The sequence below is a fragment of the Acinetobacter sp. I-MWF genome, assembly GCF_025433935.1.
Lineage (GTDB): Bacteria > Pseudomonadota > Gammaproteobacteria > Pseudomonadales > Moraxellaceae > Acinetobacter > Acinetobacter guillouiae.
The window spans coordinates 3,763,751-3,994,436 of the sequence record NZ_JAMBAR010000001.1; the positions used below are offsets into that span (position 1 = coordinate 3,763,751).

The 230,686-nt window shown below is 38.8% G+C and carries 221 protein-coding genes, 5 tRNA genes and 1 riboswitch; of the genes, 83 read left to right on the plus strand and 143 right to left on the minus strand.

Going from position 1 to position 230,686, the window contains the following annotated elements; all coding sequences use genetic code 11:
* The first annotated feature begins 669 nt into the window (after positions 1 to 669).
* From M2R48_RS17250 to M2R48_RS17260, 3 genes are read left to right on the plus strand one after another with little or no spacing between them, the layout of a single operon-like run.
* Positions 670 to 1,077, plus strand: a complete 408-nt coding sequence (locus tag M2R48_RS17250) for a YfiR family protein (protein WP_227504303.1) — start codon at positions 670 to 672, stop codon at positions 1,075 to 1,077.
* A 4-nt stretch (positions 1,078 to 1,081) separates the two neighbouring features.
* On the plus strand, positions 1,082 to 2,299 hold the full coding sequence (locus M2R48_RS17255; RefSeq protein WP_004723846.1) for a sensor domain-containing diguanylate cyclase: 1,218 nt from the start codon (positions 1,082 to 1,084) through the stop codon (positions 2,297 to 2,299).
* A gap of 15 nt (positions 2,300 to 2,314) precedes the next feature.
* Positions 2,315 to 2,794 carry an OmpA family protein gene (locus M2R48_RS17260; RefSeq protein WP_004723848.1) on the plus strand — a complete coding sequence of 160 codons (480 nt, stop codon included), beginning with the start codon at positions 2,315 to 2,317 and terminating at the stop codon, positions 2,792 to 2,794.
* A 143-nt stretch (positions 2,795 to 2,937) separates the two neighbouring features.
* Here the strand turns inward: M2R48_RS17260 and M2R48_RS17265 are convergent.
* The 8 genes from M2R48_RS17265 to secA form a co-directional block, all read right to left on the minus strand.
* Positions 2,938 to 3,014: transfer RNA gene (locus M2R48_RS17265), tRNA-Pro, on the minus strand.
* A 23-nt stretch (positions 3,015 to 3,037) separates the two neighbouring features.
* Positions 3,038 to 3,113 (minus strand) — tRNA-His (locus M2R48_RS17270).
* Positions 3,114 to 3,154: 41 nt separating this feature from the next.
* Positions 3,155 to 3,231: transfer RNA gene (locus tag M2R48_RS17275), tRNA-Arg, on the minus strand.
* A 45-nt stretch (positions 3,232 to 3,276) separates the two neighbouring features.
* Positions 3,277 to 3,353, minus strand: a tRNA-Pro gene (locus M2R48_RS17280).
* A 152-nt stretch (positions 3,354 to 3,505) separates the two neighbouring features.
* Entirely contained in the window at positions 3,506 to 4,573 is a 1,068-nt protein-coding gene (gene nadA / locus M2R48_RS17285) for a quinolinate synthase NadA (protein WP_105714422.1), read from the minus strand.
* A gap of 149 nt (positions 4,574 to 4,722) precedes the next feature.
* Positions 4,723 to 5,943 (minus strand): bifunctional glutamate N-acetyltransferase/amino-acid acetyltransferase ArgJ, encoded by a 1,221-nt coding sequence (argJ, locus tag M2R48_RS17290; RefSeq protein WP_262086877.1) that lies wholly within the window; start codon positions 5,941 to 5,943, stop codon positions 4,723 to 4,725.
* 170 nt (positions 5,944 to 6,113) lie between these two features.
* Entirely contained in the window at positions 6,114 to 6,476 is a 363-nt protein-coding gene (locus tag M2R48_RS17295; protein ID WP_004817737.1) for a hypothetical protein, read from the minus strand.
* Positions 6,477 to 6,625: 149 nt separating this feature from the next.
* On the minus strand, positions 6,626 to 9,343 hold the full coding sequence (gene secA, locus M2R48_RS17300; RefSeq protein WP_004817738.1) for a preprotein translocase subunit SecA: 2,718 nt from the start codon (positions 9,341 to 9,343) through the stop codon (positions 6,626 to 6,628).
* A 336-nt stretch (positions 9,344 to 9,679) separates the two neighbouring features.
* On the opposite strand from secA, the gene M2R48_RS17305 reads away from it, so the two are divergent.
* Positions 9,680 to 10,318, plus strand: a complete 639-nt coding sequence (locus M2R48_RS17305) for a peroxiredoxin (protein ID WP_096735080.1) — start codon at positions 9,680 to 9,682, stop codon at positions 10,316 to 10,318.
* 215 nt (positions 10,319 to 10,533) lie between these two features.
* On the opposite strand, the gene lysM is transcribed toward M2R48_RS17305, so the two are convergent.
* From lysM to M2R48_RS17335, 6 genes are all read right to left on the minus strand, one after another.
* Positions 10,534 to 11,007 (minus strand): peptidoglycan-binding protein LysM, encoded by a 474-nt coding sequence (lysM, locus tag M2R48_RS17310; RefSeq protein ID WP_262086878.1) that lies wholly within the window; start codon positions 11,005 to 11,007, stop codon positions 10,534 to 10,536.
* Positions 11,008 to 11,307: 300 nt separating this feature from the next.
* The gene (gene acpP, locus M2R48_RS17315; protein WP_004723957.1) at positions 11,308 to 11,544 is read right to left on the minus strand and encodes an acyl carrier protein; all 237 of its coding nucleotides are present in this window, start codon (positions 11,542 to 11,544) and stop codon (positions 11,308 to 11,310) included.
* Between the two features lie 86 nt (positions 11,545 to 11,630).
* A complete protein-coding gene (gene fabG / locus M2R48_RS17320; RefSeq protein ID WP_262086885.1) occupies positions 11,631 to 12,365 on the minus strand; it encodes a 3-oxoacyl-ACP reductase FabG in 735 nt (244 codons plus the stop codon).
* The gene (gene fabD, locus M2R48_RS17325; RefSeq protein WP_004723962.1) at positions 12,362 to 13,348 is read right to left on the minus strand and encodes an ACP S-malonyltransferase; all 987 of its coding nucleotides are present in this window, start codon (positions 13,346 to 13,348) and stop codon (positions 12,362 to 12,364) included. Before fabD ends, fabG begins: the two co-directional genes overlap by 4 nt.
* Positions 13,349 to 13,514: 166 nt before the next feature.
* A complete protein-coding gene (gene rpmF / locus M2R48_RS17330; RefSeq protein ID WP_004723964.1) occupies positions 13,515 to 13,700 on the minus strand; it encodes a 50S ribosomal protein L32 in 186 nt (61 codons plus the stop codon).
* A 74-nt stretch (positions 13,701 to 13,774) separates the two neighbouring features.
* Positions 13,775 to 14,338 (minus strand): YceD family protein, encoded by a 564-nt coding sequence (locus M2R48_RS17335; protein WP_004723966.1) that lies wholly within the window; start codon positions 14,336 to 14,338, stop codon positions 13,775 to 13,777.
* Positions 14,339 to 14,435: 97 nt separating this feature from the next.
* Between M2R48_RS17335 and M2R48_RS17340 the strand changes: the two genes are divergently transcribed.
* From M2R48_RS17340 to M2R48_RS17355, 4 genes are all read left to right on the plus strand, one after another.
* Positions 14,436 to 15,098 carry an elongation factor P hydroxylase gene (locus M2R48_RS17340; RefSeq protein ID WP_262086887.1) on the plus strand — a complete coding sequence of 221 codons (663 nt, stop codon included), beginning with the start codon at positions 14,436 to 14,438 and terminating at the stop codon, positions 15,096 to 15,098.
* 84 nt (positions 15,099 to 15,182) lie between these two features.
* On the plus strand, positions 15,183 to 15,800 hold the full coding sequence (locus M2R48_RS17345; RefSeq protein WP_004817743.1) for an L-threonylcarbamoyladenylate synthase: 618 nt from the start codon (positions 15,183 to 15,185) through the stop codon (positions 15,798 to 15,800).
* Positions 15,801 to 16,043: 243 nt separating this feature from the next.
* Entirely contained in the window at positions 16,044 to 16,862 is an 819-nt protein-coding gene (locus tag M2R48_RS17350; RefSeq protein ID WP_262086889.1) for an MBL fold metallo-hydrolase, read from the plus strand.
* Positions 16,855 to 17,460 (plus strand): dual specificity protein phosphatase family protein, encoded by a 606-nt coding sequence (locus tag M2R48_RS17355; protein WP_262086891.1) that lies wholly within the window; start codon positions 16,855 to 16,857, stop codon positions 17,458 to 17,460. Before M2R48_RS17350 ends, M2R48_RS17355 begins: the two co-directional genes overlap by 8 nt.
* A 10-nt stretch (positions 17,461 to 17,470) precedes the next feature.
* Here M2R48_RS17355 and M2R48_RS17360 read toward each other — a convergent pair whose 3' ends face one another.
* From M2R48_RS17360 to trpA, 4 genes are read right to left on the minus strand one after another with little or no spacing between them, the layout of a single operon-like run.
* On the minus strand, positions 17,471 to 18,481 hold the full coding sequence (locus M2R48_RS17360; RefSeq protein WP_096735086.1) for an SPOR domain-containing protein: 1,011 nt from the start codon (positions 18,479 to 18,481) through the stop codon (positions 17,471 to 17,473).
* The gene (folC, locus tag M2R48_RS17365; protein ID WP_262086893.1) at positions 18,472 to 19,761 is read right to left on the minus strand and encodes a bifunctional tetrahydrofolate synthase/dihydrofolate synthase; all 1,290 of its coding nucleotides are present in this window, start codon (positions 19,759 to 19,761) and stop codon (positions 18,472 to 18,474) included. Before folC ends, M2R48_RS17360 begins: the two co-directional genes overlap by 10 nt.
* Positions 19,758 to 20,654: an acetyl-CoA carboxylase, carboxyltransferase subunit beta gene (accD, locus tag M2R48_RS17370; protein ID WP_004723984.1), complete on the minus strand. Its 897-nt coding sequence runs from the start codon at positions 20,652 to 20,654 to the stop codon at positions 19,758 to 19,760. Before accD ends, folC begins: the two co-directional genes overlap by 4 nt.
* On the minus strand, positions 20,651 to 21,454 hold the full coding sequence (gene trpA, locus M2R48_RS17375; protein ID WP_262086894.1) for a tryptophan synthase subunit alpha: 804 nt from the start codon (positions 21,452 to 21,454) through the stop codon (positions 20,651 to 20,653). Before trpA ends, accD begins: the two co-directional genes overlap by 4 nt.
* Positions 21,455 to 21,875: 421 nt before the next feature.
* On the opposite strand from trpA, the gene M2R48_RS17380 reads away from it, so the two are divergent.
* On the plus strand, positions 21,876 to 23,207 hold the full coding sequence (locus tag M2R48_RS17380) for a Na+/H+ antiporter NhaC family protein (RefSeq protein WP_262086895.1): 1,332 nt from the start codon (positions 21,876 to 21,878) through the stop codon (positions 23,205 to 23,207).
* 159 nt (positions 23,208 to 23,366) lie between these two features.
* Here M2R48_RS17380 and M2R48_RS17385 read toward each other — a convergent pair whose 3' ends face one another.
* On the minus strand, positions 23,367 to 24,401 hold the full coding sequence (locus M2R48_RS17385; RefSeq protein WP_262086898.1) for an AraC family transcriptional regulator: 1,035 nt from the start codon (positions 24,399 to 24,401) through the stop codon (positions 23,367 to 23,369).
* A gap of 154 nt (positions 24,402 to 24,555) precedes the next feature.
* Here M2R48_RS17385 and M2R48_RS17390 point away from each other — a divergent pair, with 154 nt between their 5' ends.
* Both M2R48_RS17390 and M2R48_RS17395 read left to right on the plus strand, forming a co-directional pair.
* A complete protein-coding gene (locus tag M2R48_RS17390) occupies positions 24,556 to 25,431 on the plus strand; it encodes a metal-dependent hydrolase (RefSeq protein ID WP_262086900.1) in 876 nt (291 codons plus the stop codon).
* Between the two features lie 71 nt (positions 25,432 to 25,502).
* Complete coding sequence (locus M2R48_RS17395; protein WP_262086902.1) at positions 25,503 to 26,378, plus strand: metal-dependent hydrolase; 876 nt, start codon at positions 25,503 to 25,505, stop codon at positions 26,376 to 26,378.
* Positions 26,379 to 26,407: 29 nt separating this feature from the next.
* Here the strand turns inward: M2R48_RS17395 and M2R48_RS17400 are convergent, their stop codons facing one another.
* The 6 genes from M2R48_RS17400 to M2R48_RS17425 all read right to left on the minus strand — a co-directional run bounded on the left by M2R48_RS17400 (position 26,408) and on the right by M2R48_RS17425 (position 33,476).
* The gene (locus tag M2R48_RS17400) at positions 26,408 to 27,403 is read right to left on the minus strand and encodes a DUF2804 domain-containing protein (RefSeq protein WP_262086904.1); all 996 of its coding nucleotides are present in this window, start codon (positions 27,401 to 27,403) and stop codon (positions 26,408 to 26,410) included.
* 214 nt (positions 27,404 to 27,617) lie between these two features.
* A complete protein-coding gene (locus M2R48_RS17405) occupies positions 27,618 to 27,995 on the minus strand; it encodes a DUF805 domain-containing protein (RefSeq protein ID WP_004817765.1) in 378 nt (125 codons plus the stop codon).
* 219 nt (positions 27,996 to 28,214) lie between these two features.
* Positions 28,215 to 30,347, minus strand: a complete 2,133-nt coding sequence (locus tag M2R48_RS17410) for a 3-hydroxyacyl-CoA dehydrogenase NAD-binding domain-containing protein (protein ID WP_262086906.1) — start codon at positions 30,345 to 30,347, stop codon at positions 28,215 to 28,217.
* A gap of 11 nt (positions 30,348 to 30,358) precedes the next feature.
* Entirely contained in the window at positions 30,359 to 31,564 is a 1,206-nt protein-coding gene (locus M2R48_RS17415) for an acetyl-CoA C-acetyltransferase (protein WP_004817769.1), read from the minus strand.
* Between the two features lie 153 nt (positions 31,565 to 31,717).
* On the minus strand, positions 31,718 to 32,236 hold the full coding sequence (locus M2R48_RS17420) for a GNAT family N-acetyltransferase (protein ID WP_262086907.1): 519 nt from the start codon (positions 32,234 to 32,236) through the stop codon (positions 31,718 to 31,720).
* Between the two features lie 229 nt (positions 32,237 to 32,465).
* On the minus strand, positions 32,466 to 33,476 hold the full coding sequence (locus M2R48_RS17425; RefSeq protein WP_004724010.1) for an AraC family transcriptional regulator: 1,011 nt from the start codon (positions 33,474 to 33,476) through the stop codon (positions 32,466 to 32,468).
* A gap of 211 nt (positions 33,477 to 33,687) precedes the next feature.
* Between M2R48_RS17425 and M2R48_RS17430 the strand changes: the two genes are divergently transcribed.
* From M2R48_RS17430 to M2R48_RS17440, 3 genes are all read left to right on the plus strand, one after another.
* Positions 33,688 to 34,806, plus strand: coding sequence for a CaiB/BaiF CoA transferase family protein (locus tag M2R48_RS17430; RefSeq protein ID WP_262086909.1), 1,119 nt, complete (start codon positions 33,688 to 33,690; stop codon positions 34,804 to 34,806).
* A 378-nt stretch (positions 34,807 to 35,184) separates the two neighbouring features.
* Complete coding sequence (locus M2R48_RS17435) at positions 35,185 to 36,438, plus strand: carbohydrate porin (protein WP_262086911.1); 1,254 nt, start codon at positions 35,185 to 35,187, stop codon at positions 36,436 to 36,438.
* A 153-nt stretch (positions 36,439 to 36,591) separates the two neighbouring features.
* Positions 36,592 to 38,979: a glucose/quinate/shikimate family membrane-bound PQQ-dependent dehydrogenase gene (locus tag M2R48_RS17440; RefSeq protein ID WP_004724013.1), complete on the plus strand. Its 2,388-nt coding sequence runs from the start codon at positions 36,592 to 36,594 to the stop codon at positions 38,977 to 38,979.
* Positions 38,980 to 39,141: 162 nt separating this feature from the next.
* Here M2R48_RS17440 and M2R48_RS17445 read toward each other — a convergent pair whose 3' ends face one another.
* The 11 genes from M2R48_RS17445 to M2R48_RS17495 form a co-directional block, all read right to left on the minus strand.
* Positions 39,142 to 39,546, minus strand: coding sequence for an NUDIX hydrolase (locus M2R48_RS17445; protein ID WP_262086913.1), 405 nt, complete (start codon positions 39,544 to 39,546; stop codon positions 39,142 to 39,144).
* 22 nt (positions 39,547 to 39,568) lie between these two features.
* Positions 39,569 to 40,738: a low temperature requirement protein A gene (locus tag M2R48_RS17450; protein ID WP_262086915.1), complete on the minus strand. Its 1,170-nt coding sequence runs from the start codon at positions 40,736 to 40,738 to the stop codon at positions 39,569 to 39,571.
* 177 nt (positions 40,739 to 40,915) lie between these two features.
* Complete coding sequence (locus M2R48_RS17455; protein WP_315972860.1) at positions 40,916 to 41,380, minus strand: YybH family protein; 465 nt, start codon at positions 41,378 to 41,380, stop codon at positions 40,916 to 40,918.
* Between the two features lie 806 nt (positions 41,381 to 42,186).
* A complete protein-coding gene (locus M2R48_RS17460; RefSeq protein ID WP_262086919.1) occupies positions 42,187 to 42,528 on the minus strand; it encodes a YegP family protein in 342 nt (113 codons plus the stop codon).
* Between the two features lie 242 nt (positions 42,529 to 42,770).
* A complete protein-coding gene (locus M2R48_RS17465; protein WP_262086921.1) occupies positions 42,771 to 43,229 on the minus strand; it encodes a hypothetical protein in 459 nt (152 codons plus the stop codon).
* A 121-nt stretch (positions 43,230 to 43,350) separates the two neighbouring features.
* Positions 43,351 to 43,995, minus strand: coding sequence for a dethiobiotin synthase (gene bioD / locus M2R48_RS17470; protein WP_262086923.1), 645 nt, complete (start codon positions 43,993 to 43,995; stop codon positions 43,351 to 43,353).
* Complete coding sequence (gene bioC / locus M2R48_RS17475; RefSeq protein ID WP_262086924.1) at positions 43,992 to 44,768, minus strand: malonyl-ACP O-methyltransferase BioC; 777 nt, start codon at positions 44,766 to 44,768, stop codon at positions 43,992 to 43,994. The genes bioD and bioC overlap by 4 nt, the downstream gene beginning before the upstream one ends.
* A 7-nt stretch (positions 44,769 to 44,775) precedes the next feature.
* Entirely contained in the window at positions 44,776 to 45,945 is a 1,170-nt protein-coding gene (locus M2R48_RS17480; RefSeq protein WP_262086925.1) for an 8-amino-7-oxononanoate synthase, read from the minus strand.
* Positions 45,942 to 47,276 (minus strand): adenosylmethionine--8-amino-7-oxononanoate transaminase, encoded by a 1,335-nt coding sequence (gene bioA, locus M2R48_RS17485; RefSeq protein ID WP_262086926.1) that lies wholly within the window; start codon positions 47,274 to 47,276, stop codon positions 45,942 to 45,944. The genes M2R48_RS17480 and bioA overlap by 4 nt, the downstream gene beginning before the upstream one ends.
* A 104-nt stretch (positions 47,277 to 47,380) precedes the next feature.
* Positions 47,381 to 48,100 carry a YqiA/YcfP family alpha/beta fold hydrolase gene (locus M2R48_RS17490; protein ID WP_262086928.1) on the minus strand — a complete coding sequence of 240 codons (720 nt, stop codon included), beginning with the start codon at positions 48,098 to 48,100 and terminating at the stop codon, positions 47,381 to 47,383.
* 73 nt (positions 48,101 to 48,173) lie between these two features.
* Positions 48,174 to 48,497 carry a DUF6176 family protein gene (locus tag M2R48_RS17495; RefSeq protein WP_262086929.1) on the minus strand — a complete coding sequence of 108 codons (324 nt, stop codon included), beginning with the start codon at positions 48,495 to 48,497 and terminating at the stop codon, positions 48,174 to 48,176.
* A 134-nt stretch (positions 48,498 to 48,631) separates the two neighbouring features.
* On the opposite strand from M2R48_RS17495, the gene M2R48_RS17500 reads away from it, so the two are divergent.
* A complete protein-coding gene (locus M2R48_RS17500) occupies positions 48,632 to 49,204 on the plus strand; it encodes a peroxiredoxin (RefSeq protein WP_096735106.1) in 573 nt (190 codons plus the stop codon).
* 90 nt (positions 49,205 to 49,294) lie between these two features.
* Here the strand turns inward: M2R48_RS17500 and bfr are convergent, their stop codons facing one another.
* On the minus strand, positions 49,295 to 49,759 hold the full coding sequence (bfr, locus tag M2R48_RS17505) for a bacterioferritin (RefSeq protein ID WP_004724037.1): 465 nt from the start codon (positions 49,757 to 49,759) through the stop codon (positions 49,295 to 49,297).
* Between the two features lie 386 nt (positions 49,760 to 50,145).
* On the opposite strand from bfr, the gene M2R48_RS17510 reads away from it, so the two are divergent.
* Complete coding sequence (locus M2R48_RS17510; protein ID WP_262086931.1) at positions 50,146 to 51,210, plus strand: SDR family oxidoreductase; 1,065 nt, start codon at positions 50,146 to 50,148, stop codon at positions 51,208 to 51,210.
* 89 nt (positions 51,211 to 51,299) lie between these two features.
* Here the strand turns inward: M2R48_RS17510 and M2R48_RS17515 are convergent, their stop codons facing one another.
* The 6 genes from M2R48_RS17515 to M2R48_RS17540 all read right to left on the minus strand — a co-directional run bounded on the left by M2R48_RS17515 (position 51,300) and on the right by M2R48_RS17540 (position 62,021).
* A complete protein-coding gene (locus tag M2R48_RS17515) occupies positions 51,300 to 53,447 on the minus strand; it encodes a TonB-dependent receptor (protein ID WP_262086933.1) in 2,148 nt (715 codons plus the stop codon).
* A gap of 321 nt (positions 53,448 to 53,768) precedes the next feature.
* Entirely contained in the window at positions 53,769 to 55,799 is a 2,031-nt protein-coding gene (gene ligA / locus M2R48_RS17520; RefSeq protein ID WP_262086935.1) for an NAD-dependent DNA ligase LigA, read from the minus strand.
* Between the two features lie 78 nt (positions 55,800 to 55,877).
* On the minus strand, positions 55,878 to 56,894 hold the full coding sequence (locus M2R48_RS17525; RefSeq protein ID WP_262086937.1) for a cell division protein ZipA C-terminal FtsZ-binding domain-containing protein: 1,017 nt from the start codon (positions 56,892 to 56,894) through the stop codon (positions 55,878 to 55,880).
* A gap of 1 nt (position 56,895) precedes the next feature.
* Positions 56,896 to 60,348 (minus strand): chromosome segregation protein SMC, encoded by a 3,453-nt coding sequence (gene smc / locus M2R48_RS17530; RefSeq protein ID WP_262086939.1) that lies wholly within the window; start codon positions 60,346 to 60,348, stop codon positions 56,896 to 56,898.
* A 13-nt stretch (positions 60,349 to 60,361) separates the two neighbouring features.
* Positions 60,362 to 61,057: a GntR family transcriptional regulator gene (locus M2R48_RS17535; protein WP_004724049.1), complete on the minus strand. Its 696-nt coding sequence runs from the start codon at positions 61,055 to 61,057 to the stop codon at positions 60,362 to 60,364.
* Positions 61,058 to 61,217: 160 nt separating this feature from the next.
* A complete protein-coding gene (locus M2R48_RS17540) occupies positions 61,218 to 62,021 on the minus strand; it encodes a sulfite exporter TauE/SafE family protein (protein WP_004724050.1) in 804 nt (267 codons plus the stop codon).
* A gap of 30 nt (positions 62,022 to 62,051) precedes the next feature.
* On the opposite strand from M2R48_RS17540, the gene M2R48_RS17545 reads away from it, so the two are divergent.
* From M2R48_RS17545 to M2R48_RS17555, 3 genes are all read left to right on the plus strand, one after another.
* Entirely contained in the window at positions 62,052 to 62,807 is a 756-nt protein-coding gene (locus M2R48_RS17545) for a biotin--[acetyl-CoA-carboxylase] ligase (RefSeq protein ID WP_262086941.1), read from the plus strand.
* Positions 62,808 to 63,109: 302 nt separating this feature from the next.
* On the plus strand, positions 63,110 to 63,841 hold the full coding sequence (locus tag M2R48_RS17550; RefSeq protein WP_004724053.1) for a type III pantothenate kinase: 732 nt from the start codon (positions 63,110 to 63,112) through the stop codon (positions 63,839 to 63,841).
* A gap of 86 nt (positions 63,842 to 63,927) precedes the next feature.
* Entirely contained in the window at positions 63,928 to 64,599 is a 672-nt protein-coding gene (locus M2R48_RS17555) for a toxin-antitoxin system YwqK family antitoxin (RefSeq protein ID WP_004817814.1), read from the plus strand.
* A 7-nt stretch (positions 64,600 to 64,606) separates the two neighbouring features.
* On the opposite strand, the gene M2R48_RS17560 is transcribed toward M2R48_RS17555, so the two are convergent.
* Both M2R48_RS17560 and ffh read right to left on the minus strand, forming a co-directional pair.
* Positions 64,607 to 65,212, minus strand: a complete 606-nt coding sequence (locus M2R48_RS17560; protein WP_262086943.1) for an RBBP9/YdeN family alpha/beta hydrolase — start codon at positions 65,210 to 65,212, stop codon at positions 64,607 to 64,609.
* A gap of 136 nt (positions 65,213 to 65,348) precedes the next feature.
* A complete protein-coding gene (ffh, locus tag M2R48_RS17565; protein WP_004817818.1) occupies positions 65,349 to 66,755 on the minus strand; it encodes a signal recognition particle protein in 1,407 nt (468 codons plus the stop codon).
* A gap of 144 nt (positions 66,756 to 66,899) precedes the next feature.
* Between ffh and M2R48_RS17570 the strand changes: the two genes are divergently transcribed.
* The 3 genes from M2R48_RS17570 to M2R48_RS17580 all read left to right on the plus strand — a co-directional run bounded on the left by M2R48_RS17570 (position 66,900) and on the right by M2R48_RS17580 (position 69,262).
* A complete protein-coding gene (locus tag M2R48_RS17570) occupies positions 66,900 to 67,709 on the plus strand; it encodes an inner membrane protein YpjD (protein ID WP_004724062.1) in 810 nt (269 codons plus the stop codon).
* A 21-nt stretch (positions 67,710 to 67,730) separates the two neighbouring features.
* Positions 67,731 to 68,252 carry a hypothetical protein gene (locus tag M2R48_RS17575; RefSeq protein WP_262086945.1) on the plus strand — a complete coding sequence of 174 codons (522 nt, stop codon included), beginning with the start codon at positions 67,731 to 67,733 and terminating at the stop codon, positions 68,250 to 68,252.
* 74 nt (positions 68,253 to 68,326) lie between these two features.
* Positions 68,327 to 69,262 carry a tRNA dihydrouridine synthase gene (locus M2R48_RS17580; protein WP_262086948.1) on the plus strand — a complete coding sequence of 312 codons (936 nt, stop codon included), beginning with the start codon at positions 68,327 to 68,329 and terminating at the stop codon, positions 69,260 to 69,262.
* Here M2R48_RS17580 and M2R48_RS17585 read toward each other — a convergent pair.
* The 8 genes from M2R48_RS17585 to M2R48_RS17620 form a co-directional block, all read right to left on the minus strand.
* Positions 69,259 to 69,618: an SseB family protein gene (locus tag M2R48_RS17585; protein ID WP_262086950.1), complete on the minus strand. Its 360-nt coding sequence runs from the start codon at positions 69,616 to 69,618 to the stop codon at positions 69,259 to 69,261. The genes M2R48_RS17580 and M2R48_RS17585 overlap by 4 nt on opposite strands.
* 283 nt (positions 69,619 to 69,901) lie before the next feature.
* Positions 69,902 to 70,609, minus strand: coding sequence for a hypothetical protein (locus M2R48_RS17590; RefSeq protein WP_262086952.1), 708 nt, complete (start codon positions 70,607 to 70,609; stop codon positions 69,902 to 69,904).
* Positions 70,587 to 71,294 carry a hypothetical protein gene (locus M2R48_RS17595; protein WP_262086954.1) on the minus strand — a complete coding sequence of 236 codons (708 nt, stop codon included), beginning with the start codon at positions 71,292 to 71,294 and terminating at the stop codon, positions 70,587 to 70,589. Before M2R48_RS17595 ends, M2R48_RS17590 begins: the two co-directional genes overlap by 23 nt.
* A 66-nt stretch (positions 71,295 to 71,360) precedes the next feature.
* Complete coding sequence (locus M2R48_RS17600) at positions 71,361 to 72,044, minus strand: hypothetical protein (RefSeq protein WP_315972861.1); 684 nt, start codon at positions 72,042 to 72,044, stop codon at positions 71,361 to 71,363.
* 7 nt (positions 72,045 to 72,051) lie between these two features.
* Positions 72,052 to 73,518, minus strand: a complete 1,467-nt coding sequence (locus tag M2R48_RS17605; RefSeq protein ID WP_262086957.1) for a zinc-dependent metalloprotease — start codon at positions 73,516 to 73,518, stop codon at positions 72,052 to 72,054.
* Between the two features lies 1 nt (position 73,519).
* Positions 73,520 to 74,125 (minus strand): hypothetical protein, encoded by a 606-nt coding sequence (locus M2R48_RS17610; protein WP_262086958.1) that lies wholly within the window; start codon positions 74,123 to 74,125, stop codon positions 73,520 to 73,522.
* Entirely contained in the window at positions 74,125 to 74,673 is a 549-nt protein-coding gene (locus M2R48_RS17615; RefSeq protein ID WP_262086959.1) for a DUF4123 domain-containing protein, read from the minus strand. The genes M2R48_RS17610 and M2R48_RS17615 overlap by 1 nt, the downstream gene beginning before the upstream one ends.
* 1 nt (position 74,674) lies before the next feature.
* Positions 74,675 to 77,311: a type VI secretion system Vgr family protein gene (locus M2R48_RS17620; protein ID WP_262086960.1), complete on the minus strand. Its 2,637-nt coding sequence runs from the start codon at positions 77,309 to 77,311 to the stop codon at positions 74,675 to 74,677.
* 571 nt (positions 77,312 to 77,882) lie between these two features.
* Between M2R48_RS17620 and M2R48_RS17625 the strand changes: the two genes are divergently transcribed.
* Together M2R48_RS17625 and M2R48_RS17630 are read left to right on the plus strand one after the other, a co-directional pair.
* On the plus strand, positions 77,883 to 78,149 hold the full coding sequence (locus tag M2R48_RS17625) for a hypothetical protein (RefSeq protein ID WP_004724087.1): 267 nt from the start codon (positions 77,883 to 77,885) through the stop codon (positions 78,147 to 78,149).
* A gap of 7 nt (positions 78,150 to 78,156) precedes the next feature.
* A complete protein-coding gene (locus M2R48_RS17630) occupies positions 78,157 to 79,020 on the plus strand; it encodes a patatin family protein (protein WP_262087526.1) in 864 nt (287 codons plus the stop codon).
* A gap of 19 nt (positions 79,021 to 79,039) precedes the next feature.
* Here M2R48_RS17630 and M2R48_RS17635 read toward each other — a convergent pair whose 3' ends face one another.
* The 5 genes from M2R48_RS17635 to M2R48_RS17655 form a co-directional block, all read right to left on the minus strand.
* A complete protein-coding gene (locus M2R48_RS17635) occupies positions 79,040 to 79,417 on the minus strand; it encodes a hypothetical protein (protein ID WP_262086961.1) in 378 nt (125 codons plus the stop codon).
* Positions 79,418 to 80,101 carry a hypothetical protein gene (locus M2R48_RS17640; RefSeq protein WP_034617082.1) on the minus strand — a complete coding sequence of 228 codons (684 nt, stop codon included), beginning with the start codon at positions 80,099 to 80,101 and terminating at the stop codon, positions 79,418 to 79,420. It lies immediately after the preceding gene.
* Complete coding sequence (locus M2R48_RS17645; protein ID WP_262086963.1) at positions 80,098 to 80,757, minus strand: HAD family hydrolase; 660 nt, start codon at positions 80,755 to 80,757, stop codon at positions 80,098 to 80,100. The genes M2R48_RS17640 and M2R48_RS17645 overlap by 4 nt, the downstream gene beginning before the upstream one ends.
* Before the next feature lie 76 nt (positions 80,758 to 80,833).
* Entirely contained in the window at positions 80,834 to 81,742 is a 909-nt protein-coding gene (locus M2R48_RS17650; RefSeq protein ID WP_262086964.1) for a pyridoxal-phosphate dependent enzyme, read from the minus strand.
* A gap of 63 nt (positions 81,743 to 81,805) precedes the next feature.
* Positions 81,806 to 82,237 carry a GNAT family N-acetyltransferase gene (locus tag M2R48_RS17655; protein WP_004724100.1) on the minus strand — a complete coding sequence of 144 codons (432 nt, stop codon included), beginning with the start codon at positions 82,235 to 82,237 and terminating at the stop codon, positions 81,806 to 81,808.
* Between the two features lie 114 nt (positions 82,238 to 82,351).
* On the opposite strand from M2R48_RS17655, the gene M2R48_RS17660 reads away from it, so the two are divergent.
* Positions 82,352 to 83,038 carry a hypothetical protein gene (locus M2R48_RS17660; protein WP_262086965.1) on the plus strand — a complete coding sequence of 229 codons (687 nt, stop codon included), beginning with the start codon at positions 82,352 to 82,354 and terminating at the stop codon, positions 83,036 to 83,038.
* A gap of 64 nt (positions 83,039 to 83,102) precedes the next feature.
* On the opposite strand, the gene M2R48_RS17665 is transcribed toward M2R48_RS17660, so the two are convergent.
* Positions 83,103 to 84,353 carry a class I SAM-dependent methyltransferase gene (locus tag M2R48_RS17665; RefSeq protein WP_262086967.1) on the minus strand — a complete coding sequence of 417 codons (1,251 nt, stop codon included), beginning with the start codon at positions 84,351 to 84,353 and terminating at the stop codon, positions 83,103 to 83,105.
* Positions 84,354 to 84,454: 101 nt separating this feature from the next.
* Between M2R48_RS17665 and trhA the strand changes: the two genes are divergently transcribed.
* A complete protein-coding gene (trhA, locus tag M2R48_RS17670) occupies positions 84,455 to 85,099 on the plus strand; it encodes a PAQR family membrane homeostasis protein TrhA (RefSeq protein ID WP_262086969.1) in 645 nt (214 codons plus the stop codon).
* A gap of 137 nt (positions 85,100 to 85,236) precedes the next feature.
* On the plus strand, positions 85,237 to 86,547 hold the full coding sequence (locus M2R48_RS17675) for an MFS transporter (RefSeq protein WP_004724104.1): 1,311 nt from the start codon (positions 85,237 to 85,239) through the stop codon (positions 86,545 to 86,547).
* Between the two features lie 58 nt (positions 86,548 to 86,605).
* Here the strand turns inward: M2R48_RS17675 and M2R48_RS17680 are convergent, their stop codons facing one another.
* The 7 genes from M2R48_RS17680 to M2R48_RS17710 all read right to left on the minus strand — a co-directional run bounded on the left by M2R48_RS17680 (position 86,606) and on the right by M2R48_RS17710 (position 95,983).
* The gene (locus tag M2R48_RS17680) at positions 86,606 to 87,271 is read right to left on the minus strand and encodes an RluA family pseudouridine synthase (protein ID WP_004724105.1); all 666 of its coding nucleotides are present in this window, start codon (positions 87,269 to 87,271) and stop codon (positions 86,606 to 86,608) included.
* A gap of 157 nt (positions 87,272 to 87,428) precedes the next feature.
* Positions 87,429 to 89,369 carry an acetyl/propionyl/methylcrotonyl-CoA carboxylase subunit alpha gene (locus M2R48_RS17685; RefSeq protein WP_262086970.1) on the minus strand — a complete coding sequence of 647 codons (1,941 nt, stop codon included), beginning with the start codon at positions 89,367 to 89,369 and terminating at the stop codon, positions 87,429 to 87,431.
* 94 nt (positions 89,370 to 89,463) lie between these two features.
* Positions 89,464 to 90,297, minus strand: a complete 834-nt coding sequence (locus M2R48_RS17690; protein WP_262086972.1) for an enoyl-CoA hydratase/isomerase family protein — start codon at positions 90,295 to 90,297, stop codon at positions 89,464 to 89,466.
* Positions 90,298 to 90,311: 14 nt separating this feature from the next.
* Complete coding sequence (locus M2R48_RS17695) at positions 90,312 to 91,469, minus strand: acyl-CoA dehydrogenase family protein (protein WP_262086973.1); 1,158 nt, start codon at positions 91,467 to 91,469, stop codon at positions 90,312 to 90,314.
* A 105-nt stretch (positions 91,470 to 91,574) separates the two neighbouring features.
* Positions 91,575 to 93,188 carry an acyl-CoA carboxylase subunit beta gene (locus M2R48_RS17700; RefSeq protein WP_096735136.1) on the minus strand — a complete coding sequence of 538 codons (1,614 nt, stop codon included), beginning with the start codon at positions 93,186 to 93,188 and terminating at the stop codon, positions 91,575 to 91,577.
* Positions 93,185 to 94,096, minus strand: a complete 912-nt coding sequence (locus M2R48_RS17705) for an SDR family oxidoreductase (protein WP_004817877.1) — start codon at positions 94,094 to 94,096, stop codon at positions 93,185 to 93,187. The genes M2R48_RS17700 and M2R48_RS17705 overlap by 4 nt, the downstream gene beginning before the upstream one ends.
* Before the next feature lie 96 nt (positions 94,097 to 94,192).
* Positions 94,193 to 95,983: an acyclic terpene utilization AtuA family protein gene (locus M2R48_RS17710; protein ID WP_262086975.1), complete on the minus strand. Its 1,791-nt coding sequence runs from the start codon at positions 95,981 to 95,983 to the stop codon at positions 94,193 to 94,195.
* A gap of 166 nt (positions 95,984 to 96,149) precedes the next feature.
* Here M2R48_RS17710 and M2R48_RS17715 point away from each other — a divergent pair, with 166 nt between their 5' ends.
* Positions 96,150 to 96,752, plus strand: coding sequence for a TetR/AcrR family transcriptional regulator (locus tag M2R48_RS17715; RefSeq protein ID WP_262086976.1), 603 nt, complete (start codon positions 96,150 to 96,152; stop codon positions 96,750 to 96,752).
* An 81-nt stretch (positions 96,753 to 96,833) separates the two neighbouring features.
* Here the strand turns inward: M2R48_RS17715 and M2R48_RS17720 are convergent, their stop codons facing one another.
* The 4 genes from M2R48_RS17720 to M2R48_RS17735 all read right to left on the minus strand — a co-directional run bounded on the left by M2R48_RS17720 (position 96,834) and on the right by M2R48_RS17735 (position 99,965).
* The gene (locus M2R48_RS17720; RefSeq protein ID WP_262086978.1) at positions 96,834 to 97,229 is read right to left on the minus strand and encodes a type II toxin-antitoxin system tRNA(fMet)-specific endonuclease VapC; all 396 of its coding nucleotides are present in this window, start codon (positions 97,227 to 97,229) and stop codon (positions 96,834 to 96,836) included.
* The gene (locus M2R48_RS17725) at positions 97,226 to 97,456 is read right to left on the minus strand and encodes an antitoxin (protein WP_262086980.1); all 231 of its coding nucleotides are present in this window, start codon (positions 97,454 to 97,456) and stop codon (positions 97,226 to 97,228) included. Before M2R48_RS17725 ends, M2R48_RS17720 begins: the two co-directional genes overlap by 4 nt.
* A 103-nt stretch (positions 97,457 to 97,559) precedes the next feature.
* Positions 97,560 to 98,729: an acyl-CoA dehydrogenase family protein gene (locus tag M2R48_RS17730; protein WP_262086982.1), complete on the minus strand. Its 1,170-nt coding sequence runs from the start codon at positions 98,727 to 98,729 to the stop codon at positions 97,560 to 97,562.
* Positions 98,730 to 98,801: 72 nt separating this feature from the next.
* Positions 98,802 to 99,965, minus strand: a complete 1,164-nt coding sequence (locus M2R48_RS17735) for an acyl-CoA dehydrogenase family protein (RefSeq protein WP_262086984.1) — start codon at positions 99,963 to 99,965, stop codon at positions 98,802 to 98,804.
* A 194-nt stretch (positions 99,966 to 100,159) separates the two neighbouring features.
* On the opposite strand from M2R48_RS17735, the gene M2R48_RS17740 reads away from it, so the two are divergent.
* Positions 100,160 to 103,516 (plus strand): DEAD/DEAH box helicase, encoded by a 3,357-nt coding sequence (locus M2R48_RS17740; RefSeq protein WP_262086986.1) that lies wholly within the window; start codon positions 100,160 to 100,162, stop codon positions 103,514 to 103,516.
* 155 nt (positions 103,517 to 103,671) lie between these two features.
* Here M2R48_RS17740 and M2R48_RS17745 read toward each other — a convergent pair whose 3' ends face one another.
* On the minus strand, positions 103,672 to 104,175 hold the full coding sequence (locus tag M2R48_RS17745; RefSeq protein ID WP_262086988.1) for a DUF2004 domain-containing protein: 504 nt from the start codon (positions 104,173 to 104,175) through the stop codon (positions 103,672 to 103,674).
* 525 nt (positions 104,176 to 104,700) lie between these two features.
* Here M2R48_RS17745 and M2R48_RS17750 point away from each other — a divergent pair.
* The 7 genes from M2R48_RS17750 to M2R48_RS17780 all read left to right on the plus strand — a co-directional run bounded on the left by M2R48_RS17750 (position 104,701) and on the right by M2R48_RS17780 (position 109,701).
* Positions 104,701 to 105,654 carry a VacJ family lipoprotein gene (locus M2R48_RS17750; RefSeq protein WP_004817058.1) on the plus strand — a complete coding sequence of 318 codons (954 nt, stop codon included), beginning with the start codon at positions 104,701 to 104,703 and terminating at the stop codon, positions 105,652 to 105,654.
* Between the two features lie 123 nt (positions 105,655 to 105,777).
* Positions 105,778 to 106,746 carry an RsbU family protein phosphatase GigA gene (gene gigA / locus M2R48_RS17755; protein WP_004725998.1) on the plus strand — a complete coding sequence of 323 codons (969 nt, stop codon included), beginning with the start codon at positions 105,778 to 105,780 and terminating at the stop codon, positions 106,744 to 106,746.
* Positions 106,747 to 106,859: 113 nt separating this feature from the next.
* The gene (gene gigB / locus M2R48_RS17760) at positions 106,860 to 107,384 is read left to right on the plus strand and encodes an anti-anti-sigma factor GigB (protein WP_016539397.1); all 525 of its coding nucleotides are present in this window, start codon (positions 106,860 to 106,862) and stop codon (positions 107,382 to 107,384) included.
* 32 nt (positions 107,385 to 107,416) lie between these two features.
* Positions 107,417 to 108,241 (plus strand): carbon-nitrogen hydrolase family protein, encoded by an 825-nt coding sequence (locus M2R48_RS17765; protein ID WP_262086990.1) that lies wholly within the window; start codon positions 107,417 to 107,419, stop codon positions 108,239 to 108,241.
* 87 nt (positions 108,242 to 108,328) lie between these two features.
* The gene (locus M2R48_RS17770; RefSeq protein WP_105714376.1) at positions 108,329 to 108,766 is read left to right on the plus strand and encodes a MarR family winged helix-turn-helix transcriptional regulator; all 438 of its coding nucleotides are present in this window, start codon (positions 108,329 to 108,331) and stop codon (positions 108,764 to 108,766) included.
* 89 nt (positions 108,767 to 108,855) lie between these two features.
* The gene (locus tag M2R48_RS17775; RefSeq protein ID WP_004817050.1) at positions 108,856 to 109,281 is read left to right on the plus strand and encodes an organic hydroperoxide resistance protein; all 426 of its coding nucleotides are present in this window, start codon (positions 108,856 to 108,858) and stop codon (positions 109,279 to 109,281) included.
* Positions 109,282 to 109,563: 282 nt separating this feature from the next.
* A complete protein-coding gene (locus tag M2R48_RS17780) occupies positions 109,564 to 109,701 on the plus strand; it encodes a hypothetical protein (protein WP_262086991.1) in 138 nt (45 codons plus the stop codon).
* Positions 109,702 to 109,887: 186 nt separating this feature from the next.
* Here the strand turns inward: M2R48_RS17780 and gspE are convergent, their stop codons facing one another.
* Positions 109,888 to 111,375 carry a type II secretion system ATPase GspE gene (gspE, locus tag M2R48_RS17785; RefSeq protein ID WP_004725986.1) on the minus strand — a complete coding sequence of 496 codons (1,488 nt, stop codon included), beginning with the start codon at positions 111,373 to 111,375 and terminating at the stop codon, positions 109,888 to 109,890.
* Positions 111,376 to 111,486: 111 nt separating this feature from the next.
* Between gspE and M2R48_RS17790 the strand changes: the two genes are divergently transcribed.
* From M2R48_RS17790 to M2R48_RS17805, 4 genes are all read left to right on the plus strand, one after another.
* On the plus strand, positions 111,487 to 112,308 hold the full coding sequence (locus tag M2R48_RS17790) for a hypothetical protein (protein WP_004725984.1): 822 nt from the start codon (positions 111,487 to 111,489) through the stop codon (positions 112,306 to 112,308).
* Positions 112,309 to 112,322: 14 nt separating this feature from the next.
* Complete coding sequence (locus M2R48_RS17795; RefSeq protein WP_004725982.1) at positions 112,323 to 113,258, plus strand: mechanosensitive ion channel family protein; 936 nt, start codon at positions 112,323 to 112,325, stop codon at positions 113,256 to 113,258.
* Between the two features lie 143 nt (positions 113,259 to 113,401).
* Complete coding sequence (locus M2R48_RS17800) at positions 113,402 to 113,842, plus strand: VOC family protein (RefSeq protein ID WP_151802158.1); 441 nt, start codon at positions 113,402 to 113,404, stop codon at positions 113,840 to 113,842.
* An 83-nt stretch (positions 113,843 to 113,925) separates the two neighbouring features.
* Positions 113,926 to 114,546, plus strand: coding sequence for a rhomboid family intramembrane serine protease (locus tag M2R48_RS17805; RefSeq protein ID WP_151802157.1), 621 nt, complete (start codon positions 113,926 to 113,928; stop codon positions 114,544 to 114,546).
* Here the strand turns inward: M2R48_RS17805 and M2R48_RS17810 are convergent.
* The 9 genes from M2R48_RS17810 to M2R48_RS17850 all read right to left on the minus strand — a co-directional run bounded on the left by M2R48_RS17810 (position 114,538) and on the right by M2R48_RS17850 (position 123,498).
* Positions 114,538 to 115,746 (minus strand): hypothetical protein, encoded by a 1,209-nt coding sequence (locus M2R48_RS17810; protein WP_262086993.1) that lies wholly within the window; start codon positions 115,744 to 115,746, stop codon positions 114,538 to 114,540. The genes M2R48_RS17805 and M2R48_RS17810 overlap by 9 nt on opposite strands.
* A gap of 435 nt (positions 115,747 to 116,181) precedes the next feature.
* Positions 116,182 to 117,048 carry a 4,5-DOPA dioxygenase extradiol gene (ygiD, locus tag M2R48_RS17815; protein WP_410004168.1) on the minus strand — a complete coding sequence of 289 codons (867 nt, stop codon included), beginning with the start codon at positions 117,046 to 117,048 and terminating at the stop codon, positions 116,182 to 116,184.
* A 305-nt stretch (positions 117,049 to 117,353) separates the two neighbouring features.
* Entirely contained in the window at positions 117,354 to 117,839 is a 486-nt protein-coding gene (locus tag M2R48_RS17820) for a DUF934 domain-containing protein (RefSeq protein ID WP_004817045.1), read from the minus strand.
* Entirely contained in the window at positions 117,832 to 119,475 is a 1,644-nt protein-coding gene (locus tag M2R48_RS17825; protein ID WP_034612410.1) for a nitrite/sulfite reductase, read from the minus strand. The genes M2R48_RS17820 and M2R48_RS17825 overlap by 8 nt, the downstream gene beginning before the upstream one ends.
* Before the next feature lie 342 nt (positions 119,476 to 119,817).
* A complete protein-coding gene (locus M2R48_RS17830; protein WP_262086996.1) occupies positions 119,818 to 120,006 on the minus strand; it encodes a hypothetical protein in 189 nt (62 codons plus the stop codon).
* 200 nt (positions 120,007 to 120,206) lie between these two features.
* Entirely contained in the window at positions 120,207 to 120,740 is a 534-nt protein-coding gene (locus M2R48_RS17835; RefSeq protein ID WP_262086997.1) for a DUF1543 domain-containing protein, read from the minus strand.
* Positions 120,741 to 120,749: 9 nt separating this feature from the next.
* Positions 120,750 to 121,469: a CPBP family intramembrane glutamic endopeptidase gene (locus tag M2R48_RS17840; protein WP_262086998.1), complete on the minus strand. Its 720-nt coding sequence runs from the start codon at positions 121,467 to 121,469 to the stop codon at positions 120,750 to 120,752.
* Positions 121,470 to 121,622: 153 nt separating this feature from the next.
* Positions 121,623 to 122,864, minus strand: a complete 1,242-nt coding sequence (trpB, locus tag M2R48_RS17845; protein ID WP_004725964.1) for a tryptophan synthase subunit beta — start codon at positions 122,862 to 122,864, stop codon at positions 121,623 to 121,625.
* Positions 122,848 to 123,498 (minus strand): phosphoribosylanthranilate isomerase, encoded by a 651-nt coding sequence (locus M2R48_RS17850; RefSeq protein WP_262086999.1) that lies wholly within the window; start codon positions 123,496 to 123,498, stop codon positions 122,848 to 122,850. Before M2R48_RS17850 ends, trpB begins: the two co-directional genes overlap by 17 nt.
* A 142-nt stretch (positions 123,499 to 123,640) precedes the next feature.
* Positions 123,641 to 123,849: riboswitch (cobalamin riboswitch) on the plus strand.
* Positions 123,850 to 123,884: 35 nt separating this feature from the next.
* Between M2R48_RS17850 and M2R48_RS17855 the strand changes: the two genes are divergently transcribed.
* The 8 genes from M2R48_RS17855 to M2R48_RS17890 all read left to right on the plus strand — a co-directional run bounded on the left by M2R48_RS17855 (position 123,885) and on the right by M2R48_RS17890 (position 131,935).
* Positions 123,885 to 125,744: a TonB-dependent receptor plug domain-containing protein gene (locus tag M2R48_RS17855; RefSeq protein ID WP_262087001.1), complete on the plus strand. Its 1,860-nt coding sequence runs from the start codon at positions 123,885 to 123,887 to the stop codon at positions 125,742 to 125,744.
* A 108-nt stretch (positions 125,745 to 125,852) separates the two neighbouring features.
* Positions 125,853 to 126,431 (plus strand): cob(I)yrinic acid a,c-diamide adenosyltransferase, encoded by a 579-nt coding sequence (locus M2R48_RS17860; RefSeq protein ID WP_262087002.1) that lies wholly within the window; start codon positions 125,853 to 125,855, stop codon positions 126,429 to 126,431.
* Positions 126,432 to 126,544: 113 nt separating this feature from the next.
* Positions 126,545 to 127,267: a glycerophosphodiester phosphodiesterase gene (locus tag M2R48_RS17865; RefSeq protein ID WP_262087003.1), complete on the plus strand. Its 723-nt coding sequence runs from the start codon at positions 126,545 to 126,547 to the stop codon at positions 127,265 to 127,267.
* Positions 127,268 to 127,626: 359 nt separating this feature from the next.
* Positions 127,627 to 128,790, plus strand: a complete 1,164-nt coding sequence (locus M2R48_RS17870) for an acyl-CoA desaturase (protein ID WP_004725954.1) — start codon at positions 127,627 to 127,629, stop codon at positions 128,788 to 128,790.
* 96 nt (positions 128,791 to 128,886) lie between these two features.
* Positions 128,887 to 129,216, plus strand: coding sequence for a DHCW motif cupin fold protein (locus tag M2R48_RS17875; RefSeq protein ID WP_004725953.1), 330 nt, complete (start codon positions 128,887 to 128,889; stop codon positions 129,214 to 129,216).
* A 77-nt stretch (positions 129,217 to 129,293) separates the two neighbouring features.
* A complete protein-coding gene (locus M2R48_RS17880) occupies positions 129,294 to 130,751 on the plus strand; it encodes a protein adenylyltransferase SelO (RefSeq protein ID WP_262087004.1) in 1,458 nt (485 codons plus the stop codon).
* Positions 130,752 to 130,930: 179 nt separating this feature from the next.
* Positions 130,931 to 131,530, plus strand: coding sequence for a murein L,D-transpeptidase family protein (locus M2R48_RS17885; protein ID WP_262087006.1), 600 nt, complete (start codon positions 130,931 to 130,933; stop codon positions 131,528 to 131,530).
* 24 nt (positions 131,531 to 131,554) lie between these two features.
* Positions 131,555 to 131,935, plus strand: coding sequence for an MmcQ/YjbR family DNA-binding protein (locus M2R48_RS17890; RefSeq protein ID WP_004725945.1), 381 nt, complete (start codon positions 131,555 to 131,557; stop codon positions 131,933 to 131,935).
* A gap of 203 nt (positions 131,936 to 132,138) precedes the next feature.
* On the opposite strand, the gene M2R48_RS17895 is transcribed toward M2R48_RS17890, so the two are convergent.
* Positions 132,139 to 132,825, minus strand: a complete 687-nt coding sequence (locus M2R48_RS17895) for a response regulator (RefSeq protein WP_004725942.1) — start codon at positions 132,823 to 132,825, stop codon at positions 132,139 to 132,141.
* A gap of 15 nt (positions 132,826 to 132,840) precedes the next feature.
* Positions 132,841 to 134,583 carry a sensor histidine kinase efflux regulator BaeS gene (gene baeS / locus M2R48_RS17900; protein WP_262087008.1) on the minus strand — a complete coding sequence of 581 codons (1,743 nt, stop codon included), beginning with the start codon at positions 134,581 to 134,583 and terminating at the stop codon, positions 132,841 to 132,843.
* 138 nt (positions 134,584 to 134,721) lie between these two features.
* Here baeS and M2R48_RS17905 point away from each other — a divergent pair, with 138 nt between their 5' ends.
* Entirely contained in the window at positions 134,722 to 135,342 is a 621-nt protein-coding gene (locus tag M2R48_RS17905; RefSeq protein ID WP_262087009.1) for a hypothetical protein, read from the plus strand.
* Between the two features lie 71 nt (positions 135,343 to 135,413).
* Here M2R48_RS17905 and yjgA read toward each other — a convergent pair whose 3' ends face one another.
* From yjgA to mazG, 9 genes are all read right to left on the minus strand, one after another.
* Complete coding sequence (yjgA, locus tag M2R48_RS17910) at positions 135,414 to 135,953, minus strand: ribosome biogenesis factor YjgA (RefSeq protein WP_004725935.1); 540 nt, start codon at positions 135,951 to 135,953, stop codon at positions 135,414 to 135,416.
* Between the two features lie 2 nt (positions 135,954 to 135,955).
* Positions 135,956 to 136,225, minus strand: coding sequence for an HPr family phosphocarrier protein (locus tag M2R48_RS17915; RefSeq protein WP_004725933.1), 270 nt, complete (start codon positions 136,223 to 136,225; stop codon positions 135,956 to 135,958).
* Positions 136,222 to 137,073 (minus strand): RNase adapter RapZ, encoded by an 852-nt coding sequence (gene rapZ / locus M2R48_RS17920; protein WP_004725931.1) that lies wholly within the window; start codon positions 137,071 to 137,073, stop codon positions 136,222 to 136,224. The genes M2R48_RS17915 and rapZ overlap by 4 nt, the downstream gene beginning before the upstream one ends.
* A gap of 25 nt (positions 137,074 to 137,098) precedes the next feature.
* Entirely contained in the window at positions 137,099 to 137,944 is an 846-nt protein-coding gene (gene panC / locus M2R48_RS17925; protein ID WP_262087011.1) for a pantoate--beta-alanine ligase, read from the minus strand.
* A 2-nt stretch (positions 137,945 to 137,946) separates the two neighbouring features.
* Positions 137,947 to 138,756, minus strand: coding sequence for a 3-methyl-2-oxobutanoate hydroxymethyltransferase (panB, locus tag M2R48_RS17930; protein WP_004725927.1), 810 nt, complete (start codon positions 138,754 to 138,756; stop codon positions 137,947 to 137,949).
* A 46-nt stretch (positions 138,757 to 138,802) separates the two neighbouring features.
* On the minus strand, positions 138,803 to 139,288 hold the full coding sequence (gene folK, locus M2R48_RS17935) for a 2-amino-4-hydroxy-6-hydroxymethyldihydropteridine diphosphokinase (protein WP_262087528.1): 486 nt from the start codon (positions 139,286 to 139,288) through the stop codon (positions 138,803 to 138,805).
* On the minus strand, positions 139,282 to 140,763 hold the full coding sequence (gene pcnB / locus M2R48_RS17940) for a polynucleotide adenylyltransferase PcnB (protein ID WP_262087013.1): 1,482 nt from the start codon (positions 140,761 to 140,763) through the stop codon (positions 139,282 to 139,284). Before pcnB ends, folK begins: the two co-directional genes overlap by 7 nt.
* Positions 140,764 to 140,910: 147 nt before the next feature.
* On the minus strand, positions 140,911 to 141,372 hold the full coding sequence (locus M2R48_RS17945; protein ID WP_262087014.1) for a ComEA family DNA-binding protein: 462 nt from the start codon (positions 141,370 to 141,372) through the stop codon (positions 140,911 to 140,913).
* Complete coding sequence (gene mazG, locus M2R48_RS17950; RefSeq protein ID WP_262087017.1) at positions 141,365 to 142,144, minus strand: nucleoside triphosphate pyrophosphohydrolase; 780 nt, start codon at positions 142,142 to 142,144, stop codon at positions 141,365 to 141,367. Before mazG ends, M2R48_RS17945 begins: the two co-directional genes overlap by 8 nt.
* Positions 142,145 to 142,250: 106 nt before the next feature.
* Here mazG and M2R48_RS17955 point away from each other — a divergent pair, with 106 nt between their 5' ends.
* On the plus strand, positions 142,251 to 143,033 hold the full coding sequence (locus tag M2R48_RS17955; RefSeq protein WP_262087018.1) for an SDR family oxidoreductase: 783 nt from the start codon (positions 142,251 to 142,253) through the stop codon (positions 143,031 to 143,033).
* 140 nt (positions 143,034 to 143,173) lie between these two features.
* Here M2R48_RS17955 and M2R48_RS17960 read toward each other — a convergent pair whose 3' ends face one another.
* Genes M2R48_RS17960 through cysM form a run of 4 tightly spaced genes read right to left on the minus strand, consistent with a single transcriptional unit; the run spans position 143,174 to position 148,712 of the window.
* Positions 143,174 to 145,480 carry a RelA/SpoT family protein gene (locus tag M2R48_RS17960; protein WP_004725915.1) on the minus strand — a complete coding sequence of 769 codons (2,307 nt, stop codon included), beginning with the start codon at positions 145,478 to 145,480 and terminating at the stop codon, positions 143,174 to 143,176.
* A gap of 27 nt (positions 145,481 to 145,507) precedes the next feature.
* Positions 145,508 to 146,902, minus strand: coding sequence for a 23S rRNA (uracil(1939)-C(5))-methyltransferase RlmD (gene rlmD, locus M2R48_RS17965; protein WP_262087019.1), 1,395 nt, complete (start codon positions 146,900 to 146,902; stop codon positions 145,508 to 145,510).
* Between the two features lie 8 nt (positions 146,903 to 146,910).
* Positions 146,911 to 147,732 carry a 3'-5' exonuclease gene (locus tag M2R48_RS17970; RefSeq protein WP_262087021.1) on the minus strand — a complete coding sequence of 274 codons (822 nt, stop codon included), beginning with the start codon at positions 147,730 to 147,732 and terminating at the stop codon, positions 146,911 to 146,913.
* Between the two features lie 59 nt (positions 147,733 to 147,791).
* The gene (gene cysM / locus M2R48_RS17975) at positions 147,792 to 148,712 is read right to left on the minus strand and encodes a cysteine synthase CysM (RefSeq protein ID WP_209828015.1); all 921 of its coding nucleotides are present in this window, start codon (positions 148,710 to 148,712) and stop codon (positions 147,792 to 147,794) included.
* 314 nt (positions 148,713 to 149,026) lie between these two features.
* Here cysM and M2R48_RS17980 point away from each other — a divergent pair, with 314 nt between their 5' ends.
* The 5 genes from M2R48_RS17980 (at position 149,027) to rsfS (ending at position 155,258) form a co-directional block, all read left to right on the plus strand.
* Positions 149,027 to 151,834, plus strand: a complete 2,808-nt coding sequence (locus M2R48_RS17980) for an ATP-binding protein (protein ID WP_262087023.1) — start codon at positions 149,027 to 149,029, stop codon at positions 151,832 to 151,834.
* Between the two features lie 333 nt (positions 151,835 to 152,167).
* Positions 152,168 to 152,956: a crotonase/enoyl-CoA hydratase family protein gene (locus M2R48_RS17985; protein ID WP_034612363.1), complete on the plus strand. Its 789-nt coding sequence runs from the start codon at positions 152,168 to 152,170 to the stop codon at positions 152,954 to 152,956.
* 36 nt (positions 152,957 to 152,992) lie between these two features.
* The gene (locus tag M2R48_RS17990; RefSeq protein WP_262087025.1) at positions 152,993 to 153,868 is read left to right on the plus strand and encodes an NAD(P)-dependent oxidoreductase; all 876 of its coding nucleotides are present in this window, start codon (positions 152,993 to 152,995) and stop codon (positions 153,866 to 153,868) included.
* Positions 153,869 to 153,959: 91 nt separating this feature from the next.
* The gene (locus M2R48_RS17995; RefSeq protein WP_034612357.1) at positions 153,960 to 154,754 is read left to right on the plus strand and encodes a hydroxypyruvate isomerase family protein; all 795 of its coding nucleotides are present in this window, start codon (positions 153,960 to 153,962) and stop codon (positions 154,752 to 154,754) included.
* A 102-nt stretch (positions 154,755 to 154,856) separates the two neighbouring features.
* Complete coding sequence (gene rsfS, locus M2R48_RS18000; RefSeq protein ID WP_016539395.1) at positions 154,857 to 155,258, plus strand: ribosome silencing factor; 402 nt, start codon at positions 154,857 to 154,859, stop codon at positions 155,256 to 155,258.
* An 84-nt stretch (positions 155,259 to 155,342) separates the two neighbouring features.
* Here the strand turns inward: rsfS and M2R48_RS18005 are convergent, their stop codons facing one another.
* The 19 genes from M2R48_RS18005 to M2R48_RS18095 form a co-directional block, all read right to left on the minus strand.
* A complete protein-coding gene (locus M2R48_RS18005; protein ID WP_239044855.1) occupies positions 155,343 to 156,575 on the minus strand; it encodes an ammonium transporter in 1,233 nt (410 codons plus the stop codon).
* Positions 156,576 to 156,955: 380 nt separating this feature from the next.
* Positions 156,956 to 157,627 carry a 4'-phosphopantetheinyl transferase family protein gene (locus M2R48_RS18010; protein WP_262087027.1) on the minus strand — a complete coding sequence of 224 codons (672 nt, stop codon included), beginning with the start codon at positions 157,625 to 157,627 and terminating at the stop codon, positions 156,956 to 156,958.
* Positions 157,628 to 157,686: 59 nt separating this feature from the next.
* Positions 157,687 to 159,096 carry a ribosome biogenesis GTPase Der gene (der, locus tag M2R48_RS18015; RefSeq protein ID WP_004725892.1) on the minus strand — a complete coding sequence of 470 codons (1,410 nt, stop codon included), beginning with the start codon at positions 159,094 to 159,096 and terminating at the stop codon, positions 157,687 to 157,689.
* 200 nt (positions 159,097 to 159,296) lie between these two features.
* Positions 159,297 to 160,445, minus strand: a complete 1,149-nt coding sequence (gene bamB / locus M2R48_RS18020; protein ID WP_004725891.1) for an outer membrane protein assembly factor BamB — start codon at positions 160,443 to 160,445, stop codon at positions 159,297 to 159,299.
* Entirely contained in the window at positions 160,445 to 161,146 is a 702-nt protein-coding gene (locus M2R48_RS18025) for a YfgM family protein (RefSeq protein WP_262087028.1), read from the minus strand. The genes bamB and M2R48_RS18025 overlap by 1 nt, the downstream gene beginning before the upstream one ends.
* A gap of 30 nt (positions 161,147 to 161,176) precedes the next feature.
* Positions 161,177 to 162,472 (minus strand): histidine--tRNA ligase, encoded by a 1,296-nt coding sequence (gene hisS, locus M2R48_RS18030; protein ID WP_262087029.1) that lies wholly within the window; start codon positions 162,470 to 162,472, stop codon positions 161,177 to 161,179.
* The gene (gene ispG / locus M2R48_RS18035; protein ID WP_004725885.1) at positions 162,469 to 163,584 is read right to left on the minus strand and encodes a flavodoxin-dependent (E)-4-hydroxy-3-methylbut-2-enyl-diphosphate synthase; all 1,116 of its coding nucleotides are present in this window, start codon (positions 163,582 to 163,584) and stop codon (positions 162,469 to 162,471) included. Before ispG ends, hisS begins: the two co-directional genes overlap by 4 nt.
* Positions 163,585 to 163,605: 21 nt before the next feature.
* A complete protein-coding gene (locus tag M2R48_RS18040) occupies positions 163,606 to 164,394 on the minus strand; it encodes a helix-turn-helix domain-containing protein (protein ID WP_004816988.1) in 789 nt (262 codons plus the stop codon).
* Positions 164,385 to 165,188: a type IV pilus biogenesis/stability protein PilW gene (pilW, locus tag M2R48_RS18045; RefSeq protein WP_004725881.1), complete on the minus strand. Its 804-nt coding sequence runs from the start codon at positions 165,186 to 165,188 to the stop codon at positions 164,385 to 164,387. The genes M2R48_RS18040 and pilW overlap by 10 nt, the downstream gene beginning before the upstream one ends.
* A 65-nt stretch (positions 165,189 to 165,253) precedes the next feature.
* Positions 165,254 to 166,498 carry a 23S rRNA (adenine(2503)-C(2))-methyltransferase RlmN gene (rlmN, locus tag M2R48_RS18050; RefSeq protein WP_004725880.1) on the minus strand — a complete coding sequence of 415 codons (1,245 nt, stop codon included), beginning with the start codon at positions 166,496 to 166,498 and terminating at the stop codon, positions 165,254 to 165,256.
* Positions 166,499 to 166,676: 178 nt separating this feature from the next.
* Positions 166,677 to 167,108, minus strand: a complete 432-nt coding sequence (gene ndk, locus M2R48_RS18055) for a nucleoside-diphosphate kinase (RefSeq protein ID WP_004725878.1) — start codon at positions 167,106 to 167,108, stop codon at positions 166,677 to 166,679.
* A 143-nt stretch (positions 167,109 to 167,251) separates the two neighbouring features.
* Positions 167,252 to 167,452, minus strand: coding sequence for a Fe-S cluster assembly protein IscX (gene iscX, locus M2R48_RS18060; protein WP_004725877.1), 201 nt, complete (start codon positions 167,450 to 167,452; stop codon positions 167,252 to 167,254).
* 218 nt (positions 167,453 to 167,670) lie between these two features.
* Positions 167,671 to 168,222, minus strand: coding sequence for a phosphatase PAP2 family protein (locus M2R48_RS18065; protein ID WP_004725875.1), 552 nt, complete (start codon positions 168,220 to 168,222; stop codon positions 167,671 to 167,673).
* A 31-nt stretch (positions 168,223 to 168,253) separates the two neighbouring features.
* Positions 168,254 to 169,540, minus strand: coding sequence for a glycosyltransferase family 4 protein (locus M2R48_RS18070; protein ID WP_262087030.1), 1,287 nt, complete (start codon positions 169,538 to 169,540; stop codon positions 168,254 to 168,256).
* A gap of 87 nt (positions 169,541 to 169,627) precedes the next feature.
* Positions 169,628 to 170,458 carry an XAC2610-related protein gene (locus M2R48_RS18075; RefSeq protein ID WP_262087031.1) on the minus strand — a complete coding sequence of 277 codons (831 nt, stop codon included), beginning with the start codon at positions 170,456 to 170,458 and terminating at the stop codon, positions 169,628 to 169,630.
* 106 nt (positions 170,459 to 170,564) lie between these two features.
* Positions 170,565 to 171,362, minus strand: coding sequence for a hypothetical protein (locus M2R48_RS18080; RefSeq protein WP_262087032.1), 798 nt, complete (start codon positions 171,360 to 171,362; stop codon positions 170,565 to 170,567).
* 87 nt (positions 171,363 to 171,449) lie between these two features.
* Positions 171,450 to 172,466, minus strand: a complete 1,017-nt coding sequence (ilvC, locus tag M2R48_RS18085; protein WP_004725869.1) for a ketol-acid reductoisomerase — start codon at positions 172,464 to 172,466, stop codon at positions 171,450 to 171,452.
* Between the two features lie 149 nt (positions 172,467 to 172,615).
* Positions 172,616 to 173,107, minus strand: coding sequence for an acetolactate synthase small subunit (ilvN, locus tag M2R48_RS18090; RefSeq protein WP_004725868.1), 492 nt, complete (start codon positions 173,105 to 173,107; stop codon positions 172,616 to 172,618).
* Complete coding sequence (locus tag M2R48_RS18095; protein WP_034612315.1) at positions 173,104 to 174,831, minus strand: acetolactate synthase 3 large subunit; 1,728 nt, start codon at positions 174,829 to 174,831, stop codon at positions 173,104 to 173,106. The genes ilvN and M2R48_RS18095 overlap by 4 nt, the downstream gene beginning before the upstream one ends.
* A gap of 575 nt (positions 174,832 to 175,406) precedes the next feature.
* Here M2R48_RS18095 and M2R48_RS18100 point away from each other — a divergent pair.
* The 7 genes from M2R48_RS18100 to M2R48_RS18130 all read left to right on the plus strand — a co-directional run bounded on the left by M2R48_RS18100 (position 175,407) and on the right by M2R48_RS18130 (position 185,192).
* Positions 175,407 to 175,799, plus strand: coding sequence for a DUF4124 domain-containing protein (locus M2R48_RS18100; RefSeq protein ID WP_262087034.1), 393 nt, complete (start codon positions 175,407 to 175,409; stop codon positions 175,797 to 175,799).
* Between the two features lie 119 nt (positions 175,800 to 175,918).
* Entirely contained in the window at positions 175,919 to 178,555 is a 2,637-nt protein-coding gene (gene leuS / locus M2R48_RS18105) for a leucine--tRNA ligase (RefSeq protein WP_262087036.1), read from the plus strand.
* A 210-nt stretch (positions 178,556 to 178,765) separates the two neighbouring features.
* Positions 178,766 to 179,299 (plus strand): hypothetical protein, encoded by a 534-nt coding sequence (locus M2R48_RS18110; RefSeq protein WP_234624052.1) that lies wholly within the window; start codon positions 178,766 to 178,768, stop codon positions 179,297 to 179,299.
* A gap of 4 nt (positions 179,300 to 179,303) precedes the next feature.
* Positions 179,304 to 180,296, plus strand: a complete 993-nt coding sequence (gene holA / locus M2R48_RS18115) for a DNA polymerase III subunit delta (protein ID WP_262087037.1) — start codon at positions 179,304 to 179,306, stop codon at positions 180,294 to 180,296.
* Between the two features lie 111 nt (positions 180,297 to 180,407).
* Positions 180,408 to 181,772, plus strand: a complete 1,365-nt coding sequence (locus tag M2R48_RS18120) for a MacA family efflux pump subunit (protein WP_004725852.1) — start codon at positions 180,408 to 180,410, stop codon at positions 181,770 to 181,772.
* Positions 181,773 to 181,774: 2 nt separating this feature from the next.
* The gene (locus M2R48_RS18125) at positions 181,775 to 183,766 is read left to right on the plus strand and encodes a MacB family efflux pump subunit (protein WP_151956583.1); all 1,992 of its coding nucleotides are present in this window, start codon (positions 181,775 to 181,777) and stop codon (positions 183,764 to 183,766) included.
* Between the two features lie 22 nt (positions 183,767 to 183,788).
* Positions 183,789 to 185,192, plus strand: a complete 1,404-nt coding sequence (locus tag M2R48_RS18130) for an efflux transporter outer membrane subunit (protein ID WP_262087039.1) — start codon at positions 183,789 to 183,791, stop codon at positions 185,190 to 185,192.
* Between the two features lie 36 nt (positions 185,193 to 185,228).
* Here the strand turns inward: M2R48_RS18130 and M2R48_RS18135 are convergent, their stop codons facing one another.
* The 10 genes from M2R48_RS18135 to orn all read right to left on the minus strand — a co-directional run bounded on the left by M2R48_RS18135 (position 185,229) and on the right by orn (position 198,446).
* Complete coding sequence (locus M2R48_RS18135; RefSeq protein ID WP_262087040.1) at positions 185,229 to 186,236, minus strand: DUF6708 domain-containing protein; 1,008 nt, start codon at positions 186,234 to 186,236, stop codon at positions 185,229 to 185,231.
* Between the two features lie 47 nt (positions 186,237 to 186,283).
* Positions 186,284 to 187,258: a hypothetical protein gene (locus tag M2R48_RS18140; RefSeq protein WP_262087041.1), complete on the minus strand. Its 975-nt coding sequence runs from the start codon at positions 187,256 to 187,258 to the stop codon at positions 186,284 to 186,286.
* The gene (locus M2R48_RS18145; protein ID WP_262087043.1) at positions 187,255 to 188,253 is read right to left on the minus strand and encodes a DUF6708 domain-containing protein; all 999 of its coding nucleotides are present in this window, start codon (positions 188,251 to 188,253) and stop codon (positions 187,255 to 187,257) included. The genes M2R48_RS18140 and M2R48_RS18145 overlap by 4 nt, the downstream gene beginning before the upstream one ends.
* A 95-nt stretch (positions 188,254 to 188,348) precedes the next feature.
* Complete coding sequence (locus M2R48_RS18150; RefSeq protein WP_410004183.1) at positions 188,349 to 189,344, minus strand: DUF6708 domain-containing protein; 996 nt, start codon at positions 189,342 to 189,344, stop codon at positions 188,349 to 188,351.
* Positions 189,344 to 192,328, minus strand: a complete 2,985-nt coding sequence (locus M2R48_RS18155) for a T6SS effector BTH_I2691 family protein (protein WP_262087049.1) — start codon at positions 192,326 to 192,328, stop codon at positions 189,344 to 189,346. The genes M2R48_RS18150 and M2R48_RS18155 overlap by 1 nt, the downstream gene beginning before the upstream one ends.
* Entirely contained in the window at positions 192,318 to 193,175 is an 858-nt protein-coding gene (locus M2R48_RS18160) for a hypothetical protein (RefSeq protein WP_262087050.1), read from the minus strand. Before M2R48_RS18160 ends, M2R48_RS18155 begins: the two co-directional genes overlap by 11 nt.
* Positions 193,175 to 195,805, minus strand: coding sequence for a type VI secretion system Vgr family protein (locus M2R48_RS18165; protein WP_262087051.1), 2,631 nt, complete (start codon positions 195,803 to 195,805; stop codon positions 193,175 to 193,177). Before M2R48_RS18165 ends, M2R48_RS18160 begins: the two co-directional genes overlap by 1 nt.
* 173 nt (positions 195,806 to 195,978) lie before the next feature.
* On the minus strand, positions 195,979 to 196,782 hold the full coding sequence (locus M2R48_RS18170; RefSeq protein WP_004725837.1) for an enoyl-ACP reductase: 804 nt from the start codon (positions 196,780 to 196,782) through the stop codon (positions 195,979 to 195,981).
* Positions 196,783 to 196,942: 160 nt separating this feature from the next.
* Positions 196,943 to 197,677, minus strand: a complete 735-nt coding sequence (locus M2R48_RS18175) for a Bax inhibitor-1/YccA family protein (RefSeq protein WP_004816949.1) — start codon at positions 197,675 to 197,677, stop codon at positions 196,943 to 196,945.
* 211 nt (positions 197,678 to 197,888) lie between these two features.
* Entirely contained in the window at positions 197,889 to 198,446 is a 558-nt protein-coding gene (gene orn, locus M2R48_RS18180; protein WP_004725833.1) for an oligoribonuclease, read from the minus strand.
* A 122-nt stretch (positions 198,447 to 198,568) separates the two neighbouring features.
* Between orn and rsgA the strand changes: the two genes are divergently transcribed.
* The 9 genes from rsgA (at position 198,569) to M2R48_RS18225 (ending at position 204,172) form a co-directional block, all read left to right on the plus strand.
* Positions 198,569 to 199,627, plus strand: coding sequence for a small ribosomal subunit biogenesis GTPase RsgA (gene rsgA, locus M2R48_RS18185; protein WP_004725830.1), 1,059 nt, complete (start codon positions 198,569 to 198,571; stop codon positions 199,625 to 199,627).
* 91 nt (positions 199,628 to 199,718) lie between these two features.
* Complete coding sequence (locus M2R48_RS18190; protein ID WP_004725828.1) at positions 199,719 to 200,129, plus strand: rhodanese-like domain-containing protein; 411 nt, start codon at positions 199,719 to 199,721, stop codon at positions 200,127 to 200,129.
* Positions 200,130 to 200,145: 16 nt separating this feature from the next.
* Entirely contained in the window at positions 200,146 to 200,403 is a 258-nt protein-coding gene (grxC, locus tag M2R48_RS18195) for a glutaredoxin 3 (RefSeq protein ID WP_004725827.1), read from the plus strand.
* A 48-nt stretch (positions 200,404 to 200,451) separates the two neighbouring features.
* Positions 200,452 to 200,910, plus strand: coding sequence for a protein-export chaperone SecB (secB, locus tag M2R48_RS18200; protein ID WP_004725824.1), 459 nt, complete (start codon positions 200,452 to 200,454; stop codon positions 200,908 to 200,910).
* Between the two features lie 139 nt (positions 200,911 to 201,049).
* Positions 201,050 to 201,496 carry a DUF4184 family protein gene (locus tag M2R48_RS18205; RefSeq protein ID WP_262087052.1) on the plus strand — a complete coding sequence of 149 codons (447 nt, stop codon included), beginning with the start codon at positions 201,050 to 201,052 and terminating at the stop codon, positions 201,494 to 201,496.
* A 288-nt stretch (positions 201,497 to 201,784) separates the two neighbouring features.
* Positions 201,785 to 202,087 (plus strand): DUF3861 domain-containing protein, encoded by a 303-nt coding sequence (locus tag M2R48_RS18210; RefSeq protein WP_004818410.1) that lies wholly within the window; start codon positions 201,785 to 201,787, stop codon positions 202,085 to 202,087.
* Positions 202,080 to 202,403: a DUF2798 domain-containing protein gene (locus tag M2R48_RS18215; RefSeq protein WP_406565189.1), complete on the plus strand. Its 324-nt coding sequence runs from the start codon at positions 202,080 to 202,082 to the stop codon at positions 202,401 to 202,403. The genes M2R48_RS18210 and M2R48_RS18215 overlap by 8 nt, the downstream gene beginning before the upstream one ends.
* Positions 202,404 to 202,668: 265 nt before the next feature.
* Complete coding sequence (locus tag M2R48_RS18220; protein WP_034611289.1) at positions 202,669 to 203,616, plus strand: pirin family protein; 948 nt, start codon at positions 202,669 to 202,671, stop codon at positions 203,614 to 203,616.
* A gap of 157 nt (positions 203,617 to 203,773) precedes the next feature.
* Positions 203,774 to 204,172 carry an OsmC family protein gene (locus M2R48_RS18225; protein ID WP_004718587.1) on the plus strand — a complete coding sequence of 133 codons (399 nt, stop codon included), beginning with the start codon at positions 203,774 to 203,776 and terminating at the stop codon, positions 204,170 to 204,172.
* A gap of 105 nt (positions 204,173 to 204,277) precedes the next feature.
* Here the strand turns inward: M2R48_RS18225 and M2R48_RS18230 are convergent, their stop codons facing one another.
* A complete protein-coding gene (locus M2R48_RS18230; RefSeq protein WP_262087053.1) occupies positions 204,278 to 204,724 on the minus strand; it encodes a surface-adhesin E family protein in 447 nt (148 codons plus the stop codon).
* Between the two features lie 135 nt (positions 204,725 to 204,859).
* Here M2R48_RS18230 and M2R48_RS18235 point away from each other — a divergent pair, with 135 nt between their 5' ends.
* Together M2R48_RS18235 and M2R48_RS18240 are read left to right on the plus strand one after the other, a co-directional pair.
* Complete coding sequence (locus tag M2R48_RS18235) at positions 204,860 to 205,501, plus strand: glutathione S-transferase family protein (protein WP_262087054.1); 642 nt, start codon at positions 204,860 to 204,862, stop codon at positions 205,499 to 205,501.
* 26 nt (positions 205,502 to 205,527) lie between these two features.
* The gene (locus M2R48_RS18240) at positions 205,528 to 206,127 is read left to right on the plus strand and encodes an alpha/beta fold hydrolase (protein WP_262087055.1); all 600 of its coding nucleotides are present in this window, start codon (positions 205,528 to 205,530) and stop codon (positions 206,125 to 206,127) included.
* A gap of 41 nt (positions 206,128 to 206,168) precedes the next feature.
* On the opposite strand, the gene dinB is transcribed toward M2R48_RS18240, so the two are convergent.
* From dinB to mdtD, 4 genes are all read right to left on the minus strand, one after another.
* The gene (dinB, locus tag M2R48_RS18245) at positions 206,169 to 207,224 is read right to left on the minus strand and encodes a DNA polymerase IV (RefSeq protein ID WP_262087056.1); all 1,056 of its coding nucleotides are present in this window, start codon (positions 207,222 to 207,224) and stop codon (positions 206,169 to 206,171) included.
* A 122-nt stretch (positions 207,225 to 207,346) separates the two neighbouring features.
* Positions 207,347 to 208,033, minus strand: coding sequence for a glycoside hydrolase family 25 protein (locus M2R48_RS18250; protein WP_262087530.1), 687 nt, complete (start codon positions 208,031 to 208,033; stop codon positions 207,347 to 207,349).
* A 70-nt stretch (positions 208,034 to 208,103) separates the two neighbouring features.
* Entirely contained in the window at positions 208,104 to 209,072 is a 969-nt protein-coding gene (locus tag M2R48_RS18255) for a hypothetical protein (protein WP_262087057.1), read from the minus strand.
* 42 nt (positions 209,073 to 209,114) lie between these two features.
* Entirely contained in the window at positions 209,115 to 210,506 is a 1,392-nt protein-coding gene (mdtD, locus tag M2R48_RS18260; RefSeq protein ID WP_262087058.1) for a multidrug transporter subunit MdtD, read from the minus strand.
* Positions 210,507 to 210,707: 201 nt separating this feature from the next.
* Here mdtD and M2R48_RS18265 point away from each other — a divergent pair, with 201 nt between their 5' ends.
* A complete protein-coding gene (locus tag M2R48_RS18265) occupies positions 210,708 to 212,537 on the plus strand; it encodes a choice-of-anchor I family protein (RefSeq protein WP_262087059.1) in 1,830 nt (609 codons plus the stop codon).
* Positions 212,538 to 212,880: 343 nt separating this feature from the next.
* On the opposite strand, the gene M2R48_RS18270 is transcribed toward M2R48_RS18265, so the two are convergent.
* The 3 genes from M2R48_RS18270 to tenA form a co-directional block, all read right to left on the minus strand.
* Positions 212,881 to 213,603 carry a hypothetical protein gene (locus M2R48_RS18270; RefSeq protein ID WP_262087060.1) on the minus strand — a complete coding sequence of 241 codons (723 nt, stop codon included), beginning with the start codon at positions 213,601 to 213,603 and terminating at the stop codon, positions 212,881 to 212,883.
* A complete protein-coding gene (locus M2R48_RS18275) occupies positions 213,596 to 214,135 on the minus strand; it encodes a PAAR domain-containing protein (RefSeq protein WP_262087061.1) in 540 nt (179 codons plus the stop codon). The genes M2R48_RS18270 and M2R48_RS18275 overlap by 8 nt, the downstream gene beginning before the upstream one ends.
* A 339-nt stretch (positions 214,136 to 214,474) precedes the next feature.
* On the minus strand, positions 214,475 to 215,146 hold the full coding sequence (gene tenA, locus M2R48_RS18280) for a thiaminase II (RefSeq protein ID WP_262087063.1): 672 nt from the start codon (positions 215,144 to 215,146) through the stop codon (positions 214,475 to 214,477).
* Positions 215,147 to 215,380: 234 nt separating this feature from the next.
* Between tenA and M2R48_RS18285 the strand changes: the two genes are divergently transcribed.
* The 3 genes from M2R48_RS18285 to ssb all read left to right on the plus strand — a co-directional run bounded on the left by M2R48_RS18285 (position 215,381) and on the right by ssb (position 218,627).
* Positions 215,381 to 216,463 (plus strand): DUF475 domain-containing protein, encoded by a 1,083-nt coding sequence (locus tag M2R48_RS18285; protein ID WP_171066888.1) that lies wholly within the window; start codon positions 215,381 to 215,383, stop codon positions 216,461 to 216,463.
* Between the two features lie 139 nt (positions 216,464 to 216,602).
* Positions 216,603 to 217,967, plus strand: a complete 1,365-nt coding sequence (locus M2R48_RS18290; RefSeq protein ID WP_034611303.1) for an MFS transporter — start codon at positions 216,603 to 216,605, stop codon at positions 217,965 to 217,967.
* A gap of 51 nt (positions 217,968 to 218,018) precedes the next feature.
* Positions 218,019 to 218,627, plus strand: a complete 609-nt coding sequence (gene ssb, locus M2R48_RS18295) for a single-stranded DNA-binding protein (RefSeq protein ID WP_004718569.1) — start codon at positions 218,019 to 218,021, stop codon at positions 218,625 to 218,627.
* A gap of 84 nt (positions 218,628 to 218,711) precedes the next feature.
* Here ssb and M2R48_RS18300 read toward each other — a convergent pair whose 3' ends face one another.
* A complete protein-coding gene (locus tag M2R48_RS18300; protein ID WP_262087064.1) occupies positions 218,712 to 219,176 on the minus strand; it encodes a hotdog fold domain-containing protein in 465 nt (154 codons plus the stop codon).
* 131 nt (positions 219,177 to 219,307) lie between these two features.
* Here M2R48_RS18300 and M2R48_RS18305 point away from each other — a divergent pair, with 131 nt between their 5' ends.
* On the plus strand, positions 219,308 to 219,943 hold the full coding sequence (locus M2R48_RS18305; RefSeq protein ID WP_262087065.1) for a TetR/AcrR family transcriptional regulator: 636 nt from the start codon (positions 219,308 to 219,310) through the stop codon (positions 219,941 to 219,943).
* A 33-nt stretch (positions 219,944 to 219,976) separates the two neighbouring features.
* On the opposite strand, the gene M2R48_RS18310 is transcribed toward M2R48_RS18305, so the two are convergent.
* Positions 219,977 to 220,312, minus strand: a complete 336-nt coding sequence (locus tag M2R48_RS18310) for a hypothetical protein (RefSeq protein WP_262087067.1) — start codon at positions 220,310 to 220,312, stop codon at positions 219,977 to 219,979.
* 220 nt (positions 220,313 to 220,532) lie between these two features.
* Here M2R48_RS18310 and ahpC point away from each other — a divergent pair, with 220 nt between their 5' ends.
* Positions 220,533 to 221,096 carry an alkyl hydroperoxide reductase subunit C gene (gene ahpC / locus M2R48_RS18315; protein ID WP_262087069.1) on the plus strand — a complete coding sequence of 188 codons (564 nt, stop codon included), beginning with the start codon at positions 220,533 to 220,535 and terminating at the stop codon, positions 221,094 to 221,096.
* A 67-nt stretch (positions 221,097 to 221,163) separates the two neighbouring features.
* Here the strand turns inward: ahpC and M2R48_RS18320 are convergent, their stop codons facing one another.
* The gene (locus tag M2R48_RS18320; protein WP_262087071.1) at positions 221,164 to 222,087 is read right to left on the minus strand and encodes a LysR substrate-binding domain-containing protein; all 924 of its coding nucleotides are present in this window, start codon (positions 222,085 to 222,087) and stop codon (positions 221,164 to 221,166) included.
* Positions 222,088 to 222,218: 131 nt separating this feature from the next.
* The gene (gene ycaC, locus M2R48_RS18325; RefSeq protein WP_004818434.1) at positions 222,219 to 222,845 is read right to left on the minus strand and encodes an isochorismate family cysteine hydrolase YcaC; all 627 of its coding nucleotides are present in this window, start codon (positions 222,843 to 222,845) and stop codon (positions 222,219 to 222,221) included.
* A gap of 277 nt (positions 222,846 to 223,122) precedes the next feature.
* Between ycaC and M2R48_RS18330 the strand changes: the two genes are divergently transcribed.
* From M2R48_RS18330 to M2R48_RS18340, 3 genes are all read left to right on the plus strand, one after another.
* Positions 223,123 to 223,998, plus strand: coding sequence for a pirin family protein (locus tag M2R48_RS18330; protein WP_004718553.1), 876 nt, complete (start codon positions 223,123 to 223,125; stop codon positions 223,996 to 223,998).
* A gap of 814 nt (positions 223,999 to 224,812) precedes the next feature.
* Complete coding sequence (locus tag M2R48_RS18335; RefSeq protein ID WP_034611315.1) at positions 224,813 to 226,111, plus strand: FAD-dependent oxidoreductase; 1,299 nt, start codon at positions 224,813 to 224,815, stop codon at positions 226,109 to 226,111.
* A gap of 60 nt (positions 226,112 to 226,171) precedes the next feature.
* The gene (locus M2R48_RS18340) at positions 226,172 to 226,990 is read left to right on the plus strand and encodes an SAM-dependent methyltransferase (RefSeq protein ID WP_262087073.1); all 819 of its coding nucleotides are present in this window, start codon (positions 226,172 to 226,174) and stop codon (positions 226,988 to 226,990) included.
* A gap of 102 nt (positions 226,991 to 227,092) precedes the next feature.
* Here M2R48_RS18340 and M2R48_RS18345 read toward each other — a convergent pair.
* A tRNA-Thr gene (locus M2R48_RS18345) sits at positions 227,093 to 227,168 on the minus strand.
* 606 nt (positions 227,169 to 227,774) lie between these two features.
* The gene (locus M2R48_RS18350; RefSeq protein WP_004718547.1) at positions 227,775 to 228,002 is read right to left on the minus strand and encodes a hypothetical protein; all 228 of its coding nucleotides are present in this window, start codon (positions 228,000 to 228,002) and stop codon (positions 227,775 to 227,777) included.
* Positions 228,003 to 228,284: 282 nt separating this feature from the next.
* Here M2R48_RS18350 and M2R48_RS18355 point away from each other — a divergent pair, with 282 nt between their 5' ends.
* On the plus strand, positions 228,285 to 228,605 hold the full coding sequence (locus M2R48_RS18355) for a hypothetical protein (RefSeq protein WP_262087075.1): 321 nt from the start codon (positions 228,285 to 228,287) through the stop codon (positions 228,603 to 228,605).
* Positions 228,606 to 229,019: 414 nt separating this feature from the next.
* Here M2R48_RS18355 and M2R48_RS18360 read toward each other — a convergent pair whose 3' ends face one another.
* From M2R48_RS18360 to M2R48_RS18375, 4 genes are read right to left on the minus strand one after another with little or no spacing between them, the layout of a single operon-like run.
* Positions 229,020 to 229,607: a hypothetical protein gene (locus M2R48_RS18360; RefSeq protein WP_262087077.1), complete on the minus strand. Its 588-nt coding sequence runs from the start codon at positions 229,605 to 229,607 to the stop codon at positions 229,020 to 229,022.
* Positions 229,608 to 229,651: 44 nt separating this feature from the next.
* Positions 229,652 to 229,879, minus strand: a complete 228-nt coding sequence (locus M2R48_RS18365; protein ID WP_262087078.1) for a hypothetical protein — start codon at positions 229,877 to 229,879, stop codon at positions 229,652 to 229,654.
* Positions 229,880 to 230,008, minus strand: a complete 129-nt coding sequence (locus M2R48_RS18370; protein WP_262087079.1) for a hypothetical protein — start codon at positions 230,006 to 230,008, stop codon at positions 229,880 to 229,882.
* A gap of 3 nt (positions 230,009 to 230,011) precedes the next feature.
* Positions 230,012 to 230,266 carry a hypothetical protein gene (locus M2R48_RS18375; protein ID WP_262087080.1) on the minus strand — a complete coding sequence of 85 codons (255 nt, stop codon included), beginning with the start codon at positions 230,264 to 230,266 and terminating at the stop codon, positions 230,012 to 230,014.
* Positions 230,267 to 230,686 lie beyond the last annotated feature (420 nt).

The window sequence follows — 230,686 nt, forward strand, 5'->3', positions numbered from 1 at the left end:
TCACAATTCTGGCTCATCAATGTACTGACAAATTCTCTCAAATAAACTTCGAGTAATTTAAACCAATCAATCAATGATAATATTTCGATCAATCAATCAGTAAAAATCCACACAAGTTGTTCTTCATATTCTCTTAATGATCTTCTCAATGCTTCGTCAGCATCAAGCTAGGTCGGCTATACTACTCTCTATCTCTAAAAAGTCAATCAATAATGTTAATTATTTTTTCTAACAAACCCAACTCCAATCTCATCTTAAAATCTCAATTCGAAATCTTAACAACTTAATCAAGTGCCTGATTTATCAGAAGTTTTATTTAACATCACCGCCGATGGATGTGCATTCTACAGCATTCCCAATCCAACACAACCCCTTTTTTTAAACTTTTTTATCAACTGAACATTTTTTCGACCAAAATAGCAAAAAAAGTCCATTTTTAGCTATTTTTTGCACCATTTTTTCTCATACTAATAAAGCAGAACATGTTTTTATTTAAATATTAAGCTATTTATATTTGTTTTTTTTCTTTAAACTATTTGAAATAATTTTATCATTTAATAAATTAAGTCGAATATGGCCCGTTTTATAAATAGAAGAAGCTTCTGTTTAGGAATTTTGCTCTTTTGCTGCAACTATTCCTCAGCCAATTCGTCACATAATATTTTCATGATGACATTGTCGATATTAAGTTATGCAAAATGGAACACTCCGAATCCAGAATTGTGCGTCGTTGATAATGCATCTTATGCAAACCAATTTTCTGCTTATATCAAATCAAATAAGTCTCCTTTTAATATAAGTGCGATACATTCAGCTGATCTAAAAAATCGTCATTGTGATGCGGTATTTTTTTCCAATACTTCAGCACAAACCGAACAGGCCCTTATTGGGAAATCATTAAATTCATCTATTTTATCGTTTAGCTCAAGTAATTCTGAATGTGAAATTGGCAGCGTTTTTTGCTTATCCACCAACAAAACAGGAAATACTATTTTTAAAGTGAATCTTGATAGTTTAGCTCAGTCTAAAATACATGTTGACCCACGTGTTTTATTGCTGGCAAAGAATTCGGATTAAAATAATGATGAATAAATTTTTTAAATCGAGTTCCTTACAAACATTGTTTCGTAAATCTCAATTTACGACCTTTGCAATCACTTTATTTATTAGTACGTCTACTTTTGTCACGATTTCAGTATTTACCGTTGAATCTTATGCGAAACAAAACCTATTATTAATCAGCCGCACCGTGTCTGAACGTGTTCAACCTGCGCTGGTGTTCTCTGATAGAATCGCGATTTCACAGATTATCAATGAATACACCTTTCAACATTCAGTACGCCTGATTGAGGTTTATGATAATCAAGGTCATAAAGTTGCAGAAAGCTTAAAAAATGTTGAACACTATTCTTATATTCAAAACTTTTTTGATCATATCTTTTTAAAAGATTCCATCAAGTTAAACGTCCAACATCAAGGAAAACTGGTCGGTCAAGTTGTGCTGTATGGAAGTTCCAATGAAATTTTAATGTTTATTTTTAAAATTTTTACTGGCTTAGCGTTTGGCATGCTCTTTATGGTTTTTGCTGTATGGTGGTCAGTAAACTTGACCTATCGCCATATTATGGGTTCTTTTTTACCGATTATACAAATTGCACAACTCTTAAGAAACCAAAAGGCGTATAACTTAAGGTTTCCAAAAAGTGATGTAAAAGAATTTCAAGACTTAAACAGTGTCTTCAACCAACTTTTAGATGAAATTCAATCTTGGCATACCCATCTTCAAAACGAGAATAGTGAACTCTCTTATCAAGTTCAACATGATCATTTAACTGAATTACCTAATCGTAATTATTTTTATCAGGTGTTATGTAATCTATATGAAGACACCAATCAACGTGAAAATTTAGCTTTATTATTTATTGATAATAATAATTTTAAAGCTATTAATGATCAATATGGACATTTGGTCGGTGATGAAGTTTTAAAAGAAATGGCTTCGCGATTAAGACGCCATATTCGCCAAGATGATTTTGTCGCGCGTCTTGCAGGAGATGAGTTTGCAATTATTTTACGTTCCATTTCTAAAATTGAACACCTCATCTCTATTGCTGAAAATCTGATTAAATGTTGTGACGATCCTTTAATCTATAAAGGACAATCGATTTCTTTTAGCTTTAGTATCGGTATTGCTATCTCTAGCCAGGCCTCAAGCCCAGAAGACTTAATTTCTCAAGCAGATCAAGCCATGTACAAAGCAAAATCTTTACAGCATCATTGGTTTATTTACCATTCATAATATTAGGGGGTTTTTATGACTTTAAAAAACGTACAACTTTCTATTCTTGCAATACTCTGCCTAGCACTTACAGGTTGTATGAATCTAGGTGGGTTGAGCTATAAACAAGCTCGTGTACTTAAGAAAGAAGGTTTTGTATTAACGGATGAAGGCTGGAGTCTAGGTCTACCAGAACGTTTATTGTTTGGTTTTAATGAATCGAATATTAATACCGAGCGCCAAACTGAATTGGTTCGTTTAGCCACGCAATTAAATAAATATCATCTCGATAAGCTTAAAATTGTAGGTCATACCGATAATATCGGAAATCCTGAATACAATTTAAAATTATCCAAAGAACGTGCTCAAAATGTTTCAAATATATTCATTGAGCAAAAATTTAATCCACAAAATATCCAAGTGATTGGAAAAGGGGCTGACCAGCCACTTAAATCAAATGATTCAGAAGAGAATAAAGCTGAAAACCGTCGTGTTGCGGTGATTATTATTCCTTGATAATATTCTCTTTATTAAAAAAGATCTCTACGCAGATCTTTTTTTTAGATCTATAGAACTTGACGCTTCGTTGACAAACACAAATTTCAGGCATAAAAAAACCGCCTTTAAGCGGATGATTTATATTTAAGCTGATGCTTAAATGGTCGGAGCAGTAGGATTCGAACCTACGACCCCCTGGTCCCAAACCAGGTGCACTACCAGGCTGTGCTATGCTCCGAATTTACAACAAACTTAAGGAATTGGGGTGAATGATGGGGCTCGAACCCACGACAACCGGAATCACAATCCGGGGCTCTACCAACTGAGCTACATCCACCGTCACATTAAGTTTTAGGATCTATAGTATCAAGCAACATATGGTGCGCCTGACAGGATTCGAACCTGTGACCATCCGCTTAGAAGGCGGATGCTCTATCCAACTGAGCTACAGGCGCATGACCAATGATACTAATATCACAGATTAACTTGCCTTGAAGAATTGGTCGGAGCAGTAGGATTCGAACCTACGACCCCCTGGTCCCAAACCAGGTGCACTACCAGGCTGTGCTATGCTCCGTTCATCTCAGCTTTTATGTATCGCACATCGTGCGGTACGGTGTGCATTCTAGGCGTGACGCCACAAGACGTCAACACCTATCTTGAAAAAAAGTTAAAAAAACACGTCAAATGTATATTAATCAAACATTTCAGATGTTTTTTATACAATTTCTATCGTTTTAATTGAGCACTAAAGTTCAACATACGATCTAAAGGTAATTTAGCACGTTCAGCCAAAGCAGCATCTACGAATATTTCTTGATCGGCCTTTTGCAAAACTGACAAAATACCATCTAATTCATTCATTGCCATCCACGGGCAATGCGCACAAGAACGACAAGTTGCACCTTCGCCTGCTGTAGGTGCTTCAATCAAGGTCTTATGTGGTACAGCTTGTTGCATTTTATAGAAAATGCCACGATCTGTAGCCACAATTAAAGTGTCTTGTGGCAATGTTTGAGCTGCTTTGATCAGTTGTGAGGTACTTCCTACCGCATCCGCAATATCAATCACGGATTCTGGTGACTCAGGATGCACCAATACAGCTGCATTCGGATACAGCGCTTTCATCTTTTCGATACCACGGGCGCGAAACTCTTCATGCACGATACAAGCACCATCCCAAAGCAACATATCAGCACCGGTTTTCTTTTGAATATAACGGCCTAAATGTTGATCTGGCGCCCAAATAATTTTCTCGCCCAAGCTGTCTAAGTGTTCAATGATCTCTACTGCACAACTTGAAGTCACTACCCAATCTGCACGTGCTTTAACTGCTGCTGAGGTATTGGCATAGACCACAACAGTATGCTCAGGATGTGCATCACAAAATGCGGTAAATTCATCTACAGGACAACCGAGATCAAGCGAACAGGTTGCTTCCAAAGTTGGCATAAGGACTGTTTTTTCAGGAGAAAGAATTTTTGAGGTTTCTCCCATAAATTTAACCCCAGCGACCACCAGAGTAGATGCCTCATGATCACGTCCAAAACGTGCCATTTCTAAAGAATCAGAAACACAACCACCTGTCGCTTCCGCAAGTTCTTGCACATCTGGATCACAATAATAATGTGCCACCAAAACAGCATTGTTCTTTTGCAATTCAGCTTTAATTTGCGCAAACTTCTGCTGTTTTACCGCTGGACTCAGACTATTGTCCTTAGGTTCACCTAAACGATCTAAATGCGCTTGCACAACCGATTTTGCTTCGTTGGCAATTAAATTATTCGCATCATTCATAAGAGGTCTTCTCTTTCCTTGTCGCTGGCATCATGCTAGCGTTTATACACTTGTGAATTGATTGTACGGTTTAGCGCACATAAATTCACCACGAAAAATATTTTGTTATAAAAAAGCCTCACGAATGAGGCTCCTTAAAAAATCAGTAGTTAAGAACGATAGTCCGCATTAATTTTCACATAATCATAGGATAGGTCACAGGTATAGACCGTATCTTTGGCCTGCCCTCGACCAAGATTTACATGAATGGTCATTTCTGTCTGTGACATTACCCGTGCACCAGCTTCTTCGGTATAGTCTTCAGCAGCACCACCATCTTTACAAATTTGCACGTCGTCTAACCAGACTTGAATTTTTTCAACATCCAAATCTTTCACGCCAGCATAACCAATCGCAGCAAGGATACGCCCCCAGTTTGGATCAGACGCAAAAATTGCCGTTTTAACCAATGGTGAATGGGCAATGCTATAAGCAATATCGCAGCATTCTTGTGTGTCGTTTCCACCGTCAACCGTGATAGTAATGAATTTGGTCGCCCCTTCCCCATCACGAATAATCAGTTGCGCCAAACGCTTCATCACACGCGATAAAACATCCAAGACCACAGTATAACGTACATCATCTTCACTGCTAATTTCTACACCACCAGCCATTCCGGTTGCAGCAAAAATGCATGAATCATTGGTAGAAGTATCACCATCCACAGTAATCCGGTTAAATGATTGGTCTGCGCTAATTTTTAACATTTTTTGCACAAGATTTCGTGCAATTGGCGCATCGGTTGCAACAAAACTCAGCATGGTCGCCATATTTGGGCGAATCATACCTGCACCTTTAGAAATCCCAGTCATTGTATACGTTATACCATCAAGCTCGAACTGTTCTGAGGCGCCTTTTGGTGTGGTATCCGTGGTCATGATCCCAGTCGCAGCGTCCGTCCATGAAGCGTCATTCAAACTATTTAGTGCAGGCTGTAAACCTTGAGTTAAACGCTCAATGGGTAGTTGTTCGCCAATAACCCCTGTAGAGAATGGCAATACCTCAAATTCTTCCACCTGCGCTAACTCAGCAAGCTTTAAACAGGTCAATTGTGCATTTTGCATGCCCAATTTGCCTGTGCCTGCATTAGCATTCCCAGTATTGATGACTAAATAGCGTGGATTGGCTTGTGCTAAATGTGCTTTGGACACATGAACGGGCGCTGCACAAAATGCATTCTGGGTAAACACACCCGCAACATTGGTACCTTGTGCAAGTTCAAAAATAACTAAATCTCGTCGATTTGGATAACGGACATACGCCTCAGCAGAGCCAATTTTTACACCTTGTACCACATGCATATGCGGCATAGACACGTCACCAACAGCCATTTTCAAATGTCCATATGAATTAGAATGAAAACACAGCTTATTAGAATTCTCTATAAAAATCGAGCTTATTAAAATGCTTATTTATTTTTACTATAAGAAAAGCTTATTCATTTGAATATAAAATAAAAAAAGCCAGTAAATATACTGGCTTTCATCACATCATCAATACCTTACTGTTGAACAGCAGTCGTGGTATCCGCAGCCAATAATGCTTGCTTTACTTTTTCTTGACTAGATACTGACAACGCTGGATTTGAAGCAACAACGCGATTAACCGTAGCAGGTGTTACCGCTGCAATCGCCGCAGTTTTTAAAATAATTGGGCGTCCGCCTGTATTACCTAAAGTATAACGAATACCTGTACGTGGACTAATCACAGTCGTGGTTTCATTTTTTACTTCTGCTTGGGCTGTTACTGCGCCTGTAGCAGCTTGTACTTTTTCCACTGTCGTCGTTTGTGGTGCCGTATCTGCAAATGCCAATGCTGGAACTGCTAAGGTTGCAACAAATAAAGGTTTTAATAATTTTTTCATTATCTTCCCAAAGATCTTTTCCAATTGAGCAACTTAATACCACTTAATCACATTTCCTGCAATAAAAATTAACGTATGGTAATAACTTGTAAAAAAAGCAGAACAATTGTTCTGCTTTTTTGTAACACTTTCAGGGTCTATTCACTCAATTAGATTTTGCCGTGACATTGCTTGTATTTCAAACCTGAACCACAAGGACAAGGTGCATTACGGCTTTCTGGTGCTGCAATCTCATCACTATCCGTGAATTGTGCATCAACAATCTCATTACTTACCGTACCACTTAAACCATCCACTTCATCATGTGCGAAGTTAAGACGCATAGATTCAGCTTGAGCCTGTTGTTGAGCTTCCATTTCAGCAAGCTCTTCAGGTGTTGGAATATGCACACGAGAAATATCAGTAACCACGTCAGACTTAATCACACCCAACATATTGACGAATAAATTGAAGGCTTCCTTCTTATATTCTTGTTCAGGGTTCTTTTGTGCATAACCACGTAAGTGAATCCCTTGACGCAAATAGTCCATCGCAGCCAAATGGTCTTTCCAATGACGGTCTAAAGAACCCAGCATGAAGTGACGTTCAAGTGTCGCAGCAGTATCATCACCCATCTGTTCACGACGATTACGGTAACGTGTAACGATCTCATCAGAAATACGCTCAACCAAGGCTTCTTCATCTAGACGACGATCTTCTTCCAACCATTGATTTACAGGAAGATTAATACCTAAATCTTCATTCAATGCATTTTCAAGCCCTTGAATATCCCATTGGTCATGGATTGATTCAGGTGGAATATAAGTTTCGATTAAGCCTTTTACGACTTCACGATGCATTTCTTCAATATAATCTTGAAGTGAGCTTTCTTCTAAAATTTCATCACGTTGAGAGTAAATAATTTTACGTTGTTCGTTATTTACATCATCGTATTTCAATAAGTTTTTACGAATATCGAAGTTACGTGCTTCAACTTTACGCTGTGCATTTTCAATAGAACGCGACACCATTTTATGTTCAATGGCTTCATTCTCTTGTAGTCCCATCGCACGCATCATTGCAACAACGCGATCACCCGCGAATATACGCATCAAATCATCTTCTAATGACAAGAAGAAACGTGAAACACCTGGGTCACCTTGACGACCAGAACGACCACGCAACTGGTTATCAATACGACGTGATTCATGACGTTCAGAACCGATGATGTGTAAACCACCTGAACTTAACACCATTTCATTGTTTTGTTCCCATTCCGCTTTAAGACGAGCTTCATCTTCCGCAGTATGGTTTTCAATTTTGGCAAGTTTTGCTTTCCAGTTACCACCAAGCAAAATATCGGTACCACGACCTGCCATATTGGTTGCAATGGTCACTGCACGCGGTGAACCCGCTTGGGCAATAATGTCTGCTTCACGCTCATGTTGTTTAGCGTTCAAGACTTCATGGGTAATACCCGCATCTCGTAACTTATCAGATAAAATTTCTGAAGCCTCAATGGTTGCAGTACCAATCAAGATAGGTGCAACACCTGCTTCATGAATTTTCTGAATTTCTTCAATAATTGCATTGTATTTACCATTACGGTTTAAATAAATTAAATCGTTTTGGTCATTACGAATCATCGGACGATGGGTTGGAATAAGCACCACATCCAAACCATAAATTTCTTTCATTTCCGCAGCTTCAGTATCAGCAGTACCTGTCATACCTGAAAGCTTTTTGTATAAACGGAAATAGTTCTGGAATGTTGTTGTTGCTAAAGTTTGGTTTTCAGGTTGAACGTCTAGCGCTTCTTTGGCTTCAACAGCTTGGTGTAAACCTTCAGACCAACGACGACCTGGCATGGTACGACCAGTATTTTCATCGACAATGATTACTTCACCATCATGTACGATGTAGTGAACATTACGTTGATAAAGGAAATGTGCACGAATTGCAGCAGACACGTGATGAACCAAGTTTAGATTTGATGGTGAATATAGGCTTTCGCCTTCAGCCAACAAGCCCATTTTAATCAGTTCATCTTCAACAGTTTCATAACCGACTTCAGTCATTTCAACTTGGCGTTGCTTTTCATCAATCCAGAAATGACCGCCATCTGCGACTTTTTCTTCTTTTTGAGCATGCAACTTCGGTGGAATACTATTGATTGCAACATAAAGCTGTGATGAATCATCACTTTGACCCGAAATAATCAAGGGTGTACGTGCTTCATCGATCAAGATCGAATCGACCTCATCGATAATCGCATAAATCAAACCACGTTGCTTTTTCTCTGCCATAGAAAAAACCATGTTATCGCGCAGATAATCGAAACCAAATTCATTATTGGTACCGTAAGTAATATCTGAACGATATGCCTCAGCTTTCTCTATCGGTGATTGCATCGAATAGATTACACCAACACTTAAACCCAAGAACTCATAAAGCGGACGGTTTAATTCAGCATCACGTTGTGCCAAGTAATCGTTGACCGTGATGACATGAACACCTTGTTCACTAATTGCATTTAAATACACAGCCAAAGTACCCATCAGGGTTTTACCTTCACCTGTACGCATTTCTGCAATTTTTCCTTCATGCAAAGTAATACCACCAATGAGCTGCACATCATAATGACGCATACCCATGACACGTTTTGCTGCTTCACGACACACCGCAAACGCTTCTGGCATTAATTTATCTAGGCTTTCACCTTTCTTATATCTTTGTTTGAATTCTTCAGTTTTTGCAGATAAGTCTGCATCGCTGAGTGCAGATGTCGTCGGCTCGAGCGCATTGATCTTATCGACAATTTTACGCATACGTTTTAGTTCGCGCTCGTTTTTAGTACCGAAGATTCCTCCGATCAGACTTGCCAACATATAAACTCTCTAAATCTTTGTGAAATAAATTTTTCTCAGACGATATTATGGTGGTAGAAATTTGAAGTACAAGGGTTTTGCACAAATCCAATCAAAAAAATCTGACGATTAGTTCTAGCACGTATCAGCTAAGGCGCATTAATGTAGCAAATTTAACCGATATTTGCAGTGAGGTAGAGATCAATTCTATGTTTTTTTTCATATGCTTCTTTTATTAATATCTATTTTCTTCATAAAGAAATACAAAAACACTATTTTTAATTATAAAAAAACTGGGTAATAGTAGTTTGGACGAGCCAAATAACAAACAACATTTTTAAATATTGAGGTTTCAAAATGACTTTACGATTAGGTGACATTGCGCCAGATTTCACTCAGGAATCTAGTGAAGGTCCAATTAAGTTTTATGATTACTTGGGCGACAGTTGGGGTGTTTTATTCTCACACCCTGCCGACTATACGCCAGTATGTACCACTGAGTTAGGCTATACCGCAAAATTAAAAGATGAGTTTGAACAGCGTGGGGTAAAAGCCATTGCCCTTTCAGTCGATGATGTTGAATCACATAAAGGTTGGATCAACGACATCAATGAAACACAAAATACCACTGTAAACTTTCCAATCATTGCAGACAAAGATCGTAAGGTATCGACGCTGTATGATTTCATTCATCCAAATGCCAGTGAAACGCTCACCGTGCGTTCTTTAGTTATTATTGATCCCAATAAGAAAGTTCGCTTAATCATTACCTACCCTGCATCAACTGGACGTAATTTTAAAGAAATTCTCCGTGTGATTGATTCATTACAACTGACTGACAATTATAAAGTTGCCACACCTGCAAACTGGCAAGATGGTGAAGATGTTGTTATCGTCCCGTCGATCAAAGATGAAGCGGAGCTTAAAGAACGCTTCCCAAAAGGTTATACGGCGGTTAAGCCTTATCTTCGTCTTACCCCACAACCTAATAAATAATATGCAATATTGATTTTTTTAGATTAGAGCTAACTAACTCCAAAAGATCACATCCAAGCTTGATGTGGTCTTTTTTTAATATCCACTGATTGCAACGAAATTCTTTTACCCTTCAAAATACACCAAACAACAAATACTAAAATAAAAACAAAATCATTTTAAAAATAGAAAAGGCACCGAAGTGCCTTTTATGATCAAAGATCAGCGAACAAATGTTATGCAGGAATACGTAAAACTTGTCCTGGGAAAATATCATCCGCATTTTTTAACAATGGGCGGTTCGCTTCAAAAATTTTATTATATTGGTTGGCATCACCATAAAATTCTTTTGAAATTTTAGACAAATTATCGCCTGATTTAACTGTATAGAACTTACTTTCAGGCTCAGGTGCTGCCACTGTCATTTGATCATCAACTTGCGCCACATGGTCAATATTCCCCACAGCAAGAATGATTTTCTCTTTATCTGCCTGAGTTTGTACCTGACCGTGAATCGTGGCCAAATCAGAAGTACCATTATAGCTTACCGAAAGCCCTGTTACTGGCAAGCCTAACGCTTTAATGTGCCCCAACAACTTATTGGCAATTTCTTGTGCAGACGGTTCTGCTGGCGTTGCTGGTGCCGCTTGTGGCTCAGCTGGTGCAGTATTTTTCTTGCCAATTCCTTTAATAAAATCAAAAAGACCCATATGTCGTACTCCATATCATTATTGAAAATTGTTTTACTGAGAATGTATTACTGTGAACTGTTATACAAATTTAAGAACTCTATTTTTATAGCGAAAAAGCGTCAGGGTGTGCGTTGTCATTGGTGATAAAAAGGTAACGGTATGTAACCAATGCTTTTGATTTTAAACTTATTTAATTGCTTTTTTAGGTTAAGGATCGCCAAGCATGCATGCACTCAACACAGCTAAATTCAGGCATAAAAAAACCACCTAAAGGTGGTCTTTTTACGTATAACAACAACGTGCTATACAATCAACACATTAACCAAGTTTTTTAGTTACATAGTCGATAGCTGATTGAACAGTTGTGATTTCGTTAGAATCTTCATCTGGAATAGTGATGTCGAAGTCATTTTCGAAAGACATAACAAGTTCTACTAGGTCTAGAGAATCAGCACCCAAATCATCCATGAAAGATGCTTCGTTTTTGATTTCTTCAGCTTTGATACCTAATTGTTCTGCAACAGCTTGTTTAATGCGTTGTTCGATATCGCTCACAGGAATTCTCCTCATTGCTTGTGGCGGCTTTTAATTGCCTGATAGTTTAATTGAATATTTACTTTTTTCAAAGTTTATACATCGCATTACGCCATGTATAAACCACCATTTACGTGTAATACTGTGCCTGTAATGTAACTGGCTTTGTCAGAAGCTAAAAAACTTACTGCATTTGCAATATCTTCTGGTTGACCAAATCGGTTTAACGCAACTTGATCACTCATTTTTTTGCGAATATCTTCACTTAACTGCTCAGTCATTTCTGTTGCGATAAAACCAGGCGCAATACAGTTGACTGTAATCTGACGGCTTCCCATTTCTTTTGCAAGACTGCGACTGAAAGCTTCAATCCCTGCTTTTGCAGCAGAATAGTTGGCTTGTCCTGGGTTAGCAAAATGCGCAACAACAGAACTGATATTGATAATGCGTCCAAAGCGAGCTTTGGTCATACCTTTCAATACACGTTTAGATAAGCGGAATACAGCTTTAAGATGAATATTGAGAATATCGTCCCAATCATCTTCAGACATACGTAACAATAAATTGTCTTTGGTAATCCCTGCATTGTTCACAAGTATCATCACTGAACCATATTTTTGTTCAATGTCAGATACCAATGCATCAATTGCAGCACCATCACGTACATCAAGTAATGCACCTGCACCATTTTCAGCAAAAACTGTTGAAAGTTTTTCTGCGCCCACTGCTGATGTTGCCGTACCTACAACAAAATAACCGTCTTGAATCAATTGCTGAGCGATGGCAGCACCAATCCCTCGGCTCGCGCCTGTCACTAATGCGACTTTGCGTTCTTGTGTCATGCAATTTTCCCTTCAGCCACTAAGATAGCATTCAGTGCATCTTCCATACGACTTTGTGTATCGAGTGGAAATGCTTTTTCGATATTTGGTAAACGTTTTGCTAAATTCGCCAATACATTACCTGGACCACATTCAGCAACATACTGAATACCTTGGTCTTGGATGAATTGCATGGTTTTAGTCCACTGTACTGACTGATACAGTTGCGCCGTTAATGCTAAGCGTAATTGGCTTGTATCTGTCGCGATTCCAGCATTGACATTTTGTATTACAGGAATACTTGGTAGCTCAATGGCAGTTTGTTCCAAAGCTTCTGCAAACTGTTCGGCAGCAGGTTTCATTAGAGAACAATGTGATGGTACAGATACAGGTAATGCAATCGCTTTACCGCCGTTTTCTTTGGCAACGGTCATGACAGCTTCGACTAGAGTTTTGTCTCCTGCGATAACAACTTGGCCTTGTGCATTATAGTTTGCAGCTTCAACAGAACCACGGCCTTGCACATTGGCTTGCTCGCACAGTTCAAGTACTTTCGCGTCATCTAGACCGAGAATAGCCGCCATCGCGCCTTGCCCCTGAGGCACAGCACTTTGCATCAATTTGCCGCGTAAATTTACCAACTTGACTGCATCTGCCAAAGTCATCGACTCTGCAGCAACTAAAGCACTGTATTCGCCTAAGGAATGACCTGCAAGGTATTTTGGCACAACACCACCAAGATCTAACCATACACGCCATAAAGCAATACTTGCTGTCAATAAAACAGGTTGAGTATTTTCAGTTTGATCTAAACCTTCACCGCTTTGTGCAATGTGCCATAAATCAAAACCGATGGCATCTGATGCTTCAGTAAAGGTTTCTTGTACACCACTAAACTGTTCTGCAAGTTCAGCAAGCATACCCACTTTTTGTGAACCTTGACCTGGAAACAAAAATGCAGTTTTTGTTGCTTGAGCTGCTTGTTCGAGTCGTTTGGCAGACATATAAAAAGTCCCTTATTTAATCTTGATCGTTTCCGATGGCGCAATTTTACATTAAAAAAAAATTTATTTAATTGCGAAATACAACAAAAAACCCAGTCATTGAAAACAAAAAAAGGGAGCTTTCGCTCCCATTTTTTTACTAAGCTTGCGCTTAATAGTTCACCAATTATTCAGCATCAGCTGCTTTAGCGAATAATTGACGACCACGGTAGAAACCATCTTTAGTCACGTGGTGACGACGGTGAGTTTCACCAGTAGTTTGGTCTACAGTTAATGCATTCTCGGTTAAAGCGTCATGTGAACGGCGCATGTCACGGCGAGAGCGACTTTTACGGTTTTGCTGAACGGCCATGATGGCTCCTTACAAATCGAAAAAATGGATCAGAACAAATTCGGTTGTCTTAACTTAACAGTATAACACAAAATTTAGTTAAGTTTACCCTTCAAACCTGCCAAAACTTCAAACGGATTATCCCGTTTTTCTTCAACAGTGTCCTGAACGGCTGGTTGATGCTTATGTTCACAAGCGTCATGCTTAGGAGACAGAGGCATCAACAATAACAATTCATCTTCTAAAAGTGCAAGTAAATCAACAGTCGAAGGAGTATTGGTTAAATAATCCCCTTTAATTGTTGCTTCACTTTCACCTAGCACGATGAAATCAGCATCCTCATCCAAGCGCTCTATCAGTGACTCATCATCTATTAAAGCCAAATGGAAGTCAGAAACTAGCGTAATTTCAACAGAATCCAGACAACGCTGACACTCCATTGGAACTTTAGTATCTACATGGCCATCTAGCCAAACAATACGATGATACGCATCCATTGATAGCTTACAGTCTATATTGATCAATTGATCATCAATTGATCCAACAGCTTCACGGGAAATACGAACAAAGCGAGACAATGGCAGGGTACCTGACCATGTAAAGCCTTGTTCAGCCCATTTAAACGGCTCTATCTGTGCCGGAAAGGTATTTGCTGACATAATTAAGGCGGCAATTCTACAAATTCATAGGTACTCTGTCAAAGATTAAGATACAATTTTGTACTTATTTAGACAGATCTCTTGAGTAATACAAGCCATGCATCAGTTGCAGCCGCAACCTGAAGTCACTACTTCATTACAATTCAATACGCATTCAACTTCTGAAAACACATTGCAAGCCGCCGATGTGCAACGCTTATCATGGGCTAACTTACAAACAGAAGTGCAACACGTTGATTGGCTTATCTTACACTTTAATCACTGGTTTTCCCACCTAAATGTGACGCTTGTTCGTGGTGATTTTGAACCAGAGTATTTCCCTGCTAGCGAACACAGCCCTGCCCGTATTCAGTTTGCACATGGTTTTTTCAACAGCGCTCTTCATGAAATCAGTCATTGGAGCATTGCCGGAGAACAACGCCGTTTATTGCCTGATCTCGGTTATTGGTATGCACCCGACGGTCGTACAGCTGAACAACAAGCCTTATTTGAGCAGGTTGAAATCAAGCCCCAAGCCATTGAATGGTTATTTTCCAAAGCATTTGGACGAAAATTTCGAGTTTCGCTGGATAATCTGACTGGTGAAGGTGGTGACGGCTCGACATTTAAAGACAGTGTTTATGCACAAGTTCAGGATTTTTTTTCAGGTAAAGCCAAACTTCCACGCGATGCAAAACACTTCATTCAGTGTATTTGTCTATGTACTCGAGGTGGCAAAACATTACAAAGCACTGAATTTAATCGTAACGATCTTGATTAAACCCGTAATTTTTTTAAAACATTGATTGCAACGATTTACTTTCCCAAGTAATAATTGAATTAACAATAAATCAGGAGAATAAATATGCTGCATTTAAGAGTACATCCTGACAATCCTCAACCACGTTTAATCAGCCAAGCAGTCGAAAGAATTCGAGCAGGTGATGTTGTGGTTTACCCAACTGATGCGGCTTATGCAATCGGCTGTCAGATTGGAAATAAAAGTGCAATGGAGCGTATTGCTCAGATCCGCGGTCTAGGGGCAAAGCATCAATACGCGATTATCTGTGCAGATTTATCTGATATTGCAACCTATGCCAAAGTTGACAATGCAATGTATCGTCTACTTAAAGCCAATACCCCGGCCGTAACCACATATATTTTACCCGCAACCAGTGAAGTTCCACGACGCTTGATGCATCCCAAGAAAAAAACCATCGGCTTACGTGTTCCAAGTAATCCCGTCTGTCAGATGCTATTAAAAGAGTTGGGAGAACCCTTACTGACCAGTACTTTGATTTTACCTGGTCAAGATGCGCCAATGGATGATCCCTACGATATTGAACAATTATTGGAAAAACGTATTGATGTCTTTATTGACAGTGGTTTAGGTACCTTAACCACCACCAGTATCGTTGATTTATCAGGAGCAAACCCTGAAATTATCCGTCGTGGTGTAGGCGATGTAAGCGCTTTTGAATAAGCGCTTATCCACTTTTCCTTAGATTAGATCCAAAAGTATCAGCTCAAATTACACCGAGTTAATCAATACTTTGTTTTAACGTGATAAAGTTAAAGTTTCTAAATATTCTATTTTAAAACTTTGACTGCTCCCCCTAATTTCAACAAGAATAATTGAATTACCATAACTCTATCATTTTTAGATTGGTATTTTTCTCAATTCAGTTTATAAACAAAGCACAATCCTAAAAACAAATGCTTAATTATGATTTATAAGATACATCATTTACATTGTGGAACCATGTGTCCGATGTGTGCACCACTATACGGACAAAAAGGTTTGTATGGCAAAATGGTGTGTCATTGCTTATTGATTGAAACAGACAAAGGTCTTGTATTGGTCGATACCGGTTTTGGGATGCAAGACTACCTACATCCGCAAACACGTTTAGGTAAAGCTTTTACTAAAATCAGTGGCATACAAGCTGATTTCAATCTCACAGCCATTTCTCAAATTCAACAATTGGGTTTTAAACCATCCGAAGTTCAACATATTTTGGTCAGTCATTTAGACTTAGATCATGCAGGTGGTATTTCAGACTTTCCCAATGCCACAGTTCACATCTTATCCAGTGAGTTTAATGCAGCACAAAAACTTTCAGTCATGAATAAATTGCGTTATCGACCACAACAATTTAAAAATCATCGTTACTGGAATTTTCTTGAACCTAAAAACGGCGAAGCATGGTTTAACTTCCAAAAAGTTCAAGGTTTTAATATTTTCAATGATGAAATTCTATTGATTCCTTTAGTCGGTCATACTGTAGGACATTGCGGTATAGCGATCAAACAACAAGATAGATGGTTATTGTTCTGTGGCGATGCTTATTTTAATCATCTAGAACTCAACCCTAAGAATAAATTACGCGCGCTCGACAAAATTGAATATCTCCTAGCGGAAGATAATACATTGCGCTTAAAAACATTATCACAACTGCAACAGCTTGCACAGAATGAAGCAAAAATTGAAATTATCTGTGCCCACGATCCTGTTGAACTAGACCGATATTTAAAACATGCTTAAATCTCAATTATTACATTATACCACTATTTTCGCACTCAGCGTACAGCTTTCAGCATGTATGACAACTGCTGCACTTCCAGATCATGAGCGCCCAAGACAATGGGGAACTATCGTTGCTCCACAGTATAATTTTTATCGGATCAGTGACACCGTTTTTCGTAGTGAACAACCCAGTGCTGAACTTATTCCTGAGTTAAAAACCAATCAAATTGATATGGTAATTAATTTAAGAAGTCGCAATAAAGATAAAACCGTCTTTTCAAAACAGAACTTTCAATTGGTTCATATCCCGATCAATACTTGGGCAATTGATCGTCATGATCTACTCAATGTCATGAAAACAATTCAAATCGCAAAAGTCCACAACCAGAAGGTTTTAATCCATTGCTATCATGGTTCTGATCGTACTGGGGCAAGTGTTGCAATGTACCGAATTATTTTTGAGAACTGGTCTGTGAATGATGCTTTAAATGAAATGAAGCATGGCGGTTATGGCTTTCATCCAATCTGGGGCAATATTGAAAAACTTTTTACCCCTGAAAATATAAAATGGATCCGTGAGCAGCTCGCGAATCCATCTTTAACTACAAATACCTAACTCATAGCGTTTAACGTCGGTCTAGAGGTACCCACTCGATTACCCAAGCCGACTTCATGCCTAGACTCGCATCAGAATTGATCTTCTTACGTGCTGAATCCGCAGTCTCTCGATCTTTCGATGGTCCAACCATAATACGAATACCTTTTGAGGTTGGACTCTTAGTCACTTTGTAGCCCTTGGCACGTAGTTTAGCAGCGACAGCATCTGCATTGGCTTCATTGGCGGCAAGCGCAACTTGTACCATCCATTGCTTATCACCATTTTCAAGCAAATCACGTGCTTTTTCAGCTTCCGCTTTTTTCTTTGCTTCTTCTTGTGCTTTGTGCTTTTTATCCGCTTCTGCTTTCTTGTCTTCCGCTTGCTTTTTCTCAGCAGCGGCTTTCTTTTCAGCATCTAGCTTACGTTTTTCATCTGCTTTTTGTTGTTCTTCTAATTTGCGTTTCTTTTCTTCAGCGGCTTTTTTATCTGCTTCTGCGGTAGCTTGACGCTTCTGCTCAGCTAACTTTTTTTCAGCATCGGCTTTTTGCTTTAATTGAGCATTTTGCTGTTCAAGTTTTTTCTGCTCTGCTGCTTTCTGTTGTGCTTTGGCTTTTTCATCCTGTACCAGCTCAGGAGGAATATCAGCCCCTTCCTGTGCTGCCGCAGCAGCTGCACCACGTCTTGCATTTGCAGCAGCATACTCTTCAGCTGCTTTACGTGCAGCATCTGCTTCAGCCTGTTGTTGCGTCCGTAAAAAATCTGCTGCTTTTGCTTCTTGTTCAGCAACCGCTTTTTCACGGGCACGCTTCTGCTCTTCTAACAGACGTTTTTCAGTCGCAACATCGACAGTCAATGGCTGCAATTGTACAGGCTCACCTGCAGGTGTCGCTTTATTCTGCTGAGCTTGGCTTGTCGGCTGTGTCTCTACTTGGCTTTGGTGGATTTCTTCTTTACCTTTTAGAAGCAATGCCGCCAATAGAACACCACCACTTAATAAAACAACACCACCCATCCAGCGTTGTTTGTTATTCATTGACATTCGTCTAAATACTCCCAGACCGCTTCTAAGGTATGGAATGAACCACACACCAAAATCAGCTGATTATTATTGGTTTCTGCAAGCGCTGATTGAAATGCTGCTTGTACACAATCAAACTGTTCAACTGTCTCATGCTGTAAAGCAGTTTGTAATTGTTCCAATGATGCCGCACGAGGCACAGTTAATGGTGCAATTTTCCACTTTAATACAGTATTTTTCAACAACTTGACCACAGAATCTACATCTTTGTCGGACAACATTGAAAAAACAGAGACAACTTCTGTGTACTGTTTATTGTATTCTAGGAATTTTCGCAATTGCTTTAACAAAAATTCTACACCATGCGGATTGTGTCCCGCATCAAAAATTACTGTTTTATCGTGTATTTTTCTAATTTCAAAGCGCCCTGACAATTGTGCGTTCTGAATACCTTGCGAAATCGCCTGTTGTGAAACCGTTAAACCGCTTACCAAAATTGCAGCGACAGCCGTAGAAATATTTTCCAGTGCCAAGTGTCCCAAAGGAAGTTTTAAAGTCGTTCCTGAGCTTGCAAAATTCCAAGATTGGCCATCTTCTGAGTTATCATAAAAATAATCATGATTTAACGCATATAGCGTAGCATTGGTTTCTTGTACTTTATGTTGTATCGCTTGTGGTATATCTTGTGCGCCGGCAAAAATAACAGGAATATTTGCTCGGATAATACCGGCTTTTTCATAAGCAATTTTTTCAATCGTATCGCCCAGCCAATCGGTATGATCTAAACCAATATTGGTAATCACAGCCACATCTGGATCAATCACATTGACCACATCCAAACGACCACCAAGACCGACTTCAAGTACCCAAACATCACATTGTTTTTGTTTAAAAATAACAAATGCAGCCAAAGTCGTGGCTTCAAAAAAAGATAAAGATAAATCACAAATACGGCGGGCTTGATCAACCGCAACAAAAGCATCAATCAAAGTTTGATCATCAACTTCTTGTCCAGCCAGTTTAACCCGTTCATTAAAACGATAAATATGTGGAGACTGGTATAAACCAACATTCAACCCTTGCGCATTCAAAATCGCAGCGAGAGTTGTTGTGGTTGAACCTTTGCCATTTGTTCCAGCAACGGTAATCACTTTGGCTTTAGGGTTAATCACCCCGAGTTGTTCTGCCACAGGAATCACGCGCTCTAAGCCTAAATCAATCCCTGTAACGTGAACATGGCTCCAATAATCGAGCCATGTTTGTAAATCATCAGTATTTAAAGGTGCTGTTTGGTTGTTCAAGGCAAATTCATCAGTTTCGCTACAATACGATATACAGTATCACGTAATGCGTGACGATGAACAATTTGATCGATTACGCCATGATCAAGCAAAAATTCCGCACGTTGGAACGGTTCTTCCAGCTTCTCACGTACTGTTTGTTCAATCACACGTTTACCCGCGAAACCGATCATCGCTTTAGGTTCAGCAATATGTACATCACCTAACATTGCCAATGATGCTGTTACACCACCATACACTGGATGGGTTAATACCACGATATACGGAAGATGTGCATCTTTGATTTTTTGAATCGCCGCAGAGGTACGCGCCATTTGCATCAAAGACAACATGCCTTCCTGCATACGAGCACCGCCTGAAGCAGCAAAACAAATCAGTGGTTGCTTATCTTTAATCGCTTTTTCAGCAGCTTGTACAAAACGGTCACCGACCACAGTACCCATCGATCCAGCCATAAAGTCAAATTCAAATGCGCATGCAACCATTGCAATATTTTTAACTTGACCTTGCATCACCACAAGGGCTTCAGTTTCACCTGTTTTTTCCTGCGCTTCTTTAATACGCTCTGGATAAGGCTTGCTGTCTACAAAATGTAAAGGATCTTTTGCTGCAAATTCTTGACCAAGTTCAGTGGTCACATTATCAAAAAACCAATTTAAACGATCACGTGCTTTCATTTTCAAATGTTCATCGCATGATGGACAAACATAGGCATTGAAAGACATTGCAGTACGAGTCACGAGTGCATGACATTCAGGGCACTCAATGGTTGGTTCTGTAAACGTCGCTTTGAGTGTTTGTTGTTGGTCAGGCATATGGATGCCTGGAACTGTACGATCTGTCCACGGCGTTGTTGCGCTGAGGATTTTCCCTGATTTCACTTCTTGATTCATACTAACTCATCGAGCGCGGCTCGAAGCTCCTTGACTTTATTCACTGCTGCTTCAACAGCTTGTTCTGGTGCAAGATTTGCAAATGGTTTGACAAAAGCACTTCCGACAATCACTGCATCAGCAACTTGACCTACGGCTTTTGCAGAAGCGGCATCACTAATACCAAAACCTACCCCAACTGGAATATCGGTAAAGGTTTTGATTTTTTCAATACGTGCTGCAACTTCCGTTGTATCCAATGTTGCTGCACCCGTTACGCCTTTTAGAGACACATAGTAAATAAAGCCACTTGCTTGTTTTACTACATGCTGAATACGTTCATCGGTAGAGGTTGGTGCAAGCAAGAAGATTTGATCCATATTGTACTTTTGCAATACTTCATCTAAATCTTGTGCTTCTTCAGGCGGTAAATCCACAAGAAGTACACCATCAACACCACAGTCATTCGCATAAGCCACAAACTTTTCATAACCAATCACTTCAACAGGGTTTAAATACCCCATTAAAACAACTGGCGTTGTTGTGTCTTTTTGGCGAAATTCTTTAACCATATTCAAGGCATCAAAGGTATTGGTACCCGCAGCTAAAGCGCGCTCTGCTGCAAGTGCAATCACTGGACCATCTGCCATAGGATCGGAAAATGGCAATCCAAGTTCAACTATGTCTACGCCTGCTGCAACCATTTGATGTAACAATGGTACGGTTACATGTGGTTGAGGATCACCCGCCATAACATAAGAAACCAAAGCCTTACGCTGTTGAGATTTAAGCTGTGCAAAACGAGTGGCTAAACGTGACATAGGATTGTACATTCCTTGAATTGTTCAAACTTGAGGAGTTTTTAGATCATTAAACACCAGTAAATAAATTCAAAATGGATTTATTTACGGTTTAATCATCCAAATGTATAAATACAAGACACTGCATTGTAACGCTATTTTTTACTCAAAGGATAGAGTCACATAGTCGCTCTCGCGTATCTTGTTTTATATCACAAATAATAAAACAACCCATGGATACATTTAGCGCTATTTTCAAGTTGAGGACAATGATCAAAGCTACCTATTTTCAAGCTTGTAAAAAAATATCATTATGAGTAAAAAATAAAGTTAAATCATCACCCTACAGCCAAACACCCTATTACCTACATCACTTAATTATTTTTCAGAAATTGCAAAAGCTGTTTATACTAGTCAGGATTCTGATTTTTTATCTCCTCTTATGACCACACATTCTCAGGCTAAAGTGCAAGCCAGCGTGCTTGCGCTCTTGCCGCTTATTGTTTTTTTAGCCATTTTTTTAGGCAGTGGTATTTATCACACGATCATTGGTACTGAGTTTGCTTTTTATCAAGTGAAAGCCCCTATTGCTGCTCTTCCTGCAATTATTTTAGCCATCCTGCTGTATAGAGGGAAAATCAATGCCGCTATCGAAACATTTTTGCATGGTGCAAGCCATCCCAATTTAATTTTGATGTTTATGGTCTTTATGCTTGCAGGTGCCTTTGCCAGCGTAACCAGTGCAATCGGTAGTGTGGACTCCACTGTTCAATTTGGTTTATCGATTATTCCATCTGAATTTGTCCTACCGATGCTTTTCATCATTTCCGCCTTTATTGCCACAGCAATGGGAACATCGATGGGAACCATTGCTGCATGTGCGCCGATTGCTTTTGGTTTTTCTCAAGCAACGGATATTCAGCCCATTTATGCAATTGGTGCTGTGGTCAGTGGGGCAATGTTTGGTGATAACTTATCCATGATTTCAGACACCACCATTGCAGCAACTCGAAGTCTAAATGTAGAACTACGTGACAAATTTCGAGTGAATATCTGGATTGCACTGCCTGCTGCGATTATCACCATATTGATTTACATTTTGACCAGTCATCATGCGCAAACGATTGAATATAAAAGTTATAACTTATGGCTTATTTTGCCTTATGTAATCGTGTTCTTTTTAGCTTTTACACGTTTACATGTACTTGCAGTACTGACCATCGGAATAGTACTTTCGGGTTGTCTTGGCATCATTGAAAATCCTGAATTTACCCTACTTAAATACAATGCCGCTATTTATGATGGCTTTGTGGGTATGTTTGAAGTTGCCTTACTTTCTATGTTCTTAGGTGGTTTATCTGCCATTATGCAAAAAGAAGGGGGTTTAGAATGGTTAATTCAACGTATTTATGCCTTAACTCGCCGATTTAAAATCGGTCAACAACGTGCGGGAGAAATTGGAATTAGCTTCCTTGTGGTTTTCTCAAATGTGTTTGTCGCAAATAATACGGTTGCCATCATCTTATCTGGAGACATGGCACGAGAAGTTGCCAAAGAATATGCTGTTGATCCCAAACGTGCAGCCGCATTTATGGATATTTTCTCTTGTGTGGTTCAGGGCTTGATTCCATACGGTGCACAACTATTACTTGCATGCTCAATTGCCAAACTGTCCCCTGTTGAGCTGATTGGTTCGATTTACTATTGTTGGGTATTGGCGATATTTGCAATCTTGGCAATCGTATTTAGATTTCCTAAATTAAAGATAACTTGAAATCATGCTGAATCATGGTTTTAAAAAACCAATTCAACAATCAGATCAACCTGTGTTTTGTGCATAAATTAAAAAATCACAATCATACCAAGCACTTAGATAGCAGCAATGTTATCTAAGTGCTTGGTTTTTAAAGTATACTTTGTTTGCACTGTTTTTTCACAATGACTTCAATTGTTGTTTTTTCTCGAGCAGGGTCTGCCCACTAAAGGCCTTATATGCTCTGGTTAAAGCTGACTGATCTGAATAACCTAACTGCATCGCAATTTCACTGAACGGCATTTGGCTTTCCAATAAAAACTCACAACGCTTCATCCGTTCAATCTCTACAATTTTCTTAAACGATGTCTGTAAGTCACTTAACTGTCGTTGTAAAGTCCGTGTGGATATATGAAGTTCTTGAGTAAGTTCTTCGATTTTTGGGGCGTGTTGTTTTAACTTTAAATATTCTGCCACAATCAAATGTAAACGTTGAGCAATGGTTTCATAGCGAGGTTTAGACGCAATAGCCTCCTCTGCTTGTTTGACCAAAAGCTGCATTAAGGATGGATCTGCCTGTTGGATTTTTAAATTTAAACCTGCTGAGGCTAAGACAAAACTATATTGCGGTTGATGGAAAGAGACTTCACAGCCGTAGAACTTTTGATAATGATAGATTGCCATCTGTGGTGCATGAGCAAAATGCACCGCATGCAATGGAAATTGATTTGGCGGTACAATTTTACGCGCGAGATGCATCATTAACGCATTGGTAAATTCATTAATAAGAATATATTTTTCATGATGAAAGGGCCAAATTAAATGTACATATTCTCCCTTGAGCTGCATTTGCATTGGAATAACTTCGTCACCATCAATCACCAAACGACTAAAGCGCATAATATTTTGTAAAGCTTCTGCCACGGTTGTACTTCGTGATGCCATATAGCCCAAAACCCCAAAATGCTCAGGTCGCACATATTCTGCCATTTCAAAAACGATCTGAGGGCAATCTAGCGCTTGTTTGGTTTTTTCAATCAGTTGATGAAAGAAGAAATAGGAAGATTGTGTATCAATCGGCTGTGACAAAATTCCAATTAAATGTTTTTTTTCATCCGCTTGTAAGAAATCAAGCGTCGCAAGATCAATCCCTCGTTCAGACAGATACATCTGCCAGAGATGAAAATAACCATTTGGGATCTGTAATTCCTGCATCGTCTTGCACTCTTTTTAATCCTTTAACTTAGAAAATTGACATTGCAAATTTTCATTTTGTCGTAAAATGTATAAAAAATGGCAATATCTGTCAAAACAAACTTGCAAAATCCCGACATACTGAAATCATCAACAGTGATGCAAGTAAAATAAAATGAATGCATTAGTTACATATCAGGTCGATCCAGTGGTTCGAACCAAGCTCAACTTTAAACTTGAGGAAGTACCGCGCTTCTGGTTTGGTGGAGATCCATTCCGTACACGACTATTTGACGCACTCAGTCTGACCTTCCCTGATGGTGAACGCTATTTCATAGAAAGTGTCCGACTCTTCCGTGACAAAATCACTGATCCAGATTTACAACAACGTGTTGCTGATTTTATTCGTCAAGAAGCCCAACATGGTATTGCACATGACAAAATGAATCAGGTCATGAAAGATCAAGGCATGCCTGTCGATCAATTTATCCAACTTTTAAGTAAGATTTTTAAATTTGAATTGAGCCAACGCTCGCCTCAATACAATATTGCGATGACAGCTGCTGCTGAACATCTCACCGCTTTGATGGCAGAAACATTTTACCGCCATAAAGCAACCTTATCAGAAGCACATCCTTATGTACGTGCATTACTGGCATGGCATTCTATTGAAGAAATGGAACATCGAGATGTGGCCTTTGATGTGATGCAACAAGTCGGTGAGGTCCCCGACAACTTACGTCGATTTGCTTTAGCCTTTACCACCATAATGATGTTCAACTTCACCCTCTACCGTGCCAATATCATGCTTAAACATGATGGATTCAGCCGTATAGAACGTTTAAAAATGGCAGCGCAAGGATTGCCTTGGTTCTTCGGTAAAAAAGGGATTTTATCTGCAATGAAAAATGAATATTTAGACTGGTTTAAAAAAGATTTTCATCCGAGCCAATACCCTGTAATCCGACAATATCAAGTTTGGGTCGATACGATGGCTGAAACCAATGATCCTATTCAAGCAGGTGAAGCATTCTGGCAGGCTGGACTATAGCTGTCTTGATATAAACCGATCAGTTCTATCCTGAAGAGGGATTTGAACTAAATAATGCGAGAAATAAAACAATGAATGCATATGTAAAACACCAAGTTGACCCTGTAGTTCGTAGCAATTTAGATTTTAGATTGAATGAAGTTCCACGCTTTTGGTTTGATAATGACCCTTTTCGTACCCGTATGTTTGATGCGCTGAGTTTGACCTTTCCTGTAGGGGAAAGATATTTCATTCAAAGTGTTCGGGCACTGCGTGACAAAATCACCGATCCAGATTTAAAGCAACGTGTCACGGATTTTATTCGACAGGAAGCACAGCACGGTATTGCACATGACAAAATGAATGAAGAAATGCTGCACCAAGGCATGCCTGTTGATCAGTTCGTAAAATTTATGGGTGCGCATTTCGAGCATATACTGAAACATCGTTCCAAACAGTACAACATTGCCATGACTGCCGCAGCAGAACATCTTACTGCATTAATGGCTGAAACTTTTTATAGTAAACAAGAGACTTTAGCAGAGGTTCACCCTTTTGTTCGTGCTCTATTTGCTTGGCATTCAATCGAAGAAATGGAACATCGAGATGTCGCTTTTGATGTCATGAAAGAGGTGGGAGAAGTTCCTGAAAACTTACGTAAATTTGCGCTTGCCTTTGTCACTTTACAAATGTTTGGATTTACCTTTTACCGTGCCAATGTCATGCTTAAATACGATGGATTCAGTCGTATGCAACGTGCTCAATTTGCACTCAAAGGTATTCCATGGTTTTTTGGCAAACACGGTAAATTATCAGCAATGCGCGAACAATACTTAGATTGGTTTAAGCCTGATTTTCATCCGAGCCAACACCCTGTGATTCGACAATATCAGGTTTGGGTCGATGTGTTGGCCGAAACCAATGATCCGATTCAAGCAGGTGAAGCATTTTGGAAGGCCGCGTTATAAGACTAAAAAAGCTTTAAATAAGAACAGCCTTACCATTTCGCGTAGTGCTGTTCCAACAAGCCATAGGCTTGATCTAACTGAATACACTCACCCACTTCAGATTCGACCGTACCACTAATGCGTGATTGCCATTGGCTAAACTGACTCCCCACCAAACGTAAATTTAAGTTTTCAAATCTCCGCCAGCCGGTTTCTACCGTCAGATTTAATTTCTGGTCTAAAGAACGAATTGACCACACGTTTGCATCTAACTTTTCAAATAGTACATCGGCAACTGCATATAGAACACCATTGACCCAAAGACAATTTTCATTGCCAAAACTCTCATTTACACCCGAAGCGAGGTTTAAGCCTATACGGTTTCCTTGCGTATCCCAAAAGTTACATGATAACCAAAACCATGCTGTTTCTGGTCTTAGAAATCCACAGGTGTCATCGAGAGATGCCAATGTTTTTTCATTAAAATCTATACACGCTTTATCTTTATTGATAAAGAAGCCTTCTACAGCCAAGGTGGTTTTCTTTTGCGTATAGGTCCAACCATTAATACCATTGGGACTACACAAGCTTAAAGGCTCTGTCCCTGCACAAAAAATGCGAGCTTTTAACTGCTCTTCACCATTTCGAGTTGCCCGTATATAACGCACACCATTGGCATGTTGCATTTCAAATTCAAAAGGCGATTTACTAAAGTGACTTTGGCTATACAAAGGCTGCTCATCTAAGCTTGTCCCTCGCCCTAAGATCGTATTGGCATTCCATTCTAAAACTTCATTCGTTGAATGGTCATAGACATAAATAAAGCCATGTCCTGCCCAACCAATATCGGCAATTGCGATACCGATAGAATAGTGTTCATGCTGGATACCACAAAATTTAAACTTTTTATATTTTAAATGTTTACGCCAACCTGTTAATACTTTGCCATACGGGGTTTTGTAGATATATTGATTAACATTAATCTTACTCGGCACATCCTTAAAACGCCCATAACGGGGTTGACCATTGCTTTGTATTAAATCCATGTGAATTCCCAATCCTTTTATAAGGGAAGTATTAGACTTTAGTCGGTCCTTCGATTATTGCTATTTTTTCAAATTTAGCAACACCATCACACACCAAATCAATCCACTTTTATCACGATCTAACCTTTAGCGCATTCGTTCGATAGATAAAATATAACCTTGATTTAATTCATAAAAAATAGGGCGAATGCCCTATTTTTTTAATCTGCAAAAATCACTTTGCAGGACCACCCCACTGATTTGTTTCAGGTTTGGTATCTGAAGCTAACCAGTAAATTAAAACAAAAGCGCCAAAAGGAACAAAAGCAATCAAGTACCACCAACCTGTTCTTCCCGTATCATGTAAACGTCGAGCAGCAGCTGAAATTGAAGGCACGATCAGCGCTAATGCACTAATAAAATACAATACAGATGGTTTCTTAAAAATGATTGAGTCGATAATTGCTGCAATGATCAGCACAGCAAACTGTACCAATACAAAGAACCAATATTCTTTACGGCGAGCACGCCCAGAAAAATTGGCATAATTACTTAAACATTTTTTAAACCAATCAATCGCATTATATTGATCTTCGGTTTTATTTTGTGACATTGCTTTTCTCTCTTTATTTTATAAGTGTTACTGACATTTTTTGTACTAAAGCTGTAGCCAGATATTAACTGGTTTTGCATATTTTTCATACACTTTTATTCTATAAAAAGCAAAATCTATTCGAAAAAAGAAAGAGGTCCTTGACCTCTTTCTGTGCAAATCATTGTCTAATCTATGCTTGAGACATTCATCTGCAATTTTTAAAGCAATATATAAAAATCAGATAATCTTTCCATGTGGAATTTGATCAATTAACTTTTGCGGTGCTTTAAAACGTTCACCATATTTTGCTTCAAGCGAGTTCGCTCGAAGCAAAGCTTTTTCTAAACCATACTGATTTAAGAATTGAATCGCACCACCCGTCCACGGTGCAAAGCCAATACCAAAAATTGAACCGATATTGGCATCAATCACAGATTCCAAGACATGTTCTTCATAACAACGTAAGGTATCTAAAGCCTGAACAAATAGGAAACGGTCAATCATTTCTTGTTCAGAAATATCAACATCTTTCTTCCAGTGGCTCAAGCCATCCCAAAGATGCTTTTTGCCACCTTCAGGATACTCATAGAAACCAGCACCCGCAGCCTTGCCTTTACGTTCAAAGGTGTGAATCATGGTTTCAATAACATCATCAGCACCTGAAAGTGGTAAGTCTTTACCTTCAGCCTGAAGTGCTTTACGGGTTTCTTTAGCCACATGCTCAGAAAGCGTTAATGCCACTTCATCTTGAATCGCCAATGGGCCCACTGGCATACCTGCTTTCAGTGCTGCCATCTCAATACGTGCAGGATGTACACCCTCGTGCAATAAACGTAGACCTTCTTGCACAAATGTACCAAACACACGGCTGGTGAAGAAACCACGGCTATCATTGACCACAATTGGTGTTTTGCCAATTTGTTGCACATAGTCATAGGCTTTTGCTAAGGTTTCAGCAGAGGTATTTTTACCTTTGATGATTTCAACCAATTGCATTTTATCGACAGGACTAAAGAAATGTAGACCAATAAAGTGCGTATCATCTTTAGAGGCTTTGGCTAAACCCGTGATCGGTAATGTTGATGTATTTGAGGCCATGACACCATTATTGGCAAGAAATTGTTCCGCTTCTTGAGTCACTTTGGCTTTTAATTCTTGATTTTCAAATACAGCTTCGATAATCAAATCACAGCCTTTTAAGTCTTCTGCAGATGCTGTTGCGGTAATCAAACTTAAAATTTGATCACGCTTTTCCGCGCTCATACGACCTTGCGAAACACGTTTATCCAATAGTTTTTGGCTATAAGCTTTACCTTTTTCAGCATTTTCCACAGAGACATCTTTTAGCACAACTTGAATGCCTTTGATTGCTGTCGAATATGCAATACCCGCGCCCATCATGCCTGCACCAAGTACACCCACTTTGGTCGCTTGCCACTTGGCAATGTTTTTAGGACGACTTGCACCTGCTTTAATTGCATTCAAACCATGCCAGAACGTTCCAATCATATTCTTGGCAACTTGCCCTGTTGCAAGATAAGTGAAGTAACGCCCCTCTATACGGAAAGCGGTATCTACATCAACTTGGGCACCTTCAACCGCAGCGGCCATAATCGCTTCAGGCGCTGGATAACAGCCCTTGGTTTTATCACGCAGCATTGCAGGTGCAATTGCCAGAATCTGAGCAACCGCAGGCGTTTTAGGATCGCCACCTGGAATTTTATAGCCTTTCACATCATAAGGCTGTTGAGATTTCGGATTGGCTTTAATCCAAGCAATCGCTTTGTCCAGCATGTCTTGCTCGCTATCCGCAAGCTCATTGACTAAACCTAAAGACTTGGCTTTATCTACCCCGAATTGCTTACCTTCCATGAGGAACGGGAATGCATTTTGCAAACCTAGCAGACGCACCATACGCACCACACCGCCACCACCAGGAAGTAAGCCCAGTGTTACTTCTGGCAAACCTAATTTGGTTTTAGGATCATTTAAAGCAATACGATAATGACAACTTAAAGCAATTTCCCAACCACCACCTAACGCTGTACCATTAATCGCCGCAACCACAGGAACACCTAAGGTATCAATCGTACGAAGATCACCTTTTAGCTTGGCAGTCATATTAAAGAACTCAGTGGCATGTTCTGGCGTTGCCTCAATCAGCTCATCCAAATCACCGCCGGCAAAAAAAGTTTTTTTCGCAGAACGATAAATCACACCTTTTAAATCTGTTTCAGATTTAAGTTTAGACACAACATTTTCTAAAGCCACACGAAAATCAGCGTTCATGGTATTTGCAGACTGGTTTGGAGAATCCATCGTTAAAATAACAATGCCATCCGCATTTTTTTCATATTGAATTGCACTCATTATTATTCTCCTTATACCAACTCAATAATGGTCGCAATACCCATGCCACCACCTACACACAATGTTGCTAGACCACGTTTTTTACCCTGACGTTCTAATTCATCAAGCAGCGTACCAAGAATCATTGCCCCTGTTGCGCCCAATGGATGCCCCATTGCAATCGCGCCCCCATTTACATTGACTTTTTCAGCAGGAACTTTAAGTTCAGTCATAAAACGCATCACCACAGATGCAAAGGCTTCATTCACTTCAAAGAGATCAATATCATCTATGCTGAGACCTGCTTTTGCCAACGCTTTACGCGCAGCAGGTGCAGGGCCTGTGAGCATAATGGTTGGATCTGTTCCAACCAATGCTGTTGCCAACACTTTTGCACGTGGTTTTAAACCTTGCTCTTTGACTGCTTTTTCAGAAGCAATCAGCACTACGGCAGCACCATCTACGATGCCCGATGAATTTCCAGCATGATGTACATGGTTAATTTTTTGTGCTTCTGGATATTGTTGTAATGCAATCGCATCAAAACCCATTCCACCCATCATTTCAAAACTTGGATTAAGTTTTGCCAAGCCTTCAGCAGTTGTACTTGGTTTAATGAATTCATCTTTTTCAAGAATCGTAACACCAGCTTTATCTTTCACTGCAACCACGGACTGATCAAAGCGTCCCGCTGCCTGTGCAGCAGCAGCTTTACGTTGTGAGTTGGCAGCAAACTCATCCACATCTGTACGGCTATAACCGTCGAGCGTAGCAATTAAGTCCGCGCCAATCCCTTGAGGAACAAAATGTGATTTTAAATTTGTTTCAGGATCCAGCGCCCAAGGTCCACCATCGGAACCCATTGGAATACGTGACATAGACTCCACGCCGCCAGCAACAACAATATCTTCCCAGCCTGAACGTACTTTTTGTGCAGCCATATTGACAGCTTCAAGACCTGAAGCACAGAAACGGTTGATTTGCACACCGGCAACATCATTGTCCCAACCTGCCGCAATTGCAGCAGTTTTAGCAATATCACCGCCTTGATCGGCAATTGGTGTTACACAACCCAGTACGATATCGTCTACTTTTGAAGTATCAAGCTGATGACGATCTTTCAATTCATTGAGCAATGTGGTTAATAATGTAATTGGTTTCACTTCATACAGTGAACCATCTTTTTTTCCTTTTCCGCGTGGTGTGCGAATGGCATCAATGATGTAAGCCTCGCTCATAGCTGTTCCTTTTTATGACTTCTAGGTTGTTATCTGCTTCGAGTGTACGTTATAAAGTTGAGAGTTCAATGACGAGAACGAAATAGTCAGTTGATATTTTTTGTCAATTGGCTGGTTCGTTCTGAATGGGAAAACGAAAACAAATCCCGTATTTCAATTAAGTGCCAATCTCATTGCACATCTGCTGTTACGAGAAAAACCACATGCAACTTCATACTCAAGTTTGTGCTCAAGATAGAGAGGCATCTCAAGCGCATTGATCTTTTCAAAGCCTAATTTTTCATAAAATGGCCGATTCCAAATCACATCATGAAAGGTAGTTAATGTCACAGCATCACAGCCCTCTCCCTGAGCAGTAGCAATCACATATTCAATCAATTTCCGACCAATCCCTTGTTTTTGAAATGCGGCACTCACATCTAGTTCAATGATATATAAATCAAGTGCTTGTCTTTCTGCGTATAAAAAACCTGTAGCTTGATTCTTTTGATTAATCGCGACAAATGCATAAGCAGAAGAAATCAATTGTAAGTGATCTTGTGCTGACAATACGGGACTTTCGACAAGCCAAGATAACTTGGGAATACTTGAAAATGCTTGTGTAGCAGATTTTTCTATTTCGATCAGTTGCGCTATATCTGAAGGGTCAATTTTTCTAATCAAACATGTCATCTATGTATCCAGTCAAAAATATTTTAAATAGCATCTGTCTATTTATTTAAATCAAACTCACTGTTTAAATCAGATCAGAATTAAGTAGGTACACTATCAAATAACTCGCTTGCGCTTTATCGCTTATATCTTACAAGAAATTTTAGCTGGAATGATCAGGCATAAAAAAGCCCAAGTATCACTTGGGCTTAGGATCAGCAAAAATACTTTTGAATTCATCTATGTTTGATTAATGATAACCATGCAATTGACGATAAAGCCCTGGGGTAACCCCTGTCCATTTTTTAAATGCGCGATGGAAGGTACTGGTTTCACTAAAGCCCACTTGTTGTGCTACATCCTCCAAGGTTAAATCCGGATTTAACAACAAATGAATCGCTGCATCACGACGCAAGGCATCTTTAACGCCTTGGTAACTCTTACCTTCTGCAGCTAAGCGGCGGCGCAAGGTTTGTGGTGATAAATACAACATTGAAGCCACATCATTTAAGGTTGGCATTTCTTCACCAATTTGACTCTTTAAGACTTCACGAATACGCGAAGTTAAAGAATTGGTATTTTTGAATTTCACCAAAAGCTGAGCAGGCGCAGCTTTTAAAAACTCTTCTAAACTTGCTTCATCCTGACGAATCGGTAAATCCAAATAGTCAGCGGCAAAAGTAATTTCAGTACGTGGCATATCAAATTGCATCACAGGTGCAAAGAACAGCGCATCATACTCATCTGCATGATTTGGACGCGGGTAACCAAAATGTACCCGTTCTAAAGGAATACGACGTTCAATTAACCATGAAGCTAAACCATGCCAAATCATCAACATACTTTCAGTAATAAAATGATCAGGGTCCATGGTTTTTGGAATCAATGGCACTAAACGCGCTTCATGTTTGTCACGTTCGACCGCGACCGACCATTCATCCCCAAACAATTTATAAAATTGTGATGATAACTCTAAAGCATCACCCAAAGTTTTAGCGTGGATAATCAATTGGCACATGATGGCAAAAGATCCCAAACGACGAGGTTGGATATCAAAGCCAACATGTTCATCTTGGGTCACCATCCACAGCATTTTCACAAAACGTGTATATTGCTCTGGTGAAATACGTGCTTTAGGTTGGCGAAGTAATTCTGCTTCTATGCCAACATGTGAAAGTAAGGTATCAACGTCCATTCCTAGACGCTTCACACCTGTTAAGGCGGCATTCACAAAATGGATACTGATCGTATCACGACTCATGGTAAATCCTTCACTCTCTTTGATGTTCACTAACAATTGACCTAAATGACGCTAAAAAATGTTTTATTGGCGATTTACAACAGTGCAGATCACCTTTTTACATCATAAATTGCCGAAATGATCAAGGTAAATGGCTGAACATGACATTGTTTTGTTAATTTTATATTTCTATTATGGGTGTAAAATCAAGACAGTATTGGTAAAAACAATTATGACAACAGCTTTAAAGGGATTGAAAGTACTCGATTTTTCCACTTTATTACCCGGTCCATTTGCAACTTTATACCTTGCAGACCTAGGTGCAGAAGTGATCCATATTGAATCGCCAACGCGTCCAGATCTGGTGCGCTTGTTCCCGCCTTATGCCAATGGACAAGCGACTTCACACAGTTATCTCAACCGAAATAAACAATCTGTCACTTTAGATTTAAAAGATCCTGCCAGCATTGAGCAAGTTAAGCAGAAGATTTCTGAGTTTGATATTGTCGTTGAACAATTTCGTCCGGGGGTGATGCAACGTTTGGGTTTGGATTATCAAACTTTGACTGAAATTAACCCACGATTAATTTACTGTTCAATTACGGGTTATGGCCAAACTGGCTCATATAAAGATAAAGCTGGACATGATATTAACTATATTGCCCTGTCTGGTATCGCGGGACACTGTGGCCGCCAAGACAGTGGGCCACCGCCGATGGGGATTCAAATCGCAGATGTCGCAGGTGGTTCCTTACATGCTGTCATCGGTATTCTTGCTGCTGTAGTTGAACGCCAAAATAGTGGTCTGGGACAATATATTGATATTTCCATGACCGATTGTGTGGTTGGACTCAATAATATGGCAGCCGCAGCCAGTTTGGCTGGTGATCAACAGCAGCAACGTGAATCTGAACAACTTAATGGCGGGACCTTTTATGATTATTATGAAACGGCCGATGCTCGTTACTTATCTATTGGTAGCTTAGAGCCACAATTTATGACTGGACTGGCAAGCGCATTAGAATTGCCAATCCTTCTACAAAAAGGTGCTTCTTTCGATACTGAAGATCGTCAAATGGTCAAGCAAGTGATTCGAGATAAAATTAAAAGTAAAAATCTGGCTGAATGGAATCAACTGTTTGAACAACTGGACGTTTGCGTAGAACCCGTACTGAGTTTAGACGAAGCACTACAGTCCCAAATTTCTCAACAACGCAATTGGGTGGTCAATGTGCCATTGAAGCCTAATTCTGATCAAACTGAACCACAGTTAGCCTGTCCAATTAAGTTTTCAAGATCACAAATGCAATATCACTATATTGGTCAGCAACTGGGTGAAGGGACATGGTAATTGCCTATTTAATACAACACAATTCAAGTTAAATGAAATTACAATTCTGTCATCTTCTTTACAATTTGTATAATTTGTAACCTCAGCATCCTGTGTAGTCTTAATTCTAAATAGGTTACACAGGTAAGCTGATCTTTTCAGATCAATTTTAATCCATGGTTTTTCAATTAGTTTTTAAATAAAATTTAGTAGTTTAAAAACAATAGATTAAATTGACCAAAAACAGCCAAAAACTCAATATTCATTTATTAAAAAATTATCACCATGAGATAAAATACTCACATTAATTACAATTAAAAGTCAAAAATAATAGATTTTTATACAAATATGAGAGTATTATAAATAATTAGTTACAAAGTGTTATCAAGGTCACCAAATATGAATAAATCTAAAGGTCACTTTTATTGGGCTATCAGCTTATTATCTTTATGTAGTTCTTTTCAAAGTGCTCATGCAGCTGAGGCATTTAATGCAGAAAGCCCATGGATGTTTGGTGATTGGAACGGAAAAAGAACCGAGCTCCAACAAAAAGGTTATGACTTCAGCTTCGGCTATACCGGCGAATTAGCCACCTTATTAGATTCAAAAAACCATTCAAGCCATGGTACTGAGTATGCAGATCAGTTTGCGATTGGTAGTCATGTAGACTTGGAAAAAGTGCTTGGATGGAAAGACACTGAAGCCCAAATCACCATCACTGAACGTAATGGTCGTTCATTGTCGCAAACCTCTGATGCCCTTGCAGGACAACTCAGTTCAACCCAAGAAGTTTGGGGGCGTGGTCAAACTTGGCGCTTAACTGATTTTTGGATTAAGAAAAAATTCTTTGATCAAAAACTAGATATTAAAGTGGGCCGTTTTGGCGAAGGCGAGGATTTTAACAGCTTTGACTGTGATTTTCAAAACCTTGCACTTTGTGGCTCTCAAGTGGGTAACTGGGTAGGCGACCAATGGTATAACTGGCCTGTTAGCCAATGGGCTGCGCGGGTTAAATATAACATCCAACCTGATTTATATGCTCAAGTCGGTGCTTATGAATACAATCCTGAAAACTTAGAACGTGGCAAGGGGTTTAACTTAAGCACAGACGGTTCACATGGTGCAATTATTCCTGCGGAAGTGGTTTGGCAACCAAAACTCAGTGCTGCAAAATTACCAGGCGAATATCGTTTGGGCTATTACTACAGTACTGTCGATGTACAACGCATTAAAAATCCGAATGAAACAGATCATAAACAAGGTGGATGGCTGGTTGCCAAGCAACAACTTACAGCACATCATGGCGATGCACGTCGTGGCTTAACGGGTTTCATTAATTTAACCCTTCATGACTCAGACACAAATACTGTCGACAATATGCAAAATATTGGATTGGTCTATAAAGGTCCTTTCGATGCGCGTCCTCAAGATGATGTCGCCATTGGTTTTTCTCGTATCAGCATCAACAAGGATGTGAACAACACTCAAATTCGTCAACAAGATGAAGAGTACAACACTGAAATTTACTACGGTGTACATGCAACAAATTGGCTGACGATCCGTCCAAATGTGCAATATATTCGTCATGTTGGTGCATATAAAGATGGTGAAAATGCATGGGTTGGCGGTATCAAATTCCAAACTGCATTCTAGTGTTATAGATCATAAATATTTCGATGCCATTTTAACCCTTTCTCTCCCCTCGCATCGAAATATTTAAAATCTAAAAATTTAAACAATGTGCTTCATCAATCCTCAATGGAAAGGTAAAGCGTAAAAAATTAATCAAATAGATAGGTGGTCAATATGCAAACTCCATCTTCAGGACTCAGAACCCTAACAGTTGTGATTGCAATTGTTTTCGGTGTAGTTCTATTAGGCGGCGGAGTATGGCTGGCAGCACTGGGTGGGTCTTGGTACTACATCATTGCCGGGATACTTTTCATTGCAACAGCAATCTTATTACGCAAATTAAATAGTTCTGCTTTATACGTTTATGCAGCATTAGTACTCGGCACAGTTGTCTGGGGACTATGGGAAGTCGGTTCAGACTTCTTCGCGCTTGCACCGCGTTTAGATATTTTAGGTGTGTTTGGCTTATGGCTACTCATTCCAGCAGTGACACGCGGTTTCGATGCCAAAGGTGCTAAAATTGCACTTTCAGGTACATTGGCGATCACCATTGCGGTTATGGCTTATTCTATCTTTAATGATCCACAAGAAATTCGTGGGACTTTAACCAGTAAACAGCCAACGCCAGCAGCGATTGACGGTATTGCGGATGCAGACTGGCCGGCTTATGGTCGGACTCAATCCGGTTTACGTTATTCTCCGTTGAACCAAATCAACTCAGAGAACGTTAAAGATCTTAAAGTTGCTTGGACCTATCGTACAGGTGAATTCAAGACTGAAAATGATTCAGGCGAAACAACCAATCAGGTCACACCGATTAAAATCGGGAATAACATGTACCTGTGTACCACCCATCAAAAATTGGTTTCTCTTGATCCTTCTACAGGTAAAGAGAAATGGGTATTTGATCCAAAACTCAAAGCTGATAATACCTTCCAACATTTAACTTGCCGTGGTGTTTCTTATTACGATGCAGATAATACCGTTGGTTTCGCAGCAAGTTTACAAGCAAAAAAATCTTCGTCTACCGAATGCCCGCGTAAAGTTATTTTACCAGTCAATGATGGTCGTATCGTTGCGGTAAATGCTGAAACAGGTAAAGCTTGTTCTGACTTCGGGCATAACGGTGAAGTTGATTTACAAAAGGACATGCCATTCCCTTATCCGGGTGGTTATATTCCAACATCACCACCTGTTGTCACAGGCACCACAATTATCATTGGTGGTTCAACGACAGATAACTATTCTACTCAAGAGCCTTCTGGTGTTATCCGTGGTTATGATGTAAATACTGGAGCATTGCTTTGGGTATTTGATACAGGTGCTGAAAATCCAAATCAGATTCCGGGTCCCGGTCAAAAATATGTCCAAAACTCACCGAATGCATGGGCTCCGCTTGCATATGATGCAAAACTCGATATCGTTTATGTACCAACAGGTGTAGGTACGCCCGATATTTGGGGTGGTAACCGTACAAAACTGCATGAACGCTATGCAAACTCAATGTTAGCAATCAATGCAACAACGGGTAAATTGATCTGGAACTTCCAAACAACTCACCATGATTTATGGGATATGGATGTACCATCACAACCAACCTTAGCAGATATCAAAGATAAAACTGGGCAAACTGTTCCAGCAATCTATGTATTGACTAAAACAGGTAATGCCTTTGTTTTAGACCGCCGTAACGGTAAAGCAATTGTACCAATTAACGAACGTCCAGTACCACAAAGTGTAAAACGTGGTCCGCAAACTAAAGGTGAATTCTATTCTCCAACACAACCGTTCTCAGACTTTAACTTAGCACCTCAAGAAAAATTAACGGATAAACAAATGTGGGGCGCAACCATGTTTGACCAGTTAATTTGTCGTGTGTCATTCCACAAGTTAAATTATGACGGTATTTATACCCCACCTTCAGAAAACGGAACATTAGTTTTCCCTGGTAACTTGGGTGTATTTGAATGGGGTGGTTTATCACTTAACCCTGATCGTCAAATCGCAGTTATGAATCCAATTGGCCTACCTTTTGTCAGTCGATTGATTCCTGCTGATCCGAACCGTAAACAAACAGCCAAAGGTGCAGGTACAGAAGCGGGTGTTCAACCTATGTATGGCGTTCCTTACGGTGTTGAAATCAGTGCATTCCTTTCACCATTTGGCTTACCATGTAAACAACCTGCATGGGGTTATGTTGCTGGTGTAGATTTGAAAACGCATGATGTTGCTTGGAAACGTCGTATTGGTACAATTCGTGACAGTATGCCGGGTATTCCATTGCCACCATTTAAAATGGGTGTGCCAATGTTAGGTGGTTCAATCTCAACTGCGGGTAATGTGATGTTCATTGGCGCGACTCAAGATGATTACATCCGAGCGATCAATGTCAGTAATGGTGATGAGCTGTGGAAAGGTCGTCTACCTGCGGGTGGGCAAGCAACACCGATGACCTATGAAAGCAATGGTAAACAATACGTTGTGATCATGGCGGGTGGTCACGGTTCATTTGGTACCAAAATGGGTGACTCAATCGTTGCTTATGCATTACCAGATAAATAATCTTAAATTGAGGTAAATAAAAAACAGGTCTTGATGACCTGTTTTTTATTGCTTTATCTAAAACCATACCCTTGTATAAAAGTGAATCTGCTTTTTGGATGAGACGGATATTCTATCCCTTGTTTGATCGCGATATCCATATCACCATGCGATAGCCAATCCTTAAAATGCCCTGCTCTTTACCTGACCATCAAAATGAAAACAATCTTCTATACGAATTTTTTGCACAGGTGAAAGTTGCTCAAAGTCAAACCATCGATACTCAGAATGCTCATCACTTAAATTGATTATCTGATCGTTCTGCAATGTACACTTAAACATAAATGCGTGGGAATTTACTGCAGAATGATAATAAACCCCTGATAAATATTCGATCAAAACTTCGCAACCTAATTCTTCTTGGCACTCACGAATCAGCGCATCATGTACTGTTTCACCTTGATCCAATCCACCACCTGGTAAACCCCATGCACAATCAGCATAAGTCGCTTTCAATAATAAGACTTGTCGATTTTCATTGAAAATCACAGCGTGCGAACTCAAACGATAAAAATCATGAAATCCCATTGCTCAAAACCCACTTAATTTATTACCTTGCCAAATAACACTTTGAAAAAATTAAACGTAGCGCATAAACAATTGCCATAGCAAAAACAGCATACCCCACTTGGGTAAAGATCATCGGAATACAGAGTACGATGGCGGCTGTAATTGGATAAAACCATTTCTTAATCCCTGAAAGATGGTGAATTTCCTGTAACAACCAAAGGCTCGCAGTATAGACAATCAAAGAGATTGCAACAAAATAGCTGACGATATCAGCCGAAATCTCAGCTTTATGCGTCACCACATCCACAGCAGCAGCTAAACCCGCACCAAGAGCTGCAATACTCACGAAAATAAAAAAGTGGCCATAGCCCCATGAAAATGCACGTTTCCGACTATTGAGCCGTTCAGCAACATCATGATCGAAATATGCCCACCACATGGTAAACATAATCAATAAGCCACCAATGGTCAAAAAGATTAATTCTTGGCTTAACAACTGATTGTTTAATGCATCAGAAATTGCAGCAAAACTTCCAATGATTGATTCACCAAGGACAATGATGGTGAGTAAGGCATAACGCTCAGAGATATGATGTGGATGCCATGGCGTCATATTATGTGCTTCCGCAAAGATGGGCACACTCAATTCAGCGATAACCAAGAGCAGGAACAAATAAATGGTGAAGTTTATCGGGGTAAAGTGAAAAAGTAACCAGCCAATCTGTACGATGATAATACCAGCCGCATATCTCAACGCTGTTTGTTTACGTTCAGGATCATTTTTGGCAACACGGAACCATTGTGTAACGAGTCCCAAACGCATGATGACATAACCAATAATGATCACGTCAAAATCTTGTTGTTGAAACGCTATCGGGATCCCTGCCGCAATCACAAGTGAACCAATAATTTGTACAAAGGTCATGATTCGATAAAATACATCATCATTGTCATAGGCAGATGCAAACCAGCTAAAGTTCATCCATGCCCACCACAATGCAAAGAACACCATAAAATAAAGTGTTAAGCCATGTGATAAATGATTTTCGATAATACTATGGTGTAATTGTTGTCCTGCAGTCGCAATGGCGACCACAAAAATTAAATCAAATAACAATTCTAATGAGGTTGCGGCGCGATGTGGTTCGTGTGGATTTCTTGGCGCAAGTGGCTTTAACCACCCATATTTTACAAATAATGAATTTGGCATTATTTTCACATTATTGAGATTATTATCATAATTTTTTCAAAACTCTATCTTTCATTCAAGTAAAAAACTGAGTTATTTTGACAATTTTGTTAATGATCTAGCATCTATCTGGAAAATTTAAAAATTCATAAATAAAAAGCCCAATCAAAGGGCTTAATAACAAACAAATCTAGCTCACTAAACCACTAATTTCAATTTAGCAATGTCCTTGATTACGATCGCTTTACCAGTGCTCATATCAATCGGCATCGAAATATGCTGATGAACAACCAACCATTGACCACCCTTCTTTTTCAGGCACAATGTTGTTCGACACCATGGCATCTGCAACTTTTCTTTAAGCACAGAATTTTCCACTTTTGAATGGCAATGCAATACAGCTAAATCATTCGACGCATAGATTTTCATATTACGACGTACAATTTGCACATTTTCACTAAAATATGGACTGAACTTCTCCCATTCTTTTTTGTACGCATCAATACCGTCTAATTGTATACTCACATCAAACATACTGACGTCATCCGCACATTGATCTAATAGATGATCAATTTTATTACCAAGAACAGCAGCATCCCATAATTCAATTTGAGATATTATCTCGTCGGCAACTTTCACATTACCATCGATTGCTATTTTCATCATAAAACCTCATTATTCTTATTTGTGATGAATTTAACACTTAATAAGTATTATGTGAAGTGTTTTGTTTGTTTTTTCATATCTAATCAATTTAAATCAAATAAATCACTGTTAATTAATCTGATTGAATCAGTTTATACAACCAAAACTATTATGTTTAGATATTAACCAAAACCTTTCACAAAAATAAATCACTCAATAATACAAATAGATATAAAAAATTTGCACTTCAACAGAAACAGTCTATATTTCAATTTAATTAACAATTCTTAAATAATTTATTAATTAAATTTAACAATATTTTAATTAATGCTGAAGCTGTAATTAAATAATCATTCTCCTTTTATTTAATATTGAAGTTAGCCTAACATATTTAAACTTTAAAAAATCTTTAAAAAAGTCATAAATGATTATGAAAAAAAATCATACTAACCAGCGAATATAACGATAACCCCAGAGGAAAACATATAAATAAGCCCACTTAACCATCCTGCAACTTTAGTTTATATATTAGGGTTTCTATGATTATTCTATACAACTTAATAATATATATATTGGTATGTTTTAAGGCTTATGTTTTTAAATAAGTAGACCTTATTTAAGTATTAAAATTCATGCTTACTTACGCTTTTGGATCGCTTTAGTCTTGGCTTGTTGTTAGCAAAATTTTCGACCATAGTAAGAAAATACTAAAAATTCAATCTCATAAATAAACACTTATTTTTATCATTGTTTTTTAGATTCAAAAAAAACATGTCATCGTAATGACATGCTTTTCCAACATATATAGTTGATTTATACCAGATTTAGCTGTGTTCTGTTAAATCTTTTATTTTCTCTGAAGGGCCATTTTTCTTCACAGATTCAATCCCATTATCTCGAGCAGCATCACCCGAATAGAATTGACTTGTTCCGATAATTTGATGATTTGCTGCTTTTAAGTTGAAATAAGGTTTACCATTTTTCGCTTCTAAACGATCATAACGTGCATCATCTGGGCTATTTTTTTGTACAGATGCAATACCGTTTTGGGCAGAAGCTTTTGCTTTATAGAGTTCACTGGTGAGAATAATTTCCCCATTTCCTGCTTTTAATACAAAACGATATTGACCATCTTTAGCTTGACTAATTTCATACCATCCTGACATGGTTCACCTCTTCATTATTTTCGGTTTATTTTATTTCACAGCGCTTATTGGACATAAATTACGCTACTGATATGAAATATAAATGACTTTTCATGTTTAAAAAAGACTAATTTGTTATAACTTTATTGTTTATGTAACGCCACGTAGTTGCGAAACTAAAATTAGGAAATTTCTTTTTATGATTAAGTCTCAAGAAAAGTTTAAAGCCATCTAAAAAATGACTTTAAATTTGGGTTGTGCAATTAACGATCAAAATAACCAGTACTGGTATACCCAGGATAGACTGTTTTCATTAAACGCTCTATTTCAGAGTCGTTGCCACGTAAAAAATTTTCCAAGCAATCTCGAAATACCGCAAAAGGAAGGTCCTCGTTATCAAAACTTGGCATCGCTTCAGATTTAAACAAACCAAAAAAATGCGATTTTTGTTGTTTTTGATAGAGCTCAGCATGTGCATTAAAGTTATATTCATTACGGCTATAAACCACAAAGAGTCCACCGAACTTACGTCCAGTCTGAATATGCTCAATTTGAAAAAATGGAAAATCACCATGGTGCTCTTCCATGTATCCCCAGACGACTTGTTGCATCCAATCAATCTGATCAAAACGACTTAAAATTTGCGTTGCTGCATTACTTTCAAAATCAAGAGAAGTTATTTCAAGCTCTTTAAATAACTCAATTCGAATTTTAAAACTCATCAGGATTACCTTTTATACATGTCGCTTATTTAAAGCATTCAGATTTATTAAAAGCGACAAGAAAACAGCAGGCTCAGAACACTATGAATCTGCTGTTTCAGCACTCAATTCGATGAACAAACTAACAGATTACTGGAATATCAATCCATGCACTGTTCGGAAAATGTTTCACCAAATAATGCTTTAAAAATTCTGCGGTATCTTTTGAAATCAGTTCATCCTGAGATTCATCATTTAAATTATAAGCAAGTGCATAAAGCTCAAGCCCACGACTTTTTAAAGCCTCTAAACTTAAAATCGTATGATTAATACTGCCCAAACGCCCTGAGCTGACTAAAATCACAGGAAGCTTTTTCTGAGCCACATAATCAATTGAAAGTAAACTTGTGGTTAGGGGTACCATCAATCCACCTGCACCCTCTAACAAAACAACATCATACGTTTCAGCCAGTTGCCGAGTGGCATCTGCAATTTTTTCAAAATCAATCTCACGCCCATCAATTTTGCTGGCTAAATGAGGCGATGCAGGATAGCTAAAGATTTCAGGCATGGTGAGCTTGGTTTCATCCTCTGGAAACCAGCCCATTCCCATAATTTCACGATGTTGTTCGATATCTTCTGAAATATCGGTATTACCCGTTTGGATTAATTTCTGCGTAATGGTTTTCTGACCTTGCTCATTCCATAATTTGGCTAAATACCCAGTGGTATAGGTTTTGCCAATTCCAGTATCTATTCCACTGATAAAGTAAACTGATCCAGTCATGACATTCTCCGCAAAATACAATAAATAGGATGATAAGTCAGTGAGTAGCGTATATTTCCTGACTGATCAGCCTGTGAAAACTGTTGATAGTGATGATAAAAATCGGCGAGACTCTGCTTGGTCCATCTAAAGCCAGATGCTGTCGCAGTCACTCCTGTGGCTTTTAAATGCTGCAAAATATATTTGGGATGTGGAAAATTGAGATGCTCAATTTGCTCCGAAATATGTAGAATTTCAAAACCATTTCGCTTTAATTGTTGTTGCAGATCGTCAAGGGATAGGTAATTCAGACCTTGCCCTGTTAAGCTTTTAATTTCCTGTAAATTATGCTGTCCAAAAGTTGAAAAACAAAAATACGCCTTAGGATTTAAATGATGAAAAGCTTGTTGAAAAATACCATTTAAATCACTCATCCATTGTAAAACGGAACTTGAGCTAATTAAGTCTAAATGTTTTGGAAATTCAAGCTGTTCTATATCACCAATCCGATATTCAATTGGTTTATCCGAAGGGAAATGCTGCTGAACTTCGGGGTATAGATCATTTAAAATCAAATGTTTAATCTGCAAATTTTGCAGTAAAAGCTCAGTTAAGTTTCCTGAACCACAACCGATTTCAAACACATTTTCATAGTGTGCTGGGCAATATTCGCTTATTAAATTAAACAGTTGTTGTGCAATATTTTTTTGTACGACCGCATGTTCAGTATAACTCTGCCCTGCCTGAGCAAAACGCAAGGCAACCTGTGATTTATCAATTTCTGGATGTTTCACATTCAACTCACAACAACGGAATTAGCTGATCTAGATCAGCTTGGGTGATTTGAGCAGTTAAACAGATACGTAACCGTGAGCTGTGTTGCGGCACAGTCGGGGGACGTACAGGCATAATATAAAAACCCGCATCTTGTAATGCTTTGGCCTTTTCAACCGTTTTAATCGAGTCACCTACAATGACTGGAACAATATGTGATGTTGATGGGCACTCAAAACCTTTGCTTTGAACAGCCTGTTGTAGATACTGACTTGTAGATTGCAAATATTGGCGGCGCTGATCTAAGCCTAAAACTTTCTGAAAAATAAAGTTTGTCCATGCCATACATATTGGCGGTTGTGCAGTACTGAAAATCAAAGGGCGCATCGCATTAATCAAATAATCGCGAATCACCGCATGACAAATTAAATAACCACCAACTGAAGCGATTGCCTTACCAAAAGTTCCCACAAGTAGATCAATATCATCAATCACCGCATATTGTTCAGCACAACCTAAGCCCTGCTGACCACGTACTCCAATTGCATGTGCTTCATCTACATAGAGCATGACTTTACAAAACTGTTGCTTAATACTCACCAATGCAGCCAAGTCCGTTTCATCACCATCCATACTAAAAATCGATTCAGTCACGACAATAATGCGCTCGAAAGCCTCATCTGCATGATATTTTTGTAAAAGCTGAGTCAAATGATTTAAATCATTGTGACGATAACGTACATATTTGGCTGAGGATAAACGGATCCCATCAATCATACTGGCATGAATCAATTTATCTGCCAGAATCAGCGTTTTACTGTCTGTAAGTGCAGGTAAAATACCAATATTCATATGATAGCCGCTGTTAAATAACAATGCCGCCCGACCATGAAAAGCCTGAGTTAAACTATTTTCAAGCAGTTCATATTCTGGAAAATGTCCAGTCAACAAACGTGAAGACGAAGAACTCATTCGTCGTTGATCATTGGGTGTTTCATCAAAAAACTGTTCACGTAATGTGAGATCAGATGCCAATCCTAGATAATCATTTGAAGCCAAATTGAGCATTTGATGCTGATCAAGGCAGATATAACGACCTTGCTGAACATTCGAGCGAAATTGGCGTAAATTGCCTTGCTGTTTTAGCACATCAAGCTGCCGTGAAAAATGTTCAAGGTGGGTATTGATCAAGCTCATACACTTTGCTCCATAGCCTTAACCACCTCAACCAATTGCTCCAGTAAGGTTTTTAATTCTTGTGCTGTGATGATATATGGAGGCATCACATAGACCAATTTGCCAAATGGTCTTATCCAGATACCACGACGTACAAACTCCTGCTGTAAGGTTTTCATATCGACATTTACAGTCATTTCAACCACCCCTATCGCACCAAGAACTCGCACATCATGAACATGATTAAGGGACTGTAAGGGCTGTAAAGCATGTCTAAGCTGAGCTTCAATTCGTTGAATATTGCTCTGCCAATCTTGAGAAATTAATAATTGTGTACTTTTGACAGCAACGGCGCATGCCAAGGGATTTGCCATAAAGGTTGGGCCATGCATAAACACACCCGCTTCACCCTGACTTATCGTTTCAGCAATATGTTTGGTGGTTAATGTCGCAGAAAGCGTCATATAGCCACCCGTTAAACCTTTACCAATACACATAATGTCAGGTTCAACTTGTGCATGCTCCCATGCAAATAGTTTCCCTGTACGCCCAAAACCCGTAGCGATTTCGTCAAAAATCAGCAAAACATTGTATTTTTCGCAAAGTCGTTTGGCTTGACGCAAATATTCAGAATGGTAAAAACGCATCCCTCCCGCACCTTGTACAATCGGCTCAAGAATCAAACCTGCAATCGTTGCATGCTGTTCAGCCAAGCTTTTCTCAAGTTCAGCAATGTCACTTTGATCCCATTGCTCATAAAATCCGACTTGAGGTGCTGGAACAAATAAGCGATTGGGCAAACTTGAACCAAAAATTTGATGCATACCTGTTACAGGGTCACAAACAGACATCGCATTCCAAGTATCGCCATGATAGCCAGATCGTGGGGTAACAAAATTAGTTTTCTCTGTATAGCCCTGTGAAGACCAAAACTGTACTGCCATCTTCAATGCCACTTCTACAGCGACGGAACCAGAATCGGCAAAGAACACTTTATCTAAATGAGGCGGGGTCAGTTGAACCAGTAATTTTCCAAGCTGGATCGCTGGATCATGGGTAAATCCACCAAACATGATATGCGACATATTCTGTAGCTGATCTGTCACTGCTTGATTCAACTCTGGATGATTATAACCGTGAATCGCACACCACCACGAAGACATCCCATCTATCAATTGACGACCATCTTCAAGTTCGATGGTCGCAGCATAGGCTTTTTTAACCTTAAAAGTCGGTAAGGGATTGGTCATAGAGGTATATGGATGCCAAATATGTTGCCGATCAAAGTCCAGATCATCTAACTCTGATTGTTCAAGATCAACATCATCAAACCCATTGTTTAAATCGGTCATCCGTTCACTCCATGTGCATTACAATTACAGCAAAAAACAGTTTAGCGATGTTAAACCTGCACGCAATAAAAATAAATTGCGAGATTCACCACTGATCCATAGATTTATTCTATTTTTTGTAAATATTGGCAGATTTTGTCACTTAGACTTAAAAAATCAAAAACTGGAACGCCATGTGAACCATTTACCAGCTCGACATCTAAAAACTTTGCAGTGAAATTTTTAAATTTCTCATAGACTTTGTGACTAACTAAGAAATCCTGTTGAGCAAATATATGATACTGTTTGCCGGCATAGTTATTTAAGATCGCGACATTATTTAATTGCTCAAGACACGCTAACCCTTGTTTTAATAATTCTAAATTTTGCGGCTGAATCAAACTTTGCAAATGTACAAAATCTTCTCGCGTGGTTGCGGTGCCCTGACAAACCATAAAACCAAATTTCTTTAATGTCGCAATCGCATCATGTTCAAAGGACTGTTTAAAGTTGTGAAAGGTTGTTTGGCTCATTGCCGTTTGCCACTCAGCATTTGCCACAAAACAAGGATTTGAAGCCAGTGTAATCAAGACTTTTTGTTGTTGGTATTGCTGTTTAATTTGCTCGACCAGCAAGCTTGCCAATTGCCCCCCTAAAGACCAACCACAAATCACATCAAAATCTTTGGCTTGCTCCACCTGATGTTGTAAAACACTTTCGTCCAGCGCATTAAAGATATTGATCAATACAACTTCATGGCCTTGTTGTTGTAAAGCCTGTTGTAAATCCTTGAGTAGTTTGGTTCCACCGCCCCAACCTGTGATCAGCAAAATACGTCGATTCAATTTAAGCCACTATAAAACAATAACGATGTTTTATTAGATCATGCTTAAAATTGAACGACAATCGGACTTCTAACTATTTCTGATGGTGTAAATCGACCAATAAGCTGGCTGGAATCACTTTTTGCCAAGTGCTTTTAAATTGCTGATGTACTTGATCAATTGCAAACTGACTTTTTCTCGAAATTTCATGTGCTTTTGCAATATCATCTGCCCGTGTATAAGCAATCAAATAATCTAGTCCATCCAGTTCCACATGGAACCATGATTCAACATGCACACCTTCAGCCTGAAGTGTTTCAATTGCCTCATGCTTACGCCTATTCAATTGATTTTGCCATGCGACAACATCGTCCATCATGGCTACTTTTAGTTGAATCAATACTGCACCAACGTCCATAATTTTACGTTCTATTTATTTTAAACGGTCTTTCATCATAAATGGCATGTGAACAATTGCAAACATTTTACATACCGCCAAAACCTTAAAATTTGCTAAGATCAAATCAGGATCAATTTAGGAAAGTGTTTGTCATGAAACTATCACGACTGTTCAGTATTAGCTTACTTTCCGTTTCAGCTTTATGCATATTGAACACGGCCAGCCATGCGGAAAGCTCTATTCTTTCCAAACTGGATTCCAACCAAAAGCAATGGGTAGGTAAGCCTGCACCAAGTTTTAAACTACAAGATCAAAACTCAAAATGGCACGAACTGAGTCAATATAAAGGTAAATGGGTTGTTCTCTACTTTTACCCAAAAGATGATTCACCTGGCTGTACACAAGAAGCCAATCAATTTAAATCACTCTACCCACAATTTATAAAAAATAATGCAGTGGTGCTTGGTGTCAGTTTGGATGATGTGCAATCACATCAAAAGTTCTCTGAAAAGCTGGGGCTAAATTTCCCAATTCTTGCTGATAGCAATCATCAACTCGCAGACCAATTTGGAATCATCCGAAACTTAGGCATTGCCAAAATAGCAAAACGAGAAACTTTTTTGATTGATCCACAAGGAACGATTGTGTATCACTATAGCAGTGTAAATACCCAAACACATGCCGATCAAGTCTTAGCGGATATTCAGAAGTTTTCAAAGAAATAACGACTGAAGCATTAAAAAAGCCTTTAGATGAATGTCTAAAGGCTTTTTTAATCTAAAACATCTCACCTTAAGCAAGACGCTTAGTGTGTCTTACATTTGAGATTGAATATAATTCTGTAAACCAATTAACTCGATCAAACCTAATTGTTTTTCAAGCCAGTAAGTATGATCTTCTTCAGTATCGTTCATTTGTTGACGCAGCATATCACGAGTCACGTAATCGCCTTTTTCTTCACATAGCTTTACGCCTTGCGCCAATTTTTCACGTACATGATATTCCAATGCCAAATCGGCTTTTAAACAGGTCACAACATCTTCACCTGTAACAATATCGTCACGCTTCATGTTCGGGGTACCTTCAAGGAAAAGTACACGGCGAATTAAAGCGTCTGCATGTGAAGCTTCTTCTTGCATTTCATGATCAATACGTTCATAAATTTTGCTTAAGCCCCAATCTTCATACATACGCGAATGAATAAGATACTGATCACGAGCAGCCAGTTCGCCACCGATCAACATATTTAGATAGTCTATGACTTCTGGATTGCCACGCATTTCAATTACTCCACATTCTTTTGCAATAGTATGGACAAATTTTACCAGTTTTGCAAAAGACAAAATGTGTAAGTTTATGATTTTTATAAAATTAAAATGATAAACATACGCATTTGCAATTTGAATAAGTATTTTTTCATATAAAAAATAACCGCTTACAAAATTTCATTGATGATTTATTGGTGATTTTTCATCAAAATTCAAAATGATTTATTTTGTAACCATTAAAAATGCTTCTTATTCCCCTTCATTATTCCATTTCCTGTTCATTTTCAATGACAGAACCCTCACTTTATCTTCTTGGTTTTTTTTAATGCTAATATTTCAAGACAATTTTGACTTTAATATTTATGATATTGAATATTAACAATTAGCAGGAAAAAATAATGTCTCAGGGAAACACATCAGCGCCTATTCTAGTTACAGGTGCAACAGGCTATATCGCCAGTTGGGTGATTCAAAAATTACTTGAGCAAGGCTATACCGTTCATGCCACTGTACGTGATCTTAATAAGAAACAAAGCTTTGCACATTTAGAGAAAATCGCACAAGCCAGCTCTGGCACACTAAAACTATTTAAAGCCAACCTTTTAGAAAATGGTTCTTTTGATGAAGCCATGCAAGGCTGTGAAGTTGTGTTACATATGGCTTCGCCATTTGTTGTGACCAATTATAAAGATGCTGTTAAAGATATTATTGAACCTGCAATTTTAGGCACGGAAAATGTCTTAAATAGTGTCAATAAAACAGAGTCTGTCAAACGAGTCATTGTGACTTCAAGTATCGCGTCTACTTATGGCGATGCAATTGATATTTTAAAAACGCAGCATAATCAGTTTGATGAATCTCACTGGAATACCACCAGCTCAACCACGCACCAACCGTACCCGTATTCAAAAGTTATGGCAGAGCGTAAAGCATGGGAAATGGCGGAAGCACAAAATCGTTGGACGCTGATCTGTGTTAACCCTGCATTGGTACTTGGCCCCTCACTGACCGCAAATACACAGTCAGGGAGCGTAGAAGTCTTAGAGCAATTTGCCAACGGCATGACATTACTCGGTGTCCCACCGATGTGGAATGGTATTGTGGATGTTCGTGATGTTGCTGATGCGCATATTTTGGCAGCATTCAAGGAAAATGCGGCTGGACGTTACATTATCAGTGGTGGCTCACTCAGCCTTTTGGAAATGGGGAAAATTTTACGTCAAAATTTTGGACAAAAATTTCCTTTTCCGCGTAACCAAGTCCCGAAAAAAGCATTTAAATTCATTGGACCTGTATTTGGCTATTCGCGTGATTTTATTGAAAAGAATATGGGCTACCCTATCTTTTTTAATGCTGATAAAAGCAAACAGGAATTGGGGATGAGTTATCGTAATATTGAAACCAGTTTAGTCGAGCATTTCCAGCAGCTTCTTGATGACGGTGTGGTGAAGAAATATATTTAATAACAGCTCAATTGATTCTTAAAGCCAAATAGCCTTTTTCAATCATGAAAAAGGCTATTTGGCCTGTAGCGTTCAATATCAGCTAAGGCTTAGAAATCAAAAGTCACACCGACTTTATAAGTTCTCGCACCACCGACTAAAGCATAGTTTGAATTAAATACACCTTCCCAATATTTTTTATTGGCAACATTATCAACATTGGCAAGGAATGTGGTATTTACCCCACCAAGTTTGGTTTTATAGCGAGCGCCTAAGTCAACAATCGTATAGTCTGGTAGTTCTAGCGTATTCTCTTCATTCAAATATTGCTCACTCACATAACTTACACGAGTATTGACATGCAGCCCCTCAACCTTAGGAATGGCATAATCAAGCCCTAACGAAGCAGTAAAATCGGGTACACCATATACTTTATTACCTTCGAAAGCGACCTTCGCTGATTTCACATATTCAGCATCGATATAGGCCAAATTCCCCATCACAGATAAAGTATCTGTAACATTGCCAGAGAATGACCATTCCACCCCACGAGAACGCGTTTCAGCATCATCGTTGACTTTATTACTTATGCTGTCCAGATAAGCCTCAGGCTTTTTAATCTGATAAAGCGCCAAAGTATTTAACCACGAACCCAACTGATATTTTGCACCTAACTCATATTGCTTGGTTTGATAAGGTGCAAGTGTCTCACCTCTATTTGTCGCAGTTGGATAGGTCGTTTCTGAGACAGTAATCCCTTCAGCTAAGCCCTCGACATAGCTTGCATAAAAAGATAAATCCTCACCAAATGGTTTGACAACAATCCCCAAACTTGGTGATAGCTTATCTGCACTATAAGCTGATTTTTTGACAAGATTTTTAGTATCAATATCTTGATAACGCCCACCTAAAATCAGTTGTAATTTATCATCCAACATTGAAAGCTGATCCGTTAAGGTATAACTCACATACTCATTATCACCATAAGGAACAATTTCTGGGTAGGTTGTTGGCATTGTTCCTGTATTTGATGGATCATATAAATTGGTCGTAAACCCCGAACTGGTTGCGGATTTATGTTGTGAATATTTGCGGGTTAAATAATCAGTACGCAATCCTAAAGTATGCTTGATCGCACCTGTATCAAATTTTGCTTCAAAGCCTGCATTAGCAGCAGTGTTATGTTCTTTTGATCCCACTCGATAATATTGTGAGGTTGCATTTCCATTTAAATTATTGACAATCATACGTGTACCAAAAAGGTGACCATCATATGATTTTTCTACATATCCAACGCCTGCAAATGCTTTTAAATCAGGGGTAAATTTATATTCACCGGATAAGCCTACAAATTGGCTGTTGGTATTGCCTTCTAGGTTTGAAAAGTAGTTTAAATCCCCTTTAGGTGCTGCAAGTACATGATTAACACTACCCTTGCCACCCATAGCGACCATTGCAGGTGAACCGCCTTTACGATTTCCTTTGACCGCATAAGCATCCAAATTAATCTTTAGTTTATCCGTGGTGTAATCCGCAGCAATTGCCCCTAGAGCTTGACGATCATTCATTCCATCAATGATATGTTCGCCATCAGCATAAGCACCATTCACACGTACACCAAACTCCTTGTTCTCACCAAAACGACGAGATACATCAAAGCCTGATTGATAATATCCTTCATCTTGAAACGATGCAGAAACTCGGGTGAGTTCTTGATCTGCCCGTTTAGAATGCCCCATCACAATCCCACCCACACTGCCTGTAGGTGCAACACCTGCAACCAATGCATTTGGACCTTTAAGTACAGTCACTGACTCTAAAAATTCCGTAGGCATCCGACCATAAGGTGCAACACCATAAAAGCCGTTATAATTTAGATCCTCATGATTGACATCGAAACCACGGATTTTAAAGTTTTCATTTAAATGTCCTTGATTGGTTGTGGTTCGAATACTGGCATCATTTTTTAACACCTCCCCCGCCGTGTTTGCTTGTTGATTTTCAATCAATTGTGCTGAATAAGAGGTGATACTAAAAGGCGTATCTATAATTTTCTTATTTCCCAATGGCCCTAAATCTGTATTTTTTTGCAAAGCACCGTTGGCAAATGTTGGTTTTTCTTGTTCTTTTTCAGCAGCGACTTTAATCGTAGGCAAAGCATTAATTTCATCATTTGCCCAAATTGTTTGTGTAAGTCCCCCACCAAAAAGCACGATAGAAATAGAATTGACTAGAAATGTTTGAGAAAAATTTTTCATATAAATAATAAGACACTTTTCAAATGATAATGATTATTATATAGACTTTCACTATTGTTAAGAATTGTAATTTCTCATCTAAAGTTAAGTTTAATGGAAAATTCTAATAAATAAGAATTATTATCATATAGCGCACTAATGATAGAGCAAGCACCCTTGCGAAATGTAATCGCTAAAATACAGTGCGAAAAATCCTATTGAAAAATGATGACTTGTTGATTTGCAATCGCATCAATCTTGAATTGATAATTTTAATTTTGAAAACTGCAAAGATACAACAACTATATCTTTACAGTAATTTTAGAGTTAATTTAAATGAAATTATGCCTGCCCATACTCAGCCATTAATGCTAAAAACTCCTGCTCATTCAGTACAGTGACACCCAGTTTCTCTGCTTTTTCAAGCTTAGAACCGGCTTTTTCACCCGCAACCACACATTTGGTTTTGCTCGATACACTGCCACTGACACGCGCACCAAGTGCTTGTAGCATTTGAGTCGCATCATCACGCCCCATGGTTGCCAATGTGCCTGTGATCACCCAACTCTCACCATTTAAAGGTTGACGGGTGGGTGCAACTGGTGCATCCCAATGGATCCCTGCTGCAAGCAAACGATCAATCACTTCAAGGTTATGTGGAGCTTGGAAAAAATCAACAATCCACTCAGCCGTAATATCACCAACATCTGGAGTTTTCTTCAATGCTTCAAGATCAGCATGACGAATCGCATCCAGCGTCTGGAAAGTGTTGGCAAGCATACGTGCCGTCGTCTCACCTACACCACGAATACCCAAGGCATAAATAAATGCAGCAAGTGTAGTTTTCTTACTGTTCTCAATCGCATCCAATAAATTTTGGACAGATTTTTCACCCATTTTTTCAATGGTCAGTAACTGTTCACGATGCTCATGTAAATGGTAAATATCCGCGACATCTTTTAACAGATCAAGATGTAATAATGACTCTACCCAACGATCACCGAGACCTTCGATATCCATCGCTTTACGTGAAACAAAGTGACGAATGGCTTCAATACGTTGTGCAGAACAATATAGCCCCCCCGAACAACGTGCCAAAGCCTCACCTTCTGGCATTACGACAGGAGAAGAACATACTGGACAATTTTCAGGTAAATGTACTTCTGTCACGTCATTTGGACGGAATTCTAACCATACTTTTTCAACTTTGGGAATCACATCACCGCTACGATAGACACTGACCGTATCGCCAATACGAACGTCCAGACGGTGAATTTCACCAATATTGTGCAAAGTCACATTAGAAACCGTTACACCGCCCACAGCCACAGGATTCAAGCGTGCTACAGGGGTTAAAGTCCCAGTACGTCCGACTTGCCAATCAATATTTTCAACCGTTGTTAATGCTGCAACTGCGGGAAACTTATACGCTGTTGCCCAACGCGGTTCACGACTTAAAAAGCCCAGCTTTTGTTGCTGTTGAAGATCATCAACTTTGATGACCATGCCATCAATTTCAACCGCTAAATTCGGGCGCTCTTGATTGATTTGCTGATATTTTTCTTGTACTTCTTGAATACTTTCACAAATGAAATGACGTTCACCCACAGCAAAGCCAAAGTTAGTCAACCATTCAAGACTCGCTGACATCGACTCAATGCCATGATGCGGCTCACATTGTGCAATACCATAAGCATAGAATGCCAAAGGGCGAGATGCTGCAATACTTGGATCAAGCTGACGTAAACTACCTGCCGCAGCATTTCGAGGATTGGCAAAGGTCTTTTCACCTTTCGCTTCATTTTCAGCATTGAGTCGTTCAAAGCCAGCTTTTGGCATCAATACTTCACCACGAACTTCCAACAAGCGTGGCACTGCAACTTTATCCGAAGACAATACTTTCGGTAAATTACGAATAGTTTTTACATTTTGCGTAATCACTTCGCCTGTTTCACCATCACCACGGGTTACACCACGTGTCAATACACCATTTTCATACCAGAGCGAAATCGCCAATCCGTCAAATTTTAGCTCGACATCATATTGAATCTTTTGATTGGGCAATCGCTCTTCGATACGGCGGGCAAAAGCAAATAACTCGTCCTGATTAAATACATTGCCCAAGGACAGCATCGGTACAGTATGGGTAATGGTTTCAAATTTAGACAGTGGTTTTCCACCCACTTTATTGATTGGGCTATCTGCCTGAACCAATTCTGGGTATTGTTGCTCTAAAGCTTTGAGTTGGTGAAATAACTGATCATATTCACTGTCTTCAATACTCGGCTGATCCATCACATAGTAAGCGTGATTATGTTTTGCAATGAGTTGAATCAATTGACGCATTTGCGTCACGACAGGATTATTTTCCATAAATTTTTTCACCATAAAAAGGCGGAATACTCCGCCTAAAATTCTGAATACCAATTATAAAGTAAATATGACGTTATGCTAAGCATCATGCCCTGAGCGATAATCGATCGCTTTATGGCGCCAATGCTCTTTCAGTTGTGGGGTAAATTCAAGATTGTTTTCATCATAGACCGTACCATCTATTTCACGAGCAATTAAGCCAGCAATACTGACCATGGTATCAAAGCCTTTTTGCACATCTGAATGAGGGAGTGCCAAGAAGAAAGCCAAACCTTGAACTTGTTCAGTCGATAAGGTTTCTAAATCAAAACCATCTGGACCATTGTCGGTGACACGTAATACCGAAAACAGTAAATGGCTTTCTTCCTCTGGATTCTCATAACGATGGAAGCAAGAGAGTTCACCAAAACGTAAACCATATTTGAGCAACATTTTTAAGGTTTTATCCCCAGACAATGCTTTACGTGGATTCGGATAAACATTCAGCGCAATAATGGTTTCAGCCGTAGACAATACGCTTTCATCATCATATTTTTGTTGCTCATTTAAATGAACATCTAAAATACTACTTTCCTCATCAAACTCTTTGATTTCAGCTGTTTCAACATTGGCATTAAACTGAAACGCTTCCTCTTTGTCCTGACTGACTACGGCTTTGGCAGAATCATGAGTTAGAGTCGTCGGTTCTGTTTGCACATCAAGTGCTTTTACAGACTCTGTTGTGGATTCAGTGCTTGCCACTGTTTCCGTCTTTTCAGTTTGTTGTGTAATTGCGGCATGCTCAAGCTTAGTTGACTGAACAACATTCGACTCCGCTGCTACATCCTCAATCTTTTGCTGTTTTTCATCTGCAACTTCGACCGAGTCTAAAGCAGTTAAATTCGGTTCAACACGCACTTGCTCTTGAGACTCACGGTCTGTTCGCAATTGATCTCGTACATGACGAGGAATTACCGGTTGTTTACAGTCTTCATTGATATGCAATTCAGACTCTAAAGAAGGTGCGGCATCATTGGGCTTTCGTAGCACCATCCGTAAACCCACCAGAATGATGATTACTGCAACAACAATTCCAATAATTGTGGTGACTTCCATACTACGACTCCGCGGCTAAACCGTATTCTCTTGCCTCTTCCAAATTCACAGTGACGAGCTTTGATGTGCCTGGTTCAGGCATCGTCACACCCAGCAAATCGGTTGCCATCGTCATTGCAACTTTATTATGTGTAATGTAAATGAATTGGACTTGATCAGAAAGCTCTTTTACTAAATTACAAAAACGACCAACGTTAGCATCGTCTAAAGGTGCATCAACTTCATCCAAAACACAGAAAGGTGCAGGATTCAAACGGAAAATAGCAAATACCAAAGCCAATGCCGTTAATGCTTTTTCACCACCAGATAACAAAGCCAATGAACTATTTTTCTTGCCGGGTGGGCGTGCCATCAACTTCACGCCAGACTGCCAGTCATCTTCAAGACTTAAACTGGCTTCACCACCATTAAAGACTTTTGGAAATAATACTTTTAATTCAGCATTAACCTGATCAAAAGTCCCCATAAATAATTTTTTGGTTTCTTGGTCAATGGTCTTCATGGCATCTTTCAACTGCCCAACCGTATTTTCCAAGTCTTGCATTTGATGGGTTAGATCTTCAAAGCGCTTAGAAACTTCTTCATATTCTGCTGAAGCGGCTAAATTGACCGCGCCTAATTTTTCAAACTGACGCTGTGCTTTCTCAAACTTTTCTTGATGTACAGGTAAATCAATCAATACGCCTTGCTTAACTTCAGCATTCATCTCTTTAAGTTGATCGGAATAATGCTGTAAATCTGATTTTGCAGATTGCCAAGCCAAACGTCGCTCTTCCAGTTTTGTACGCAATTGCTCATCATTTTGCTGATGCAAATGGCGCATTTCTGTAAGTTGTTGCTGTTTGGATTGAATATTATTCAATTCAACTTGCCACTCACTCCAAGTTTTTTGCAGTTTTTCAGTTTGTTGTGCCTGCTCAGCATATTGCGATTCTAGACTCGGCAACTCCAATTGAATTGGATCTACAAACTTCTTGGCTTGCTCCATTTGCGCAATAATTTGTTGATATTGCGTTTTAGAGAAGGAGAGGTCTTTGTCTAATAATTCAATTTGCTGTTTATTTTGTTCAGCTAGACGACGTGTAGTTTCAGAATCTTGCTGCTTAAGCTGTAATTGCTGTTGCTGTTCTTCAACCTGCTCATTGAGCTCATCCAACTTGAATTGCAAAGTTTTAAACTCAGGAAGATTTTGTTCAAGCTTGAGAATGACCGAATGCATATCGATTTCAAGATCATCTTTCTGCATTGCATCTTCTTCAAGTTGCTCATCTAACTGTTGCAATTGACTATTCAGCTGAACTTTCTGCAACTCAAATGCTTGTGAAGCACTTTGCTGCTTAGCAATCTGCACATCAAACTGTTGTAGCTGTTTTTGCTGATGTTTTAGCGTGTCTTGCTCTGTTTGGATCTGTTTTTGCAGGTCCAACAATTGCTGATTTAAACTCGGCAATACAGTTTCAGCTTCAATCAACTGTGGTTGTAGCTGCGCAAGTTGTGTTTCAATTTCTTCAAGGCGAATACGATGACTGAGTGCACCCTGTGCGGCTTGGCTCGACTCATCAAAGAACAGACCAACCACCCAATCTTGACCGACATGATAACCATCCAGCGTCAATATGCTTTGTCCTGCTTTTAACTGTGCTTGTACAGCTAAAGCTTGAGCAAGGTTTTCAATTACAGCGACTTGATTCCACAATGAGTACTGTGGAGATTCAATCCAATCTGCTAAACATGCCAATCCATTCAATTGAATTTTATCTTGTGAGCTTGATGCTTTAAGCTGGCGTGCCACACTTTCTGCAAAATCAGCATCTTGTTCAACAATATGGGCTGACAACCATTTGGCTAAAAACTTTTCAACCAGCTGCGCATGTGCTTTGCCTTGTGCATTCAGCGTTAATACCTTCATCAATTGCACAGTATCAGCCTTGCTATTTACAGCACTTTTCGCCATTAATTGGGTGAGGTTTTTCTGTTCAGATTGCAACACTTGTACATCAGATTTTAAAGCTGAAATCTGAGTTTTTTGCTGACTAATGCTTTCCTGTAGTTGTTCAAACTGTTGCTTTGCTTGATTAATTTTTTGTTCTAATTCAACAATCGCAGCTTGGATTGCTATTTTATCTTGCTCAAGTTGTTGAACATCTTCAGTTTGAAATTGGCTTTGAACCTGAACGGCTTGGGTTTTTAAGGTATCTTTTTGCTGTTCAATACGCGCTACATTTTTTGCAAGCTGTTCAATTTGCGCCTGCATTTGTGCTTTTTGCTGCTGTTGCTTTTCAACTTGAACTTTAACCTGTTCATACTGTTGTTGTGCTTGCAATTGCTGCGCTTTTAAATCGGTAAAGGCTTGGCTACGTTGTTGTGTTTCAGACTCAGCATGTTGTAAATGTTCAGTCTGCTGCTCCAATTGACCGTGCAAGGTTTCCAATTGCAATTCCATCAACTGAATCTTTTCTTTGGTTTGAGCTTTTTGCTGTTCAAAATTTCCCAAAGCTTCTGAGTTCTGTTGAAATAAACTTTGTTTCTGTTCCAAAGTCATTTTCAACTCAGAGAGTTTTTTCTCAGCTTGTTGCCACTCATTTTGCAAAGGCGTGGACTGTTGAATCAAACGTTGGAACAACTCATTGGTTGAAGTCAGATCATGTTCCAAAGTACTCATGTCAGAGCGCACCAGTTTAAAGTGCTCTCCCAATTCGTTCATTTCAACCGTATATTGTTCTTGTAAACGAGAACTACGATCACACTGGAAAGATAGAATTTCAATCTTTAACGTACGAATTTCAGTTTCTAAAGTCTTATATTGAACCGCAGTTTCAGACTGGCGTTTTAAGGTTTTAAGCTGTGATTTGAGTTCTGAAGCAATATCTTCGAGGCGGTCTAAGTTCTGCGTGGTATGTTCTAAGTGTTGTAGTGTTTCACGACGACGAGCCTGATAACGAGAAACCCCAGCAGCCTCTTCAAGAAAGATACGCATTTCTTCAGGTTTGGCATCAACCAAGCGGTTAATCATTCCCTGTTCGATGATTGCGTAGGAACGAGGACCTAAACCTGTACCCAAGAAAATGTCGGTAATATCACGACGTCGGCACTTCGTCCCATTGAGAAAGTATTCAGATTTTCCATCACGATTCACCTGACGGCGAACAGCAAGTTCAGTATACGCGTTATAAGCCCCACCTAATTTGCCATAGGTGTTTTCAAAGCGCAGTTCTACACTTGCCATACCTACAGGTTTACGTTTTGCCGTTCCTGTAAAAATAACATCCTGCATACTGCCACCACGGAGCTGGCGCGCACTGGATTCCCCCATCACCCAACGGATCGCGTCAATCACATTGGATTTACCACAACCATTAGGACCTACCACCGCTGTACGGTTATCTTTGAATTGTAGTGTTGTACTATCGGCAAAAGATTTGAAGCCTGAAAGTTTTAAGCTGCTTAAACGCATAATGTCCTAGTAATTACCGACGCGATCTCCGCGCCCAAGCGAGTTCGATTTGTTTCATCCGTGTCAGAGATTCCAACACCAGATTACGTAAGTGTCGACAAAAATCTTCCATAAATAAAGTAGCTTGTTGTGATTTTCGGATTAAAATTGCGTCAATCACCAACTTAAGCAATTCTAAAGCTTCTTGAAGCTCGCGTCTTGAAGTATTTAAGGTTAAAAAATAACTTCTTCGCAGGGATGGTAACAACTCTTTATAAAATTTCATCAGGTAGGGATTCCCAACCATGTCCTGTTGCCCTGATAAAAATTGAAATATGCCATCATAAAACTTTTCAGTATTGCCTTGCTTCACCTGCTCAACCAAATGATTCATCATCTGCTGAATCGCTTCAGCTTCATGATTGCGCCATGTTTCACTCATACGTTGCACGATTTGACCTAATAACAATGCGCTGGTATCGAACAATGCACGGACTTGTTGTGCTGACATTTCTGAGACAATTGCACCACGACGAGGATAAATTTCAATCAGATGGGTTCTTTCTAAAAGCAAAAGGGCTTCACGTACCGAGCCACGACTGACATCCAGTTCTTTGGCAATACGTAGTTCTTGTATTCTTTCCCCTTCAACCAACTCGCCACTAATAATTTGTTCACTAATATGTTTGGCAATCTGTTCTGAAAGGCTATCCACTTCTTCCGAATGCATATAATTCCTATCTTGGTTTATTATTCTTTACTTGGACAATGTCAATTGTCATTATTTTAGTTGTACCTGATTTAATTCAATTGAAACCATGACATTGTCCGACAATTTTAATGTATTTTAAGTCAACTCAGTGTTTAGAAAAAGTACCATTGATCGGAATCTACTTAGTAATACCTTGATAAATAAAATAAAGACCGACCACTGTAAGTAAGCATGCAAAGCATTTTTTCAACATCGCTGGAGAAAGTGCATGCGCCACCTTTGCGCCAAATTTGGCAGTGATAAAACTCATTACACTGATCCCAATAAAGGCATAAATATGCACATAACCAATTGAATTTTTAATTTCGGTTGGTTCTTGTGCACCAAAGAACATAAAACCGAGCGCACCCGCAATCGCGATTGGTAAACCACAAGCTGCTGATGTTGCAACGGCTTTTTGCATCACCACACCATTTTTGTTGAGATAGGGAACCGTCAGACTTCCGCCACCAATACCAAAAATTGCCGATGCAACTCCAATTCCCCCACCAGCCAGCATTTGCATAGGTGCGGTCGGTAATTGTTTAGATTCATCGACTTTGACATTGGCCCCCTTAAACATTTTAAATGCCACCCAAATTGCAAATGCACCAATAATCAGCTGTAAATGCTGACCTGATAAAATATCTGCAATGCCAGCTCCAATAAATGAGCCAATCACCAAACCTGGGGCTAAGTTTTTAAAAACATTCCAAAGTACTGCACCTTTTTTATGATGCGCTGTTACGGAACTAATTGAGGTTACAATAATTGTTGCAAGTGAAGTTCCCAATGCCATGTGCATAATGACCGAAGGATCATAGCCCATTTTGGTAAAGACCACATAGAGAATTGGTACAATAATTAAGCCACCACCAACACCAAATAGCCCAGCAGCAAATCCTGCGATTGCACCAATACCTAAATATATGATTAACTCCATAAATGTTCCTTCACTCTTCTCAGATTCAACATGGATTTAGAGACTCGTCATCTTAGACAACTTCTTACACAAGCAAATGAACTCCCTGAAGTGCTGCTTTTAAAGCAGACGACAGCATCGACCAATGATGATGTGCGTGAAATTGCGCTCAGCGGCGTCAAGACAGTTTTGGTCTGTAGTGAAACTCAGACTCAAGGACGAGGTCAGCACCAACGGGAATGGGTTTCGCCAATTGGTAACATTTATTTAAGCACATTGCTTGAAACTCGAACACCCTTAGATGGGCGTTTAGCATTGGAAATTGCTTTAAATATCTTACAAATGCCAACACTTAAGAATTTACCAGCATTACAAATTAAATGGCCCAATGACCTATATAGCCCTCAAGGAAAGTGGGGCGGAATTTTAGTTGAGCCCATTTCACCACATCAAGCTATTGTTGGAATCGGGATCAACTTATTTCCGATCCCCAAAGAAAATGTGACTCAACAAGCCACCTCGATAATGCAATTAGGCCTACAATTTCCAAATCGAATCCAAATCATTGCAGAAATGTATTTGGCAATTCAACAAGCTGGACAATGGTTTGATCATGGTTGCTATAACCTTGCAGCACGATTTAATCACTATGCTGCTTTTATGGATCAACAGGTTTATTTTGAACAAATTCAAAATTCAATTGAGGGTGTTTTCAAAGGAATTTCTGATGATGGCGCACTGAATTTATTGACAGCTCAAGGCTTAGTCAATGTCTATCAAGGGCGTTTACGCTTAGCTGAAGCATAAATAACGAGGTGATCCGTTGTCTAAAATGAGATGGATTGATCAGATGTATCGTGAAAAAGTGATCGGCAATTATTTAAAACAGGGCTTTTTTCGCTATACATTTCGCTATATATTGCGCAGTAATCGTATTGATCCAAAGATCATAGCAAACAGTTACTAACAGTACGGAACAACGTTCAGCAAAATGAACCGCAGGTTATTTGCCCTATTTGATTGATCAGATTGAGATGCTCTCTAAGTCGTTCAATATTTTCAAATAAAATAATTATGCAGATTGTGTTCAGTTTCAATTAGGCAAAATAATGAAAGCACTTTGGTTAGATATTGGAAATACCCGTCTAAAATATTGGATTACTGAAAATAATCAAATTATCCAACAGGCAGCAGAATTACATCTCCAATCCCCTGCGGATCTGCTATTGGGTTTAATTCAACATTTCCGTGGTTTAGGCTTAGACAAAATTGGAATTTCCTCAGTCCAAGATAAAAAGAACAACGAACGCATTGTCCAGATTTTAAAATTACTCGATATTCCTGTAACTTTTGCCAAAGTGCATGCTGAATATGCAGGATTACGTTGTGGCTATGACCATATAGAACAACTCGGGATCGATCGTTGGTTACAAGTTTTGGCTGTGGCGAAAGCTGATGATGACTTGTGTGTGATTAGCTGCGGCACCGCTTTAACAATTGATTTAACCCAAGGTTTACAACATTTAGGCGGTTATATTCTGCCTAACCTCTATTTACAACGTGATTCTTTAATTCAAAAAACCAAAGGCATTAAAATTCCAGATGCGGCTTTTTCAGAGCTAAGTCCTGGTCGGAATACCATAGATGCAGTACATCATGGCATTTTCTTGGGGCTGTTAAGCACCATTGAAAAAGTGCTTGAGCAACAACCACGAAAGCTTATTTTAACAGGTGGTGATGCCAATCTATTTGCACAATTTCTAGAGAAATATCAACCAAGAATTGAATCAGATTTATTACTCAAAGGCTTACAGTTCTATATAGATCGACAAACCGCTTAAACCTAAATACAATTTAATGGAGGATCAGCAATCTTCCATTTTTAATAAATAAACACAACCATAAACACGATAAAAGAGCAATCATTATGAAAACGATACCCTTACTGCTTAGTGCCTGTTTAATGAGCTTCACAATGGTGGGTTGTACCAGTTTACAAACCACGCACTCACCTTCAACAACCATGGCAACAACTGAACCCGTTATTGCTTACTTTGCTCCAGATGCAGGTGAAGAAGCCTGTGAGTGCGGCTTAGTCATGGATCAGGGTTATTCACTCACACCTGTAGAAAATGGATATTTCAGAAAACTATTAGGTCGTGATAAAGATGGCCGTTTCTTAGTTCAGGACTTCTATCAAAATAGTCGTAAAAAACAATCTGACCCCTTTTGGATTAAAGCCCCTCAAGGCTTAAATAGCTTTGATAGTAAATATGTCGACGGTGAAGTTGTGGGCTATTTTGAAAATGGAAAAGTCAGCTTTAAATCGACCAGCCAAGACCAGAGATCAGTTGGAAAAACTGAAACATACTATTCAAATGGTCAACTTGGGCTACAGGAAGAATATTCAGATGATCAGCCCATCGTTCAAAAGGTATGGTATGAAGATGGCAAACCTGCAGCAGAACTAAAATTAAGCCCAAGTGAAGATTATTCGATTCTAGACAGTAAAGTTTGGGATCAACAAGGCAATTTGATTCAAGATGAGCAACACGCTCAGGAGATTCTTGACGAGCTTTATCAAAAACTCAATCAATAACACAGTATCACGATAAAATCGAATATGCAGCCTGAGTACCAGCTTGGGATTCAGGTTGTAATAAAACGGCTAACTTTTCCCAAAGTACAGTTAAGCTGGTATAACCCTCTGCTGCCATAAAATGCCCTGCACCTTTCACCTCAATCATTTGTGAATTCAGCGAATAACCCAATTGAATACTGACAGGCGCTGGCACAAAAGGATCATTGTTGGAGAAAAAGATAAAGCGATTCAGAATATTCATTCTGAGCAGCGCATCATCGACCCGAGCGTGTTGTAAAAATAAATTAAGTTCAGGTAAAACGGCTAAATTTTTACTGAATCCCGCAACCAAAAATAAAGCACCTAATTTTCGCCCCAATAATTCACTCGAAAGAAAATCCAGACTGGCAATCCCCCCTAAACCATGTGCCACAATGATGGTATCGTCATTGAGTGACTTAATTTGCTGCGTAATATTATGCTTCCACAGCTCATATTGGGGCTGCTCTGGATGTTCTAGATCAATCACTTCACATGCATGCCCTGTCGCCAATACTTGTTGCTTTAGCCACGGATACCAATGATGTTCAGGGGAGTCTTTATAACCGTGTACGATAAATACTTTTTTCATAAATCAACTTCTTATCAATTATTGTTTAAATCATATTCAAATAATGGGCTCAGAATATCTAAACAGCCAACAAAAGTATGTTATTTTTATTTAACAAAAAAGCGCCCTAAGGCGCTTTTTATAAAAAAAATGAGACTTATTTTTTATCGTTATTACCAAACAATGGCCCCATACCGCCGCCACCGCCAAACTGTTTTTGCATTCCGCCCAATGAGCGCATCATTTTTGCCATACCCGATGGATTGGCAAACTTCTTCATCATTTTCGCCATTTGTGCATGTTGTTTGATCAGTTTATTGACTTCAACTACATCCATACCACAGCCTGCTGCAATACGCTTTTTACGGCTCGGATTCATTAAGTCTGGGTTACGACGTTCTTTAATGGTCATCGATTGAATAATCGCTTCCATCTTTTTCACTTGCTTTTCAGGATTTGCTTGTGCAATCGCATCTTGAATGCCTGAATTGCTCATGCCAGGCAACTTATCCAAGAAGCCCATCATACCGCCCATTTTGTTCATCTGTTCAAATTGCATCAGCATGTCTTCAAAGTTGAAGCTCCCGCCTTTCTGCAATTTTTTCGCCATTTTTTCGGCTTTTTCTTTGTCGATTTTACGTTCAACTTCTTCGACTAAAGAAAGTACGTCACCCATACCCAAGATACGTTGTGCAACACGCTCAGGATGGAATGGCTCTAAGGCATCGAGTTTTTCACCCATACCTAAGAATTTAATTGGCTTACCGGTAATCGCACGTACCGAAAGCGCCGCACCACCACGTGCATCACCATCAGTTTTGGTGAGGATAACACCCGTTAATGGTAATGCATCATTGAAAGCTTTGGCAGTATTTGCCGCATCCTGACCTGTCATTGCATCAACGACAAATAGGGTTTCTGTTGGGCCAATTGCAGCGTGTAATGCTTTAATTTCGTCCATCATGTCATCATCGACATGCAAACGACCTGCCGTATCGACAATCAAGACATCGTTAAAGTTAATTTTGGCTTGACCAATTGCACGTTGTGCAATTTTAATCGGATCTTCAGAAGCGTCCGATTCAATAAAATCAACACCCACTTCAGCAGCAACTGTTTGCAGTTGCTTGATCGCAGCTGGACGGTAAACATCGGCAGAAACCATCGCCACTTTTTTCTTTTGACGTTCTTTTAAGAAACGTCCAAGTTTTGCAGCTGTCGTGGTTTTACCAGCACCTTGCAAACCTGCGAGAAGAATCACAACAGGTGGTTTTGCAGCTAAGTCTAGGCTTTCGTTTGCCTCACCCATCATTTTGGTGAGTTCGTCATACACAATTTTAACGAAAGCTTGACCTGGTGAAAGCTGAGTCATGACTTCTTGACCCAATGCTTCTTCCTTAACTTTCGCAATAAACTCACGAGTTACAGGCAAAGCAACATCGGCTTCAAGAAGTGCCATACGCACTTCACGTAAGGTATCTTTAATATTATCTTCGGTTAGCTGCCCAGAGCCAGTAACATTTCTGAGACTCTGCGTGAGTCGTTCTGTTAAGGTATCAAACATTGCAAAATCCGCTTAAAATAGCTAGTAGCAAAAAAATCTTTCTTAAAATAGAAAATTTATGCTCAAGATGCTATAGGATACTGTAGTTCACATGGAATTTATATCTTATAACATGAATATTCATCATCCTGAAAAAGGTTTGACATGATTAGCCTACCCTTGGTTTATACGATTTTAGCATTAATTGCCTATACCTCTTCATTTTGGTATTTGTTCATGCACTTAATGGCTAAACGTTCCGCAAACCCTTGGTTTATTGGCATCATGTCAGGTTTAGGGCTGATATTACATGCAAGTGTACTGCATAACGACATACTTACACCACTAGGGATTAATTACGACGTCTTTAACTTGATGTCTTTTACCTCTGCGTTAATGTTGGTTTTAAGTATGCTTTATAGTACCTATCGTCCTGTTCTTTCACTAAATTTGATTGGAATTCCTGTTGCCGCCTTTGGTTTGATTCTCGGTTTTTGTTTTAGTAAACCAGATCAATTTATTGAACAGCATTCTATCGGTTTAGACATCCATATCATTCTGTCTTTATCTGCTTATGCCGTTTTACTCATGGCAACCATACAAGCCGTTTTGATTTGGTTTCAAAACCGCGAACTCAAAAAGAAACAAAAAAAACGTATTTGGGTCAATTTCTTACCGTCATATCAAGCCATGGAATCTTTACTTTTTGATATGCTCATTACTGGTTTTGTTTTATTAACTGTCGCCCTATGTTTTGGTTTCTTTACCATTGATGACTTCTTTGCACAGCACCTAGCACATAAGACCGTGTTTAGTATTGTGTCTTGGTTTGTTTACGGTGCGTTGTTAATTGGTCACTATAAGTTTGGCTGGCGTGGTCAAAAAGCCATTCGCTTTACCATGATTGGATTCTTTTTATTGGCGGTTGGCTTTATTGGTTCTAAATTTGTTTTGGAAATGATTTTGCATCGTTGATAAACGCAGCGCTGAGCAAAAATGGCAGTATTTTGTATTCTTACTATAAATAAATATATTGATACAGAAGCAGAAGAAATTGTTTTATATGAATTAGATCTGGAATATTACTGTCTCAGATCAATTTTGGTGACAGCTTCACTCAGCATCAATACAAATTTAAACATAGAACAAGCGCATTTTTTCTTACCTGAAGGAAGTTTTTCTGACGTTTTAGATGAAATTATTCCTATTGAAAAAGATGAGTTTTTAAATTTTTGGAATCAATCAATCTCTAAATATTTAAGTGATTGGAATGAATTAAAGAACAAATTTAAAATTGGGCAAAGCATTGAAACCGAGATTGTGTGTTTCTATCCTCAAGGGGTGATTGTTCAATATGGCGAAAGATTTTATGGTTTAGCCAATTACAAAGATTGTGAATCGCATTTAGGTTCAAACAACATGTATCCACAACAAAAAATTCGACTTTACGTAGAAAGTTTTGATAATGAAAATTTATGGATCAACTTTTCAATAACACCCCATTCAGCGCTGACCTAGAATATATTTTGCATCGGTAGACATCTCCTACAAAAATGCGTATAACGCTGTTTTCATCTCATCAGGTAACAACTGTGAAACTTATACTCGCCCCAATGGAAGGCTTAACCGACCCTATCATGCGTGACGTTCTCACACATGTCGGTAGCTTTGACTGGTGCGTGACTGAGTTTATCCGTGTAACGGATTCGGTCTTACCTGACCATGTTTATCATAGCTATTGTCCAGAATTAAACAATCAAGGCAAGACAGCTGCTGGCACACCAGTACACGTTCAGTTTTTAGGAAATAATCCTGAAATGCTCGCAGCCAATGCGGTACGCGCTGCTGAATTAGGTGCTCCTGCAATCGATATGAATTTTGGTTGTCCTGCTAAAACAGTAAACCGTCATAGAGGTGGTTCAGTACTTCTCGATGAGCCTGAAGTTGTACATGAGTTGGTCAAGGCTGTACGTGATGCTGTACCCAAATACATCCCTGTATCTGCAAAAATGCGTTTAGGTTATATGGATCGAAATTTTACCCTTGAAAATGCGCATGCCATTGAAGATGCTGGCGCAGCTTGGGTCACTGTCCATGCTCGGACCAAAGCTGATGGGTACACCCCTCCAGCATTTTGGGATCAGCTACAGCCGATTCGTGAAGCACTCAAAATCAATGTGATTGCCAATGGTGAAATCTGGACCAATGCTGATGCGAAACAATGCCAACTTGAATCAGGTTGCCAAGATTTGATGATTGGTCGTGGTGCTGTGACTACACCAGATCTCACACAATGTATTCGTAAAAATACAGATGAACCACTTATCACATGGTCTGAACTATTAAATTTACAAATTCGTTTTTTAAATGGACCATATAAAAAGGAGCTGAACATGGTCGGTCGCTATAAACAATGGATTGGGATGATGTCTAAGCATTATCCCGAAGCCAAAGCCTTATGGGATGAAATCAAACGGTTGAAAAAAATTGACGAAGTGCTGGAGAAATTGAATCCTGCACATTCTTAAATTTCTTCATCAATCTCTAAAATTGCTTTAATTTCTTCAGGTTGAAATTCTTTTGTTAATTCAGAAGTTGGATTCAATACCAATGTTGCCCCCTGAGTCATTTCAAAAAACTGCCGTGTATTTAACATGATATATTCGGCATCGACTCCAATATCATTTTGAATGGTTTCTAGCTCTATGAAGAATGGTATTGCTTGATCACCTTCTGGTGTTTCTAGAATACGGAATTGAATTTTTTTATGCTGATCTTGTGTTCCTAAACAATAAATATCCGATGCTAAAAGCAGATCGATAAAATCAGGGATCAATTCATAGTTTTCTTGGGTGTTGATAAAGAGTTGTTGTAAATTTTGCATGTTGTTGATTGTCTATTTTTGGTGCCATTAATATAGCTTATTCACGGTAGATATGGAATTGACCTGAGTAATCAATTGAATATCCTAAAGCTTCGAATTTTAAATTATCAAGATTTAAGTTATTGAATTTAAATTATTATAAAAGATTTAATCTCGTTTAGGAAACTATATTCATAAAGCATCTACTGCTGCAGGGATACGAAATCACCATCACTATTAGTTTTTCTATAATCACCACAGAATGCCGGAAAAGGGTCTAAGCAAAAAATCCAAACAAAGAATTTCACAAATTGCATTTTTGAGGAATTCCTTTGCTTTGGTAAATATTGAAATAAGTATTATTCTTTGTGAGTTCAGTATTTAATTCTAACCAATAATCCTTAACATTTACTCTCGTCGTCACTAAAAATTCACAATACTCATTCACATTATTTTTTTTATTTAAAATATGTTGCTTCATAAGTGAAACATACACCTCTTTTGATTTCCTCTCATCAATCACATTCAAAGCAGAAATAAAACTTGTGGGAACAATTGGATCTGTATTCATTTTTTTAAATTTTTTCCCATTGTATTCAACACTTAACCCTAGACGAATACTTTTGAGTTGATTAAATTTAGAGTTCGCTGCATAAATCTCAGAAAAGAGATCAGGTGTTTGACTGCTATTATTAAAAAAATAAATTTTCTTGGTCGTCAAACCATAGGATAGCACTTCATAGCGTTTACTATGCGAGACTGTATCCCTATTGATATAACCTATTTTTTCAAGGTTCTTTATTATTTCACCTAAATCTACAGACATTGCTTTTAAATTAAGCTGGTTTACTGGTGCAAATCTTGAGTAATTTATTTCAGAAGATAACGCTGATATTTCTTTATCTTCAAAATTAAAAATTCGATTTTCTACATTCGCTCCAAAACTATAGGATGTCAAAGAAAAACATATCAGGAATACAGTTTTAAATTTAATAATATAATGATTTTTCATAATTTTTATCTGTCATTTTTGTATAGTATACAGTATAAGCAAAACTATTGACTTGACCTTTGCTTACAAACCATTCAGGTTCAGATTCCAAGATAATATGTACACCATTAAAATTCTTTTCAGAAATAACCTTTCCGTACTGATCCCCACCTTGACATCGCCCTTTAGTTAAAAAATTTTCTATGAAGTTATCAAGACTGCTTTTATCTAAAGCTACTGAATTTATTAAAAAAATTTGATCAGAAATTGATTGATCGATATTTTTATGGATATTTTCATCAAATGGAACGAAATTATCACTAGCATAATAATTTGTATTTGGACCTTGTCCTGTAGTTCGTACTTCTAATGTAGACATATGATGATAATTATCTTCAAAATTTTCATTGTGAACTATTCCATTATCAAAACCTTGAGTAGCAGATAATCGATCTATAACTTTTAACTTCAAATAATTCGAATTCATTTCCTTATATTTGCTATATATTTTTTTAAAATTATAGTCCAAATACAAATCATGATTAACAACAAATAAATTAATATCTCTCGATATTTCCTTTACGTCACTTCGAGTATCGCTTTTCTTAGTTTTGTTATTTATCTGGCATAGATGATCTAATGGCTCATTAGGAGCACATGCAAATAGAAAAAAAGAATATATAAAAATAGTTAAAATTTTCCTCATAACTTATTAAGCCTTATCAAAGGTATAAAATTTTTATATGATTTTCAATATCATAGATATAAAACACTAATATATTGATGTCTCATATTTTTTATCCGTTTTCTTTGTAAAATAAATAAAAAAATTCAAACTATTATATTTCCTATTTTTAATTTGTTTTCCATCAGCTTCCAAAACAATGTGCATATCATTTACATTCCATTCTTCTACTTCAGGCTCATTTGAATTACTACATTTTAGTTTTGTTATAAAAGTACTAACTTTACTATTCAAATCTACCCCACCCACTTTATCACCACTTACCACATAAATCTGATCTTTAACCATAGATACAATTTCTTCTTCTAATTGCTCACTATAAGGAACATAGTTATCACTACTAAAAAACATATGATTACCCTTTAAATTACTATTAGCTGAAAGACGGGAAATGTAATCAAAATTCTTCTTCACATTATTATTAACAGTACCATCACTAAAACCTACTTCAGGAGAAAGACTATCTAGAACTTTCAATACTAAATATTGACTATTTAACTCAAAATATCTTTTAATAATTTCATTTTGATCATAATTTAAATAAATTTTATTATTTTCAACAAATGATGATATATCTCTAGCTACTCGAACATCATAGCCATTTTCATCTTTTATATTTTCACTATTTTTTAAACTACAATTATCCTTATTTGAGTCAAATGAGCAAGCAGACAGACTTAAAACTACTACTAATAAAATCAAAAATTTCATAATATCTTTATCCATTGTAATCTAAGCTTCTATCGTTACGCATAAGTAACCATTGATGCCTAAATAAAGCTATTTGATTACCTTTATAAAGCGATTTTTTAGGTGGATCTTCATCAGTATCCTCATAATCCATAAAATTATCGGTAAAACCTTTATGAAAACAATATGGTATATCTTTCTCATTTTGAAATACATGGGATAACCCAAAGCTATGAACTATTTCATGGACGACAGTCTCCAATTCAGTTGCTCCATGATGATAAATAACAACTGAGTTCCCCCATACTTTTTTCCTATTAGATCCTGCTTCAGGTGCAAAAATAGCACTACCTTTTCTATTAAAAATTTGACCATTTTTGGTATATGAACATTGTGTATTTGTAAAAAAAACATATGTAACATCATTAGAATCAGAATTTATTAAACCATTAACTTTTGCATATTTCTGAAATAAAAAGATTAAATCGTGCTTAAATTCATCATCTAAAGTATTGCTAATTATACTATTACCTAAACTGTTTTTCGTTTGATTTACATAATATTTATTATAAAATCCTTCCAAGTCCCATGTTTTATTTTTATCTAACATATCCTTTATATTAAAAATTGTATCTCTTACTATTTTAGGTCGTATAAGTGCTTGATTAAAAGATTCATATTTTAAACTATATTCCAATCCTGTACCTGTAGGCCGTTGAACTTTATTTTGATTAAAACTAACATCAACAAAGCATATTTTAGCTATTGGAACTTTATCATTTGCAAAAACGCTCATTTGCCCAACTTCAAAAATATTATTCCCTTTTATTGCTTTTACACTAATTAGAGCACCTTTAGTTGTTGCTCCTTCACAAGATATTCTAATTGCATTTTTAGTACTGTAACTCCACCTAGACTGATCTACCAAATCTGTTTTTTTCCTATTTTTTATGAAAAAAGAAATTGGTAACTCCAGACGATTACTTTTTTCATTACCAGTTGATGTAGAAATTTTTATACATTTTTCATTAGTTTCAAATATTATTTTTGTACCATCATCTTGTAGAGGTACTTCATCATCCCCGACAACTTGGTGAAGTTCAATAGATAATAGTGCACCATCTACATTAATTTTAGAACTTGCATTTTTATCTTTTACCTTAGTTGCAAAAATTGCTAAATGAGATGGGATGTACTCTATACCCCAAGGGGTTATTTTCCGTGTACCATCTATATATACTTTCTTTAAACCACTAATGTAATTTTTATTAATTAACGCAGGCTGCATTTTTCTATTTATTTCAAAAACAGGAAATATGTACTCATCTCTTAACCAATCAAACCCAAACTCTCCATTATACTTCAAAATATAAGATGTTCCGTTTAATCGTGGCTTTTCCCCGTATTTATATGGTCTCCGAAAATGAACCGTAAACTTTCTTAAACACGTTGCACATGAAGTGCCCGCTGTAGGACTTGCACCACCTACACCCATCTTAAACCTCCAAATTAATCAAATTTTTTATAAAAACGTTATGATGAAATTCTTTTCCCAATACATACTCTTTATATGATTGGATATCATTGGAATAATTTTCTTGAAGTGAACTCAATGAATCATTTTGTTTTAAAAACTCTATTTTTTCTGGATAAATAATTGAAAGGTTTTCTTGAAGATTGGAATGACTAAAACTCTGATTTAACTGGTCTATTGCTTTAAAAACAAATTTAAAATCATACCCTAAAACCACATTTTTATAGCTTTCCAAAAGTGTATAAAAAGCATCTACATAAGATACTTGCTCCGCAATATTGTAATGCTGCATTTCATTTTGGAGCCAAAGATATTGCGGATCATTTGCATAATCTATTCCCAAATAAACATGGCTCTTCACCATATATTTGAGTGTATAAATTTGATTGATGCCTTTTTCAATATATAGATTGATCAGGCTTTGGACAGGTTCTAATAGCTGATCAAATTGCCCATTCAGTTTAAGGGCTGGGTTTTCTTTTATAATTTCATAGACAAGGTCATATAAAAATTCTTTATTTTGCTCAACATCTAATTCATATAATTTTTCTTGGCTGAGTATGAACATTATGCATTCTCCAATACCATTAATTGATTAGAATCTACATCCTGATAATTTCGAATTGAAATGATCCATTTTGTAATATCCTCAAAAAACTCATCTTCTTGTTGATCTGTCAGTATTTTATGAATTTTTTTAACAATTCTTGGATCAAACCATCTAAATAATTTTTGTGTACCATCAGGAAATTCTACTGTGAGATAGCGTTTCATTTTTTTAACAAACTGAGCCAAATCCAATGAACTGAATACCAGATTTAACGCCTGTTCATCTTTCCATGTTTGATGAATAAAGCTCAACCCATCTTCTTCGAGCGCCTCTAAATCATTGATTAAAACAAGTACAGGGGCAACTTCAAAAGGTGCATTGCCCTCCGTTGTGCCTGAGAATAATGAATAAAACTCTAGCCTTGCATCATTTCGCCATGCGTTAATAAAGTGCAAAGTTTGATCTGAAACTTGCGCTGCATCCAAGATTAAATACATGTTCAAATCATGTCGATCATCTTCGATACAGCTTTTTATATTTTTAAATGGAACAATTTTTCTTTTCATTTTATTTATCAACAAATGCCATTCCAAACTTTGCTGCATCCAACAAACAAGGCTTACAAATATTTTCATAGAATGATGGAAGTGAATAATCGACTTTTGCTCCACCAATAAAACTATGTTGCCCTGCTTTCACTTCGAACTTAGCAGCCGTGGTCACAAATACACCTGAACCATTAATTTTTAATTGAGAGCCACCAGATGTGATAATAATTTCTTTGAGACTTTTTAGCTCAATCATCTCTTCAGTCGAAATGATTTGAATACCTTTACGCGCAATCAAATCAGCACCATCGCCTTGTGCTTGGATCTCAACTTTGCCTTTTCCAGCAAATAACCTTGCCCCTTCCTGTGCCGCAAAAAGACTAATCTTTGATTGTGCATGTGCAACTAAATTCTTTTGCGTACTCAGGTTGATACTGTCACCTGCTGTATAACTGATTTGTTTATCCGCAGAAAGATGTAAGTCTTCATTGCTTGCCAATGCGATTGAATTCGGTGCAGCTAAAATCATCAAAGCTTGTTTAAATGCATCCGCTTTGTCTTTTTCACCTTTTTCGATTTGATCAAGAAATTGCTTGAGATTTTCCAATACATCCAGCGGATCAGTCTGCTGGTTCTTGGCAACTTCACTTAAGGCTTTAGAGTTATTTAGACTGCTTTCTAACTGACTTTTCGCGGCTGTTGCATCAAGATGGTTACCTGAAGCTGAGTCTTGAGCATAGGTACTGAGTAGTAGGCCTTGCCCAGCTCGTAACGCTCCCCATTGATCTGTTCTTAGTTCAAAGCCTTCGCCTCGCCCTTCACTGGTATCAGTTTCTTTAGGATGACTCAGATTACCAAGGTTAAGTTGACTCGCACCGTGACTGCTTTGTAGCTGACTGCTGATTTGGTCTGTGGTATCGTCAAATCTAAGCTGGCCATAGCCACTGCCTTTAACTTCTCGACTTTTGATCCCTGCCAGTTTTTTAGTATCAGGCAATTGGCCTTTGTCATCAAATTTAGTTGGACTTCGTTGCGCTTCATGGATACGCCCCACCACAAATGGTCGGTCAATATTTCCATCAAAGAAATCTATCACGACAATCTCACCAATCCTCGGTAAGAACCGCGCACCATAGCCTTCACCTGCCCATGGAGTCAGTACATCCACCCAAGCGGAATCGGTGTCGTTGTCATTGCTCCCTGCACCACCATCATGACTATGATCTTCATTGCGGGTAAACAGGAAGCGAACTTTAATCCGTCCCCATTCATCGACATGGATTTCCTCTCCACTTGGCCCAACCACTTTGGCACGTTGTGGGTGGGTACTTGGACGGTGTTGTAGTGGGCGGTATTCAGGAACAGTGGTGATATTACGGCGTTGTAGTACCAATTGATTGGCTTGGCGTTCTGGGTTGTTTGAGTCTACATTTGAATTGACCCAATTGCTCTGTTGGAGCAAGCGATTGATTTGTTCACTCAGATCTTTGGGTAAGTTGTTCTGGTTATAGAATGTCTTTGACGTGATCAGAAACTCTTTGTCTGAGCCATTGTGTTGGTCTATTTCTGGGTGTTCGTTTAATTCAAACCAGTATCCCACTTGTGCATCACGTACAGTGGAGTTGGCTATAAATTGTTTAGATTGAGCATCATAGTAATGACTGAGGTTTTGGTTAATCTTTTCAATCTGATTGTTATTTGACGCGGTTGCTTGGTCTTCACCATTCAGGTCTTGAATCCATGCTGGACTGATATGCCAAGCCTGTTCTAAACCGAGACTGGCATTGTTTTGATTTTGACTGTGTTGGTGTTTGCTTTGAACACTGCCTGCACCCTCTTCTTGTTCTAACACATCTGCTTGCCAGCGTTGTACATGGACAGCAGTGGGTTGTAAGCTACGTTGCCCGATAAAGCTGGTGATGCTGTCTTGTTGTTCTGTGGCACTGCTGCGATGGAAGCGGATCTTTCTTCGTTCTAGCGCTTTGTATTCGCTGTTATCATCCACCAAGCGCAGTTTTTGTGGCTGAATTTGAGTTGCAGTGCTTGGTACAATCAATTGCGCTTCATCAATCAGCCAGTTGATCCCTTCACTGCGCATCAAGCGGGTTAAAAATGCATAGTCGCTTTCGTTACTCTGCATAATGAATGGTCGGATATCGTAATCTTTTTTCAGTCCACTTTTATCGAGGCTTAGACTCGATGCAAAGAGTGGGCTTTTGTCTTGCCATTCTTTAAACAGCGTTTCTATGACTTGCACAACCGACTTATTCATAAACACTCGGCTGTTACGGCGTTTATGCCACAGTGAAGTGGCATCTTCGAGTTTGAGTTTATATAGCGTTAGTGCACCATCACTCTGCCCTTGTGCTACTTCAGTAATCACCCCTGTGCTACGAAACAGTTGTCCTTGATCTGTGACTTGATCAATGGCCACTTGGCTACCAATAAATTGTTTAAGCGGAATCACAGCCAAAGTGGCAAGGCAAATCAGTTCAACAGACACACCTTGGTTTAGACCATGTTGTCCATCGATACGTTGTAAGAAGACTTGGTTGTTTAAGTCTGTATTTGTAAATTGGATATGCAAAGCTCGTTTTTGTGCGTTTAGTCCAAGCTGATCCAATATTTTATAAATGCTATTTACTAAGCTATTCATTTTAATAATTTATTCGTTTTAGTTGCCTCTATTATAAATTAATTCTAAAATTTTTCTATTTAAAAAAACAATTTCATTACTAAAAATACTTAAATTCAAATAGATTTTTTGATTAATTGTTGAAAAATTAAATAAATAATCTCGCTAAAAATGTAGTTTAAATAGACTTCTTTCATAAGTGCTTTTTAAAACCATAAATCAACATAAAAGCACCCTCATCCTAACCTTCTCCCAGAGGGAGAAGGAACTTTCAATACCAATATAATTCACTTCACATGATCATTTTTTGATTTATGAAAGATCTTTAATATTCATATATTTCTAATAAATCAACATTATTTATTTCCACAAATATCTAAAATAAAGCTCAAAATAATCTTGTTTATATGCTTGATTTCAATTTTAATCTCAGCCTGCTTGTTATGTCTGATATGTATTCAATACTGATCAATTCATGTTGTGTTTATATACATAAGCCTCATTTAATTTATGTCTTTTATAGCAATGCCAACTTTACTACTGCTTTATGTTATAAAATAGCTACACATTTCATTCTTTTAGGAGTTTTCCTATGAACGATGTTAACTCTCCCAAAAAACCGTTGTGGAAATCTAAAGCCGTGATTTTCGCAACAATCTTTAGCTGTTTATTCCTTGTATTCTTCTATATGGCTGTAACCAATGAACCAGATTATATGCCGAGTCAGCAAAATAAGCAGATAGCGACGCCTCAGACTGAGAATACTGATACAGCACCTCCACATGACACACAGCAAATGTCGAATGATGAAATGAAAAACATGCCACACAACTCAGCTCAGCCAGAACATGCAAACTAAACAATCTATGATCAATGATTCACGTAATGCGCTTGTCGTAGAAGGTGGTGGTATGCGTGGGGCTTTTACCTGCGGTGTACTTGACGCTTTCCTACAACAAAATTTTAACCCTTTTGATCTTTTTGTTGGAGTGTCTTCTGGTTCAACAAACCTCGCCAATTACCTTGCTCGACAACAAGGTCGCAATATCGAACTCTATTTAGACCACTCACTTCGACCTGAATTTATTCGTTATGCTCGCTTTTTTAAAGGTGGGGATTTACTGGATATGCAGTGGATGTGGAATATTGTCGAGAAAGAGAATCCTCTAGATCAACAGGCATTATTTAGTCAAAATCCTGACTTTTATATGGTCTTGACTCATGCTCGTACAGGTTATCCTGAATATTTACGTGCTGGGAAAGACAATATTATCGATGGATTACGTGCTTCTAGTTCTATTCCCTATCTGACACGACAGGCTGTAGAAATTTTTGGAGAGCCTTATTTTGATGGCGGTGTCGCAGATGCCCTCCCTGTTCAATGGGCAGCGCAACAAGCAAATATTCAAAATCTCTTGGTGATTCGTACCCGTACACAAAATTACTTTAAAGCCAGCAGTAAAGCCGATCAATTCTTGGCAAAATATTTGCTTAATCAATATACTGGCTTTGCAGATAGTCTGAAAAACCGCTGTACTCGTTATAACCAAACTGTCGATTTTATCCGCCAAAATACGCAACAAAGCATTTTGGAAGTCTGCCCACCTGACAATAAAAAGTTAGCAGGCCGTTTATGTAAAGATAAACGCAAATTGCAATATACCTATGAAGTTGGCTTAGAAAGCGGACAAAAAGCCATAGAAGACTGGAGCAACACACGCAAAGGCTAAAAGCGAAGTTCCCAACAGACTAATTTTTTAGCTTGTATTGCGTGACATATCCTTCTTGTGGAAAAGCATCTTGAGTGATGCTTTCTACTTGTACAACTTGCCCTTTGACTAAACTGATCAAAGGTGGCTGTTCAATCGTAATTCGCATGCGTTGATTGACCAGTGATTGACATCCACTGTCAGCTCTTCCATTCTTTTCAGCTTTTAATATTTTGATATACATCGTCAATTTACTTTTTTCAAACTCACCTTGTGGCCCATTGATTGCCATCGTCATGGTTGAAGTTTCTTCTAAGACTTTAACCGTTAAGAGACATTTATTGACATAAGATGCCCAAGTCAAATTGGGTACAATAAGCCCCATCATCAAAAAAATACCAAGTATTGCACGTTTCATTTACTGATCCTTTTTCCAAAACTTCCATGACTTTTCAGGGCAAGTATAAAGCTTGTCAGAAACAGGGATTTGATCATTGGTTTTGAGATCAAATACTTGAAATTGGCATTGGTTATTTTGATATTTACCTAAAATTTCATAATCGTGTCCAGCCTGTGGTCTGAACGAAGCAACAGCATCCACACATTGATCAATCACTTGTGCTTTTGTCCGAGATGAATCAGTCGCTCCAAATACAAAACCATATAAATTCACAGGTTGGTCGGCATTTAAAATAAACTCTTTATAAGAGATCAGTTGGTAGGTTCGCATAGCATTGCTTTCAGCTTCTTTCTGAATCGCACTACGAGGCATCCCTTCTTCGATATTAAAGGTGATTCTGGCATACGCTTTTAGCGCAGATAATGCACCATTTCCACTTAAGTAATCCCGTATCCCAGCTTTTCTTCCTGCACAATCAAATGAATGTTGAATTAAAGTTTTTGTCGCACCCTTTCGATAGACCCGAATCCGTGACTGTGTCGCAGGATCATAAGTTTTTGGCTTTGTTTCCACCTGCAGCTCATAGGCTAACGGTTGTTGTTTATCTGTTTCAGCTTGTGCAAATACACTGAATTGAGATACTACTCCAAATAAAAATAAAACCTGAAACTGTACCCTACCGTGCTTATATAATCTTTTCATTTTATTTTTAAAATACTAAGTATGTCTTGAAAAGACTTTACACGATGATCGGCCTGTGTCGATGTTTCTTTTTGTTGAGGCTCAAATAAGATCGTTTTCATGCCCAAAGCTTTTGCACCGCGAATGTCTGCTATCTCATGATCGCCAACAAAAACGCAGTGCTGAGGAATAACACCGAGCTGCTGACATGCCAATTGGAAAATTTCTGGATGAGGCTTTCGCAGTCCAACAGCTTCTGACACAATCACACTCGAAAAATACTCACTTAAACCTAGGGCTTTGAAATTATCTTCCTGAAAAGGTGTCTTTCCATTAGAGATTAATCCAAGAGAAAAATTTGCCTTAAATAAGCTATAAATAACCAGATCAACATCGCTAAAGCTCCGACAAAATTTATTAAAGTCTTGAATATAATTCTCTAATAGCGCTTGTGTTGAATAACTGGATATTTGAAACTCTTGAATAAGTTGAGCATACACCTGATCTTTCCATACAGAACCATTATTATCCAACTCAATAAAACGCTGAATAAATTGTGGTTTCTGTTGTATCGCAACCAGCTCGAAGAAATTTACCTGCCAATTTAAAAAAGCCTTTAGGGAGGAGGTGCGATCAAGTAAGGTTTGATCTAAATCAAAAAGTACAACTTGAATCATCTCACCATCCTCTAAATCGAAAAGACTTACTAAAGGATCAATAGATTATGATCATTGATTATCTATTCAATCCGATCTACCCATTGAATGCTTGTAGTGTTTCTAGGGTAATCCCTGCGCCACCACATACAATCACCAAGACCTGATCAGTGGGTTTAAATTGAATCGCCTGATCATAAAGCACTGATAATGTTGCACCACATGCCGGCTCAACCAAAATACGATGATCATCTACAAATTTTAAACAGGCATCTACAGTGTCTCGATCTGAAACCACCAAACTACGAACCTCAAGTGCTTGGCTCACTTCAAATGCATTTTGACAGACTTTTTTTGCTGCAAGCGTTGTTGCTATACCACTCACTTGATCCAATTCAACATGTTGTTTAGCAACAATCGAAGCATGTAAGGATGCTGTACCTTGGGTTTCAACCGTATAAATTGGAATATGGGCTAAACCATGTTTTTTTAATCCTGCTGCAACACCTGAAAGTAAACTTCCGCCCCCCACAGATAAGACCACCGCATCTGGAGTAACGCCATCTGCAATGACTTCATCAATCATCGGGATAATCCCTTCCCATAACAATGGATGATCAAAAGGATGAATAAATACATCATGCTGTGTTAATAAGGACTGCGCTAAAGCATTGGCTTCGGTCCATGAAGCGCCATGTACAATAACTTCTGCACCTTGCTGGACAATTAATTCTCTCGCACGTTGTGCTGTGGTTTCAGGAACCACGACGGTCACCGGAACACCCAGTTGTCGACCTGTATAAGCAACAGCTAAGCCTGCATTGCCACCCGATGAACTGATAAAACGCTGGGCACCCTGCTCAAAATATTTTTGACAGGCATGGCTAATGCCTCGTTGTTTAAATGATGCCGATGGTTGTAAGGCTTCCATTTTTAACCACACCTGACATTGATTCAGTTGGCTTAAAACTAAAGATTGAATTAACGGGGTTTTTATACTGAGCATGGGCAAATCGATTCTCTTGGTTTATTTCAATCTTGGTTTATTTCAATGTGGGTTTATTTCAATTCAGTCATTTTTTAAACTTAACCCCATATCGATATGTGGAATCTCACAATCTAAATATTCTTCACCTTGTACCTGAAAACCTAAGTTTTCATAGAAGCGCGTTGCATAAACTTGAGCGGATAATTGAAGAAATGCTCTATTTTGCTGTTTTGCAACTTGAATAATCTGTTGCATGAGCAGTTTACCGATCCCCTCACCTCGATATTGTTGCAACACAGCAACTCGACCAATACTGTTATTTTCCAATAACCGCGCTGTAGCAATGGGTTGATCTTGAGCATATACAACAAAATGCAATGAAATGGCATCCTGCTCATCCCATTCATCTGCTTCACTGATGTTTTGTTCTTCGATAAAAACCATGCTTCGAATCAGTTTTGCATCATGTTGAAGCTGACTCCACGGCCCAGATTGAATGACAAATTGGCTCATTATTTAAATCCTAATGGTTGAGAAATTGATCCTTCATTCTTGCAATTATGCTAATGTAATGCACAGTGACAATGCGTTCACTTTCACCAACTTAACTAAACTTGTAGAATAATTATGTTTCTAAATCATAAATTTAAAGTATTTATTTATAGCGCAATTTTACTGACGACTCAAAGTATTTATGCAAAAACATCCGAGCTAGATCGTGTGAACATTATCTCAAAAAGCATGATTGGATTATTTTCTCAAGACCCAAATCAAGATCAGCTTAATTTAAAAATGAGTGCCGCAATTGCAGGTATCTCAGAAGCTGAAGCTAAAAAAAACCGCGATGAAAGTGGCGAAAAACAAGCCACTGCATCTGAAAAGATGAAGGAAATACTTAAAGAACAATTTAATGCCAACGATTTTAAAATTGTTGCGCCAGCATTTGAACGCCAAATGAAAGCTCAAAGTGCTGCATATCAGAGCTGTAAACAGGATGGTAAAATTATTGAAAATAGTCAAAGTTTTCAAGTACCGTTAACCTGTAAAGTCCCTGTGCTTAATTTAGACAATGTTCAAATGCCTGAACGTGGTAGCAAAGAAAGTGATGCGCAATTTGCAGCTAAAGCAACAGACTTTCTGACAGAACTACTGATTAAAGCCCCAACAGAAACATTAAAAACCAGTATCTTGATTCATAAAATGGGTGAGCAATTGATTCCAGAAATGGATGATCCGCAATATTTTCCAGATACCATTTCTCAAAAAACCACGGGCACGAGCGAAGCTGAGCTTGATGAAATGAATCAGCAATAAAATAATTTATCTAAATAGTACCAAGGAGAAAGCAGTTAAACCTGCTTTCTCTCCTCACAACGCGCTAGCACTTAGCGCCAATGTCTTGCTGGTCCCACTGATCATTCAATAATAATTCTAAGGATTGTTTTTGAATCCCATACATCTCTTTTAAAGCACGAATTTGATCTAAGACTGTTTGATCAGGTGCAGTGAAATCTTTACGCTTGGTTGCCAAAATCATTTTGTTTTTACTGGTATGTTCTAATGCTACAAATTCAAAGACTTTGGTTTCATAACCATACGCTTTCAGCAACAGAGCTCGAATGGTATCTGTCAGCATTTCAGCTTGTTGTCCTGCATGAATACCGAATTGCAACATCGGTTGTAACGCTTGTGGACTATTCAATTGTGGGCGTAATTCTTTATGGCAACAAGGTGCACACATAATCATTTGAGCGTTTAAACGAATACCTGTATGTATCGCAAAATCTGTTGCAACATCACACGCATGTAAGGCGATCATAATATCCAAATGGGATGGATGATACGTTCTCACATCACCTTGGAAAAAATCCAATTGATTAAAATCAGACTTTTGCGCAACCTCTTGGCAAAATTTCACCATTTTGTCATTCAGCTCAACACCCGTTACAAATGGAGTTTGATGTTGTTTTGCCAAATAATCATATAAAGCAAACGTTAAATAGCCTTTTCCTGAACCAAAATCGACAATTTTTAAAGCCTGATCTTTGGTTTGTCTATCATGCGCTAAAGTCTCTGGCTGTTGAATATGCACTAAAGCACCTGAAAAGATTTCAACAAATTTGTTAATCTGCTTCCACTTACGTGCCATGCTTGGAATAATCTGTGCATTGGCATCGGTAATGCCGAGCGGTTGGAGAAAATAACTTTCTTGGTCGACAAAACGATGTTTTGTACGATCATGCCCTAGTTGTTGATTTTTAGCGGTTTTATCCAGCTTATTTTTACTGACGGTCAGCAAGGCTTTCTTTTTATTTTTCTTCAGCTGCGTCTCGGCCTCATGGGTAAATAAATTGGCTTGTTTACAATCCTCAGCCAGCCCCTGAATCATGGTTAACGCATCGGTAAGGGGATAGTTTTTAGTAATATCATTGGTTTTATAACGATATAGACAGCTTAGAACCGTTTCATTCTGTAGCTGAATGACGCGAAAGGTCATTTTCTCTAAATCAACCAATTCTCCTTTATACTGACTTAAAATCAAACGATCTAAGCTTTGATTATCAATAGCTTGCTGTACGCTATCAAAAAATTGTTGTTCCTGAACAGATAAGCTTGCCACATTGGACATAATCAAAACTCGTATTAATTAAGTTACCTATTTTAAGACGTCTTACTTTAAAGGTAAAACTCCATTACTATACAGTTGTATTTTTAGGATAATAAGATCCAATGTCGACAGATAAATTGATTCACATCTATGCACCACAAGAAGAACGTATTAATGCGTTGAGTCATGCATTCGGTGCAATTTTGGCTGCTCTAGCGACTGCTTTGATGCTGATTAAAGGCAACTATCTGCATGGATGGCAATTTTTTGGATTGCTTGTCTATGGTCTAAGCATGATTTTACTGTTTTCCAGTTCAGCAATTTATCATTTTTCTGTCGATGAAAAAAAACGCCAATGGTATAAAAAGCTGGATCATACCGCGATTTATTATTTAATTGCGGGAACCTATACGCCCTTTTTGGCAATTGCCATCCCAACAGCAAAAGCACATTATTTATTGATTGCACTTTGGGTCATCGCAGCCATTGGGACACTATTCAAGTTAATATTCATTCATCGTTTTGAAAAAATCTCACTAATTGCTTATTTGGTCATGGGTTGGCTTGCCGTGCTTGTAATGGATGATATGCAACAGTATTTAAAACCAGAAGCATTAAAATTATTGGTCATTGGTGGTTTAGCATATACAATAGGCGCATTGTTTTATGCCTTAAAAAGAGTAAGATACACTCATGCTATTTGGCATATATTTGTTTTGGTCGGTGCAGGATCACATTTCCTTGCAATCTATCTTTACGTCATTTAATTCATAGACACTCAAAATTCAGTGACCCTGATGGAGTGAATTTGGGTTGATCTCGTTGTTTTTTTAAGAAATTACGCCTTTTTTAAAAAGATTACGCTTTAAAGACTCGTTTTACTTTTAAAAGTGTAAGGTTCACCATGGCGTCATTATCTACTGCTACTCCAGAAATTCAAACAAATTCAAAGGCTCGCGTTCTTTTCGCAAGTCTTGTGGGTACAACAATCGAATTCTTCGATTTTTATATCTATGCAACTGCTGCAGTCCTTATTTTTCCGCATCTGTTCTTTCCAGCAAGTACAGATCCGATGACGGCAACAATTCAATCACTCGCAACATTTGCAATCGCATTTATTGCCCGCCCTATTGGCGCAGCAATCTTTGGTCACTTAGGTGATCGTATTGGTCGTAAAGCAACCCTCGTCGCGGCTTTATTGACCATGGGTGTTTCAACAGTGTGTATTGGTCTACTTCCAACATATGCACAGATTGGTATCGTTGCACCGCTATTACTTGCACTTTGTCGTTTAGGTCAAGGCTTAGGTCTTGGTGGTGAATGGTCTGGTGCCGTCCTACTTGCAACTGAAAATGCTCCTGAAGGCAAACGTGCTTGGTATGGAATGTTCCCGCAACTGGGCGCACCGATCGGTTTTATCTTGGCAACGGGTTCATTCCTTGGTCTTGGCGCATTGATGTCTGAAGCAGACTTTATGCAATGGGGCTGGCGTATTCCATTCCTTGCAAGTGCTGCATTGGTGATTGTGGGTTTATATATTCGCTTAAAATTGCATGAAACCCCAGCGTTCCAAAAAGTATTAGACAAACAAAAAGAAGTTAATGTTCCATTTAAAGAAGTTGTGACCAAACATTATAAAATGCTCTTCCTCGGTACAATTGCTGCGGTGTGTACATTCGTGGTGTTCTATCTCACAACAGTATTTGCACTCAACTGGGGAACCAAACAACTGGGTTACTCACGTGCAGAATTCTTAGAAATGCAACTGGTCGCAACACTATGTTTTGCTGCTTTTATTCCGCTTTCTGCTGTATTTGCTGAGAAGTTTGGGCGTAAGGCAACCTCTATTGGGGTATGTATCGCCTCTGCACTTTTTGGTTTAGTATTTGCCAGTATGCTTGAGTCAGGTAGCACAGTGATTGTGTTCTTGTTCTTATGTGTAGGTTTAGCATTGATGGGAATGACATACGGTCCAATTGGTACGGTCTTGTCTGAAATTTTCCCGATTTCTGTGCGTTATACAGGCTCTGCATTAACCTTTAACTTGGCAGGTATTTTGGGCGCATCTTTTGCACCTCTGATTGCAACTGAACTTGCAACCAAATATGGCTTACAAGCGGTGGGTTACTACTTGACAGCAGCATCCATTCTTTCACTGTTGGCATTCTTGGCCATTCGTGAAACAAAACATGATGATGTTAACAACCAAGTTTAATCCCCCTCTCAATGATCAAAGCCTGCAATTTTGCAGGCTTTTTTGATTTAGCCAAATGCTAAAACTCAGGCTCAGATACAATCTCAACCAGTAGATTATTAAAAGGCTGCATAAAAGACAAATAGCTTGCATGCAATGCCATACGCGCTAAATCGGTGTTAAACGGCGTAGGATGATAAAGCTTATCGCGCATAATCGGATGCCCAATATATTGCATATGCACCCGTAATTGATGAGAACGTCCTGTAATCGGTGTAAGTAGCACCCGACTTACATCCTTTTCAGCATCATAGCTTACAGATTCAAATAAAGTTTGTGCGGGTTTGCCTAACTCAAAATGCACAATCTGGCGTGGACGATTTTCCCAATCGGTAATCAAAGGCACATCCACACGACCATTGCTATTGATTTGCCCTTGCACCAAAGCAATATAATTTTTTTTAACAGTTCTCGCTTGAAACATTTTACTTGCTGCAACTTCTGCATCGCGATGTTTGGCGAACAACAGAATGCCCGAGGTTGCCATATCCAAACGATGGGTAATCTTGGCATTTGGATATATTGCTAATACTCGAAAATAAGCGCTGTCGTGATGTTCAGGCAAACGCCCCGGAACTGAAAGTAACCCTGCGGGTTTATTGATGGCAACAAAGTCATTATCTTCAAAAATAATGTCAAGTGGATCTAAAGGAGGCTGATAAACAAAGCCATCATCAATCGGCATGTGGATCGCATATTGAGAAGAATTGCCGAAAAATAACAATAGACTAAAAAGCTGTCAAGCATGTACATGCTTTATTACTTTCAGCAATCAAAAAAACTCCAATACACGAGAATATTGAAGTTTTTAAGTCACTATACAATGCGCTTGATCTGATCAATCAAGCCTGAATATTCAATACCAACTGACGTTTCTTTACCTGTTGTCCAACTTGCCCAATAATCTCATTCACGACCCCATCAACATCAGACTTAATCTGTTGCTGAATCTTCATCGCTTCTAAAATCAACAAAGTTTGACCTTTAGTCACGGTATCACCCGCATTTACCAGGATATTGATAATCGCACCATCCATTGGTGCACGAATGTGACCATCGCCTGCGACATCGGAAGTTTCAGGTGCTGCATAGGTGATATTTTCAATGCTGATATTGCCATTTACCGCATCTAAATACAGCTGATTTCCATCTAAGACATAGTCAATCGAACGGCGTACACCATCCACCGCATAAATGAATTTTTCTGCTTGCTGTTCAATAATGCTGATCCCAAGTGTCTGCCCACAAATTTCAACGCTCACTTGGTTTTGATCACGTTTCACCAAAAGCTGTAATAACTGATCATCATGCTTGAGTTTTAAAGGTAAAGATAACGCAATTCCGGTATTCCAACTGCTTTGACTAGAAGCATTGGTCAACAGTGCCGCAGCAACAGCTAGGTGTTCTAAGCCCAAAGCCTGTTTATGTAAGCTGGCATCTGTTTGGAAGTGCTCTTGAATAAAGGCAGTATTGGTGTCGCCTTTGACAATAATAGGGTGTCTAAGTAAATTCACTAAAAATTGCTTATTACTATTTACCCCCAACAATACACAATCATCTACAGCACGCGCCAAGAGCCGAATGGCATCCTGACGGGTTTGACCATATGCAATGACTTTTGCCACCATTGGGTCGTAAAATGGACTAATTTCATCCTGTTGCAACAAACCATGATCAATTCGAACATTGGGTAAATCAGCAGCTTGCCAGCGCTGTATTTGACCTGTCTGTGGCAAGAAGTCTTGGCGTGGGTCTTCTGCATATAAGCGAACTTCTATCGCATGCCCTGACAAGGTCAGTTCAGACTGTTGTAAGGGCAAGGTTTCACCATTGGCTACACGCAGTTGCCATTCCACCAGATCTAAACCCGTGATCAGCTCTGTTACTGGATGCTCAACTTGCAAACGTGTATTCATTTCGAGGAAATAAAACTCACCTGATTGATCCAATAGAAACTCAACCGTTCCTGCACCGACATAATCACATGATTTCGCTGCTGCAACAGCAGCCTCACCCATTTGTTGGCGTAAGCTTTCAGTCATCACTGGGCATGGAGCTTCCTCAACCACTTTTTGATGACGACGCTGTATCGAACAATCACGCTCAAATAAATACACATAATTGCCGTGGGTATCGCCAAATACCTGTATCTCAACATGGCGTGGAGCAATCACAGCTTTTTCAAGAATCAGCTCACCTGAACCAAAGGCATTTTCTGCTTCAGAGCGCGCTGTTTTTAAGGCTTCAACAATATCAGCAGATTGCTGTACCAGACGCATACCGCGCCCACCACCGCCTGCTGAAGCTTTGACCATCAGTGGATAACCAATCTTATTGGCTTGTTGTTCTAAATACTCTATATCTTGCTGATCACCTTCATAGCCTGGTACACATGGTACACCCGCCTGAATCATGGCAATTTTTGACAGGCGTTTACTGCCCATCAATTCAATTGCAGGTGCAGGTGGGCCAATAAAGGTAATTCCATTTTTCTCACAAGCTGCTGCAAAATCGGTATTTTCAGAAAGGAAACCATAACCGGGATGAACAGCATCAGCCCCCGTTTTTTTACATGCTTCGATAATATTTTGAATAGATAAATAGGACGCTGAAACTTTTGAAGCACCAATATATACAGCCTCATCTGCAAGCTGTACATGACGTGCATAACGATCTGCATCTGAATAGACAGCCACAGTCTGATAGCCCATTGCTTTTGCTGTTTTCATCACGCGAACAGCAATTTCACCACGATTCGCCACCAATATTTTTGAAAATGCCATTCTCGTTTTCCCTATTTTTGGTTTTATATTCACTTGATTATCTTGGTTGAATCACACCGATCTCAATCAAGATCAGTGATCCGCATTGTCAGACTTATGCATCAAACCAATTTGGATGACGCTTTTGGATAAAGGCCATTGTGCCTTCTATACCTTCTTCCCCCCCCACAGCATTGGCAAATTGCTGCGCAGCATCATCCAATAAAGGCGTCAAAGCTTCATTTAAAGTACGGTGCAATAAAGCTTTAGTCACACGAGACGCTTGTGGGGCAGTACGTTTAATCTGCTGAATGGTTTCGATCAATAAAACTTCCAGTGCTTTTTCATTCTCAACCACTTCATGTACAACACCAACCTTCAATGCGGTATGCCCCTCAAAACGTGCACCTAGTAAAGCCAAACGACGCGCTTGAGTTAAGCCAATTCGCTTTACCACAAATGGAGCAATCTGGGCGGGAATAACCCCTAATCCTGTTTCAGGTAAACCAAATTTGGCATCGGCAAAACTGATTGCAATATCTGAAACACAGGCCAAACCAAAACCGCCACCCAATACTGCACCTTCTAAAACTGCAACAACGGTTTGTGGCGCTTGATCCACTTGCTCCAGCATATGTCCAAATTGACGATTGAAATCAACATAAGGCTGATTAGAACCAACACTGGTGGCCTCACCACGCAGTTGGGCCATATCTTTAATGTCACCGCCTGCACAAAAATGTCCATCTTTGCCACGTAAAATGACTGCACGAATGGAGATATCATCTTGAATCGTTTTAAACACCTGTTGAATCGCTTTGACCATATTCAAACTCATGGCATTGCGACTCTCAGGTCGATTAAGCCATAGGGTTAAAATGCTACCTTCTTGCTCAAGCTCAATACTGCGATCAAACTGTTGTGTTGTTAGAGATTGCGAAAGTGCCATATTTATTCTCCTTGTTATTTACGTTTAGATGGAAGGATGTCCATCAACTTACAAATAATTCCAAGCATAATTTCATCTGCACCGCCACCAATCGAACCTAAACGGCCATCACGATACAGCTGAGAAGCGGGGTTATCCCACATAAAACCATTTCCACCCCAGAACTGTAAGCAACTGTCTGCGACTTCTCGCGTTAAACGACCTGCTTTAAGTTTTGCCATAGAGGCAATTTCTGTTGCGTTCCCGCCGTCAATGTGGATTTCACAAGCACGATAGGTTAAGGCACGTAAAGCTTCCACTTCGGTCATCAACTCCGCAAAACGAAAATGTACATATTGGTTGTTAATCAACGGTTGTCCAAAGGTGCTTCGTTCTTTGGTATATTGAATTGTTTGTTGAATCACATTTTCCAAACCACCAATTGCATTGGCAGCCGCCCACATTCGTTCTTCTTGGAACTGCATCATTTGCATCATAAAGCCCATACCTTCTGCACCCACCAAGTAGCGTTGTGGTACACGAACATTGTCAAAATAGACTTCTGCTGTCGTGGTTGAACGCATTCCCAATTTATTAAGCTGTTCAGAGAAAGAGATACCTGCGGATTTTGCAGGAACAATAATCATGGACTTATTGACATGCGGTTTATCATCAGAGGTATTGGCCAATAAGCAAAAAAAGTCAGCTTGAAGTGAATTGGTAATCCACATTTTGCTGCCATTAATCACATAATCATCACCCTGTTTTTTTGCGGTGGTTTTGATGGCTGCGACATCTGAACCTGCATGTACTTCAGATACAGCAATCGAAGCGACATATTCACCCGCAATTGCAGGTGTTAAAAACTCATCCCGTAATTCTTGACTACCAAAGCGAGCCAAGGCAGGCGTTGCCATATCCGTTTGCACACCAATCGCCAAAGGTACGCCACCACAGGCGGCTCGCCCTAATTCTTCTGCAACCACAAGGTTATAAGAATAATCTAAACCTAATCCGCCATTTTCTTCAGGCTTACAAATCCCCAGCAAACCTAAATCCGACAGTTTTTTAAACACATCATGAATAGGAAATCGCCCTTCAGCTTCCCATGTCGGAATATAAGGATTGAGTTCAGTCTCAACAAACTGACGTGTAGTACGGCGTAGTGCTTCATGCTCTGTTGTAAATTTCATTGTTTTTTTCCTTAAATTTAATCTTCTTTAACTCGCTTTAATAAAGCGGAGAACACCCCACTTTTAAAAGATGAGGAATGATGAGCTTCGCAAGGGCGAGGATTTTTAAAGCCTCGATACACCAAATCGTATTGGATTTAGTTTGCGATGTTCTGCTTCATAAATTGTTTCTAATAAGAAGATCAGGACTTTGCGTGTATCACGCGGATCGATAATTCCATCATCATGCAACATGGCCGTATTAAATAAGGCGGTTGACTGCTGTTCTAATTTTGCTGCTGTACTTTGCTCTAAGAAATCTAGCATCTGCTCGTTAGGCTCCATCCCTGAAGCTTTTTGCTTTCCTTCCGCTACGATACGTAATACCTTGCCAGCCTGAGCTGAACCCATCACCGCCACATGCGAGTTTGGCCATGCAAAAATAAATTGCGGTGATAATGGACGTCCACACATCGCGTAATTGCCCGCGCCATAGGAACCTGCCACAACGATAGAAATTTTCGGTACAGTGGTATTGGCAACGGCCTGAATCAATTTCGAACCATGCTTAATAATGCCGTTCTGTTCAGCATCAGTTCCGACCATAAAGCCTGTGGTGTTATGTAAAAACAGTAATGGGCGTTTGGTCTGTTCACAGAGGTGAATGAACTGTGCAGCTTTGGTGGCGCCTTGTGGGGTAATCGGTCCGTTATTGGTGATAATTCCGATATGTAACCCACCAATTTTTGCCCAGCCACACACAGTCAATGCATCATATTCTTGTTTTACTTCAAAGAATTCAGAGTCATCAACAATTCGTGCAATCACATCTTTCATGTCAAAAGGCTGCTTCGGACTTGCAGGAATGATCCCTAACAGCTCCTCGGCAGGATAACGTGGCTCTTTATAGCTTAAGTTTAACTTTTGAGTTTGCTCTTTCCAGTTAAGATGCTCAAAAACCTCACGAGCAATACGAATTCCATCGGCATCATTCTCGGCTAAAAATTCTGCTGTTCCAGCAACCTGTGCATGCATTTCTGCACCACCGAGTTCCTCTGCAGTTGCCACTTCTCCGGTTGCCGCCAAAAGTAAAGGTGGCCCTGCGAGTAACATCTCAGTTTGCTTACGAACTGCAATCACATAATCAGATAGACCCGGTTGATACGCTCCACCCGCAGTTGCATTGCCATGTACCACTGAGACTTGGGGTAAGCCTGCAGCAGACAGTCGTGCCTGATTGGCAAAGGTCATTCCACCATAAGTAAATACTTCAGCAGCGTAATTTAAGTTGGCCCCCCCACTTTCAGTGAGAGTCAACATCGGTAATTTCTGTTCAAAAGCGATTGCTTGAAGACGTAAGGTTTTTTGTACCCCCATCGGTGACATTGTTCCGCCTTTGATTGCACTGTTACTTGCTGAAATCAGACAACGAACACCGCTGACAAAACCGATCCCTGAAATAATCCCACCACCTGCATCTGAACCATCTTTATCATCATGCATGCCATAACCCACCAAGCCACACAGTTCAACAAATGGTGAATCAGCATCAAGAGCTAAACGGACACGTTCATGCGGTAAAATTTTGCCTTTCTTGTCAAATTTGGGTTTGGCTGCATATGATTTTTCAATATTCTTATTTTGTACTGCGCGTACTTCGGCAATTTGAGCAAGTAATGCCTGCTTGTTCTGTTCAAATTGCTCACTGCCAACTGCAATTTCGGATTGGAGAACAGTCATGAATTTTCTCCTGTCTGCTGGTTATTGGTTTGATCACTCAATTGTTGTTTTAATACATCTGGAATAAAGGCACGATGGAAGCCATTAAACGACTCGCTATTCGAAGCATCTGCCAATGGATACATTCGAGTGCCTAAGGACGCAGCGCCATCAATACGAATCGTCATGCCAGAAATAAAACCTGCTGCTTCTGAAAGCAAATAGCAGATCGCTGAAGAAATTTCAGACTCTGTCCCCATCCGTTTCAATGGTACATTCCCCGCCAAACTTGGAATGATAAATTTGGCAAAATCACCGGTGTAATTGTCCATTCCTGAAGAAACAACCCAACCAGGTGCAACACAGTTAACACGTACCCCAGAACGCCCCCATTCCACTGCTGCTGTTTTGGTTAAATTATCTACCCCAGCACGGGCTGCACCAGAGTGTCCCATCCCCGGCATGCCACCCCACATATCGGCTGCCATATTGACAATACTGCCACCATGTTTTGCCATCCATTGGTTATACGCTTCTTTCATTAAGTAGAAAGTTGAATGTAGGTTGTTGCGTACCACAGCATCAAAACCGTTGGCAGAAATACCTTCTAAATTTGAGGGGAACTGACCGCCAGCATTATTGACAAGGCCATCGAGTCTGCCAAATTTTTCAATCACTTCAGCAATCATCTCTTTCACGTTGTGTTCTTCGCGATTATCACAAACGATAAAATGAACTTTGCCACCATCTTCGATGATTTCTTTGCTGACATTTTCCAGCTTTTCAATTTTCCGCCCTGTAATCACCACTTGAGCCCCTAAAGCAGCCAGTTCATGAGCAGTACAGCGTCCTATACCCGAACCACCACCGGTCACAATGATGACTTGGTCCTGAAAAGCATCCGATCTAAATATTGAGTGATAATGCATTTTTATATCCAAATTGTTGTCTTTTAACTTGCTTAAATCTCGCTCTAAGCTCCCTTTTTAAAAGCGAGGAAGTCCCCCCACGTTCGTAAACAAGGATTAGAAAGACTTTAAACTCGCTGGGATTTTGACTGGCATATCTAAAAGCTGCTGAGCAAAAGCTTTGCCTTGTGGATCAATACGTAAACTGGCAATTCCTCCACCACCTAAGGCATTTTCCAGCATAAAATTTAAGGCATTAAATCCCGTGATTTCATAACGAATCACTTTAGACTTTTCAGGGTCTAAAACATGCTGCATATATTCTTTGACCTTTTCCTCAGTCAAATTGGCGCGAATCCAGGGTAGATATTCAGGCTGACGTGCGATCACTCCAATATTGCTGTGATTTCCTTTATCGCCACTCCGAGCATGGGCAATTTCAACTAAAGGAACTTCAATCTCCTGACCCGTAAATTGAGCAACTTCACCCACTGCAACAACATCAAAAGATTGATCTGAGCAACCTGATGGAATCTGTATATTTTGACGCTGACCATTGATGTCGATCGCAACACTTAGTTTTGATTTATCCACTAAAAACGAGAACAACTTAATCACAGGGGAAGCTTTGGGACGCCCCCCAACAATTCCAGCCAATGCAGGTGCCATTCCAGTAGATGCTTGGGCAATTTCAGAAGCAAAAAACATACATGCTTCTTTAAACATGTGCTTTACAGCGATTTTGACAACCACTTCTCGACTATTGATTGGCTGTGCATTTGCACCATAGGTACTTTCAATACCCAATATTTCAACTGATTTTTCTAAGAATGGCGGAACTGAACGTAATGCTAAAACACGCTCACACTTAGTTAATATTGCATCTGCAATTACTTGGGCTTTTTCAGGGGCTTCGCGTCCTACAATCAGGAAACTCACCAAGACACGATAACCATCAGGATAGGTTGCACTGACTTTATATTGTTGTGTCGGTGCTCTACCTTTTGCGCCAATCACTAAAACTCGATCTTCACCCACCTGTTCTAATTTCACTTGGCTAAAATCTGCTGTGACATCGGGCAGTAAATATGCTTGCGGATTGCCAATTTCATAGACAACTTGTTCAGCAACAGTTGCAACTGAAACCAGTCCACCGGTTCCTTTTGGTTTAGTCACGATAAATGATGCATCTGCTTTCACTTCAACAATTGGAAACCCCATATTGTCAAAGCCTTGTACTAAGCGCCAATCAGTGAAATTGCCACCTGTACATTGTGCACCACACTCAATGATATGCCCTGCTAAAGCGCCTTGGGACAGCTTGTCATAATCCTCTAAGGACCATTTATATTCATGCAACAAAGGTGCAAGCACCACTGCTGAATCCACCACTCGCCCAGTGATGACAATATCTGCACCTTGATCAAGTGCGTCTCGAATTGGAACAGCTCCTAGATATGCGTTACAACTGGCTAATTGGCTAGGCAAATCTTCGCCACTAAACATCTCTTTAATATTTTGTGTTTTTAATTCGGCTTGTTGTGGCAATAGGTCATCCCCCAATACCACTGCAATTTTTAAATCCAACCCTTGTGCTTCAAGTACTTTCTGCAAGGCATCACGACATGCCAATGGATTGACACCACCAGCATTGCTAATCACTTTTATTTTTTTATCACTGATTTTTTTAAGCAGCGGTGTCATCACCCGACTGACAAAATCCAAAGCATAACCATGTTCTGGATTGGTCATCATCGCTTTTGCCATGATAGACATGGTGATTTCTGAAAGATAATCAAAAACCAAATAATTGATGTCAGACAAATGTACCAACTGAAATGCTGCGGTATTGGTGTCCCCCCAGAAACCTGAAGCACATCCAATTTTCACAATACGCTGATCTTCCATTTTCACACCTATCTTGTTTTCATTGTTCTGAATAAAATTTATACATCAATCTACCAAGCAAGCGCTTGGTTTGTAAAGGGCAAAATGTTATCCTGAATTGGCAAATGTGCTAAAACACGTTTTAAACAATGAATTATTTGCTTAACTTTATGGAAAAAATGATCCGATGATTGCTCACTCAATCGATGATATCCAACCAATCGCATGTTTTGATGACAGCCCTAAAGGTCGTTTATTACTTGGTGCTGCTTATTTATTTCATAAGCAAGGTTATGCCAAAACTACAGTTCGTGAGTTAGCAAATTTTATTGGAATTCAATCGGGTAGCTTGTTTCATCATTTTAAAAGCAAGGATGATATTCTTGCCAATGTCATGCATGAAACCATTATTTACAATCATGCCCGTATGCTTGATGCAATCCAAAAATCGGATGATGCTGAACAACAGTTAAAACACTTGATCAAAGCTGAGTTAATTTCGATTACTGGAGATACCGGTTCAGCCATGGCTGTTTTAGTTTATGAATGGTTTGCGTTGTCAAAACAACGGCAAGATGAACTTCTTAAACTGCGAAATGATTATGAGGATATCTGGTTCGCTGTGATTGAGAAATTGCGCGACCTCGGCAAAATTCAGCATGATGCTTTTATTTGGCGCCGTTTACTGGGCGGTGCGATTGCTTGGACCGTCACTTGGTATAATCCCAATGGTAAAATGAGCTTAGATGAACTGACTGAAATCGTTTTGGAAATGGCGATTCATAAGTAATACAAACGTAATATAAGAATTTGAGGTGAACAGATGATTCAACTTACTTAATAAGTAGATAATTCTTTCAAAAATTAACGTTCAAACCCAATTTTCTAATTTTAATCCATCAATTCGTTCAAATTCTTTCATATTATTTGTCACCAAAACAGTATCTAATGCTAGCGCATGTGCTGCGATTAACATATCTAAGCTACCAATCATTTGTCCTTTAGACTGTAATGATTGTCTTAATTTTGCATAATGCCAAATTGCACTTTCATCATAGGGAAGAACATCTAAAGGAGCTAAAAATTTATCCAAAGCATTTTTATTTCGCAGAGACCCTGACTTTTCTACCCCAAAAGCCAACTCCGAAGCACTAATACTTGAAATTGACAGCTGACCTAATTGATATTGTTTAAATTTTTCAAATACATGTGGTGGTTTGTTGTTAATAATATAAATACAGATATTGGTATCAAGTAAGTAAATCACAATAATTCTTCTCGACTTTGAATGCCTTGATCTTCCCGCTCAAACAAAAAATTATCTTCAAACTCAAACACAGCTTCTTGCATAATTTCCCAAGGATTATTTAAAGGTAATAGCAAAACACCATTACCAAAGTGTTTAACCACAACTTCTTTACCCTCAAAACGAAATGCTTTAGGTAAACGAATAGCTTGGCTACGTCCTGATTGAAAAATTTTTGCTACTTCCATAAGGACTCCTCAAATTGATAACAACCATTGGTATATATCATACCATGGTTATTTTTTCAGCAAAAACCAACATTGTAAGTTTTTATCACTTAAAAATTTGTCATCAAAACCCCAACTGCTTACTAATCAAATCTTTCATGATCTCTTCAGCACCGCCACCGATCATATTTACTTTGACCTCACGATAAATACGCTCAGATTTAGTCCCTCGCATAAAGCCCATGCCACCCAAGGTTTGCACTGCTGCATCTGCACAGAACTGCATGGTTTGGGTTGCGATATTTTTTGACATACAAATTTGTGCAATTAAATCACTGCCCTGTAGTTCAGCTTGCCCCATACGATACGCAGTATCTTCCAATAATGCCCGTGTTGTGGTTAAACGCGTGGCCATATCAACCAACTTATGACGTACCACTTGATGATCAACTAAGCGTTTTCCAAAAGTCTTCCGCGCTTTAGACCATTCTAAAGCCTCTTGATAACAGACCAAGGCATAACCATAGGCCATAGAGGCTAACCAAAAGCGCTCCATATTGAAGTTCTTCATAATGACCTTAAAGCCAGCATTTTCTTCACCAAGAAGATTTTCTACAGGAACTTTGACTTGGTCAAAATGCAAATGAGCAGTATCCGATGCCCACCAGCCCATTTTCTTTAACGGTGATTTAGTGATGCCATCACTATGTGCATCAACCAATAGCATCGAAATACCACTCGCACCTTTATTTTCAGGATCGGTTCTCACCGCTACCGTATAATAATCTGCGCGCATACCTGAAGTAATAAAGGTTTTTTCACCACTCACCAGATAAAAATCACCTTCGCGGATTGCTTTGGTTTGTAATGCAGCAACATCAGAACCGCCGCTTGGTTCAGTAATCGCAAGTGCAGAAATTTTTTCGCCTGAAATAATTTGTGGCATCACCTTGTCACGAATATGTGACTGAGCAAAGTGATGAATTGGTGGTGTACCAATGGTATGAATCATCAAAGAAATATGTACACCACCAGAGCCTGCTTTGGCTGTTTCAACTGCGGCTAAGAACACATGAAATGCATCTGCATCTGAGATTCCTCCATGCTCATCATCAAAGCCTAAACCCAATAGACCAATTGCAGCAGCCTTTTGATAAAGTTCACGAGGAAAAGTTTCAGCCTCATCCCATTCATTGACAAAAGGAGAAATCTCTTTTTCAACAAATTTCTTCACACTGTCTGCAAATGCACGATGTTCAGCGGTGTAGTAAATCGGGTTATTTAAATGATCCATATCTTGTTGTTCCCTGCTTATTTTTATTGCGATTTATTGTGTACAGTTCTAGTTTAATCCATTCTCGATATTCTAATAGCCCAATTGACGACTCGCGAGGTCTTTCATAATTTCTTCCGCCCCACCACCAATCATATTGACTTTAACATCACGGTAAATCCGTTCAGACTTAGTGCCTCGCATAAAGCCCATGCCCCCTAACGTTTGTACCGCTGCATCGGCACAAAATTGCATAGTTTGAGTGGCTACATTTTTAAGCATACAGATTTGCGCAATCAACTCATTGCCCTGCATTTCAGGCTTCCCTAAGCGATAAGCAGTATCCTCTAACAAAGCAAGTGTTGTGGTTAAGCGAGTCGCCATATCGACTAATTTATGCCGAACCACTTGATGATCAACTAAACGTTTACCAAAGGTTTTTCGTTCTCGTGCCCATTCCAATGCTTCTTCATAACAGGTTAATGCAAAACCATAACTACTGGCAGCAAGAAAAAACCGCTCCATATTGAAGTTATTCATAATCACAAGGAAACCCATATTTTCTGCTCCCAACAAATTGCTTGCAGGAACACGAACCTGATCAAAATGGAGATGAGCCGTATCCGAAGCCCACCATCCCATTTTGTCGAGTTTTGATTTGCTTATGCCGTCACTATGAGCATCCATCAATAACATCGAGATACCATTCGGGCCTTTGGCATCAGGATCTGTACGTACCGCAACAGTATAATAATCAGCACGAATGCCCGATGTAATAAAGGTTTTTTCGCCACTGACAATATAGTCTTGACCATCCCGTACAGCTTTGGTCTTAAGTGCTGCTACATCAGACCCACCCGTGGGTTCAGTAATCGCCAACGCTGAAATTTTTTCCCCTGCCAAGATTTGAGTCAATACAGTTTGTTTAATCTCATCTGAAGCAAAATGATTGATTGGAGGTGCGCCAATCGAATGTGACAATAAGGAAGCACATAAACCACCTGAACCTGTTTTGGCTAACTCAATCGAAGACAACAACACATGAAAAGCATCGGTTTCTGGAATTCCCCCATAGTTTTCGTCAAAACCTATCCCCAATAAGCCGATATCTGCGGCTTTTTTATAAAGTTCTTTTGGAAAGGTTTCTGCCTCTTCCCATTGATTGATATGTGGCATTAATTCTTTTTGAACAAACTTTCGAATGGAATCTGCAAATGCAAAATGCTGATCTGTATAGTAAATTGGATTATGCTTCATCTTGATTTGCTTCCCAGCATTATTTTGAAAAACTTATACTGACAGATTTTATTTAATTTAAAGTTGCAGAAACGATCAATTTGTATTTAAAAACATGTCATTTTTGATCAAAACTCATATATTAATTTCAGATTCATGATCAAAAATCCGTTACACTGTTAGTAATTTCCTTTTAATTTTTAGCTCTATAAATAATGGCGACATTGAATCAATTTTTATCACGTTTTAACCCTGCAACCATTCAAAGAAGCTTGAGTTATGTCAAAAAAATTGATCTAAAATCCTTAGAGGTCTACCCTGATCGGGATAATTTAGTCATCGAAGCACAAATTCAGGGAACGGATTATTATGAAACGGCTGTTATCTATAATCCTTTAACAAATAAAATTGTGGATACCGACTGTAGTTGCCCTGTTGGTTACGATTGTAAGCATTCGGCTGCACTTGCACGTTATTTTTATGATCAACAGCTTTCCAACCCAACCGCACGTCAAAAACTAAACCCATTAGACCAAGCTCAAACCACAACAAATAGTTCTACCCACACCACGGCAAAAGCTTGGCTCGCTCAATTTAAACAACAATTGGCACAAGTTCAACGCACTGAAACGCCAGTACAGCACCAACTTATTTATATTTTCCAACCAAAAAATAACACCGCCAAATTACAACTTAGTGTTTTTAAAGTTCGTCGTAACAAAGATGGAAAAATTAGAGATACCGCGCTCTATACCAGCTATGACAATGTATTAAATGAACGTCTTAAAGTGAGCAAAGAAGAAAAGAAAATCTTTAGTCATTTGTATTTTTTCGCTAAGCTAAATTTTAGCGATGTTCATTTCTATCCTGCGTCATGGGATATTTCAGGAATCTATCAAGAACATCTAAGAACGGCTATTCAAAGTAGCGCTTGTTACGCACTAGATGTACAAAGATTACCTTTAACATGGTCTGATCAAGCTTATAAAATTGAATTCAACTGGCAAACGCGCACAGAACAACAAACAGAGAAACTTAAAGCACAATTTTTTGATGAAAATCATCTAGAAATTTCACCTGACCATGCTGAACAAATTTATATTATTCATTCTCATCCATTAAGTTATCTCGATACCCTTAAAAACCAAGTCGGTGTACTTGAGTCTTTATATTCTAGTGAAATGATCGAAGAATTGCTGAATATGCCACAAATGCCTGTGGAGTTAATGGCTGAATTTGAGCAAGTGATTCAACCCTATGCATTTTTTGAAGATTTACCTCAAGCGCCATTTACACAAAGTATAGAAATATTAAAAGGCAAACCCTCACCTATTTTACGTTTTGGAACACATCCGCAATATGATCGTCTTGGTCATATGCATCATTATGCAATTGCTGAAATTGAATTTGAATACTCAGCTGGACGAATTAAAGCGGGTTTCCCTGATGACAGTTTCATTATCAATATTGATGAAAAAGCGGTTCGCCAACAACGCGATTTAGTTGCTGAAAAGAAACATATTGATGAATTAATTCATTCAGTTAAATCCATGCAACGGATTAGCAAGCTACCAAAAAGCAAACGCCCTGCTTTTGATGACATCACTGAAAATTCAATTGTTTATGCAGATCCCATGGCTTGGGTTGAGCAGCTAGTTCCTGAAAATAAAATCGAAGGTCTCGGCTGGAAAGTTGAACATACCCTAGATAGTCAGTTCAATTTAAGTGCAACACAAAACCTGCAACTCTCATTAAATGAATCTGAAAAAAAACAAGACTGGTTTAATGTCGGTGCGACGATTCAGGATATGAATGGCAACACCTATAACCTGATTGATCTTCTTGGCTATGCGATACAGCACAATCCACATCTTTTAGAAGATGATTATATTGAAAAAATGGACAGTGACAGCTTCTTAATTGTTCATTTAAGAGAAGCTCAAACACAACTGGCGCTTAGAAATCAAGAAATTAAGCCCATTCTGATCTATTTAAAAGAAATTTTACGACATCCTGAATCTGCAACATTAGATCAATACGATGCCGCTCAATTCTTAGATTTACAGCATCATTTGGGCATGCCTTGGCGCACCAACGAACGCCTGAAAATATTTGCTGAAAAGCTTCAAAATAGTTATCAAGATCAAATCTGTACACCACAAGGTTTCCAAGGCGAACTACGACCATATCAACAACAAGGTTTAGCATGGCTACAGTTTTTACGCGAAACTGAACATGGCGGTATCCTTGCCGATGATATGGGACTCGGTAAAACAGCACAAACACTTGCACATATTCTATTAGAAAAGCAGGCAGGCCGATTAAATCAACGCCCAGCCTTGATTATTGCACCAACCTCTTTAATGCATAACTGGCGTAAAGAAGCTGAGAAATTCACCCCTGAATTAAAAGTTTTGGTCTTACAAGGACATGATCGAGTCGAGCATTTTCAAGAGATTAAAAACGTAGATATTGTGCTCAGTACCTACCCGCTTTTGGGCCGTGATGAAGAATTTTTACTGCCCTATCAATATCATTTATTGATTTTGGATGAAGCGCAAAACATTAAAAACCCACGCGCCAAAGCCTCTCAAGTGGTGCGACAAATCAAAGCAAAACATCGTCTATGCTTAACTGGTACACCGATGGAAAACCATTTGGGCGAATTATGGTCATTGTTCCATTTCTTGATGCCTGGTTTTTTATATAGTCAGGAATTGTTTAATAAAAAATATCGCAATCCTATCGAGAAACATGCAGATCTTCAGGTTAAAACCAAACTCATTTCTCGTATTAAACCGTTTATGTTGCGTCGTTTAAAAACTGAGGTGGCGAAAGAGCTTCCTGAAAAAACCACGATTGAAGTCAATATTGATATGAATGAACAGCAATCCAAGCTCTACGAAGCTGTTCGTGCAACAATGCAAAAGAATATTCGTGAGTTGATTGCAGCTAAAGGCTTCCATCGTAGTCAGATTCAAATTTTAAGCGCATTGCTTAAACTTCGACAAGTTTGCTGCCATCCAAGCCTTTTACAACTTGATCAAGTCAAAAATCAAAATGTTGAATCAGCAAAATTAGATCATTTATTGGAAATGGTTCAAGATATGGTTGAGGAAGGACGTAAGATTTTAATCTTCTCTCAATTCACTACGATGCTACAACTCATTGAAGAGCATTTAAAAGCCTTAAATATTCGAAATGTAAAACTTACTGGACAAACCAAGAAGCGTGATGAAGTGATCACAGCATTCCAAACAGGCGATATTCCTGTTTTCCTCATCAGTTTAAAGGCAGGTGGTGTTGGGCTTAATCTCACTGCTGCTGATACAGTGATTCATTATGATCCTTGGTGGAACCCAGCGGCTGAAGATCAAGCGTCTGATCGTGCATGGCGTATTGGTCAAGATAAACCTGTATTCGTTTATAAGTTGATTACCAACCAAAGTATTGAAGAAAAGATTTTAGCCTTACAGAAAAATAAAGCTGATCTTGCCAAATCTATTCTAAGTATTGATCATGAAAATGAAGTGAAATTGTCTGAAGATGATGTCATGAGTTTGTTGGATTGAAACTTTAAAGATAAGGTGTAAAATTTAACAAAAGTTAGATCTAACGCATCAATACGAAGAAAACCCCGTCATCATGATGGGGTTTTGTTTTTTATTCCTACATTGTTTTAGAATCTATAGACTTCTGAATACGGCCGTTTCACTTTACTGCATCGTTAGCTTTCCCAACTTAAATGATCCAAATTACCATGATCATCTGTTTTAACGACGATTAACTGATCAGTTAAGTCTCTATTTGTAGTGTAATCAAAGACAGCAAAATATGATGTATCATATTTTCCATCTGGATAAAGCCCAACTCTTGTTAAATATAATTTGGTTAAAAACTGCTGTGCTTTGTCTATTGGATTAGAAATTCCAATTTTTTCTAAGAAATCATCGCCTAATTCTTCAATATGAAAATCCACATATTCTTTAACAGTCCCTTCCCTTTCATTTTCAAAATCTTGTTGAATATAATCTTGGTTTTTTTGATCAAATTTTTCTATATTTTCAATAAAAGACTTAACTCGTTGAAAAGTTTCTACATCCAAAGTATTCGCTTCAAAATTTAAATCAACTTGAACAGCTTTGCCATTAAGCTCAAGATCAACTTGATAATATCCTTCTAGTGATTCTAATTGCAGTGTTCCAAAATGCGGCAAGGTGTATTCTGACATTTTTTATATTCCTATATTTTTTTCATGTTAGGTAAAGCAATTAATTTATCATTTAATGATAAAAAATTCTGATCTAGATTTTATACTTCGTTCTTCCAGATATTCCAATAGCGCACATAAAAAAACACCCCGCTCTCGCTAGAGATCGGGGTGTTTTAGATTTAAAAGCTGGCGATGACTTACTCTCACATGGGTAACCCCACACTACCATCAGCGCTCTCATCTTAAAATCTCAATTCGAAATCTTAACAACTTAATCAAGTGCCTGATTTATCAGAAGTTTTATTTAACATCACCGCCGATGGATGTGCATTCTACAGCATTCCCAATCCAACACAACCCCTTTTTTTAATTATTTTAATTGTTCGAACAAATAATGTTCGTTTATCATATTTATTCACACTTTTTAATCAAATTTGCTTTAATACATATGCAATAACTACTGTTAGAATACGATTATGAAGTCTTTAATATAGCTATATCGTTATCGACTACTTTTACTTTAAGAATATTTCAAGGAATTCTATGCGTCCTTATCATGTACTTTGGGCTTGTTTACTTAGCATTGGTCTGACTAGCCATGTATTTGCTCAAGACGAATTATCTGCTCAAGAGAATTCGGACAATGCTGTTTCTACAAACTCTGATTCAGATGATAAGTCGTCTCAAGAGAATTCTTCAGCACTAGAAAATGAAGCAGCTTCTAAACACCCAAGAATTGAAGCCCTTAGAGAGCTTAAAAACATCACAAAAAATGACTTAAAAGTGAATGCCAATGCAGCGCAACCAGATGCTGTAAAAGATCCACTACAACCATTGAACCGTGAAATTTATGCGTTTAATGACATGATCGACCGTAATGTTGCTCGACCTATTGCTGTTCAGTACAAAGCAAAAGTGCCTGGTGATGTACGTTCTTCATATAGTTTATTTCGTAAAAACCTGAGTGAACCATGGAATGCGGTCAACCAACTTGCTCAAGGGCGCTTTAGTCGTGCAGCCAAGTCTCTAGGTCGTTTTACCATTAACACTGTCAGCTCTTTAGGTTTAGCTGATCCTGCAACTCGCTTAGGTTTAGCAACTGAAGAAGAAAGCTTGGGTACCACATTAGGTTACTACGGTATTCCAAGTGGCCCTTATGTCATGCTGCCTATCTTAGGACCAAGCACACTTCGTCACTCAGTTGATTATGTTGCTGAAGGTTATGCCAATCCGCTTACCTATCCAATGGATAACAACCATCAAACAGGTTTAATCTGGGGTAATCGTGCTTTAGGTGGGATTAATACCCGTTCTAAACTTCTAGATGTTGAAAGTGTATTGCAAGGTGATCGTTACTCAGCAATTCGCGATATCTATTTACAACGTTTAGCATTCCAAATTGCTGAGAAAAAAGGCCGTGGACAGGAAGCTGTCGCATTTGTAGATGATGATGAGGACGACAGCAATCATCCTACTGATACAAACGCAGACAAATAACCACAATATTTTGTTAAACTTATTTGCTAGTAATTCATATGGTTTTACTAGCATTGTGGTGTCATCTATAGTAAATCTACTGGATAATGCTTTTATACCGATTAAGGATCATTCATTTCTTCTATGTATTTCATTCAACCCAGTCGCCAAATTTCAAGCTTAGAACAAGTATTAGATACGCTTCCTAGCTTGCAGATGATTACCATTGAAGACATTCATCGTTATGATCCAACAATTATTGCAATTGCAGACGTCCACGATTTTTTACAATACCAATGGGCTTTACCTACCATTGTCATTGCACAAGAAAATGAAGGAAGCGAACTTTCTCAAGCATGGGAACTTGGTGCCCTTGCTGGTTGGATCTGGACCAAGCTTCCAGCCAATCTTGAAGATTCTTTATTAAAAATTGATGCGCAATATAAACGTAATCAAGATAGCCGTGATTTACCATCTGCCGCAGAGCTACAAAAGAAACTTCTTCCAAATCCAATTGAACTGCAAAACTATAAAGTTGAAACGCTTTTCCAGCCTTCTGCGTATTTGTCTGGTGACTGGTATGACTACTGGAAAATCAGTGATAAAGAAATCATGTTCTATTTGGCCGATGTGTCGGGTCATGGGGTAACTAGCTCTTTACTGACATCTTGGATGGCTGCCTTTCATGGTCGCTCGAAAACACCAAGAGAATTGATTAAAAAACTCAATGGTATGCTGGTTCAAGAAAACATTGAAAAACACATCACAATGTTAGCTGGCATTCTAAATCTAGAAACGCATGCTTTAAAATGGTCAAGTGCGGGACATTACCCTCCCCCCATCATTTTTGAACCCAACCAAGCCCCTCGTGTCTTGAATACCAGCAGTTTTCCTTTAGGACTCACAGAAGACTTAGAGGTTGAAGAATTTCAATGTACCTTAACCAAGCATGCCCGGTTCATTATTTGTTCTGATGGTGCCCTTGAACCATTCTCAGGTGGCTTGAATGAACAGTTCTCACAATTGGTCTATCATTTGCAAAATCAATCATTCCGCGCACCAGAACATGTAGCAGATGACATTGCAATCCTCAGTCTCCGCAGAATGAATTAACAATACAATCAAATACATATAATAAATTAGACTAATAACCTATACGCAAACGCTTGAGTATAGACTTGCGCTATGTGATAATTTTCCTATCCTTCTCTGCAAATGGCATTTATATGTCAACAGGTCATGTTGAATATGCAAGCTTGAATGGAACGCATATTTTCAAACTTATTGGTGAAGTGCGAGCCCAATCTTGTATTAGTTTAGACAAACTTTTGGCAAGGATTGAACAACAGAAAAACGTCATTGGCGCAATTGTTGATTTAACCCAAACCACATTTATTGATAGTACAGTTCTTGGAATACTTGCCAAGCTTGGCTTAAAGTTGAAACAAGTACACCACATCCAAGCGGTGATGCTGTCCACAAATCCAGATATTACCACTCTAGCCAATAGCATGGGCTTAGGGCAGGTTTTTGTCATTTTAAATTACTGTGGTGACCCTCAAGTGTGCACCAATGCTTTGATTGACGATAATGTTAATCACAGCACAATGCTGTGTACCGTTCTCGATGCACACAAAACATTAATGAAGCTCAATGAAAACAACCAAAATATGTTCGAGCCATTAGTTAAACAACTTGAAAAGCAGCAAGATACAATGGAATGTGTATCTTCAAACCAGCAAAACGCTTAATAATTTCAAAATTGCTTTATCAGGGATAGCCCATGACTTTACTTTCCGTTGTTCAAATGAACTCTCAAAATGACATTGAAGCAAACTTCAGTGTGATTGAGTCGTTGATACAACAAAGTAAAGCTGATGGAGCTTCTTTGATTGTGTTTCCTGAAAACTTTGTCTGCTTTGCCGCAGGTAAACAACGGGAAACTGCTGCACGTTTTGAAGAAATTCAAAAGCGTTTAGAAAACTTAGCACATCATTATCAAATATGGATTGTTGCAGGGACATTGCCTTGCCCTTTCCGTCCAGATGGTTCAATTATTGCAGACGGTCGAGTTCGTACTGTCAGCCTATGTATCAGTCCAGAAGGCACTGAAGCACGTTATGACAAAATTCACTTGTTTGATGTGCAAGTGGGTGATGCTGTTGGTGGGTATCAAGAATCTCAGTTTTTTGAACCAGGCAGTGATATTGTTGTCGCGAAAACACCTTTTGGACAAATCGGTTTGATGGTCTGCTACGACTTACGCTTTCCAGAACTTGCACTCACCTTGAGAGCGCAAGGTGCAAATATTTTGACTGCACCAGCTGCATTTACCTATACCACAGGTCAAATGCATTGGCAGTTATTACTTCAAGCACGTGCGATGGACAGTCAATGTCATGTTTTAGGTGCAGCACAACAAGGTTGGCATGGTGAAAAACGTCAAACTTGGGGACATGCTGGCGCAACCAATAGTCGTGGGCAGATTTTAGCGATTACAGATGCAGAAGGCGCGCAATTGATGACGGTACCTTTTGACTTGAATGAGCAGCGCTCAATTCGTGAAACAATGCCTTTAATGCAACATCGCAAATTGATGTCATTCTAAGTCTGTATTGCCATTAATGACTTTTATTTCCTGAACAAGACAAAACAACGTTATACTTGTGAGGCGTAATATCTTCACGAGACAAGCATGCAACAAGACTATTCAAACTTAAATCTTGATCATCAACTCTGCTTTCTTGTTTACTCTACAAACTTAGCATTAAATCAACTTTATCGTAAATTACTCACACCACTAGGACTGACCTATCCACAGTATTTGGTCATGTTAGTGCTTTGGGAAAAAGATGGTCTAACTGTGTCTGAAATCGGTGAAAAACTCTTTTTAGAATCATCTACCCTGACCCCCTTACTCAAAAAATTACAAAGTAATGGTATTGTTAACCGCGAACGTTCTACGAAAGATGAACGTCAAGTGATTATTAGCCTCACTGCTCAGGGCCATGCGCTAAAATTAAAAGCCGTGGATATTCCATTACAAGTTGCTCAAGCCAGTGCCTGTGATTTAGACAGCATTACTCAATTGAAAGATCTTCTTTCAAACTTACGCGAAAACATTTCAAAATAAAGTTATCAAATTTTACACAAACGCTACTTGTTTAAATATTTATATCGTATACGATATAATTGAACGCAATCAAAAATGGATGATTTCCGATGTCTTTAGAAAAAGTGGTTTATACAGCACATGCAAAAGCAACTGGCGGTCGTGATGGTCGTGCAACATCATCAGACGGAATTTTAGATGTTAAATTAGCAGTGCCTAAAGAAATGGGTGGTGCTGGTGGCGGTACCAATCCTGAACAACTTTTTGCAGCAGGTTATTCTGCTTGCTTCCTTGGTGCGATGAAATTTGTTGCCAACCGTGATCATTTAAAAATTACCCCAGATGTTTATATCGAAGGTGATGTTGGTATTGGTCCAATCGCTACTGGTTTTGGTATTCAAGTGACTTTAAATATTCATTTAGAAGGTTTAGAGCAAGAAGAAGCACAAAAATTAGTAGATGCTGCACATATTGTTTGCCCATATTCAAATGCGACTCGTGGCAATATTGATGTGACATTGAATGTGATTGTTTAATGTTATGATAAAACCTACCTAGAAGTATAAATTTATTTTTAGGTAGGGTTAATGCTTACTTTTATTTTTCTGGTTGACTTTTTATGTACTGGGCAGAACTAAAAGATAAAATATATTATTGCGATGGTACTCTGAGAAACCTTTATATATTCGATACTAATATTGACGACCTAAAAAAATGGACTGTCTTTGTAAATGAAAATTATAAAATCAAATGGTTTAACCAGCAGACACAAAAGAATGAGAATCAAATTAATTTTGAAGTCCTTCAAGAGTGCTTGAATGAAACCCACAATCTATCTATGTTCACATGTAAATCTCTATTTAGATAACATTCAAATCAATAATTATTTGTTCTTAGTAGACAAAATTGAAAATGATATTAATCCAGAAGAAATTAATTCGCTACAAGATCATTAAAAAATCATTAACTACATGATTAATATTTCGAATTTAATAAATAAGCAGATTATTTTAACACCTGAGAATTAACCAGAAACTATACTTATAAAAGTAACTAAAGGCTCTATAGAATTTATAGCTTAAATTATAAAGCCTAAAGCATACTCTGAGAAAAATTTAAAAAGCTAGACAAATAGTTTTCAGTTACTCAGCCGCTTCATTGGTGACACGTAAAACCTCTTCCATTGTAGTTTTACCCGCCAATACTTTACGTAAACCATCATCTCGAATTGAACCTGCATCTTTACGGGCATATTCTTCAAGCTCATATTCTGCTGCATTACCATGAATCAAACGGCGCATCTGCTCATCAATCGGTACAATTTCATAAATCGCAGTACGTCCTGTAAAGCCCGTATGGGAACAAAAATCACAACCATTCGGCACAGGCAGTTTTAAATTCGATTCTAAACTCACAGGTTTAAACACATCTTTTTCAAAGTCATCTGCTTCACGCCATGTATGACAATGAGAACAAAGTGTCCGAACTAAACGCTGGGCAATCACCCCAATCAATGAACTGGATAATAAGAAGGGTTCAATCCCCATATCTTTTAAACGGGTCACAGCACCAATTGCAGTATTGGTATGTAGTGTAGACAAAACCAAGTGACCTGTTAAAGACGCTTGAACTGCGATTTCAGCCGTTTCCAAATCACGAATCTCACCCACCATCACCACATCTGGATCTTGACGAAGCATGGCTTTTAACGCACGGGCAAAGGTCATATCCACTTTGGTATTCACTTGAGTCTGCCCAATCCCTTCAAGTTGATACTCAATTGGATCTTCAGCAGTGAGGATATTTTTAGAGCCATCATTCAAATCAGAAAGCGCGGCATACAAAGTCGTCGTTTTACCCGAACCTGTAGGGCCAGTGACAAGAATAATGCCATGTGGACGATGAACCAATTGCGTTAAACGTTCATAGTCAGGCTTCATTAAACCCAAATGAGTCATGTTGAGTCGACCCGCTTGTTTATCCAACAAACGCATAACGACACGTTCACCATGCGACGATGGCAAGGTCGAAACACGGACATCCACCTCACGTCCTGCAAGACGTAAAGAAATACGACCATCTTGTGGAATACGTTTTTCTGCAATATCGAGTTTTGCCATGACTTTAATACGCGATACCAACAATGGCGCAAGTTCACGACGAGGCTGTACGATTTCACGCAATTGCCCATCTACCCGTAAGCGAACAGATAATTTCTTTTCAAAAGCTTCAATATGAATATCAGAAGCCCCGACTCGAATCGCTTCAGATAATAAAGCATTGATGAGTCGCACGATTGGAGCATCATCTTCCTGATCCATCAAATCTTCAGTTTCAGGAATCTGATCGGCCAGACTCAATAGATCAGGGTGATCTTCAAGACCAGCTGCAACCTGTTGCGATTCGCCCGTTTCACCAGCATAGCTTGAACTGAGCATGTGATTAAACTCAGTTTCATTACATAATTGATGTTGTGCTGTACGACCGAGATAGCGGCGGGCTTCCTGAATCGCAATTTGTGCGGTATCCTGACGGCGAACAATAAAAACTTGATCACCTTCATAACGCAACAGCACTCCATGCCGTTTTGCAAAACTATATGGTATTTGTAATTGTTTGAGAACTTGCATTACAACTTATATTAATGATTTAAATTGCTTTGAGTGTACTCTATGCTCATGACAGCGTGAAGTCTGTTTGTTAAAGATTTGATGATGATTTTATGAATGGGATAAACACTTTTGTCTAAGAAGAAAGAACATTTGGAACCTGAACTCCCTGATTTAAAGTGGTGGGGAGAACAACTGTTTGAATTGAACCAATCCAAAGCATGGCAATTTGGTTCTATGATGATGCGCATTACTCGTGGTTTACAAGAATGGCGCTTGGAATATTATCGTCCAAAATTCCAATATGACTATGAACAGCAATGGCATAAAATTCATGATGTAAACTTTGGTTTTCCTGAACCTGTACATGTTGAACGCTATATGTTTCGCGAGACCCATAAAGCATTTCAACTCATGCCCCGTTTAGCTGACCGCTCTGTGGTGATTCGTCCTGTTGATCCAATTTATATTCCAGCAGGTCAACGCGGCACACTCTATATCAGTACACCACTGTGGATTTCAGGTTTTGTGCAAGCCCAAAAAGAACCCTTATTTGATATTCCTGTAATTTTACCTAAGGATACATGGTTTGGCCCTGATCACCGCACAGGCGAAATGTGTTATGCCACCTCAGTCGATGGTCGTACCGAATTAAATTTATTACGTCCACGTGCCTTTCGTGCAGTAACACCGATTGATTTCCACAATGTCAGTAGTCATCAGCTTCGATTTGACCGTATGAATGTGCCTGTTCCTGCACTGCCTTTATTTTATAGTGAAAGCACAGGACGTTTATGGACATCACAAATCAAGGTCGTGTATGAAGGCAATGACCGCCCTGCCCGTGTAAGAATTGAAAATCGTACACCACCTTTGGCCGGCGAAGTGATTTATGTACATCCACCACGCTCACCAGGTGGCGCTTTGTTCAATATGTTTGATTCATTTTTCTAAGGGATGAGGTAAAAATGGCTGAATCCAATATTCCCAAAGACATTGCCAATAGCCTAAAAGGCATCTTTACCAATGTAAATGTCGACCGCTTAAGTGAAATTGCTGTTGCTCTGATCCTCTGCTTTGTGGGTTTTGTACTGGCACGTGTCATTTCCAATACCTTTATCCGTACCATAGGCGCGCGCTTTAATGCGCATCAACGTTTGGTTTGGCGTAGAGGTATTTTTTATTTTATTTTCTTACTGTTTGTGATTGCCAGCTTAAAAGAAGCAGGCTTTAAACTCAGCGTATTTTTAGGTGCAGCAGGGATTTTAACTGTTGCATTAGGCTTTGCCTCACAAACTTCAGCATCAAATTTAATCAGTGGCTTATTTTTAATTGGCGAAGGTTCATTCGAAGTTGGCGATACCATTCAAATCACTCTGATTCGTGGACATACCATTGAAGGTGAGGTGATTTCGATTGATTTACTTTCCGTGAAGCTTTTGACCATGGACAATGTCTATGTGCGCCTCCCCAATGAGCAATTGATTCGCGCCCCCGTACATAACCTATCAAAATTCCCGATACGGCGATTGTCGATTACGGTTGCAATTAACTTCAATGAAAATATCAATAAAGTCCGTGAAGTTTTAATTGATGTCGCCAACGATTACCCGTTGGTTTTAGCAGATCCTAAACCGCGTGTGACTGTTTCAGCCTTTGGAGAATCCTCCATTGAAATTTTATTTGCACTGTGGTGTATGCAAGCAAACTACTTACAAGTTAAAGATGAAATTCATGAGTTAATCCGCAATCGTTTTGTGGAAAATCAGATTGAAATCCCTGTACCAAAAATTGGCTTTGTAGATCGTCCAAATCCAAATGAAGTTCTTCAAAATGAAGATATTGATGGTTATGCCAATAAACAGGATTTAAAATTAGAGCAACAACAAGATAAACAGCTTTAAGCAGACCAAAGCGATAACCTAGAAAACAAAAGTCCCTCATTGATGATTGAGGGATTTTTGTTTTCAATTACAAAATATTCATCAAGTTTTAAACCATCAGCTGATAAATTAATCACTTCAAAACAACAAAATGGACAATCACAATGCAACTTAATCACTATTTAAACTTTGAAGGTCAGACGGAAGCTGCTTTTAATTTTTATAAATCTGTTTTTGGCGGTGAATTCTCATTTTTAAAACGTTATTCCGAACTGCCCGATGTCCAAGTGCCAGACCAAGAGAAAAACTATATTTTACATGTTTCTCTGCCGATTAATGAATTTACTGTATTGATGGGTTCAGACACCAGCGAGCAGTTCTGTGCACCTAATAGTGCGCCATTTAGCAAAGGTACCAACCATTATATTTCAATCAACTTAGAAGCTCACGAAGCGGATGAAGCTCAGCGATTATTTACAGCACTCTCTACCAATGGTCATATTGAAATGGCACTAGAACCTACATTTTGGGGTGCTTTATATGGTGCTTTCACCGATCAGTTTGGTATTCGCTGGATGGTGAACTGCCAACTGAATGAAGGATAATGAACAGAATATTGCGATAGCCTATTGATTGACAATGATATAGGTTATATTGCTATTACGATAACAACGTCATTTATAACAATATGATCACTGGTCTTACCCATACCCTTCTGATTATTTTAATCACACTTGCGATTTCTTTTATTGCTTGGCAACAACGCAATGTAATGAATCGTTTAATTTTCAATGTTTCAGCGATTAAGCATGGTCAATATGATCGCTTTTTAACCCATGGTTTTATCCATAAAGATGGTATGCATTTATTTTTCAATATGTTTACCTTGTACTTCTTTGGGCGAAATGTTGAATGGTTTTTCCGTGGTTACTTAAGTGGTATGGGCTTTGTCTTATTTTATTGTAGCGCCATCATCATTGCTGCGATTCCCAGCTATTTGCATAATCGAACCCTAAATTCCTATCGAAGTTTAGGGGCTTCGGGTGCAGTCAATGCAGTATTATTTAGTGCGATTCTGTTTAATCCTTGGGGCATGATTTATATCTATATTTTACCTGTACCTGCGATTATTTTTGGGACGATTTATTTATGCTATAGCCTGTATGCAATCCGTTCAGGGCATTCGCCATTAATCGATCACCGCGCGCATATTACGGGTGCAATATATGGTTTCTTATTTCCTTTACTGTTAGAACCATCATTAGCTACAGCATTCTTCTATAAATTTATTAATTCTCCGTTATTCTAGATAAGGTCTTAATAGAACTATAATGTTTTGATCGTCAAAGATATCTGGATATAACTGTGTAAAATCAGGTAATCGACTACGCATTTCAATTTTTTGTGATTCTGTCCACTGTACGCCATATATTGCATATTTCAAATTTTGTAAATTTTGGCGAACATAAGAACCTAACAGCTGTTGGTCTTCGATTGTTTCAATATAGTCATGTTGTTTAACATACCAATATAGTTGATCCGCAAAATTACTGCCGTTAACCAATTCCAGCCGTTGATGGAAACTGATTCCATCATCGATGAATGACGAATAGTGAATAAGCTCATCTAGACTAGGTTTTTCACTCAAGTATTTTTTTGCTTTTGACAAGTGATAGAAATGTAATTTCCGCCCCATTTTTCGACAAAAACTAAAATATTGATCTATTTCAATATACTTTTGTTTTAATGCTAAAGATAAGATTGAATCTACAATTAAGGGTTGATTGACTTGCTCAATAATCGTATAAAATTCAGTTAGATCACCTTTTAATAACATCCATTGATGTGCACGAATCCTTACCTCAAATGTAGATAACTGCTCAACTGGGTGTGCCTTAAAATACATTTCAAAATTAAAGTTTTTTGATCTTAAAGCAAAATAGGCATAATCCATAATCGTAAGAAATTTACTATGCCAAAATAAGATTAAATCATCTGTAGTGAGTACATCTTTCTGGTATAAAAAATCAAATAAACGATATTGCACATCTCTATTGGAACTCTGCTTCAATTGATACAGAACTTCTTCATCAGTTTTGTGTTGAATCAACTGCTTGAGCCAAAAAGCTCGGATATGTTGATCTTTGGCTAATCCACAGAATTGAAGTAACTCGTATTCTTCTATCCATTGATATTGAAGAATAAATTTTAATAAAATACGAGGAAGTTTACCTTGTTTATTTATTAAAGTTTTTGAGAGGTAAACTCTATTGCTCGCTACTTCCGATAGCAATAACTTTAACGAATCACTATCTGTTCGATCTCGATTTTGCAACATTGAAATTTCAAAAAAATAATCACTACAAAGCTGAGAAAATTCAGGTCGTTGACTCCAACGCACAATATGTTCTGCAGCCAAATGACGATTTACTTCAACATAATCACTAAGGCGATACAATAAATGTGGAAAAAGCTCTGGTTCAAAACATTGTTGAAGCTTTTTCAACATTTTCTGTCTTGTGTAACCATCATAACTTTTTAGTTTTAATAATGAATTTTCAAAGTCTGTAAGCTCTTTTCCATTAAACCTATATGTATAATCATCTATATCTGGACTGCTTTGAGTATTTTGAACAACAGACTGAGTTACCGTATTTACAATAACTTTCTGCTGATTTTCTTCAATTTTTACAGGAGGCAAAGATTGAGACTGTTTAAAAAAATTTTTGAAAAATTGCCACATAAATAATGTATTAAATAATAATTTAAGTTAGTAATAACACAGATTTAAGTACAAATTCCACATAACGCTTTAATATTCAAAAATTAAGTAGTCATCTTAAAAGAATTCTATCTTGAGAGAATAAATACTACTAATTCAATCTCATCAATACTATAAAAGTTGAATCCTTAGACCCAACTTTTATATTCTTAACATTTGACATTAATGTTGATCAAGTCGAAATGAGGTCATGGTTAATGAACCAGCAACGGCTTGATCATTAAAAATATGTAACTCATCTTTCTCTTCCTGTAAGCCTAAGGCATATAACATCGGATAATAGTGATCAGGTGTGGGAATCGACAATAAAAACTCAGCACCTTGCTTTTGCCAGTCAATCAAAGCTTGATGGTTATGCGTGGCTAAGAAATTTTTCATCTTTGCATCAGCTTCTAAAGCCCAATCATAACCATAATGATCATCAAATTTATCAAAGGCAATTTTGCTTAGGTTATGTACGAGATTACCACTGGCAACAATCAATACCCCTTTACGACGTAACTGCGCCAATTGTTTAGCCAAGTCATAATGATATTGGGCACCTTGACTATAGTCGACACTCAATTGAACAACAGGAATATTGGCTTGTGGAAATACATGACATAACACACCCCATGTCCCGTGATCTAATCCCCAACTATGGTCATGATGAATTTCTATACTGTGGATTGCTTCAGTTGTTGCCTCAACCAAAGCTTTATTTCCAGTAGCAGGATATTGCACATCAAACAAAGCTTGAGGAAAACGACCAAAATCATGAATGGTTTTCGGTTGTTGCATCGCAGTGACGGCAGTACCACCTTGGGTAAGCCAATGTGCGGAAATACATAAAATTGCTGTCGGTTGTGTGCCCATTTCAGCGCCAATACGATTCCATGAACGAGTAAAATCATTGGTTTGAATTGCATTCATGGGTGAGCCATGACCCAAAAATAGTACAGGCATGACTTCAGTATTGGGTAAAGTTGCGTTCCAGCCTTTGAGTAGAGATAAGTCACCCATTGTTTGATTTAACATTTCATCCACCATGAATCATCTTTATTTGATTATGTGGTGTTTAATGCTGTAGATATATAGACTTTTCCAGCCTACAACATTGCAAAAATGCAACGATGATTTTTTGGTAAATGCTTTTAAGTAGAGAAGGTTTTACGACCTAATGATGTTATGTTGAATCAATGTTGATTTGGGCACGATACAAATAAAGCCGAATACCAATTTATATCATTGAAATCATATTCATAATAAGCAATGGCTACACCAGCTTTAACTTGAGAACAATAAAAAGCCGAACTTTCGTTCGGCTTTCATTTCAAAATCAGTACTTAGAGCAATCAAGCACCTGTTTGATAATGTGCTTTTGGTACAGCTGTAGAGGCTTGGTAAGGATGAGTAAAATCACCTAAACCTGCTGCTGCCTCATGGATATCTTTACCTTCTTTTACAACAAAAGTATCGAAACCAGAACGCTTCATATAGTTCAAAACATCTTTAAACACATCGCCTGTTGCCCGAAGATCGCCTGCGTAGCCTTGGCGACGTAACAACGCAGCAAATGAATAACCACGACCATCATTAAAACCAGCAAAATCAATAAAGATCGCATCTAACTGATCTAATGGAAACGCATTGGTTTCAGGTGAAGCATCTACGGTAAGAAATAGTGCTTTTTTCCCCGTCACATTCGCAAGCTGGTCCAACTGCTCAACAGTCAGCAACACATCACCTTGTGGCAATACACCATCTTCAGCAATGATTTGATAGGTATTGTCTGCAACAGTGCCATCTTTAGAGAGGACTTGAAGTGCGGTATTAAGCATATGCGCGCTCCTTAAATGGTTGAATACCCACTCGACGATAAGTTTCAATAAATTCTTCACCTTCGTTACGAAGATCAAGATAAGTATTTAAAATTTCATCAATAATGTCAGGTACAGATTCTGCTGCAAATGATGGTCCTAAAATATCACCAATTGAAGCATCATGGTCTGCATTTCCACCTAAGGTAATTTGATAGAATTCAGCACCTTTTTTGTCCACACCCAAAATACCGATGTTTCCGACATGGTGATGACCACAAGCATTCATACAACCTGAAATGTTCAAGTCGATATGGCCTAAGTTATAGACTGTATCTAAATCATCAAAACGGCGTGTAATGGCTTCAGAAATTGGAATAGATTTCGCATTTGCCAATGAACAGAAGTCACCACCTGGGCAGCAAATGATATCGGTAATAAAACCAATATGTGCACGAGCAAGATTATTCTTTTCAAGCGTTTGCCACAATTCAAATAAATCTTTCTGTGGTACATCAACCAATGAAATATTTTGTTCGTGTGTGGTCCGTAATTCACCAAATGTATATTTGTCTGCAAGATCTGCAATCAAATTCATTTCTTCAACAGTCATATCACCTGGTGCAATACCCGCACGTTTTAGTGAAATAGTGACAATACGATAGCCTGCAACTTTATGTGCATTGGTATTGATATTGAACCACTGTTTAAACTTTGGATATTCAGCAAATAAGCCACTGAAATCTTCATCTACATAATTTTGATAATCAAACGGCATAAACTCTTCGTCTAATTTTTGCAAAATTTCAGGTTGAACTTTCAAGGTTTTAATTGTTTCAGCAAATTCAGCTTCAACTTTTTCAGCAAAAACTTGTGGTGTTAATGCTTTAACCAAAATTTTAATACGAGCTTTATATTTATTGTCACGGCGACCATGCAAGTTATAAACACGCAGAACTGCTTCTAAATAAGCAATTAAATCTTCACGTGGCAACCACTCACGAATCATAGAACCAATGATAGGTGTACGGCCTAGACCACCACCCACTTTGATTTTATAACCCAACTCACCCGCTTCATTACGAGTTAAATACACCCCAATGTCATGGAATGAAGTTGCTGCACGATCAATTTCTTCAAGTGCAGAAACTGCAATTTTGAACTTACGTGGTAAAAATGCAAACTCAGGATGGAATGTAGACCACTGACGAATCAATTCACACGTTGGGCGTGGATCTGCAATTTCCCCAGCAACAACACCAGCATATTGGTCAGTTGTGGTATTACGGATACAGTTTCCTGAAGTTTGAATCGCATGCATCTGAACAGAAGCTAAACCTTCTAGCATATCAGGCACATTTTCTAGCGCAGGCCAGTTAAACTGAATGTTCTGACGTGTCGAAACGTGTGCATAACCACGGTCATATTCTTTGGCCAACTCTGAAACTTTACGTAATTGTTTAGAGTTCATTAAACCGTAAGGTACAGCAATACGTAGCATTGGCGCATAACGCTGTACGTATAAACCATTTTGTAATCGTAATGGACGATACTCATCTTCAGTGAGTTTTCCAGCTAAATAACGTTCCGTTTGATCACGGAATTGTGCAACACGTTCATTGATCAGTTGCTGATCGAAATCAGTATATAAATACATGGCGTACAGCTAGTAGTTTCATTATAACGATGCACAATATAACGAGTATTGATCTATCAAAGAAATGCTTTTTTTCCATATTTTATAGCGGTTTTATTGATAAGCATTGTGCAAAGATCGAATTGGCAATGCTTTACGGGCAAAGCATGCTTTTATTACGTTATGGATGTTTTTCTTCATTGCTTATCTTTATTTTAGATAATAAAAAAGAGCATATCGAATATGCCCTCTCTTTGATCACAGCTATCATCTCAATACTAAACTTATTCAACCCTGTAGCTAATTTATCTTATACAGGATTGATTAAGATCAATGCCCAAAGCTGGGTTTACCAATTTTGAATTAATCCTCTGGTTTCTGCTGCTCATCACTATTTTCTAGTTTGTCTTCGGCAATTTTTGCGGCTTCATAACCTGCAAATGCGCCAACTGCTTTTTCTAGAAAGCCAGCATCAGGATCTAACTTATCGACACTTTGCTCAGCAATCACTGCACCTGCAATTTTACCTAACTCGTCTAATAAACCGCTCATTGATCACACTCCGCAGTGTTTTGTTTGAGTTTTTAATTTATGCAAACTTGTTGAAAACATTGCGAAGATTCTGTTGTTTCAATGACTAGATTATGAGAGAGCAATGCAATGATTGATGTCAATTTTTTAAAATTAAGATCCGCTTAATCTTTTAAGGCTGCAATACAGCGCCCTTTTTAAGCAGATCAAGCGATGACAACTCAGATGGTCAAATAGGTATTCTCCCAAACACTTTGGTCAAGCTCTGTATGAAAATCAGCATTCAAATCTACTTCAACCAATTGCACATAACGGCCATATACCTGATCTATCGCCAGACAATCATCGACCTCTAAAACTCGATCGGTATGTGGTTTTTGCCAATGCCCTGCAAAATACTGTTTACCCTTGGCTTTCGCTTCAATCGCATCTTGAGCAACAATCAGGATATAGCGGTGTAACTCACCAAACTCATTTGCATCATAGCCGCCTAAATTAATCAGCCAAAGCTTCTGATCTGATGCATTCGGTTGCGCATCAGTAAAATGTATTTGATATTTTTTATTTTCAAATACTAAAGCCTGTAATTTTTGCCATGCGTCGATGTGTAAACCCTGTTGCTCACCAAACCACGCATTTTTTAATTGAGGATAAACCTCTTCAAGCGAATCGCCTACGGCAAGAACCACATCATGAACTTCAACATTGGCACGTGCATGACGGCCACCCAACATAACAATAAATAAACTAGACATATTCAGTCACTAAGTTAATGTTTGAACAAGTTTTAATAATAAAATCCCACCCACAGATAATACGGCATTGTTCAAAAAATGAATGAGTAATACATGCCAAATATTGCGTGTCCACAAATAGATCAGGTTTAAAAATAAACCTGCACTCATAAAACTGATTGTCGCGATTAAATTTCCATCAAAATTATGATAATGGATCAGACCAAATAATATAGAGTTCAATATAATCAGCACAATGCGCCATAACCACGGTTGGATAAATAACTTTTGCAATAAAGTATAGCGAAACACAATATCTTCTAAAAGCGCAGTAAATAGTGGACCCAGGCTAATGATCAACAGACTGAGAAAAGGAATATGTTCAGGATCAATCAGGTCTTTTTCTTGTATACTCGGCCCGAGGGGTAAAAGCTGACGTGTCAGCGAGATCACCACTTGTAGCACGATTGCACCAACCACCACCAAGACACTTGAGCGCCAAAAGGCCTGTTTATACTTTTGCCAATGCGTAAGCAACATTTCCTTATATAAGTAGCACACTAAAATAAACAGCACGCCTCTTAAAATGGTATCGCCCAGACTAACAGCTATCGAGATTCCAAATATTTTTTCTAAAATAAAGCCATTTAAAATAATTAAGGGGATGATACAAATCGCAAATGTGTCTTTCCATCCCCAGACAATTTTTTCAGGAAAAGATTCAGCTCGAACCTGTTGTAAAAAATGCATATAAAAAAATTAACCGATTATTTTCATTAAATTTTGAGTAATTTAGCTCATGATTTCCATGTGCTTTTTGTAGAGTTTCCCTATGATCCTGTCTAGTCCAGAAATAAAAAAGCCTCTATAAAAGAGGCTTTTAAATTGATCGAGTGAGATGAATTACATCTCAACCATTTCAACACCATCAATACGTGCAACAGTCATTAAGTCTTTGTCACCACGACCCGATACCGTCGCAATAATAATTTGATCCTTCGACATTGTTGGCGCAAGTTTAGTCACATAGGCCATTGCATGTGAACTTTCAAGTGCAGGAATAATCCCTTCAATATGAGTCAAATCACGGAAGCCTTGAAGAGCCTCTGTATCATTAATTGGCACATAATTCACACGATGCATGTCTTTTAAGAAACTATGTTCAGGACCCACACCAGGATAATCCAAGCCTGCTGATATTGAATGTGTTTCAATAATCTGACCTTGCTCATCTGACATTAAATAAGTACGGTTGCCATGTAAAACACCAACATGACCTGCATTTAATGGCGCTGAATGTTTACCTGTTTCAATGCCTAAACCTGCTGCTTCAACACCGTACATTTTGACATCTTGATCATTTAAGAATGGATAGAACAAGCCCATTGCATTTGAACCACCACCGACACATGCAACCAAAGCATCTGGTAAACGACCTGCTTGCTCTTGAATTTGTTTACGTGCTTCACGACCAATAATCGACTGGAAATCACGTACCAATTGAGGATATGGATGTGGACCTGCAACCGTACCAATCACGTAGTAAGTCGAATCTACATTGGTTACCCAATCACGCATCGCTTCGTTCATGGCATCTTTTAATGTTTTAGAACCACTTTCTACAGGCACAACCGTTGCACCAAGCAAACGCATACGGTAAACATTCATGGCCTGACGTTTTACGTCTTCAGCCCCCATGAATACCACACACTCAAGACCTAAACGCGCGGCAATTGTTGCAGTCGCCACACCATGTTGACCTGCACCCGTTTCCGCAATAATACGTTTTTTGCCAGAAAGCTTCGCAAGTAGCGCCTGACCAATGGTGTTATTGACCTTATGTGAGCCTGTATGATTTAAGTCTTCACGTTTAAGATAAATTTGCGCACCACCCAACTCTTTCGACCATCGCTCAGCATAGTAAAGCGGACTAGGACGTCCGACATAATAAGCGAGATCACGGTCGAATTCTGCCAGAAACTGCGCATCATCTTTCATACGGAAATAGAGTTTCTCTAAATCCTCTAAAGCTGCCATTAAAGTTTCTGACACAAAACGTCCGCCATGGATACCGAAATGCCCGTTTTGATCTGGGAATTGGGTATAGTCAATCACACTATTTTGTTGATTACTTTGCTGATCCACGTTGGACTCCTTGCATAAATCGTTCTACGAGTTGTTGGTCTTTGATACCTTTTGCGGATTCTACGCCTCCGCTGACATCGACTGCATACGCTTGAGTCGTTTGTATAGCGTCTTCAATATTTTCAGGTTTTAAACCACCTGCCAAAATTAAAGCAATATCGAGTTTAGGGAATTGAGACCAGTCAAAACTGTGTCCAGTCCCTCCTTTCAGTTCAGGATGCCATGCATCTAAAAGCATAGCACTCGCGCCAGCATGTTGGTATTGCTGAATTGTCGTAATAATATCTGAATTTTTTGCATCAGGTTTAATCTGAATGGCTTTGTACCAACGGCGCTTATTATACTGTGCGATCTGCTGACATTGTTGTGCAGTTTCATCACCATGAAACTGAATAATATCCAAAGGCACTTGTTCTAATACTTGTGCAATGTCTTGTGCACTGGCATTAACAAATAATCCAACAATGTTGATATACGGTGGAATAAGTTGTGCCAATTGCTGAGCCAATTCAATCGTGACATAACGTGGACTAGGTTCATAAAATACAAAACCAATCGCATCCACACCTGCTTGTACAGCAGCTTGAATATCCTGTGGTCGTGTAATCCCACAAATTTTGGCACGGGTACGCATAGCTTTGAACTCGAATTTGTTCAGATCAAACTGATTTTTTCAGTATTTTAAGCAAATCATTGTAAAGCAAATTTATTCACTTGCGTTAAAGTTCTATAGGATTATCTGTTTTACATTGTTTATACACTAAACAAACTTTATACTGCACACAAATGCAACAAGTCTAGCTTAAGGCTTTGGGAAGTTGGTGGAAATCCAACACTGCCCCCGCAACGGTAAAATGAAAATATTATTCTTTAATAAGTCAAAAGACTTACACCACTGCAATGTTTTGTGGGAAGGTGGAATAATCTGAATCGCTTTAGGTTCTATATTTAAGTCCGGATACCAGCTTGTTGTGCCCTTAAACTCAATCGTTCACGGGGAGTGAATGTATGGAGCATATCATGTCTGTTATTTTTAAACCTACTGCACTTGTAGGTGCTGTCGCTATTGCGATGGGGTTATCTTCTACTGCTTTTGCAGATACTTCTTCAAATTCAGAAGCAAATTCGAAACTTGATACAATCGTTGTCACAGCATCTCGTACTGAGCAAAAAATCAGTGAAGTTCCTGCTCGAATCAATATTATTGAGCCGAAGATTCTTGAACAATCACCAATTGCATCTTTACCACAACTGTTACAAACAGATGCATCAATCAATATGGTACAAAGCGGTGGCTATGGACAAACAGCTGCTATTTTCTTACGTGGTACAAACTCTAACCATACTTTACTTTTAAGAGATGGCGTTCGCTTAAACTCAAATACTGCTGGCTCTGCATCTTTACCTTTTATTGATACAACAGATATTAAACAAATTGAAGTATTAAAAGGACCTGCATCAGTTTTATATGGTGCTGATGCGATTGGTGGTGTAGTTCAGCTGATTTCCAAAACACCTGAAAAAACGGGTGCTTTTGTTACTGGTGAAATGGGTGAAAATAACACCTATAAAGCAGTAATTGGTGCTGATCTTGCTCAAGATGGTTTTTATGCTCAAGTTCGTGGACAACGCCTAGAAACTGATGGTACTCCTGTAACAGATGCAAAAAACAACAAGAAAGCAAGTTTTGATCAAAAGGGTTATAGTGCAAAAATAGGTGTTGAAAAAGAGCGCTATGCAGCCTCAGTCGATTATAGTGAAAATCAAGGCTATAGCGATTATGACAATTACGGTAATCTTGTTTCTCAAGATTTTAAAAACGAAATCATTAATCTAAAAGGTCGAGTCGATATTTTAGATAATGTCGCACTTCATGCCCGACTTTCGCAATTTAAAGACAATATTGAGCAAAATAGTTCTCCAGATTATGTACATAGTACAACCCAAGAAGCTGAGCTCTATACAAAATGGCAACTGACACCTGCTCAAAACATTTTATTCGGCTCAACCTTTAAAGATATTAAAGGTGATGTTTATTCGAAAAATCTGTTTGGCGGACAAGATGTTAAATACAAAGAATCTGTAGATACTATTGGCTATTTTGCACAGCATCAATATCAACACAATGGTCTAGAAACTCAAGTCGGTATTCGTGTAGAAGACAACGATAAGTTTGGTACACACACAGTGGGTCAAGGTGCTGTCCGTTATCAAGTTTTACCACTTACAAGCATCTATGCAAATGTAGGATCAGCTTTCCGTGCACCAACAACCAATGATTTATATGCAATTTCTTGGGGAGCAAATCCTGATTTAAAACCAGAAGAAAGCTTTTCTTATGAAATCGGTGTCGATCAAAAACTCAATCATAATATTGATTTAGGTTTATCTATCTATCGCAATAAAGTAGACAACCTGATTAGTTATCAGGCGGGTAAATTAGTTAACGTAAATAAAGCAACCTTTACTGGTGGTGAAGCTTCATTTAAATGGCAACAAGATAAACTCTTTTTAACTACAACTTATGCTTATGTTCAAGCAAAAGATGATGAAACTAAAAAAGATTTGACTCGCCGACCACGCCAAAGTTTAACTCTAACTACAGGTTGGGATGATGGCGTATATGGTGTTTCTGTATCTGTCGTCGCAAAATCTAATTCAAAAGATTTTGCAGATTATCCATCGACTACACCAACCACAACGCCTGGTTATGTTAGTACTAATGTCAATGCTTACTGGCAAGCGACTCCAATGATTAAACTCTTTACCAATATTGAAAACATTGGTGATGTTAATTATAAGACAGCATACAACGGTAGTGGTGTTTACTACATCAACGGTGGTCGACTTGCATCTGCTGGGGTAACTTTCCGCTACTAAAAGCGACATCCAAAAAAATATCTAAAACAGCGCAGTTTATGGATAATGTTTTGACCGACATTATCCTTTTTTATTCTTTATCTTTTCATTTTTATCTAGGACAAAATTATGGGACATCGTTTAAGTAAAATTTATACCCGTACAGGTGATTCAGGCACCACAGGATTAGGAGATGGTTCTCGCGTAGCGAAAGATGACTTACGTATTACCGCTCTCGGTGATGTAGATGAACTAAATTCTATTGTTGGTGTATTACGTTCACAAATTTCAATGAGTAACATCGTTGATAAAGCCCATTGGGATAAATCACTGAGCTTGATTCAACACTGGCTATTTGATTTAGGTGGTGAAGTCTGTATTCCTAACTACAACTTGCTCCAACCTGTTTGTGTTGAATTTCTTGAAAAGGAAATCGACAAAATGAATGAAGACTTACCAATGCTCAAAGACTTTATTCTACCCTCTGGAACTTTAGCATGTAGTTATGCACATCAAGCACGTGCTGTATGTCGTCGAGCAGAACGTAGCTTAATGACTGTACACAGTCGTGATCAAAATATTCAAGCAACTGCTCTACAATTAATTAACCGATTATCCGACTGGTTTTTTGTAGCTTCACGCACCTTACAACGCGCAGAAGGCGGTAGTGAAGTGCTTTGGCAAAAGAACATCAATGACACGATTTAACGATAAATCACTGTCTAAAAGTAATTTTTTAACAGTATGATAAAGTCAAGTTATTGCTAAAAGTAAGACTTAAACGATTACTATACAGATGAAAATGAGTATGTGAGTTCATTATGAGAATTATCGGACATCGTGGCGCGCGTGGTGAAGCACCTGAAAATACCCTAGCTGGATTTCAATATATTCACGATTTAGGTATCCGTGCAGTTGAATTCGATGTTCGACAATTAAAAGATGATGAACTCATTATCATGCATGATGATAATTTTTTAAGAACAACTGGAATAGATCAAGCACTGTATGATGTAAACAGCGCTGAATTAGCGGCCTATAACCAAGCCAATATCTGGATGGATTGGGAAAAACAAATTACCCCAACCTTAAGCCAAAGCCTAAAGATTATGCAGGACTTTGAGCATATTGAAGTTGAAGTGAAAGCTGTAGAAACATTGCAACACGCTGAAAAACTCATCATCGAATTACAAAAACAACTGCAAGGTTTTGAAAATATTGCAGTGATTACCAGTTTTGATTTAAAAATACATCAAGCCTTACAACAGCAAAACTCAAGTTTTAAACGTGGTCTACTGATTGAAGATGACATCCAACAACGTGCGATCGAACAGGCATTACAACTGGGATGCTGCCAGATTGGATGGATGAATCAATTGGCAACAGATGAGCTCATTCAAGCAACTCAGCGTGCAGATTTGGACATCAGTGTTTGGACTGTCAATGATATTGAGCGTGCTAAGCATTTAAGAGATTTGGGGATCAATGGATTAATTACTGATTTCCCCAAAATGATGCAGCTTGCCTTAGCACAAATTCAATAACTCAAACGCCCTTAATAACACAATAAAGTAGAATTTTATTTTGAACTTTAGAGAGTCCCAAAATTAAAATTTAACTTGAGAATCAATTGTCTAACCCCCTAAAAATCAAATTGGATAAGGCAGAAAAATTCTTACACTATTTTGACATTTAAATACGACGTTTTAACCATTCATTTTTTTCGATCAAACCGCTAGAATTCATGTTTTATTCTGTTACTGTTTTATACAATACAGATGTACACTAATACTAGTGAACACATGTTCGCCCATGATAATATCTGTGAAAGTATAGCCTAGAAAAATGCTGAAGCTATGCGTTTAACTTTACCTGATTAAGGTTCTTAGGAGTGCTGTTGGAGATGAATGCTCCCCTACCCAAAGCCCCAATAAATTGGATCGGTGTTTTTGCCTTGGTGTTTTTACCCCTTGTGGCAGTAATTGCGATCCCTTTATATGCCTACCACCATGATTTTAGTGCGGCAGCTTGGATTAGTTTATTCGTTTTACTCGGTCTCAGTAGTTTAGGTATTACTGCAGGTTATCATCGCTTGTGGGCACATCGTGCATACGAAGCGACTTTACCACTTAAAATCATTTTGATGATCATGGGAACTTTTGCTGTTCAAAACAGTATTTTGTTCTGGGCTTCTGGTCACCGTACCCATCACCGCCATGTGGATGATGTAGATCAAGATCCGTATTCGATTAACAATGGTTTTTGGTACGCTCATATTGGCTGGATGTTACGTAATTATCCTGCTGCTGAATCAAATTATAAAAATGCACCTGATTTGTTGAATGACAAAGTGGTTATGTTCCAAGACAAGTATTATGTTCCACTTGTGATTGCTGTACATGCTGCGATTTTAGTTCCACTGGGTTGGGCTGTAGGTGACATGTGGGGCGTATTACTCTTAGGTGGTTTGCTCCGTTTAATCATTAGCCATCATGTAACATTCTTCATCAACTCACTCTGCCATATGTGGGGCAAACGTCCTTATACTGACGAAAATACTGCACGTGATAACTTTGTTCTTGCCATTGCAACTTGGGGCGAGGGTTATCATAACTATCACCATATTTTCCAATACGATTATCGTAATGGTGTGAAATGGTGGCAATATGATCCAACAAAATGGTTGATTTGGTCGTGCTCTAAAATCGGTTTAGCCAAGAACCTACGTCGTATCCCAAGCTTCAATATCAAAAAAGCGGAATTGGCGATGAGATTTAAATATGCTGAACAGGATTTAGCGATTTATGGTCATAACGTCAATGCAGATATTATCGCGATGAAACAAAAAGTATCGCAAGAATATGAAGCATTCACCAATACATTAAATGATTGGGCTGCATTAAAAGAACAAGAGCTACAAGCGAAAAAAGCATCTGTTGCTGAAAAGATCCACCAAATGGATGTCAAACTTAAAGTTGATTTCCAATTGGTCGAACAGAAACTTGCTTTCCATCGTGAACGTTTAGAAACACTGATGCGTGGAATCAAAAAGAACGTTGTTTCTTAAATTCTCAATACACATCAAAAGCAAAGCTCCGAAAGGGGCTTTTCTTTTATCCATTTTTGACAGACATTCATACTGAGAATATTGAGAGAAAATAATATGCAAATTAATAACATCCCCTTTGGCATTACCAACTGGGCAGAAGTTCCAACAACGCGCCATGAGGGTGAGCAAGGCTTTGCACTTTGGCGCACACAGCAATTTGACAATATTCGAGTGCGAATGGTCGAATATTCTGTCGATTATTTGGCTGACCACTGGTGTTTAAAAGGTCATATCCTGTTTTGCTTGGAAGGTGAGTTGCACACTGAACTTGATGATGGACGTACCTTTACCTTAAAAGCTGGGATGAGTTATCAAGTTGCAGACCAAGCTGAAGCGCATCGTTCTTCTACCGCATTTGGTGCAAAGCTATTTATTGTCGACTAAAACAGTCGACATTATCTCAACAGCTTAAAACTTTGCTATATTGAGAGGGACAAGTAAAACCATTGTGACCGATCGCTATGCAATTTGCCCCACGTTATCCATCTCTCGATTCAAAGCTCTACCATGAGCAAATGCCTAGCCCACTGAAAGGTGCAAAGGCTGGGCATTTTAATGCTGCGCTTGCGGATGAATTACAATGGTTTGAAGATGAAAAAGCCCAATGGGTCGAGATTTGTAGCGGACAAAAAACCTTTGCTGAATTTCATCCCCTTGCCATGGTTTATGCAGGGCATCAATTTGGACAATGGGCAGGTCAATTGGGGGATGGGCGTGGCCTATTGATAGCGCAAATTTTAAATCGAAAAGGTCAAACCATTGACCTACATTTAAAAGGTGCAGGCTCAACCCCCTACTCTCGTATGGGAGACGGACGTGCTGTATTACGTTCTGTGATTCGTGAATATCTAGCGGGTCATGCACTCAATGCACTGGGAGTTCCTTCAAGCAATTCCGTAGGCTTTACTTCTTCAACCCAAGGCGTACAACGAGAAAAACTTGAACTTGGTGCAATGATGTTACGCACTTCGGATTGCCACATCCGTTTAGGGCATTTTGAATGGATTAATCAATATCAGCCTGAATTACTCACTGAATTTACCCAAAAATGTATTGAATGGCACTATCCACAATGTTTGAGTACTGAACAGCAAAGGTTTGAAGACACTGTTCTAGCATTTGCAACGCAAGTGATTCAAAACACCGCTGTCATGATCGCAAAATGGCAATTGGTGGGTTTTGCACATGGGGTTATGAATACAGATAATCTCAATATTACAGGTTCTACCCTCGATTTTGGCCCTTATGGTTTTATGGAGCGTTTCCGTCCCAATTGGATCAACAATCATAGTGATTACAATGGTCGTTATACCTACCAAAACCAACCGAGTATTGCACATTGGAACTTATGGAATTGGTTAAACAATTTAATTCCACTGGCACAAGCAGAAAATAAAGAACAATTTAAGCAAGACCTCGTCGAATGTTTAGAGCATTTTGAACCGACCTTTCTAGAACATTATACCTATGGGCTATGCCAAAAACTTGGACTACCCAGCTTCCACAAAGATAGTTTTGATTGTGGTATGGCATTTTTAAGAATTCTACAAAGTGAGCAACTCGACTATACCGACAGTTTTCTTCGCTTACAGAATAAAGAATATGAAGCCATTAAAGATGATTGCCTAGATCGCTTTCAATTTGAAAACTTCTTGACGCAATATCACAATATTCGTGAGCAGCAAGATATTGATGAACTTGATGCGGAAATGAAAAAGGCCAATCCAGTCTATATTTTAAGAAATCATATGCTACAAACAGCCATTGAACAGGCTGAACGTGATGATTTTTCTGAGGTTGATCGCCTATTTAAATTGCTTAGTCAGCCATTTACCAAACAAATAGATCTGGAAACAGTCAAAGACTTAGCACCTTTACCAAGCGATGTTCCTGAAGTAATGGTGAGTTGTTCTTCTTGATCAAATAAATTGCCGAATCACTTTCTCTGATCTGACCCATCATAGTTACCCACAATTTCTGTGGATAAACTTGTGTTTATCCACAGGATAAATCCACAATCACAAATTAACTACAGCTTTTGTCTTTAGAATGCATAAAATTTAGGCAATACAGGGTTTTACAATATTAGTATTCTAAAATGAATAAAAAATACCTCATTCCATGCTTGATTCTTTTGGCTATAGCTATAGCAAGTGTCTGGACTTATCAAAAATATAATCAATTTATTCCAACCGCAAATGCTGCTATACATGTGCAGAATTTATCTGAGCAAGAGATTCAACGTCTTCGTCAAAACACGCCAATCACCGAAGTTAAAGTTTATAAATCAGATCGTATTGTTAAACTCATGCATCATGATCAAGACATACGAACATATCCAATGCGCTTAGGCTTTGATCCTATTGGACATAAAGCTAAAGAAGGTGATGGAAAAACCCCTGAAGGTCGTTATATTCTAGATTGGCGTAATCCCAATAGTGCATTTTATAAATCACTGCATGTGTCCTATCCAAACCCACAGGATAAATCTAAAGCCAACCAACTTGGCGTTTCTCCTGGTGGCGACATTATGATTCATGGTTCAGCAACACGCTCACAAGTGGAAAAGCTGCCTAGTTTAATGACCTACTTACCTAGAAATGACTGGACATGGGGGTGTATTGCCGTTAGAAATATAGACATGGATGAAATTTGGAAGCTGGTCGATGATGGAACAATGATTAGCATTTATTCATAAAAAATATTTTAAAAAGAGACAATGATGACTGGTGAAGAAATCCGAACTTTAGCATTTAAGATTGCATCACATTTGCCTAAATCTGAACTTGACTATCCTTTTGGTGAGGATGTTCCTGTTTTTAAAGTGATGGGAAAAATGTTTATGTTAGGCTCTGAACTGCATGGCAAAAAACTGATTAATTTAAAAGTTGAACCTGATCATGGCGAAATGTTGAGAGATCTCTACCCCTCGATTCAGGTGGGCTACCATATGAATAAACGTCATTGGATTTCAGTCTATGAAGGCGAACAGATCAGTGCTGATCTGATTCAAGACTTGGTTGAAGGCTCTTATGAGCTTGTGAGCAAGAGCCTGACCAAAGCCCAAAAGCAGGTATTGGCGGTTTATCAACACATTAAATAATTAGCGGGCTTTGGATCGCACATTAGATCAACAGATCTAACCTCAACCTATACACGATTCAGTCAAAATCAGAATATATCAATAAACATAAAGTTATATGTTTATTTTTCAAACATAACTTTTTACATTTATAAACATTTACCCACAATATCTGTGGATAAACCTGTGTTTATCCACAACGATGAACTTAAAATGTCGAAAACTTAATCTTCTGGATATTCAAAACGGTAGCCTACGCCATAAACAGCTTGTACCCATTCATGACGATTTCCGGTTTCCGCTGCTTCAGATATTTTACGACGTAAGTTCTTGATATGACTATCAATAACACGGTCAGCAACATCAAAACTATCTGGGTTAATATGGTCTAAAAGTTGCGCTCTAGAATAGACTTGTCCCAAATGTTCGAGGAAAAGCTCTAAAAGACGGAATTCAGTTGGCGTTAAATTCAACGATTTTTGTTGATACCAGATACGTTGTTGTGCTTTATCAATACGAAATAAGTCATTGGCTTCAGGTTCAGCTTTACGTTCTAAACGGCGTAATACCGCTTGTACACGTGCCACCAACTCTTTTGGGCTAAAAGGTTTACAGACATAGTCATCTGCTCCCATATTTAACCCCAAGACACGATCGATTTCTTCTGTTCGTGCAGTCACCATGATAATCGGTAAGTCGGTTTGCTCACGTACTTTACGGCAAATGGTCAAACCATCCATACGTGGGACCATCAAATCCAACACCATTAAACTTGGCTTGCGTTGCAGGAAGCTGTCATAAGCTTCTTGACCATCATGAAACATACTGACTTCAAAGCCCGCTGCTTCTAGATAATCCCGCACCAATTGCGCAAGTTCAACTTCATCCTCTACCAGCATGATATGCTTCATGTTGTACTATTCCTTTTAAACTTTAGTATGTTTTGAAAATGTCAATTTGCAACGCAAACCGCCTAATGGCGAATGATCAAAAGTAAGCTGACCACCGAGTGTTTGTGCAATTTTACCTGATAAAGCCAAGCCCAATCCTGTACCGCCTGTACTACGTGTACGTGAATTATCCACACGATAGAAACGTTCGCCCAAGTGTGCAATCTGTTCATCGCTCAGACCCAATGGGCTATCATCAACGATCACACTCCAAGAATCTGCATCTTGCTCTGTATGCACTTGGACTTCACCACCTGCCTCAGTATAGCGAATACTATTTCCAAGTAAGTTGACCATAATTTGCTTAAAGCGATCTATATCTAATTGTAACTTCGCTCCCTCACCTGCGGCTGAAATTGTTAAATCAGCTTGTTCAAATTTAGGTTTAAAATTCTCTATTTCTTGTAAGACCACCGACCAAGGATCAATTTCTGCAAAGTAACATTTTAATTGTTGTGCTTCAGCTTGTGCCAAATCGGCTAAATCCTGTGTCAACTTCTTCAAGCTCGTAACCTGACGTAACATCGCTTCAAAATGTTCTGGTGTCGGCTTGCGAATTCCATCCTGCATGGCTTCAATCTGTGCTTGCAATACTGCTAATGGCGTTTTTAACTCATGTGAAGTATCTGCAACCCACTGACGGCGTGATGTTTCATGCTGGTCGAGAATAACGGCCAGTTGATTCAACTCTGTCGACAAGTCTCCCAATTCATCATTACGGTTAATCACCACTTGATGCTGGTAGTTACCTTTGGTTAATTCGCGAGTTGCGTTCAATAAACGTTGAATCGGTGTTTTAAAATAAGTCGCCAATAGCAATGCTGCAACCAAACTTGATAAGAAGGTGAAGATATAAATCAGCACTAAATAACGCTTTTGATTACTAAAGAAGTTAATACTCAGTGCATCATCCTGATCTAAAACTGGTTTTAAACCCAAATAACCGACCACTTCATCATTGACTAAAATCGGACGATAAGACACCTGATCATCTGACGGTTCACCTAAAATAAACTGTTGTTTTGCATCATATAAAGAAAGTCGTGAACTCAGCCCCAAACGGTCAGGCAATGACACAAATATCTTTTTGCCATTCTGCGGATTTACCGTTCGCATCGGATCTCGCGTTGGCGCTTCTTTCGCTGCAGAAGCTGGTGCTTCGTGTCCTGCTGAAAGATGACTTTTATCTTTGCCTATAGGCGGTTTATTTGCTTTACGATCTGAGGGTCTATATAAGTTTTGATTTGAACTAAGCGGAAATTTCAAACCTTCAAAAGGTTGATAAGCTGAGGGTAAATTTTCTTCGAGAATTTTCAGTTCTTCTTTATCCAGCTGAGACTTATGAACTGCACCGTCCGTTTGTCCCAAAGTCGCCACCATCGTATGTTCTTTAAAGTAGCGTTGCTGTAAAGCGATATCATACTGGCGACGTAGCCACCAGCGTGATAATTTATCATAATCATCAGGCGCAGCATCACCTTCAATTTGCAAAATCTGTGCTTGAACCGCGTTACCCCAGTCTTGATAGACTCCATATACATCTGCCAAATTTTCGATCAGATGATCAAGTTTCTGCATTTCAACATCTGCAACATATCTGGCAAAGTTCTTTTGCATAGTCCAATGTAAGACACCTAAGCTCACTGTTGTAATGACTAAAGTTGTCAATAAAACAGTCAGAAATAAGCGTAATGCAATGGGAACTCGACGTATTTTCAAAACTGGTCTCACGTTTTTCTTCTCATTTCAACATTGTACCCAACAGTTGCTCAAAATTCTCTCCATTGTTTCTACATCATTATTATTTAATCTTTACTGTATCAACAGAACATCAAAATATTCATTGGAGTAGTAACAATGAAAGCAATGACAAAAATCGCACTGGTATCAGCAAGTATTTTAACTGCAGGGGCTTTGACGGCCTGTCAATCCAATCCTGGCCCTAAAGACGGTCCAGATGGCCGTCCAATGATGCATGGTGAACATCATAAAATGTCACCAGAACAACGCGAAGAAATGAAACAGAAGCGTGCTCAACATAAAGCGTTACGCCAACAAATGCAAAAAGCCTGTGATGGCAAAGCAATTGGTCAAACGGTTCAGGTGACAGCAGGTCAGCAAAATATTAATGGGACATGTAATATCGTATTCAAGCCTGATCACAAGGCGATGAAAGAGATGAAACAAGATTTCCGTCGTGATGGAGAACAACGTGGCCGTATGATGCATCATGAAGGACCACGTATGAAAGACATGACCGAAGAGCAACGTGCTCAAATTAAGCAAGAATTTGCACAAAAACGAGCGGAACGTAAAGCGCAGTGGGATGCGATTCAAAAATCATGTGCAGGCCAAACTGATGGCAAGGCAATTCAAGTAAAAATGAATGACAAAATCATCGATGGTAAATGTGTTGTTAAATTCCAGCCAGAATTTAAAGCAGGCGAAAACATGCCCATGATGCCATCAAAAGTTTAATCTATCTCGGCTAAATATAAAAAACGACCCAAAAGGGTCGTTTTTTATTTGTCACGATCATTAATTTGAGTTTACTTGGAATTATCCGAAATCAAAGCCACTTGTTGGGCATAATTTAATAACTTAAGTTTAGAAGCCGCTAATTCTTCAGCAGTGGCTTGACGGGTGATATCCCGATGAATGCGCAATACATGCTGACGTAAAGAATGACTTTCTGCAGCATTATAAGATTTACAGAATTCTTTAATCGCAGGATCACGCTGTTCAATCATTCGATCAACCCAACGATCCAATTGCGCCAACTTTTTAATCCCTTGTTTAGGGGTTAAATAAGACAAAATGATGGCTTCATCTTCATTACGCAAAAGCTTTCCAATCCGTTGAAATTGACGGCGACGTGCTTCAAAAGATGTGATCAATTGCACATCAAGCAAAGCTTCAATCAACCGATCTTCAACAGGTAAAGATTCAATTTGTTTCTTCGACAACTCTGCGAGTTGTTCACCTAAAGCAGCCATACGTTGTACAGCTTTTTTCTGTTCGGTTTTACTTGCACGCCCTTCTAAAGACTCAAAATCATCTTCAGTAAAACGTTGCGGACGACGTGCCACGATTATTCTGCCTCGTAAAATTTATCTGCGAACAGTGCTTGAACTTCAGACAAAGCTTTTTCTTCATCTGCACCATCAATCACTAGACGCAAGGTGGTTCCTTTACCCGCTCCGAGCATAAGTAAAGAAAGGATATTCTTGGCATCGACTAACTTGTCACCCTTACCAATTTGAATAGAGCATTTAAATTTAGTCGTGACTTCGATTAGTTTTCCAGATGCACGCGCATGTAATCCTAATTTATTAATTACGTCAACAGTTGTGTCAATCATGACCAGTGCTTCATTTCTCTATGTAATACCTGAATAGTCCATTTCGACTCAAGAGCCTTTTTCAACCTATCCACAATATAAACCGAACGATGTTGCCCCCCCGTACAGCCAATTGACACTGTAATATAGTGACGATGACCTTCCGAAAAAGCAGGCAACCACTTATTTAAAAACTGATAGATGTCTTGATACATCTCATTTGCTTGCTCGCTGGCTTCTAAAAATTTACGTACTGGTTCATCTAAACCCGAATATTTACGTAACTCTAAATCCCAATGTGGATTCGGCAAATGCCTTACATCAAAAACAAAATCTGCATCTAATGGAATACCATGTTTATAACCAAAAGATTGCAAAATTAAAATGAGTTTATCGGACTGTCCCAGTTTGGACAATAAGGTATCTTTTAAATCGTGTACACTTTTATCCGTTGTATCGATATGTACTGTTGCTCGCAGTTGAATGGGGAGCAATAAATTTTTTTCTTCTTGAATACATTCATTCAAACTTTGGAAGCGGTTTGACAAAGGATGTGGACGTCGCGATGCGCTAAAACGTGAAATCAACTCCTGATCACGCGTCGTTAAATAAATAACGTCTACGCTGCCATGTTTTTGTAACTGTTGAAAAACCTGATCAAAACCTTGTAAATCTTCTTTGGCACTTCGAACATCAACACCGAGTGCCAATAATTCTAAATTGTTTTCTCTATCCAGCTTTTCAACGATTTCAGGAAGCAATGCCAAAGGCAAATTATCGATACAGTAATAACCCAAATCTTCAAGCACCTGCAAAGCAGATGATTTACCTGAACCAGACTGTCCTGTTACGATAAGTATGCGCTTCATGGCATGGCGATCCTAAAAGCAAAGTTTATGTCAAATGTTTTACTTGTAAATTGTCAATCAGACGAGTCTTGCCTAATTTCGCTGCAACAAACAATACAACATCTTGGTCGAATTGTTCAACTTTTTGCAACGCTGGGCTACGTGCTTCGACATAATCCACAATCAACCCCGCATCATTTAAACTTTCACGAATTTGCGCCAAGACATCTGCAAGTGTTTTACCTGCATGTAAATCTTGTTCAGCAGTCGTTAAGCTCTTAAAAATAACAGGAGCTGTTTGACGATCTTGTTCAGATAAGTAACCATTACGAGAACTTAAGGCCAAACCATCTTCAGCACGTGCAATTGGCACACCAATCACTTCAATTGGCATATTCAAATCACGAACAACCTGCTTAATCACAGCCAATTGTTGATAATCTTTCTGTCCAAAAAATGCAAAGTTCGGCTGTACAATATTAAACAATTTGGTAACAACGACAGCGACACCATCAAAATGACCGGGACGTTGTAAACCGCACAAATCATTGGTAATTTCGCCCACACTAATATTGGTTAAGCGTGGGAATTTACCATACATTTGTTCCACAGAAGGTGCAAAAACAATGTCGCAACCCACTTCAGCAAGTAAATTACTGTCTTGCTCAAGTGTACGAGGATAATTATCAAAATCTTCATTCGGTCCAAATTGGATTGGATTGACGAAAATACTGACCACCACCACATCACATAATTTACGAGCTTCACGAACCAGATTTAAGTGGCCTTGATGTAGATTTCCCATCGTCGGTACAAAACCAATGATTTTACGTGCCGATCGAGCAGGCTGAAGTGATGCTGTTAATCCTTGAATGGTCGTTTCTGTTTTCATGTTTACAGCTCTACTTGGAAAGTATGTTCTTTGGCAGGGAATGATTGCTCTTGTACAGCAACATGATATGCCTTGAATGCATCCACGATTGCAGTTTCCCCTGCTTGTTCTTTCATAAAATTACGTACAAAACGTGCCACTTTACCAAACGTCAAACCAAGCATATCTTGCACCACAAGTACTTGACCATCGGTATCTGCACCAGCACCAATGCCAATCACAGGAACGTGTGGGAATAATTCAGCAATTTCTTTACCCATCTGTGCCGGAACACATTCGAGCAATAACACAGCGGCACCTGCCTCGACTACAGCTTTACAGTCCGCAATCAGTTGATCTGCTGATTCACGTGTTTTCGCTTGTAATTTATAACCACCAAAAACATGCACCGATTGTGGTGTTAAACCCAAATGTACACAAACAGGAATACCATTTCGTGTCAAAACTTCTACAGTTTCAGCCAGCCACTCACCGCCCTCAATTTTCACCATTTGAGCGCCCGCTTGCATCACGGTTTTTGAATTGAGCAACGCATCATTGAGCGTGGCATAACTCATAAAGGGTAAATCACACAGGACAAACGCATGTTGATTTGCACGACGTACAGCAGCAGTATGATAGGCCATATCTGCAACAGTCACAGGCAAGGTAGAATCATGCCCTTGGATTGTCATCCCTAAAGAGTCACCAATCAAAATGGTGTCAATCTCAGCAACTTCCATACCTTTTGCCATACTTGCATCATAGCAAGTTAAGCATGAAAATTTACGTCCCTGAGTTTTGAATTGTCTTAAATCACTTAGGCTAATCATGACGATATTCCTCTATCAATGAGAGTTCCTCTGCCCATTCAATCCTTTAATCAGCCCATGACTGATCTGCTAAAACACTAAGGGTTGAATGTTGCACGAAATCTAACTTTTGCAATGATTGTCCATTGACTTGAAGCTCAGGATCGAGATCTAACAATGGAATCACCACAAAATCACGCTCTAAAATACCAATATGCGGTACTGTGAGCCGCTCATTTATAATGTTTTTTTCAGCATAAAGCAAAAGATCTAAATCTAAAGTACGCTCACCCCAACGGCGTAAACGTATTCGACCCGATTCATTTTCAATACCTTGCAACTCATCCAGCAAGGCCAAAGGCGCTAAATCAGTGTGTAATTCTGCAACTGCATTGTGATAATTTGGCTGATCTTGAGGCCCCATCGGTGGGCTTTGATACAGCTTTGAAACAGTAACAACACCTAAGTTTCTGAGTTTTTCTACAGCTTCCCGTAGAATTTGCTCAGAATCACCTAAATTACTGCCTAAACCAATATAGGTTTTAATCATGATTGGGTCGGTCCAAAAATCACACTGCTTAAATCACGTTGTACGCGTCTACGCTTGGTGATTGGATGATCCGCTGTAATCTCGCCTTTGTTTACTGCCGTTCGAGCATCACTTCTACTTCTAAAATCTTGAGATGATGTTGAGTTTGGTTTAGCCCGTGAACGACGGCTACGAGATTCTTGTTCTTTCACCAATGGTTCAATTTGCGTGGAAGCTGTTGCTTTTACATCTTCAACAGGGGCAACTTCAGCAAGTTTCTTACGACTCTTGGCACGCTGACGATTATAACTGCCAATTGCACGTTCTTTCTCATCAGTCGACATGTCTTGGTAAGCTTCCCACCATGCACCCATGCCATTGGTAGAAGCATCACCTGACTTCTCTCTCAACAGCAAGAAATCAAATCCTGCACGGAAACGTGCATGACCCGAAAGCGCTTCAATCTGTTGTGGTTTCGGGTTGAGCAAACGACTTTGCATTTCCCAGACTTCACGAATAAAGGTTTCGGCAAAACGAGGAATAATGGTTCGTGTCGCTTGACGTTTTAACACATCTAAGCCTGCTTGAGCTCGTGCTTCTGCAGCAACTACACCTTTAGCATGGTAGAAATCACAACGCGCTAAGAAATTATTCCAAAGCAATACCGCATAGAAAAATGCAGGATTAATGGTTTTACCCATTTGAATCCGTTGATCGGTATTTTTCGCTGCGCGCTCTATAAATTGGGTAATCTCAGGGCTAATATCAGCAAATAATTGCTTCCAAATACCAAATTCAATCAACATCGGCATCACACGATGCAAATGCCCCATGGTGAATAATTTTTGCGACTCATCATATAAACGATGCGGAGAAACATCACGCAGCAATTGCGTCATTTCTTGGGTAAAAACGTCTAATATTTTAGGATCTATACTAAAATTTAACTTCGCAGCAAAACGTAATGTACGCAACATCCGTACTGGATCTTCTTCAAAACGAAGTGCTGGATCACCCAATAGTCTTAAAGTTTTGGTTTTTATATCATCAATAGCATGACAAAAATCGAGCACTTCCCCTTTTCGAGGTTGGTAATACATGGCATTGATGGAAAAATCACGTCGAGCAAAATCTTGCTCTATTGTTCCCCAATTGTTGTCACGTAAAATCATCCCTTGTGCAGAGGTAATGGCTTTTTTCGGTGGGGCACGGAATGTCGCCACCTCAATCAATTCACGACCTGAATACACATGTGCCAATTCAAAACGTCGCCCAATAATTCGGCAACGACGACCAAATACCTCTTTCACCTGTGAAGGTGTTGCATTGGTCACAGCATCGTAGTCTTTCGGATTTAAGCCAAGCATTAAATCACGTACACCACCACCGACTATATAAGCTTCATAGCCAGCTTTAGTTAAAGAATCAATAACATCTAAAATGGAGGAAGGTAATTGAGCGGTGGATAACCCACACTTTGACGCACGCAAAGTTTGCAAAAGACACTGTCTCCTACGTCAGGACGTAAAAATCATAATTGTGCTAATGATATCGCTTACACAGCTAAAGGGCAATTTGATTCTCGCAAACTTCACTTGAATTTATGGACTATTGATAATTCGTCGATCTACAGGCTGTTAAACCCATCATAAACTCAGTCGTGCCCTATTCTGCTCTAAAAGTTTCTCGCCAATCCCCTTGACCTTTTTTAAGTCATCGATACGTTTAAATCCGCCATTCTGATTACGATAAGCAATAATCGCCTGTGCTTTCTTTGCCCCGACACCCGTGAGCTGTTGTAATTGTTCAGCATTTGCAGAATTTAAACTGACTTTTAAAGCTGAGCTGTTTGAAGACTGGGCAGATGATGGTGGGCCTTTTTGACTACTGTTCGATGGCGATTTTTGGCTATTCGGTCGCGAAAGATAGTATTGATCGTCGACTTTTTTTAATTTTGCATCATGAGCCTGTTGTTCTGCTTTCCAGTTGAGATAAGCTTGATCAAACTGTTGTGCATACAAGCTCAAGGAACAACTCAAAATTACCAATAAAAAAGACGATTTTATTAGTTTTACTACACGATTAAAATAAAAATGCTGATTACTCATTGCTAACCTGTGATTTTAATTGTTGCTTTGCTTGATCCCAAAGGAGATCCATTTCTTTTAAAGACACATCTTCTAATCTTTTATTTTTAAAATTGATTTGATCTTCAATATAAGCAAAGCGAGATTTAAATTTATAAATGGTTCCTAACAGCGCCATCTCACTTGAAATGCCTAGTTTACGCCCTACATTGATTAAAGAAAATAAACAATCACCAAATTCATCTATAATTTCATCAGGTTTTTCCGATTGCAGCGCCTCTTCAAACTCTGCCAATTCTTCTTTGACTTTATCGTAGGCCTGCGCCACATCAGGAAAATCAAAGCCTACTTTTGCGACATTTTTTTGAATGTTTTCTGCCTGAGATAAAGCAGGGCCATGTTTTACCGCATCTAATCGAGATTGAGTTTTGCCCTGTTTTTCTTGTTGTTTAATTTCCTGCCACAACACCGACACTTGTTCAGGCGTTAAATTATCAAATTGTTGTTTTTGGAAAACATGTGGATGGCGTCGGATCAATTTTTGACAAAGTACATCGACAACATCGTTAAAATCAAAAGCCCCCTGCTCACTGTACATCTGTGATTGAAAAACCACTTGCAGCAATAAATCACCTAATTCATTTTTAATTTCATCGATATCACCAGAACGTACTGCTTCTTCCACCTCATACGCTTCTTCAATGGCATAGCACGTTAAACTTTCAGGTGTCTGTTCACGATCCCAAGGGCATTCTGCACGTAATTGTTTCATGATGGCGAATAGCTGTTGCATTTTATGTCCTTTAAGATCAATAACAAATGACTGCACAACACTTGTTGTTATGCATATTTTATGTTCAACTCTTTGCAATCAAAATAAACTAAAAAAGGATGCTGCAATGAGTCAAAGCATATTCATTAGTGGTGCTGCGCAAGGGATTGGGGCTGCGATTGCACGTCTATTCTACCAACAAGGTTATCAAGTTGGTATTTATGATATCAATGAAGCGCAGGCTCAAATTTTAGCAGATCAATTGGGTGACAATGCCAAAGCGGGCAAATTAGATGTGAGCGATTATGCACAATGGCAAACCGCGCTTAAAGAATTTTCTCAATGGGCAAATGGCCTCAACATTTTAGTCAATAATGCCGGGATTCTTTATTCTGGAGATTTTGAAAAAACCGAAATTAGCGCCCATCATCGTACAATCAATATCAATGTCAATGGCGTTTTAAATGGCTGTCATGCCGCACTTCCCTATCTAAAACAAGCAAAATTTGCGCGTATCATCAATCTTTCCTCAGCATCAGCCATTTATGGACAAGCAGATTTAGTCTCTTATTCTGCCAGTAAATTTGCCGTACGCGGTATTACAGAAGGATTAGATATCGAATGGCAAAAATATGGCATTCGTGTACTAGATGTGATGCCGCTTTTTGTCCAAACAGCGATGGTGACAGACATGGATGCAGGCGCGATTCAAAATATCGGGGTCAGTCTCACACCCCAAGATGTTGCGGAGCAAGTGTTTGCACAGGTTAAAGCCAAAGGCTCACTTTTCACCGCCACACATCGCCCAGTCGGTTTAAAAACTAAAGTAATGTTTACACTTTCTGCTATTAGCCCTCAATTTATCAATCGCTTGAGCAATTTAATACTCACGAGAAAACCTAAGCTTTAATATTGTAAAAACTAATCCAATAGAGATTAGCTTTCTATTTATAAATTAAACTTATAGCAAAATCTAATAGACAATAAAAAACTCGCATTTCGCGAGTTTTTTATTGTTCAAATCATAAAATCTGATCAAGACAAGATAGCTTAATTACCTTGAACCAAACGTCGAGCACTGATAATGCCAGGCTGTTGTTCCAATCTTGCCAAGAGGCGAGACAATTGCGCTAAGCCTTTCACTTCAATCAACAATTTCATATTGGCAATACCATCTGCTTCAGAAATCGTATTCACCTGACGGATATTGATCTGATCTGAAAAAATCACTTGGGTCAAATCTTTTAACAAACCACGGCGATCATACGCTTCCACCACAATTTGCACACTTTGCCCACGTGTCGGTTGCATCTCCCAATCCGCTTCAACCGCACGATCAGGTTCTAACTTGATCATGCGCATATAATCTGGGCATGCAACCTTGTGAATACTGACACCACGATTCAATGTGATATACCCAGCAATCGATTCACCATGAACAGGCTGACAACATTGTGCAATATGTAATTCAACATTGTCCAAACCATCAATTAAAATTCCATGCGCCGACAAGGTATGACTTGCACGCGGATTTAATGTTGGTTTTAAAACCAGCTCTGGTTCATCTTGATCTAAGTGCATGTGGCGATTGACTTGATTGATCAAGGCATGCAGGCTAATTTCCCCACTCACCAATGACACCAAGATGTCATCCCCAGTTTTCACATTGAAGTGATTACAATAATCACTTAAATCAATACTTTTCGGGTGAATCGCTAAACGTGAAAGTTCTTTATTGAGTAGCTCACGCCCAACTTCCAGATTTTTACTGCGATCTTGTTGCCTAAACCAGTGGCGCAACTTGTCACGTGCACGTGCTGTTTTAATATAACCCAAAGAGTTAACCAACCAATCACGATTGGGTTCACGATCTTTCTTGGTTAAAATCTCAACCTGTTCGCCTGTTTTTAAGGTATAGGTTAACGGCACATAGCGTTGGTTGACCCGTGATGCATAGCACTTATTGCCGACTTCGGTATGCACATGATAAGCAAAATCAAGCACCGTCGATCCGCGTGGTAGTTCTTTAATATCCCCATCACGACTAAACACATAGATTTTTTCAAACCCTTCAAAATCTTGAATTTGTTCAAAATCTTCTGTTTCGTCCTCATTGGGATGTGCACTGGTTTCGGTACGTTCTTGATAATGTTCAAGCACTGCACGTAAAGAATGCAAACGATGATTAAATGAATAGTCGGTGGTTTTCGAGCCTTCTTTATAATTGAAGTGTGAACACACGCCCAACTCGGCTTCTTCATGCATTTCTTTGGTTCGGATCTGGATTTCCAAAGATTTATTTTCTGCAATCACCGCAGTATGCAAAGAGCGATAACCATTGGCTTTGGGGTTGGTAATATAGTCATCGAACTGATGAGGAATATGACGCCAAATTTGATGCACAATGCCTAAAGCGTGATAACACTCTGCGACAGATTTAACCAAAACCCGTAACGCGCGAATATCATAAAGCTGATCAAAACTTAGATTTTTACTCTTCATTTTGCGGTAGATCGAATAAATATGTTTGACCCGACCTGAAATCTCGGCCTCGATATCATGCCCAGCCAACTCATTCTTGAGTTTATCTACCACAAACTGGATATATTGTTCACGCTCTAGACGCTTTTCATTGAGTAAAGAAGCAATCTCTTTATAACGTTCTGGTGCCAAATAACGGAAAGCAAGATCTTCGAGCTCCCATTTTAATTGGGCAATGCCTAAACGATGTGCCAAAGGCGAATAGATGGTGAGAATTTCTCGTGCAACACGCTCTTGACGTTCTTTTGAAGAATGCGCCAATTCACGTAAAGCAAAGGTCCGTTCCGCCAGTTTAATCAAGACCACACGAACATCTTCTGTCACAGAAATCAACATCTTATAGATGCCTGTCAGATGTTCACGCTGATTATTATTAAAGTGATCTTCTAAACGTTTATTCTTTTCAATCAGTTCAGAAAGTTTACCCATCGCCAAAGTGCCTTTGACAAGGTTGTAAACCTGCTCACCGCATTGTTGCTGTATTTCCTCTAAAGTAGTGAGATCTTCACGCACACTACGATAAAGCACAGCTGCTGCCAGCGTATCTTCATCGACATGTAAATGCGCAAGAATATCGGCCATTCCAATGCCTGTTGCAAAGGTATTGGTTCTGGAATTTACTGTGGTCGCCAATTCTTTTTGTAATACTAATTGCGCGACTTCTTCTAACTGCTTAAGTTCAGCACCGTCTAAAATTCCACGCACTCGATCTAGCCAAGTTGCTAGAGCCTGTTGCGCTTCATCGGCATGTTCTACAGTCGCTTCCTCTGATAGCTCATTGAGCTGATCAGGAAGTTGCTCACGTACTGTGACCATACCCTACTCCTCTAACTCTATATTTCATTATAAATCGTTTATCTCTAATTTCTTTTCAAACAAAGCAATCGATTCTACATGCCCTGTGTGCGTAAACATGTCCATCACACCGGCTTTAGTGAGCTGATAACCATGTTGTACCAAAATTCCAGCATCTCTGGCCAATGTTGCTGGATTACACGACACATAAACGATTCTTTGCGCACCAAATTTGGGCAAATAATGCATAACTTGTTCTGCACCCGCACGAGGAGGGTCAATCAATAATGCATCAAATCCTTGATTTGCCCAAGAATAATGCGAAAAGTCTTTTGTTAAATCTTGTGAATAGAATTTAACATTGCTTATGCGATTGTTCAGTGCATTTTCTGTACCACGCTTCACCATCGCTTCGCTACCTTCAACAGCAATGACTTTTCCTGTAGCACCCACACGTTGAGCGAGCGGCAGAGAAAAATTCCCCAATCCACAAAATAAATCCAAAACAGTTTCACCTGCTTTCAACTCAAGCAAATCACATGCCAGATTAACCATCTGTGGATTTACAGTGGGATTCACTTGGGTAAAATCTGTTGGATTAAACGCAAACTCGATATCAAAATCTTTTAAACGGTAATGCAAATGCATGTCTGCCTGAGCATCATCTAGCCGTTGTACACTTTCCACACCCGCAGGTTGCAAATACAACTGCCACTGTTTCTGTAACGCATATTGTTGCAATAGGTTGACATCATGGGCTTTTAATTTTTCAGTATGGCGAACCAATAATGAAATTTCGCTATCGCCTTTGGCTAATTCTATATGACCAATGCTGCTTTTGCCTTTTAGACTTTCGAGTAATGCCTTGATTTCAGGTAAGGCCTGATCTAATTCAATATCTAAAATTTTACAGGTTTCAATTGCAGTTAAGTGATTGCTCTGTGCTTCACGGAAACCCATCAATAATTTATTTTGTTTAGCTAAATAACGCACCCCTATTCGGGCTTTATGCCGATAGTCGGTACGCGTTGAACGCAATGGTGCTAACCACTGTTCAGGCACTAAACCCGCAAAGTGGCTGAGATGTGACTTTAAAACATCTTGTTTTAAGCGAATTTGCTCATCTGGATGAATATGTTGCATATTGCATCCACCGCAAGTACCAAAATGTGGGCAGATCGGTTGAATACGATGTGGATTTGGCTCACTGAGTAATTCAATACTGTCTGCTTCTTCAAGTTTGGATACTTGACGCGTCACTTGAGCTTTTACAGTTTCACCAGGCAGTGCATAGCGAATAAAAACTTTTTTACCCTGCTTTTCACTTGGATGATTGAGTTCTGTACCATAATGCGCAATCCCTCGCCCTTCGTGTGACAATCTTTCAACTTTAAAAATATATTGTGGAAGCTGAGATGGTCGAGGTTTGGCTCTATGTTTCAAAGGGATACCTAATCGGGTGTGGAGGAAAAATCTGCTTGAGTAAATTTAGTTCGCTGTGAGGTTTCACGCCAAACATTTAAAAACTCATGTTGTTGAGCTTGTCCTTGCAAATAATGAATCGAGGCTTGAATCCATAAACGATGATCTTGCAAAGAAATCTGACCTTTAAGCAAAGCCCATCTTAAGAAAATCAACCATGTATTTAAAACATCACCTTCGCAATAGCTGGTGAGTTTCAACCATTGCTGTGTATTCACATATTCGGGAACAAAATAACCTGAAATACCACGTTTACCGGGATAACCCAATAAATGCGCAACATCATCCAATTTCTGGAAATGACGTCCATTAAACATCGCCATGACATCCATTAAGTCGACATGACGGTTGTGGTATCTGTTCTGATAGTTATTATACCTTTTTTGTGTGTCAATCTCACCTTGATCGAACAAACTTGGTGCAGATAGTCCATGATACATGGCACGGAATAAAATCACAGGCAAATCAAACTGTGAACCATTCCAGCTCACGAGTGTTGGATGTCTTTTATCAAAGATAGATAAAAATTTTTGTAAAATTTCAGTTTCAGTATAGTGCTCTCGACTAAATGAAAACAGTTTCATCACACCATTTTCATCAATCCACAATCCCGAAATACAAACAATTTCATGTAAAGCCAAGCGCTGAAAATCCATCCCCGATTCTTGACGGCGTAGTTTTGCCAACGCCTGTTCTAAATCGTCCTGTGGTAAATCCAAGCCATATAAATGCGCCCCTGACTTAAGATCGGTCAGGGTTTCGATATCAAAAACTAAAACTGGAAGACGCATAAAAGCTTTACTCAATACTCAAGTTTGCCATCATGAAGCAATTTATGACTTCGAAGCAACTATTCTTGATCCTCAACAGAGAACAAACCTGTAGAAAGATAACGATCACCTCTGTCACAGACAATACATACAATCACTGCGTCTGGATTTTCTTCAGCAATTTTAACCGACGCCCATACAGCACCACCTGAAGAGGTCCCAGCACTAATGCCTTCTTGACGTGCTAAACGGCGTGCGGTTTTTTCCGCTTCAATTTGCGGAATATCCATGATCTGATCGACACGGCTTGGATCAAAAATAGTCGGTAAGTATTCTTGTGGCCAACGACGAATACCTGCAATATTTGAACCTTCTGAAGGTTGTAATCCGATAATTTGAATATCTGGATTTTGTTCTTTTAAATATTTAGAGATCCCCATGATCGTGCCCGTTGTGCCCATAGAGCTCACGAAATGGGTGATTTTTCCTGCGGTTTGTTGCCAAATTTCAGGACCTGTGGTCAGGTAGTGTGCTTCTACATTGTCTGGGTTGCCAAACTGATTTAATACTAAACCTTGGCCTTCACTTTGCATTTGCAAAGCCATATCACGCGCAACTTCCATATTGGTTGCTTCGATCAATTCAGCGCCATAAGCACGCATCGCATCTTTACGTTCTTGGCTAGAGTTCCCCGGCATGATCAATTTCATTTTATAACCACGCATTGCGGCGACCATTGCCAACGCAATCCCAGTATTTCCACTCGTCGCCTCGATCAACGTATCACCCGGCTTAATTTGACCACGCTGTTCAGCTTTCATGATCATGTTATATGCAGGACGATCTTTGACAGAACCAGCAGGATTATTGCCTTCTAGCTTTGCCAATACTGTTGCTTGAGTATGACTTGCCAAACGTTGTAAACGCACCAGAGGAGTTTTTCCTACATAGTGATCTAACAAAAATTCGTCGGCTAAGAAATCAGGTTGTGTGTGACTCATCGGTTGCACCTATATCGAGGTGGGCATATTGTATGAAAAAAAGGAACATACTGCACATCTTTCCGCTTCATTTTGCTTGGAATGATCAAACTAAATTCATATATATCAACACACCCAAGTAGGAGCATGATTTTCTTTATTGAATAAAATTAAATAGATATAAAAAAATAAACTTTACTTAGAATTAGAAATGATAAAGTTATCTATAAAACAGCATAACTCATTTTCAATTCACAAGATTTTTAGTCATATTGTCATGCAGGATGATTAAAGCATGTTAATATCTTTGCCATGGGCAATGAGTTGCTGGAACAATGTCGAATTTCAATAAAAAACTCTTTAAACGCTTAAAACTCAATCACGCTTATGGTCAACTTATTGCGTTAATTTTCGTGCCAATTATGATTTTGGCATGTGTTGGAACAGCACTGGTTCTTTCTGAAACATCAGCTGCGGCCAAGTCTAAACAGCGCTTCCAAGCCATCGCGATATTGAGCCGTTACCAATATACTGCTGAGCAACTCACCGCAGTCATGGAACAGGATCCAATTCAACACGCCAAAGCTGAAAGCATTTTACAAAAAATGTTTAACGAAAAACATTTACTCAGCGCAGCGATTTTAGATGAAAATAACGTCAATCATTTAAGTGTAGGCTACCAAAATCAACGTGCTTGGCCAAAAATTCCAAAATCAGGCACTTTCTTTGGACCAATTCAAAATAAGTACAACAATATTTATGGGATTAAACTAAACCCCACCAAATCTGCTGAAAATATGTGGTTGGTGATTGAACTTGATAATCAACCTTTAGAAATTTCACATTATCGTGTCATGATCGTATTGATTACGACTGCCTTATTAACGCTACTGTTGCTTCTATTGTGTCTAAACTTCTATTCAAGACGCTGGATTGCGCCGATGTACGAAATTCGGATGCAATTGCAACGCTTAAATGCAGATACGCTTGATCAACATATGGTGATCAACAGTACTGGGGAACTTCGCTTATTACAGCGTGATATTGCCAATGTAGTGAAAAGGCTACATTTCAGTTTCCTTGAACTAAAAGAACATACTGAACAAACGGAAGATGATTTACGTCGTACACTAGACACCTTAGAAGTCCAAAACATTACCTATAAACAAGCCCGTGATCAGGCGATTTCATCCAATCAGGCGAAGTCGGTCTTCCTTGCCAATATCAGTCATGAATTACGTACCCCATTAAATAGTATTGATGGCTTTATTCATTTGATGTTGCGCCAAGACAATTTAAGCAATGATCAAAGTTTATATTTACAGACCATCCGTAAGTCTTCTGCACATTTATTAGCATTGATTAATGATGTACTCGATTTCTCGAAAATTGATGCAGGTAAATTAGAACTCGAAACCGCACCTTTTGATCTTGAAGAAGCAATTTTCGATGTGATGGATATGCTCTCGCCATTGGCAGCGCAAAAACATATCGAGATGGCATTCTATTTTGCAGACAATGTGCCTAAACATGTCATTGGTGATGCCTTACGCTTTAAACAGGTGCTGACTAATCTTATTTCCAATGCGATTAAATTCACCCCTGATGGTGAAATTATTGTTCGTGCGCGGATGGAACATGATGATATCGGACAATGTTTGCTGCACTTTAGTGTACAAGACAGTGGGATTGGCTTAAGTGGTACCGATCGTAAACGACTATTTGAATCATTCTCTCAAGGTGATGCTTCTGTCACTCGCCAATTTGGTGGTACAGGACTCGGTTTAGCTATTTCCAAGCAACTTGTACATTTGATGCATGGTCAAATTGGCTTTGAAGATAACCAAGAACGCGCACCAACAGAAAAAGGTTCAACCTTCTGGTTTACCGCCATGTTAACGGTAAATGAAGATGAAGAAATTGTTCATCCATCATTTAAAAACTTAAATGTGGTGTCTTTCTTGGCACACCCTGCAACCGCCAATGTATTACGTCATTACTTAGAAGACTATCAAGTCCAGCATACTGAAGCACAATCGATTTTAGATCTGTTTAGCCGACTAAATAGTTTAGAAAAAAATACTGAAAACACCTGGTTGATCGTTGATCACAGTGGAGATACCGAAGCCTTACTTAAAGAAATTCGTGGTCGTTATCAAGGTCATTTGGCGGTATATGGTTATCAAATGTCACTTGATCCAAATATGTTGACTGAATATAAAGCGCGTCCACTGTATCAACCACTGAGCCGTAGTTCAGTGATTCAACTATTAAGTAATCAGCCTATTTTTGAACAAGAACATCATAAAGACTTTAAAGGGCAAGATTTACACGTTTTAGCAGTAGATGATCATTTACCGAATTTGATCGTACTAGAAGCGCTATTAGGTGAGCTCAATGTAAAAACCACCAAGGCACTCAGTGGTCAAGAAGCCTTAACCATTATTCAGCAAGGGGTTGAACAAGGTGCAAAACCATTTGATCTTATTTTTATGGATATCCAAATGCCAGTCATGTCTGGGATAGATACCACACGGGCGATTCGCTCTTTGGAATCTACCTTAGATGGTATGCGGATGCCGATTATTGCGTTAACAGCTCATGCATTGGCTGATGAGAAGCAAAAACTACTCAAAGTGGGTATGGATGACTATGTAACCAAGCCGATCCAGATTGAACAAATTATTCAAATTCTCACCAATTGGACAAGCGATAAATTTATTCAACATCAGCAACCTATAGAAAACACAGTATATATCGAAGCGCTGGATGCTTATATTCTAGATTGGAAACAAAGCCTTGCTTTAGCAGCCAATAAAGAAGATCTCGCACAAGATTTGTTAAAAATGCTCGTCGACAGCTTCCCAACGGAACTGGCTGAAATTGAACAACTTATTGAGCTTGAGGACTTCCCACAATTAGAACATGTCTTACATCGCTTATATGGTGCTACCCGTTATGTCGGTACACCCAAATTACAACGTATTACAGGTGATTTTGAACAATTCATTTCCATGCTACGTAAAGAGCGTCGCAAAGCAGATGAAGCCTTTATCCAAGACGTGATGAAACGCTTTGATGAGCTTCAATTGGCGATTCATGAAGTTGAAACTGCGGCACAACAGATTTTACCCGTTTCATAAATACAGCGCAGTTCTACCCGATTCAGCGCTATAAATGCTTTTCTTATCGTGTTTTAAGCTGTTTTTTAAATCCTCAGGATAAAACCCAAATTGACTCTGGGTTTATCCTGTGTATGGTTTTTATTGTTTCTTTAAAACAGCATGAATTAAAACAATCTTTTTATTGCAATCATCTTATTAAAGATCCAATAAAATGATACAGGTCACTATTGCAATCCTGTTTTGGCTTTACCACCTAATTGGCACATCAACACAGTTTCGGTGACTCTACTGTCATGTAACTATTCAATTCACATGCTATGCTGATGACCAAGGAAAAAATGAGTCAAGATCATGGCACTACTACATATAGAAAAAAACAATGGTATCGCAACAGTTTCATTAAATCGTCCAGATAAACGCAATGCTATGAGTTTTGCTTTACTCCGTGAATTGGTAAGCGCCGCACAACAGATTAAAAAAGACCGCAGTATTCGTGTGGTGATTCTGACGGGTGAAGCCAATGTATTTAGTGCAGGTATTGACCTTGCTGACTTAAATAGCCCTAAAAATACAGCTTTTGCTGCTTGGGAACTGATTAAACCCGGTCAAAGCCTATTCCAAAAAGCATTTTTAATCTGGCAAGAACTACCTGTCCCTGTCATTGCAGCAATTGAAGGCTTCTGTTTTGGTGCTGGGATGCAACTTGCATTGGCTGCAGATATCCGTATTGCACACCCAGAGACTAAAATGTCAATCATGGAAAGCCGTTGGGGGCTTGTGCCTGACATGGGCTTAACCCGTTCAATCAAGGGCGTGATTGGTATTGATTTAGCCAAAGAACTTACCCTCACTGCACGTATTTTTGATGGAAATTATGCCAAAGACATTGGTTTAGTGACGCATGTAGACGACTCACCGTTGGCAAAAGCTCAAGCCATTGCAGAAGAGATGCTGCAACGCTCGCCAGATGCGCTGATGGCTGCTAAACGTGTTTTAGATGCGATGGAACATCAACCTCAGAAATCTTTACGTTTAGAGAAGATTTGGCAGTTAAAATTACTCTTGGGTAAAAATAGTCAAATTGCACGTAAAAAGGATAAAAATCCTGAATTAAAATTTTTACCGCGCCAATATAAATAATCCAAAATTATTATTGAAAGCTTTTTGAGTTATAAAATGAATTTTGATCGTAACAGTAAAATTGCATTTTTAGGGATGGGATTAATGGGTAGCCGTATGGCAACCCGATTAATCCAAGCAGGGTTGCATGTCGCTGTCTGGAACAGAACCGCATCTGCTTGTGACGCCCTTATTGATCTAGGCGCTCACCCATTACAGCTTGAGAATATTGCAGAATATCCGATTATTCTCAGCTGCCTTGCTGATGATAAAGCTGTACAGCTGGTCTATGAGCACATTGAACCCTATTTACAAGCCAAGCAAGTGATTGTGGATTTCTCCAGTTTATCTGTGGATAAAACCAAGCAGCTGGCTGAAAGCGCCACAACAAAACAGGTGATTTGGATTGACTCACCTGTTTCAGGTGGAACAGCAGGCGCTGAAAATGGCACGCTGGTTATTTTTGCTGGGGGCAATGCTGAGGTGATCCAAGCACTAAGCCTCGTTTACAATATCCTGTCACAGCGTGTCACACGTATGGGTGAAACAGGTACTGGACAAGCCACTAAAATCTGTAACCAACTTATCGTTGCTGCCAATAGCACCTTGATCGCGGAAGCTGTTGCGCTTGCCAGTAAATCAGGTGTAGATACAACCCTATTGGCGCCGGCTTTGGCTGGTGGTTTTGCCGACTCAAAACCTTTCCAAATTTTAGCCCCACGCATGGCAACACATACTTTTGAGCCAGTACAATGGAAAGTACAAACGCTTTCTAAAGACTTAAATAATGCTATTCAACTTGCACAACAATTTGATTTAGAAATCCCTGTGGCTCAACGTGCACTTGGGCAATTACAAAGCCATCAAAACAACGGATTTGCTGAGTCGGATTTAGCCACAGTCATTCATCAAGTGGAAAATAAATCGGGTTAAAATACACGGAACTACACATAAATAAGTTGAAAAATAATCTATTGCCTACTACATTGAAGATGAGAGTCCAAATATAGCAAGGAGCGTTCTTATGACTAAACTCGCAGTAAACCTATCTTTGATTTTTACTGAAGTGCCGCTCATTGAACGCTTTGCTTTGGCACATCTTCATGGCTTCCACAATGTAGAAATTCAATTTCCGTATGAATTAAGCATTGAAGAGATTCAAGCTCAACTTGAACAATATGACCTCAGCCTTTGCCTCATCAACGTTCCCACCGGTGACTTGATGCAAGGTGGAAACGGACTTGCTGGTGTGCCTGGTCAAGAACTGGCATTTCATCAAGCCTTAGAACTTGCAATTGAATATGCAGAAGCGCTCAATGTTCCAAACGTCAATATTTTGGCAGGTAAACAACCACAAGATGCCGATTTACTCCCCTGTTTAAACACCTTGGCAAACAATTTAAAACTGGCTTGTCATCTGCTCTCTAATCGTGATATTCAGCCTGTATTTGAAATGATCAATGGTACAGACATGCCACGTTTCTTGGTTCAAAATATTGCACAAGGCCAAGAAATGTTAGAAGCAGTACAGCATCCTGCATTAAAAATGCAATTTGACTGTTACCACATGGCGATGATGGGCGAAGATGTACTGGCAGCCTTACAAGAAAATATTGATTGGATTGGGCATATACAATTTGCTGACTGCCCAGGACGTCACGAACCAGATACCGCACAAATTGATTATTCTGCAATTTTTTCATGGTTAAAACAAAGCGCCTATACGGGCTTTATTGCAGCAGAATACAAACCACAATCGCATTCAAATCAGTCATTTGCATGGAAAGAAAAATATTTTTCCAACAACCATAGCTATTAAATAGGTGTGTGCTTAGGCAAACGGTTGCATTGTATAATTTGTATTTTTTAGACAAAAGCGCTATATTAGAAGATGAGATATTTTCTGGAAAATATACCTTATATGAATTTAGAACCATCGCCCAGCGCTTCTAATTCTCACGAACTTGCAATGAACACTCAAAATCAAGACGTACAGACTTGTTTAAAAGTCGTACAAGAAGCTCTACTTGATGTAAAAGCCAAAGATATTATTCAACTTGATGTCAGCGCTATTAGCAACGTTTCAGATGCAATTGTCATCGCGAGCGGGACATCAACACGCCATGTTAAAGCACTTGCTGACAATGTTGCTGAAGAAGCACGTAAAGCAGGCTTTCGCCCAATTGGTGTTGAAGGTGAACGAGACGCTGAATGGATCCTTATCGATTTAGGATTTGTAGTCGTACATGTGATGCTACCAACAGCACGTAAATTTTATGATCTGGAAAGTTTATGGCGTGCGACACCTGAAAGTGTTGCCTAACGTTTAATACAGAACTTAAATATGAAAAAAGCGACTTTATGTCGCTTTTTTTAGTGCTTGGCTTTTTTCAAAGCTTTTAAGTACTCAATTTTTTAACGACTTAATTGAGTATGCATTACGCAGTTTACAAATCAGTTTAAATACTAAGAATGCAACGCCAAAACTCCACACAAAATTTACCGCAATCCCAATACTTTGATCGATAACACTGGCTTTGTTGGCTAAATTAATTACGGGGTTATCTGTCAAAGAAACAGCCAGTGTGCCCCATGCTCCACAAATACCATGTACCACAACAACTTCACGAATATGCTTAGAATCAATCCAATAGGTCAATAAACGGGGTAAATAGATTGTGAATAATCCAGAAACCAAGCCAATAATCAATGCCGATGACAAATTCACTAAACCACAACTTGCCGTGATCGCCACCAAGCCACCCAAAGCACCTTTAATCATTTCAACCCATGAAATAATTTTATTGTTGAGTACCAAGGAAAAAATCAAGGGTGCAATCATTGCCCCAAAGAGTGCAGCAAAGGCATTGACGACAATCACCCCTATATCCGCATAGAGTGCTGAGATATAAACTACATTTAGACCTGACCATGCCAGCCAAAGAATAAAGCCAGCCAATGCCAAAGATAAGATTTTATAATCTTCAAAGATTAAGTCTTTTTTTAAGATTTCTTGTCGGTCTTGAGGTTTTAAAGTTAAGTAGCCCGCCAAAACAATCCATGCTGCGGTGGAATGCACCACTGTTGAACCCGCGAAATCAATAAATCCTAACTCTTTTAACCAGCCCTTACCGAATAAGATATTTCCCCAAGTCCAGCTACTAAAGAAAGGAAAGATCACACCTGCGATCATTAAACCGGTTATCCAGTTGACGAATAAGGGAACTTTACTTGGAATCACTCGCCCAACCACAGTGGTGATTGTGGTGGCCATTAAGGTATAAAAAAATAATAGATTCCAATGCCAGCCATGCAGCATGCCATTCATATATTTTTCGGAGCTGGCATCTCCTGCAAGAAGAATTTTTGCGCAGAAGAAACCAAAAATAAGCGTTCCTAAAACTGCTGAAACATAATTGACCAATAATGCGGAAATTGACTTATAGGTATTTTCATATCCGCCTTCAACTACAGCAAAACCAGCTTGCATCAGAATGACAAATATTCCACCAAAGAATAAAAGCTCGTAGTTGGTAATGAGATTAAAAGCAGCAAGGTCACTTTCTAAACTTGAAGCAAAACTAAAATTTGGATAAAAAAATATGATGCAAATTAAGCTGATGAAGTATTTAAATCGCACTATATAATTAATCCTAACCTATCGCTTTTTCATCGCTTTAAATTCACAATAATTAGTATTTTCGCTACTTAATTATCATTTAATTTATCAAGTATAGAGAATTTCATGGAGAAATAAACTAATTTTTATGTAAAAAATATAGCTTACAAAGTACACACGACGAGCAAGATTGTTTGTTCGTGATCGAGTACTATTTATTTTTATTTAAAGATAAGCAGCTTACATTTAACTGGTTTTATTAAACAATGCCGATTTGCAATATATGTGGCTTAAGGTTGAAAATTTCAGCACTTAGACGTATAGATGCCACACTCTAATATGGAATAACGTTGTTGCAATTTATGTGTTATGCAGAATGAAAACATCTATACCGTTTTTAATCAACCATGTTGAATAATTTGAATCTGTGGAAATGCAAAGCCCTTACAGGATAATTCAGAACGCCATGCCACCGTCAGCATGACTCGGCTCAGCTGGAGATTTTGATAGGCAAAGCTGCCCAATAACGGATGCGTAGAGATCCCACCATCATTCATCACATGCACTCCAGTATTTAGCTCATTTAGACTCAAACGAATCCCTAGGCCCGATGCTTTTAAAATCGCCTCTTTTGTGGTCCACACCTTAAACCAAAAAGTAGGATCAAAGTCTAACGCTTGCCAAGCTTGATATTCTTGAGGATGAAAAGCATGTTTAGCTAAAGCCTCAAAGCGCACCTTTCGATCTAAGTCCTCGACATCCACACCCAAATCTTGGATCTGTTGACTACTTGCCAAAGCATAATGGTGCTGACTATGTGAATGATTCACGTGAAACTTCGGATAATTAATTAAATAGGGTTTACCAAAATCTGTTTTTTCAAAAGAGTGGTTACTAATTTCAACTGAAAAAATATCAGACAACAATTGGTTTCTGTATTGATAGATCGCCTGTTTCAGTTCTTGGATCTGTCCCTTTCGATCGCTCGAATGGTAACTCGGAAGAATATTTTGAATAGAATTAACATCCAATTGAATAATACGATTCACAATCCATTCCCAAACATTTTTCATTATCTTAAATCAAAAAAACCCAAAGATCACTTTGGGTTTTGATGTATTCAACGCTAAATTTAGCTTCTAAATTTCTTTTCAGCCTTTTTAAATTTCTGTACATAACGACGACGACGTGCTGCAACACGCTCATCAATTTGAGATTTACGGCCTTCAAATGGATTTTCAGCTGTTTTAAAGTCAACGCGAACTGGTGTACCTTCAAGGTTATACACTTTACGGAAGACATTTTCTAAATAACGACGATAGTCCGCAGGCGTCTTATCCACCTTATTACCATGAATCACAATCGTTGGTGGGTTTTGTCCACCCATGTGGGCATAACGCATCTTAATACGTTTACCACTGATCATTGGCGGTTGATGTGCTTCAGTTGCATCATTCAAAATCTGAGTTAATTTTGCAGGTGAAACTTTTAAGTGTGATGAATCATAAGCACGGTGAATGGTTGGATACATCTCACCGACACCTGTTCCATGCAAAGCAGAAATCAAATGTACTTTTGCCCAAGGAATAAAGTCAAAACGACGATCAACATCCAATTTACATTGTTTGCGATCATACTCTGTCATGTTGTCCCATTTGTTAATGGCGATCACCATGGCACGACCAGCTTCAAGTGCATAACCGATCAAATGTAGATCTTGTTCAACCACACCTTCACGTGCATCTAAAACTACCACGATGACATGTGCATCTTTAATCGCTTGTAGCGTTTTAACGATTGAGAATTTCTCAATCATTTCATCAACTTTACCTTTACGACGTACACCCGCTGTGTCGATCAAGGTATATTGACGACCATCACGCTCAAACGGAATATAAATCGAGTCACGGGTTGTACCCGGTTGGTCAAATGCAACAACACGATCTTCACCTAACAAACGGTTAACCAAAGTAGATTTACCGACATTTGGACGACCAATAATTGCTAAGCGTAAACCTGTTGCCTTATCGTGTTCTTCTGGGTTTTCATCTTCAGGGACATCCACCAAGATATCCTCAAGCATTTGTTGAACACCACGACCATGACTTGCCGCAACTTGTAAGGGTTCACCCATACCAAGTTTATAAAATTCAACTAATGCAGCTTCAGCATGTACACCATCGACTTTGTTGGCAACCAAGTAAACCTTTTTACCAAGTGTACGCAACTCACGGGCAATCTGCTCATCAGAAGCCAATAGCCCAGCACGTGCATCGACAACAAAAACAATGATATCGGCTTCATTAATCGCAGTTTTTGATTGCTCTGCCATATATGAGTCAATACCACCTTCATTTTCACCGATACCCCCAGTATCAACGACAATGAAAGATTTATTTTCATAAGTTGCATCACCATATTTACGATCTCGGGTAAGACCAGCAAAATCAGCAACGAGTGCATCACGGCTCTTGGTAATCTGGTTGAATAACGTTGATTTGCCGACGTTTGGACGACCAATGAGCGCAATTACGGGTTTCATAAAATAACCTTTATTCAAGATCAGCCAGTATGACTGGTCTGAACATCAGAAATGTATAGGAAGAAGAATAGGAAAAACCTAAAATAAAAACACGGGGTATTGATTTTCAATCACCCCGTGTATGGAATTCATACGGATTGCTCTATTTTAACACAAGACTAAAAAAATAGAGAATCCTAATCGTGTCTGTTGATTAACTGTTAACGACTTTGCCAGATACTCATTGCACCTTTGCGTGTCGAAACATAAACTTGATTATCAATCACTCTCAACGTACGTACTTCACCACTGGTTTTAGCACGACCTAACGTTGTTCCTGTATTTGGATCAATTTGATGTAAATAACCATCTAAATCACCCACAACAAGATTTGAACCGAGCAATACAGGATTGCTTAAGTTACGGTTGAGCAGTTGCTCATTTTTCCAAAGCTGCTGACCTGTAATCAAGTCATACGCAATAATTTGACCATCGGTTTGCGATACGATGACTTTACCATCGGTCACTTCTGGACGGTTGATACTGCTTGAATTTTCACTCCACAAAACACGTTGTGAAGCTAAATCTAGAACAGTGACTTGACCTTGGAAACTCGTCGTAACCACATATTGTCCTGAAACAACAGGCTCACTGTCCACATCAATCAAACGCTGAATATCAGAACGACCTTCAGATACCGCAACACGACGTTGTAAACGCGGTACACCTGCAAGGCTATCTATTGCAAAAATATAGCCAGTAGAAGTGCCGATAAGCACGGTACGTGGATCTAAACTAACTGGAGTAGCTTGACCTCTTAAGCTAAATGAAGCGCTTGGTAATTTATAAGTCCACGCTTGCTGACCTGTCGCAACATCTAGGGCATAAACCGTACCGTCATTTGCAACCACAATCACGCGACCAGATTGAATCAAAGCAGAACTGATAATTGCACCCGACAATTGCGCAGACCATTTGGTCGCACCCGTTGCTTGGTCTAATGCAAAAACATGGCCTTTTTGATTACCAACAATCACCACACCATCTGCTGCTTCAACACCAGAGCTTAAGCCGTCTTTGGTAACTTTAGCATTCCATAAGCGCTGTTTGCCTTTATAGGCAGCCACTTCGCCTTTTGGATCTAAAGCAAACACAACACCATTGTCTGTATCTAAACGTAGACGTAATGCATCTTCACTGCTGGTCGAAGAAACACTGGTCGAAAATACTTGAACCAAGCTTGAAGCTTGTGCAACTTTAGGCAGTGGATTTGGCTTAATCTTCACTTCTTTCGTCTTATTACTTGAACAGCCGATTAAAGCGATTGATAAGATTGCTAAAGCAAAAGGTATTTTAAAATTTCTATCCATTAAGACTCATCCACTTGTGTTGCTAAGATTGGGCGTTCAAGATCAGGATCTTCTACTAATACGCCAACACTTTCGAGTTTAATTTGTAAAATTTGACGTTCTTGTTTACGCTCAACGACCGCATTCCATGCTGCTTGATACGATTTTTTTGCATTTTCAGTGTCATTTTTTGCCACATAAATATCACCTTTTAACTCATCAGCACTTGCCTGAAAAGCAGGATCATTCACAGCTGACAAGGTTTTCAAGCCTTCATCAAACTTCTTTTGCGCCAATTGCGCATCGGCAAGTTTGATTTTTACAACTTGTAACAAACCAGCATCTTTAATTTTAGAATTTTCAACTTTTTTCAGTTCACGCTCAGCCAATGCATAGTCATTTTTATCATAGGCAACTTTTGCCATGACAATTTGTGCTTGAATTGCATGAACAGAACCTGGATTGTCTTTGACAATTTTATCTGCTGACGCGACTAGGGCAGCAGTGACGTTAGCATCACCATTGGCTGCTCGCGCCTCATCCATCAATTGCTGAACTTTGGCTGTTTCATTTTGATTTTCAGCCAAAGTTTTCTTTTGCCAATATTCCCAACCGAAAAAGGCAATCAATGCAATGAGGACACCTGTCACCATAGCCGAGCCATATTTCTTAAAAAATGACTTCACACTATCCAGTTGCTCATCATCAGTCATTGCACTCATTTGACTCCCCTTTTCCTTATGATTATCGGCTTATTTTGACGAAAATTTTTCAATGAAAAAAGGCACAATTTCAGTGGCCTTAATTTCATATTGTTCTGCTGTCGCAAGTTCTTTGACTAAAACTTGCTGCGCTACAGCCTCACGCTCACCAAAGATCAAAGCATAGATGGCACCCGATTGATCTGCCTTCTTCATTTGACTCTTCATTGAACCCTGTGAACCTGTTTTCAAGCGAATTGTACTATTTACAGCTTCAAGTTGATCACGAATTTGTTCAGCCAATACCAAAGCCTGACCTTGTGTTGCAGGATCTGACAGCAAGAATAACTCACATTCACGCACAGGTGTATTGTCTTCAACTTGTTCAAGAAGCAATAATAAACGTTCCATACCCATGGCAAAACCAACTGCTGGTACAGATTGATCAGGCTTACCTTTCAGCTGTCCAACCAAACCATCATAACGACCACCCGCACACACCGTTCCTTGAGAACCTAAATGTGTCGTTGTCCATTCAAAAACAGTTTTGTTGTAATAGTCTAAACCACGGACTAGTTTTTGATTGATGACAAACTCAATACCCGCATCAGTTAAATACTGTTGCAATTGAGCAAAATGATTCAAACTGTCTTCTTTTAAGAAATCATGCAATTTAGGTGCATTTTCAAGAATTTGCTGAGTTCGTGCATCTTTCGAATCTAAAATTCGCAATGGATTGGTGGTTAAACGACGTTGCGAATCTTCATCCAAATCAGCGTGATGCGCTGTAAGAAATTCAACCAATGCAGCACGATACTCTGCACGTTCATCAGACTCGCCCAAGGTATTTAGTTCAAGTTGAACTTTATCTGCAACACCCATGCGTTTCCATAAACGCGCAGTCATGAGAATCAGTTCAGCATCTTGATCAGGTGTCGATACACCAAAAGTTTCTACACCAAATTGGTGAAACTGGCGATAACGACCTTTTTGTGGTTTTTCATAGCGGAACATTGGTCCAACATACCAAACACGTGGATTTGCACCACGGAGTAAGTTATGTTCCAACATTGCACGTACACAACCCGCTGTGCCTTCTGGACGCAAAGTTAAAGATTCAGGTGGATTACCCTTATCGAAGAAAGTGTACATTTCTTTTTCAACGATATCAGTTGCATCACCAATTGAACGCTTAAACAGATTGGTATGTTCAACCACCGGCAAACGGATTTGCTGATAACCGTATGCATCCATAAGCGATGCTAAATGCTGCTCAAGACGTCTCCACGCAGGTGTTTGCGATGGGAGAAAGTCATTAAAACCTTTAATTGCGACAATTGAACTCATGATGAACTACGAATAATCTCTTTAGCTTTAGCTTTTTCAAGCTCTTGAACACGTTGACGAACCATGCTTTCGATTTCATCAACCAACTGATTTGTATCTATTAAGTGACTCTTTTCGCCATTACGATACACGAGTGAGCGCGGACTTGCACCGACTATACCAATATCAGCTTCTTTTGCTTCACCCGGACCGTTAACTTTACAACCAATGACAGACACATCCATTGGTGTACGAATATCTTCTAAACGCTCCTCTAAAGCCTGCATCACTTTGATCACGTTAAATTCCTGACGTGAACAGCTTGGGCAAGCAATAAAGTTAATCCCATTTGAACGAAGGCTCAGGGATTTTAAAATATCAAAACCAATTTTTACTTCTTCTTCAGGCTCAGCCGCCAATGAAATACGCATGGTGTCACCAATGCCATCCAACAGCAAACCACCTAAAGCAATCGCAGATTTCACTGAACCCGTACGATAGATCCCAGCTTCGGTTACACCTAAATGTAATGGATTATCAATTTGTGCAGATAATAAACGATAAGCATCCATTGTTAAAAATACATTTGATGCTTTTACTGAAATTTTAAACTCATGGAAGTTTAAACGATCCAATATGTCGATATGACGCATTGCAGATTCAAGTAATGCCTGACCTGTCGGCTCACCATATTTCTTTTGGATATCTTTTTCTAAAGATCCAGCATTGACACCAATACGCATAGAAATATCGTGATGACGTGCAGCAGCAACCACTTCACGAATCTTGGCTTCAGAACCAATATTCCCAGGGTTAATCCGCAAACAGTCTGCGCCCATGTCTGCAACTTTCAATGCGATTTTATAATCGAAATGAATATCTGCAACCAATGGTACCGTGACACGTTTACGAATTTCACCAAAAGCTTCAGCAGCTTCCATAGTCGGTACCGATACCCGCATAATGTCCGCACCAACATCTGCACAGCGTTGAATCTGCGCAACTGTTGCATCGACATCACAGGTTTCAGTATTGGTCATACTTTGAATACTGATCGGTGCATCACCACCGACATACACTGAACCTACACGTATTTTACGTGTAGGACGGCGCTTGATTGGATTCTCAATCATGATCTTATCTACTCTTGCCCATTAACGTGACAAACGGAATTCTGCTTTTCCGTTCACTGTATATGGAGACAATGAAATCTGTTCATTATTAAGGCTTAATGACACAGCAGTTGCATCATCGAGACGAATTTGGAATGGTGATTGGCCATTAACGGTTAAAGCAGCCGACTGGCGACCAGTCGCCAAAACTTTTCCTGTACTATCTACAATATGTACAGAAGTTGGATGACTGAAATTCAATACCATTTGATCACCTGAAGTCGCAGTTGCATTGTTTAAATTCAACACTTCTACTTCTGAGGCTTGTGGTTTGGCATCGACATCAGCGCTTTTACCCGATGTCATTTTTTGAATTCCAGCAATCACAGCCCAAATCACCGCAAGCGCAACAATGGCAATTAAAATTCGCTTTAACCATTTTTTATTACGATCACTGTTTGATCCAGGCAATTTCCCCATAATCTTGATTGGGGAGTTGTTCAATGCATGGTTTGGCAAAAGCCCAGTATCATTTTGATAAATTTCATCAAAGCGTTGAATGATTACCGTTGCATCAACACCTAGAAACTTGGCATATGAACGATAATAACCTTTAATAAAGGTTGCTTCTGGCAAAGACTTATATTCATCTTGTTCCAATGCTTGTAAGGTTTTTACAGGCATTTTTAGTTCGTTTGCAACATCTTGAATGTCTAGGTTTTTGGAGACTCGAATTTGACGCAAATACTCACCTGGACGTTGAACATTTCCTAAGCCATTAGATGCTACGTTTGAACCTGTAGGTTGCTGTGAATTAGGATTTACTTCCATACGGCCTCAGTACTGTACTGTAATTGCAGATAACGTTGATATTCTTTACTGTCCGGGAACAATGCACGCAGTTGGTTGACCAACACTTGCATTCCCATCTGATCATTATTGGCACGTGCAATACGTAAACCAATCCAAAGCGCTCTCGCACCCTGTTTGTCCTGACCTACTAAACGAACATATTGCTCATAGAGTTGACTTGCTTGCGCACTTTTTTGTTGCAAATAGAAAATTTCTGATAACTCTACCAGAGAAATAATCGAATCGCGATTGACTTGTAAAGCTTGTTTGAATGCTTTTTCAGCATTTGCCACATCACCCACTTTTAAGTAAACCCGACCTAAATTTTCTAAAGCCTTGTAACGCTGATCATAGCCAAGCGCAGCACCAGCTATACTCAATTGTTCAATCGCGTCATTATAGCGCTCAGTAACAAATAAATATGTTCCATAATTATTACGAGCTTGTGCATTTTTTGAGTCACTGGAAATCGCACGCTTAAAATAGCCGTCTGCTTTTTCCATACTGATCTTACTGCCTTCTTGTTGCAGTAAGACACCCATCATCATATTTGCCGCAGAATCACGTGAATCAGTTTCTAAAGCTTGGTCTAGTGCGCGTTTTGCAGCATCTAAATCACCTGTACGAATATATTCAGCAGCAAGCTGAGTACGTACTTTAACGGCTTTTTCAGGATCTTTTTTTATTATTGTGTCTGAATTTGTCGTTTGACAACCCTGTACGACCAATGCAGATAAACCAATTGCCAATATTACAACTGCTTTTTGATACATCGATTTTCTCAAAGTCAGCCCCTGATTATTTGTTGATATAAATGTATGTCTACAAATCTTTAAGCTTATGAACGAATAATCTCACCACGTTCAGCAACTTTCTTTTTCCACTGCTCTGCACGACGGGTACGATCTGCCACTTGCCCGACCAACTGCCCACATGCTGCATCAATATCATCACCACGTGTCTGACGAATCGTACACACAAAACCTGCATCAGACAAAGTTTTTTGGAAAGAAATAATACGATTTCGACTTGAACGGCCATATGGCGCATGCGGAAATGGATTAAATGGAATCAAATTAATTTTACTTGGTAAGTTTTTCAGTAACTTAATCATTTGTTGTGCATGTTCAGGATGATCATTCACTCCTTCCAACATCACATATTCAATAGTGACATGTTTACGAGAGCTTTCATTACCATCTTTGGCAATATAACGCTGACATGCAGCAATCAATTGTGCTAATGGATATTTTTTATTAATCGGCACCAATTCATTACGTAATTCATCATTTGGCGCATGTAAAGAAATCGCCAAAGCCACATCTATATCTTGTGCCAATTGGTCAATTTTCGGTACAACACCTGAGGTTGATAATGTAACGCGACGTTTAGACATGCCGTAAGCAAAATCATCTAACATGATATTCATTGAGCTTAATACAGCATCATAGTTGAGTAATGGCTCACCCATTCCCATCATCACCACATTGGTCACCGAGCGTTCACGTTCAGCAACAGGCACTTCTTCCATATAAGAATAGTTGGCCACCCATAACTGTCCAATGATTTCATCGGGGGTTAAATCACGCTGAAAACCTTGCTTTCCTGTTGAACAGAATGAGCAATCTAAAGCACAACCCACTTGTGATGAAATACACAGTGTTTTACGTGAACCTGTTTTATCTTCTGCTGGAATCAATACCGTTTCAACCAAAGAGCCAGCACCATCGCCAACACGGAATACCCACTTACGAGTTCCATCTTTCGAATAGTTACGATGCACCACTTCTGGCGCTTTGATTTCACAAATTCTTTCTAGTTTTTCACGCAATTTTCCTGAAATATTGGTCATTTCAGCAAAATCAGTGATAAAAAATTGATGCATCCATTTCATTACCTGCCCAGCACGGAATTTTTTCTCGCCGATTTCTTCGAAGAATTTTTCCAATTGCGGACGTGACATGCCAAGTAAATTCACTTTCTGCACATTTGCAGTCTGAATACGATCAGCCTGTACAGATTTTGATGATGCAGGCTGCTGTTCATCTAGATTTAACGATGAAGCGACAACTTCAGAATTCATGGGGATTACCTAAATCATGCCGTAGTAATAAAACATATTGACCAATATTTAGCCAAATAAAGCAACAAAAATAAAAAAACCAGACAAGTAGTATATCACCTATCTGGTTTCGGGTCTGTTATCAATTCATAAATCGGAGATTTATTCGTGTAGAAAAAGAGACCCTAGATACGTCGAATTAACGAGTACGTGGGCAAACTTCAGTTTGAGCGAAGAAGTAATTTACTTCACGGTCAGCAGATGCAACTGAGTCAGAACCATGCGCAGCATTTTCATCGATGCTTACAGCGAAATCTGCACGGATTGTACCAGGAGCAGCTTCTTTAGGGTTTGTAGCACCAAGAATTTCACGGTGAGCAAGAACTGCGTTTTCACCTTCAAGAACAGATACTACAACTGGACCAGAAGTCATGAATGCAACAAGGTCACCAAAGAAACCACGTTCTTTATGCTCAGCATAGAAACCTTCAGCTTCTGCTTTAGAAAGGTGTTTCATTTTAGTCGCAACGATTTTAAGACCAGCTTTTTCGAAACGAGCAAAGATGTCACCAATGTGGTTTTTAGCAACTGCATCTGGTTTTACGATAGATAAAGTACGTTCAATAGCCATGAGTGGCTCCTTTAGTCAAATTGACACGAAAATTTGGGCGCATTATACCGAATAATGAACAATTTTCTGCTTTTAATCTGTAAAAAATTTGGATTTTTCGATGCGCTGTGACGTTTAGCATCATTCAGCAACATCTCAAGCCATTAATTCGCTTCATCAATCCATGCCATTTGAATGGCTTCTAGCAGACCTTCAGTCGATTTGGTTGGATCATCACTAAATTCTGGCAATGCACAAATCCATGCATGCATATCGGTAAAACGCACCCATTGTGGATCCACATCTGGATGCGCTTCACTGAGTTCAATTGCGATATCAATTGTATCTGTCCAACGTAAGCCCATATCAGGTCTTCCTTTGCTCAATTTAATTCTGCTACTGTATCAAATCTCAATTCATTCAGAAATAAATCATTCTAGACATTTACAAGATTCACCACGGATTCAAGCGTTTAATTTACAAGACGGATTGAATTGAGCCAATTATTCAAAGTTAAAACCTTGATGATCAAAATCATCAGATTCTTTAAAAATAAAATTACAGACCAGCAGTAAGTAAACCATCATAACATCACTCCTAAATATGGTGCGCTTAACACAATCAAACTCGCGACACTTGCACCAATCAGTGCGCCAACAATGACATCGCTTGGATAATGCAGACCCAAAACCATCCGAGATAACGCCACAAGAATGGTAAAAGGCATCATAATGAACAACATAACTGGTTGAATATAGCCAAACACAATAGTGACCATGACCGCATGTAACGTATGACCTGACGGAAAGCTAAAATGATCCAATGGTCGTTCACCCAGAATAATGACTTGATGAACTTGATAAGGTCGTGGTCTCACTGTTTTGTGTTTTAAGAACTTATAAATTCCTGTTCCTAAAAGACCCATAACAACGACATAGAGAAGTTGCAGACCATAGATCCAGCTCTTTTGTAGCCAAATCAGAACCAACATTGCGCACCAGAAAGGACCATCTCCCAAACGGCTCACAGTTTTAAAGAACGTCGCAATACTTTGGGTATGCGATAAATTATTGAGATATAAACAACCTCTAAGATCGAGATCGAGCATTTTTATTTTGGTATTTTTAAAATTCATTTTCCACTCTCCTCTCATTATTTGAGATGAACTAGGTCAGTCGTTTTGCATACTGCGTTACCTGGTATAGTGCTTCTTCGAATTGTTGTACAGGATGTTGCCATCCGATGCTTTGCACATCATGCATCGCTTGTTGCCCGAAACGTTTGAGTGTGCTGTTATCTGGAATATCTAATACATGTTGAGTGAATTGCTTGATGTCTCCAATTGGACATAACCAGCCATTCTGCGCATGTCTGCCATGAAGTTGAGCGCAGGCATAGTCATAAGCAATAATCGGTAAACCACTCGCCATCGCTTCGATAACGACATTCCCAAAGGTTTCTACCTGACTTGCAAAAACAAAAACATTTGCACTCGCATAGGCTTCAGCAAGTTGTGTGCCAGTTAGACTGCCCATAAAAATCACATGTTCAGCACCCGGCATTTTTTCTAAACGACCACGATCTGGACCATGCCCTACCAGCACCAGCTTTACTTTTCGTTGTGCTTGTTGTCGCAGTTCAGAATAGGCATCAATCACCACATTGACTTCTTTTTCAGAAGACAAACGCCCAACATAGATCAAGACTGTGGTGTCTTCATCTGCACCCCACTGTTGTCTCAACTGTTCGGAGTAGCGTTGTGATGAAAAGCGTTCTGTATCAATTCCTCGCCCGACCACAACCAATGGACAGGTCACACCAAACTCACGTAATGCCTGTTCTGTATCACGGCTTGGCACACAAGTCAGTTGCGTTGCGTTATGGAACCATCGCAAATAACTTTGAATCGGTTTGACCAAGAACGCTAAATCAAAAAAGCGGCTAAATTCTTGGAATTGTGAATGAAACCCACTTGATACCGGAATTCGTCGTGTCTTTGCCGCATGCAGCGCAGTAAAGCCTAAAGGCCCTTCAGTCACGATATGTACCACATCAGGTGAAAATGCCGAAATTGCTTGAGAGACTTTTAGAAATTGGGGCCAGCCAAACTTCATGTCTGGATATTTCGGAATTGATTGCCCAGTCACCAAGCACTCTTTATTCGGGCTAAAGTCTTGACATTGGGTCTTTTGTGCAGGGCGAATTAGTAATATTTTATGGCCTTGGTTCTGCAAGCCTTTACACAGTTGCATTAAAGACAAAGCAACACCATTAATTTCTGGTGGCCATGTTTCAGTCACGATTGCAATTTTCAGTCGAGGTCGGGATAAGTCACGAATAAGATGATCTTTATTCGTATCGATTTTTTTCTTGTTTGGATTGAAATAAAATTTAAAGTTATCGGGAAAATCTTGTTGTTTAAATTGCAAGGTGTTCGCGTACGGTTTATTCATACGATACCTAATCTCTTCATTTTTGAATAGATTAGGCTAAGTTTTTGACATTTTAATGATTATTTAATGACAGTTTTTTGACCATTATCAATTTTCATCAGAAATACGATTTAACAAACCATTCTGAACTTGATAAAGCTGTCCATTACCAAAATCAATTTGTTGTTTTTCACCATGTAAACTTGGGAAACCAACAATTTTTTCAAGTTGTGGAGAACGTTGAAATTGTTGTGTTTTTGGATTGTACATCCAGTAGATATAGCGTTTATCATCGACTGTACGACCTTGTGACAAGTCCGACACAATGACATCATAATAACCATCAAAATTAATATCCATATAGCCAATACTGTTTGGATAACCAGTAAAACCTGTCAAGCTCTGTACCACTGTATTATTGGTTTTATTTAACACATCAACACGCTTTAAGGTTTTTCCATAAGGGCTATTGGCATCATCCTGACCATAAAATTTAAAGATAAAAACGGGTTTATTGGAGACTTTAAACGCAGGCTCAAACTGTATCGACTGCCAAGCAGTATTTGGTTTCTTTAACAATGATGCTTTAAACACGCCTGTGTTTGCATTTAATAGGCCAGTTAATTGATCACTACCAGTTGCAGAAGAATCTGATTCAGCAGCGATCGACTTTAAATCCAACTGATCAGCTTTTTGTGTCCCTTTAAAATCTGTTGTTGTACCATCCATTAAATCCGTCAGCACACCGTGCGGATGGGCAATCCCCGCATAAAGGTTCATAAAGTATCGACCTTCACTCGACTTGAGCATACGTTGCATCGATACGCGTACACCACTCAACGGTTTTAGAGCAGTGTTGCTCGAAGTGGGCTGCGTTTCAGCAAAACTAAAGCATGAAATAGACAAAGTCGTCATTGCGATGAGAAGTTTAGATTTCATGCTTGAATACCACGTTTAACCAGAATCAATAATGTGTAATTTATCACAAAATAAATTTTTATTAGTTAAAAATTGCTACCCTAAAGATGGTTTTACAAAGTGCGATTTAGACGCGACCAATTGGCTGTTTGGCAACATGACCTTTTTTCTTTAACTCATCAATGTAGTTTAATTCATTACGCGCTTTTGCATCCGAGGGATCAACCTTTAAAACTTTATTAAAATATTGAGTAGCTTCATCTAGTTGATTTAATTCAATCAAACTCACCCCTAAACTACGTCTTACACTCTGTTGAATCGCCAATCTTTTTTCTTCAGGCTCAAGCAAATACAGATGCTGTTCAGCAGCTTTATAGCTTTCCAATGAGGCTTGCCACTGTTTTTGTGCTTGCTGGATAAACCCTGCCTCTTTTAAATACTCACTATTAAAAGGTGATAGCATTAAAGCACTTTTTAACTGCACTTGAGCATTCTTTAGATCATTCATTTCAATAAAGGCATAAGCGGCTTGAAAGTATAAGTCCGCCCAACAACTTGAAAAAACTCGAATATTTTTTTGCTTTCCTATATCAAGCATCAGGTATAGCAAGGTTTCAGCTGTTCCATTGGCTGCATAGAGAGTATCTTGGCTATTGTTTTGGTATTTTTCAAAATACTGAATTGCTGTCTGTAATGCTGCAATGGCCTGTTGTGGATGCCCCGCATTTAAAGACTGCTTGGCTTTTTCTAAAGCATTGTACGCAATCTTTTCATCGAGTACTTTATTTTGGGTATTTTGAACTTGATCATAATTCTGCCTAGATTTTTGCATAGAATCATCTACGCTCGCATTCTGCGCATATACGGGATATATAGCACTACAACCAAGCATACTGATGCTGACTAAATATGTTTTTAATATCATGTTATTTTCTACTTTATTATTAACTTTAGCTAAAATATAGCATAAAAAAACCCACTCAAAAGAGTGGGCTTTGATAAAAACTAAAAATTAGTTCTTTTCTTTATCTACGATTTTGTTGGCTTGAATCCAAGGCATCATCGCGCGTAATTTACCGCCAGTCACTTCAATACCGTGAGCTGCGTTTTGACGGCGACGAGCTGTCATAGATGGATAGTTCAATGCACCCTCTTGGATGAACATCTTCGCATATTCACCTGATTGGATACGTTTAAGTGCATTACGCATCGCTTCACGTGATTGCTCGTTGATCACTTCAACGCCAGTCACATATTCACCGTATTCAGCATTGTTCGATACTGAATAGTTCATGTCCGCAATACCGCCTTCAAACATTAAATCAACGATTAATTTAAGTTCGTGCAAGCATTCGAAATAAGCCATTTCAGGTGCATAACCCGCTTCAACAAGCGTTTCATAACCCATTTTAACCAATTCTACAGCACCACCACAAAGTACTGCTTGCTCACCAAATAAGTCAGTTTCAGTTTCTTCACGGAATGAAGTTTCGATGATACCTGTACGACCACCGCCTACACCTGAAGCGTAAGAAAGTGCAACGTTACGTGCATTACCAGAAGCATCTTGATGAATCGCGATAAGATCAGGTACACCTGAACCACGTTGGAATTCTGAACGTACAGTATGACCTGGTGCTTTTGGTGCAACCATGATCACGTCTAAATCTTTACGTGGAACAACTTGGTTATAAAGTACAGCGAAACCATGTGCAAATGCTAAAGTCGCACCTTCTTTGATGTTTGGTTCGATCACGTCACGATAAAGCTGTGATTGAAACTCATCTGGTGTCAAGATCATCACTAAATCAGCTTGAGCAACAGCAGCTGGAACTTCAGCAACTTTAAGGCCTGCATTTTCAGCTTTTTTCCAAGAAGTAGAACCAGCACGTAAACCAACAGTAACGTCTACACCTGAATCTTGAAGGTTTTGCGCGTGAGCATGACCTTGTGAACCATAACCAATGATCGCTACTTTTTTACCTTGGATGATAGATAAGTCGCAGTCTTTATCATAAAAAATTTGCATTGCTGTCTCCGCTAAAATGCTGTGTTTCCTCTTCCTATCCTGAAGATTATTGTTTTGAATCTTCTAGTCTAAGTCCCTCTCCTATTGCGAGGAGAGGTTATACATGAGGGAATAAAAAATCAAATAATTAATTACTGGTTGAGGTGCAACTAGAGTGAAAGAACCTTTTCACCACGAGCAATACCAGATACACCAGAACGAACAACTTCTAAAATTGTGTTTTCTGCAAGTGCATCAATAAAGCCATCAATTTTTTCAGTTGTACCCGCAATCTGAATGGTATAAGTCGTTGGTGTAACATCAACCACTTGAGCACGGAAGATATCCGCTGTGCGCTTAATTTCAGCACGTGCAGAACCCAATGCTTTGACTTTAATCAGCATCAGTTCACGCTCAATGTGCGCGCCTTCTGACAAATCAACCACTTTAACCACTTCAACCAATTTATTCAGCTGTTTGGTGATTTGCTCAATTTTATGGTCATCACCATAGGTGGTTAATGTCAAACGTGACATGGTTGGATCTTCAGTTGGTGCGACATTTAAAGTTTCAATGTTATAACCACGTTGAGAGAACAACCCCACTAAACGAGAAAGCGCACCAGCTTCGTTTTCAACGAGTACAGAAATAATATGTCTCATTCAGTACGCTCCCCTTTAGACAACCACATATCTTGCATAGATTGACCTGCAATAAGCATCGGATATACATGCTCGGTACGATCAACCATCACGTTAATGAATACACATTTATCGTTAATCGCCATTGCTTCTTTAAGCTTAGATTCAAGCTCATCCGCATGGTCAATCTGGATACCTACATGCCCGTAAGCTTCCATCAATTTTGGAAAATCTGGTAATGACTCAACATAAGAACTTGAATGGCGTCCTTCATAGTTCATATCTTGCCATTGTTTTACCATCCCCAAAGCACGGTTGTTCAAGCAGAGAATTTTCACATTTAAGCCATATTGCTTACATGTAGAAAGCTCTTGGATACACATCTGAATCGATGCTTCACCTGTGATACACACTACTTGTTGATCTGGGAATGCAAGTTTTGCAGCCATGGCATAAGGTAAACCTACACCCATTGTGCCTAGACCACCTGAGTTGATCCATTGACGTGGACGTTTGTATTTGTAATACATCGCACCAAACATTTGATGCTGACCAACGTCAGAAGTAATGATCGCCTCACCATTGGTTACCTTGTCTAATACTTCAACCACTTGTTGTGGTTTCATCACACCATTTTCACCTGGCGCATAACGCAAACCATGTACTTTGCGCCATTCGTTGATTTGTGACCACCATGCAGAGATATCTTCAGGGTTTGGCTTAGAAACATTCATTTGTTTCAATTGAACCAACATCTCTTGAAGTACTGGCTCTACCGCACCCACGATTGGGATATGCGCCATAATGGTTTTTGAAATCGTCGCTGGGTCGATATCAATATGAATCACTTTCGCATTGGTACAGAACTTCGCTGGATTATTGGTTACGCGGTCATCAAAACGCGCACCGATCGCCAAGATAACATCAGCATTATGCATACTCATATTGGCTTCGTATGTACCATGCATACCCAACATACCCAAGAATTGCTCATCATCGCCTGGGAACGCACCCAAACCCATCAGCGTATTGGTCACTGGGTAATTCAATAAATGTGCCAATTCAGTCAGTAATGCAGAAGCATTGCCTTGAACAACACCACCACCCGTATAAATCACAGGGCGCTTGGCATTAATCAGCTCATCAATGGCTTTACGAATTTGACCTGAATGACCGCGGTGAGGTGGCTGATAAGAGCGCATCTTCACTTTTTCAGGATATTCATAAGCAAATTTGTCGACAGGATTGGTTACATCCTTCGGAATATCGACCACAACAGGACCCGGACGACCTGAAGCAGCAATATAAAATGCTTTTTTAATAACAGCAGGAATTTCACTTGCATGACGCACTTGGAAACTATGTTTTACGATCGGACGAGAAATACCGACCATATCTGTTTCTTGGAATGCATCTTCACCAATAAGATGGCTGGCAACCTGTCCAGACAAAATCACCATTGGGATTGAGTCCATATAGGCTGTAGCGATTGGTGTTACAGTGTTGGTTGCGCCAGGTCCAGAAGTGACCAGCACTACACCTGTTTTACCCGTCACACGTGAGTAAGCATCTGCCATATGACCAGCAGCTTGCTCATGACGTACGAGGTAATGATTGATTTTATCTTGTTTAAATAGCGCATCATAAATATGTAATACTGCGCCGCCTGGATATCCAAAAACATGTTCAACGCCTTCGTCCGCCAATGCACGAACGAGCATTTCACCACCAGATAAAAGTTCCAACGTATTCACCCTAATCTTTATTCCACAGCGCTATGGGAGACACAGGCCGTGTTTCATTCATTGATTGTGCGCTCTGTTATAGCACACATATTTACTAGTTTTTGCAGCAATAAAAAAATAAATCGTCACGCAGCTGTTTGAGCTGTATGAATCACTGAAATATGTTGGGATAAACATGCTTCGGTAGAGTCATTTTCTCGGCTTAGAGAAAATGTTATTGCTTGCTTTGATATTTTTACTCGAAGGGTGATCGAAAAAAACATCTGAAACTAAAGCAAGCATTTTTGTAGTTTTAGCGAACAAAGTCAAGGTTTCTATCAGGCTTTTTATTGTTTATTTACCAAGCGTTTATTTTTAAAACTATTCCTTTTTTTTGGTTGTCTTATAAATAAAATTTTCAAAGACTTATAAGCCAATAAAATTGCAAAAGAATTATTTAAAATTTTATTTTTCTGTATAAAATAAATACGATTTCAAAAATACCCAGATCAAGCGAAAACAATCCGATGTATATTAGATAGCAGAATGATTTTTCGTTTTCATCTGAATAAAAAATGACTCAAAGGTTTTATAAAATGAAACAACGTCAACGCTTTGCACACACGGTTTTTGTATCGACAATTTTTGCCTTATTCTCTATGGTTGGGGTCAGCGCCAGTCATGCAAAACAGTATTATAAATGGGTAGACAGCAAAGGCTCTACCCATTACACCACCACACCGCCACCGAAGAATGCGCGCAGCCAAAGTAAGGTGAACACTTATGGCTATCATGGAGATTCGAGACCTACCAACCCAGCACCAACAGCACAGCCAAATACCTCACAAAATCAGCCACAAAATGGGCAACCTCAAGGTACTCAACCTGTAACCCCAGCACCAGTGGTTAATCCACCGAATACTCAACAGCCCAATGTCGCACCACAAAATGAGCAAAATACTCCTCCTAGCCTTACGACGCCTCAATAATTAAATTAAAAGTAAAATCACAAGTTTTTCAGATTTAAAAGCGCGCAAAATTCACTTTTAGATGGATTTTGCGCTATGCTGTGTGCACAGTTTTTTAACCATTATTCTCAAATACATTTATGACTACTCATATTGACCCTGAATATCAAGCAAATGCGATTGAGCCTCAAGTCCAAAAAGACTGGGAAGATCGCAAATCGTTTAAAGTTGCCGACACTGTAGAAGGTCCACGTCGTTATATCCTCTCGATGTTTCCTTACCCAAGCGGCAAACTGCATATGGGTCATGTGCGTAATTATACTATTGGTGATGTGATCAGCCGTTTTCACCGTCTCAAAGGTGAAACTGTGCTACAACCAATGGGTTGGGATGCTTTCGGCTTACCTGCTGAAAATGCAGCGATTGCCCATCAAGTTGCGCCAGCAAAGTGGACCTTTGAAAATATTGCATATATGCGCGATCAATTGAAGAAACTTGGTCTATCTGTCGACTGGGATCGCGAATTTGCCACCTGTACACCAGAGTATTACCACTGGGAACAATGGTTATTTGTACAGCTCTATAAAAAAGGCTTGATCTATCGTAAGTTGTCTACAGTAAACTGGGATCCTGTAGACCAAACTGTTCTTGCAAATGAACAAGTTGAAAATGGACGTGGCTGGCGTTCAGGTGCATTGGTAGAAAAACGTGATATTCCAATGTATTACTTCCGTATTACCGATTATGCACAAGAATTATTAGACGATTTAGATACCTTAAAAGACGGTTGGCCACAACAAGTTTTAACCATGCAACGCAATTGGATTGGTCGTTCAACGGGTATGGACATTACTTTCCCGTCAGCAAATCCTGAAGCTTATGCAGATGGTTTAACGGTTTATACCACACGTGCCGATACCTTGATGGGGGTAACTTATGTTGCGGTTGCAGCTGAACATCCTCTAGCGCTCAAAGCTGCTGCGATTCAATCTGAAGCAGGCAAGCCAGAACTTGCTGCCTTTATTGAAGAATGTCGTATGGGTTCTGTTGCAGAAGCGGATCTTGCGACTGCTGAGAAAAAAGGCATGGCAACAGGTTTATCAGTTAAACACCCTGTTACGGGTCAAGATATTCCTGTTTGGATCGCAAACTATGTATTGATGTCATATGGTTCAGGCGCGGTGATGGCCGTTCCAGCACATGATGAACGTGATTTTGAATTTGCCAATAAATTCAACTTACCAATCAAACAAGTCATTGATGCCAAAGGCTCAGATGATGCTGAATACTCTGCTTCAGAATGGCAGGAATGGTACGGTTCTAAAGAAGGTAAATTGGTCAATTCAGCTGAATTTGACGGTTTAGACTTCCAAGCTGCTTTTGATGCATTCCTAAGCAAATTAGAACCACAAGGTCTTGCCAGCGCTAAAGTTCAATTCCGTTTACGTGACTGGGGTGTTTCTCGTCAACGTTACTGGGGTTGTCCAATTCCGATGATCAACTGTGATAAGTGTGGTCAAGTCACTGTTCCAGAAGATCAACTGCCAGTTGTTCTTCCAACAGATGTGGTTCCAGATGGTTCAGGTAACCCTTTAAATAAAATGCCTGAATTTTATCAAACAAAATGCCCAAGCTGTGGTGGTGATGCACGTCGTGAAACCGATACTTTGGATACCTTTGTAGAGTCATCTTGGTATTATGCACGTTATGCTTCTCCTGATTTCACGGGTGGTTTAGTTAAACCTGAAGCTGCAAAATCTTGGTTGCCTGTAAACCAATATATTGGTGGTGTAGAGCATGCAATCCTACATTTACTTTATGCACGTTTCTTCCATAAACTTATGCGTGATGAGGGTGTGGTACAAGGCAATGAACCATTTACCAACTTATTGACTCAAGGTATGGTTTTAGCGGATACCTTCTATCGTGAAGCGGAAAGTGGCAAAAAAACTTGGTTTAATCCTGCGGATATTGAGTTAGAAAAAGACGAGAAAGGTCGTGTACTTTCTGCTAAATATTCAGGTGACGGTCAAGACGTTGTGGTTGGTGGTCAAGAGAAAATGTCGAAATCGAAAAATAATGGTATCGACCCACAAGCGATTATTGACCAGTACGGCGCGGATACCGCACGTGTATTTATGATGTTTGCTGCACCACCAGATCAATCTTTAGAATGGTCTGATGCTGGTGTTGAAGGTGCAAACCGTTTCTTAAAACGTGTATGGCGTTTGGCAGCAGGCTTCCTTGAAAAAGGCAACCATGCAACAGCAATTGATGCTTCGAAACTTTCCACTGAAGCACAAGACCTGCGTCGTAAGACCCATGAAACAATTCAAAAAGTGGGTGATGACATCGAACGTCGTCATGCATTCAATACCGCAATTGCAGCTTTGATGGAATTACTCAACGCCAGCAATAAGTTTGAAGCAAAAGATGACAATGATGTTGCTGTAGCACGTGAAGCGATTACCACTTTGCTGACTTTACTTGCACCATTTGCACCACACTTAAGTCAGACCTTATTGACTGAGTTCGATATCGATTTAACTTCGGTACTGTTCCCTACGGTTGATGAGTCTGCATTAACACGTAATACACAAACGATCGTAGTTCAAGTCAATGGTAAGCTTCGTGGCAAGTTAGAAGTCTCTGTTGATGCATCGAAAGATGAATTATTGGCATTGGCTAAAGCGTTACCTGAGGTTCAGCAATTCTTAACAGGTCCAACCAAGAAAGAAATTGTGGTTCCAAATAAGCTTGTGAATTTGGTGGTTTAATTCCTGCTTAAATCCCCTCTCCTTCTAGGAGAGGGTTAGGGAGAGGTCATTCCCCTCATCCTAACCTTCTCCCTAAGGGGAAGGGACTTTAGTAGAATAAACAAAACCCAAACAAAGCCCGTTGTCATTCAACGGGCTTTGATTCTAAAATGGCGTGAATTTATAAAGATTAAATATTCCATATCCAATGGAATTTCATGAGGACAAAGCATGCATTTAGTTCAACGTGTTGCTGCAGTTGTATTAACTTTGGGTCTGAGTGCGGGCTTAGTAGGTTGTGGCTTTCATTTAAAGGGCACCAATGCCCAAGCAACGCCTTTGGTTTACACCAAATTACAACTGGTGTTACCAGCGAATACTGAAGATCTTGAAAAGAAACTCAGTGTTTATTTAACTGCGACAGGTGTCCAACTGAGTAATTCAAGTGATGCTTATGTATTACGAGTATTAGACTACAAACCCGTTCGTCATGAGTTAAATGGTAAATTGGTAGAAACACTACTCCGTCTAAGTGTTACTTTCCAGATTGAAGATAAACAAGGGAATCCGATTACTGAACCTCGAACCTTAAATGCATCTCGTAGTTATCAATATGATGTTGCAACGGTCAACACAGATGATCAACAATATAAATATCTGAGCCAAATTTTGATTGATGACATTGCACAACAAATGTCGCGTCAAATTGCAGCCAACCGCTTACCTAAAGCACGTACTCTTTCGAACCAACCTGTAGCGCAATAATTCTATGAAACTTGACTATTTACAAGCCCTTAAACGTGTTGATGAAGCGCGAGGTGTTTGGATTTTACATGGTCAAGAACCACTTCTAGAACAAAACCTACTCGATGCTTTAAGAAAAAGCTGGGCAAAACATGAAGTAGAAAGACAACGCTATGATCTCAATAGCGTTTCCGACTGGAAAAATGTCTTTAATGCTTTGAATAGCTTATCTTTATTTTCTCAAAATCTGGCACTTGAAGTCCATGGTAATATCAAACCCGATGCCAATGGACTCAAACAACTCAAACACTATATTCAACATAATGAACACAACTTGCTTGTGATCATTATGCCCAAACAAGACTCAAGTAGTCTAAAGTCAAGTTTCTTTCAAACTGTTGAAGCCAATGGTGTTGTGATTGCTTTAACCGCAAATTACCCGCAAGACCGTCAACGAATATTGTCAATCGAAGCAGATCAGCTCGGTGTCCAATTAAATCAAGATGCCTGGATCTGGCTTGAACAACATCATGAACATAATCTTTTGGCTGCCAAAAACAGCCTGATGCGTGTTGCCGATACCTTCCCAGATCAAAAACAGATTTCAATTGAACATTTACAAGAATGTTTACAGGATCAATCACGTTATAGCACCTTTGATTTAAGTGATGCATTGATTGCTGGAAACTTGGCACTTTCGATTAAAATTTTCCAATATCTTGTGGAGTCAGGCGAACCCAACAGTTTAATTTTATGGACAATTAGTAAAGAAATGCGTCTTTTGATGCAGTTGTATGAACAACCACAAAATGCCTTACAGCTCGGTATTTGGAAAACCAAGATTTCTTTGTATCAACAAGCACTTAGACGCTTAAATCCACATTCATTTTTAACTTGGCCACAATTGTTATTGCGTGTAGATGCTGCAATCAAAGGACTCAGCAAAGAAAGTCCAGAACACATCATTCAACAAAGTATTGCTGAGTTATGTGGAAAAACTTTATTTATCAATGCTTAGGTAAATATTATACAGAATAATTCTCATTTCCATTTATTTTAAAAAATTCACGCTTTATCCTTATTTAATCATTATAATTTGATCAATTTTTCTCTCAGCCCAATTATCGCTATGCCAAAAATAAAACCAGCCAAAGCCATTCTTATAGCGGTTTGTCTTGCCATCATTGCCGCAATCGCATGGTATGTATTAAAGCCTAAAAATACACAACCGCAGTATATAACCTCAGAAGTCACACGTGGTGATATTGAAGATGCAGTTCTTGCAACAGGTGATTTAGAAGCAACCAAGATGGTGAGCGTTGGTGCGCAGGTTTCGGGTCAAGTTAAAAAAATGTACGTCAAGCTAGGTGACCAAGTTAAACAAGGTCAACTGATTGCACAAATTGATTCAGTGCGTCAAAGCAACGATTTAAAAACAGCTGAAGCAAGTATTAAAAATCAACAGGCTCAACTGACAACCAAACAGGCGACTTTAGCCAAAGCTGAGGCAGAATATAACCGCCAAAAAAATATGTTTGCACAAGATGCAACGTCTAAAGCAGATTATGACAGTGCCTTAGCCGCATTTAAAACAGCACAAGCTGATATTGCTTCGATGGATGCACAAATTGAACAATCCAAACTTACACTTGCAACATCACAAGAAAACTTAGGTTATACCCGTATTGTTGCACCTATGGACGGCACCGTGGTAGCCATTGTGACCGAAGAAGGTCAAACGGTAAACGCCAACCAAAGTGCACCGACTATTGTGAAACTTGCAAAATTGGACACCATGACCATCAAGGCACAAGTGTCTGAAGCAGATGTCATGAAAGTTCAAGAAGGTCAAAAAGTTTATTTCACTACACTGGGTGATAGTGAGAAAAAACGCTATGCAACACTGCGTCAAGTAGAGCCAGCACCAGAATCAATTAATACTGAAACATCAAGCAACTCATCTTCATCATCAACAAGTACAGCGATTTATTATAATGCCCTATTCGATGTACCAAACGATGACGGTAAACTCCGAATTGATATGACCGCACAGGTGTATATCATTCTGGCTGAAGCCAAAAATGCACTGACTGTTCCTGCTGCGGCATTACAGTCTTCAAACCGCCCACAACGTGCCAATAAATCCGCAAATGGCGCATCTGGTGCAAATTCAACTCGTTCAGCATCTGCACCTCAAGGTCAAGCAAATAAAAATGGACAAAATGCTGCTGATCGCCCAGAACGCCTTGAACTCACAGCAGATGAAAAGACTTTGATTGATCAAGGTAAAGCTTCGGTTTCGATTGTTCGCGTTTTACAGGCAGATGGTAGCGCTCAACGTAAACAAGTTTTAATTGGTTTAAATAACCGTGTAACTGCCCAAGTACTGCGTGGCCTCAATGAAGGTGATCAAGTTGTACTAGCAGATGGTTCAGATACATCCAATGACTCTGCAAAACGAAGCAATAAAAACAGTGGCCCAATGAGACTCTAAGCATGGATCAGAACAATCATCAGATCAAACCTCTACTTGAGGTCAGTAATCTGATTCGTGAGTTCCCTGCGGGTGAATCCACTATTCAGATTTTAAAGAGTATTAACCTTAAAATTTACCCCGGTGAACTGGTTGCTATTGTTGGGCAATCTGGTTCGGGTAAATCGACATTGATGAATATCTTGGGATGTTTGGATCAACCCACATCAGGTAGTTATCAAGTCAATGGACGTGAAACAGGTCAACTTGAACCCGATGAACTCGCGCAATTACGCCGTGAATATTTTGGTTTTATTTTCCAGCGCTATCACTTATTGGGTGATTTAAATGCCGCAGGAAACGTTGAAGTTCCAGCGATTTATGCTGGTATGGATCCGAGTGTGCGTCAAAAGCGTTCACATGAAATCTTGACTGACTTAGGACTCGGTGAAAAAACTGAAAACCGTCCAAATCAACTTTCGGGTGGACAACAACAGCGTGTTTCAATTGCACGTGCTTTGATGAATGGTGGTGATGTCATCCTTGCGGATGAACCAACTGGTGCACTAGATAAGCACAGTGGTGTTGAGGTTATGCGTATTTTGCGTGAGCTCAATGCTAAAGGTCATACCATTATCCTAGTTACCCATGATATGAATGTGGCAAAAAATGCGACACGTATCATTGAAATCAGTGATGGTAACATCATCGCGGATAAGCCAAATGTTCCTGAACATGATGATGAGATTGATGTTGTTGTCGATCCAGAACCTAAGTCGAATCGTAAAAAGTCATCTAAATGGCGTTCTGCATTAGATCGTTTTGCAGAAGCCTTCCGTATGGCCTTGCTGGCAATGAATGCCCACCGTATGCGTACCTTTTTAACCATGCTGGGTATTATTATCGGGATTGCATCTGTGGTTTCAGTGGTGGCTTTAGGCAATGGCTCACAAAAGCAGATTCTTGATAACATCAGCAGTTTAGGCACCAATACCATTACCGTCTTTCAGGGACGTGGCTTTGGTGATAACTCGAAGACAGCACAGTTTAAAACCTTGGTTCCAGCAGATGCTGAAGCACTCTCAGAGCAACCTTATGTCGAAGCAGTCAGTCCAACAGTCAATAGTAGCGTAACAGCGCGTTTTAAAGACACCGAAGCTTCTGCAACCGTCAATGGCGTCAGTGCTGATTTCTTCTATGTGCGTGGTATGACCTTTAAATCTGGGCAAGCTTTTGATAAAAACAGTATCACTGGGCGAGCGCAGGATGTGGTGATTGATGCCAATACTGAAAAGACTTTCTTTGCAGATGGCACTAACCCTGTAGGGCAAGTGCTGTTATTGGGGAGTGTTCCAAGCCGAATCATTGGTGTGATTGATGCACAGCAAGGCTTTATGGGCAACTCAGACAGTCTCAATGTTTATCTACCTTATTCAACCGTCATGAGCCGAATGTTAGGACAATCCAATGTTCGTAGCATCATCGTGCGTATTAAAGATGAATATCCAACTGCGGTTGCTGAAAATGCCATTTTAAGTTTGTTGGAACAACGTCATGGCGCACAAGATGTCTTTACTCAAAACTCTGACAGTATTCGTCAAACCATTGAACAGACCACACAAACTATGACTTTACTGGTTTCAGCTATTGCGGTGATTTCACTGGTTGTCGGTGGTATTGGGGTAATGAACATCATGTTGGTGTCGGTGACTGAGCGTACCCAAGAAATCGGTGTGCGTATGGCTGTAGGTGCTCGGCAAAGTGACATTCTGCAACAGTTCCTGATCGAAGCTGTTTTGGTGTGTATTTTGGGCGGTATCTTAGGGGTTCTGCTCTCTTTAGGCATTGGACAGTTGATTGGACATATTGCCAAAGGCAGTTTCCAAATGGCGTATTCAAGCACCTCTATCATTGCGGCATTTGTATGTTCAACCTTGATTGGTGTGGTATTTGGATTTATCCCAGCTCGCAATGCAGCACAGCTCAATCCTGTTGATGCACTTTCGCGTGAATAACCGAAGAATAAGGAAATTATTAATGCAAATGAATTTAAGCAAACTTGCAAGCGCCTTGATTCTTGGGAGTTCATTGGTCGGTTGTGCGGCTGTGGTTAAAACCCCATACGAGGCCCCTGCTGTTCAAATTCCAAATGGTTTTGTTTATGACAATGCAAAATCTAAACAAGTTCAGGCAGATTTATATGCAGATCAGTGGTGGACCTTATTTGGTGATGCTCAGTTAAATCAACTGGTCAATCAAGTGATTCAACGCAATGCTGATTTAGCTGTTGCAGGGATTAACTTACAAACAGCCCGTTTAAGAGCTGGCTTAGCGCGAGACCAACAAGGGCCTCGTATTAGTTCTGGAGTATCTACAGGCCATAGCTTTGACCTTCATTCAGGTGATGATGCTGCCAAAGGTCTATCTCTCAGTGCGGGTGTCAGTTATGAAGTGGATTTGTTTGGAAAATTAGCACGTCAAACGGAAGCATCGAAGTGGGAATCTTTAGCCACTGAACAAGACTTACAAGCCACTGGGCAGACCTTAATTGCCACAACCGCAAATTTATATTGGCAATTGGGTTATTTAAATGAACGCTATAGCTCTGCCCAACAAAGCCTAGCTGCTACTCAAAAAACCTTTGAATTGGTGCGTACTCAATATCGCGCTGGCGCAGTTTCAGGACTAGATTTGACCCAAGCTGAGCAATCGGTACAAAGCCAAAAAGCCAGTTTAAGCCAAATTGAACAGCAACGTGTTGAAACACGTACCGCTTTGGCAGTGTTATTACAAATACCTGTGCAACAGTTAAATATTCAAGAACCACAGCAATTACCGCAGATCAGTCTACCCAATATCTCAGCGGGTTTACCGGCAGATATTTTGTCGCGCCGTCCTGATTTAAAAGCAGCCGAATTGCGTTTACGTGAATCTTTGGCGACCAAAGATGCCACCAAAGCCAGCTATTATCCTTCAATCAGTTTGACGGGGAATTTAGGTTCAACCAGCACATCATTGACAAATTTATTGAAAAATCCTGCACTGACTTTAGGCGCAAGCTTAAGCCTGCCGTTTTTACAATATAATGATATGCAAAAGAATTTAAAAATCAGTGAACTGGACTATGAAAAAGCCATTGTTCAATATCGCAATACCTTGTACCAAGCTTTTGCAGATACTGAAAATGCATTGTCAAATCGTACAGAGCTAGATAAACAAGTCGCCTTTCAACAAAAGAACTTGGAACTTGCGGAAAAAACAGAACGTTTGACCAATGTACGTTATCGTAATGGTGCAATTGCTTTAAAAAATGTTTTGGATGCCCAAGAAACCACACGTAGTGCTCGTTTGTCTTTAGTCCAAGCCAAGCAAAGCCAATACAATGCTTATGTCACTTTGATGCAAGCTTTGGGTGGCAGTCCGATTAAGCAATTACCTTAAGAATGTGTTGAGATAAGAAAGCCCTGAGGGGCTTTTTTATTTGATTATTTTTCCAAATGTATCAAGTTGGTATGTTGTCGAAGCATCAACAATATAGGGATCTTTAGTATCAACCTGACATTCATTTTCCACATTCTGAGGCCATTTAGGTTGTTTATCCGCACGAATAAATTTGTTCCGAGTATTCCCTAAAATTTTGATCATTGCTCGTGAGTAGAACGATCGAATTTCACTTTGATAATCTAAAGCAACGATTTCCTTACTGGTTTCTAAAGACTCAGGGTGCACTTCGATATTTAGACAATAACTTAACTTTTCAGAGGGTAGGCGATGAATTACACCTGCTACCTTTTTATTAAAATAAAGTTTCTCAGGTCCATTATTCATATATTCTTTGATAAATTCCCATATCTCCAGTGTCTCTTGTTTTTTATTCTTACTGAGTGCAAAGGCAAAGGTATAAACTATCAAATCTTTGTTATCCTTGATAAACCCTTTGACTTCCCAAAAAGTACCCTCATATCCACCAAGTCGACTATTTAAAATAAAGTCAATTTTATTCCAATCACCTATGAATATTTGGCCACTTACATCATAAACATAGACTTTTTGATTTACTCTGTTGAATCGCATTGGATAATAGTTATAGCCTAATTTTTCATACTTTTTAAAATTCTGATAGCCTTTATAAAAAACATAAAGAATAAAGGAAAATAAAATATGCATTGGAGAAAAAACTACTATAAAAGCTAATAAACTTTCAGCATCACGAATTACTGTAATATAAAAAAATATAAGCCAAACAATTAAAATAACCGGAACTGCTACAAAAAAAACACCGAGCAAATTAAAATAAGAATTCCCTTTCAAGAAAAAGCTATTATTCACACATTCCATATAGGTAGAATTCATTTTTATAAAATTATAGCTATGAGAAATATTTGATTTATAAGTGGCTCTTTTGGAAAGAATGTTGTCCTTTTCTTTTGGGGTTAGATGTCTATCATTCTTATAAACTGGGTATTGTAAAGTGCCATTTAGCATAGTTAACCTATTAATATAATTTAAGATAAAAATTAATTTTAATCTTTTTATTTATCTTTCACGCTAAAGAAACCAAATTTTAAATTGTCTTTCGCCGTCACTATATAGGGATCATTTTCATCTATGAGATTATCCTTTTTAAGCTGTTCGCTCCAGTAGAATGATTTTGAAAAAACAACTGTGATTCGTCGTCCAAAGAACCGAATAAATTCAGGTATGGCAAAAATAAGCGCATAGAGTGGTGTCTGAAAATGATTGATAAACACGGTTTGCCAACTTTGCTTAAAGGATTCTTTTTTTTCTTGAATATCATAGCAATATGTTAATTTACTTTTATAATCTTGCTCAGGATCATCTATCCCTTTTCTGTAGTACAGTGGTTCAGGCCCCTGTTCTACATAAGTTTTTATAAATAGTAAAAAGCCTTCTATATAGTCTTTATGAATATTGGGTGTACCCAACTGTATATCATGTTTTATCACTTCACCATCAAGTATATAGGCATGTAACTCATATAGCGGTAGCCCCACTACACCTTGTGATTGAACGATATCAAAATAAAGATCACTTAATTTTAATTGCAGGATTTCATTACTTTTACTGAAAGTTATTTCTTTGTTCTTCCTATTTAGAATTATAGAGTTGTATAAAGGTTTAAGGAGTTCACTCCTTATCAATGGCTGAAGCATCGTTAGAAGAATATATAAGCTTGCAATAAAAATAGATATGGCTCCAAACCACATAATATAATCTATTTCACCATAATCAAAAAAAATCAAATATATAAAGAAAATACTCATTACAAGTACGGGGATATCCATTAATAAAGAATAAATAAATGACTTTCCAATCCAAATATACTCTTTATTAATAAATTCTATAAATGTCGAATTCATCTGAATAACAGAAAAGTTATGATTGATCACACGTTTGAGTTCAAAAGTATCGAGTTTAAAGAGTTGATACTTCTTTACACTTTCTCCAACTTTTGTACGAGGAACGAAATACCATGGATTTTTCATTTATCTTTCATCTCAAACATACTAAATTCAAAATTATCTTTAAAGCTGATCTCCTCTGGACGTTGTTGTTCCATTTTATTTTTATAGATAACCTCTTTATGCCATACAGTTAGAGGCTTTATATTGAGCAATATTCGTCTTGCAATAAAATTACATACATCAAAAGGATAGGAAAATAATGCAGGAACCCAGTTATCATGATAAATGATTCGAAATGACTTCCATGTATCTCGATAACTTTCTTTTGATCCAATGACTTGTTGGCAAAACGTTAATTGAGTAAACGGATCTATCGTTCCATACATCGGATGAGGCTTTGGATATAGTTCTTCAGGTCCCTTATGCATAAAATGACATATAAATGACCATAAGCCTTGAGTACGAAATATACCTATCATTGGGAAGCCAATGACGAAAGTATGTTTTAACAGACCATCTTCAACAATATGTGCTCTAAGCTCTCTCAGTGGTATACCTGAAAGTCCAAAACTGCTCCCCATCACATAAACAACATCTTTCCAATCTCGTTCGATATACTCAGCTTCAGTTAAATAAAAAAACACCTTGCCTGTTTTTCGGTTAAATAAAATTGGTTTACAAACTGCCTTGTTGTAGTCATATTTAAAAAAAGGGTCTAAAAATGCATAGAGTGGTAAAAAAAAGATAATCAATGCAGAAATAACGACAAATATTGAAAAATAAATAGACTCGTTAGGACCTCCACCAAGTGTAAAATACAAATATAGGATATGAAATATTAATAACAATACAGGAAAACATAAAACTAAAAGACTGATTCCCTTCCCTAACCTTGCATAAGATTGGTCAATAAGCTCAATATAGTCATCATTCATGCTTAAAAAAGACCAGTTATGATTGCGTTTAAATTCATCATAAGGCGTTAAAAGTACATCATTTTCCTCTAATTTTGAAAAAGGTATATTTTCTTTAAATACGTCATAACCAAATACATGCTCTTTAATTTTACTTTTCATTATGCAACCATTTTACTGATGCTTCCAAATATCAAGCTATCAAAAAATATAATTTTCTTTTTAATTTTTAAAAATCAAAGCGCTTTCGCGCTCTATTATTTATCTTTCATCTCAAACATACTAAATTCAAAGTTGTCTTTAAAGCTGATTTCCTCTGGACGTTGTTGTTCCATTTTATTTTTAAGGATAACCTCTTTATGCCATACAGGTTGAGATTTTATATTGAGCAATATTCGTCTTGCAATAAAATTACACACATCAAAAGGATAGGAAAATAAAGCAGGAACCCAATTATCATGATAAATGATTCGAAATGACTTCCATGTATCTCGATAACTTTCTTTTGCTCCAATGACCTGTTGGCAAAACGTTAATTGCGTAAACGGGTCTATTGTTCCATACATCGGATTAGGCTTTGGATATAGTTCTTCTGGTCCCTTATGCATAAAATGACATATAAATGACCATAAACCTTGGGTACGAAAGATACCAATCATAGGAAAACCAATGACGAATGTGTGTTTTAAAATACCATTTTCCACAACATGTGCCCTAAGCTCCCTGAGTGGTATACCTGAAAGCCCAAAACTACTCCCCATCACATAAACGACATCTTTCCAATCTCGTTCGATATACTCAGCTTCAGTTAAATAAAAAAACACCTTGCCTGTTTTTCGGTTAAATAAGATTGGTCTACATAATGGTTTCTTATGATCATATTTAAAGTATGGACTCAAAAATCCATATAATGTAAAAAACAATAAGAATATATAAACAAATACAATAAATATATATAATAAAACACCTTCATTATAAAATGGGTTAACCAACATGTACACCAAGTAACCAATTATAAAAAAAAGTAAAGGTGATATAAAAACTAAAAGACTTAATCCTTTTCCTAACCTCGCATAAGATTGGTCAATGAGTTCGATATAATCATCATTCATTCTTAAAAAAGACCAGTTATGATTACGTTTAAACTCATCATGAGGATTTAACAGTACATCACCTTCATCTAATTTTGAAAAAGGTATGTTTTCTTTAAACACATCATAACCAAACACATGCTTTTTAATTTTATTTTTCATCATATTACCGTCTTTAACTGATCTGTTTGCTCGAAAATATCACTAAATCTTTTCTTTTCAGTATTGGTCGATAGTAGGCATCGTTGTATCCATATTTGAATATTATTCTCTTTTACAAAATAGGCAATTAAAGAAAGAATGATACCTAAAGCAATTGCAATCCATCCAAAAGGATTTAATGCAAAAATGAATAAAGAACCTATAATTACACTCACACCACTGGCAACCAAAAGAGACCCATAAGCAAACTCACCATTAGAACTAGCCTTAACCCCATTATATACATCAAATCCACCAAATATTAGTCCAGCAAACAAACCAAAGCCTCTCCAAATCCACCCCTTAACAATACTTTTATTATCTGTCGTTAATTCAAGAATAAAAGTATTCATTGACTTTAACAGCCGAGATTGTGACGTGATTTTATCACTTGAATTCAACAGTGCGCCCACTGCTTCTACAGTGGACATGGTTAGACCAATCACAGCAGCACTTCTGCGACCAACTTTTTCATATTTATTGTCAAAACTTTGACTAAAAACAGTACAAATTGCCCAGCCTTGTAAACCAACAATTGCGACTTTAATCATAAAGAATTTAAAATAATCTGAGCTTGGGCTTGGCTCTATAGCATCTTCAGCAATAACGCTGACATTCATCGCACTTTGTTTTTTTAATAACTCAGCATGCTTTTTTACAGCTTCTCTAAAGTTTTTTGGTAAATTTCTCTCAAACTCAGGATTTACTTCTAAACGTGGCACATCGATATATTTAAGATGCTTGTATTTATCATACAGATAGTTCCAATCACTATTTTTTATGACATTGCCTAGACCATTATCTTTGCCAACGATATTTTGATGTGATCTATAATAATTTCGCATTTTCGAGTTAAAATCGCTTTTATTCGTAAAAGTAATTCGCTCAGACTTGATTTCAGACAAACTAAACATTGAAATCATTAAAGGCTGGAATGGATGAGCAGCTAAAGCATTCGGGGCAGATAGCCCTGTGATATTTAAAAAGGCTTTGCTGATATTCGTCAACAATGTAAATTTTAATTCTTCCGTTCGAGCTGTACTTAAAAAGCCATGAAAGGAATTAATGAAATCCCCAAAAGGCTGTGTAGCAAAAGCTCCATTTAAATTAGTCAGCGACCATTTATTAATTTGTTCATTTAACTTTTGACGAAGTCCATTTGAATTTAAAGCAAGAAAATTTAAAAAGTAATTGTTAGGATCTCGCGTGTTGTATAAGTATTGCCCCATGTATTTATTCATTTTTGGACATAATTTGCTACTTTCTAAAACTAGATTGACACACATGCCAAGAGAAACACCATCAACTAAATTATCTTTTTCTTGGTTAAAGAAAAAATGATCCGCAATTATGCTTTCTTTAAGAAACTCTTGACCTATTCCATCCAATTCATCCGCATAGGCTGTCTGCTGTTGCTTTTTCTGCTTAAGCGTGGCTAAACCCGCACTAAATCTATTTGAATCAATATATTGAATATATTTTGTATTCCATTCTTTATTTTTTCCTATTTGTTCTGCTGCTTTTTGCGCTCGCTCCTCGGCATTGAGTTCTTCAGTTGATTTTTTCTCATTCCACCTCTCCTCAAGGAGCTCACCATAAATTGCTCCAGGACCGTTAATCATACGATTAAGCTCTTTAGCTTCTTCTTTTCTTTTTAATTCTTCATTGGTAAAGTAAGGATAATCATTAATCCCAAAGTTATTTTTTAACACTTCTAATGTGTTAACAGTTTTTTCATCATCAGTATAATCTTCGTCACTCATCATTTGATTTGCGACTTGAGCTGAAATATCCATCACTACGCCAACAGGGTCATCAATCGCAAATACAGCTCCAAAAAGTATTCTTGCTTTTGCATCATTTGATAAAGCCTCGGTGAGCTCCTCTTTGCTATGCTCTTTAAGAAATGAATCATCCAAACTTGAGTCTGAAAATATTCTATAAGCTAAATTATTAGTTTTAACTTGGTTAATATCTTCATTTTGAGACATAGTGTCTTCAAGTATATCTTTAGGTGTCTTCCCTGACAGATAGGAAAAATACTCTGAATATGAAAATAAATCTTTTGATATATTATTTTTTAATAGACTGTTTTCTAAAATCCCTTCACCTTTTTCACCCGACTTCCATATTGTTATATAATCTGCACAAAAATTCTCAATTCCCGCCTTCATTGGGAATGTGCCTTTTTCGTATTGTCCTGCAATAAATTTTTTTACGTCAAATTTATCCATATATTTTTCGTAAAATTCAGGTGACTTGTTTCTCAGCTTCGTTGCTTTGCTCCATGCGTTTTCAGAATATTTTAAATATACAAAAGAGGCTTCCTTGGGTTTGGGTACAACGATCGTTAAAGCATTTGCTCTATGCTTAATATTCATGCAAGGCTCATCACCCTGCTCCATTAAAACTAAGGGTCTAGATGAGTAATCTTGATCATAATTTGATTCATTAATACGTTTTAAAAAGCCCTTTTCAGAAATTTTATATTCTTGCCATTGGTTTAAGTGTTTTAGGAAAACATATAAAAAACCTTTTCTTAAAGTACTCCCTTTAAAACCATACTGTTCCATTGATGTTTCAGTTTTGTGTTTAGGATAACTATAACTACCCTTTGTGGCTGTGACCCTAATCGTATTCAGAGACTCAACTGGTGCTTCAAGATTATTTTCTGAATCATGACTAGATGCTTCTAAAGCTGACGTGGCTGTTGAAGCTTGCGGACTAGGTGGCTTATAGGAGTTAATAAAATCAAACTTGGTTTCTTCTAAACCCGATAAATATTCTTTGATATCTGATTTTATATCCTCTATTTCATACAATTCACTTTGATTTTCAGCCATATCAAGTGGAATATTTGTACCTGTTGATGAAAATATATAGCGATTCACAAAAATCTTTAAGCCAATATCTCTTTTACAAAAATCACAACTCTTAGAATCCATACATCACCTTATTTTTTAAATTTTCATCATCAATATTTTGTTTTTTAAAAAAATCATCCCACTCAGACGTTGAAAGCTGTTTGCTTGCCTGTTCATAGCCTTTGGGACTTTCTGTTAAACGTTGGAAAAAGTGGGTTTCAAGAAAGCTTTCACCGATTAAATCTGCATGAAAAATGGATGCTACAGCATCATCCTTGGTCAAAATTCCTTTATTTTTTATTAAGTCTGCATAATTAAAAATCTGATTTACTTTCAAAAAGTATGCTAGCAGATCGTCAGTCTTGAATTTTAACTTTTCAAACACTCTATTGTTTACACTGATTTTTTCCAATAAATCATGATCAGGCTGTTGAATAAAATCCCCCTCAGATCCAGCGTCAAAGCACAATGTTTCATTTAAGAAATTAAATTCAATATTTTTAAAATATTTATTGATCCATAAAAAATCCTGACTCTCAAAATAATTGAGTAACATCCAAATTTTCGGATCAAAAAACCGATACAAATACTTCTTAGTGCCTACTTCATAGACTAAATTTTGTTTTAAGTGATCAACAATATCAGGTTCTCGAGTTGGAACACTTTTAAACGTAATTAGAAAAAAAGGTGAAAGCCCCGCTTTGATCTGATTTTGATCATGTTGCTTTATTTCATCAACAAGCGAAGCACCAACTGAATTTAAACGCAATAAATACGGAAAAACATGCTGTACATTCTTCGCATAATCAGGTGCTAAAGACTTAAGTTGAGCTTCCACTTCATAAAAATATTGAGCATTTAGATTCGGGTCAATAATGACGTAATCATACTCAATCACTTCTTTTGGATGCATAGGCTCTAATAACATTATGAAAGCTCCACAGAAGCATCACCTTTTGCCGCAGCACCAGAAACACGCATTTCACAAATAGGAAGTTGAGGAATGTCTGAATTAATCTTCGCACCACTGGTAAACTTCTGTTGTCCTGACTTCACCTGAAACAAACCACCTGTTGTTGAAAATACCCCTGAACCATTAATCTTTAATTCAGAACCATCACCAATCAACTTAATCTCTTTCGGACTGATGATATAAACCGCGTCTTCGGTCGAAATGATTTGAATCCCTTTGCGTGCAATCACATCTGCACCACCATCTTGAGCTTGAAGTTCAACTTTACCTTTTCCAGCAAATAACCTTGCCCCTTCCTGTGCCGCAAAAAGACTGATCTTAGCACTGGCATGCCCAATCAAAGCCTTTTGTGTACTTAGGTTGATACTGTCGCCTGCGGTATGACTGATTTGCCCATCTGCTGAAAGATGAATATCTTCGTTACTGGCAAGCGCAATCGAATTAGGTGAAGCCAACATCATCACCGCAGACTTAAATGCATCTGCTTTTTTCGGATCTTGTTGGTCTAGTGTATTGATAAACCCTTTTATTCTTTCCAACACCTCCAAAGGATCAGTTTGCTGGTTCTTGGCAACTTCACTTAAGGCCTTAGAGTTATTTAGGCTGCTTTCTAACTGACTTTTCGCGGCAGTCGCATCAAGATGGTTACCTGAAGCTGAATCTTGAGCATAGGTACTCAGTAGTAGGCCTTGCCCAGCTCGTAACGCTCCCCATTGATCTGTTCTTAGTTCAAAGCCTTGGCCTCGTCCCTCACTGGTCTCGGTTTCTTTAGGATGACTCAGATTACCGAGGTTAAGTTGACTCGCACCGTGACTACTTTGTAGCTGACTGCTGATTTGGTCTGTGGTATCGTCAAATCTAAGCTGGCCATAGCCACTGCCTTTAACTTCTCGACTTTTGATCCCTGCTAATTTTTTGGTATCAGGCAATTGCCCTTTGTCATCAAATTTCGTTGGGCTTCGTTGTGCTTCATGGATACGCCCCACCACAAATGGTCGGTCAATATTGCCATCAAAGAAATCTATCACGACAATCTCGCCAATCCTCGGTAAGAACCGCGCACCATAGCCTTCACCTGCCCACGGGGTCAGTACATCCACCCAAGCGGAATCAGTGTCGTTGCCATTGCTCCCTGCACCACCATCATGACTATGATCTTCATTGCGAGTAAATAGGAAGCGAACTTTAATACGTCCCCATTCATCGACATGAATTTCTTCTCCACTTGGCCCAACCACTTTGGCACGTTGTGGATGGGTACTTGGACGGTGTTGTAGTGGATGGTATTCAGGAACAGTAGTGATATTACGGCGTTGTAGTACCAATTGATTGGCTTGGCGTTCTGGGTTGTTTGGATCTGCTTTATTTTCGTTTACCCAATTGCTTTGTTGGAGCAAGCGATTGATTTGTTCACTCAGATCTTTGGGTAAATTGTTCTGGTTATAGAATGTCTTTGACGTGATCAGAAACTCTTTGTCTGAGCCACTGTGTTGGTCTATTTCTGGGTGTTCGTTTAATTCAAACCAGTAACCCACTTGTGCATCACGCACAGTGGAGTTGGCAACAAATTGTTTGGATTGAGCATCGTAATAATGACTGAGGTTTTGGTTAATCTTTTCAATCTGATTGTTATTTGAAGAGGTTGCTTGATCTTCACCGTTCAGGTCTTGAATCCATGCTGGGCTAATATGCCAAGCTTGTTCTAAACCAAGACTGGCATTATTCTGATTTTGACTGTGCTGGTGTTTACTTTGAACACTGCCTGCGCCCTCTTCTTGCTCTAAAACATCTGCTTGCCAGCGTTGTACGTGGACAGCGGTGGGTTGTAAGCTACGTTGTCCGATAAAGCTGGTGATGCTGTCTTGTTGTTCTGTGGCACTGCTACGATGGAAGCGGATCTTTCTTCGATCTAGCGCTTTGTATTCACTGTTATCATCCACCAAGCGCAGTTTTTGCGGCTGAATTTGAGTCGCAGAACTAGGTACAATCAATTGTGCTTCATCAATCAACCAGTTGATCCCTTCACTGCGCATCAAGCGGCTTAAAAATGCATAGTCGCTTTCGTTACTCTGCATAATGAATGGTCGGATATCGTAATCTTTTTTCAGTCCACTTTTATCGAGGCTTAGACTCGATGCAAACAGTGGGCTTTTGTCTTGCCATTCTTTAAACAGCGTTTCTATGACTTGCACAACCGACTTATTCATAAACACTCGGCTGTTACGGCGTTTATGCCACAATGAAGTGGCATCTTCGAGTTTGAGTTTATATAGCGTTAGTGCGCCATCACTTTGCCCTTGTGCGGCCTCAGTAATCACCCCTGTGCTACGAAACAGTTGTCCATGATCAGTGACTTGATCAATGGCCACTTGGCTACCGATAAATTGTTTAAGCGGAATCGTTGCTGAAGTGGCAAGGCAAATCAGTTCAACAGACACACCTTGGTTTAGACTATGTTGTCCATCGATACGTTGTAAGAAGACTTGAGCAGTCAAATCAGGATTGCTAAATTGGATATGCAAGGCTCGTTTTTGCGCAGTCAATCCAAGGTGTTGCAGAGCCGAAAATATATTGGCAAAATTCATTTTCTTATCAAACTTAAAATAATATTAATATTTATGAATATTTAATCAAAAAAAACGATTGAATCCTAGTTTATTGATCGGTTAATTTTTTAAAATTTGTAAAAAAACCTCAATATTCACGTTTAAATATTGAGGTTTATGTTTTGAATTCAACCAGTTAAACAAACTTAACTTTATTCGCTATCCATCATTGACTGGCTCATACCGACCGTATTAAAACCAGCATCGACATACAGAATTTCACCAGTGATCCCATTTGCCCAAGGTGAGCATAGGAATAAGGCTGCATTACCTACGTCTTCAATCGTAACATTACGTTTTAACGGTGCAATTTTTTCATTGGCATCTAACATTTTACGGAAAGATTTAATCCCAGATGCCGCTAAAGTACGGATTGGACCTGCTGAAATTGCATTTACACGAATACCCTCAGCACCTAAGCTTGATGCTAAATAACGTACCCCTGCTTCCAAAGATGCTTTCGCCATACCCATAACATTATAGTTTGGCATAACAGACTCTGAACCTTGGTAAGTTAAAGTCAATAAACAGCCTTGGCGGGCCAACAATAAAGGTTTTGCTGCACGTGCCATAGCAACAAAACTATAAGCACTGATGTCATGGGCAATTTTAAAACCTTCACGATCTGTGACGTCCGTGAAATCACCATCAAGTGTATGCGCAGGTGCAAAGCCGATTGAATGTACAACACCATCCAAACCATCCCAATGCTTTGCTAATTCAGCAAATGCATGGTCAATTTCAGCATCCACAGCAACATCACAAGGGAAAACTAAAGTAGAACCGAATTGTTCTGCAAAATCATCTACACGTTTTTTTAGTTTATCGTTTGGATAAGTAAATGCGAGTTCTGCACCTTCACGATGTAATGCCTGAGCAATACCAAATGCAATGGATAATTTACTTGCAATACCCGCGATTAAAAAGCGTTTACCTGCCAATAGTCCTTGTGCCATGAAATTCTCACCTGATCAATTTTGTAAGCATAATGCCAAGTCTTGACCCATAACTAAATTGCATAATGCATCTTTTTTTAAAAGTTTACTAAAAACATAAAAAAAGCGCACTGAATCGAGTGCGCCTTTTCAAATCTATCAATCGATATAAAGGGAATGATTAATCATCACCTTGCAACAAGCTCAATAAACGTAGGAATGAATAGTACATCCATACCAATGTTGCCAATAAAGCGATACCACATAACCATTCATAAGCTTTCGGTGCACGTTGTGCTGCAGCAGACTCAATCAAATCGAAATCAAGAATCAGGTTCAATGATGCGATCACTGCAACAAATGCAGCAAAACCAATACCTAAAATACTGCTTTCAAATAAGAATGGAATGCTTGAACCAAAAGCCAAACGCATAATGAACTGCACCACAAAAACCAATGCAATTGCGATAGATGCTGAAATCACAATAGATTTAAATTTTTCAGTTGCACGAATAATTTGGAACTTATATAAACCAAACATCACTAAAGTTGTGATAAATGTAGCTAAAAGTGCTTGTAATGGTACGCCCGGAAACTTCAGTTGGAAGATCACTGAAACACCACCCAAAAATGCACCTTCAAAGAATGCATAAGGAATAGCTAAAACACGTGCTGTATTCGGCTTAAATGTAGCAACCAATCCGAGAATCAAACCACCAATTGCACCGACCATTGCGGCAGCATAGGCAATTCCAACATTCATTGTGGTAAAGCTATAGAAAAAAATTCCAACACCGAGTATGGCCGCAATAACAGTCAATAAAACTGATTTTTGAATTGCGCCTTGTACAGTCATTGGCTGTTCATAATCTGCATACGTTTCCGCACGCGTTAAAATTGGGTTATTACTTTGCATAGTCAATCTCTTTGTAATAATTCAAATATATATAAGGATATTAAAACGTTTTTTATGCAAACAATTTGAACTGCTTGCTATTTTTTGTAACGAGTTGTCAGAGGACATCAGCTTTAGTATAGCTTAAAAAACCAAAATGCATAGTAAAAAAAGAGGCTAAAAAGCCTCTTCTTTCAATCTGATATGTAATGAGATTTAACCACTCAGGTGATTAATCTTGATTGGCGATAAAGAAATACTGACGATAATATTTAAGTTCAGCAATCGAATCGCGGATATCATCCATTGCCAAATGTGAAGCATTTTTCTTTAGACCGCTCATAATTTCAGGTCTCCAGCGTTTTGCTAACTCTTTCACTGAAGACACGTCCAAATTACGATAATGGAAGAATTGTTCAAGCTCAGGCATTAAACGATGCATAAAACGGCGATCTTGGCAGATTGAATTACCACACATTGGTGAAGTTTTAGGATTAATCCATTTCTTCAAAAATTCTAAGGTTTGCTGCTCTGCATCTTGCGCTGTGAGTTTACTACGACGCACCCGTTCAATCAGACCTGACTGACCGTGTTGTTTGGTGTTCCACTCATCCATTGCATTGAGGATAACATCTGATTGATGCACTGCGAGCACAGGGCCTTCCGCCAAAATGTTCAAATGATCATCTGTTACAATTGTCGCAATTTCAATGATCTTGTCATTATCTGTATCTAAACCTGTCATCTCTAGGTCGATCCAAATTAAGCGGGTATCCGGAGTGCTGCTCATATAGTGCAATCTTATTAGGCCAATAAAAAATGAATAGTAGCAAATTTCTTGCATCTTCGCTGTAATTCATTCGCCTGTCATGGTATTTTTGCCTTCTCATTTTTAAGGTTTTTAGGATATGAATGGCTTTAATTCGTAAACGTCGTTTAACTGAACAGCAGCAACGCCGCATTCAGAAACAACATAAAACACGTCAAGAAGAAATCGACACTTCCAATGACCTTGAAGGTCTTGTTGTTCAGCATTATGGACGACAACTCGAAGTACAAGCCCTTTCTGTTCCTACTCAACATCCGCAAAAACCCATCGTCAATGAAGGTGATCCAGAACCCTTTTGGAAACCGATTGAATTAGGCAGTGTTTGGCGCTGTCATACACGAACCAATTTAGAGCTGTTAGTGACGGGCGACAAAGTTCAGTGGCAAGCAGATCCAAATACAGGTTTAGGCATCATCACTGCCATTCACCCAAGGACCTCGTTGTTAACGCGTCCCGATCGTTATCATAAAGTTAAACCTGTCGCAGCCAATATCAGTTTAATCGTCATTGTCTTTGCAACTCTGCCTGAGCCAGCACCCACGCTAATTGATCGCTATTTGGTGGCATGTGCAGATGCGGATATTCCAGTCCTTTTGGTGTTAAACAAATCAGATTTACTCAAAGAAAATGATCCTATTTTAGATCTCATTAAAGAATATCAAGACTTGGGCTATGAAGTACTGATCACTCAGTCTGAAGGTGATATTAGCGAATTAAAGCAACGACTCGACAACGAAACTGTTGCTTTCGTTGGGCAATCAGGTGTCGGCAAAAGTACCCTGATTAATGTCATCGTTCCTGATGCAGAACAAAAGACCAATATTATTTCTGAAAACTCAGCACTCGGACAACATACAACCACCTCTACCCGTTTGATTCGTTTTGGTGAAAACGGTGCTTTGATCGACTCGCCCGGCATCCGTGAATTTGGGCTTTGGCATTTGAGCCTAGAAAAGATTGATGCAGGCTTTCCTGAAATCTCTAACTTGATTGGACATTGCCAATATCGTAATTGCACCCACACACATGAGAAACAGTGCGCAATTAAAAAAGCGGTAGAAAATGGTGAAATTCTAGCCAGACGACATGAAAGTTATTTACGTTTAATTGAAGAAATCACTGATGCGCAACAAAAAAATTAAATTTCTTCTTTGAGAACCTTGAAGCGGTGATTTTGATCACCATATATATACGCTATACTCGACGCAATTTTTGATTGTAATTAGGTGACTTGTGGAACGTTGGTTTGAGTTTATGGGGAATCACCCCTTCTTATTTGGTATTTTAGGGGTACTGGCGATCTTGTTCTTTATTTTTGAAGGACAACGCAGTGGTCGTAAGATTTCACCACAATCACTTGGTATTTTAGTGAAGGCTAAAAATGCGATGTTGATTGATTTACGCGATGCTAAAGATTTCCGTGAAGGTCATGTGAGTGGCAGTCGCAACATTCCATACAGTCAAATTGCCAGTCACATCGAAGAGTTAAAAACTGCTGACCGTCCTTTAGTATTTATCTGCAACTTAGGTCAAGTTGCAGGAAGTGCTTTACAACAAGTCGGCCATGCAGACAGCTATCGTCTTGATGGTGGTATCAGTAACTGGAAAGCCCAAGGCTTGCCATTAGTTAAAGCTAAAAAATAAGCTTAAGGAGCTCAACATGACTGCTGAAGTAAAAGTATATTCAACAACTTTTTGCCCATACTGTGTACGTGCGAAATCTCTACTTGAGCGTAAAGGTGTTGCTTTTACCGAAATCAATCTCGATGAAGAAGCACCTGAAGTTAAGACTGAGCTGATCCAGAAAACTCGACACCGTACAGTGCCACAAATTTTTATTAATAATGAATTTATCGGTGGTTTTGACCAGCTTTATGCTTTAGAAAAAGCCGGCAAACTCGATGAGTTACTTGGTTAATCCACAACTTAATTAATGAATCACTTCTTAAAATTTAAGGAATAAAGAATGAGTGAAGAACAACAAGCTCAACCACAACTAGCTTTAGAACGTATTTATACAAAAGACATTTCTTTTGAAGTACCTGGGGCTCAAGTTTTTACCAAAGAATGGCAACCTGAATTAAACATCAACTTGTCTTCTGCTGCTGAAAAAGTGGATGCAACCCACTTTGAAGTGTCTTTAAAAGTTGTTGTGCAAGCGAACAATGCCGGCGATACAGCATTTATCGTCGATGTAACACAATCAGGTATTTTCTTGATTGATGGTATTGAAGAAGACCGTCTTCCATACATCTTAGGTGCTTACTGCCCGAACATTTTGTTCCCATTCTTGCGTGAAGCAGTTAATGATCTTGTAACGAAAGGTAGCTTCCCTCAATTACTTCTTACGCCAATCAATTTTGATGCAGAGTTTGAAGCAAATATGGAACGTGCCCAAGGCGCTGCTGCTGAAGGCCAAGCTTAATTTCTCAATAATTAAGTTTAAAAGACCGCACTATGCGGTCTTTTTTATATTTGATCAGATAAAAATCACCCAAACTTCACAACCGTGTGTGATGCAATTTTTTATAATTTAAACATCACAATAAGCATGAACAATAACAATGCCATTTACTCCCTTACATTTGGGCTTAGGCGCAAGCTGTAAAGCTATTGCAAATAAAAAATTTAGCTTGTTAATTTTCTCTGGTGTTCAAGTTTTGATGGATATAGAACCTCTAATTGGCATCATTCGAGGCTGGACCACACTCCATTTATATACCCATAATTTACTTGGTGCTTTGTTGATTGCTTTGCTTGCAGTCCCCATAGGTAAAGTGATGAGTGAGTTTTGCTTACGCAACTTATTCAAACAAGCAGACTGGCAGATCACATGGCAAGTGGCGACAGTCAGTGCTTTGGTCGGGAGTTTTAGTCATGTTTTTTTAGATGCGTTGATGCATGCAGATATGTATCCCTTTTATCCGCTGAGTTATTCTCAAGTTTTACTCAACATGATTCCCTACAATTTTATTTTTTATGGGAGTTTAGGGTCTGTTGACATTTCATAAATGGCTTGCGTTGTAGGCTAAAATTGAGCGGGCAAGGCAGGAAACGAAGAGAATAGCGAGACTATTTTCGAGTTTCATAACGTAGGCTGAGATAATTTTAGCCACAACCCTTCGGGACTAGCGTGTTTTTTGCCGCTACGTCGTTTCGAAATACTCATTTAGAATGACTAAATTTCGTATCTCGCGCCTAGTATCGTCTAAAAAACACACGTAGTCGCAAACGTAGACGAATTGTCAACAGACCCTTCATTAAACCCAGCCGCATATTTAACAAGTTAGAGAAATCTTATGAAACAACATCAATATTATGTAACTGTGCAACATCTTGCAGATGCGCAAGGTCATCCATCAACCTACGATGAAAATATCGAATTTAATGTGGGTAATCACGATGATATTTTCCAAATCGTAGAGCGCTTAAAAGCTGCTGAGTTTTTTGATGAAGAAACCACTAAAGCGTTTGCGGTAGGATTAAAACTCTTCTTAGAGGTGATGATTACCCACCGTGATCATGTGCTATTTCAAGACTTTGAACCCGCAGTTAAACAATTTATGAAAAACCTAAAGCAGAACGTCAAGAAAAATGCGTGATTTAAAACCAGAGATCAAGATCGGAAATAGACGCGATCAACATAAACCTGCCATGATTTTTGCTGGAATTCCGAAATTACCAGCAAAATATGCAGGGTGGATTATGCCGTTGATACTCTCAGCTTTGATGAGTGCGACCATTTCCATGATTAATTTATGGAAAAATGTGGGGTGGTTCGATGGATTTTTTGCAAAATGGTTTAGCGTCTGGCTATTTTCATGGATGATTGCCTTTCCCACAGTATTAATTTTTTTACCTCTGGTTCGCCGTTTCACAGGCTTATTTGTAGATCTTACGCCACCACCTTCTGCTTAATTCGATCAAGGCTTTGAACATGTCATAGGGTGATGGTGGGTCTATAAACATTTCAATGTGAATATGCAACTCGGTAAAGTATTGCTCCCAGATTTTGTAATCAGAAACTGCATAACAAAAACCAAACTATTATTGTCCTATTCATGGTATTCAGCGTATTAAGATAGCTATAGGTCGATGTATATAAAACCGATAAGCTAAATAAAATGAAATTGTAGATGTTGCAATAACGTCCTGAGCTGATGGACAAATTTAGGATAACAAAATGACCAATACCAACTATACCGAGATTTCTAACTCTGACGATTGTGAAAAATATGTGAATCAGTTTATTCAAGATTTTCCAATCCGTTCAGCAGAAATAGGCAAAGGCACCGTCATTAAACGTGCATTACCCAGTCGTCAAAAACGCATGATTGGCGCATGGTGCTTTTTAGATCACGCAGGTCCAGTCGTATTTCCTCAGGGAGATGGATTGGATGTCGGACCGCACCCACATATTGGATTACAAACCTTCACTTGGATGATCGAAGGGACGATGATGCATACAGACAGCATCGGCTCTAAACAATTGATTCGTCCTAAACAAGTGAATCTGATGACTGCGGGTTATGGAATTTCCCATACAGAAGTTGCTCCCGATACTGAAACGAGAATGCATGCTGCACAGCTTTGGATTGCATTGCCTGATGATAAGATCAATATGGCACCGCAGTTTGATCATTATCCAGAATTACCCATTGTAGAGCAGGACCATATTGAATTTACAGTTTTAGTCGGTGAATTCATGAATACCAAATCTCCTGTCAAAGTGCATACGGAATTAGTCGGGATCGATTTTTTTGCAAAAGAATCAACCAAGACACGTATTCCACTGAATCCTCATTTTGAATATGGATTTATGGCATTAGAAGGTGAAGCAACAGTAAATGGTCATGATTTAAATAGTGACAATATGGTGGTGATAGAACCTGGAATTTCACAGATTGAAGTTGAATTACCAAAAGGCTCGCGTTTACTGTTGATTGGTGGAGAACCTTTTGAGTCGCCTATATTACTGTGGTGGAATCTTGTGGGCAGAACACAGGAAGAACTAAAAACGGCAACAGAACAATGGGCAAATCAGGATGCCCGTTTTGGAACGATCCCTGATTATGATGGTCCACGTTTAGAAGCACCGGCATTCCCAGACAAGATGCGAGCATCGAAGTGATGTGCTGCATTGCGCATTGTCGATCTTTAGACAGGGATTCAAACTAAATAATTTGCGTTAAAGGCATGCTTGATTATCCTTTAGCGCAAGTGTTGCGTTTACAAAGTTTTATTTAAACTGGCATTCACTAAAAATTTAAAGATTAAAGGAAAATAAAATGGCAATTATTGCAAATGCAAAGGTAAAAACCTATCCAGAACCATGGTCAGGTGAGGTGGTGAGTGGAAAACATCAACTGATTACCGACAAACCAGAATCATTCGGTGGGCAAGACAAGGGCTTAGCGCCTTATGATTTTATCTGTTCAGGTTTAATTTCTTGTACCATGATTACATTGCGTATGTATGCTCAACACAAAGGGCTTGATTTGGGTGAGTTTACAGTTGAAGCTGATTTTAATGCCAATAAAGAGGGGAAAGAATGGGTCGAGCGTCGCTTGTCTTTTGCCACTCCTTTGTCTGAAGAGTTGCATCAAAAAGTGTTAGACATTTGCCAAAAAACCCCAGTGACCAAGACTTTATTGCGTAGTGTGGAAATCAATACCACGATTATTTAAAAAACGGCTATGTAAAAGATGGTCGTTGTCGCTGATCCGTAAAAGATATTTTGCATAAAAACAAAATATCTTTTTTTCTGCCAGTAAGATTATTCAAAAATTATTTTATTTACAGGTGTTTGCATAAATTTTGTTATAAAACTTATCTTGATTCAAGGCTTTAAACTCTAAATCGTCAAAGGAATAAAAAGCTGCTCCCGTTTCACCATCATGGCTCAAGGTAAGGTCATCAAATTTTTTCACTAATTTGCTGTTTGATGTTTTTCCTGCAAAGTAGTCAGCACCCCGAATGGCGATGGTTTTCTCTTTACAATCCACAATAAGCTGTTTAATAACCGATTGATATGTTGCACCTTGCTCATCTTTTATAGGATGGGCATATTTCTCATAGATGACAGCTTGCTTAAACGAATCACGAATTTTTTGATGTGCATTTACATCAATAAAGGACTCACCCTTATTCTCAAGAGATCCCAGTAACATAAGCTTGGGTTGATATGCATATAGATTTGAACAAATAAAGAAGAAAATTAACGGGATAAGTGACTTCATTTTTATTCTCAGAATAACCAGTATTGAATCTAGAGTATAAACAAAGTTGATAAAAAAATGATTTAAATACAGTAATAGAATTGTTGAAAAGTTGAGATCAATTTATAGTCGAAGGATAAAAACTGAGGCAATACAATGATTACATTACATCACCTAGATCAATCTCGTTCACTCCGTATTATTTGGGCTTTAGAAGAGTTGGGACTTGAATATCAGATTAAGCACTATAAGCGCTTGCCTACTTTCGCTGCGCCCCCTGAGTTAAAAGCAGTTCATCCGCTTGGAAAGTCACCTGTATTGACCGATGGTGACCTGACAATTGCAGAATCTGCTGTGATTTTAGATTATCTTCAAGCAACCTATGATACAAAAAATCGGTTTAAGCCTCAGAATCCTAAAGACTTAATGCAATATAACTACTGGATGCATTATGCCGAGGGTTCTTTAATGCCTTATTTGTTGATGACCTTGGTCATGACCAATATGCCAAAACATGTTCCTTTTTTAATTCGTCCTATTGCAAAGAAAATTTCAGAAGGTGTCCGTGGCGGCTTTAGCAATCCTCGTTTAAAAGAGCATGCAGCCTTTTTGGAAGCTTATTTTAGTCAACATGACTATGCCGCAGGTGAGTTTTCTTTTGCCGACATTCAAATGAGTTTTCCCGTGATTGCCATGCAACAAAGAACCAAAAATAAAACCCCTCGACTGGCTGCATATGCTGAACGAATTCAGCAACGTCCTGCTTTTCAACGTGCTAAACTAAAGAGTGATGATTAAATTTTGTATATCAAGGTGATGGCTGAATGCATTTAATTTTTTTACCAGGCGCATCGGGAAGTACAGAATTTTGGCAACCTGTTATGCAGCAGCTTTCAGCCGATCATCAAAAAACAGTGATGGCCTATCCAAGTTTTGCTGGGCATCCAGAGCATCCGCATATTGATAGTTTTGACGATTTACATGGCTATATTCTCGACCAAATTCAACAGCCCTGTATTGTGATTGCTCAATCTATGGGAGGGGTTTTTGCAGTTCAAGCAGCATTACAAAAACCTGAATTGATCAAAGCTTTGGTTTTGGTTGCAAGCTCTGGTGGAATTGATTTAAGCCCCTTTCAGGTTGCCGATTGGCGAGGCGATTACCAGCAAACATTTGCGGTGCCCAATTGGTTTGTCGATCATCAAACCCATTTAGATGATTCATTATACAAAATAGCGTGCCCAGTCCTGTTGCTCTGGGGCGATGCAGATCCCATTAGCCCTGTGGGCGTGGGTAAATATTTGCATGAAAAAATTCAGCATTCCAGATTGCATATAATTGAACAAGGGAAACATGATTTGGCCAATGTACACGCAAATCAAGTGGCGAGATTAATTCACGATTTTATTTCTGATATAAAGTAAAAGATTTAAGCTGAAGTCGCACATGTCTTTTTCATTTATGTTTACCATAATGACAACTGTGCTTCATCTTGCTGATCTGTCAGTTGGTATAAACCTACCCCGATTAAACGGAATTGGAAATGCTTAGGAATTTGCATTTCGCTTAATAATATTTGAATGACTTGAATCATTTCTTGCTGTGATTGAAGTGCGGTTTTAAAACTTTTACTGTGCTGTAAAACTTGAAAATTCTTGAGTTTTAACTTAACGGTGACACCACGAGCCTGCATGTGTTTTTTTTCTAAACTGAGCCAAACGCGTTCAATTAAATTGTCCCAATAGATTGAGCACTGTTCAAGGCTGAGATCATCATCAAATGTGGTTTCTTTGGAAATTTGCTGACGTTGTCGTTCGGCTTGTACTGGGCGATCATCAATACCTTGGGCATATAAAAACAACTGTCTGCCATATTTGCCAAAATGATGGATCAGTATATTTTCTTCAATTTTTTGCAAATCCCCCAAAGTCTCTAAGTTTAAGCTTTTCAGTTTTTCCTGAGTGACTTTACCGACACCAGGAATTTTTTTCAGGGGTAAATCATGGATAAAATGTTGAACTTGGGTCGGTTTAATGATGCAAATGCCATTGGGTTTATTCCAATCCGAGGCAATTTTGGCAAGAAATTTATTCGGTGCCACACCTGCTGAAGCCGTAAGCCCTGTTTGTTGAAAAATATCAGCTCGAATTCGTTCCGCCACTTCAGTGGCACTGGGAATATTTTGTAAATTTTCAGTGACATCTAAATAAGCTTCATCTAAAGATAAAGGTTCGATAAGCGCAGTGTATTTCTGAAAAATCTCATGAATCTTTACAGAAACGTCACGATACTTTTCAAAATTCGGTTCAATCACATAGACTTGAGGGCAGAGTTTTTTTGCCTGAGACATCGACATGGCAGAGCGTAATCCAAACTGACGCGCTGGGTAGGATGCAGCAGCAATCACAGCCCGAGGATGATGTGAGGAAATCACCACAGGCAGATGCTTTAATTCAGGACGGTCGAGTAGCTCTACAGATGCATAGAATGCATCCATGTCAATATGGATGATTTTTCTCATGAATTACACAGTGTTGAAACGCTGTGTGATTATTCTAACCGATCTTGATTTGTTTCTATTGATGAATTTGAATTTTGTAAAGAATATGCGACAGCTTATGTCATGAATGATCTTGATTACGCTTAATTCAACTTATTTTTCTGTAAAAACTGCTGCCATTGTTCTGCATCACCATAAAATACATTTAAATCGACATTTTTCTCGATGCCTTGAATTTTGCCTTGGTTGCTCTGTTGCCAAAATGTCCATGCACGTTGGTCTTTTAAATCAGGCTTATCTTTATATTCACGAATCCAAATCGGTGTATCTTTAAATTCACCTGTGAGTACCATGTTGTAAAAGATTTTGGAAGTATAAAAAATCGGTTGTTTACCATAATGCTTTTGCAATTGATCATGCATATTTTTGATGTGTTTGATTAATTGTTCTTTGGTATAGGTGTTTATGCAACTGCTGTCATACTCCAAGTCCATCACAGGGGGCAAGGCATTGCTTTTATTTGGCACTGTTTTGATAAAATTTTGTGTTTGAATGTCACCATCGCGACATAAACGAAAGAAGTGATAAGCACCTACGCGCAGACCACGCTCACGTGCTTCTAACCAATACTGCTGAAATTTATCATCTTGATAATCGCCACCTTCAGTGGCTTTGAGATAGACAAACTGATAGTGCTGCGGAGAGATTTTTTTCCAATCAATATCACCTTGATGATGTGATACATCGAAACCACGAATGGTATAATCTTGAGCACCCGCATTTTGTGGATAGAACACAGCCAAGTAACTGGCGATACCCAATAAACTCATACACCCTATACTGGTGATGATGGAACAATATTTAGGCGTATGTTTCACAAAAATAATCCTATCGCCAATGTTATGCGATGTCTAAGTTAATATTTGCATTGCAGTATTGATCATGTGTCGATTGTACGCGTTTTGCTTTGGGGTGCATTATTTGACTACCCAATTGTTCTATAAATTTACACGATGCATATTTTTTGGCACGTACTTGATATTCGGTAATCCAGATTTCTCGGTCAAGCACACGATTTTCTTTAACAGGCCAAACACCTGAACGTAATGCTTCGACACCTATTCTCCACGGTTTGGGGCTGACTCTTGCTCGGAAGCAATTTTGGTTCTTACACATTCGTACATAGTTGGGATCTGCTTGTAGTGCGTTAAAAAGCAATTGAGCCTCTTCACCTCTTGGATCAAATACTTGATGCATCACTAAAACACGATAGCCTTTTGGCGTTCGATAGATACGTAAATGCCATGTAGGATGATGTTGAGAGAAATTACGAATAGACTTTAAGACTTGTTGTTCAGGTTCCCCTATAAACCTATGTTGAATATCTAATAGCATTTCAGCAGTTTGTTTACTGGTTATGATTGAAAGAAGTATTCCTATAGCCAGTACAATCCATGATTGAAATAATAAAGCACTCACAATGCTGATTAGAAAGAGTAAAAATAATCCTGAAAAATACAATCGACTACTCGGGGTGTAATTAAAATCAATATCAGCAAATAGTACATCAGGTGTATTTAGACAGAGTGCACCATAAGAATTACGAGTGATAATTACATCATCTTGTTGATCAATGATTTCTTCACGTATTGGAAGCCCTTCACTCCCATTGTAAGGAATTTTATGGTCAAATTTTCGGATGTTTTGACCTGATCTGAGTTTTTCAAGCGCTTCTGTTGTACGTGTTTTAGCATGCACTTGGGCTTCTTCCATACTCAGATCTGACCATCCAAAGCGTTTAATGGTCATTTGGCGTTTTTCAAGCTGTGTTTTTATTTTAGCCTCAGCCCAGTATTTAGGAATGATCATATAAAATTTCCTTATTATTGATGGATTTAAGTTTTTATAAGTTTAGTCTATGATTTCTTTGGGAATTTGAAAGAATATCAACGCCGTAATGATGTTAATCGCACCTAAGCAAATCAGGGTATAGTGAAATGCTTGTGTAATATGCGCTTCACTAAAATAGCCTGTAAATGCATTGAGTAGAGTACCTGCCAAAGCGATCCCAATACTCATTGATAACATCATAATCATCGATAAAAAGCTATTCCCACTACTGGCGTCCTGTTGTGGGAGATCTTTAAGCGTAAGGGTATTCATGGTCACAAACTGTAATGAGTTGAGTACACCAAAAATAAAGAAATGCACTACACCTAACCATGTCGGAGTATCTGCTGTATGTAACGCAAAACTGGCAATACATGCACCGATCAATAAAGTATTGACCAGTAGAAATGGACGATAACCAGTACGTTGTAAAATCGGGCGAATGATGGGTTTAGAAAATAATGAACCAAGTACAATCGGGGTCATCATTACCCCAGTCATAAAAGGTTCCATTTTAAAGGCGACTTGAAGCATCAGTGGCAAAATAAAAGGAACCGCATTTCCACCAAAGCGCGCAAAGAAATTACCGAGTACACCGATGGTATAGATTTTATTTTTAAACAGTCGACTACGAAACAATGCATTTTTATGGGTATGGGCATGATAGGCATAGACCAATGCTGAGATTATCCCTGCGAAAAGTAAGCCTAAGCTCAGGCTTCTGGAGATTTCATTGCTGGCAATATTTTCAATCCCTAAAGCCATGCCCACCATTGCGATTGCCAATAGGATAAAGCCACTGAAATCAAAGGATTTTACTGATGCTTCAGCCACATTGGGCATGGCTTTAAAGGTGACAAAAGTGCCTAAAATACCGATGGGTAAATTAATCAAAAAAATCCAGTGCCAAGAGGCATATTCGACCAACCAACCGCCTAAGATCGGACCCATTAATGGACCGAGTAAACCTGCTAAGCTCATCAAACTCATTGCAGAAAGAAACTGCTCACGAGGGATGATTTTTAACATGGCGAGTCGCCCGACTGGAACCAGTAATGCGCCACCGATACCTTGAATAACTCGAAATACAATAAGCAAATTGAAGTCATTGGACAGTGCACAGCCCAATGAGGCAGCGGTAAAAATCACGATTGCTGCAAAGAAAATATTTCGTACCCCAAAGCGATCTGCCAACCAACCGCTTAAAGGAATACACGCAGCAACCGCCAAGACATAGCTAATCACGATGCCATGCATTTTTAATGGATTTTCTTGCAGGCTTTCTGCCATAGCAGGCAAAGCGGTATTGATAATCGTGGTATCTAAGCCTTGCATGAAAAAGCCGATCGAAACTAAAAAAACCAATAAATAGAATTTAGGTTGGAGTTTACTGTGCGATGGCGTAGTCGTCATAGAACTTAAATAATCCCATTTTGTGAATATTTTAAAACAATCATCTGACTAAATCTGTATGAAATCGTTGCTTTATATTGAATCAGGTGAAGTATTCAATTGAATGTTCAAGAAATTGCCATAAAACTGTAATCTGCTTGTCATGGAACTTACACCCATGATGAATACATTAAGCCAAATTAAACAAAAAATGGGCTGTTTATGAACATAAAAGTTTCAGCATTGTGTTTAGCAATGCTTTCTGTTGGTTTAGTGGCATGTAATGATGATAATAAAACAACAGCGCCAACGGTTGAAGAAACCACACCTGAAAGCATTAATTTAAGCTTATTGGGACGTTATGAAACGGGTATTTTTGCTGAAAGTGCAGCAGAGATTCCGGCATATGATGCAACAACAAAACGGGTGTTTGTGGTCAATGCCAAGAAAGGTTTAGTTGATGTATTAGATGTGTCTAAACCCGAAACGCCTGTGCATATTGGTGAGCTTTCGGCCCGTGAAGCTTTAGCTGATTCAGAAGTAAATTCAGTTGCGATTAAAAATGGCATTGTGGCACTTGCTGTTCAAGCCAAACAAAAAACAGATAAGGGCATTGTGGCTTTTTTTAATGCCAAAGATTTGAAATTGATCAGTACAGTCGAAGTTGGTGCTTTGCCTGATATGCTGACATTTAGCCTAGATGGTAAAACTGTTTTGGTGGCAAATGAGGCTGAACCCAATGATGACTATAGTATTGATCCTGAAGGTTCAATCAGCATTATTGATATCAGCAACATTCAACGACCAACCGCCAGCCTTGCCGATTTTAAAGCATTTAATGATAAAAAAGCCGATTTGATTAAATCGGGTGTACGTATTTTTGGTCCTAAAGCGACAGTTGCACAAGATCTAGAGCCAGAGTACATCACCATCAGCAATGATGGGAAAACCGCTTGGGCGACCTTACAAGAAAATAATGCCATTGCCAAAATTGATATCGTTGCTAAAAAAGTGACTGATATTTTTCCATTAGGTTATAAAGATCATGGGCTTGCCAATAATGCGCTAGATGTCAGTGATAAAGATGGAAAAATTAATATCCAAACTTGGCCAGGTTTGGTGGGGATGTATCAACCTGATTCAATTGCCCATTATCAAGTCAATGGGGCAAGTTATTTGGTCACCGCCAATGAAGGTGATTCACGTGAGTGGCTAAAAGACTCAACAGCTTATTATGCTGGAGATCAAAGTAAAGGTTTTGCAGAAGCAATTCGAATGAAACACCTGTTTAATGTCAAAGGTTTCAATAATAAAGGCGATTATCCTGCTCATTTGACTAATCTTGCCGCAGGTGTAAAAGGTGCCAAACTAGATGCAACAGTTTTTGCCTATTGTGGTGCAACAGCGACTGATCCAGGCATGTGCCGTGATGATACACAATTAGGACGTTTAAACATTGCTTGGAATATGGGTTATCAAACCAACACGGATGGCTCACCAAAATTGGATGCCAATGGATTATTGACCTATAGCAAACTTTATAGCTATGGCGCGCGTTCTTTCAGTATTTGGGATGCACAAGGCAAGTTAGTTTGGGATTCAGGCAGTGAATTTGAGCGTAAAGTTGCTGAGCTATTTCCAAATTATTTTAATAGTGATCATGAAGCGGCGGCTTTTGATGACCGAAGTGACAATAAAGGGCCTGAGCCTGAAGGTTTAGCGCTGGGTACAATTGGTAAAAAAACCTTTGCCTTTATCGGCTTAGAGCGCCAAAGTGGGATTATGGTTTATGATATTAGTAATCCACAAAAGCCTGTGTTTATACAGTATTTTAATAATCGTACCTTTAAACAGGATCAGGTTTATAAAGATGCCAAAGGTCAGCCAATCTTAAACAAGGATGGCAAGCAGATTCTGATTGAGAAAAGTGATTTAGGTCCTGAAGGACTGACGTTTGTCTCTGCCAAAGATTCACCAAATGCAAAGCCTATGTTGATTGTGGGTAATGAAGTCAGTGGCAGTACAGCAATTTATCAGATTAACTTAAAATAGCGGTTTAATGTATTCTGTTGCGAGTGAAAGAGTGCTTTGGCACTCTTTTTTATTTTTTGAAGATGACACTTTTAGAAATTAAATAAATATAAAGACTTACAGCATCCTATTTCTTATTAAGGAAATCCCTCAGGGATTGCGAGCTGACACAAGAGAAAAAATATTCCAGCAATGAAAAACAACCACATTGAGGTCTTTCTATTCACACGCTTAAATATTGGTATTAATCTAAAAAATCCTGGAAAGCTTAAAACAAGAATAGTGAATACTAGAAAAAAAAGGCTCAAGTATCCTGAAATTAAAAAGATTTCATAAGTGTATTTTCCTAACATATCTCAACCTATTATTTAATTTTACTATCTAAAAAGCCTTTATCTTTCGTATCTAAAATTAAATGACCATTTCGATAAACAACTCTACGCATCCACATATAACTTTGCTCACTAATTTTTGTTGAAGAGCCATTAATTCGTGGGTTTGACTGAGTCGTATGCCCAATGACATACGACTTTATTTTTCCTGCATTATATAAATACCTAGAAAATGCGGCAGATAAGTTATTAGAATCGTGTGGGTCTTCTGCGGTATTGCAACCCTGTATTTCAATTTTGGCATCATTCATAAAACCTTTAAAATTAATCTTTTTAAGGTCACTTACACCAAAATTTGCACTTTTAAACAGTCCTCTAATCCATTTTAGATCATAAATACTCCATTTAATTCGGTCATTATCAGTATCAGACTCTCTTACGGAAACCATCCACAAATGGTTTTGACCACCATGTGTAAAAATATCTAATGATTTAATACTATTTTCAGGCTGCCTATTAATTAAGTCTATGAGATCCTGATATATTTTTATTTCGCGAATAAATATATTATATTTACTTCCATCCCGAGCTTTATACATCCTTTGTAAGTTATTAGCAGTAGCTTTAAACGTGTTTATATCACTTGTACTGTAAGCCCCGCCCCAAACAATAATTCTATTTTTTCGATCTACTTTAATGTTTTGAGTTGACCCCGGTTTTTGATTCGTATTAGCTGTACCTGTTGGATTAACCATTGTTATGGTTCTCCATCATAAATTCAGCATCATCGCCCAGCCATATTTCTAGATCATTTGCTGTATTTGTAATTATACGTGGAGTTTTTCCTTCATAATCAGTGTATCCCTTAAATATTTGTCCATCTTTTGATTTGATGTAATAAGCTGTGTCAGGTATAAAATTACCTTCATGATCTATAGCAACTATCTGCTCATCGAATACTTTTGCAAAATTATTGTTTGTAAATGCTGAGTTCTTAGTATTACTTCTGCTAATATCTTTACCGCTTTCACGAACGGCAAGACTTTGATTTGGGAAGAAAGTAGCGCCACATGTCGTCTTATCTCCAGCCATTATTGCTGTTCTTGTACCAACAACAACGAAACCCTTACCTAATGATATTGCGCTGGCCATCACTTTACATTTTGGACAAAAGTGTTTCATGCCCTCAAGATGAATAGCTTTACTATCTATAATAAATGAATTATCCACTTCAACAACAATGCCACCATGGTCAGTCTTTGCGCCTAAAGTTATAAATGCGTTCATTTTTGATTATCCAGTATTATTAAATTATATGGGAAGTTTTTCTAAAATGTTATTTTATACATTTTTTGTCTAGAATCAAAAACAGCTTTTTATTGGTTTATATTTTTTTAATAAATTCATTCTTTTCTGATTATTCTTTCATAATTTTATCTTTCTTAACTAAGGCTCAAACTTAAACATTACAACCATTTCAGTATATGTAACACGGCTATGTTTGTAGCTCTCATTAAATTATTAGTTTGATTCTTTTTAGCAGTATTTTATTTATGTTTCCAACGCCCACTATCCCTAAATTACTATATGTAATAATAGATAGTGGGAAAGTATTGAATCTATAAATTACTGATCTAAGCCCAACCACTGTCTTTGATGATAAGCGCTATCCCAGAACAACCATTCTAATTCAGCGCCTTTGGTATAGGCTTTATGCATTTTCTCAAGGGTATGTGCATCGCAATGTTCTGCAATACGGTCAATCGTTGCTAAAACATTTTTAACTGCTTCGTTAAACTCTTCACCCGAATAGGTATCGATCCATGCTTGATATGGATTATTGGCAATAGATTTACTCACAATATCTTTTCCAACTTCTGCATAAATCCAGAAGCAAGGCAGTAACGAAGCCAAAACCACAGGATAGCTTTCAGACCAAGCCGTCGCAGTTAAAAAAGCAGTGTAGTGATGGCAGGCAAGGGTAAGCGGGGTATTCTCAAAGTCAGCTTTGCTAATCCCAAAATCTTTCATAAATCCATCGTGTAGGCTACGTTCAACCACAATCGCTTCTTTCGCACCTTGGGTAAATTGGATGATATCGTCAGCATCAAATGCTTTTGCGCCACAGACAGCCAATGCACGACCATAAGCCACCAGATAATGCGCATCCTGAATCACATAATGACAAAAAGCTTCTTTGTTTAATGAGCCTGTCGCAAGTTCTTGGTTAAATGGAAGCGCTAAAGTTTTGTTATATAAAGCAAGATTACGTTGCCATACGTCTTGAGAAAAAGACATGTCATTTTCCTATGCAATGATTCAAGTTATAAAATGATTTCAGTTTGCAAGACTATAACAACTCTAAATTGCTTTAGGTATTTGAATGCAGAAAATTCGGCTGTATTTGCATAAAAATATGACAAAGAACTTTGGATAAATGTGAAAAAGTCGTCATAATGTGCGCATTAAAAACGCGATTTTTATTTCAGTTTTCTGATTCAAAAACTATTCTCCGTAGGTCGAATTCCCATGATGAAACATTTTGGTTTCTCAATATTTTTTACGATCGTGTGTTTGGCAATCTCTGCATATTGGGGCTTTACCCATGGTCCAAATGCAGGCGTGCAAGCCATGCTCTCTGCACTGACTATTACGGCAATTCTTGCTGTGATGGAAGTGTCTCTGTCTTTTGACAATGCTGTTGTAAATGCATCTGTACTGCGTAATTGGGATCATTTCTGGAAAATGATCTTTTTAACTGTTGGTATTTTGATTGCTGTGTTTGGTATGCGACTGGTATTTCCTGTTGTGATTGTTGCAGTCACAGCGGATATGGGCATGTTTGATGTTGTGAAAATGGCATTAAATGATCCAATTCAATACTCAGAAAAATTATTGGCACATCATGCTGAAATCGCCGCTTTTGGTGGTTCATTTTTGTTGTTGGTATTTTTAAACTTTTTCTTGGATGAAGGCAAAGATACCCATTGGTTTAAATGGATTGAAAAGCGTTTAGCCAACTTAGCCAATGTACCAGCAATGTCGGTATTCCTTGCTTTAGTTGCATTGCTGATTATGGCTGCAAATGTAGATGAAGCGAAACGCCTTGTGGTCACAATGGCAGGTATCTGGGGCATCGTGATTTATATCGGTGTACAAGTACTCAGTCATTTACTGGGTGGCGAGCCAGAAGTGGATGAAGACGGCAATGCTGTGGGTCATGATGCCAATGGTGCACCTACAGGTGTGATCAAAGCTGGTATTGGTGGCTTTATTTACCTAGAAGTCTTAGATGCATCGTTTAGTTTTGACGGCGTGATTGGTGCGTTTGCGATTACCTCTGATGTTGTCATCATTATGCTTGGTTTGGCCATTGGTGCGATGTTTGTCCGTTCAATGACAATCTACTTGGTCGATAAAGGTACACTTGATGCCTATATCTACCTTGAGCATGGTGCACATTATGCCATTGGTGCTTTGGCATTTATTATGATTGCAAGTGGTACAGGTTTACATGTACCTGAGGTGGTAACAGGTTTGATTGGTGTTGCCTTTATTGTTTGGGCAGTCATTGCATCAATTCAATATAACAAGCGAATTGAACAACAGAGTTAATCCTTTTTTAAGAAAAGAGATTACAATACAAGAGCACTTTAACAGTGCTCTTTTTTATGCTCAATGTTTCCACAAAGTTGCCACAATATGCGATGATGTGTTTGATAAATAGCTCGCCAGTTTTGATAAGCCAGTAGATATGATGAATCCTTTAGAACGCCGCTCGACCTTTGCATTAAGTAGTATTTTTGCTTTACGCATGTTGGGGTTGTTCATGATTATCCCTGTGTTTGCGGTGGTTGGTCAGTCTTATCAGTATGCCACACCTGCTTTGATCGGTTTAGCGGTCGGTGTCTATGGCCTCAGCCAAGCACTTCTGCAAATTCCTTTTAGCTTATGGGCAGATCGTTTTAGCCGTAAACCTTTGATTGTTTTTGGCTTACTGCTATTTGCTTTGGGTGGTGCTGTTGCGGCAATGTCTGAAACCATTTATGGGGTCATTATTGGCCGTGCGATTGCTGGCGCTGGCGCTGTATCTGCGGTTGTTATGGCTTTGTTGGCTGATGTCACCCGTGAAGAGAATCGAACCAAAGCCATGGCTGTGATGGGCATGAGTATCGGATTGTCTTTTGTTGTGGCTTTTAGTTTAGGGCCTTGGCTCACCAGTTTGGTGGGGATTTCAGGACTATTCTGGGTAACAACAATTATGGGATTATTGGCAATCCTCATGTTGTTTATGGTGCCTAAAACTACCCGTCATCATAAAAACTTTAAACAAGGTTATCTGCATCAGCTCAAACAAGTCTTAAAAATGGGCGATTTGAATCGTCTGCATGTTTCAGTTTTTGCGCTGCACTTATTGCTTACCGCAATGTTTGTTTATGTACCTTCTCAATTGATCAATTTTGCTGGGATTCCTTTGGCGCAACATGGCATTGTTTACTTGCCTTTGTTGGTCATCAGTCTGTTCTTTGCATTTCCGAGCATTATTCTGGCTGAAAAATACCGTAAAATGCGCAGTATTTTTCTAACGGCAATTGCGGGAATTATCGCGGGATTAGTCGTTCTGATTTTTGGTTATGAATCCAAATATGTCTTGTTGTTAGGCCTTGGATTATTCTTTATTGCCTTTAATGTCATGGAAGCATTACTCCCTTCCTGGTTGTCTAAAGCAGCACCGATCCAATCCAAAGCAACAGCGATGGGTGTTAATGCAAGTGCTCAATTCTTAGGGGCTTTTTTTGGTGGGACACTTGGTGGGCAATTAATTTTGCTCAATAATACAACAATGGGTTGGAGTGTCTTATCAGCTATTGCTATACTTTGGTTGCTCATTAGTTTTGGGCTAGCTCAACCACGATATTTAACATCAATCGTATTACGATTGCCTGAGGATAAACAAACCGATAATTGGACTTCTCAGTTGTTGTCAATTCGTGGTATTGAGGAAGTTGTGGTTATGTCTGACCAGCAAGTTGCGTATATAAAGGTTGATAAACAGCAAATTGATGATGCTGCGCGACAACATTTAACGCAGTTGTTTGGGAAAGAGGTAGCCATTTAAACATAACTCTTATAAAGTAAAACATAGAATCGAATAGGAAGATAACATCTAATGCGTGGTGTAAATAAAGTTATTTTAGTTGGTACTTTAGGTCGTGATCCTGAGACTAAAACTTTCCCAAATGGGGGTTCTCTCACTCAATTTTCAATTGCGACAAGTGAATCTTGGACAGACAAAAATTCCGGTGAAAGAAAAGAACAAACGGAATGGCATCGTATTGTATTGCACAACCGTTTAGGTGAGATTGCACAGCAGTATTTACGTAAAGGTTCAAAAGTTTATATTGAAGGTTCTTTACGTACCCGTCAGTGGACGGATCAAAATGGTCAAGAGCGCTATACCACTGAAATTCGTGGCGAACAAATGCAGATGCTTGATAACAACCGTCAACAAGGTGAAGGCGCTGCTGCTGACAATGGTGGTTATAACCAACCACGTTTCAATAACAACCAGCAAGGTGGTTTTAACAACAACCAAGGCGGTGGCGGTTATGCGAATCAAGGTAATCAAGGTGGTGGTTACGGCAATGCCAATCCACAAGGTGGCTATGGCAATGGCGGAAACAATGTAAACCAAGGTTTTCAATCGCCTAAACCTGCAGCTGCACCATCAGCACCTACTGCTGCCCCTGCGGATTTGGATGATGACTTACCGTTTTAATTGATAAAAACGGTCAAGCTTTATCAAAACCCTTTGTGAAAACAAAGGGTTTTTTTATGAATCTCATGATTTGGTTTTAGACAATCACTTTTTTTCTGAAACCCACATGGTAATCACGGCTTTAAACACCAGATTATTTTGCGTGTCTTTAACCTCCACATTGACCAAATAATCACTACCTTGATTCCACTGAAAATTGCTTTCAACAGGTGTGGCAATCGCAATTAAATCAGTTTCAGCCTTCTTTAAATATTCAACCGTCATCCCTTTGGGAATCCAACGATGCGTGGAAGGCACAGTTACGTCGGTCATGGTTCCACCAGCCAGTTCAGCCATATTGCACATGGCAATTGCATGGACTGTACCAATATGATTGAGTACAGCACGGTGTTTTTTGATTTTAATTTCAGCATAATTCGTTTCAAGTCGTTCAAAAACAGGAGAAATACTGCTGAAATAAGGCGCTTTTAAGCACAATAATTTTGAAAATGTCCATTTGCCAGCAGGCTTATTTTTAAATCTATTCCACAGTTTTAGGGTTTGGCTCATTGTTGTATTCCTTATTTAGCTTACAGAATATTATTCTAATACAGAATTAAATTCTGTTATTGGCTCGACAGACGATTTGAATCGCGTAAAATGTCATATAGAAAATGCTTAAATAAAATCAAAGGCTGTACATGAATAATCAAAGTTTGTTGGAACGTCGTTATAGTGGACGTCGTGCAGAATTAAAACGTGTGATTTTAACGGAAGCATTAGCCTGTTTTTTAGAATATGGGATTGAAACAACAACAATAGAAATGATCCGTGAACGTGCGCAAACCAGTGTGGGGGCGATTTATCACCATTTTAAAAATAAAGAAGGTTTAGTGGCAGCCCTGTATATTTTAGCCATAGAAGACCAAGCAGAACGCCGTGATCAAGCATTATTGTCTGCACAAAGTCTACAGCAGGGTATCCAAGTGATGACAGCAAGTTATATAGACTGGGTGATGGATTATCCTGATTTCGCTAGATTTTTATATACTGCCAATTTTAGTATTTCTAAAAGTTCTCAGCGTGATCAGCTAAAACAGCAGAATCATTTACGTAATCAGCACTTATTGGCTTGGATGAAACAGCAACCCGATTATGGGGTGATCGAGAACATTCCCCATGAATTATTATTGTCATTTATGGTTGGATCGACAGAAAGTTATTGTCGGGCATGGTTGTCAGGTAAAGTGAAAGCTACGCCAAAAGTTTACCAAGCAGCATTGGCACATGCGGCTTGGTGCAGTTTAGAAAGCGTATATCAGCAACAACAAGGTTGAATAACCAAGCTTGTTAAATCATGGATGCTATGATTAAAAAATTCGTGAGCTTTGCATATAGTGCGTTGTGACTTGATCTAAGTGATTAAGAATGGTCGCACGATCTTGAGTTTGAATTGCTGTGTCCAGTTGCTGCATATAGCCTAGCAATTGGTTTTTTGCTTTTGCCGCAAATTCAGCAGTAATGGCTTGATCTTCATAAAGTAAGACATAGTTTTTGGCAAAACCATAAATCATAAAAATCGCCGTTTTCTCAAAATCAGACTCAGAATGAGCAATTTGAGATTCACAGTTTATTTTCAGTTGTTTAAAAGCGTCTGTACCAAAAGGAAGGTTTTGGAATTGCTCCAAAAGAATTGAGAACGTCATTTTTTAAAGTCCACTCAAAAAGAAAATCTATAGAGTAAAAGGCGAAAGGTCAAGCAAAGTTTGAAATAATATTTTCGATTAAACCAAGCCAACAGATTGGAAAAATAAATCTATAAAACCGATTATTTTTATTAAAAACTCCAGTTTTACCGATTTAATAATATTTCGTATAGTGATTTCACAGATAAGCAATCCCTGAAACCTATTGAAGGAAGACCAAATGAGTTTGATCAATACTGAAGTTAAAGCATTTAACGCAACTGCATATAAAAATGGTGAATTTATCGAAGTGTCTGAAAAAGACTTCTTGGGTAAATGGTCTGTGGTATTTTTCTATCCTGCTGACTTTACTTTTGTCTGCCCAACAGAGTTAGGCGATCTAGCAGATAACTATGCTGAATTCCAAAAAATGGACGTAGAAATTTACTCAGTTTCTACCGATACACACTTTACTCATAAAGCGTGGCATGACAACTCAGATGAAATCAAAAAGATCCAATATCCAATGGTGGGTGATCCAACTTGGGCTTTGGCAAAAAACTTTGAAGTGTTGATTGAAGCTGAAGGCCTTGCAGATCGTGGCACTTTCGTGATTGATCCTGAAGGTAAAATTCAAATTATTGAAATCAATGCTGGTGGCATTGGACGTGATGCACAAGAATTACTACGTAAAGTGAAAGCAGCACAATATGTACACGCACACCCAGGCGAAGTATGTCCTGCAAAATGGAAAGAAGGCGATGCAACACTTGCACCTTCAATTGATTTGATCGGTAAAATCTAATCATTGCCTAGGATTAGAATTGAAAAACCAGAAGTTTAACTTCTGGTTTTTTATTGTTCGCTTGGCTTTATAAAATATAACCATCGTGTTTAGGTGCATAGGCACGAATACCATCGACTAAATCTTCAATTAATTTTTCCATGACTAAGCGTTGACCTTTGCGTGATGCATAGACCAACTGTACAACACCGATATTGGAACACCACTCTGGTAACAGATGGATTAAACGTCCTGAAGCAATGTCTCGTTCTACCGTTAAATAGGGAAGATCAGCAATACCTAAGCCATCGAGTACCGCATAATACGCGCCCATTAAGTCATTGCTTTTGACCCGAGGCTGTAACGGAATATCAATTTCTTCACGTTGCTGAATATGATGTAAATGCCAATGATAGTTTTGTTTATCTGTACCTAATACAATGGTTGGAAATTCACAAAGTTCTGTGACATGTTGAATTTCACGATCGCCTAAAAGTTCAGGACTAATCACTAAACAGTGCGTGGTTTTAATCACATCTCTAACGATAATGCTGGAGTCTTCATTGCTTGAAAAGTTAGTACGAATGGCCAAATCAATATCATCATGCAGCACATCGATACGTCGACTGGTGAGTGCTAATTCAACCCGAACTTTGGGATATTTTTTTAAAAACTGATTTAGAATCGGTCGAATTTGATGTTCCATCATCACCGGTGGGCAACTAATTTTAATTAGTCCCTGTAATTCAATTTCTTGTTTTAATAAGACATTCTGAGCATTATCTGCCTGTTCAATAATCTTTGCACATTCCTCAAAGAATTCTTGTCCTAGTGGTGTGACTTTAAAATGCCGTGTCGAGCGTTGAATCAGAGTCACATTAAATTTGGCTTCTAAATCCAGAATACGTCGGCTCAGTTTAGACTTGGTGATATTACTGGCTTCACTCGCAGCACTAAATCCACCATGTTTTACCACCAGATAGAAATAATAGTAGTCATCAAAAGAGTGCACAGCTTCATCTCAGGTGTGTTGATGATAAAATAGTATCATTAATAGGAAAATATTTTAAAATTTGTACAAATAAAATGCACAAACAAAAGCGAGGAATGCAAAGACTTAAATTCCTCGCGACAACGATTGTCTTATTTTTGAGAAGTGTTTTGTGTGTAGCTGTTGATCAGATTACGATAGTCAGGGATATGGTTACCAAATAGCGTACCTAAACCTTCAATATCATTACGCCAATCGCGATGTAGCTCACATGAGGCACCAAACCAAGTCATTAATTGTGCACCTGCATTGCTCATACGGTCCCACGCTGAGTCACGTGTCAGCGGGTTAAATGTTCCTGAAGCATCAGTGATCACAAAGACCTCAAAGTCTTCTTCAAGGGCAGAAAGTGCAGGAAAGGCAACACAAACCTCGGTGACAACACCCGCAATAATCAGTTGTTTTTTACCTGTTGCTTTTACCGCTTTGACAAAGTCTTCATTGTCCCAAGCGTTGATTTGACCAGGGCGAGCGATATAAGGCGCATCTGGAAAAAGCGCTTTTAACTCGGGTACCAGTGGGCCATTGGGACCATCTTCAAAACTGGTGGTCAGAATGGTGGGAAGGTTAAAATATTGAGCCGCCGCAGCCAGTGCCAGAACATTGTTTTTAAACTTATCTGGGTCAATGTCGCGGACTAAAGAAAGTAATCCAGTTTGATGATCGACTAACAATACCGCAGCATCATCTTTGTTTAAACGAACGTAAGGTTTTCCCATTTTTTATATCCTTGAAGTCACTAAAATTTAAATTGTGCTTAAATACAAAACAAATTATTTTGCATGGATTTCATGTTACGTGGCTTAATCATGATAATTAAGCCTATAAACTGAGATTAATAATCTCATAAATAAGATGATTGATTAAAAACTACGCTGTGCCGTCGCTATTGAATATCCTATATTTGGGATTCAGCGTATTGGTAGATTGCTGTATTGATCACTTTAAAAAACCTAAAATGGATTCATATTAAAGCCTAGAGATAGGAGTATTGAGATGAAAAGAATTATTGGTGTATACCGCAATCAAAATATGCATTGGGTCGGTGATGGCTTTCCTGTAAAAAACTTGTTTTCTTATGATCGTTTAGGTCAAGCGATTAGTCCTTTTTTATTATTGGATTATGCAGCGCCTTATACCTTTGCACCTAGCCATGAACAGCACGGTGTAGGTTCACATCCACATCGTGGTTTTGAAACAGTGACACTCGCCTATCAAGGTGAAGTTACCCATAAAGACTCCCATGGTGGCGGTGGAACCATTAAAACAGGTGATGTGCAGTGGATGACTGCGGGTGCAGGCTTGGTTCATGAAGAATTCCATTCACATGAATTCACTGAAAAAGGTGGAATCTTTGAAATGGTTCAGCTTTGGGTGAATTTACCTGCGGCCGATAAAATGACCCAACCTAAGTATCAAGCAATTTCTGCGCAAGATATTCCTGTGATTCATTTTGATGACGATGCAGGCCACTTACGTGTGGTTGCTGGGAAATACGCTGAACAACAAGGCGCTGCTTCAACCTTTAGCCCAGTCAATGTTTGGGATGGTCAGCTTAAAGCGGGTCATGAGCAAATTATTCATGTGCCGGTTGACCACAATACTTTGGTGGTTGTACTCGAAGGTGAAATGCTGCTCAATGGTACACAAAAGGTACTTGATAGCTCGATTGTCATGTTTGAAAAAGATGGCGATGCAGCAATTCAACTTGAAGCGGTGCAAGATGCTAAGTTTTTGGTCCTTACAGGTAAACCACTGAATGAGCCAATCCAAGGCTATGGTCCATTTGTAATGAATAGCAAAGAAGAAATCGTGCAAGCGTTTAACGATTTCAATAATGGCAAATTTGGTGAAATTGTAGCGGAAGCTTAGTTGATGTTGATGAAAGGTATTTGTGTATAACGGATACCTTTCATGTCTTTAGCCTATAAGTTCAGCCATGTATGAGATATCGAGAAGTCAAAAAGCGGATTGTAAAATCCGCTTTTTTTATATTTAAAATTTTTAGCATCAAAAGGTCAGAAATTTAAAAAAAGAAAAGAGCTTTGCTCTTATCGAACAGAAGCTCTCTTACGCTGTAGTTTTTTTCTTTAGATGATTATGTCTTGTTTTGATTGGGTTGTTTTGTTATTCGCGCATCATAATTAATTAAAAATGTGAAGTAAAGCACAATATATTTCATTTGGTTAATTTATATCCGTTGTTTCAGTATTTTTTGTATGCCGTCATTTTACAAGTGGTGCAATTGATCTGCTTAAAAAGCAAATTCAAAGTAAAAAAAAGGATCTCTATTCCACACTATAGAGATCCTTTTTATGCTGTAGTTTCTTTTATTGTGTGTGTTGTCATAATTATTTGTTTTTATTGTAAATGTGAATTATTTATCGTTTTTATGCTGTAAATAATAATTAATAAATTGGCATTTGTAAATGTTTTTTTAATAAATAGTTAAATTATCTGTATGTTTTTAACAGTATTTTTTTATATATATAAATATCAATCAAGTATAAGCAGGGTGTCGCACAGGAGCTTGGTCTAAAACCACTAAAATTAAATAAACACCGAGGAATGGAGATTTTTCCTAAAAAATTTCCAACAAAAAAAGTTAAAACTGGAACTTTTTAATACCGTGATTTAATCGGCTATAGCTCATAATAAAAAAAATGGTTACGCACGGATAATAACTTTGGATATTGCAGTGATTGGTAGTGGTATGGCTGGCCTGGCCACCGCAAGAATTCTTAAAGATGCAGGTCATAACATTACCATCTTCGAAGCATTACCTGGTCGTGGTATGGATAGTCACAGCATTGAGTTTGAAGGTGGTCTAATTGATGCACCTTTGCGCGTGATGAATCAGCATTTATGGAAAAATACACTGAGCCTTGCAACACACCTCGGCATAAAAACCTTTCCAGTGCGTACCTTTATGGCATGCAGTTGGTTATTTGAAGATAAAACAGAAACTTGGTTGACCACATCACGTACCCGTATTGGTAATTTCCCTATTATCAATAACCGTAAAGGGATTAAGCAGTATGGTTGGCGTTTAGTCAAAGGGATGTTGCAGCTTAAAACCGCCATTTCTCAATTTTTTAAATCTAAAAATCAAGACATTACCCTTGCTGATTTTATCAATCACAATGACATTGAAGAAGTATTTTGGCATGGTGCAGTAATGCCTGTGCTTTATACCATTTGCACCTGCGACCCTAAAACTATTGGTGAATGGCCTGCAAAACCGCTCTTAATCTTTTTAAAGCAATTAACCGATGGTGATGCTTTATTGCGTTTACATGGTGGAACACCTGCTTTTGTCGATAAATTGATTGAAGGTATTGATATTCATAGCGGTTCTGAAATCACCAAAGTTGAGGAACAGGGTAATGCTGTTCTGGTTGAAAATGCACAAGGTGAGCAATTTCAATTTGACCGTGTGGTGGTTGCAACACCGACCAATAAATTAGAAAACTTTTTAAATAAACAACAATTTGCTGATGATATCGCTTTATTGCAAAAATTTAAGTTTGAGCAAGGCGAATTGGTCATGCATACCGATGCATCTGTGATGCCGCCAAATCGTAAAGATTGGGCTGTGTTGAGCTATATGATGGATCGTAAATTTACCAAACAACAATTCACAGTTTGGCTGAACTCGATTGAACCAAGTCTGGTGGGTAAATCTCCAGTGTTCCAAACATGGCGTCCTGTGACCAGCATCGATCCGAAGAAAGTCATTTCTACAGTGACCTTAACCCGTGCTGTGGTGGATTCTGAAACAGTAGCATTGAACATTGAGTTGCAAGCGCGTCATAAAGTCGCCAACCGCAAAGTATTCTATTGTGGCTCATGGTCATGTGATGGTTTGCCAATTCTTGAATCTGCGGTAACTTCTGCAATGCATATCGCAGAAATTTTTGGTGCACCATTGCCATTTGTAGGATTAAAACCTAAAGTTGAGGTGGCTCCGCAACTTGGCTATTAAAGCCCAATGAATTCATATAAAGCTTAATGAATTCATAACTGAATAAGTGAATGATTTAAAATGAAATGGCTTCAAGCGATTCAGCAAAAACTTCCAAAACATAAATATGCAATCGATGCAAAAATGTTAGGAGATAATGCTGAGTGTGCTTGGACCAATCTAGGCTATTGGGATGAAGCTACATCCTCTTACCCTCAAGCCTGCCAGCAACTTGCTGAACGACTTGCACACGCGGTACAGCTTAATCAACATGATCGGGTACTGGACTTAGGCTGTGGTCAGGGTGCTAGTTTAAAATACTGGTTAGAACACTACCAAATTCAAGACTTAGAAGCGGTTGAGTTACAACAACAGTGTGTCGATAAAATTCAAAAACAACTCCCGCAAATTAAGGCGATTCACTGCCAATCTTTTTTAAATTTAAATACGCTTTTATTGACGCAACCTTTTGATGTGGTGTTGTGTATTGATGCGGCTTACCACAGTGATTTAAGTTTATTTTTAAATTCAGTCGTCCCAATTTTAAATTCAAAAGGTCGTTTGGGTTTTCATACGTTGATGCTTTCAGACACAGTTTTAAATTCAAAACAAAAAATGAAATATAAATGGCTACTTAAAGCCGCTGATGTCGATTTAAAATCACTGATGACCGCGACTCAAATCAATCATGCCCTGCAACAGCATGGTCTTGAGCAAATCGCGCTAGAAGATCTCTCTACAGCAGTATTGGCTGGCTTTAGTCAATATATTGCGACAAGAGCGAAAACAGAGCGTGGAGGGCTAGATCAGCTCAAAATACAAATGACCGCAAAACTTTGTAAAAGGTTATTTGAAGAGGGAATTGTTCGATATATACAGCTCAGCGCGGTCAAAACATAATTTTTATTATTTGTGATGAGATCAAGCAGATCAAAAAATTATAAGTAAATGCCTAAGCCAAAAACAACAAAGCCTCACTAAAAAAGCGAGGCTAAGTAAAAATGGTGCCGGCACACGGATTCGAACTGTGGACCTACTGATTACAAGTCAGTTGCTCTACCAACTGAGCTATGCCGGCAACGTGGCGAGAATTTTACAGAATATTTATAAGATTGCAAGCCAAAAAATAAACAATTGAATAATCGTTAATATTTATAGTCTTAGCGATGGGGTCTTGGTTCGAAGCTGATAATGCCGTGTGGTATGAATGCTTAGATTTTTAGAGAGCAAAGGGTTTTTCCGCTTTTAATTTGCGGGCAGACAAAATAGCAAAACATGGACTCGACCTAGCTATCTCTTTGACTTATTGAAAAACAATGATCTTGACGGAGTCTTGCTGAGCTTTCATCCAATTTCTGGATCAGCCTGCGGCTCGCCCTACTTTTGTTTCGACAAAAGTAGGCAAAACCATTGTCATCCGCAAAACTCGTCGGCCACCAGCAACTCATTCAATGAATCGCAGAAACAACATTTTATAAATGGAGTCCTGCCTCAGACAGTTGCGGATGACGTTTCCGCGTATCATATTTCATCAAGAACTTTATATTGAACTCAGGTTAACAAAGATAACTAGAGCAATGATTAGTAATCGCTTTAATCTTCCGACTAAAAAGGCTTACGGAGGGGTAAGCCTTGAGTATTTAGGGTTAAATCAATAAATCTTTATCAGTTTTGAAATATAGACTTATTTTCTCCTTAAAATATGATCCAGATCTTGTGCGCATTCTTCTAGGGTGATTGCCATATCTATTTGCATTTGGGGTTTCAATTCGTTTGCGAGTTTTCTCCATTGCTCAATCAATTGGATAGCTTTCTGAATTTTATGCTTATTTACATCTTTGGCAATAGTTGGGGTGTATCCACCACGTTTAGCATTTTTGACTTGTCTTACATAATTGGCGCTGTTATTCATTGTCACTCCCGAATAGCAGTTTTATGCTTTTAACTTGTTTGAATCGCTAATAAGTACCGCATCATGATTATCTTAAGAGAACGTTACATCTATATGATTTTTATTTTGTATTTCACCTCCTTTGAATCGTGCTAGAAGTTCTTTTCACTTGATACTAATTCAAGAAAGTTGGAATTGAAATAGTCAATTGTCTTTTTAGTTGAGTAGATATGTATCTATTTGCTTCAAAAAATAGCTCAAATATCGTATAACTAAGTTAAGTAAAAACTAGAACAATTGAAAATGAAACGATTCAGTATTTTATTATTATTGGTTTCTGTCGCACATGCTGAAGCTCCTAAAGAATGTCAGTTACTTGAACAGACCTCCGAAATGTTAATGCAGTTACGTCAAAACGGTTTATCGCTGGATGATGTTGATTTTAATCCTGAAGCATTGTCTGCAAAAGAACAGGTATTGTTAAAAGGTATGATTGACGATGCAAAGGGTGTCCCAATTTATCAAATTCCTTTAACTCGACAAAAAGCCATTGATGATTTTAAACTCAAGTGGCAAGAGGTGTGTCAGTCTGCGGATGTTGTGATGCCAACTGAGTCGAGATAAAGGATTGTTTTTTATTTCGGCTATAGGGTTATGGTTAATAGAGGGGTTGGTCGCGCTATAGAAATATGACCAGATGCAATTCTAAGCGATCATGTTACCGCTCAAGCTAGCGTACAAGTAAGCGATCAAGTTTAGATAAGCTGAAAAGCATTAAACAATGTTATAGGTTGAAACAAAGAGTTTTTATATAGATCTATTATTAGTTTTACTGTGCTGAGGTTCAGTGAAGTTTTATCAAATGCTATTTTAGTGATGAGTCATCATGTTTTATAGCGAAAGAAACCGATCAGCATATCCGTAGCGCCAATCGGTATGACAAGTTCTATGCTTTCAACACAGTCCAAAACTTATAGTTGAGGTGTTAGATAAATAGAAACCGATTTGTATAATTTACAAGTCGGTTTGTCTGAAAAACTAAACGAATCGGTAAAACTTTCCATTAATTTTTATATCAACATGTTTGATCTGTTTTTCTGGACAGGGCATCAGTGAAACATTTAGTCCCATATCAGTTAAGGTTTCACCATCTAGACTCCATGTATCTACTTCACATGAATGGCCATCTTTAGCCGTTATTTTAACTTCATTAATCAGCATGTCTGGATATCCAATAGGTTTAGCTAAACTTATAGATTTAATCAAGGTAGGCTTATCCGAATTCATACTGTACATAAAGTTTAAACGTGGGACAGAATTTTCATAACAATCAACACTGTATTCGTTAGCACCACAACTCTCAAGGACTGGGATTGGTTTAGAATCTGATCGTGTATTAGACGTTTTCGAACGTTGCAATTCAGTAGTTGGAATAGAAAGATTAGTTTCTTGAATAGTTTGTTGATCTGCTTCAAGTTGAGAGACTTGTAATTGGTCAGGATTAATATTTGCTTGTATATTATTGTCCTGTTTGTTTTGCTTAGATTGAATAAGTAAAAGATAGACAATCCCAGCAAGGGCAATCACGATGATGACATTGAAGATTGTTTGTTGATGATTTTTCATATAATTATCCTTTTAATATTTTATTTAATGTAGCCATTGGTCATTTATTTAGAACGGAATAAAACCATTCCGCCAATGATCAATAAAATAAGTATTCCCCCAATGAATTTTCCGACTGAGGGAAACATCAGCGCAGGCCAAACGATGCATTGACCTAAGTGATAGGCAAATGATTTATAGCTTTGTTGGCCCCAAAAGTTTTGATAGATGGCAAACAGTAACCCAATAATAAAGTAAGCTCTGATCAGCCAAGACTTAATTGATGTATTCATTTATTTTCCCCCAAGCGCAAATTTAAGAAGTAGATAGAACAGTCCAAAAAAGATCATCAAGCCAATAAACGGTAGGCCGAGAAAACAGATGATCACAATCACACAAATGATTCCTGCAATGGCTCTCATGGCTTATTCCCTCATGCATTGCAGGCCACTTTGCATCAAGTCGTATTGAAATGATTCAGTCTGGCTCAGTGTGTAAAGATTGTTCTTTAAACCTTCTTCTCCATATTTGCTTTCGAGTTTTTTGTAGGCACATTTGCATGCACTACGTTCCATGCCTGTGGATTGGCAACCGCTGATAAATTCTCGCTCTGACTTGCTGGCGCAGCCCAGTGTCATTAGTGAGCAACTGATGATTAAAATTGAAGTTAGAGCTTTCATGATTCTCTCCCATTTATTGTTTTGATTATTTTGAAATAGCTGAATTCAGCAAAGCGATCGAATTAAAGACACGTGTAGGCAGTCCAAAGTACCTATAAGTCTTTAGATCAATTTAAGCTGAAATGAAGTCTATGATTTTTGCCAGAAACAGGGAGGTTCCCAACATGGCTTTAGAGAAAAGAATAAAAGTAAAAAATGCTTAGTCATGGTTGACTCCTTGGAATTATAAGAAGTTCTACCAAATTACTGCTAAATAATGGAGGCAGAACGAAAGGGGGTTAGCAGACCGGGATCCAAGGAACCAGCACGCACAAGGCGTCCCCCTCCCGTTCTACCGCAAAGGGGGAACACGAGGGTTCCACGACATACAAAAATCACTCCATATATCGTGCTGGATCTACGGTCTGCTAAAACCGACTG

Excerpts from the sequence above, each read along its gene's own strand:
- M2R48_RS17250 (WP_227504303.1), top strand. The coding sequence starts at position 670 with ATGACATTGTCGATATTAAGTTATGCAAAATGGAACACTCCGAATCCA.
- M2R48_RS17255 (WP_004723846.1), top strand. The coding sequence starts at position 1,082 with ATGATGAATAAATTTTTTAAATCGAGTTCCTTACAAACATTGTTTCGT.
- M2R48_RS17260 (WP_004723848.1), top strand. The coding sequence starts at position 2,315 with ATGACTTTAAAAAACGTACAACTTTCTATTCTTGCAATACTCTGCCTA.
- nadA (WP_105714422.1), bottom strand. The coding sequence starts at position 4,573 with ATGAATGATGCGAATAATTTAATTGCCAACGAAGCAAAATCGGTTGTG.
- argJ (WP_262086877.1), bottom strand. The coding sequence starts at position 5,943 with ATGGCTGTTGGTGACGTGTCTATGCCGCATATGCATGTGGTACAAGGT.
- M2R48_RS17295 (WP_004817737.1), bottom strand. The coding sequence starts at position 6,476 with ATGAAAAAATTATTAAAACCTTTATTTGTTGCAACCTTAGCAGTTCCA.
- secA (WP_004817738.1), bottom strand. The coding sequence starts at position 9,343 with ATGTTGGCAAGTCTGATCGGAGGAATCTTCGGTACTAAAAACGAGCGC.
- M2R48_RS17305 (WP_096735080.1), top strand. The coding sequence starts at position 9,680 with ATGACTTTACGATTAGGTGACATTGCGCCAGATTTCACTCAGGAATCT.
- lysM (WP_262086878.1), bottom strand. The coding sequence starts at position 11,007 with ATGGGTCTTTTTGATTTTATTAAAGGAATTGGCAAGAAAAATACTGCA.
- fabG (WP_262086885.1), bottom strand. The coding sequence starts at position 12,365 with ATGACACAAGAACGCAAAGTCGCATTAGTGACAGGCGCGAGCCGAGGG.
- fabD (WP_004723962.1), bottom strand. The coding sequence starts at position 13,348 with ATGTCTGCCAAACGACTCGAACAAGCAGCTCAAGCAACAAAAACTGCA.
- rpmF (WP_004723964.1), bottom strand. The coding sequence starts at position 13,700 with ATGGCCGTTCAGCAAAACCGTAAAAGTCGCTCTCGCCGTGACATGCGC.
- M2R48_RS17335 (WP_004723966.1), bottom strand. The coding sequence starts at position 14,338 with ATGTCAGCAAATACCTTTCCGGCACAGATAGAGCCGTTTAAATGGGCT.
- M2R48_RS17340 (WP_262086887.1), top strand. The coding sequence starts at position 14,436 with ATGCATCAGTTGCAGCCGCAACCTGAAGTCACTACTTCATTACAATTC.
- M2R48_RS17345 (WP_004817743.1), top strand. The coding sequence starts at position 15,183 with ATGCTGCATTTAAGAGTACATCCTGACAATCCTCAACCACGTTTAATC.
- M2R48_RS17350 (WP_262086889.1), top strand. The coding sequence starts at position 16,044 with ATGATTTATAAGATACATCATTTACATTGTGGAACCATGTGTCCGATG.
- M2R48_RS17355 (WP_262086891.1), top strand. The coding sequence starts at position 16,855 with ATGCTTAAATCTCAATTATTACATTATACCACTATTTTCGCACTCAGC.
- M2R48_RS17360 (WP_096735086.1), bottom strand. The coding sequence starts at position 18,481 with ATGTCAATGAATAACAAACAACGCTGGATGGGTGGTGTTGTTTTATTA.
- accD (WP_004723984.1), bottom strand. The coding sequence starts at position 20,654 with ATGAATCAAGAAGTGAAATCAGGGAAAATCCTCAGCGCAACAACGCCG.
- trpA (WP_262086894.1), bottom strand. The coding sequence starts at position 21,454 with ATGTCACGTTTAGCCACTCGTTTTGCACAGCTTAAATCTCAACAGCGT.
- M2R48_RS17380 (WP_262086895.1), top strand. The coding sequence starts at position 21,876 with ATGACCACACATTCTCAGGCTAAAGTGCAAGCCAGCGTGCTTGCGCTC.
- M2R48_RS17385 (WP_262086898.1), bottom strand. The coding sequence starts at position 24,401 with ATGCAGGAATTACAGATCCCAAATGGTTATTTTCATCTCTGGCAGATG.
- M2R48_RS17390 (WP_262086900.1), top strand. The coding sequence starts at position 24,556 with ATGAATGCATTAGTTACATATCAGGTCGATCCAGTGGTTCGAACCAAG.
- M2R48_RS17395 (WP_262086902.1), top strand. The coding sequence starts at position 25,503 with ATGAATGCATATGTAAAACACCAAGTTGACCCTGTAGTTCGTAGCAAT.
- M2R48_RS17400 (WP_262086904.1), bottom strand. The coding sequence starts at position 27,403 with ATGGATTTAATACAAAGCAATGGTCAACCCCGTTATGGGCGTTTTAAG.
- M2R48_RS17405 (WP_004817765.1), bottom strand. The coding sequence starts at position 27,995 with ATGTCACAAAATAAAACCGAAGATCAATATAATGCGATTGATTGGTTT.
- M2R48_RS17410 (WP_262086906.1), bottom strand. The coding sequence starts at position 30,347 with ATGAGTGCAATTCAATATGAAAAAAATGCGGATGGCATTGTTATTTTA.
- M2R48_RS17415 (WP_004817769.1), bottom strand. The coding sequence starts at position 31,564 with ATGAGCGAGGCTTACATCATTGATGCCATTCGCACACCACGCGGAAAA.
- M2R48_RS17420 (WP_262086907.1), bottom strand. The coding sequence starts at position 32,236 with ATGACATGTTTGATTAGAAAAATTGACCCTTCAGATATAGCGCAACTG.
- M2R48_RS17425 (WP_004724010.1), bottom strand. The coding sequence starts at position 33,476 with ATGAGTCGTGATACGATCAGTATCCATTTTGTGAATGCCGCCTTAACA.
- M2R48_RS17430 (WP_262086909.1), top strand. The coding sequence starts at position 33,688 with ATGACAACAGCTTTAAAGGGATTGAAAGTACTCGATTTTTCCACTTTA.
- M2R48_RS17435 (WP_262086911.1), top strand. The coding sequence starts at position 35,185 with ATGAATAAATCTAAAGGTCACTTTTATTGGGCTATCAGCTTATTATCT.
- M2R48_RS17440 (WP_004724013.1), top strand. The coding sequence starts at position 36,592 with ATGCAAACTCCATCTTCAGGACTCAGAACCCTAACAGTTGTGATTGCA.
- M2R48_RS17445 (WP_262086913.1), bottom strand. The coding sequence starts at position 39,546 with ATGGGATTTCATGATTTTTATCGTTTGAGTTCGCACGCTGTGATTTTC.
- M2R48_RS17450 (WP_262086915.1), bottom strand. The coding sequence starts at position 40,738 with ATGCCAAATTCATTATTTGTAAAATATGGGTGGTTAAAGCCACTTGCG.
- M2R48_RS17455 (WP_315972860.1), bottom strand. The coding sequence starts at position 41,380 with ATGAAAATAGCAATCGATGGTAATGTGAAAGTTGCCGACGAGATAATA.
- M2R48_RS17460 (WP_262086919.1), bottom strand. The coding sequence starts at position 42,528 with ATGTCAGGATGGTATGAAATTAGTCAAGCTAAAGATGGTCAATATCGT.
- M2R48_RS17465 (WP_262086921.1), bottom strand. The coding sequence starts at position 43,229 with ATGAGTTTTAAAATTCGAATTGAGTTATTTAAAGAGCTTGAAATAACT.
- bioD (WP_262086923.1), bottom strand. The coding sequence starts at position 43,995 with ATGACTGGATCAGTTTACTTTATCAGTGGAATAGATACTGGAATTGGC.
- M2R48_RS17480 (WP_262086925.1), bottom strand. The coding sequence starts at position 45,945 with ATGAGCTTGATCAATACCCACCTTGAACATTTTTCACGGCAGCTTGAT.
- bioA (WP_262086926.1), bottom strand. The coding sequence starts at position 47,276 with ATGACCGATTTAAACAATGGGTTTGATGATGTTGATCTTGAACAATCA.
- M2R48_RS17495 (WP_262086929.1), bottom strand. The coding sequence starts at position 48,497 with ATGGACGTTGGTGCAGTATTGATTCAACTAAAAGTAGCCATGATGGAC.
- M2R48_RS17500 (WP_096735106.1), top strand. The coding sequence starts at position 48,632 with ATGAAACTATCACGACTGTTCAGTATTAGCTTACTTTCCGTTTCAGCT.
- bfr (WP_004724037.1), bottom strand. The coding sequence starts at position 49,759 with ATGCGTGGCAATCCAGAAGTCATAGACTATCTAAATATGTTGATCGGT.
- M2R48_RS17510 (WP_262086931.1), top strand. The coding sequence starts at position 50,146 with ATGTCTCAGGGAAACACATCAGCGCCTATTCTAGTTACAGGTGCAACA.
- M2R48_RS17515 (WP_262086933.1), bottom strand. The coding sequence starts at position 53,447 with ATGAAAAATTTTTCTCAAACATTTCTAGTCAATTCTATTTCTATCGTG.
- ligA (WP_262086935.1), bottom strand. The coding sequence starts at position 55,799 with ATGGAAAATAATCCTGTCGTGACGCAAATGCGTCAATTGATTCAACTC.
- M2R48_RS17525 (WP_262086937.1), bottom strand. The coding sequence starts at position 56,894 with ATGGAAGTCACCACAATTATTGGAATTGTTGTTGCAGTAATCATCATT.
- smc (WP_262086939.1), bottom strand. The coding sequence starts at position 60,348 with ATGCGTTTAAGCAGCTTAAAACTTTCAGGCTTCAAATCTTTTGCCGAT.
- M2R48_RS17535 (WP_004724049.1), bottom strand. The coding sequence starts at position 61,057 with ATGCATTCGGAAGAAGTGGATAGCCTTTCAGAACAGATTGCCAAACAT.
- M2R48_RS17540 (WP_004724050.1), bottom strand. The coding sequence starts at position 62,021 with ATGGAGTTAATCATATATTTAGGTATTGGTGCAATCGCAGGATTTGCT.
- M2R48_RS17545 (WP_262086941.1), top strand. The coding sequence starts at position 62,052 with ATGGATTTAGAGACTCGTCATCTTAGACAACTTCTTACACAAGCAAAT.
- M2R48_RS17550 (WP_004724053.1), top strand. The coding sequence starts at position 63,110 with ATGAAAGCACTTTGGTTAGATATTGGAAATACCCGTCTAAAATATTGG.
- M2R48_RS17555 (WP_004817814.1), top strand. The coding sequence starts at position 63,928 with ATGAAAACGATACCCTTACTGCTTAGTGCCTGTTTAATGAGCTTCACA.
- M2R48_RS17560 (WP_262086943.1), bottom strand. The coding sequence starts at position 65,212 with ATGAAAAAAGTATTTATCGTACACGGTTATAAAGACTCCCCTGAACAT.
- ffh (WP_004817818.1), bottom strand. The coding sequence starts at position 66,755 with ATGTTTGATACCTTAACAGAACGACTCACGCAGAGTCTCAGAAATGTT.
- M2R48_RS17570 (WP_004724062.1), top strand. The coding sequence starts at position 66,900 with ATGATTAGCCTACCCTTGGTTTATACGATTTTAGCATTAATTGCCTAT.
- M2R48_RS17575 (WP_262086945.1), top strand. The coding sequence starts at position 67,731 with ATGGCAGTATTTTGTATTCTTACTATAAATAAATATATTGATACAGAA.
- M2R48_RS17585 (WP_262086950.1), bottom strand. The coding sequence starts at position 69,618 with ATGCAAAATTTACAACAACTCTTTATCAACACCCAAGAAAACTATGAA.
- M2R48_RS17590 (WP_262086952.1), bottom strand. The coding sequence starts at position 70,609 with ATGAAAAATCATTATATTATTAAATTTAAAACTGTATTCCTGATATGT.
- M2R48_RS17595 (WP_262086954.1), bottom strand. The coding sequence starts at position 71,294 with ATGAGGAAAATTTTAACTATTTTTATATATTCTTTTTTTCTATTTGCA.
- M2R48_RS17600 (WP_315972861.1), bottom strand. The coding sequence starts at position 72,044 with ATGAAATTTTTGATTTTATTAGTAGTAGTTTTAAGTCTGTCTGCTTGC.
- M2R48_RS17605 (WP_262086957.1), bottom strand. The coding sequence starts at position 73,518 with ATGGGTGTAGGTGGTGCAAGTCCTACAGCGGGCACTTCATGTGCAACG.
- M2R48_RS17610 (WP_262086958.1), bottom strand. The coding sequence starts at position 74,125 with ATGTTCATACTCAGCCAAGAAAAATTATATGAATTAGATGTTGAGCAA.
- M2R48_RS17615 (WP_262086959.1), bottom strand. The coding sequence starts at position 74,673 with ATGAAAAGAAAAATTGTTCCATTTAAAAATATAAAAAGCTGTATCGAA.
- M2R48_RS17620 (WP_262086960.1), bottom strand. The coding sequence starts at position 77,311 with ATGAATAGCTTAGTAAATAGCATTTATAAAATATTGGATCAGCTTGGA.
- M2R48_RS17625 (WP_004724087.1), top strand. The coding sequence starts at position 77,883 with ATGAACGATGTTAACTCTCCCAAAAAACCGTTGTGGAAATCTAAAGCC.
- M2R48_RS17630 (WP_262087526.1), top strand. The coding sequence starts at position 78,157 with ATGATCAATGATTCACGTAATGCGCTTGTCGTAGAAGGTGGTGGTATG.
- M2R48_RS17635 (WP_262086961.1), bottom strand. The coding sequence starts at position 79,417 with ATGAAACGTGCAATACTTGGTATTTTTTTGATGATGGGGCTTATTGTA.
- M2R48_RS17640 (WP_034617082.1), bottom strand. The coding sequence starts at position 80,101 with ATGAAAAGATTATATAAGCACGGTAGGGTACAGTTTCAGGTTTTATTT.
- M2R48_RS17645 (WP_262086963.1), bottom strand. The coding sequence starts at position 80,757 with ATGATTCAAGTTGTACTTTTTGATTTAGATCAAACCTTACTTGATCGC.
- M2R48_RS17650 (WP_262086964.1), bottom strand. The coding sequence starts at position 81,742 with ATGCTCAGTATAAAAACCCCGTTAATTCAATCTTTAGTTTTAAGCCAA.
- M2R48_RS17655 (WP_004724100.1), bottom strand. The coding sequence starts at position 82,237 with ATGAGCCAATTTGTCATTCAATCTGGGCCGTGGAGTCAGCTTCAACAT.
- M2R48_RS17660 (WP_262086965.1), top strand. The coding sequence starts at position 82,352 with ATGTTTCTAAATCATAAATTTAAAGTATTTATTTATAGCGCAATTTTA.
- M2R48_RS17665 (WP_262086967.1), bottom strand. The coding sequence starts at position 84,353 with ATGTCCAATGTGGCAAGCTTATCTGTTCAGGAACAACAATTTTTTGAT.
- trhA (WP_262086969.1), top strand. The coding sequence starts at position 84,455 with ATGTCGACAGATAAATTGATTCACATCTATGCACCACAAGAAGAACGT.
- M2R48_RS17675 (WP_004724104.1), top strand. The coding sequence starts at position 85,237 with ATGGCGTCATTATCTACTGCTACTCCAGAAATTCAAACAAATTCAAAG.
- M2R48_RS17680 (WP_004724105.1), bottom strand. The coding sequence starts at position 87,271 with ATGCCGATTGATGATGGCTTTGTTTATCAGCCTCCTTTAGATCCACTT.
- M2R48_RS17685 (WP_262086970.1), bottom strand. The coding sequence starts at position 89,369 with ATGGCATTTTCAAAAATATTGGTGGCGAATCGTGGTGAAATTGCTGTT.
- M2R48_RS17690 (WP_262086972.1), bottom strand. The coding sequence starts at position 90,297 with ATGGCACTTTCGCAATCTCTAACAACACAACAGTTTGATCGCAGTATT.
- M2R48_RS17695 (WP_262086973.1), bottom strand. The coding sequence starts at position 91,469 with ATGAAATTTACAACAGAGCATGAAGCACTACGCCGTACTACACGTCAG.
- M2R48_RS17700 (WP_096735136.1), bottom strand. The coding sequence starts at position 93,188 with ATGACTGTTCTCCAATCCGAAATTGCAGTTGGCAGTGAGCAATTTGAA.
- M2R48_RS17705 (WP_004817877.1), bottom strand. The coding sequence starts at position 94,096 with ATGCATTATCACTCAATATTTAGATCGGATGCTTTTCAGGACCAAGTC.
- M2R48_RS17710 (WP_262086975.1), bottom strand. The coding sequence starts at position 95,983 with ATGGAAGATCAGCGTATTGTGAAAATTGGATGTGCTTCAGGTTTCTGG.
- M2R48_RS17715 (WP_262086976.1), top strand. The coding sequence starts at position 96,150 with ATGATTGCTCACTCAATCGATGATATCCAACCAATCGCATGTTTTGAT.
- M2R48_RS17725 (WP_262086980.1), bottom strand. The coding sequence starts at position 97,456 with ATGGAAGTAGCAAAAATTTTTCAATCAGGACGTAGCCAAGCTATTCGT.
- M2R48_RS17730 (WP_262086982.1), bottom strand. The coding sequence starts at position 98,729 with ATGGATCATTTAAATAACCCGATTTACTACACCGCTGAACATCGTGCA.
- M2R48_RS17735 (WP_262086984.1), bottom strand. The coding sequence starts at position 99,965 with ATGAAGCATAATCCAATTTACTATACAGATCAGCATTTTGCATTTGCA.
- M2R48_RS17740 (WP_262086986.1), top strand. The coding sequence starts at position 100,160 with ATGGCGACATTGAATCAATTTTTATCACGTTTTAACCCTGCAACCATT.
- M2R48_RS17745 (WP_262086988.1), bottom strand. The coding sequence starts at position 104,175 with ATGTCAGAATACACCTTGCCGCATTTTGGAACACTGCAATTAGAATCA.
- M2R48_RS17750 (WP_004817058.1), top strand. The coding sequence starts at position 104,701 with ATGCGTCCTTATCATGTACTTTGGGCTTGTTTACTTAGCATTGGTCTG.
- gigA (WP_004725998.1), top strand. The coding sequence starts at position 105,778 with ATGTATTTCATTCAACCCAGTCGCCAAATTTCAAGCTTAGAACAAGTA.
- gigB (WP_016539397.1), top strand. The coding sequence starts at position 106,860 with ATGTCAACAGGTCATGTTGAATATGCAAGCTTGAATGGAACGCATATT.
- M2R48_RS17765 (WP_262086990.1), top strand. The coding sequence starts at position 107,417 with ATGACTTTACTTTCCGTTGTTCAAATGAACTCTCAAAATGACATTGAA.
- M2R48_RS17770 (WP_105714376.1), top strand. The coding sequence starts at position 108,329 with ATGCAACAAGACTATTCAAACTTAAATCTTGATCATCAACTCTGCTTT.
- M2R48_RS17775 (WP_004817050.1), top strand. The coding sequence starts at position 108,856 with ATGTCTTTAGAAAAAGTGGTTTATACAGCACATGCAAAAGCAACTGGC.
- M2R48_RS17780 (WP_262086991.1), top strand. The coding sequence starts at position 109,564 with ATGAAACCCACAATCTATCTATGTTCACATGTAAATCTCTATTTAGAT.
- gspE (WP_004725986.1), bottom strand. The coding sequence starts at position 111,375 with ATGCAAGTTCTCAAACAATTACAAATACCATATAGTTTTGCAAAACGG.
- M2R48_RS17795 (WP_004725982.1), top strand. The coding sequence starts at position 112,323 with ATGGCTGAATCCAATATTCCCAAAGACATTGCCAATAGCCTAAAAGGC.
- M2R48_RS17800 (WP_151802158.1), top strand. The coding sequence starts at position 113,402 with ATGCAACTTAATCACTATTTAAACTTTGAAGGTCAGACGGAAGCTGCT.
- M2R48_RS17805 (WP_151802157.1), top strand. The coding sequence starts at position 113,926 with ATGATCACTGGTCTTACCCATACCCTTCTGATTATTTTAATCACACTT.
- M2R48_RS17810 (WP_262086993.1), bottom strand. The coding sequence starts at position 115,746 with ATGTTGAAAAAGCTTCAACAATGTTTTGAACCAGAGCTTTTTCCACAT.
- ygiD (WP_410004168.1), bottom strand. The coding sequence starts at position 117,048 with ATGGTGGATGAAATGTTAAATCAAACAATGGGTGACTTATCTCTACTC.
- M2R48_RS17820 (WP_004817045.1), bottom strand. The coding sequence starts at position 117,839 with ATGCTTAATACCGCACTTCAAGTCCTCTCTAAAGATGGCACTGTTGCA.
- M2R48_RS17825 (WP_034612410.1), bottom strand. The coding sequence starts at position 119,475 with ATGTATTTATATACTGATTTCGATCAGCAACTGATCAATGAACGTGTT.
- M2R48_RS17830 (WP_262086996.1), bottom strand. The coding sequence starts at position 120,006 with ATGAGCGGTTTATTAGACGAGTTAGGTAAAATTGCAGGTGCAGTGATT.
- M2R48_RS17835 (WP_262086997.1), bottom strand. The coding sequence starts at position 120,740 with ATGTCTAGTTTATTTATTGTTATGTTGGGTGGCCGTCATGCACGTGCC.
- M2R48_RS17840 (WP_262086998.1), bottom strand. The coding sequence starts at position 121,469 with ATGCATTTTTTACAACAGGTTCGAGCTGAATCTTTTCCTGAAAAAATT.
- M2R48_RS17850 (WP_262086999.1), bottom strand. The coding sequence starts at position 123,498 with ATGCGTACCCGTGCCAAAATTTGTGGGATTACACGACCACAGGATATT.
- M2R48_RS17855 (WP_262087001.1), top strand. The coding sequence starts at position 123,885 with ATGTCTGTTATTTTTAAACCTACTGCACTTGTAGGTGCTGTCGCTATT.
- M2R48_RS17860 (WP_262087002.1), top strand. The coding sequence starts at position 125,853 with ATGGGACATCGTTTAAGTAAAATTTATACCCGTACAGGTGATTCAGGC.
- M2R48_RS17865 (WP_262087003.1), top strand. The coding sequence starts at position 126,545 with ATGAGAATTATCGGACATCGTGGCGCGCGTGGTGAAGCACCTGAAAAT.
- M2R48_RS17870 (WP_004725954.1), top strand. The coding sequence starts at position 127,627 with ATGAATGCTCCCCTACCCAAAGCCCCAATAAATTGGATCGGTGTTTTT.
- M2R48_RS17875 (WP_004725953.1), top strand. The coding sequence starts at position 128,887 with ATGCAAATTAATAACATCCCCTTTGGCATTACCAACTGGGCAGAAGTT.
- M2R48_RS17880 (WP_262087004.1), top strand. The coding sequence starts at position 129,294 with ATGCAATTTGCCCCACGTTATCCATCTCTCGATTCAAAGCTCTACCAT.
- M2R48_RS17885 (WP_262087006.1), top strand. The coding sequence starts at position 130,931 with ATGAATAAAAAATACCTCATTCCATGCTTGATTCTTTTGGCTATAGCT.
- M2R48_RS17890 (WP_004725945.1), top strand. The coding sequence starts at position 131,555 with ATGACTGGTGAAGAAATCCGAACTTTAGCATTTAAGATTGCATCACAT.
- M2R48_RS17895 (WP_004725942.1), bottom strand. The coding sequence starts at position 132,825 with ATGAAGCATATCATGCTGGTAGAGGATGAAGTTGAACTTGCGCAATTG.
- M2R48_RS17905 (WP_262087009.1), top strand. The coding sequence starts at position 134,722 with ATGAAAGCAATGACAAAAATCGCACTGGTATCAGCAAGTATTTTAACT.
- M2R48_RS17915 (WP_004725933.1), bottom strand. The coding sequence starts at position 136,225 with ATGATTGACACAACTGTTGACGTAATTAATAAATTAGGATTACATGCG.
- rapZ (WP_004725931.1), bottom strand. The coding sequence starts at position 137,073 with ATGAAGCGCATACTTATCGTAACAGGACAGTCTGGTTCAGGTAAATCA.
- panC (WP_262087011.1), bottom strand. The coding sequence starts at position 137,944 with ATGAAAACAGAAACGACCATTCAAGGATTAACAGCATCACTTCAGCCT.
- panB (WP_004725927.1), bottom strand. The coding sequence starts at position 138,756 with ATGATTAGCCTAAGTGATTTAAGACAATTCAAAACTCAGGGACGTAAA.
- M2R48_RS17945 (WP_262087014.1), bottom strand. The coding sequence starts at position 141,372 with ATGAGTAATCAGCATTTTTATTTTAATCGTGTAGTAAAACTAATAAAA.
- mazG (WP_262087017.1), bottom strand. The coding sequence starts at position 142,144 with ATGCAACAGCTATTCGCCATCATGAAACAATTACGTGCAGAATGCCCT.
- M2R48_RS17955 (WP_262087018.1), top strand. The coding sequence starts at position 142,251 with ATGAGTCAAAGCATATTCATTAGTGGTGCTGCGCAAGGGATTGGGGCT.
- M2R48_RS17960 (WP_004725915.1), bottom strand. The coding sequence starts at position 145,480 with ATGGTCACAGTACGTGAGCAACTTCCTGATCAGCTCAATGAGCTATCA.
- M2R48_RS17970 (WP_262087021.1), bottom strand. The coding sequence starts at position 147,732 with ATGCGTCTTCCAGTTTTAGTTTTTGATATCGAAACCCTGACCGATCTT.
- cysM (WP_209828015.1), bottom strand. The coding sequence starts at position 148,712 with ATGAGTCACACACAACCTGATTTCTTAGCCGACGAATTTTTGTTAGAT.
- M2R48_RS17980 (WP_262087023.1), top strand. The coding sequence starts at position 149,027 with ATGTCGAATTTCAATAAAAAACTCTTTAAACGCTTAAAACTCAATCAC.
- M2R48_RS17985 (WP_034612363.1), top strand. The coding sequence starts at position 152,168 with ATGGCACTACTACATATAGAAAAAAACAATGGTATCGCAACAGTTTCA.
- M2R48_RS17990 (WP_262087025.1), top strand. The coding sequence starts at position 152,993 with ATGAATTTTGATCGTAACAGTAAAATTGCATTTTTAGGGATGGGATTA.
- M2R48_RS17995 (WP_034612357.1), top strand. The coding sequence starts at position 153,960 with ATGACTAAACTCGCAGTAAACCTATCTTTGATTTTTACTGAAGTGCCG.
- rsfS (WP_016539395.1), top strand. The coding sequence starts at position 154,857 with ATGAATTTAGAACCATCGCCCAGCGCTTCTAATTCTCACGAACTTGCA.
- M2R48_RS18010 (WP_262087027.1), bottom strand. The coding sequence starts at position 157,627 with ATGAAAAATGTTTGGGAATGGATTGTGAATCGTATTATTCAATTGGAT.
- der (WP_004725892.1), bottom strand. The coding sequence starts at position 159,096 with ATGAAACCCGTAATTGCGCTCATTGGTCGTCCAAACGTCGGCAAATCA.
- bamB (WP_004725891.1), bottom strand. The coding sequence starts at position 160,445 with ATGGATAGAAATTTTAAAATACCTTTTGCTTTAGCAATCTTATCAATC.
- M2R48_RS18025 (WP_262087028.1), bottom strand. The coding sequence starts at position 161,146 with ATGAGTGCAATGACTGATGATGAGCAACTGGATAGTGTGAAGTCATTT.
- hisS (WP_262087029.1), bottom strand. The coding sequence starts at position 162,472 with ATGAGTTCAATTGTCGCAATTAAAGGTTTTAATGACTTTCTCCCATCG.
- ispG (WP_004725885.1), bottom strand. The coding sequence starts at position 163,584 with ATGATTGAGAATCCAATCAAGCGCCGTCCTACACGTAAAATACGTGTA.
- M2R48_RS18040 (WP_004816988.1), bottom strand. The coding sequence starts at position 164,394 with ATGGAAGTAAATCCTAATTCACAGCAACCTACAGGTTCAAACGTAGCA.
- pilW (WP_004725881.1), bottom strand. The coding sequence starts at position 165,188 with ATGTATCAAAAAGCAGTTGTAATATTGGCAATTGGTTTATCTGCATTG.
- rlmN (WP_004725880.1), bottom strand. The coding sequence starts at position 166,498 with ATGAATTCTGAAGTTGTCGCTTCATCGTTAAATCTAGATGAACAGCAG.
- ndk (WP_004725878.1), bottom strand. The coding sequence starts at position 167,108 with ATGGCTATTGAACGTACTTTATCTATCGTAAAACCAGATGCAGTTGCT.
- iscX (WP_004725877.1), bottom strand. The coding sequence starts at position 167,452 with ATGGGCTTACGTTGGACAGATACAATTGATATCGCAATTGAACTCAGT.
- M2R48_RS18065 (WP_004725875.1), bottom strand. The coding sequence starts at position 168,222 with ATGAATTTTAAAAATACCAAAATAAAAATGCTCGATCTCGATCTTAGA.
- M2R48_RS18070 (WP_262087030.1), bottom strand. The coding sequence starts at position 169,540 with ATGAATAAACCGTACGCGAACACCTTGCAATTTAAACAACAAGATTTT.
- M2R48_RS18075 (WP_262087031.1), bottom strand. The coding sequence starts at position 170,458 with ATGAAATCTAAACTTCTCATCGCAATGACGACTTTGTCTATTTCATGC.
- M2R48_RS18080 (WP_262087032.1), bottom strand. The coding sequence starts at position 171,362 with ATGATATTAAAAACATATTTAGTCAGCATCAGTATGCTTGGTTGTAGT.
- ilvC (WP_004725869.1), bottom strand. The coding sequence starts at position 172,466 with ATGCAAATTTTTTATGATAAAGACTGCGACTTATCTATCATCCAAGGT.
- ilvN (WP_004725868.1), bottom strand. The coding sequence starts at position 173,107 with ATGAGACATATTATTTCTGTACTCGTTGAAAACGAAGCTGGTGCGCTT.
- M2R48_RS18100 (WP_262087034.1), top strand. The coding sequence starts at position 175,407 with ATGAAACAACGTCAACGCTTTGCACACACGGTTTTTGTATCGACAATT.
- leuS (WP_262087036.1), top strand. The coding sequence starts at position 175,919 with ATGACTACTCATATTGACCCTGAATATCAAGCAAATGCGATTGAGCCT.
- M2R48_RS18110 (WP_234624052.1), top strand. The coding sequence starts at position 178,766 with ATGCATTTAGTTCAACGTGTTGCTGCAGTTGTATTAACTTTGGGTCTG.
- holA (WP_262087037.1), top strand. The coding sequence starts at position 179,304 with ATGAAACTTGACTATTTACAAGCCCTTAAACGTGTTGATGAAGCGCGA.
- M2R48_RS18120 (WP_004725852.1), top strand. The coding sequence starts at position 180,408 with ATGCCAAAAATAAAACCAGCCAAAGCCATTCTTATAGCGGTTTGTCTT.
- M2R48_RS18125 (WP_151956583.1), top strand. The coding sequence starts at position 181,775 with ATGGATCAGAACAATCATCAGATCAAACCTCTACTTGAGGTCAGTAAT.
- M2R48_RS18130 (WP_262087039.1), top strand. The coding sequence starts at position 183,789 with ATGCAAATGAATTTAAGCAAACTTGCAAGCGCCTTGATTCTTGGGAGT.
- M2R48_RS18135 (WP_262087040.1), bottom strand. The coding sequence starts at position 186,236 with ATGCTAAATGGCACTTTACAATACCCAGTTTATAAGAATGATAGACAT.
- M2R48_RS18140 (WP_262087041.1), bottom strand. The coding sequence starts at position 187,258 with ATGAAAAATCCATGGTATTTCGTTCCTCGTACAAAAGTTGGAGAAAGT.
- M2R48_RS18145 (WP_262087043.1), bottom strand. The coding sequence starts at position 188,253 with ATGAAAAGTAAAATTAAAGAGCATGTATTTGGTTATGACGTATTTAAA.
- M2R48_RS18150 (WP_410004183.1), bottom strand. The coding sequence starts at position 189,344 with ATGAAAAATAAAATTAAAAAGCATGTGTTTGGTTATGATGTGTTTAAA.
- M2R48_RS18155 (WP_262087049.1), bottom strand. The coding sequence starts at position 192,328 with ATGGATTCTAAGAGTTGTGATTTTTGTAAAAGAGATATTGGCTTAAAG.
- M2R48_RS18160 (WP_262087050.1), bottom strand. The coding sequence starts at position 193,175 with ATGTTATTAGAGCCTATGCATCCAAAAGAAGTGATTGAGTATGATTAC.
- M2R48_RS18165 (WP_262087051.1), bottom strand. The coding sequence starts at position 195,805 with ATGAATTTTGCCAATATATTTTCGGCTCTGCAACACCTTGGATTGACT.
- M2R48_RS18170 (WP_004725837.1), bottom strand. The coding sequence starts at position 196,782 with ATGGCACAAGGACTATTGGCAGGTAAACGCTTTTTAATCGCGGGTATT.
- M2R48_RS18175 (WP_004816949.1), bottom strand. The coding sequence starts at position 197,677 with ATGCAAAGTAATAACCCAATTTTAACGCGTGCGGAAACGTATGCAGAT.
- orn (WP_004725833.1), bottom strand. The coding sequence starts at position 198,446 with ATGAGCAGCACTCCGGATACCCGCTTAATTTGGATCGACCTAGAGATG.
- rsgA (WP_004725830.1), top strand. The coding sequence starts at position 198,569 with ATGGCTTTAATTCGTAAACGTCGTTTAACTGAACAGCAGCAACGCCGC.
- grxC (WP_004725827.1), top strand. The coding sequence starts at position 200,146 with ATGACTGCTGAAGTAAAAGTATATTCAACAACTTTTTGCCCATACTGT.
- secB (WP_004725824.1), top strand. The coding sequence starts at position 200,452 with ATGAGTGAAGAACAACAAGCTCAACCACAACTAGCTTTAGAACGTATT.
- M2R48_RS18205 (WP_262087052.1), top strand. The coding sequence starts at position 201,050 with ATGCCATTTACTCCCTTACATTTGGGCTTAGGCGCAAGCTGTAAAGCT.
- M2R48_RS18210 (WP_004818410.1), top strand. The coding sequence starts at position 201,785 with ATGAAACAACATCAATATTATGTAACTGTGCAACATCTTGCAGATGCG.
- M2R48_RS18215 (WP_406565189.1), top strand. The coding sequence starts at position 202,080 with ATGCGTGATTTAAAACCAGAGATCAAGATCGGAAATAGACGCGATCAA.
- M2R48_RS18220 (WP_034611289.1), top strand. The coding sequence starts at position 202,669 with ATGACCAATACCAACTATACCGAGATTTCTAACTCTGACGATTGTGAA.
- M2R48_RS18225 (WP_004718587.1), top strand. The coding sequence starts at position 203,774 with ATGGCAATTATTGCAAATGCAAAGGTAAAAACCTATCCAGAACCATGG.
- M2R48_RS18230 (WP_262087053.1), bottom strand. The coding sequence starts at position 204,724 with ATGAAGTCACTTATCCCGTTAATTTTCTTCTTTATTTGTTCAAATCTA.
- M2R48_RS18235 (WP_262087054.1), top strand. The coding sequence starts at position 204,860 with ATGATTACATTACATCACCTAGATCAATCTCGTTCACTCCGTATTATT.
- M2R48_RS18240 (WP_262087055.1), top strand. The coding sequence starts at position 205,528 with ATGCATTTAATTTTTTTACCAGGCGCATCGGGAAGTACAGAATTTTGG.
- dinB (WP_262087056.1), bottom strand. The coding sequence starts at position 207,224 with ATGAGAAAAATCATCCATATTGACATGGATGCATTCTATGCATCTGTA.
- M2R48_RS18250 (WP_262087530.1), bottom strand. The coding sequence starts at position 208,033 with ATGAGTTTATTGGGTATCGCCAGTTACTTGGCTGTGTTCTATCCACAA.
- M2R48_RS18255 (WP_262087057.1), bottom strand. The coding sequence starts at position 209,072 with ATGATCATTCCTAAATACTGGGCTGAGGCTAAAATAAAAACACAGCTT.
- mdtD (WP_262087058.1), bottom strand. The coding sequence starts at position 210,506 with ATGACGACTACGCCATCGCACAGTAAACTCCAACCTAAATTCTATTTA.
- M2R48_RS18265 (WP_262087059.1), top strand. The coding sequence starts at position 210,708 with ATGAACATAAAAGTTTCAGCATTGTGTTTAGCAATGCTTTCTGTTGGT.
- M2R48_RS18270 (WP_262087060.1), bottom strand. The coding sequence starts at position 213,603 with ATGGTTAATCCAACAGGTACAGCTAATACGAATCAAAAACCGGGGTCA.
- M2R48_RS18275 (WP_262087061.1), bottom strand. The coding sequence starts at position 214,135 with ATGAACGCATTTATAACTTTAGGCGCAAAGACTGACCATGGTGGCATT.
- tenA (WP_262087063.1), bottom strand. The coding sequence starts at position 215,146 with ATGTCTTTTTCTCAAGACGTATGGCAACGTAATCTTGCTTTATATAAC.
- M2R48_RS18285 (WP_171066888.1), top strand. The coding sequence starts at position 215,381 with ATGAAACATTTTGGTTTCTCAATATTTTTTACGATCGTGTGTTTGGCA.
- M2R48_RS18290 (WP_034611303.1), top strand. The coding sequence starts at position 216,603 with ATGATGAATCCTTTAGAACGCCGCTCGACCTTTGCATTAAGTAGTATT.
- ssb (WP_004718569.1), top strand. The coding sequence starts at position 218,019 with ATGCGTGGTGTAAATAAAGTTATTTTAGTTGGTACTTTAGGTCGTGAT.
- M2R48_RS18300 (WP_262087064.1), bottom strand. The coding sequence starts at position 219,176 with ATGAGCCAAACCCTAAAACTGTGGAATAGATTTAAAAATAAGCCTGCT.
- M2R48_RS18305 (WP_262087065.1), top strand. The coding sequence starts at position 219,308 with ATGAATAATCAAAGTTTGTTGGAACGTCGTTATAGTGGACGTCGTGCA.
- M2R48_RS18310 (WP_262087067.1), bottom strand. The coding sequence starts at position 220,312 with ATGACGTTCTCAATTCTTTTGGAGCAATTCCAAAACCTTCCTTTTGGT.
- ahpC (WP_262087069.1), top strand. The coding sequence starts at position 220,533 with ATGAGTTTGATCAATACTGAAGTTAAAGCATTTAACGCAACTGCATAT.
- ycaC (WP_004818434.1), bottom strand. The coding sequence starts at position 222,845 with ATGGGAAAACCTTACGTTCGTTTAAACAAAGATGATGCTGCGGTATTG.
- M2R48_RS18330 (WP_004718553.1), top strand. The coding sequence starts at position 223,123 with ATGAAAAGAATTATTGGTGTATACCGCAATCAAAATATGCATTGGGTC.
- M2R48_RS18340 (WP_262087073.1), top strand. The coding sequence starts at position 226,172 with ATGAAATGGCTTCAAGCGATTCAGCAAAAACTTCCAAAACATAAATAT.
- M2R48_RS18350 (WP_004718547.1), bottom strand. The coding sequence starts at position 228,002 with ATGAATAACAGCGCCAATTATGTAAGACAAGTCAAAAATGCTAAACGT.
- M2R48_RS18355 (WP_262087075.1), top strand. The coding sequence starts at position 228,285 with ATGAAACGATTCAGTATTTTATTATTATTGGTTTCTGTCGCACATGCT.
- M2R48_RS18360 (WP_262087077.1), bottom strand. The coding sequence starts at position 229,607 with ATGAAAAATCATCAACAAACAATCTTCAATGTCATCATCGTGATTGCC.
- M2R48_RS18365 (WP_262087078.1), bottom strand. The coding sequence starts at position 229,879 with ATGAATACATCAATTAAGTCTTGGCTGATCAGAGCTTACTTTATTATT.
- M2R48_RS18370 (WP_262087079.1), bottom strand. The coding sequence starts at position 230,008 with ATGAGAGCCATTGCAGGAATCATTTGTGTGATTGTGATCATCTGTTTT.
- M2R48_RS18375 (WP_262087080.1), bottom strand. The coding sequence starts at position 230,266 with ATGAAAGCTCTAACTTCAATTTTAATCATCAGTTGCTCACTAATGACA.